Source organism: Pseudorhizobium tarimense, from assembly GCF_022968135.1.
GTDB lineage: Bacteria > Pseudomonadota > Alphaproteobacteria > Rhizobiales > Rhizobiaceae > Neorhizobium > Neorhizobium tarimense.
In genome coordinates, this window is sequence record NZ_JALJRA010000002.1 from 1 (window position 1) to 220923 (window position 220923).

At 62.3% G+C, this 220923-nt stretch carries 234 protein-coding genes, 3 tRNA genes, 1 other RNA gene, 4 pseudogenes and 1 riboswitch (1 of these 243 only partly in view); of the genes and pseudogenes, 116 read left to right on the forward strand and 126 right to left on the reverse strand.

From position 1 onward, the window contains the following. The first annotated feature begins 93 nt into the window (after positions 1–93). The 5 genes from MUU54_RS02220 to MUU54_RS02240 all read left to right on the forward strand — a co-directional run bounded on the left by MUU54_RS02220 (position 94) and on the right by MUU54_RS02240 (position 2637). Positions 94–170 (forward strand) — tRNA-Met (locus MUU54_RS02220). A gap of 150 nt (positions 171–320) precedes the next feature. Then, positions 321–1298: a UDP-glucose 4-epimerase GalE gene (gene galE, locus MUU54_RS02225; RefSeq protein WP_247242418.1), complete on the forward strand. Its 978-nt coding sequence runs from the start codon at positions 321–323 to the stop codon at positions 1296–1298. Positions 1299–1415: 117 nt separating this feature from the next. Then, a complete protein-coding gene (locus MUU54_RS02230; protein WP_247242419.1) occupies positions 1416–1781 on the forward strand; it encodes a response regulator in 366 nt (121 codons plus the stop codon). A gap of 54 nt (positions 1782–1835) precedes the next feature. After that, the gene (locus MUU54_RS02235) at positions 1836–2228 is read left to right on the forward strand and encodes a nuclear transport factor 2 family protein (RefSeq protein ID WP_247242420.1); all 393 of its coding nucleotides are present in this window, start codon (positions 1836–1838) and stop codon (positions 2226–2228) included. 118 nt (positions 2229–2346) lie between these two features. Continuing rightward, positions 2347–2637, forward strand: coding sequence for a hypothetical protein (locus tag MUU54_RS02240; RefSeq protein ID WP_247242421.1), 291 nt, complete (start codon positions 2347–2349; stop codon positions 2635–2637). Between the two features lie 31 nt (positions 2638–2668). On the opposite strand, the gene MUU54_RS02245 is transcribed toward MUU54_RS02240, so the two are convergent. Continuing rightward, positions 2669–3013, reverse strand: coding sequence for a hypothetical protein (locus MUU54_RS02245; protein ID WP_247242422.1), 345 nt, complete (start codon positions 3011–3013; stop codon positions 2669–2671). Beyond that, a complete protein-coding gene (locus MUU54_RS02250; protein WP_247242423.1) occupies positions 3006–3158 on the reverse strand; it encodes a hypothetical protein in 153 nt (50 codons plus the stop codon). The genes MUU54_RS02245 and MUU54_RS02250 overlap by 8 nt, the downstream gene beginning before the upstream one ends. Positions 3159–3196: 38 nt before the next feature. Here MUU54_RS02250 and MUU54_RS02255 point away from each other — a divergent pair, with 38 nt between their 5' ends. From MUU54_RS02255 to MUU54_RS02285, 7 genes are all read left to right on the forward strand, one after another. Then, entirely contained in the window at positions 3197–3514 is a 318-nt protein-coding gene (locus MUU54_RS02255; protein WP_247242424.1) for a hypothetical protein, read from the forward strand. A gap of 108 nt (positions 3515–3622) precedes the next feature. Continuing rightward, a complete protein-coding gene (locus MUU54_RS02260) occupies positions 3623–4129 on the forward strand; it encodes a DUF4142 domain-containing protein (RefSeq protein WP_247242425.1) in 507 nt (168 codons plus the stop codon). Positions 4130–4195: 66 nt separating this feature from the next. After that, positions 4196–6169 (forward strand): protein-L-isoaspartate(D-aspartate) O-methyltransferase, encoded by a 1974-nt coding sequence (locus MUU54_RS02265; RefSeq protein WP_247242426.1) that lies wholly within the window; start codon positions 4196–4198, stop codon positions 6167–6169. Between the two features lie 66 nt (positions 6170–6235). Further along, a riboswitch (TPP riboswitch) is annotated at positions 6236–6339 on the forward strand. 139 nt (positions 6340–6478) lie between these two features. Further along, positions 6479–7258, forward strand: coding sequence for an ABC transporter permease (locus tag MUU54_RS02270; protein WP_247242427.1), 780 nt, complete (start codon positions 6479–6481; stop codon positions 7256–7258). Next, positions 7255–8202 carry an ABC transporter substrate-binding protein gene (locus tag MUU54_RS02275; RefSeq protein WP_247242428.1) on the forward strand — a complete coding sequence of 316 codons (948 nt, stop codon included), beginning with the start codon at positions 7255–7257 and terminating at the stop codon, positions 8200–8202. The genes MUU54_RS02270 and MUU54_RS02275 overlap by 4 nt, the downstream gene beginning before the upstream one ends. A 104-nt stretch (positions 8203–8306) precedes the next feature. Then, a complete protein-coding gene (locus MUU54_RS02280; protein ID WP_247242429.1) occupies positions 8307–10067 on the forward strand; it encodes a TRAP transporter large permease in 1761 nt (586 codons plus the stop codon). Positions 10068–10076: 9 nt separating this feature from the next. After that, positions 10077–11075, forward strand: coding sequence for a TRAP transporter substrate-binding protein (locus tag MUU54_RS02285; RefSeq protein ID WP_247242430.1), 999 nt, complete (start codon positions 10077–10079; stop codon positions 11073–11075). Positions 11076–11100: 25 nt separating this feature from the next. Here MUU54_RS02285 and MUU54_RS02290 read toward each other — a convergent pair whose 3' ends face one another. Further along, positions 11101–13251 (reverse strand): DUF294 nucleotidyltransferase-like domain-containing protein, encoded by a 2151-nt coding sequence (locus tag MUU54_RS02290; RefSeq protein ID WP_247242431.1) that lies wholly within the window; start codon positions 13249–13251, stop codon positions 11101–11103. 196 nt (positions 13252–13447) lie between these two features. Here MUU54_RS02290 and MUU54_RS02295 point away from each other — a divergent pair, with 196 nt between their 5' ends. Beyond that, positions 13448–14560 (forward strand): NAD(P)/FAD-dependent oxidoreductase, encoded by a 1113-nt coding sequence (locus MUU54_RS02295; protein WP_247242432.1) that lies wholly within the window; start codon positions 13448–13450, stop codon positions 14558–14560. Here the strand turns inward: MUU54_RS02295 and scpA are convergent. From scpA to MUU54_RS02330, 7 genes are all read right to left on the reverse strand, one after another. After that, positions 14557–16692, reverse strand: coding sequence for a methylmalonyl-CoA mutase (gene scpA / locus MUU54_RS02300; RefSeq protein WP_247242433.1), 2136 nt, complete (start codon positions 16690–16692; stop codon positions 14557–14559). The two genes, MUU54_RS02295 and scpA, sit on opposite strands and share 4 nt — an antisense overlap. A gap of 609 nt (positions 16693–17301) precedes the next feature. Beyond that, complete coding sequence (locus tag MUU54_RS02305) at positions 17302–19308, reverse strand: acetyl-CoA carboxylase biotin carboxylase subunit (RefSeq protein WP_247242434.1); 2007 nt, start codon at positions 19306–19308, stop codon at positions 17302–17304. A gap of 2 nt (positions 19309–19310) precedes the next feature. Continuing rightward, positions 19311–19688 carry a hypothetical protein gene (locus MUU54_RS02310; RefSeq protein ID WP_247242435.1) on the reverse strand — a complete coding sequence of 126 codons (378 nt, stop codon included), beginning with the start codon at positions 19686–19688 and terminating at the stop codon, positions 19311–19313. A gap of 24 nt (positions 19689–19712) precedes the next feature. Beyond that, the gene (gene yghU, locus MUU54_RS02315) at positions 19713–20630 is read right to left on the reverse strand and encodes a glutathione-dependent disulfide-bond oxidoreductase (protein ID WP_247242436.1); all 918 of its coding nucleotides are present in this window, start codon (positions 20628–20630) and stop codon (positions 19713–19715) included. A 108-nt stretch (positions 20631–20738) separates the two neighbouring features. After that, positions 20739–21023, reverse strand: coding sequence for a DUF2442 domain-containing protein (locus tag MUU54_RS02320; RefSeq protein ID WP_247242437.1), 285 nt, complete (start codon positions 21021–21023; stop codon positions 20739–20741). Beyond that, complete coding sequence (locus MUU54_RS02325; RefSeq protein WP_247242438.1) at positions 21001–21240, reverse strand: DUF4160 domain-containing protein; 240 nt, start codon at positions 21238–21240, stop codon at positions 21001–21003. Before MUU54_RS02325 ends, MUU54_RS02320 begins: the two co-directional genes overlap by 23 nt. Before the next feature lie 9 nt (positions 21241–21249). After that, on the reverse strand, positions 21250–22782 hold the full coding sequence (locus MUU54_RS02330) for an acyl-CoA carboxylase subunit beta (RefSeq protein ID WP_247242439.1): 1533 nt from the start codon (positions 22780–22782) through the stop codon (positions 21250–21252). Between the two features lie 161 nt (positions 22783–22943). Here MUU54_RS02330 and MUU54_RS02335 point away from each other — a divergent pair, with 161 nt between their 5' ends. Next, on the forward strand, positions 22944–23987 hold the full coding sequence (locus MUU54_RS02335; protein WP_247242440.1) for an NAD(P)-dependent alcohol dehydrogenase: 1044 nt from the start codon (positions 22944–22946) through the stop codon (positions 23985–23987). A gap of 3 nt (positions 23988–23990) precedes the next feature. Here the strand turns inward: MUU54_RS02335 and MUU54_RS02340 are convergent, their stop codons facing one another. The 6 genes from MUU54_RS02340 to MUU54_RS02365 form a co-directional block, all read right to left on the reverse strand. Next, positions 23991–24686 carry a ParA family protein gene (locus MUU54_RS02340; RefSeq protein WP_247242715.1) on the reverse strand — a complete coding sequence of 232 codons (696 nt, stop codon included), beginning with the start codon at positions 24684–24686 and terminating at the stop codon, positions 23991–23993. 138 nt (positions 24687–24824) lie between these two features. Further along, a complete protein-coding gene (locus tag MUU54_RS02345) occupies positions 24825–26108 on the reverse strand; it encodes a TRAP transporter large permease (RefSeq protein WP_247242441.1) in 1284 nt (427 codons plus the stop codon). Positions 26109–26118: 10 nt separating this feature from the next. Continuing rightward, the gene (locus MUU54_RS02350) at positions 26119–26607 is read right to left on the reverse strand and encodes a TRAP transporter small permease (RefSeq protein ID WP_247242442.1); all 489 of its coding nucleotides are present in this window, start codon (positions 26605–26607) and stop codon (positions 26119–26121) included. A gap of 34 nt (positions 26608–26641) precedes the next feature. Beyond that, positions 26642–27634: a C4-dicarboxylate TRAP transporter substrate-binding protein gene (locus MUU54_RS02355; protein WP_247242443.1), complete on the reverse strand. Its 993-nt coding sequence runs from the start codon at positions 27632–27634 to the stop codon at positions 26642–26644. Between the two features lie 83 nt (positions 27635–27717). Next, complete coding sequence (locus tag MUU54_RS02360) at positions 27718–28806, reverse strand: Ldh family oxidoreductase (protein WP_247242444.1); 1089 nt, start codon at positions 28804–28806, stop codon at positions 27718–27720. Continuing rightward, positions 28803–29546 carry an SDR family oxidoreductase gene (locus tag MUU54_RS02365; RefSeq protein ID WP_247242445.1) on the reverse strand — a complete coding sequence of 248 codons (744 nt, stop codon included), beginning with the start codon at positions 29544–29546 and terminating at the stop codon, positions 28803–28805. The genes MUU54_RS02360 and MUU54_RS02365 overlap by 4 nt, the downstream gene beginning before the upstream one ends. Positions 29547–29775: 229 nt before the next feature. Here MUU54_RS02365 and MUU54_RS02370 point away from each other — a divergent pair, with 229 nt between their 5' ends. Beyond that, positions 29776–30798 (forward strand): GntR family transcriptional regulator, encoded by a 1023-nt coding sequence (locus tag MUU54_RS02370; protein WP_247242446.1) that lies wholly within the window; start codon positions 29776–29778, stop codon positions 30796–30798. A 76-nt stretch (positions 30799–30874) separates the two neighbouring features. On the opposite strand, the gene MUU54_RS02375 is transcribed toward MUU54_RS02370, so the two are convergent. Further along, positions 30875–31960, reverse strand: coding sequence for a DUF475 domain-containing protein (locus MUU54_RS02375; protein ID WP_247242447.1), 1086 nt, complete (start codon positions 31958–31960; stop codon positions 30875–30877). Positions 31961–32383: 423 nt separating this feature from the next. Here MUU54_RS02375 and rbfA point away from each other — a divergent pair, with 423 nt between their 5' ends. The 6 genes from rbfA (at position 32384) to MUU54_RS02405 (ending at position 38849) form a co-directional block, all read left to right on the forward strand. Next, positions 32384–32794 (forward strand): 30S ribosome-binding factor RbfA, encoded by a 411-nt coding sequence (gene rbfA, locus MUU54_RS02380; RefSeq protein WP_247242448.1) that lies wholly within the window; start codon positions 32384–32386, stop codon positions 32792–32794. 9 nt (positions 32795–32803) lie between these two features. After that, entirely contained in the window at positions 32804–33736 is a 933-nt protein-coding gene (gene truB / locus MUU54_RS02385) for a tRNA pseudouridine(55) synthase TruB (RefSeq protein WP_247242449.1), read from the forward strand. A gap of 156 nt (positions 33737–33892) precedes the next feature. Further along, positions 33893–34162 (forward strand): 30S ribosomal protein S15, encoded by a 270-nt coding sequence (gene rpsO / locus MUU54_RS02390; protein ID WP_247242450.1) that lies wholly within the window; start codon positions 33893–33895, stop codon positions 34160–34162. 303 nt (positions 34163–34465) lie between these two features. Next, the gene (gene pnp, locus MUU54_RS02395) at positions 34466–36613 is read left to right on the forward strand and encodes a polyribonucleotide nucleotidyltransferase (protein ID WP_247242451.1); all 2148 of its coding nucleotides are present in this window, start codon (positions 34466–34468) and stop codon (positions 36611–36613) included. A gap of 79 nt (positions 36614–36692) precedes the next feature. After that, on the forward strand, positions 36693–37700 hold the full coding sequence (locus tag MUU54_RS02400) for a class I SAM-dependent methyltransferase (protein WP_247242452.1): 1008 nt from the start codon (positions 36693–36695) through the stop codon (positions 37698–37700). A 90-nt stretch (positions 37701–37790) separates the two neighbouring features. Continuing rightward, complete coding sequence (locus tag MUU54_RS02405; protein ID WP_247242453.1) at positions 37791–38849, forward strand: endonuclease/exonuclease/phosphatase family protein; 1059 nt, start codon at positions 37791–37793, stop codon at positions 38847–38849. A gap of 3 nt (positions 38850–38852) precedes the next feature. Here the strand turns inward: MUU54_RS02405 and fabI are convergent, their stop codons facing one another. From fabI to fabA, 3 genes are read right to left on the reverse strand one after another with little or no spacing between them, the layout of a single operon-like run. Next, on the reverse strand, positions 38853–39659 hold the full coding sequence (gene fabI / locus MUU54_RS02410) for an enoyl-ACP reductase FabI (protein ID WP_247242454.1): 807 nt from the start codon (positions 39657–39659) through the stop codon (positions 38853–38855). Positions 39660–39665: 6 nt separating this feature from the next. Continuing rightward, positions 39666–40889, reverse strand: a complete 1224-nt coding sequence (fabB, locus tag MUU54_RS02415) for a beta-ketoacyl-ACP synthase I (protein ID WP_247242455.1) — start codon at positions 40887–40889, stop codon at positions 39666–39668. A gap of 42 nt (positions 40890–40931) precedes the next feature. Next, positions 40932–41447, reverse strand: coding sequence for a 3-hydroxyacyl-[acyl-carrier-protein] dehydratase FabA (fabA, locus tag MUU54_RS02420; protein ID WP_239998275.1), 516 nt, complete (start codon positions 41445–41447; stop codon positions 40932–40934). 288 nt (positions 41448–41735) lie between these two features. Between fabA and irrA the strand changes: the two genes are divergently transcribed. Continuing rightward, entirely contained in the window at positions 41736–42152 is a 417-nt protein-coding gene (gene irrA, locus MUU54_RS02425; RefSeq protein ID WP_247242716.1) for an iron response transcriptional regulator IrrA, read from the forward strand. A 6-nt stretch (positions 42153–42158) separates the two neighbouring features. Here irrA and MUU54_RS02430 read toward each other — a convergent pair whose 3' ends face one another. Beyond that, positions 42159–42803 carry a trimeric intracellular cation channel family protein gene (locus MUU54_RS02430; protein ID WP_247242456.1) on the reverse strand — a complete coding sequence of 215 codons (645 nt, stop codon included), beginning with the start codon at positions 42801–42803 and terminating at the stop codon, positions 42159–42161. Positions 42804–42920: 117 nt separating this feature from the next. On the opposite strand from MUU54_RS02430, the gene MUU54_RS02435 reads away from it, so the two are divergent. Continuing rightward, positions 42921–43394 carry a hypothetical protein gene (locus MUU54_RS02435; protein WP_247242457.1) on the forward strand — a complete coding sequence of 158 codons (474 nt, stop codon included), beginning with the start codon at positions 42921–42923 and terminating at the stop codon, positions 43392–43394. Positions 43395–43397: 3 nt separating this feature from the next. On the opposite strand, the gene MUU54_RS02440 is transcribed toward MUU54_RS02435, so the two are convergent. From MUU54_RS02440 to MUU54_RS02460, 5 genes are all read right to left on the reverse strand, one after another. Continuing rightward, on the reverse strand, positions 43398–44189 hold the full coding sequence (locus MUU54_RS02440) for a YdcF family protein (RefSeq protein WP_247242458.1): 792 nt from the start codon (positions 44187–44189) through the stop codon (positions 43398–43400). A gap of 33 nt (positions 44190–44222) precedes the next feature. Further along, positions 44223–44942, reverse strand: coding sequence for a YoaK family protein (locus MUU54_RS02445; RefSeq protein WP_247242459.1), 720 nt, complete (start codon positions 44940–44942; stop codon positions 44223–44225). Positions 44943–45059: 117 nt separating this feature from the next. Then, positions 45060–46271, reverse strand: a complete 1212-nt coding sequence (locus MUU54_RS02450) for a TIGR03862 family flavoprotein (protein ID WP_247242460.1) — start codon at positions 46269–46271, stop codon at positions 45060–45062. Between the two features lie 59 nt (positions 46272–46330). Beyond that, complete coding sequence (locus MUU54_RS02455) at positions 46331–46513, reverse strand: hypothetical protein (protein ID WP_247242461.1); 183 nt, start codon at positions 46511–46513, stop codon at positions 46331–46333. A 55-nt stretch (positions 46514–46568) separates the two neighbouring features. Next, the gene (locus tag MUU54_RS02460; protein ID WP_281433188.1) at positions 46569–48302 is read right to left on the reverse strand and encodes a catalase; all 1734 of its coding nucleotides are present in this window, start codon (positions 48300–48302) and stop codon (positions 46569–46571) included. A gap of 254 nt (positions 48303–48556) precedes the next feature. Between MUU54_RS02460 and MUU54_RS02465 the strand changes: the two genes are divergently transcribed. Next, positions 48557–49486 carry a glutaminase gene (locus tag MUU54_RS02465; RefSeq protein ID WP_247242718.1) on the forward strand — a complete coding sequence of 310 codons (930 nt, stop codon included), beginning with the start codon at positions 48557–48559 and terminating at the stop codon, positions 49484–49486. Between the two features lie 68 nt (positions 49487–49554). Here MUU54_RS02465 and MUU54_RS02470 read toward each other — a convergent pair whose 3' ends face one another. From MUU54_RS02470 to MUU54_RS02485, 4 genes are all read right to left on the reverse strand, one after another. Beyond that, complete coding sequence (locus tag MUU54_RS02470) at positions 49555–51072, reverse strand: tripartite tricarboxylate transporter permease (protein WP_247242462.1); 1518 nt, start codon at positions 51070–51072, stop codon at positions 49555–49557. 24 nt (positions 51073–51096) lie between these two features. Then, complete coding sequence (locus MUU54_RS02475; RefSeq protein WP_247242463.1) at positions 51097–51591, reverse strand: tripartite tricarboxylate transporter TctB family protein; 495 nt, start codon at positions 51589–51591, stop codon at positions 51097–51099. Continuing rightward, the gene (locus tag MUU54_RS02480) at positions 51588–52532 is read right to left on the reverse strand and encodes a Bug family tripartite tricarboxylate transporter substrate binding protein (protein ID WP_247242464.1); all 945 of its coding nucleotides are present in this window, start codon (positions 52530–52532) and stop codon (positions 51588–51590) included. The genes MUU54_RS02475 and MUU54_RS02480 overlap by 4 nt, the downstream gene beginning before the upstream one ends. A 204-nt stretch (positions 52533–52736) precedes the next feature. Then, on the reverse strand, positions 52737–53810 hold the full coding sequence (locus MUU54_RS02485; protein ID WP_247242465.1) for an ABC transporter substrate-binding protein: 1074 nt from the start codon (positions 53808–53810) through the stop codon (positions 52737–52739). 155 nt (positions 53811–53965) lie between these two features. On the opposite strand from MUU54_RS02485, the gene MUU54_RS02490 reads away from it, so the two are divergent. The 3 genes from MUU54_RS02490 (at position 53966) to MUU54_RS02500 (ending at position 56597) form a co-directional block, all read left to right on the forward strand. Continuing rightward, the gene (locus tag MUU54_RS02490) at positions 53966–54475 is read left to right on the forward strand and encodes a DUF1993 domain-containing protein (protein WP_247242466.1); all 510 of its coding nucleotides are present in this window, start codon (positions 53966–53968) and stop codon (positions 54473–54475) included. A gap of 62 nt (positions 54476–54537) precedes the next feature. Further along, positions 54538–55215, forward strand: coding sequence for a response regulator transcription factor (locus MUU54_RS02495; RefSeq protein WP_247242467.1), 678 nt, complete (start codon positions 54538–54540; stop codon positions 55213–55215). Then, entirely contained in the window at positions 55212–56597 is a 1386-nt protein-coding gene (locus tag MUU54_RS02500) for a sensor histidine kinase (RefSeq protein WP_247242468.1), read from the forward strand. The genes MUU54_RS02495 and MUU54_RS02500 overlap by 4 nt, the downstream gene beginning before the upstream one ends. On the opposite strand, the gene nagA is transcribed toward MUU54_RS02500, so the two are convergent. Genes nagA through MUU54_RS02520 form a run of 4 tightly spaced genes read right to left on the reverse strand, consistent with a single transcriptional unit; the run spans position 56594 to position 60420 of the window. Beyond that, complete coding sequence (gene nagA, locus MUU54_RS02505) at positions 56594–57751, reverse strand: N-acetylglucosamine-6-phosphate deacetylase (RefSeq protein ID WP_376742041.1); 1158 nt, start codon at positions 57749–57751, stop codon at positions 56594–56596. The genes MUU54_RS02500 and nagA overlap by 4 nt on opposite strands. Then, positions 57748–58770 carry an SIS domain-containing protein gene (locus MUU54_RS02510; protein ID WP_247242469.1) on the reverse strand — a complete coding sequence of 341 codons (1023 nt, stop codon included), beginning with the start codon at positions 58768–58770 and terminating at the stop codon, positions 57748–57750. The genes nagA and MUU54_RS02510 overlap by 4 nt, the downstream gene beginning before the upstream one ends. Before the next feature lie 4 nt (positions 58771–58774). Next, positions 58775–59536 (reverse strand): GntR family transcriptional regulator, encoded by a 762-nt coding sequence (locus MUU54_RS02515; protein WP_247242470.1) that lies wholly within the window; start codon positions 59534–59536, stop codon positions 58775–58777. Continuing rightward, positions 59533–60420 carry a glucosamine kinase nucleotide-binding domain-containing protein gene (locus MUU54_RS02520; RefSeq protein ID WP_247242471.1) on the reverse strand — a complete coding sequence of 296 codons (888 nt, stop codon included), beginning with the start codon at positions 60418–60420 and terminating at the stop codon, positions 59533–59535. Before MUU54_RS02520 ends, MUU54_RS02515 begins: the two co-directional genes overlap by 4 nt. 208 nt (positions 60421–60628) lie before the next feature. Here MUU54_RS02520 and MUU54_RS02525 point away from each other — a divergent pair, with 208 nt between their 5' ends. The 6 genes from MUU54_RS02525 to MUU54_RS02550 all read left to right on the forward strand — a co-directional run bounded on the left by MUU54_RS02525 (position 60629) and on the right by MUU54_RS02550 (position 66906). Beyond that, entirely contained in the window at positions 60629–61549 is a 921-nt protein-coding gene (locus MUU54_RS02525) for an N-acetylmuramic acid 6-phosphate etherase (RefSeq protein WP_247242472.1), read from the forward strand. Positions 61550–61574: 25 nt separating this feature from the next. After that, positions 61575–62831 carry an ABC transporter substrate-binding protein gene (locus MUU54_RS02530; protein ID WP_247242473.1) on the forward strand — a complete coding sequence of 419 codons (1257 nt, stop codon included), beginning with the start codon at positions 61575–61577 and terminating at the stop codon, positions 62829–62831. A 196-nt stretch (positions 62832–63027) separates the two neighbouring features. Beyond that, positions 63028–63978 carry a carbohydrate ABC transporter permease gene (locus tag MUU54_RS02535; protein ID WP_247242474.1) on the forward strand — a complete coding sequence of 317 codons (951 nt, stop codon included), beginning with the start codon at positions 63028–63030 and terminating at the stop codon, positions 63976–63978. An 11-nt stretch (positions 63979–63989) separates the two neighbouring features. Continuing rightward, a complete protein-coding gene (locus MUU54_RS02540) occupies positions 63990–64829 on the forward strand; it encodes a carbohydrate ABC transporter permease (protein WP_247242475.1) in 840 nt (279 codons plus the stop codon). Next, the gene (locus MUU54_RS02545; protein WP_312038795.1) at positions 64826–65890 is read left to right on the forward strand and encodes a Gfo/Idh/MocA family protein; all 1065 of its coding nucleotides are present in this window, start codon (positions 64826–64828) and stop codon (positions 65888–65890) included. The genes MUU54_RS02540 and MUU54_RS02545 overlap by 4 nt, the downstream gene beginning before the upstream one ends. An 11-nt stretch (positions 65891–65901) precedes the next feature. After that, positions 65902–66906: an ABC transporter ATP-binding protein gene (locus tag MUU54_RS02550; protein ID WP_247242476.1), complete on the forward strand. Its 1005-nt coding sequence runs from the start codon at positions 65902–65904 to the stop codon at positions 66904–66906. A 16-nt stretch (positions 66907–66922) separates the two neighbouring features. Here the strand turns inward: MUU54_RS02550 and MUU54_RS02555 are convergent, their stop codons facing one another. From MUU54_RS02555 to MUU54_RS02570, 4 genes are all read right to left on the reverse strand, one after another. Continuing rightward, a complete protein-coding gene (locus MUU54_RS02555; RefSeq protein ID WP_247242477.1) occupies positions 66923–68182 on the reverse strand; it encodes an alpha/beta hydrolase in 1260 nt (419 codons plus the stop codon). 107 nt (positions 68183–68289) lie between these two features. Beyond that, positions 68290–69495, reverse strand: coding sequence for a hypothetical protein (locus MUU54_RS02560; RefSeq protein ID WP_247242478.1), 1206 nt, complete (start codon positions 69493–69495; stop codon positions 68290–68292). A gap of 172 nt (positions 69496–69667) precedes the next feature. Next, positions 69668–69743, reverse strand: a tRNA-Ala gene (locus MUU54_RS02565). A gap of 151 nt (positions 69744–69894) precedes the next feature. Continuing rightward, positions 69895–70281, reverse strand: coding sequence for a TIGR02300 family protein (locus tag MUU54_RS02570; protein ID WP_247242479.1), 387 nt, complete (start codon positions 70279–70281; stop codon positions 69895–69897). Positions 70282–70508: 227 nt separating this feature from the next. Between MUU54_RS02570 and aroA the strand changes: the two genes are divergently transcribed. The 3 genes from aroA (at position 70509) to rpsA (ending at position 74367) form a co-directional block, all read left to right on the forward strand. Beyond that, entirely contained in the window at positions 70509–71876 is a 1368-nt protein-coding gene (gene aroA, locus MUU54_RS02575; RefSeq protein ID WP_247242480.1) for a 3-phosphoshikimate 1-carboxyvinyltransferase, read from the forward strand. After that, positions 71876–72511: a (d)CMP kinase gene (cmk, locus tag MUU54_RS02580; RefSeq protein ID WP_247242481.1), complete on the forward strand. Its 636-nt coding sequence runs from the start codon at positions 71876–71878 to the stop codon at positions 72509–72511. Before aroA ends, cmk begins: the two co-directional genes overlap by 1 nt. Positions 72512–72660: 149 nt before the next feature. Next, positions 72661–74367: a 30S ribosomal protein S1 gene (rpsA, locus tag MUU54_RS02585; protein ID WP_247242482.1), complete on the forward strand. Its 1707-nt coding sequence runs from the start codon at positions 72661–72663 to the stop codon at positions 74365–74367. 78 nt (positions 74368–74445) lie between these two features. Here the strand turns inward: rpsA and MUU54_RS02590 are convergent, their stop codons facing one another. The 12 genes and pseudogenes from MUU54_RS02590 to rimP form a co-directional block, all read right to left on the reverse strand. Further along, a complete protein-coding gene (locus MUU54_RS02590) occupies positions 74446–76071 on the reverse strand; it encodes a hypothetical protein (RefSeq protein ID WP_247242483.1) in 1626 nt (541 codons plus the stop codon). A gap of 200 nt (positions 76072–76271) precedes the next feature. Beyond that, positions 76272–77303: a hypothetical protein gene (locus MUU54_RS02595; RefSeq protein ID WP_247242484.1), complete on the reverse strand. Its 1032-nt coding sequence runs from the start codon at positions 77301–77303 to the stop codon at positions 76272–76274. A gap of 85 nt (positions 77304–77388) precedes the next feature. After that, the gene (locus MUU54_RS02600; protein WP_247242485.1) at positions 77389–78015 is read right to left on the reverse strand and encodes a ribonuclease D; all 627 of its coding nucleotides are present in this window, start codon (positions 78013–78015) and stop codon (positions 77389–77391) included. Positions 78016–78339: 324 nt separating this feature from the next. Beyond that, positions 78340–79330, reverse strand: a pseudogene (locus MUU54_RS02605) (Ldh family oxidoreductase). A gap of 67 nt (positions 79331–79397) precedes the next feature. Next, positions 79398–80309, reverse strand: coding sequence for a TonB family protein (locus tag MUU54_RS02610; RefSeq protein WP_247242486.1), 912 nt, complete (start codon positions 80307–80309; stop codon positions 79398–79400). Beyond that, entirely contained in the window at positions 80306–80785 is a 480-nt protein-coding gene (exbD, locus tag MUU54_RS02615) for a TonB system transport protein ExbD (RefSeq protein ID WP_247242487.1), read from the reverse strand. The genes MUU54_RS02610 and exbD overlap by 4 nt, the downstream gene beginning before the upstream one ends. Before the next feature lie 3 nt (positions 80786–80788). Next, positions 80789–81916 (reverse strand): tonB-system energizer ExbB, encoded by a 1128-nt coding sequence (exbB, locus tag MUU54_RS02620; RefSeq protein ID WP_247242488.1) that lies wholly within the window; start codon positions 81914–81916, stop codon positions 80789–80791. A 229-nt stretch (positions 81917–82145) separates the two neighbouring features. Further along, positions 82146–82907, reverse strand: coding sequence for a 2-dehydro-3-deoxy-D-gluconate 5-dehydrogenase KduD (gene kduD, locus MUU54_RS02625; protein WP_247242489.1), 762 nt, complete (start codon positions 82905–82907; stop codon positions 82146–82148). A gap of 77 nt (positions 82908–82984) precedes the next feature. Next, entirely contained in the window at positions 82985–85660 is a 2676-nt protein-coding gene (gene infB / locus MUU54_RS02630; RefSeq protein ID WP_247242490.1) for a translation initiation factor IF-2, read from the reverse strand. A gap of 100 nt (positions 85661–85760) precedes the next feature. Next, on the reverse strand, positions 85761–86444 hold the full coding sequence (locus tag MUU54_RS02635; protein ID WP_247242491.1) for an RNA-binding protein: 684 nt from the start codon (positions 86442–86444) through the stop codon (positions 85761–85763). Continuing rightward, entirely contained in the window at positions 86441–88048 is a 1608-nt protein-coding gene (gene nusA / locus MUU54_RS02640) for a transcription termination factor NusA (protein ID WP_247242492.1), read from the reverse strand. Before nusA ends, MUU54_RS02635 begins: the two co-directional genes overlap by 4 nt. 56 nt (positions 88049–88104) lie before the next feature. Next, complete coding sequence (gene rimP / locus MUU54_RS02645) at positions 88105–88695, reverse strand: ribosome maturation factor RimP (protein WP_247242493.1); 591 nt, start codon at positions 88693–88695, stop codon at positions 88105–88107. Between the two features lie 232 nt (positions 88696–88927). On the opposite strand from rimP, the gene MUU54_RS02650 reads away from it, so the two are divergent. Further along, positions 88928–90556 carry an MFS transporter gene (locus MUU54_RS02650; protein WP_312038796.1) on the forward strand — a complete coding sequence of 543 codons (1629 nt, stop codon included), beginning with the start codon at positions 88928–88930 and terminating at the stop codon, positions 90554–90556. 9 nt (positions 90557–90565) lie between these two features. Here MUU54_RS02650 and MUU54_RS02655 read toward each other — a convergent pair whose 3' ends face one another. Beyond that, complete coding sequence (locus MUU54_RS02655; protein WP_247242494.1) at positions 90566–91798, reverse strand: lytic murein transglycosylase; 1233 nt, start codon at positions 91796–91798, stop codon at positions 90566–90568. Positions 91799–91807: 9 nt separating this feature from the next. Next, the gene (gene recR / locus MUU54_RS02660) at positions 91808–92413 is read right to left on the reverse strand and encodes a recombination mediator RecR (RefSeq protein ID WP_247242495.1); all 606 of its coding nucleotides are present in this window, start codon (positions 92411–92413) and stop codon (positions 91808–91810) included. Between the two features lie 56 nt (positions 92414–92469). Here recR and MUU54_RS02665 point away from each other — a divergent pair, with 56 nt between their 5' ends. Continuing rightward, complete coding sequence (locus tag MUU54_RS02665) at positions 92470–93084, forward strand: MOSC domain-containing protein (RefSeq protein WP_247242496.1); 615 nt, start codon at positions 92470–92472, stop codon at positions 93082–93084. Positions 93085–93087: 3 nt separating this feature from the next. Here MUU54_RS02665 and MUU54_RS02670 read toward each other — a convergent pair whose 3' ends face one another. The 3 genes from MUU54_RS02670 to ffs form a co-directional block, all read right to left on the reverse strand. Further along, positions 93088–93411 carry a YbaB/EbfC family nucleoid-associated protein gene (locus tag MUU54_RS02670; protein WP_247242497.1) on the reverse strand — a complete coding sequence of 108 codons (324 nt, stop codon included), beginning with the start codon at positions 93409–93411 and terminating at the stop codon, positions 93088–93090. Positions 93412–93426: 15 nt separating this feature from the next. Continuing rightward, positions 93427–95295: a DNA polymerase III subunit gamma/tau gene (locus MUU54_RS02675; protein ID WP_247242498.1), complete on the reverse strand. Its 1869-nt coding sequence runs from the start codon at positions 95293–95295 to the stop codon at positions 93427–93429. 70 nt (positions 95296–95365) lie between these two features. After that, positions 95366–95462, reverse strand: an RNA gene (ffs, locus tag MUU54_RS02680) — signal recognition particle sRNA small type. An 87-nt stretch (positions 95463–95549) separates the two neighbouring features. Between ffs and MUU54_RS02685 the strand changes: the two genes are divergently transcribed. Both MUU54_RS02685 and nudC read left to right on the forward strand, forming a co-directional pair. Beyond that, positions 95550–95954 (forward strand): HIT family protein, encoded by a 405-nt coding sequence (locus tag MUU54_RS02685; RefSeq protein WP_247242722.1) that lies wholly within the window; start codon positions 95550–95552, stop codon positions 95952–95954. A 1-nt stretch (position 95955) separates the two neighbouring features. Continuing rightward, the gene (gene nudC / locus MUU54_RS02690) at positions 95956–96915 is read left to right on the forward strand and encodes an NAD(+) diphosphatase (protein ID WP_247242499.1); all 960 of its coding nucleotides are present in this window, start codon (positions 95956–95958) and stop codon (positions 96913–96915) included. Positions 96916–96927: 12 nt separating this feature from the next. On the opposite strand, the gene MUU54_RS02695 is transcribed toward nudC, so the two are convergent. Next, a complete protein-coding gene (locus MUU54_RS02695) occupies positions 96928–97782 on the reverse strand; it encodes a prephenate dehydratase (protein WP_247242500.1) in 855 nt (284 codons plus the stop codon). A gap of 11 nt (positions 97783–97793) precedes the next feature. Then, positions 97794–98549 (reverse strand): 3-deoxy-manno-octulosonate cytidylyltransferase, encoded by a 756-nt coding sequence (locus MUU54_RS02700; protein WP_247242501.1) that lies wholly within the window; start codon positions 98547–98549, stop codon positions 97794–97796. A gap of 149 nt (positions 98550–98698) precedes the next feature. Between MUU54_RS02700 and MUU54_RS02705 the strand changes: the two genes are divergently transcribed. Next, on the forward strand, positions 98699–99562 hold the full coding sequence (locus MUU54_RS02705) for a c-type cytochrome (RefSeq protein ID WP_247242502.1): 864 nt from the start codon (positions 98699–98701) through the stop codon (positions 99560–99562). An 81-nt stretch (positions 99563–99643) separates the two neighbouring features. Here MUU54_RS02705 and MUU54_RS02710 read toward each other — a convergent pair whose 3' ends face one another. Further along, positions 99644–100588: an AEC family transporter gene (locus MUU54_RS02710; protein ID WP_247242503.1), complete on the reverse strand. Its 945-nt coding sequence runs from the start codon at positions 100586–100588 to the stop codon at positions 99644–99646. Between the two features lie 173 nt (positions 100589–100761). Between MUU54_RS02710 and MUU54_RS02715 the strand changes: the two genes are divergently transcribed. Then, positions 100762–101754 (forward strand): adenosine kinase, encoded by a 993-nt coding sequence (locus MUU54_RS02715; RefSeq protein WP_247242504.1) that lies wholly within the window; start codon positions 100762–100764, stop codon positions 101752–101754. Between the two features lie 6 nt (positions 101755–101760). Here MUU54_RS02715 and MUU54_RS02720 read toward each other — a convergent pair whose 3' ends face one another. Beyond that, on the reverse strand, positions 101761–102303 hold the full coding sequence (locus MUU54_RS02720; RefSeq protein ID WP_247242505.1) for an SH3 domain-containing protein: 543 nt from the start codon (positions 102301–102303) through the stop codon (positions 101761–101763). Positions 102304–102479: 176 nt separating this feature from the next. Here MUU54_RS02720 and MUU54_RS02725 point away from each other — a divergent pair, with 176 nt between their 5' ends. Then, complete coding sequence (locus MUU54_RS02725; RefSeq protein ID WP_247242506.1) at positions 102480–103484, forward strand: 2-hydroxyacid dehydrogenase; 1005 nt, start codon at positions 102480–102482, stop codon at positions 103482–103484. A gap of 13 nt (positions 103485–103497) precedes the next feature. Here the strand turns inward: MUU54_RS02725 and MUU54_RS02730 are convergent, their stop codons facing one another. From MUU54_RS02730 to recF, 3 genes are read right to left on the reverse strand one after another with little or no spacing between them, the layout of a single operon-like run. Beyond that, positions 103498–103998 (reverse strand): GNAT family N-acetyltransferase, encoded by a 501-nt coding sequence (locus MUU54_RS02730; protein ID WP_247242507.1) that lies wholly within the window; start codon positions 103996–103998, stop codon positions 103498–103500. Continuing rightward, positions 103995–104762, reverse strand: coding sequence for a molybdopterin-synthase adenylyltransferase MoeB (locus MUU54_RS02735; RefSeq protein WP_247242508.1), 768 nt, complete (start codon positions 104760–104762; stop codon positions 103995–103997). The genes MUU54_RS02730 and MUU54_RS02735 overlap by 4 nt, the downstream gene beginning before the upstream one ends. Positions 104763–104799: 37 nt before the next feature. Beyond that, on the reverse strand, positions 104800–105921 hold the full coding sequence (gene recF / locus MUU54_RS02740; RefSeq protein WP_247242509.1) for a DNA replication/repair protein RecF: 1122 nt from the start codon (positions 105919–105921) through the stop codon (positions 104800–104802). A 196-nt stretch (positions 105922–106117) separates the two neighbouring features. On the opposite strand from recF, the gene MUU54_RS02745 reads away from it, so the two are divergent. Together MUU54_RS02745 and MUU54_RS02750 are read left to right on the forward strand one after the other, a co-directional pair. Then, positions 106118–106402: a DUF7536 family protein gene (locus MUU54_RS02745; RefSeq protein ID WP_247242510.1), complete on the forward strand. Its 285-nt coding sequence runs from the start codon at positions 106118–106120 to the stop codon at positions 106400–106402. Positions 106403–106435: 33 nt separating this feature from the next. Next, a complete protein-coding gene (locus tag MUU54_RS02750) occupies positions 106436–106645 on the forward strand; it encodes a SlyX family protein (RefSeq protein WP_312038797.1) in 210 nt (69 codons plus the stop codon). A gap of 73 nt (positions 106646–106718) precedes the next feature. On the opposite strand, the gene dnaJ is transcribed toward MUU54_RS02750, so the two are convergent. The 7 genes from dnaJ to MUU54_RS02785 all read right to left on the reverse strand — a co-directional run bounded on the left by dnaJ (position 106719) and on the right by MUU54_RS02785 (position 115609). Continuing rightward, the gene (gene dnaJ / locus MUU54_RS02755; RefSeq protein ID WP_247242511.1) at positions 106719–107858 is read right to left on the reverse strand and encodes a molecular chaperone DnaJ; all 1140 of its coding nucleotides are present in this window, start codon (positions 107856–107858) and stop codon (positions 106719–106721) included. Positions 107859–107950: 92 nt separating this feature from the next. Further along, the gene (dnaK, locus tag MUU54_RS02760; protein ID WP_247242512.1) at positions 107951–109861 is read right to left on the reverse strand and encodes a molecular chaperone DnaK; all 1911 of its coding nucleotides are present in this window, start codon (positions 109859–109861) and stop codon (positions 107951–107953) included. Positions 109862–110066: 205 nt separating this feature from the next. Then, positions 110067–112373, reverse strand: coding sequence for a transglycosylase domain-containing protein (locus MUU54_RS02765; protein ID WP_247242513.1), 2307 nt, complete (start codon positions 112371–112373; stop codon positions 110067–110069). 235 nt (positions 112374–112608) lie between these two features. Further along, positions 112609–112848 carry a hypothetical protein gene (locus tag MUU54_RS02770; RefSeq protein WP_247242514.1) on the reverse strand — a complete coding sequence of 80 codons (240 nt, stop codon included), beginning with the start codon at positions 112846–112848 and terminating at the stop codon, positions 112609–112611. Positions 112849–113090: 242 nt separating this feature from the next. Beyond that, positions 113091–114314, reverse strand: coding sequence for a site-specific integrase (locus MUU54_RS02775; RefSeq protein WP_247242515.1), 1224 nt, complete (start codon positions 114312–114314; stop codon positions 113091–113093). Next, positions 114287–114577 carry a hypothetical protein gene (locus MUU54_RS02780; protein WP_247242516.1) on the reverse strand — a complete coding sequence of 97 codons (291 nt, stop codon included), beginning with the start codon at positions 114575–114577 and terminating at the stop codon, positions 114287–114289. The genes MUU54_RS02775 and MUU54_RS02780 overlap by 28 nt, the downstream gene beginning before the upstream one ends. 150 nt (positions 114578–114727) lie before the next feature. Then, entirely contained in the window at positions 114728–115609 is an 882-nt protein-coding gene (locus tag MUU54_RS02785; protein WP_247242517.1) for a DNA adenine methylase, read from the reverse strand. A gap of 161 nt (positions 115610–115770) precedes the next feature. On the opposite strand from MUU54_RS02785, the gene MUU54_RS02790 reads away from it, so the two are divergent. Then, positions 115771–116454, forward strand: coding sequence for a hypothetical protein (locus MUU54_RS02790; protein ID WP_247242518.1), 684 nt, complete (start codon positions 115771–115773; stop codon positions 116452–116454). A gap of 51 nt (positions 116455–116505) precedes the next feature. Here the strand turns inward: MUU54_RS02790 and MUU54_RS02795 are convergent, their stop codons facing one another. Next, complete coding sequence (locus MUU54_RS02795) at positions 116506–117366, reverse strand: DNA cytosine methyltransferase (protein ID WP_247242519.1); 861 nt, start codon at positions 117364–117366, stop codon at positions 116506–116508. Between the two features lie 122 nt (positions 117367–117488). On the opposite strand from MUU54_RS02795, the gene MUU54_RS02800 reads away from it, so the two are divergent. Beyond that, positions 117489–117638 carry a hypothetical protein gene (locus MUU54_RS02800; RefSeq protein WP_247242520.1) on the forward strand — a complete coding sequence of 50 codons (150 nt, stop codon included), beginning with the start codon at positions 117489–117491 and terminating at the stop codon, positions 117636–117638. Between the two features lie 44 nt (positions 117639–117682). On the opposite strand, the gene MUU54_RS02805 is transcribed toward MUU54_RS02800, so the two are convergent. From MUU54_RS02805 to MUU54_RS02860, 12 genes are all read right to left on the reverse strand, one after another. Then, positions 117683–117985: a hypothetical protein gene (locus MUU54_RS02805; protein WP_247242521.1), complete on the reverse strand. Its 303-nt coding sequence runs from the start codon at positions 117983–117985 to the stop codon at positions 117683–117685. A 7-nt stretch (positions 117986–117992) separates the two neighbouring features. Beyond that, positions 117993–119102 carry a DNA polymerase III subunit beta gene (gene dnaN, locus MUU54_RS02810; protein WP_247242522.1) on the reverse strand — a complete coding sequence of 370 codons (1110 nt, stop codon included), beginning with the start codon at positions 119100–119102 and terminating at the stop codon, positions 117993–117995. A 54-nt stretch (positions 119103–119156) separates the two neighbouring features. Further along, positions 119157–120071 (reverse strand): DUF2303 family protein, encoded by a 915-nt coding sequence (locus tag MUU54_RS02815; RefSeq protein WP_247242523.1) that lies wholly within the window; start codon positions 120069–120071, stop codon positions 119157–119159. An 18-nt stretch (positions 120072–120089) separates the two neighbouring features. Continuing rightward, positions 120090–120449, reverse strand: coding sequence for a YfdP family phage-associated protein (locus MUU54_RS02820; protein WP_247242524.1), 360 nt, complete (start codon positions 120447–120449; stop codon positions 120090–120092). A 12-nt stretch (positions 120450–120461) separates the two neighbouring features. Continuing rightward, the gene (locus tag MUU54_RS02825; protein WP_247242525.1) at positions 120462–120965 is read right to left on the reverse strand and encodes a single-stranded DNA-binding protein; all 504 of its coding nucleotides are present in this window, start codon (positions 120963–120965) and stop codon (positions 120462–120464) included. Further along, complete coding sequence (locus tag MUU54_RS02830) at positions 120965–121318, reverse strand: hypothetical protein (protein WP_247242526.1); 354 nt, start codon at positions 121316–121318, stop codon at positions 120965–120967. Before MUU54_RS02830 ends, MUU54_RS02825 begins: the two co-directional genes overlap by 1 nt. Next, complete coding sequence (locus tag MUU54_RS02835) at positions 121315–121470, reverse strand: hypothetical protein (protein ID WP_247242527.1); 156 nt, start codon at positions 121468–121470, stop codon at positions 121315–121317. Before MUU54_RS02835 ends, MUU54_RS02830 begins: the two co-directional genes overlap by 4 nt. Then, the gene (locus MUU54_RS02840; protein ID WP_247242528.1) at positions 121470–121733 is read right to left on the reverse strand and encodes a hypothetical protein; all 264 of its coding nucleotides are present in this window, start codon (positions 121731–121733) and stop codon (positions 121470–121472) included. Before MUU54_RS02840 ends, MUU54_RS02835 begins: the two co-directional genes overlap by 1 nt. 3 nt (positions 121734–121736) lie before the next feature. Further along, a complete protein-coding gene (locus MUU54_RS02845; protein WP_247242529.1) occupies positions 121737–122420 on the reverse strand; it encodes a hypothetical protein in 684 nt (227 codons plus the stop codon). After that, entirely contained in the window at positions 122420–122584 is a 165-nt protein-coding gene (locus MUU54_RS02850) for a hypothetical protein (protein ID WP_247242530.1), read from the reverse strand. The genes MUU54_RS02845 and MUU54_RS02850 overlap by 1 nt, the downstream gene beginning before the upstream one ends. Then, positions 122581–122811 carry a hypothetical protein gene (locus tag MUU54_RS02855; protein WP_247242531.1) on the reverse strand — a complete coding sequence of 77 codons (231 nt, stop codon included), beginning with the start codon at positions 122809–122811 and terminating at the stop codon, positions 122581–122583. Before MUU54_RS02855 ends, MUU54_RS02850 begins: the two co-directional genes overlap by 4 nt. A 527-nt stretch (positions 122812–123338) precedes the next feature. After that, positions 123339–124094: a LexA family transcriptional regulator gene (locus MUU54_RS02860; protein WP_247242532.1), complete on the reverse strand. Its 756-nt coding sequence runs from the start codon at positions 124092–124094 to the stop codon at positions 123339–123341. 29 nt (positions 124095–124123) lie between these two features. Between MUU54_RS02860 and MUU54_RS02865 the strand changes: the two genes are divergently transcribed. Then, positions 124124–124378 carry a hypothetical protein gene (locus tag MUU54_RS02865; RefSeq protein WP_247242533.1) on the forward strand — a complete coding sequence of 85 codons (255 nt, stop codon included), beginning with the start codon at positions 124124–124126 and terminating at the stop codon, positions 124376–124378. A gap of 8 nt (positions 124379–124386) precedes the next feature. Here MUU54_RS02865 and MUU54_RS02870 read toward each other — a convergent pair whose 3' ends face one another. Beyond that, a complete protein-coding gene (locus MUU54_RS02870; RefSeq protein WP_247242534.1) occupies positions 124387–124653 on the reverse strand; it encodes a hypothetical protein in 267 nt (88 codons plus the stop codon). Between the two features lie 158 nt (positions 124654–124811). On the opposite strand from MUU54_RS02870, the gene MUU54_RS02875 reads away from it, so the two are divergent. The 32 genes from MUU54_RS02875 to MUU54_RS03030 all read left to right on the forward strand — a co-directional run bounded on the left by MUU54_RS02875 (position 124812) and on the right by MUU54_RS03030 (position 152303). Further along, complete coding sequence (locus MUU54_RS02875; protein ID WP_247242535.1) at positions 124812–125309, forward strand: phage regulatory CII family protein; 498 nt, start codon at positions 124812–124814, stop codon at positions 125307–125309. Then, a complete protein-coding gene (locus MUU54_RS02880) occupies positions 125309–125512 on the forward strand; it encodes a hypothetical protein (RefSeq protein ID WP_247242536.1) in 204 nt (67 codons plus the stop codon). Before MUU54_RS02875 ends, MUU54_RS02880 begins: the two co-directional genes overlap by 1 nt. After that, positions 125509–126075 carry a GcrA family cell cycle regulator gene (locus MUU54_RS02885; protein ID WP_247242537.1) on the forward strand — a complete coding sequence of 189 codons (567 nt, stop codon included), beginning with the start codon at positions 125509–125511 and terminating at the stop codon, positions 126073–126075. The genes MUU54_RS02880 and MUU54_RS02885 overlap by 4 nt, the downstream gene beginning before the upstream one ends. Further along, on the forward strand, positions 126075–126710 hold the full coding sequence (locus MUU54_RS02890) for a class I SAM-dependent methyltransferase (RefSeq protein ID WP_247242538.1): 636 nt from the start codon (positions 126075–126077) through the stop codon (positions 126708–126710). Before MUU54_RS02885 ends, MUU54_RS02890 begins: the two co-directional genes overlap by 1 nt. Next, the gene (locus MUU54_RS02895) at positions 126703–127161 is read left to right on the forward strand and encodes a hypothetical protein (protein ID WP_247242539.1); all 459 of its coding nucleotides are present in this window, start codon (positions 126703–126705) and stop codon (positions 127159–127161) included. The genes MUU54_RS02890 and MUU54_RS02895 overlap by 8 nt, the downstream gene beginning before the upstream one ends. A gap of 39 nt (positions 127162–127200) precedes the next feature. Beyond that, the gene (locus tag MUU54_RS02900) at positions 127201–127674 is read left to right on the forward strand and encodes a hypothetical protein (protein WP_247242540.1); all 474 of its coding nucleotides are present in this window, start codon (positions 127201–127203) and stop codon (positions 127672–127674) included. Then, positions 127671–127997 carry a hypothetical protein gene (locus MUU54_RS02905; RefSeq protein WP_247242541.1) on the forward strand — a complete coding sequence of 109 codons (327 nt, stop codon included), beginning with the start codon at positions 127671–127673 and terminating at the stop codon, positions 127995–127997. The genes MUU54_RS02900 and MUU54_RS02905 overlap by 4 nt, the downstream gene beginning before the upstream one ends. A 131-nt stretch (positions 127998–128128) precedes the next feature. Next, a complete protein-coding gene (locus tag MUU54_RS02910; protein WP_247242542.1) occupies positions 128129–129388 on the forward strand; it encodes a primase-helicase zinc-binding domain-containing protein in 1260 nt (419 codons plus the stop codon). Then, entirely contained in the window at positions 129385–131415 is a 2031-nt protein-coding gene (locus tag MUU54_RS02915) for a phage/plasmid primase, P4 family (RefSeq protein ID WP_247242543.1), read from the forward strand. Before MUU54_RS02910 ends, MUU54_RS02915 begins: the two co-directional genes overlap by 4 nt. Before the next feature lie 506 nt (positions 131416–131921). Beyond that, on the forward strand, positions 131922–132614 hold the full coding sequence (locus MUU54_RS02920; protein WP_247242544.1) for a hypothetical protein: 693 nt from the start codon (positions 131922–131924) through the stop codon (positions 132612–132614). Between the two features lie 127 nt (positions 132615–132741). Continuing rightward, complete coding sequence (locus tag MUU54_RS02925; protein ID WP_247242545.1) at positions 132742–133314, forward strand: hypothetical protein; 573 nt, start codon at positions 132742–132744, stop codon at positions 133312–133314. A 182-nt stretch (positions 133315–133496) separates the two neighbouring features. Next, positions 133497–134120 (forward strand): hypothetical protein, encoded by a 624-nt coding sequence (locus MUU54_RS02930; protein WP_247242546.1) that lies wholly within the window; start codon positions 133497–133499, stop codon positions 134118–134120. Then, positions 134117–136237: a terminase gpA endonuclease subunit gene (locus MUU54_RS02935; protein ID WP_247242547.1), complete on the forward strand. Its 2121-nt coding sequence runs from the start codon at positions 134117–134119 to the stop codon at positions 136235–136237. Before MUU54_RS02930 ends, MUU54_RS02935 begins: the two co-directional genes overlap by 4 nt. Then, positions 136234–137889: a phage portal protein gene (locus MUU54_RS02940; protein ID WP_247242548.1), complete on the forward strand. Its 1656-nt coding sequence runs from the start codon at positions 136234–136236 to the stop codon at positions 137887–137889. Before MUU54_RS02935 ends, MUU54_RS02940 begins: the two co-directional genes overlap by 4 nt. Continuing rightward, positions 137882–138136, forward strand: a complete 255-nt coding sequence (locus MUU54_RS02945; RefSeq protein WP_247242549.1) for a hypothetical protein — start codon at positions 137882–137884, stop codon at positions 138134–138136. The genes MUU54_RS02940 and MUU54_RS02945 overlap by 8 nt, the downstream gene beginning before the upstream one ends. A 14-nt stretch (positions 138137–138150) precedes the next feature. After that, positions 138151–139224, forward strand: a complete 1074-nt coding sequence (locus MUU54_RS02950) for a head maturation protease, ClpP-related (protein ID WP_247242550.1) — start codon at positions 138151–138153, stop codon at positions 139222–139224. A gap of 15 nt (positions 139225–139239) precedes the next feature. Next, the gene (locus MUU54_RS02955; protein WP_247242551.1) at positions 139240–139617 is read left to right on the forward strand and encodes a head decoration protein; all 378 of its coding nucleotides are present in this window, start codon (positions 139240–139242) and stop codon (positions 139615–139617) included. A gap of 13 nt (positions 139618–139630) precedes the next feature. Next, positions 139631–140656: a major capsid protein gene (locus MUU54_RS02960; RefSeq protein WP_247242552.1), complete on the forward strand. Its 1026-nt coding sequence runs from the start codon at positions 139631–139633 to the stop codon at positions 140654–140656. Continuing rightward, positions 140656–140883 carry a hypothetical protein gene (locus MUU54_RS02965; protein ID WP_247242553.1) on the forward strand — a complete coding sequence of 76 codons (228 nt, stop codon included), beginning with the start codon at positions 140656–140658 and terminating at the stop codon, positions 140881–140883. Before MUU54_RS02960 ends, MUU54_RS02965 begins: the two co-directional genes overlap by 1 nt. Before the next feature lie 3 nt (positions 140884–140886). Beyond that, positions 140887–141270: a hypothetical protein gene (locus MUU54_RS02970; protein ID WP_247242554.1), complete on the forward strand. Its 384-nt coding sequence runs from the start codon at positions 140887–140889 to the stop codon at positions 141268–141270. Next, on the forward strand, positions 141267–142082 hold the full coding sequence (locus MUU54_RS02975; RefSeq protein ID WP_247242555.1) for a hypothetical protein: 816 nt from the start codon (positions 141267–141269) through the stop codon (positions 142080–142082). The genes MUU54_RS02970 and MUU54_RS02975 overlap by 4 nt, the downstream gene beginning before the upstream one ends. After that, positions 142079–142612 carry a baseplate assembly protein gene (locus MUU54_RS02980; protein WP_247242556.1) on the forward strand — a complete coding sequence of 178 codons (534 nt, stop codon included), beginning with the start codon at positions 142079–142081 and terminating at the stop codon, positions 142610–142612. Before MUU54_RS02975 ends, MUU54_RS02980 begins: the two co-directional genes overlap by 4 nt. Before the next feature lie 13 nt (positions 142613–142625). Further along, positions 142626–142886, forward strand: coding sequence for a hypothetical protein (locus tag MUU54_RS02985; RefSeq protein ID WP_247242557.1), 261 nt, complete (start codon positions 142626–142628; stop codon positions 142884–142886). Beyond that, entirely contained in the window at positions 142873–143268 is a 396-nt protein-coding gene (locus tag MUU54_RS02990; RefSeq protein ID WP_247242558.1) for a GPW/gp25 family protein, read from the forward strand. The genes MUU54_RS02985 and MUU54_RS02990 overlap by 14 nt, the downstream gene beginning before the upstream one ends. A gap of 19 nt (positions 143269–143287) precedes the next feature. After that, complete coding sequence (locus tag MUU54_RS02995; protein ID WP_247242559.1) at positions 143288–144175, forward strand: baseplate J/gp47 family protein; 888 nt, start codon at positions 143288–143290, stop codon at positions 144173–144175. Next, the gene (locus MUU54_RS03000) at positions 144175–145293 is read left to right on the forward strand and encodes a phage tail protein (RefSeq protein ID WP_247242560.1); all 1119 of its coding nucleotides are present in this window, start codon (positions 144175–144177) and stop codon (positions 145291–145293) included. Before MUU54_RS02995 ends, MUU54_RS03000 begins: the two co-directional genes overlap by 1 nt. Further along, positions 145293–148505 (forward strand): DUF4815 domain-containing protein, encoded by a 3213-nt coding sequence (locus MUU54_RS03005; protein ID WP_247242561.1) that lies wholly within the window; start codon positions 145293–145295, stop codon positions 148503–148505. Before MUU54_RS03000 ends, MUU54_RS03005 begins: the two co-directional genes overlap by 1 nt. 9 nt (positions 148506–148514) lie before the next feature. Continuing rightward, on the forward strand, positions 148515–149510 hold the full coding sequence (locus MUU54_RS03010) for a hypothetical protein (protein ID WP_247242562.1): 996 nt from the start codon (positions 148515–148517) through the stop codon (positions 149508–149510). A gap of 5 nt (positions 149511–149515) precedes the next feature. Continuing rightward, on the forward strand, positions 149516–150097 hold the full coding sequence (locus tag MUU54_RS03015; protein ID WP_247242563.1) for a hypothetical protein: 582 nt from the start codon (positions 149516–149518) through the stop codon (positions 150095–150097). 117 nt (positions 150098–150214) lie between these two features. Next, positions 150215–150421 (forward strand): DUF4376 domain-containing protein, encoded by a 207-nt coding sequence (locus MUU54_RS03020; RefSeq protein ID WP_247242564.1) that lies wholly within the window; start codon positions 150215–150217, stop codon positions 150419–150421. Between the two features lie 104 nt (positions 150422–150525). Next, positions 150526–151755 (forward strand): phage tail sheath protein, encoded by a 1230-nt coding sequence (locus MUU54_RS03025; RefSeq protein ID WP_247242565.1) that lies wholly within the window; start codon positions 150526–150528, stop codon positions 151753–151755. Between the two features lie 23 nt (positions 151756–151778). Beyond that, positions 151779–152303: a phage major tail tube protein gene (locus tag MUU54_RS03030; RefSeq protein WP_247242566.1), complete on the forward strand. Its 525-nt coding sequence runs from the start codon at positions 151779–151781 to the stop codon at positions 152301–152303. A gap of 18 nt (positions 152304–152321) precedes the next feature. On the opposite strand, the gene MUU54_RS03035 is transcribed toward MUU54_RS03030, so the two are convergent. Next, a complete protein-coding gene (locus MUU54_RS03035; RefSeq protein ID WP_247242567.1) occupies positions 152322–152642 on the reverse strand; it encodes a hypothetical protein in 321 nt (106 codons plus the stop codon). A gap of 68 nt (positions 152643–152710) precedes the next feature. Here MUU54_RS03035 and MUU54_RS03040 point away from each other — a divergent pair, with 68 nt between their 5' ends. From MUU54_RS03040 to MUU54_RS03060, 5 genes are all read left to right on the forward strand, one after another. Continuing rightward, positions 152711–152962, forward strand: a complete 252-nt coding sequence (locus tag MUU54_RS03040) for a phage tail assembly protein (RefSeq protein ID WP_247242568.1) — start codon at positions 152711–152713, stop codon at positions 152960–152962. Positions 152963–153107: 145 nt separating this feature from the next. Then, on the forward strand, positions 153108–155312 hold the full coding sequence (locus MUU54_RS03045) for a phage tail tape measure protein (RefSeq protein WP_247242569.1): 2205 nt from the start codon (positions 153108–153110) through the stop codon (positions 155310–155312). Then, entirely contained in the window at positions 155312–155746 is a 435-nt protein-coding gene (locus MUU54_RS03050) for a phage tail protein (protein ID WP_247242570.1), read from the forward strand. Before MUU54_RS03045 ends, MUU54_RS03050 begins: the two co-directional genes overlap by 1 nt. Positions 155747–155749: 3 nt before the next feature. Beyond that, positions 155750–155977: a tail protein X gene (locus MUU54_RS03055; RefSeq protein WP_247242571.1), complete on the forward strand. Its 228-nt coding sequence runs from the start codon at positions 155750–155752 to the stop codon at positions 155975–155977. Positions 155978–155979: 2 nt separating this feature from the next. Beyond that, complete coding sequence (locus tag MUU54_RS03060) at positions 155980–157161, forward strand: phage late control D family protein (RefSeq protein ID WP_247242572.1); 1182 nt, start codon at positions 155980–155982, stop codon at positions 157159–157161. A gap of 39 nt (positions 157162–157200) precedes the next feature. Here the strand turns inward: MUU54_RS03060 and MUU54_RS03065 are convergent, their stop codons facing one another. Together MUU54_RS03065 and MUU54_RS03070 are read right to left on the reverse strand one after the other, a co-directional pair. Next, positions 157201–157677 (reverse strand): thermonuclease family protein, encoded by a 477-nt coding sequence (locus MUU54_RS03065; RefSeq protein WP_247242573.1) that lies wholly within the window; start codon positions 157675–157677, stop codon positions 157201–157203. Beyond that, complete coding sequence (locus MUU54_RS03070; RefSeq protein WP_312038798.1) at positions 157671–157901, reverse strand: excalibur calcium-binding domain-containing protein; 231 nt, start codon at positions 157899–157901, stop codon at positions 157671–157673. Before MUU54_RS03070 ends, MUU54_RS03065 begins: the two co-directional genes overlap by 7 nt. Positions 157902–158066: 165 nt before the next feature. On the opposite strand from MUU54_RS03070, the gene MUU54_RS03075 reads away from it, so the two are divergent. The 4 genes from MUU54_RS03075 to MUU54_RS03090 are packed head-to-tail and all read left to right on the forward strand — an operon-like array spanning position 158067 to position 160417. Beyond that, positions 158067–159080 carry a glycoside hydrolase family 19 protein gene (locus MUU54_RS03075; protein ID WP_247242574.1) on the forward strand — a complete coding sequence of 338 codons (1014 nt, stop codon included), beginning with the start codon at positions 158067–158069 and terminating at the stop codon, positions 159078–159080. A 1-nt stretch (position 159081) separates the two neighbouring features. Continuing rightward, complete coding sequence (locus MUU54_RS03080; RefSeq protein WP_247242575.1) at positions 159082–159609, forward strand: 3TM-type holin; 528 nt, start codon at positions 159082–159084, stop codon at positions 159607–159609. After that, positions 159606–160064: a hypothetical protein gene (locus tag MUU54_RS03085; protein ID WP_247242576.1), complete on the forward strand. Its 459-nt coding sequence runs from the start codon at positions 159606–159608 to the stop codon at positions 160062–160064. Before MUU54_RS03080 ends, MUU54_RS03085 begins: the two co-directional genes overlap by 4 nt. Beyond that, positions 160064–160417: a hypothetical protein gene (locus MUU54_RS03090; protein WP_247242577.1), complete on the forward strand. Its 354-nt coding sequence runs from the start codon at positions 160064–160066 to the stop codon at positions 160415–160417. The genes MUU54_RS03085 and MUU54_RS03090 overlap by 1 nt, the downstream gene beginning before the upstream one ends. Positions 160418–160574: 157 nt before the next feature. On the opposite strand, the gene MUU54_RS03095 is transcribed toward MUU54_RS03090, so the two are convergent. The 6 genes from MUU54_RS03095 to MUU54_RS03120 all read right to left on the reverse strand — a co-directional run bounded on the left by MUU54_RS03095 (position 160575) and on the right by MUU54_RS03120 (position 164953). Next, a complete protein-coding gene (locus MUU54_RS03095; RefSeq protein ID WP_247242578.1) occupies positions 160575–160787 on the reverse strand; it encodes a hypothetical protein in 213 nt (70 codons plus the stop codon). Positions 160788–160823: 36 nt separating this feature from the next. Then, the gene (locus MUU54_RS03100; protein WP_247242579.1) at positions 160824–161138 is read right to left on the reverse strand and encodes a hypothetical protein; all 315 of its coding nucleotides are present in this window, start codon (positions 161136–161138) and stop codon (positions 160824–160826) included. Positions 161139–161441: 303 nt separating this feature from the next. Then, positions 161442–162533 (reverse strand): DNA cytosine methyltransferase, encoded by a 1092-nt coding sequence (locus MUU54_RS03105; protein ID WP_247242580.1) that lies wholly within the window; start codon positions 162531–162533, stop codon positions 161442–161444. Further along, positions 162530–163234 (reverse strand): MAE_28990/MAE_18760 family HEPN-like nuclease, encoded by a 705-nt coding sequence (locus MUU54_RS03110; RefSeq protein ID WP_247242581.1) that lies wholly within the window; start codon positions 163232–163234, stop codon positions 162530–162532. Before MUU54_RS03110 ends, MUU54_RS03105 begins: the two co-directional genes overlap by 4 nt. Continuing rightward, positions 163231–164328, reverse strand: a complete 1098-nt coding sequence (locus MUU54_RS03115) for a DUF262 domain-containing protein (RefSeq protein ID WP_247242582.1) — start codon at positions 164326–164328, stop codon at positions 163231–163233. The genes MUU54_RS03110 and MUU54_RS03115 overlap by 4 nt, the downstream gene beginning before the upstream one ends. A gap of 373 nt (positions 164329–164701) precedes the next feature. Beyond that, entirely contained in the window at positions 164702–164953 is a 252-nt protein-coding gene (locus MUU54_RS03120) for a YMGG-like glycine zipper-containing protein (RefSeq protein ID WP_247242583.1), read from the reverse strand. Between the two features lie 190 nt (positions 164954–165143). On the opposite strand from MUU54_RS03120, the gene MUU54_RS03125 reads away from it, so the two are divergent. The 3 genes from MUU54_RS03125 to MUU54_RS03135 all read left to right on the forward strand — a co-directional run bounded on the left by MUU54_RS03125 (position 165144) and on the right by MUU54_RS03135 (position 166185). Beyond that, positions 165144–165341, forward strand: coding sequence for a hypothetical protein (locus MUU54_RS03125; RefSeq protein ID WP_247242584.1), 198 nt, complete (start codon positions 165144–165146; stop codon positions 165339–165341). Positions 165342–165569: 228 nt separating this feature from the next. Further along, positions 165570–165788, forward strand: a complete 219-nt coding sequence (locus tag MUU54_RS03130) for a hypothetical protein (RefSeq protein ID WP_247242585.1) — start codon at positions 165570–165572, stop codon at positions 165786–165788. Between the two features lie 85 nt (positions 165789–165873). Next, on the forward strand, positions 165874–166185 hold the full coding sequence (locus tag MUU54_RS03135) for a hypothetical protein (RefSeq protein ID WP_247242586.1): 312 nt from the start codon (positions 165874–165876) through the stop codon (positions 166183–166185). Positions 166186–166204: 19 nt separating this feature from the next. Here the strand turns inward: MUU54_RS03135 and MUU54_RS03140 are convergent, their stop codons facing one another. Next, positions 166205–166663, reverse strand: a complete 459-nt coding sequence (locus tag MUU54_RS03140) for a YbaK/EbsC family protein (RefSeq protein WP_247242587.1) — start codon at positions 166661–166663, stop codon at positions 166205–166207. 448 nt (positions 166664–167111) lie between these two features. Between MUU54_RS03140 and MUU54_RS03145 the strand changes: the two genes are divergently transcribed. Continuing rightward, complete coding sequence (locus MUU54_RS03145) at positions 167112–167321, forward strand: cold-shock protein (protein WP_077548527.1); 210 nt, start codon at positions 167112–167114, stop codon at positions 167319–167321. A gap of 372 nt (positions 167322–167693) precedes the next feature. Here MUU54_RS03145 and MUU54_RS03150 read toward each other — a convergent pair. Continuing rightward, positions 167694–169083, reverse strand: a pseudogene (locus tag MUU54_RS03150) (dipeptidase). 92 nt (positions 169084–169175) lie between these two features. Then, positions 169176–169607, reverse strand: a complete 432-nt coding sequence (locus MUU54_RS03155; RefSeq protein WP_247242588.1) for a MarR family winged helix-turn-helix transcriptional regulator — start codon at positions 169605–169607, stop codon at positions 169176–169178. 380 nt (positions 169608–169987) lie between these two features. On the opposite strand from MUU54_RS03155, the gene polA reads away from it, so the two are divergent. Beyond that, a complete protein-coding gene (polA, locus tag MUU54_RS03160) occupies positions 169988–172960 on the forward strand; it encodes a DNA polymerase I (RefSeq protein WP_247242589.1) in 2973 nt (990 codons plus the stop codon). Positions 172961–172966: 6 nt separating this feature from the next. Here the strand turns inward: polA and phnN are convergent, their stop codons facing one another. From phnN to phnG, 14 genes are all read right to left on the reverse strand, one after another. Then, a complete protein-coding gene (gene phnN, locus MUU54_RS03165) occupies positions 172967–173563 on the reverse strand; it encodes a phosphonate metabolism protein/1,5-bisphosphokinase (PRPP-forming) PhnN (protein ID WP_247242590.1) in 597 nt (198 codons plus the stop codon). Further along, positions 173563–174702, reverse strand: a complete 1140-nt coding sequence (locus MUU54_RS03170; RefSeq protein WP_247242591.1) for an alpha-D-ribose 1-methylphosphonate 5-triphosphate diphosphatase — start codon at positions 174700–174702, stop codon at positions 173563–173565. The genes phnN and MUU54_RS03170 overlap by 1 nt, the downstream gene beginning before the upstream one ends. After that, the gene (locus tag MUU54_RS03175; RefSeq protein WP_247242592.1) at positions 174699–175412 is read right to left on the reverse strand and encodes a DUF1045 domain-containing protein; all 714 of its coding nucleotides are present in this window, start codon (positions 175410–175412) and stop codon (positions 174699–174701) included. The genes MUU54_RS03170 and MUU54_RS03175 overlap by 4 nt, the downstream gene beginning before the upstream one ends. Positions 175413–175539: 127 nt before the next feature. Beyond that, a complete protein-coding gene (gene phnE / locus MUU54_RS03180; protein ID WP_247242593.1) occupies positions 175540–177048 on the reverse strand; it encodes a phosphonate ABC transporter, permease protein PhnE in 1509 nt (502 codons plus the stop codon). A gap of 13 nt (positions 177049–177061) precedes the next feature. Continuing rightward, complete coding sequence (gene phnE, locus MUU54_RS03185) at positions 177062–178021, reverse strand: phosphonate ABC transporter, permease protein PhnE (protein ID WP_247242594.1); 960 nt, start codon at positions 178019–178021, stop codon at positions 177062–177064. An 80-nt stretch (positions 178022–178101) separates the two neighbouring features. Continuing rightward, the gene (gene phnD, locus MUU54_RS03190; protein ID WP_247242595.1) at positions 178102–179010 is read right to left on the reverse strand and encodes a phosphonate ABC transporter substrate-binding protein; all 909 of its coding nucleotides are present in this window, start codon (positions 179008–179010) and stop codon (positions 178102–178104) included. An 84-nt stretch (positions 179011–179094) separates the two neighbouring features. Further along, on the reverse strand, positions 179095–179946 hold the full coding sequence (gene phnC, locus MUU54_RS03195; RefSeq protein ID WP_247242596.1) for a phosphonate ABC transporter ATP-binding protein: 852 nt from the start codon (positions 179944–179946) through the stop codon (positions 179095–179097). A gap of 112 nt (positions 179947–180058) precedes the next feature. Then, positions 180059–180676 carry a DapH/DapD/GlmU-related protein gene (locus MUU54_RS03200; RefSeq protein ID WP_247242597.1) on the reverse strand — a complete coding sequence of 206 codons (618 nt, stop codon included), beginning with the start codon at positions 180674–180676 and terminating at the stop codon, positions 180059–180061. Then, complete coding sequence (gene phnL / locus MUU54_RS03205; protein ID WP_247242598.1) at positions 180673–181380, reverse strand: phosphonate C-P lyase system protein PhnL; 708 nt, start codon at positions 181378–181380, stop codon at positions 180673–180675. The genes MUU54_RS03200 and phnL overlap by 4 nt, the downstream gene beginning before the upstream one ends. A 9-nt stretch (positions 181381–181389) precedes the next feature. After that, positions 181390–182166: a phosphonate C-P lyase system protein PhnK gene (gene phnK, locus MUU54_RS03210; RefSeq protein WP_247242599.1), complete on the reverse strand. Its 777-nt coding sequence runs from the start codon at positions 182164–182166 to the stop codon at positions 181390–181392. Continuing rightward, positions 182163–183062 (reverse strand): alpha-D-ribose 1-methylphosphonate 5-phosphate C-P-lyase PhnJ, encoded by a 900-nt coding sequence (locus MUU54_RS03215; protein WP_247242600.1) that lies wholly within the window; start codon positions 183060–183062, stop codon positions 182163–182165. The genes phnK and MUU54_RS03215 overlap by 4 nt, the downstream gene beginning before the upstream one ends. Before the next feature lie 127 nt (positions 183063–183189). After that, positions 183190–184305 carry a carbon-phosphorus lyase complex subunit gene (locus tag MUU54_RS03220; protein ID WP_247242601.1) on the reverse strand — a complete coding sequence of 372 codons (1116 nt, stop codon included), beginning with the start codon at positions 184303–184305 and terminating at the stop codon, positions 183190–183192. Between the two features lie 10 nt (positions 184306–184315). Next, positions 184316–184912: a phosphonate C-P lyase system protein PhnH gene (gene phnH, locus MUU54_RS03225; protein ID WP_247242602.1), complete on the reverse strand. Its 597-nt coding sequence runs from the start codon at positions 184910–184912 to the stop codon at positions 184316–184318. Next, the gene (phnG, locus tag MUU54_RS03230) at positions 184912–185385 is read right to left on the reverse strand and encodes a phosphonate C-P lyase system protein PhnG (protein WP_247242603.1); all 474 of its coding nucleotides are present in this window, start codon (positions 185383–185385) and stop codon (positions 184912–184914) included. Before phnG ends, phnH begins: the two co-directional genes overlap by 1 nt. An 84-nt stretch (positions 185386–185469) precedes the next feature. Here phnG and phnF point away from each other — a divergent pair, with 84 nt between their 5' ends. Beyond that, positions 185470–186207 (forward strand): phosphonate metabolism transcriptional regulator PhnF, encoded by a 738-nt coding sequence (gene phnF / locus MUU54_RS03235; RefSeq protein WP_247242604.1) that lies wholly within the window; start codon positions 185470–185472, stop codon positions 186205–186207. 26 nt (positions 186208–186233) lie between these two features. Here phnF and MUU54_RS03240 read toward each other — a convergent pair whose 3' ends face one another. The 6 genes from MUU54_RS03240 to mepA form a co-directional block, all read right to left on the reverse strand. Next, the gene (locus tag MUU54_RS03240; RefSeq protein ID WP_247242605.1) at positions 186234–186869 is read right to left on the reverse strand and encodes a 2,3-bisphosphoglycerate-dependent phosphoglycerate mutase; all 636 of its coding nucleotides are present in this window, start codon (positions 186867–186869) and stop codon (positions 186234–186236) included. Positions 186870–186890: 21 nt separating this feature from the next. Further along, a complete protein-coding gene (gene dapB, locus MUU54_RS03245; RefSeq protein WP_247242606.1) occupies positions 186891–187712 on the reverse strand; it encodes a 4-hydroxy-tetrahydrodipicolinate reductase in 822 nt (273 codons plus the stop codon). An 18-nt stretch (positions 187713–187730) separates the two neighbouring features. Beyond that, positions 187731–189539, reverse strand: coding sequence for an ABC transporter ATP-binding protein (locus MUU54_RS03250; protein WP_247242607.1), 1809 nt, complete (start codon positions 189537–189539; stop codon positions 187731–187733). A gap of 80 nt (positions 189540–189619) precedes the next feature. Then, a complete protein-coding gene (locus MUU54_RS03255) occupies positions 189620–190642 on the reverse strand; it encodes a glucokinase (RefSeq protein WP_247242608.1) in 1023 nt (340 codons plus the stop codon). 25 nt (positions 190643–190667) lie between these two features. Then, on the reverse strand, positions 190668–191039 hold the full coding sequence (locus MUU54_RS03260; protein ID WP_281433190.1) for a methylglyoxal synthase: 372 nt from the start codon (positions 191037–191039) through the stop codon (positions 190668–190670). Positions 191040–191121: 82 nt separating this feature from the next. Beyond that, complete coding sequence (gene mepA, locus MUU54_RS03265) at positions 191122–192141, reverse strand: penicillin-insensitive murein endopeptidase (protein WP_247242726.1); 1020 nt, start codon at positions 192139–192141, stop codon at positions 191122–191124. A 194-nt stretch (positions 192142–192335) separates the two neighbouring features. On the opposite strand from mepA, the gene MUU54_RS03270 reads away from it, so the two are divergent. The 7 genes from MUU54_RS03270 to pncB all read left to right on the forward strand — a co-directional run bounded on the left by MUU54_RS03270 (position 192336) and on the right by pncB (position 201054). Continuing rightward, complete coding sequence (locus MUU54_RS03270) at positions 192336–194183, forward strand: extracellular solute-binding protein (RefSeq protein ID WP_247242609.1); 1848 nt, start codon at positions 192336–192338, stop codon at positions 194181–194183. Between the two features lie 138 nt (positions 194184–194321). Then, on the forward strand, positions 194322–195416 hold the full coding sequence (locus MUU54_RS03275; RefSeq protein WP_247242610.1) for a microcin C ABC transporter permease YejB: 1095 nt from the start codon (positions 194322–194324) through the stop codon (positions 195414–195416). Further along, positions 195416–196561, forward strand: a complete 1146-nt coding sequence (locus MUU54_RS03280) for an ABC transporter permease (RefSeq protein WP_247242611.1) — start codon at positions 195416–195418, stop codon at positions 196559–196561. The genes MUU54_RS03275 and MUU54_RS03280 overlap by 1 nt, the downstream gene beginning before the upstream one ends. Before the next feature lie 4 nt (positions 196562–196565). After that, positions 196566–198194 (forward strand): ABC transporter ATP-binding protein, encoded by a 1629-nt coding sequence (locus MUU54_RS03285; RefSeq protein WP_247242612.1) that lies wholly within the window; start codon positions 196566–196568, stop codon positions 198192–198194. Positions 198195–198209: 15 nt separating this feature from the next. After that, complete coding sequence (locus MUU54_RS03290; RefSeq protein WP_247242613.1) at positions 198210–199163, forward strand: 2-hydroxyacid dehydrogenase; 954 nt, start codon at positions 198210–198212, stop codon at positions 199161–199163. An 84-nt stretch (positions 199164–199247) separates the two neighbouring features. After that, positions 199248–199583 (forward strand): hypothetical protein, encoded by a 336-nt coding sequence (locus MUU54_RS03295; protein ID WP_247242614.1) that lies wholly within the window; start codon positions 199248–199250, stop codon positions 199581–199583. 166 nt (positions 199584–199749) lie between these two features. Then, positions 199750–201054 carry a nicotinate phosphoribosyltransferase gene (pncB, locus tag MUU54_RS03300; protein WP_247242615.1) on the forward strand — a complete coding sequence of 435 codons (1305 nt, stop codon included), beginning with the start codon at positions 199750–199752 and terminating at the stop codon, positions 201052–201054. Between the two features lie 56 nt (positions 201055–201110). On the opposite strand, the gene MUU54_RS03305 is transcribed toward pncB, so the two are convergent. From MUU54_RS03305 to MUU54_RS03325, 5 genes and pseudogenes are all read right to left on the reverse strand, one after another. Next, a complete protein-coding gene (locus MUU54_RS03305) occupies positions 201111–201509 on the reverse strand; it encodes a DUF1236 domain-containing protein (protein WP_247242616.1) in 399 nt (132 codons plus the stop codon). Positions 201510–201643: 134 nt separating this feature from the next. Continuing rightward, a complete protein-coding gene (locus MUU54_RS03310; protein ID WP_247242617.1) occupies positions 201644–201811 on the reverse strand; it encodes a hypothetical protein in 168 nt (55 codons plus the stop codon). 61 nt (positions 201812–201872) lie between these two features. Then, positions 201873–202729, reverse strand: a pseudogene (locus tag MUU54_RS03315) (GDP-L-fucose synthase family protein). 98 nt (positions 202730–202827) lie between these two features. Then, positions 202828–203922, reverse strand: a pseudogene (gmd, locus tag MUU54_RS03320) (GDP-mannose 4,6-dehydratase). A 239-nt stretch (positions 203923–204161) separates the two neighbouring features. Beyond that, positions 204162–204251 (reverse strand) — tRNA-Ser (locus MUU54_RS03325). 210 nt (positions 204252–204461) lie between these two features. On the opposite strand from MUU54_RS03325, the gene MUU54_RS03330 reads away from it, so the two are divergent. The 10 genes from MUU54_RS03330 to deoA all read left to right on the forward strand — a co-directional run bounded on the left by MUU54_RS03330 (position 204462) and on the right by deoA (position 213805). After that, positions 204462–204782, forward strand: a complete 321-nt coding sequence (locus tag MUU54_RS03330) for a hypothetical protein (RefSeq protein ID WP_247242618.1) — start codon at positions 204462–204464, stop codon at positions 204780–204782. Between the two features lie 57 nt (positions 204783–204839). Continuing rightward, positions 204840–205490 carry a peptide-methionine (S)-S-oxide reductase MsrA gene (gene msrA / locus MUU54_RS03335; protein WP_247242619.1) on the forward strand — a complete coding sequence of 217 codons (651 nt, stop codon included), beginning with the start codon at positions 204840–204842 and terminating at the stop codon, positions 205488–205490. A gap of 239 nt (positions 205491–205729) precedes the next feature. Further along, positions 205730–206722, forward strand: a complete 993-nt coding sequence (locus tag MUU54_RS03340) for a BMP family lipoprotein (RefSeq protein ID WP_247242727.1) — start codon at positions 205730–205732, stop codon at positions 206720–206722. A 71-nt stretch (positions 206723–206793) separates the two neighbouring features. Beyond that, a complete protein-coding gene (locus MUU54_RS03345) occupies positions 206794–208317 on the forward strand; it encodes an ABC transporter ATP-binding protein (protein WP_247242620.1) in 1524 nt (507 codons plus the stop codon). Between the two features lie 7 nt (positions 208318–208324). Continuing rightward, positions 208325–209428 (forward strand): ABC transporter permease, encoded by a 1104-nt coding sequence (locus tag MUU54_RS03350; RefSeq protein WP_247242621.1) that lies wholly within the window; start codon positions 208325–208327, stop codon positions 209426–209428. Positions 209429–209438: 10 nt separating this feature from the next. Continuing rightward, positions 209439–210410 (forward strand): ABC transporter permease, encoded by a 972-nt coding sequence (locus MUU54_RS03355; RefSeq protein WP_247242622.1) that lies wholly within the window; start codon positions 209439–209441, stop codon positions 210408–210410. Between the two features lie 4 nt (positions 210411–210414). Further along, a complete protein-coding gene (locus tag MUU54_RS03360) occupies positions 210415–210807 on the forward strand; it encodes a cytidine deaminase (protein ID WP_247242623.1) in 393 nt (130 codons plus the stop codon). After that, on the forward strand, positions 210804–211601 hold the full coding sequence (locus MUU54_RS03365; RefSeq protein WP_247242624.1) for a purine-nucleoside phosphorylase: 798 nt from the start codon (positions 210804–210806) through the stop codon (positions 211599–211601). Before MUU54_RS03360 ends, MUU54_RS03365 begins: the two co-directional genes overlap by 4 nt. 117 nt (positions 211602–211718) lie before the next feature. Then, positions 211719–212489 carry a deoxyribose-phosphate aldolase gene (gene deoC / locus MUU54_RS03370; RefSeq protein ID WP_247242625.1) on the forward strand — a complete coding sequence of 257 codons (771 nt, stop codon included), beginning with the start codon at positions 211719–211721 and terminating at the stop codon, positions 212487–212489. Continuing rightward, the gene (gene deoA / locus MUU54_RS03375) at positions 212489–213805 is read left to right on the forward strand and encodes a thymidine phosphorylase (RefSeq protein ID WP_247242728.1); all 1317 of its coding nucleotides are present in this window, start codon (positions 212489–212491) and stop codon (positions 213803–213805) included. Before deoC ends, deoA begins: the two co-directional genes overlap by 1 nt. Positions 213806–213823: 18 nt before the next feature. Here the strand turns inward: deoA and upp are convergent, their stop codons facing one another. From upp to MUU54_RS03405, 6 genes are all read right to left on the reverse strand, one after another. Then, a complete protein-coding gene (gene upp / locus MUU54_RS03380; protein WP_247242626.1) occupies positions 213824–214453 on the reverse strand; it encodes a uracil phosphoribosyltransferase in 630 nt (209 codons plus the stop codon). A gap of 68 nt (positions 214454–214521) precedes the next feature. Continuing rightward, positions 214522–215532 carry an adenosine deaminase gene (locus MUU54_RS03385; protein ID WP_247242627.1) on the reverse strand — a complete coding sequence of 337 codons (1011 nt, stop codon included), beginning with the start codon at positions 215530–215532 and terminating at the stop codon, positions 214522–214524. Next, the gene (locus MUU54_RS03390; protein WP_247242628.1) at positions 215529–216749 is read right to left on the reverse strand and encodes a phosphopentomutase; all 1221 of its coding nucleotides are present in this window, start codon (positions 216747–216749) and stop codon (positions 215529–215531) included. Before MUU54_RS03390 ends, MUU54_RS03385 begins: the two co-directional genes overlap by 4 nt. 105 nt (positions 216750–216854) lie before the next feature. After that, entirely contained in the window at positions 216855–217433 is a 579-nt protein-coding gene (locus MUU54_RS03395; RefSeq protein WP_247242629.1) for a TadE/TadG family type IV pilus assembly protein, read from the reverse strand. Next, on the reverse strand, positions 217430–218035 hold the full coding sequence (locus MUU54_RS03400) for a TadE/TadG family type IV pilus assembly protein (RefSeq protein ID WP_247242630.1): 606 nt from the start codon (positions 218033–218035) through the stop codon (positions 217430–217432). The genes MUU54_RS03395 and MUU54_RS03400 overlap by 4 nt, the downstream gene beginning before the upstream one ends. Before the next feature lie 98 nt (positions 218036–218133). Continuing rightward, positions 218134–218544 (reverse strand): pilus assembly protein N-terminal domain-containing protein, encoded by a 411-nt coding sequence (locus tag MUU54_RS03405; protein WP_247242631.1) that lies wholly within the window; start codon positions 218542–218544, stop codon positions 218134–218136. Between the two features lie 343 nt (positions 218545–218887). On the opposite strand from MUU54_RS03405, the gene MUU54_RS03410 reads away from it, so the two are divergent. The 4 genes from MUU54_RS03410 to MUU54_RS03425 form a co-directional block, all read left to right on the forward strand. Next, the gene (locus MUU54_RS03410) at positions 218888–219085 is read left to right on the forward strand and encodes a Flp family type IVb pilin (RefSeq protein ID WP_247242632.1); all 198 of its coding nucleotides are present in this window, start codon (positions 218888–218890) and stop codon (positions 219083–219085) included. A gap of 103 nt (positions 219086–219188) precedes the next feature. Then, positions 219189–219680 carry an A24 family peptidase gene (locus MUU54_RS03415; RefSeq protein ID WP_247242729.1) on the forward strand — a complete coding sequence of 164 codons (492 nt, stop codon included), beginning with the start codon at positions 219189–219191 and terminating at the stop codon, positions 219678–219680. A 110-nt stretch (positions 219681–219790) separates the two neighbouring features. Further along, complete coding sequence (gene cpaB, locus MUU54_RS03420; RefSeq protein ID WP_247242633.1) at positions 219791–220597, forward strand: Flp pilus assembly protein CpaB; 807 nt, start codon at positions 219791–219793, stop codon at positions 220595–220597. A 22-nt stretch (positions 220598–220619) separates the two neighbouring features. After that, positions 220620–220923 carry the start of a type II and III secretion system protein family protein gene (locus MUU54_RS03425; protein ID WP_247242634.1) on the forward strand. It continues 1178 nt past the right edge of the window, so 304 of the gene's 1482 nt are visible here — the first part of the coding sequence; its start codon is at positions 220620–220622; its stop codon lies off the right edge, out of view.

The window sequence follows — 220923 nt, forward strand, 5'->3', positions numbered from 1 at the left end:
TCGCTGCCAGGTCTGCTAAAGGCAATCAAAACAATCTTCTCATAAACACGAAAACAAACTCCCTTCCGGGCAATAAGCCCGAAACAATGGTGACGCGGGGTGGAGCAGCCCGGTAGCTCGTCAGGCTCATAACCTGAAGGCCGCAGGTTCAAATCCTGCCCCCGCAACCAACGTCTCAACAGTCCCTCAAGCCCCCGCAGCGGGGCTTCTTGCGTTTCTGGGGCCGCAGTAACAGCTCGTCCGAACATCACCGAGCCTACTAGAAGTGTGGCCATGTTGTCTGCTAGCGGAGTGCAGCGGAAGCGATGAGAGAATCGGTCATGACGAAAAATGTGCTGGTTGTCGGCGGCGCGGGATATATCGGGTCGCACACCTGCCTGCTGCTTGCCGAGCGGGGCTACATGCCGGTGGTGTACGACAACCTTTCCAATGGCCACGCCGAATTCGTCCAATGGGGACCGCTCGAACAGGGCGACATCCGGGATCGCACCCGGTTGGATGAAGTCTTTGCCCGCTACCGGCCGGACGCCGTCCTGCATTTCGCCGCGCTGATCGAGGTCGGAGAATCGGTCAAGGACCCCGTCGCCTTCTATGAGAACAACGTCGTCGGCACCTTGACGTTGCTCTCTGCGGCCATGGCCGCAGGGGTGCAGGCCTTCGTCTTCTCCTCGACCTGCGCCACCTATGGTCTGCCGGATCAGGTGCCGATGGACGAGAGCCACAAGCAGGCGCCGATCAACCCTTACGGCCGCACCAAACTGATCGTCGAGCAGGCGCTGAAGGATTTCTCCGCCTATAAGGGCCTGCGTTCCGTCATGCTGCGCTATTTCAATGCCGCAGGTGCCGATTTCGAAGGCCGGATCGGCGAGTGGCATACGCCCGAAACCCACGCCATCCCGCTGGCGATCGAAGCGGCGCTCGGCCGCCGCCAGTCCTTCAAGATCTTCGGCAATGACTACGATACCCGCGACGGCACCTGCGTGCGGGATTATATCCACGTCCTCGATCTCGCCGATGCCCATGTGCGTGCCGTCGACTATCTGCTCGCCGGCGGTCAGACGCTCGAGCTCAATCTCGGCACCGGGACCGGCACGACGGTCCAGGAACTGGTCGACGCGATTGCGGCCGTGACCGGGCGCGCCTTTCCGGTCGAGCAGGCGGATCGCCGCCCAGGCGACTCGACCTCGCTGGTTGCCGATAACGAGAAGGCAAGGCAGGTGCTCGGCTGGCAGCCGGTGCATGACCTGGAATCGATTGTCCGCTCCGCCTGGCAGTGGCATTCGCGGACGAACCATTAGATCCGGAATGCCCTTAGGCCGAAACGATTGGAACTCACAAAAGCCGCTCCTGTTGGATGAATGAGACAAGGATGCGGCAGCGACGAGCTGCTGTCGCGCGACAGACAGGAGTCGACCATGCAGGAAAGGCCCCTCCACGGAAAAGCGGTTCTGATCGTCGAGGACGAATATCTCGTCGCCTCGATGATGATCGATTCGCTGGAGGACGCTGGGGCGAAGGTGGTGGGGCCCGTCTCCGACATCCATATGGCGGCAGATCTCCTCGGCAATCCAACGATCCGGATCGACCATGCCCTGCTCGACGTCAATCTCCGAGGCAAGGAGGTCTTTCCGCTCGCCGACTGCCTGGCGGAAAAGAAGATCCCGTTCGTGTTCGTCACCGGTTACGAATGCGACTTCATTCCGCAGCGGTTCCAGGGAGCCCCGTGTCTGACCAAGCCCTGCGAGCCGGAACAGGTGGTGGCCGTGCTTGCCCGTTCGTGACCGCATCCACGGCTGACGTCCCTTGTGGGCGTGGCGACAAAGAGGGGAAGATCAATGACTTTGACCGATCATCGGCATGTCCCGTCCACAGATCTGGCGGCACGTTCGACGCAGGAGGTGTTCGAGGATCACCTGAGGCTGCGCCTGCTTGGCGACCTGGAACAAGACCTTGCCCGCAACTACGCCGAGGACGTGGTCCTGCTGACCAGCAATTCCAATCTCGTCGGCCATGACGCGCTTCGCACGTCCTCGAGCCGGCTGCGCGAACAGCTCCCGGATGCGGAGTTTCAATTCCTGGCAAAACAGGTGCGCGGGCGCTTCGCACTCCTCAATTGGCGCTCCACTTCGGACCGCTATCAGGCGGTCGAAGGGGCCGACAGCTTCGTGATCGAGAACGGCAAGATTGTTCTTCAGACGATCCACTACAAGCTGTTGCCGGAAGCGTGAGTGCGCCGGTGTCGGAAAAGCGCCGGCGAATTTGGGGACGCCCGGAACACCTGCATCCTCTGACTGTTCGCGGATTCAAGAGTCGGCGGTGACGCCGCGCCAGCGAAAGGAATTCGTCATGAAGGTTACGGGTATGGATGTCATCGTGGAAGGTCGGGGCACGGGCGGCCACACGGTCGAGTATGTGCTGGAAGGTGGCATTGTCGTCTCGGTGTCCACGCCGAAAGGCACGCCGGAGATCAATCGCACCAACGCGGTCGCTCGGGCGAAGGCTCTTCTGCGGCAGATCGTCGAAGAGGACATTCTCCCGGAGGATATGCCTGACGGGGTCAATCAGGATGGCGAAGCATCCGTGATGGCGCAGTCGCCCAACTCGCCGCGGGATCGCGCCGGACTTCAGCGCGACTGAGCCCTCGGACCAGCGCGTTCTTTCTGGGGTCTTACCTCAAAGCGAGACCGATCAGCACAGCAAGGCCGATCAGCAATACTGCGATCAGCGGCAGGAGCGCCGGCAGGCTGGGCCTGCGCTTGTGAAGCTCGGGTGCGTGCCACCGCATGGCCGTATCGAAGTTGCGCGAGCGTTGCTGCGGCCCGGGCTGGCGTTGCGTTGCGCGTGCGGTTGCGACCTCTTCCGCCGAGAGGGGCGCACCGCCGGCCTCCGAATCCGTCTCCAGCGGCGAAGCGGCGGGATCGAAGCCGGGACGCTTGTCGCCGGTCAATCCACGCTGGATGTCGCCGCGGATTTGTGCTGCGTTCTGTGCCTTCTTTTTCGGCTTCTTAGTCATTGGCCCCTCCGGCTGGCGTCTCCACCGGGTCGGAGGGCGCCGACGTCACCCCGCCGAGATCATCGGAGCCGGGGACGATGAAAAACACCGCCACCAAGATGATGGCGAGAATGATCAATGCCCCAAGAGCAAGCTTCAGTCCCATCGGTTAACCTCTTCTGTTGCTAAGGAAAGTTTCAACTGGTGCCGCCGGGCGAAGTTCCAGATCGCGGCGCAGGCCTCAACGCATGCAACTTTACGGTGGCGCCGCTGTTCGACAGGGTAGCGCAACAATGGAAGGGACCCATGAGCAATCGCACGCAAGCCATCGTTCTCATCGCAGCCTTGATCATCGTCGTCGTCGTCGGTGCATTCTTTTTCTTCGTTCAGGATTACGCATCCACATCCACGGTGATTGTGGAAGAGCCCTATCTGCGCTCGGAGGACGCTCCCCCCAGTGCCGTCGATGATGCGACCAGTCATCCCGATCTGGTGGATGAATCCGAGGCGGTTAATGAGTGAGAAACCGCCGCAAATCGGGAACTTCCGCCAGGTCATCCGGTTTCACTGAAGGCGTGCCGCCGTCACTTGGCGTGCTCCGATTGTTTGTCAGCAACGAAAGGTGTTTGAATGTTGAGGTCCATCCCGACCATCACGATGCTCGCGCTGCTTCTCCTGCCGCTTGGGCTGACGCAGGCTCACGCACAGCTGGACGAGAAGAGGTTCTTTGCCGATCGACTGACCAGCCTGAGCAACTTCGTGTTGAAGTCGGCAGAGGTTGCCGCCGTGCGGGGCGAGGAGCAGTCGGTCAAGTCCTTCGCCGAGACGGTGACGAACGAGATGCGGCAGGGCTTTGGCGTGGAGTTGGTGGAAGCCATCGAGCAGGAAGGGTTGGATCCGTCTCCGGAACTTTCCCAGGAGTTCGCGAATAAGCTGCAGGCGCTGGATAACGCCCTTCAGAACCAGTTCGATAACGCCTATTTCTCCGCCCAGGTTCTGGCGCTGGAAAGCATGATCCAGCTTATGATGGACTACCGTGAAAATGGGCCGGAGGGTTCGCTGAAGACCTTCGCCACCAACCACATCGGCGGCATGCGGACCTTCTATATCCGCGCGCAGCAATTTTCCGTTCCCTGAGCAGCGATCGCGTCGCGCCTGAAACTTCCGGGCCTTGGCTCTGTTGGAGGTGGCGGAGGACGTGTCATGGCCGCAAGACCCGATTTCGAATATGCCCGTGACCGCATGATCCGCGGACAGATCATCCACCGCGGCCTCAACGACGCGGAGCTCGTGAAAGCCTTCCGCGCCGTTCCGCGAGAGGCTTTCGTCGAACCCGGCGTGGAGGAATTTGCTTACGAGGATGCGCCGCTTTCGATCGGCGAAGGCCAGACGATCTCCCAGCCCTTCATCGTTGCGCTCATGATCGACCGGGCGGAAATCGATCCCGGTGATGCCGTGCTCGATATCGGCACTGGCTCCGGTTATGCGGCCGCGGTCGTGGCGCAGATGGCCGAGCATATCTACACCGTCGAACGCCACGCCACGCTGGCGGAACAGGCCGAGCGCCGCTTCCGCCGGCTTGGCTACCGCAACATCCATGTCCGTGTCGGCGATGGCACGCAGGGGTGGCCGGAAGCGGCACCCTTCGATGCGATCCTGGTGGCGGCCGGTGGCCCGTCTGTCCCGCAGACGCTCAAGGAACAGCTTGAGATTGGTGGCCGCCTGATCATGCCGGTTGGTTCGGAAACCGACCAGCGGCTGATCCGGATCACCCGCACCGAGGCAGCGACCTTCGAAGAAGAGGATCTCGGCGGCGTGCGCTTCGTGCCGCTCATCGGGGCGGAGGGCTGGCAGGACCACCAGCCGGCCCGCACGTGCGAGCCAAGCCTGCCGCAGCAGATCGCGGCCGCGGCCGAACCGCTTCCCGACTTTGACGACCCAGCCTTCCGCGCGCTGTTCGACCGGTTTGCCGACGGGCGCGTGGTGCTGCTCGGCGAAGCAAGCCACGGGACTTCGGAGTTCTACCGCGCGCGGGCGGAGATCACCAAACGGCTGATCGCCGAGCACGGCTTCAACATCGTCGCAGTGGAAGCCGACTGGCCGGATGCCGCCGCACTCGATCGCTACGTGCGCCAAAGGCCGGGCCAGTCGCTGGAAACGCCATTCCAGAGGTTCCCGACCTGGATGTGGCGCAATCGAGAGGTCTGGGATCTCCTTGCCTGGATGCGGGAGCACAACGTCCGGACCGGTGAGCCGCAGAACGGTGCCGGCTTCTACGGCCTCGACATGTACAACATGAGCGGCTCGATCGCGGCCGTCATCGAATACCTGCAGGCCAATGATCCCGAGGCGGCGCAGGTGGCGAAGGAACGTTACGGGTGCCTCACCCCATGGCAGAACGAGCCCTCCACCTATGGCCGCGCCGCGCTCACCTCCGGCTACGGCAGATGCGAAAAGGCCGTCGTCGAGCAGTGTCGAGAGCTGCTGGAGCGTGGACTGAAGCGCGGCGAGCGGGAGGATCCGGATCTTCTGGACGCCGCCCAGAACGCGCGTCTCGTCGCCTCGGCCGAACGCTATTACCGCGTCATGTATTACGGCGGCGCGGAATCCTGGAATCTTCGTGACCGCCACATGTTCGAGACGCTGGAGCATCTGCTTGAGGCGCGGGGCTCGCAGGCCAAGGCGGTCGTCTGGGCCCATAATTCCCACATCGGCGACGCACGGCACACCGACATGGGTTCGGCGCGCGAGGAGATCAACATCGGCCAGCTCTGCCGCGAGCGCTTCGACAGTGACGCTGCCTTGATCGGCTTCGGCACCCACGAAGGCAAGGTGGCGGCAGCGACGGATTGGGACGGCGCGATGGAGATCAAGACGGTGCGCCCTTCGCTCGACGACAGCTACGAGCAGTTGATGCATCAGTCAGGAGCGGACCGCTTTCTTCTTGATTTCGCGGCCCACCCGGATCTTGCACGCCGGCTGCAGGAGCCGCGGCTGGAGCGCTTCATCGGTGTGGTCTACCGACCTGAGACCGAACGCGGGAGCCACTACATGTACGCCTCCCTGCCGAAGCAGTTTGATGCCCTCGTCTGGTTCGACCACACCAGCCCGGTTGAGGCATTGCCGTCGGACGAACGCCATCCGCAGGTCCCGGAAACGTTCCCATCGGGGCTCTGAAACGGCCAAGCTTTTCCCCAACCTGAAGAGGGCATTGACAAGACGCGCACCTTGGGCAACACATGATCGCATTCCGAGGGGAGCACCGTAACGGTGCTGAGATGGCGGTGAGCCGGACCCTTGAACCTGATCCGGGTCATGCCGGCGTAGGAACGGAAACGGCCACTTTCGGCGCCAATTCTCTTCTCCGCTTTTGCCTGGATCTCCGTGATGTAACCGTCGGGAGATCGATCAATGCCATCGAACCATAGAAGCCGCGACCGCAGGCCTTCGCTTAGAAACTGGCCGCAGACGCGGTAGGGTCGGACGATGTCCCTCCCGCACATGCTGCCGGGTCTGGCAGGCCTGGTCGCGCTCTGGCAGGCGATCGTCTGGCTGGTCGCGCCGCCCCGCTACATCCTGCCCTCGCCGCTGCAGGTGACGGAAGCGCTGCTACGCCAATGGCATTTCCTGCTGCAGAACGGGCTGATCACACTCGCGGAGGTTCTTCTCGGCCTCCTCTGCGGCGGGCTTCTGGGTTTTTCCGTCGCCTTTCTCATCGCGGCCCTGCCACGGCTTGGCCGGCTGCTTTGGCCCATGGTGCTGATCCTCCAGGCGCTGCCGGTCTTCGTGCTCGCCCCCATCCTGGTCCTCTGGTTCGGCTTTGGCATGGCCTCCAAGGCGGTAATGGCGACAATCATCATCTTCTTTCCCGTCGCCTCCGCCTTCGCCGATGGCTTGCGCCGTACCGATGCCGCAATCCTCGATGCCGTTGCCCTGACCAAGGCAAGCCATTGGCAGACGCTGCGGCTCATCCGCCTGCCGCTGGCCCTGCCGTCTCTCGTTTCCGGCCTGCGTGTTGCCGCGCCGCTGGCGCCGATCGGCGCCGTCGTCGGCGAATGGGTTGGCGCGTCTGCCGGCCTCGGCTTCGTCATGGTGCAGTCCAACGCCCGCATGCAGACCGATACTGTGTTCGCTGCCATGGCGCTGCTCGCGGCCATGACCCTCCTCCTGCGCACCGCCGTCGACCGTCTCACCACGCATCTGACGCCCTGGGCGCCGGAAATAACTTCAAAGCCTCTTCAAATCGTTAGCCGGAGAATAAAATGACGAAACGACGCCTCTTGCCGCTGCTCGGTGCGCTTGCGCTGCTGGTGGCCCCCGCCCCCTCCCATGCAGCCGACAAGCTGACCGTCATGCTCGAATGGTTCGTTAACCCGGATCACGCGCCGATGGTGATCGCCAAGGAGCGCGGCCTGTTCGAACAGCAGGGTCTAGATGTGGAGCTCGTGCCGCCGGCCGATCCCTCGGCCGTGCCGCGCCTCGTGTCGGCAAAGCAGGCCGATATCGGCGTGCATTACCAGCCCAACCTCTATCTCGATCACGCGGCTGGGCTGCCGCTGGTGCGCTTCGGCACGTTGGTCGAAACGCCGCTCAATACGGTCACGGTGCTGGCCGATGGCCCGATCAAGTCGCTTGCCGACCTCAAGAGCAAGAAGATCGGCTTCTCGGTCTCCGGGTTCGAGGATGCGATGCTGAAGCGGATCCTTTCCAATGAGGGGGTGTCGATCGATGACGTCGAGCTCGTCAACGTCAACTTCGCACTCACCTCCTCACTGCTCGGCGGCCAGGTAGACGCGACCGTCGGTGGCTTCCGCAACTTCGAACTCACCCAGATCCGCCTCGAGGGCGGCAAGGCTAAGGCCTTCTTTCCCGAGGAGCACGGCGTCCCGGTTTACGACGAGCTGATCTTCGTCGCCCACAAGGACATGGCCTCGGACGACCGGCTGCCGCGCTTCATTGCGGCGGTCGAGGATGCCACCGTCTTCCTCACCAACCATCCGGATGAGGCCTGGCAGCTCTTCATCAAGGCCTATCCAAGCCTTGACGACGAGCTGAACCGGCAGGCCTTCACCGACACGCTGCCGCGCTTTGCCAAGCGCCCCGCAGCGCTCGACCGCGGCCGCTACGAACGCTTCGGCGCTTTCATGGCGGAAAGCGGTCTCATCGGGAAGGCACCCGCCGTCGACGAGATCGCCGTGGAAGTCCGGTGACAGCGAGCGATAGCCGAAGGCGGTCCGGCCTCGCGGAAGATCGGCGCGGGGCGGAGCAGCGGAACGCTCCGTCCGATGCTTGCTGGCGCGATGTAAGCCGAAAAATGGCAGCAGCCATCGAAGCCGCTCTGTCGACCTTCGCAGCCACCGTTCTGGCAGCGCTGCTGGCGCTGGTGCTCGGCTCCGTCACTCTCCGTTACCTGTTCTCCACCGGCCTGGTCGGGGCGGAGGTGGCGGGCCTGTGGCTCTTCCTGCTGCTGGTCGCCCTTGGCATGCCGCTCGCTGCCTCCGGTCCGCTCTCGATGCGGCTCGACATCCTGGTAAAGCTCCTGCCGCAGCGGCTCCGGCTGCTCGCCGGCGTTGCCGCAGATAGCGTCACCGTGCTGGCTGCACTGACCCTTCTACTGGGTGGAATCGATGCCGCCGGATTGATGGGTTCCACCTCCGTGGTGCTGGGTCTGCCCGACTGGCTCCGCCCGGCGGCCCTCGCTGCCGGCGGCGCGTTGCTCATGGCGCTGCTTCTCCTGCGCCGTGTTGCGGAAGGCTGTGGCTTGCCCGTCCTGCTCTCCGTCCTGGTTGGGGCCGGCGTCTATGCCTTGCCCGTCGACTATGCGGCCAGTTGGCCGCCGAGCCTCGTCGCATTGATGCTTGCAGGGATCGGTCTGCTGTTTGGCGCACCGCTGGCGCACTGCCTGCTCGCGGCCGCGGCGCTGGCCGTCCCCTTCGGCAGCGCTTTGCTCTTGCCGGCGTTGGTCACGAATGCGGCGAGCGGCCTGTCGCGCTTCCTGCTGCTTGCCATCCCCTTCTTCCTGCTCGCCGGCGGCCTGCTGACGATTTCCGGCGCGGCCGAGCGCCTGGTGCGGCTGGCGGCAAGCCTTGTCGGCCACCGACGCGCGGGCCTTGCCCAGACGACGCTCTTGACGAGCCTGCTCTTTTCCGGGGCCTCCGGCTCCTCGGTCGCCAATGCCGCCTTCGGCGCCGGCACCTTCTATCCGCAGCTGGTCAGGAACGGCTATCCGCCCGCTCAGGCGGGCGCGGTGATTGCCGCAACTTCTGTTCTGGACAACGTGATACCGCCTTCGATCGCCTTCCTGTTGCTCGCTGCCGCGACCGACCTTTCGGTCGGCGCGCTCCTTCTCGGCGGTGCCTATGCCGGACTTGTCATGGCCGCCTGCCTTGCGGTGGCGATTCACCTCGTTCATCGCCGCACGGACCCCATGCCCCGTGTGACGGGCCAAGAGCGACGAAGCGCACTTCTGGCAGCGCTGCCGGCGCTGGGTCTTGTCTTGGTGGTCGTGGGTGGCATCCGCATCGGCCTCGTGACGCCGACGGAAGCCGCGGCACTCGCAGCAGGCTACGCATTGCTCCTGGCCGTCGCCCACAGATCCGGTCGAGCAAGCCTCTGGAGCACCTTCCGCCAATCGGCAATCGAGGCCGCCGCCATCGGCCTTCTCATCGGGGCTGCCGCTCCGATGACTTTCCTGCTGGCGGTGGACGACGTGGCCGGCATGGTAACCGGCTTCGTCACCAGCCTCGGCGGACAGGCGGTCGTTGTGCTGCTGCTCTGCAACCTCGTCCTGCTCACTACCGGCCTGGTGCTCGATATCGGCGCCGCCATCCTGCTTCTCGCGCCGATCCTGCTTCCCGCCGCTGTGGCTGCCGGCATCGATCCGATCGCCTTCGGCGTCATCCTCGTCGTCAACCTGATGATTGGCGGCGTGACGCCGCCGGTCGGCATTCTGATCTTTGTCGTGAGCGGCCTCACCGGTGTTGAGGCCCCGAAACTTTTCCGGGCGGTCACGCCCTATCTCGCCGCGCTCCTCGTGGCGCTCCTTCTCCTCTGCCTTGCCGCACTCGTTCTCTGAGAGGTTTCCATGGTTTCCATCAGCCGCCGCGCTCTCGTCTCGGCCGCCGCCCTTGCTCCCGCCCTAGCTGCTCCCGTATTCCTGCGCCCTGCCAGCGCCCGCGCCACCGCACTCACGGTCGCGTCCCTGCTGGGTGAGGACAAGCCGGAGACGAAGGTCTGGCGCCGGATCGGAGCTCGCCTCGAGCAGCGGCTGCCCGGCCGCTTTCGTTTCCGCATCGTCACCAATGGCGCGCTAGGTGGCGAAAAGGACGTGGCCGACGGCGCCCGCCTTGGCTCCATCCAGGCCAGCCTCTCGACCGTTTCGACGCTGTCTGCCTGGGTGCCGGAACTGCAGCTGCTCGACCTGCCCTTTCTCTTTCGCGATGCTGACCACCTGCGCCGTGTCGTCTCCGGCCCGATTGGCCATGGTCTGAAACAGCGGCTGGCGGAGAACGGCTTCGTCGTTCCCGACTTCATAGACTATGGCGCCCGCCATCTCCTGGCGAAGGAAGCTGTCACCCGTCCGGACCAATTGCAGGGCAAGACGATGCGCGTCATCCAGAGTCCGCTGCACACGAAATTGTGGAGCGCCTTTGGCGCCGTCCCGGTCGGCATTCCGATCACCGAGACCTACAACGCGCTGGCGACCGGGGTGGCCGATGCCATGGACCTCACCGCATCCGCCTATGCCGGCTTCAAGCTTTACGAGGTCCTCCCCTATCTGACGAAGACGGCCCATATCCGCTCCTCCGGGGTGATCTTCTTTGCCGAAAGCTTCTGGAACAGTCTGACGGAGGAAGAGAGAGCGATTGTCACCGAGGTCTCCGCCGAAGCGGCCCTGTATTTCAACACGCTGATGCGGCAGGACGAGGCGGCATCCCTGGAACTTGCCCAGGCAAATGGCGGAACGGTGCTCGAGCCGGAAGCGCTCGGCGCGTGGCAGGAGGGTGCGCGCACCGTCTGGATGGCTTTCCAAGAGGTCGTTGGCGGACCGCAGGTGATCGAGACGGTGCGAGATACCGCCTGATGCCTGCCGGACATTCTCCGGAGCATCACGAACCCCTCGCGAGGTTGCGGATGAGGTGGATGTGCTGCAGCGCCTCGCGCAGGTGCTCGCGGTCCTGGCGGCTGACGGTGTTGAGGTCGACTCGATTGCTGGGTTGCACACCGGCTTCGATGTCGGCGATCTGCTGGTTCAGGATCAGGCGCATCAGGAAGGCGTGGATGTCGGCGAGCAGGTCGGCCTGCTCCACCGAAACACCGCCGGCCGCTGCCGCCTCGCGGATCCGCTGCGCAGTGGGGAGTGCCGAGACGCCATGATGGAGTGCCGCCGCCCGCGCACCGGTGACGATCGGCAGCATTGCCGCCTTCAGGTCCGTGCGCCCGGAGCCATCCTTGCGGATGCGCCCGAAGAGGCCGAGTGCGGCATTGCGGGCGCCGGTCCCTTCCGCCATCGAAGCCGCCAAGCGTGGGGAGCCGTGGGCGATGGCCGTCGCCTCCGTCCGCAGCGTTTCGGCAAGCCTCGCCCCGGTCTTGGAAGAGACATGGGCGGGTGCAAAATCGAAGAAGACGTTGACGTCCGGCAGCGTCTCGGCGCGCGGCCGATCCGCCCAGTCTTGCACCGTCTCCAGCCATTCCGACAGGCGGCGGCGCCAGAGCCGGTTCTTCGCCATGATCCCGTTTGCGCAATAGGGCACGCCGGCTCGGTCGAGGATCTCGTTGATGCGGGTGGAGAAGCGCACGAACCAGTCATCTGGCGCATCGAGGTCGCCGCGGTAGTCATCGGCAATCACCAGCGCGTTGTCCTGGTCGGGGGCCAGCAGGCTTTCGCCGCGCCCGGCCGAACCCAGAACCAGAAGGGCGTAATCTGCCGGCGGTCCGCCGGCGCCGGCAACAAGGAGTTCAGCCTCAGCGATCTCGGCGGCCCGCGCTGCCATGGCCCGCCGTTCGGCGGCAACCACCGCCGCCACGGCGCGCGCATCAAGCCCGTCGCTCAAAAGTCTCGCAGCAAGCGAAGGAAGTTCGGCCATTACCCGTGCCAACTCGCGCGGCCGGCCGGCGGTGGCGATCTCGTCGCCGATGGTCAGCATTGCGAAGGCGCGCTCGCGCAGCAGCCGGCGCAGCGTGAAGATGCCGACAAGCTCGCCTGCCGGCCCCGTGACGCCGAGGTAGCGGAGGTTGCGGCGTGCCATCAGCCCGAGGGCGCGATACAGGAAGGTGCTCGCCGGTGCGGCAATGACGGGAACCGTCGTCAGCGTACCAGCGGCCACGGTGCTCGCCTCTGGACCTCTTTCGGCAAGTGCCCGCAGGATGTCCCGCTCGGTCAGGATGCCCGGTTCGTCGTCGCCTCGCTCGACAATGACGCAGCCGATGCCGCGCTCCGCCATCAGCCGTGCCGCTTCCTGCAGCGGCGTATCGACGTCCACCGTGATCGGCGGACCACTCATGACGTCTTCCAGCCGCTGGCGATACAGGAAGCTGTCGATCGCGCGCCGGCTGCCGATCTCGATCGCCGTCGGTACGAATTCCGCCTTGCCCGACGACCGCTCGAACCAGCCGACCTGTTGCTGCTGTGCGATCAATGTCGTTGCGGAGCGGCCGAGATTTTCCGCCTCGCCCAGTGTCCGGACGCCCTTTTCGAGGAGCCGAGGCTGCATGGCAGCATAGACGGCCGCCGTGGCGCGGGCGTCACCAAGGGCCGTATGACGCCCCGCAATCGCCACGCCATAGGTCAGCGCCAGGTTATCCAGCGATGGGCTGATGAGGCCCGGCGTGATCGCCACCGACATCAGCGCAATATCGAGCCAGCGCGGGTCCTTCCACGGCACGCCATGACGGCGGGCCTCGTTGCGCAGCATGGAAAGGTCGAAGTTGATCGAGTGCCCGACAACCACCGCGCCGCCGACAAAGTCGCGAAGCGATGCGGCAACTTCAGCAAAATTCGGCTGGCCGGCGACATCGGCATCGGAAAGCCCGTGCACGCGGCTGGAGGCGGGCGGAATGGAGACGCCGGGATTGACGATGACGTCCAAGACCTGGGTCTCCAGGATGTCAGCCCCGTGCATGCGCACGGCGCCGATCTGGATGATGCGATCGTTGCGGACGTCGAGCCCCGTGGTCTCGGTATCGAGGACGACGACATCCAGCGCAATCAGGGGCGCACTTGCACCTGCCGCCGCATCACCGGACGTTCGTGGCTTCACGCCAATGCCTCCATCCCCGCTTTCCGGCTTCTTCATAGGCCGAAGCGGATCGTGTCTTGTCGGCAGACAAGACCGGATCGAAGGGCGGAGCAAGTAGACTTAAGACGCAGTCGTCCGTCCTCTCACCTTCCATACCTTTGTCTCCCTCCCAGCTTCCGCTATCAGTGACCGTCAGTATAGCAGCCGGGAGATCGACGTGGAGGATGTGGATTGCGTGGTGGTCGGTGCTGGCGTGGTCGGTCTGGCGATCGCGCGGGCCCTGGCCCTTCCGGGTCGTGAGGTTCTGATCCTTGAAGCCGAAGGCGCCATCGGTACCGGCACGTCCTCGCGCAATAGCGAGGTGATTCATGCCGGAATCTATTATCCGGCAGGCAGCCTGATGGCGAAGCTTTGCGTCACCGGCAAGCAGCAGCTCTACCGCTATTGCACCGAGCGCGGCCTGCCGCACCGAAACTGCGGCAAGCTGATCGTGGCGACCTCGCCGCAAGAGCTCGAGGTTCTGCCGGCGATTGCGGCCAGGGCTGCAGCGAACGGCGTGGGTGATCTGCGGCAGATCTCTGCCGACGAGGCGCTTAACTTGGAGCCCGCGCTTTCTGCCACGGGAGCGCTGCTTTCGCCCTCGACCGGTATCATCGACAGCCATGCGCTGATGACCTCGCTCCTGGGCGACGCGGAAAGCGCCGGTGCGCTGGTCGCCTTCAGGTCTCCGATACTGGCCGGGCGGGTGACGGAGGCCGGGATCGAGATCGAGGTCGGCGGCGAGGCGCCGATGAGGCTTCGAGCGAGGACGCTGGTGAATGCCGCCGGTCATGGTGCGCCTGCGCTGGCCCGGTCGCTTGCCGGAATGCCGCAGGATCAGGTCCCGCAAGCCTATTTCGCCAAGGGCAGCTATTTCTCCATGACCGGCAGGACGCCCTTCTCGCGGCTGATCTACCCGGTGCCGGTCAAGGGCGGCCTTGGCATCCACCTGACGCTCGACCTTGCGGGGCAGGCGCGGTTCGGGCCGGATGTCGAATGGGTCGACGGGCTCGACTACGAGGTCGACCCGGCGCGGGCGGAGAGCTTCTACCGTGGCATTCGCCGCTATTACCCGGGGCTCCCGGACGGCTCGCTCATCCCCGCCTATTCCGGTATCCGGCCGAAGATCGTGCCGCCGGAGATCGCTTCTCAAGATTTTGTCATCCAGGGGCTTGAGACGCATGGGGTGCCGGGGCTGATCAACCTTTTCGGGATCGAGTCCCCCGGCCTCACCGCCTGCCTTGCGATCGGAGACCACGTGCGCGACCTCGCGACCATAAGCGGACGCTAGATGTTGCGGCGCTTGCCCTCCAAGAGGTCGAGCACCTTGTTGGCGGCGTCCAGCACATTGGTGCCGGGACCGAAGACGGCGGCGACGCCATGCTCCAGAAGATAGTCATAGTCCTGCCGCGGCACGACGCCGCCGACGACGACGATGACGTTCTCGGCACCCTTTGCCTTCAGCGCCTCGACCAGTTGCGGGGCAAGCGTCCGGTGGCCGGCGGCAAGCGACGACATGCCGACCACCTGTACCTTCTCCGCAACCGCGAGATCGGCGGCTTCCTCGGGGGTCTGGAACAGCGGCCCAGCCAATACCTGGAAGCCGATGTCGCCAAAGGCGGAGGCGATCACCTTGGCGCCGCGGTCGTGACCGTCCTGACCGAGCTTGGCGACCATGATCTTCGGCTTTCCGGCGGAATTCGCATAGCCGGCTAAACGGGAGACGATCGTCCTGTACTCGGGATCATCCTCGTAGGCTGCGCCGTAGATGTCGCCGACCACTTCCGGCACAGCCGAATGATCGCCGAACACCTGGCGCATGGCGTCCGAGATCTCTCCGACCGTGGCGCGGGCGCGTGCCGCCTCGACGGCCGCGGCCAGCAGATTGCCCTCTCCCGACCGCGCGACCTCCGACAGCGCCGCAAGCGTCTCTTCGACGCGCTTTGGATCGCGCTGGCGGCGGACGGCCTCGAGGCGCTTGATCTGCGCCGCACGGACGGCTGAGTTGTCGATCGCCAGGATGTCGATCTCTTCCTCGTTCTCCAGCCGGTACTTGTTGACGCCGACGATGACCTCCTCGCCGCGATCTACGCGGGCCTGACGCTTTGTGGCTGCCTCCTCGATCAGCCGCTTCGGCAGGCCCTCCGCCACGGCCTTGGTCATGCCGCCGAGCTTTTCCACCTCCTCGATCAGCGCCCAGGCCTTTTCCGCCAGCTCGTTGGTGAGGCTTTCGATGTAATAGGAGCCCGCCAGCGGATCGACGACCTTGGTGACGCCGGTCTCGTGGGCGAGGATCAGCTGGGTATTTCTGGCGATGCGGGCGGAGAAGTCGGTCGGCAGCGCCATCGCCTCGTCAAGTGCGTTGGTGTGCAGCGACTGCGTGCCACCGAGGACCGCGGACAGTGCCTCATAGGCGGTGCGGATGACGTTGTTGTAGGGATCCTGCTCCTGCAGCGAGACGCCGGAGGTCTGGCAATGTGTACGCAGCATCAGCGAGCCCGGCTTCTGCGGCTTGAACTCTTCCACGATCGACGACCAGAGGAGGCGCGCGGCGCGCAGTTTGGCGATCTCCATGAAGAAGTTCATGCCGATCGCGAAGAAGAACGAGAGCCGCCCGGCGAAATCGTCGACGTTGAGGCCCTTGGCGAGGGCGGCCCGGACATATTCGCGGCCGTCGGCAAGGGTGAAGGCAAGCTCCTGAACCAGCGTCGCACCGGCTTCCTGCATATGGTAGCCGGAGATCGAGATCGAGTTGAAGCGCGGCATTTCCCTTGCCGTGAATTCGATGATGTCCGCAACGATCCGCATGGAGGGCTCCGGCGGGTAGATATAGGTGTTGCGGACCATGAACTCCTTGAGGATGTCGTTCTGGATCGTGCCGGAGAGTTCGGCGCGCGAGCAGCCCTGTTCCTCGCCGGCGACGATGAAGGAGGCGAGGATTGGGATCACCGCGCCATTCATCGTCATGGAGACGGACATCTCCTTCAGCGGAATACCGTCGAAGAGGATCTTCACGTCCTCGACGGAATCGATCGCGACACCCGCCTTGCCGACATCGCCCTCCACGCGCGGATGATCGCTGTCGTAGCCGCGGTGGGTGGCAAGATCGAAGGCAACGGACAGGCCCTTCTGACCGGCGGCAAGGTTGCGGCGGTAGAAGGCGTTGGACGCTTCCGCAGTGGAGAAGCCGGCATATTGGCGGATCGTCCAAGGGCGGCCGGCATACATGGTGGCCCGCGGGCCGCGCACGAAGGGCTTGAAGCCCGGCAGGCTGCCGAGGTGGTTCACCCCTTCCAGATCCTGCGCCGTGTAGAGCGGCTTGACGTCGATGTCTTCCGGGGTTTCCCAGATCAGCGTCTTCGCCGACGCCTTCAGCTCCTTTTCCGCCAGCTCTTCCCAATCCTTCAGGGTCTTCTCGGACATCGGATCTCCCTCATACGCCGGTATTCACGCGCGGAGATCTCCGCCGTGGCTTAAAGCTAGTGTTCGGACGGGGCGCTGAAAGCTGCCTCGTAAACTAATTTTATGTGGCACCTCTCAGCGCCCCGTTCGGCGGTTTGTGCCCGCGACTCCGGTCTCTCTGCCTAGGTCTTCGAGGCGGTGCTCGTCTGGCCTTCCGGAGCACGGGCGGACCAAGTTACCGCCAACACCCCGGCGCCTTCGCCGAACGCTCGTCGTGACGACGGACACATCGTCCGGCGACACCATCCTCGTCGACCCCCATGTGTGCCGCACAGGCACGCCCGGCGCGCTGTTCGGGCATCAGAAGCAGGTGGCCGGTCCGAAACCCTCCCGCTTCCCCCGTGTCGCCGGAGGGAGACCATTTTCCGCGGACCCCGATGATGAGGACTTACGTCGTTTCCTCACCACCAGCGCCGGCCCCGCCTCGCCAGGACGCCTCCTGGTGTATCCGAGAGCGGAACATCTCAAGTCTGCACCACAGTCTGAGCCCGGGGACGATCTGCACCTTGATATTTCTCAAGCCGCTGATTTCGTTGAACCCGCACCGGGAACTCTTCCCCGTTTTCGAAGCTATTCGAACTCCATGATCAGTTCGTCGACGGCAAGGCTCTGGCCGGCACTGGCGGCGATACGCTTGACCACCGCCTTGCGCTCCGCCTTCAGGACGTTCTCCATCTTCATCGCCTCGACGCTGGCGAGCGTCTGGCCGGCCTCGACCATGTCGCCCTCCTTCACCGCCACCGAGGTGATGACCCCTGGCATGGGGCAGAGCAGCATCCGCGACGTATCCGGCGGCAGCTTCACCGGCATCAGGCGGGCAAGCTTGGCGACGCGCGGGCTGCGCACCCGGGCCGTCACGTCGATGCCGCGCCAGCGTAGCCGGATCGCGGAACCCTTCAGATCCACCTTCACGCCCATCGCCTCCCCGTCGATGGCGAAGCGGGCATGGGTCTGGCCGGGCAGCCACTCGGTCGTGACCGACAGCGGCGACGCGTCGGTGAAGCGCACGACCGAAGCCTCGCCGCCGGGCTCGATGCTGCCCGCAAGCTCGGTGCCGGAAAGCGCGACCACCCAATCGCGGCCGACGCTGCGGCGATGGTTGCCGATCGTGCCGGAGATTTGTGCCGCCCGCTCCTGCAGCGTCTGGTTGATCACCATGGCGATGGCCGCGAGCCGGTGGAGCGCGTCTTCATCTGGGGCGACGCCGGAAAAGCCGTCCGGAAACTCTTCGGCGATGAAGGCGGTGGTGATCTTGCCCGAGCGGAAGCGCGGATGCCGCATCACGGCCGACAGGAAGGGCAGGTTGTGGCCGATGCCCTCCATCTCGAAGTCGTCGAGCGCGGCCCCCATGGCATCGATCGCGCTCGTGCGGTCCGGCGCCCAGGTGCAGAGCTTGGCGATCATCGGGTCGTAGTACATGGAGATCTCGCCGCCCTCGAAGACGCCGGTATCATTGCGCACGATCGTGTCGTCGCCGCGTTTGCCTTCTTCCGGCGGCCGGTAGCGGGTGAGCCGACCGATCGAGGGCAGGAAGTTTCGATAGGGATCTTCCGCATAGAGCCGGCTTTCGATCGCCCAGCCCTCGAGCTTCACGTCCCCTTGGCCGAAGGAAAGCTTTTCACCGGCGGCGATGCGGATCATCTGTTCGACGAGGTCGATGCCAGTGATCAGCTCGGTCACCGGATGCTCCACCTGCAGGCGGGTGTTCATCTCCAGGAAGTAGAAGTTGCGCTGACCGTCGACGATGAACTCCACCGTACCGGCGGAGTGGTAGCCGACGGCTTTCGCCAGTGCGACCGCCTGCTCGCCCATGGCGCGGCGTGTCGCTTCGTCGAGGAAAGGCGAGGGCGCCTCCTCGATGACCTTCTGGTTGCGGCGCTGGATCGAGCACTCTCGCTCCCCGAGGTAAAGAACGGCGCCGTGCTTGTCGCCGAGCACCTGGATCTCGATGTGGCGCGGCTCGGTGACGAATTTCTCGATGAAGATGCGGTCGTCGCCGAAGGAGCTCTTGGCTTCGTTCTTCGATGACTGGAACCCCTCGCGCGCTTCTGAGTCGTTCCAGGCAATGCGCATGCCCTTCCCGCCGCCGCCGGCGGACGCCTTGATCATCACCGGATAGCCGATCGAGGCGGAGATGCGCACGGCCTCCTCGGCATCCGCGATCAGGCCCATGTGGCCCGGAACGGTCGAGACGCCGGCTTCTGCCGCGAGCTTCTTGGAGGTGATCTTGTCGCCCATCGCCTGGATCGCGTTGACCGGCGGACCGATGAAGGTGACGCCCTCCTTTTCCAGCGCTTCGGCGAAGGCGGGATTTTCCGACAGGAAGCCATAGCCGGGATGCACCGCATCGGCACCCGTCCTACGGATGGCATCGAGGATCTTGTCGATGACGATATAGGACTGCGAGGAGGGGGCGGGGCCGATATGCACCGCCTCGTCGGCTTCGCGAACATGCATGGCATTGGCATCGGCATCCGAATAGACGGCAACGGTGGCGATGCCCATCTTGCGCGCCGTGCGGATGACGCGGCAGGCGATTTCGCCGCGATTGGCGATGAGGATCTTCTTGATGGCCACCGTCACACCTCGAACTCGTCTTCGAAGGATTCCGGGAAGTTCTGCCGTGCGACCTTCTCGTTGATCACCAGCAGCGCTTCGTAAGAGGTCGGGTCGAAGTCTTTCTCCGCAGCCACCACTTCCCGGCCGAAGAGCAGGTTGAGGCGGGCCGCGTCGAGATTTCCGCGTTCGAAGGGCTGGTCACCGAAATGCTGCCAGAGCGCATAGAGGAATGCGGCGTCGATGCGGTGTTCCTTGGTTCCGGGGCGGCCGCGGCGGGGCAGCGCCTTGATCGGCGTCACCCCCTTCGGATTGGCGCGGCGGATGGTAAACTGGATGCCGGTGCCCGGCATGCCGCCGGGAAACCCGCGGTGCTTTGTCATGTCGGGCAGATTTGCCATCCCGTTCTCCTTGGTCTGCTGCGCTTACGTGTTGCCGCCGAACTTGTCCTGCGTCTTCGTGTCGAAGTCCGAGGCGTCGTGGCGCTCATGCAGCTGGCTCGAGGGTTCCCCGGAGGTGCGGTTGACCATGGAACCCCGCTGGACGGCGCGCCGTTCGCCCACCTGCTTCGTCCAGCGCTGGACGTGTTCGTATTCATCGACGGACAGGAAGTCGCCGGCGTCGTTATAGGCGTCCTTCAACGCCAGGCGGCCATACCACGGCCAGATCGCCATGTCGGCGATCGTGTAGTCCTTGCCGGCCATGAACTCGTTCTCGGCCAGGTGTCGGTTCAGCACGTCCATCTGGCGCTTCACCTCCATGGCATAGCGGTTGATGGCATATTCGATCTTCATCGGCGCATAGGCATAGAAATGCCCGAAGCCGCCGCCGAGGAAGGGGGCCGAGCCCATCTGCCAGAACAGCCAGTTCATGGCCTCCGTGCGTGCGCGGACATCGGTCGGCAGGAAGGCGCCGAACTTTTCGGCCAGGTAGACGAGGATCGAACCGGATTCGAAGATCCTGAGCGGCTTGCCACCGTCCTTCGGCTTGTGGTCCATCAGCGCCGGGATCTTGGAGTTCGGATTGACCTCGACGAAGCCCGAGCCGAACTGGTCGCCATCGCCGATCTTGATCAGCCATGCATCGTATTCGGCCTCCGAATGGCCGGCGGCGAGCAGCTCCTCCAGCATGATGGTGACCTTCACGCCATTCGGCGTGCCGAGCGAGTAAAGCTGCAGCGGGTGCTTGCCGACCGGCAGCTCCTTGTCGTGCGTGGGGCCTGCGATCGGTCGGTTGATGCTGGCAAACGCGCCGCCATTGCCGGGCTCCCAGGTCCAGACCTTGGGCGGAACATAGCCGGCGGGGAGGTTCTTTTCGGGCGGAAACTTTTCGGTATCGGTCATGAAAATCTGTCCTTCTGATCGGGGGCGTCAGCGGGTGACGGGGAGGATATAGGAAGGTCGGTTGCGACGCGCTGCGGTCTGAATCGCTTTTGATGAGTCGGTTCAAGATTATTCAGCAGCCTCCGCCGGCGGCTTGGCGCCGGGAGCTGCGCCGCCGATGATGAGTGCCTTGGCACTGATGTACTCGTCGATCTCCTCCCATCCGACGGCATCGCCGAACGGCAGGATCTCCCACTTCCGTCGCTGCTCTGGTGTCGCGGCGGATAGCCTTGGATACCACCAGAGCGGTGCCTCGATTGTCCGCCCATCTGCCATCTTGAACCGGAGGGAAGCCTGGCTCACCTCGACATCCGCGATCAGCAACTGCTTCTCATCGATGTCCAAAGTAGTCATTCCAAGCCTCCAGAAACTTTTGCCGGTTCTCGGCAACAACCCTCAGGATATCATTGACCTCATGCTGAGCGAAACCGGTGCTGCGTGCGACGGAAAGGTCCGCGAGCCACACCTTCAACTGCTTGGCATCCTTCAACACATGGACGTAGGGCGGTTCGCCAATCTCCATCGAGTAGAACAGGAAGCGATGGCCGCGCCATCGGAGGATAACCGGCATTGTCGCCCTCTACAGCGGGATGGTGTCATGCTTCTTCCAGTGCGTCGTGACCTGCTTGTTCCTGAGTGATGCAAAGGCGCGGGCGATGCGGCGGCGGGACGAATGCGGCATGATCACCTCGTCGATGAAGCCACGTTCTGCGGCCACGAAAGGATTGGCAAAACGCTCCTCGTATTCCGCCGTCCGCGCACCGATCTTTTCCGCGTCGCCGAGTTCCGAGCGGTAGAGGATTTCGGTGGCGCCCTTGGCACCCATCACCGCGATTTCGGCGGTCGGCCATGCATAGTTGATGTCGGCGCCGATGTGCTTCGAGGCCATCACGTCATAGGCGCCGCCATAGGCCTTGCGGGTGATCAGCGTCACCATCGGCACGGTGGCTTCGGAGTAGGCGAAGAGCAGCTTGGCACCGTGCTTGATGACGCCGCCATATTCCTGGGCGGTGCCGGGCAGGAAACCCGGCACGTCGACGAGCGTCAGGATCGGGATCGAGAAGGCGTCGCAGAAGCGCACGAAGCGGGCAGCCTTGCGGGAGGAATCGATGTCGAGGCAGCCGGCGAGCACCATCGGCTGGTTGGCGACCACGCCGACCGTCTGGCCTTCAAGCCGGATGAAGCCGGTGACGATGTTCTTGGCGAAAGCCTCCTGGATCTCGAAGAAGGCGCCCTCGTCGGCGATGGCGGTGATCAGCTCCTTCATGTCGTAGGGGGTGGCGGCACTCTCTGGGATCAGGCTGTCGAGGCGCATCTCCAACCGCGAGGGATCGTCGTGGAAGGGGCGCACCGGCGGCTTGTCGCGATTGTTGAGCGGCAGGAAGTCGAACAGCTGGCGCACGGCTTCCAGCGCCTCGATGTCGTTTTCGAAGGCGGCGTCGGCGACGGAGGATTTCTTCGTGTGGGTGGTGGCGCCGCCGAGCTCTTCGGCGGTGACGATCTCGTTGGTCACCGTCTTCACCACGTCCGGACCGGTGACGAACATGTAGGAGGAGTCGCGCACCATGAAGATGAAGTCGGTCATTGCCGGCGAATAGACCGCTCCGCCGGCGCAGGGACCCATGATGACGGAGATCTGCGGGATGACGCCGGAAGCCTCGGCATTGCGGCGGAAGACCTCCGCATAGCCAGCCAACGACGCAACACCTTCCTGAATGCGCGCGCCGCCGGAATCGTTGAGCCCGATCACCGGCGCGCCGACGCGCACCGCCATATCCATGATCTTGCAGATCTTCTGCGCGTGGGTTTCCGAGAGCGAACCGCCGAGCACGGTGAAATCCTGCGAGAAGACATAGACCTGGCGGCCGTTGATCGTGCCCCAGCCGGTCACGACGCCGTCGCCGGCGATCTTCTGCTCGGCCATGCCGAAATCGACGGCGCGGTGGGTGACAAACATGTCGAACTCCTCGAAGGAGTTCTCGTCGAGCAACACGTCGATCCGCTCGCGTGCGGTCAGCTTGCCCTTGCCGTGCTGGGCCGCGATGCGCTTTTCCCCGCCGCCGAGACGCGCCTCCGCCCGACGTCTTTCCAACTCCTGCAGCACTGCGCGCATGCGTCCTCCCAGATGTCTTTCGCCTTTGTAGCGGCTTGTGTCGCCGGCGCAAACTCTCGACCGCCGGAGTATGTTTATTTGTCGCCGCTTGGCATCCTCGACCTTGGTATCGCCCTCACGAGCCGCTAATTGAGGAAGCGCAAGAACAAGGAGTGTGACGCATGCAGGCACTGGTGCTGGAGGAAAAGGGCAGGCTTGCCCTGAGGGAGATCGACCTGCCGCTCGAGGTAGGCCCCGGGGACGTGAAGATCGCCATCCACACCGTCGGCGTCTGCGGCAGCGACGTGCACTACTACACCCACGGCAGGATCGGCCCTTTCGTGCTGCGCGAGCCCATGGTGCTCGGTCACGAAGCGGCGGGCGCGGTGGTCGAGGTCGGGGCGGATGTGAGACACCTGAAGGTAGGCGACCGTGTCTGCATGGAGCCGGGCGTGCCGAATATGTCGTCGCGCGCAACCAAGCTCGGCCTCTACAACGTCGATCCGGACGTCCGCTTCTGGGCAACCCCGCCGATCCATGGCGTGCTGGCGCCCTATGCCGTGCATCCGGCGGCCTTCACCTACAAGCTGCCGGACAATGTTTCCTTCGCGGAAGGAGCGATGGTGGAGCCGTTTGCGATCGGCATGCAGGCCGCGACACGGGCGCGGATCCAGCCGGGCGACGTGGCGGCGGTGATCGGTTGCGGGCCGATCGGGATCATGGTGGCGCTCGCGGCATTGGCCGGCGGCTCAGCGCGCGTCTTCATCTCCGACCTCAGCGCCGAAAAGCTTGCGATCGCTGGGCGCTATCCAGGCATTATCCCGGTCAACATCACCGAGCAGCCGTTGGCCGAGGTGATCGCCGAGGAAACCGGCGGCTGGGGTGTCGACGTGGTGTTTGAGGCAAGCGGCAGTCCGCGTGCCTTCGAAGGCCTCTTCGACCTCGTGCGTCCGGGCGGGGCGGCAGTCCTCGTCGGCTTGCCGGTCGAGAAGGTGGCGTTCGACGTTGCGGGCGCGATCTCCAAGGAGGTGCGGATCGAGACAGTCTTCCGCTACGCCAATATCTTCGACCGCGCGCTGGAACTGATCGCCTCGGGCAAGGTCGACCTGAAGCCGCTGATCACCGGCACCTTTGATTTCGCCCAATCGATCGAAGCCTTCGAGCGCGCCGCGAAGGGCAGCCCCTCCGACGTCAAGCTGCAGATCCGCCTGTCTGACGACGCCTAAGGTTCAGGCGGCGCGGCGGCGACGTGAGGCTGCACGCTTGACCGGCACCCGACGGACCATTTCCTCGGCGAAGAGGCGGGCGTTTTCGCGCGCCTTGTCAAGATTGCTAACCTGCGTCTCGTCCATCGTGTGCAGCGATCCTCCGCAGTCAAAGACGTCGCGGAAGGCGGCACGCTCGACGATCGGGATGTTGAGGACATCGACGTTGCGCTGCGCCAGGAGACCCTTGACCGCGAGCAGGGCCCGCGTGGTCACCATCGGGTTGACGCGGGTCAGGACGACTGAGTGGGGCACCCGGATATTGGCCCGCCGCTCCAGGTATTGCAGGAGCTCCAGCACGTTGGCACCCCCCTGCGCGTCCATGGCGCAGCCCTGGATCGGGATCAGCACGTGGTCGGAAAGCCCAATCGCGGTCGCGAGCAGGGAGGTGCGTGCACCCGGCAGGTCGACGATAAAGTAATCGGTCGTGGGTCGCGCATCGGCAATGTTGCGTTCGATGGTGGAGGCGTTGACGTAGGGGACGACGGTGAGACGGTCGCTGACCGCAGACAGCTTGTGCCAGCGGGTAATCCACTGTTGCGGATCGGCGTCCAGGACTGTGACGCGAAACCCCTGCTGCACCAGTTCGGTTGCAAGCAGCAGCACGGCGGTCGTCTTGCCGGCGCCGCCCTTGGTATTGGCAAAGGTAATGACTGGCATCTTCGTCCCCAGAAGCGCGTCCTGAAGCCTCATGCTCCTGTCCACGCACCCTCATGATGCCGTCGGAGCGAAGTCTTTCCAGAACATGGTTAACCAAACACTAACGGCTGACTGCCGAAGTTAACCCCTCTGCAACTGCTAGCGATTGAACAGCAGGTTCGGGACGAAGAGCACTACCTGCGGAACGAAGACGAGCAGGAGCGTCACCAAGGCGACCGCTATCAGGAGAGGGAGGGATTCACGCGTGTAATCGCCGATCTTGACCTTGAGGATCGAGCACACTGCATACATTGCGGCGCCGACGGGTGGTGTGAAATTTCCGATGGTGGCGGCAACGACGAAGACGACGCCGAAATGCACCGGATCGCCGCCGAGGTTGCGGATCAGAGGCAGGAAGATCGGGGTCAGCATGATGATCAGCACCGTCGCATCGATGAAGAAGCCGCAGGCGACGATGAACAGCACGATAAGCGTCAGCACGCCGTAGAAGTTGTCGGTGATCGAGAGAATGGCGCCGGAGATCAGTTCCGGCACCCGTTCGAGCACGATGCCGTAGCTGAAGATCGCCGACAGCGCGATCAGGAACATAACGGCGCCGACATCGGACAGGCTGCCTTCAAGAGCTTCGCGAAACGATGCCGCCTTGAGCTTCCGATAAGCGATGACGCCGATCAAGACTGCATAGATCACGGCGAAGGCGCCGATCTCCGAGGGTGTGAAGATGCCGAAGCGGAGCCCGGCAAGCAGGATGATGGGAAACAGGATGGCCCAGATGCCGCCGCGCAAGGCGGCCGCCACTTCGCGAGCCGACGCACGCTCGCGCCGCTGCGCCGGATAGTTACGCTTGTTGGCGACGAGGGAGACGGTGAAGGCAAGTGCTGCCCAGAGCAGGAAGGCGGGCACGAACCCTGCAGCAAACAGCCGACCGATCGAGACCTGGCCGATGGTGCCGTAGATGATGAAGCCAAGCCCCGGCGGGATGATCGGCGTCAGGATAGCGCCGAACGACAGGACGCCGGCGGTAAATCCCTTCGACATGCCGCGGTTGATCATCTCGTTGCCGAGCATGCGGCTCTGCATCGCGGCATCGGCGATGGCCGAGCCCGAGACGCCGCCCATCAGGCCGGAAAGCGCGAGCGACATCTGCGCCAGCCCGCCTTTCATGCGCCCGGCAATCACGGAGGCGAGGTCGAGCAGCCGCTCGGTGATACCCGATGCATTCATCAGGTTACCGGCCATGATGAAGAGCGGGATGGCCAGAAGGGCGAAATTCTGCGTCGTCGAGATCGTCTGCTGCAGCGGGATGGTGATTGGAAGTTCCGGATGCTGCAGGAAGAAGACGATGCCGGATATGCCGATGGCAAACGCGACCGGCATTCCGATCAGCATCAGCACGATGAAGGCGATGGTGACGAGAAGCATGACGGCCTCCTCAGCCGTTCGTGCCGGCGGCATGTCCGGCGCCGCGGCGAAGATCGAGGAATTTGACGATCGTCGTCAGCGTCAGGAGGAGAGCGCCGAAGGGCAGGCTGGCGGTTACCCAGGAATAACTGATCCAGGGGATCCCCTGGAAGCTGCGTGCCCGGCTGGTCCAGGCAAGCTGCACCCCGTAGACGACCACGAACAACAGGAAGGCGATAAGGATCACATAGTTCAGATAGGTGAGCATCCGCTGACCGGACGCCGGCAGCCGCTCGGTCAGGAGATCTATGGACATCAGCGCGTTGCGTCGCCAGGCGATGTCGGCGCAGATGAAGCAGGCCCAGGCGAAGAAGCAGGTGGCGAAGTCGATGGTCCAGTTGAGCGGGTGGGCGGCCAGACGCGCCAGGCCGCCCGAAAAGATCAACAGGACCATCAGGATGAGCAGGATCCCGGCCACCACCGCTTCGAACTTGCCGATCATGTCGTAGATGTTTCGCATCGGAATCCCTGCGGCCGGGTCTGCTTTCTACCTGCTAGTTTCCAAGTTCAGCCTGAACGGCCTTCTTCGCATCGGTTATTCCAAGCGCTTCATAGGCCTTCTCGCCGGCGGCCTTGAAGGCTTCCAGATCGACATCGGTAACGATCTCCATGCCCTTCGATTGCAGGTCCGCCTTGATGGTCTCGGCCATGTCCTGGATCGTCTGGGACGTCTCTCGTCCAGCTGTTTTGCACTCCTCCACCAGCGCCGTCTGATAATCCTCCGGCAGGCCGTTGAACCACTGCGAGCTGACCACCTGGAAATTGATCAGCATGATGTGCTTGGTCTCGTTGGCGAATTTCAGCACCTCGTAGAAACGCCCGCCTGGGATGTTGGCATAGACGAGCTCTACCCCGTCGATCGCCTGCTGCTGCAGGGCCGGGTACATGTCGCCGAAGGCCATGGCCGTCGGGGCGGCGCCGAGCGCGCGGATGGATTCCTGCCAGATTGGCGCAGGCGGCGTGCGGATGCGAAGCCCCGCAAGGTCCTCCGGCGTGCGGATCGGCTTGTTGGTAAAGAAGTTGCGGAAGCCCTGCACCCAGTCGAAGCAGACCACCTTCAGGCCGTGCTGCGTGGCGAGCTCCTCTTCCCACTTCTGGACGGTCGGCGATTCCGAAAGCTTCCAGACATCCTCAAGAGAGCTGACGAAATAGGGGCCGTTCATCACCGCGATGCTGGGTACGTAATTGCCGAGCCGGGCCGAGTCGGTGTTTTGCCCGACATTGGCGCCCTGGCGGATCTGCTCGATGATGTCTTCTTCGACGCCGAGCTGTGCGCTGTGATAGACCTCCATCTTGAGGCCGCCATTGGTGCGCTCCTCGACCCGCTTCGCCCACTTCATGAAACCTTCGTGGAACGGCTCGCTTGGTCCGAGAACATGGTTGAAACGCAGGGTGTAGGTATCTTGTGCGCTAGCGGTCTCGCCGGCGACGATGGCCAATCCTGCCGCAGCCAGCAGCGGGAGCATTCTCCTTGTGATCTTGCGCATGCTACTCCTCCTCTTGGTTGACGTTTCGACACTTCCTTCCTCGGCGGGAAAGTCCGCAGGCCGCCGATCTTAGCGCAGCGGTGTTACAGGCTAAACGGCGGCGTCAATCGGTGCTCCTTGGCAAGCACGGCGAAGGCGTCGCGGGTCGCGGGGTCGAGCGGAACGCCGCTCTGCTCGCGCTCGCGTGCCACCCGCCATTCCCTGTCGCCCGGTGCCATCACCGTCATCCCCTCGCGTGCCGGCGAACTCCGCAATACTTCAACGTAACGTTTGATGCCGGCCTGGAAAATCTCCTCGCTGACAAAGGCGCCAGGCTTCAATGCCAGCACGAAGGCGCCGAGACCCCGTGGTGTCGATATGTCGGCCCCATTCATCGGCAGAATGTCGAAGCTCAGCTTCATGCCGGAGAAAACGGCGCTGAGGATTTCGGCGAAGCCGCCCAGGCCGGCGCCCTTGAAGCCGAATTCGCCGCCAACCGGCGCCAGCATCTCGACCAGCGAAGGATCGCGCGTGTCGCGACCGTCGGCCTCCGACGCAACCCCCTCCGGCAGCTGAACGCCAAGGCTCCGGTAGAGCTGCACCCGATTATACGGGACGGCACTGGTGGCCATATCGAGCAGCCACGGATTGTCCCCCGTAACGGGTACGGCGAAGGAAATCGGGTTGGTGCCATGAAAGCGCATGGCGCCATCGTGCAGGCGCACGAAGCTGTCCGAATTGCAGACCGCCAGCGCAGCAAAGCCTCGGCGGGTTGCCTCCATCACATAGGCGCCTGCCGGGCCGAAATGGGAGCTGTTGCGGATGGAAACGGCGCCGATGCCGAATTTGTCGGCAAGTTCGATGGCATGGTCCATAGCGCGGTAGGCGCCGAGTGCGCCGTGTCCATGATCGGCGTCGAGCGAGGCGACAGCGCCGAAGGACTGGACGATCCGGACATCGGGAGTCCGGTTGACGCGGCCACCATTCATCACCTTGACGTAGTGGTCGAGCAGGCGCACGCCATGGCTGTCCACCCCGAGCCGCGATCCGTGCATCATGGCACGCGTCGCAGCGTCCGCCGTTGCCTCATCCGCACCAATGGCGGCGAAGACCTCTCGGCAGAAGCGATCGACCGCGTCTATGGAAGCGTGCAGCACGGCCTCGCCTGTAGGCGGCTTCAGGGATGAGTTCATAGGGTCTGGCCTCCATCGATCACGAGGATCTGTCCTGTCATGAATGCGGTTTCGTCGCTGGAGAGATAAACGGCTGCCGCAGCCATCTCTTCGACGCTCCCGAGCCGTCCCATCGGCTGGCGCGCCATGAACGTCCGCGCCATCTCCTGCGGGTCAGGGCTCTGGTCGATGCGGCTTTGCAGCGAGGGGGAAAGGGTGGTGCCGGGGCAGAGCGCGTTGACGCGGACGCCGGTGCTGATGAGATCGCGTGCGGCAGCCTTGGTCAGCCCGATCATCGCCGCCTTGCTGGAGCCGTAGCCGAGGCGGTCGGCGACGCCGGTGATGCTGGAGGCAACCGAGGCGACGTTGACGATCGACCCGCGCCCCCGCTCGACCATTCCCGGCAAGGCCGCCTTCATCGTGCGGAAGGCGGAGGTGGCGTTCTGCTCCAGGCTCTTCTGCCAGTCCTCTTCGCTGCAGGTGAGGATCGAGCCCGTGTGAACCCAGCCGGCGCAATTGACGAGGATATCGAGTGGCCCGGCTTCTGATATGCGGCGAGCGACCGTATTCGCATCGGTGACATCGAGCTCGACGATTCCGATTTTCGGGGAAAGCGCCGGAAGGTCCTCCATCTTTGCCAGTGTACGGCTGCTGGCCACGACATCGGCTCCTTCCGCAGCGAAGGCAAGCGCGATGGCGCGGCCCATGCCCTGGCCCGCACCTGTGACGAAGGCACGCTTGCCATTGAGCCGTCCTGCCATCCGTCCCTCCTCCAAGGTCGCCGCCGATAACGTACTAAGTGTACACTATACGAAAAATCTCTTCTTGCAAGACCTCCTACCGCCTTTTGATAGTGCTGATTAATCCGTCGGTAATCACGAGGGTCGTTTGATGGCGCGCGATCAAGCTGTTAGTTTGATCAAGAGCTTGCCCGTGGCTGTGGCGGGGGAAGAAACGCAGCCGGGGTAAGCGCCAGCGTCAGGAGGCGGGATGACATCGGCTGCAAAGATGGAAGCGGGAATGGCGGCGGCACGGACGCAGGGCGGGACGGTGCCACGTCTCTACCAGCAGGTATTCGACATCCTCGCAGCCCAGATCACGCAAGGCGCCTTGCGCGAGGGCGCAAGGCTCAGCGAATCCGCGCTCGCTGCACAGTTCGGGATCAGCCGCGCCCCGGCTCGCCAGGCGCTGGCTGAGCTGGAGCGGCAAGGGCTTCTGGCGAAGGGAAGCGGCCGGGGCTATCAGGTGAAGCGGCAGAAACAAGCGCAGCCATCCACTGGTGCTCCCCTGGAGCTGCTTGAAGGGGACCTGCGGCTGACGCAAGCCTCCACCTGGTCGCGTATCTATGGGGAGGTGGAAAGCGAGATCGCCGCCCGCACCTCGTTTGCCGGCTGGCGGGTCAACGAAACGGAGCTGGCACGCTACTACGGCGTCAGCCGCACGGTGGCCCGCGATGTCGTCGCACGCCTGCAACAGCGCGGCGTCGTGCAAAAGGACGATCGTTCACGGTGGATCGCGCCGGCCATGTCTCCCGACCACGTGACGGATCTCTACGAACTGCGCTGGCTGCTGGAGCCGGTGGCTCTCGAGAAGGCGGCGCCGAGGTTGCCGGGCGATCTTCTGCCGGGAATGCGTCAACGGCTGGAAGAGGCGGCACGAAACGCCGGAAGCCTCACCGGACCGGATCTCGATCACCTGGAGGAGGATCTCCATGTGACGCTGCTGGGCCATTGCGGAAACCCGCCGCTGATGCAGGCCATCAACCTGCCGCAGGCGCTCCTGGTCGCGCACCGCTTTCTTTATCGCTGGATGCCGAGCCTCTTTGGCGCCGAACCATTCCTGCCCGAGCACCTGGAGATCGTCGACAGGCTGCAGGCGGGACGGGTGACGGAGGCGGCGGACGCGCTGCGGCGGCACCTGCAGATCTCACGGGAGCGGGCGATCGACCGCATCCAGCGGGTGACCCGGGAGGTCCACCCTGAAGATCTTCCCTATCTCGAAAAGCTCGACTGACCGCCGCGGCGACCACGTCTCGGGCTCTTAGAAAGAAGGGCCGTCGCCGGCCCCTCTTGATCGTGTCACCACCGTGTCAGATGTGTCCGCGGGAGAGATCCGTTTCCCGCTGCTGCTCCGCCCGATTGTAACGGATGGAGGACCAGAGGGCGAGGCCGATGAGGCTTGCGCCACCCAGCCCCGTGATGACTTCCGGGATGTGGTAAAGGGTCTGCACATACATGATCACCGAAAGGATCAGGATCGCGTAGAAGGCGCCATGCTCCAGGTAGCGGTAATGGGTCAGCGTCTCCTTCTCGACCAGCATGATCGTCATCGAGCGGACATACATCGCACCGATGCCTAGCCCGATGGCGATGACGAAGAGGTTCTGCGTCAACGCAAACGCGCCGATGACGCCATCGAAGGAGAAGCTGGCGTCCAGCACCTCAAGGTAGATGAACGCGCCGAGACCGCCACGGGCCGCCTCTGTCATCGCCTGCTGCGACGCATCAAGCAGGCCGCCGATCAGCTCCACTGCCAGGAAGGTGAGAAGCCCGTAGATCGCCGACATCACGAAGGTGTCGCTTTCCTCACCCTCGAGAAGGCTGGAAAACACCAGCACCAGCAGCAGGACGAAGGCAATTTCGATGCCCTTGATCGTCGAGTAGCGGGACATGTACTTCTCGAACACCGAGATCCAGTGAACGTCCTTCTCATGGTTGAAGAAGTAGGTGAGCCCGACCATCATCAGGAACGTTCCGCCGAAGGCGGCGATCGGGAGATGCGCCTCGTTCATGATGCGGGCATATTCCTCCGGCTGGGCAGCCGCCAGGACCACGGCGTCAATAGGCCCGATGCCAGCAGCGATCACCACGATCAGCAGCGGGAACACGATGCGCATGCCGAAGACGGCGATCAGGATGCCCCAGGTGAGGAAGCGGTGCTGCCAGACCGGCGTCATGTCCTTCAGCTTGTTGGCATTGACGATCGCGTTGTCGAACGAGAGCGAGATCTCCAACACTGCCAGCACGGCGCAGATGAAGAAGACTGTCAGCATGCCGCCGATCGAGCCGGTGGTCTGCCAGCCGAGGACGGCTCCAAGCGCTAGGCCGACAACGGTCGCGATGATCGACCACTTCAGGTAGCCGAGCAGGGTCGTATGGGTCTGTGGCTGGTTCATGCCCGGCCCCCCATCAAGGAGGAATGGCAAAGGAAAAATGATGCAGCGGTACCGTTGCCGGCATTGCTGCAGACGGAAAGATCAAGTTTCATGAGTAAAAGTCCGCCGGCTCGACTGCAGGCGGTACCGACATCGCGAGAGCGCCGAAAAAACTCTCGCCAGAGGGGCCCGGCACCATATTCTGATCCACGCGATTTGCGGGCGCGGAGATGGCTCTGTACTTGTCCATTTCCCGGCAATCGTCAAGATGGGGAGAGGAGGCAGGCACCTCGCTCAGCCTTTCAGGTGTGGTCACGATGACGGTTCGATGACAGACCCTCCTTGACCTTTGGGCCTTCACGAGTCATTTGACGCCCTACTTGCAAGAGCGTTGTGCCGCCTCAAGGCGAGGCACCGCGAAAATCGCTCCAGAAGAGAATTACAATGACCAAAGCCACTTCCTCGGCGCCTTCCCAGCGCATGCTTCGTGTTGGCGAGCAGGTACGCGCCGCCATCACGCAGGTGCTCCAGCGCGGCGAAGTTCGCGATGACCTTCTCGAAACGACCGTGGTATCGGTTTCGGAAGTACGGATGTCGCCCGACCTGAAGATCGCCACCGCCTATGTTACGCCGCTCGGTCTGCCCGATCACAAAGCCGTGATCGACGCGCTGAACCGCAACGCGAAGTTCATTCGCGGCCGCCTGTCCGGGCAGTTGCGGCAGATGAAATACATGCCGGAAGTGCGCTTCCGCGACGACACCAGCTTCGACAACTACCAAAAGATCGATCAGCTGCTGCGTTCCCCCGAGGTCAGCCGCGACCTCGATACCCCGTCCTCCGAAGACGAAGAATAAGAAGGCAGAATGTCCAAACCACGCAAACCAAAGGGCCGCCCGGTTTCTGGCTGGCTGATCCTCGACAAGCCGGTGGATTTCGGTTCGACGGAGGCGGTGTCGAAGATCAAGTGGCTGTTCAATGCCCAGAAATGCGGCCATGCCGGCACGCTCGACCCGCTGGCATCCGGCATGCTGCCGATCGCGCTCGGCGACGCGACCAAGACCGTTCCCTATGTGATGGACGGCCGCAAGATCTACGAATTTACCGTCACCTGGGGCGAAGAGCGCCTGACGGACGACCTCGAAGGCGACGTGACGAAGACGTCGGAAACGCGTCCGTCCGAAGAAGAAATTCGCAGCCTCCTTCCGAATTATACCGGCACCATCGAACAGGTGCCGCCACAGTTCTCGGCCATCAAGATTGCCGGCGAGCGCGCCTACGACCTCGCGCGTGACGGCGAGACTGTGGAGATTCCTTCCCGCGAGGTGGAGATCCATCGGCTGACGCTGCTCGGCTGTCCGGATGCCAACACGGCACATTTCGAGGTGGAATGCGGCAAGGGCACCTATGTGCGGGCGCTGGCCCGCGACTTCGGTCGCGATCTCGGCTGCTACGGACATATCTCTTCGCTTCGCCGCACCTTCGTTGCGCCTTTCGCTGAAGACCGCATGGTTCCGCTGGCCGATCTCGTTGCGCTGGAAGCGATCGAAGACCGCGAGGAGCGTCTGGCGGCACTCGATGCCAAACTGATGGACACGGCCGACGCGCTGTCGAGCCTGCCGCATCTGGCTGTCACGGAAGACCAGGCGCACCGGTTGCGCATGGGCAATCCGATCATTCTCCGTGGCCGCGATGCGCCGCTGGCGGAGGCAGATGCCTATGCGACCGCCCGCGGCAAGCTGGTGGCGATCGGCGAGATCGGTGAGGGCGAATTCCGGCCAAAGCGCGTGTTCGGCTGATCATTCGCCGGCCCCTTCCATTATCGACCCTTATGGAGTATAGGCAGCGCCAGCAGGCAATGCCTTTGGCAGCGCATTTGCTCATTCACGGCCATGGCTGGACGACATCCCGGCCCTTGGCGACCCCATGTTCCTCATCAAGAAAGGATCTGTCCGATGTCGATCACTGCTGAGCGCAAGGCTGCGCTGATCAAGGAATACGCAACCGCCGAAGGCGACACCGGTTCTCCGGAAGTCCAGGTCGCGATCCTGACCGAGCGCATCAACAACCTGACCGAGCACTTCAAGGGCCACAAGAAGGACAACCACTCCCGCCGTGGCCTTCTCGCAATGGTTTCCAGCCGCCGCTCGCTTCTTGACTACCTCAAGAAGAAGGACGAAGGCCGCTACACCAAGCTGATCGCCAGCCTGGGTATCCGCCGCTAAGAATTGATTGGCGGGCGCCTCACAATGGTCGCCCGCCTTTCTTATCTTCGGGTGACCGAAGGATCGGCCGCAAGGCCGAAGACTGGCGGACCGGATGGGCCGGCTTCGCCAAATCAACCGCTGACCTGCCATGGGGCAGGATTGCCGGATGCTTTCGCCAGACGCTCCGTCTGGCTCCGCGAGAGGATGGTCAAGCCATCCCGCACACGACGAAAGCCTCCCGTTGTCTTGCCCGTGACACGTCACAGCCAGCGCCTGCGCATGCTGCCCGACCGGCCGCCGCGGCGCTACGAAGGACAAGACATGTTCAATACCCATACCGTTGAAATCGAGTGGGCCGGCCGCCCGCTGAAGCTGGAAACCGGCAAGATCGCCCGTCAGGCTGACGGCGCCGTTCTCGCTACCTATGGCGAAACCGTCGTTCTCGCCACCGTCGTTTCGGCCAAGGCGCCGAAGCCCGGTCAGGACTTCTTCCCGCTGACCGTCAACTACCAGGAAAAGACCTATGCCGCCGGTAAGATCCCGGGCGGCTACTTCAAGCGCGAAGGCCGTCCTTCGGAAAACGAAACGCTCGTTTCGCGCCTGATTGACCGTCCGATCCGCCCGCTCTTTCCTGAAGGCTACAAGAACGACACGCAGGTCGTCGTTACCGTCATCCAGCACGACTTGGAAAACAACCCGGACATCCTGTCGATGGTTGCTACTTCGGCTGCCCTGACGCTTTCCGGCGTTCCGTTCATGGGTCCGATCGGCGGCGCGCGCGTCGGCTACATCAACGGCGAATACGTGCTGAACCCGCATCTCGACGAGATGGACGAGTCGACCCTCGACCTCGTGGTTGCCGGCACCCAGGACGCGGTCCTGATGGTTGAATCGGAAGCGAAGGAGCTGCCGGAAGACGTGATGCTCGGCGCCGTCATGTTCGGCCACAAGGGCTTCCAGCCGGTGATCGACGCGATCATCAAGCTCGCTGAAGTCGCTGCCAAGGAGCCGCGCGAGTTCGAGCCGGAAGATCATTCCGCCCTGGAATCCGAAATGCTTTCGATCGCGGAGGCCGAGCTGCGCGACGCCTACAAGATCACGGAAAAGGCTACCCGTTACGCCGCCGTCGACGCCGTCAAGGCGAAGGTGAAGGCGCACTTCCTGCCCGAGGAAGGCGAGGCGAAGTACTCCGCTGAAGAAGTCGGCGCCGTCTTCAAGCACCTGCAGGCGAAGATCGTTCGCTGGAACATCCTCGACACCAAGAGCCGCATCGACGGCCGCGACCTGGAAACCGTTCGTCCGATCGTTTCGGAAGTCGGCATCCTGCCGCGCACCCACGGTTCGGCGCTGTTTACCCGCGGCGAAACCCAGGCGATCGTTGTCGCGACCCTCGGCACCGGCGAAGACGAGCAGTATGTCGACAGCCTGACCGGCATGTACAAGGAACGCTTCCTGCTGCACTACAACTTCCCGCCCTACTCGGTTGGTGAAACGGGCCGCATGGGTTCTCCGGGCCGCCGCGAAATCGGCCACGGCAAGCTCGCCTGGCGCGCAATCCGTCCGATGCTGCCGACGGCGGAACAGTTCCCCTACACGCTGCGCGTCGTCTCCGAGATCACCGAATCCAACGGCTCCTCCTCGATGGCGACCGTCTGCGGCACCTCGCTCGCTCTCATGGATGCCGGCGTTCCTCTGGCCAAGCCGGTTGCGGGTATTGCCATGGGTCTGATCCTCGAAGGTGAGCGCTTCGCCGTTCTTTCCGATATTCTTGGCGACGAAGACCACCTCGGCGACATGGACTTCAAGGTCGCGGGTACGGCCGATGGCATCACCTCGCTGCAGATGGACATCAAGATCGCCGGGATCACCGAGGAGATCATGAAGGTCGCGCTTGCCCAGGCCCAGGGCGGTCGCAAGCACATCCTCGGCGAAATGGCGAACGCCATCACCGAAGGTCGTGCACAACTTGGTGAATTCGCTCCGCGCATCGAAGTGATGAACATCCCGGTCGACAAGATCCGTGAAGTCATCGGTTCGGGCGGCAAGGTCATCCGCGAAATCGTCGAAAAGACCGGCGCCAAGATCAACATCGAGGATGACGGCACCATCAAGATTGCCTCGTCTTCTGGCAAGGAAATCGAAGCGGCCCGCAAGTGGATCCACTCGATCGTTGCGGAGCCGGAAGTGGGCGCCATCTACGAAGGGACGGTCGTCAAGACCGCTGACTTCGGCGCCTTCGTCAACTTCTTCGGCGCCCGTGACGGCCTGGTCCACATCTCGCAGCTCGCTTCCGAGCGTGTTGCCAAGACCCAGGACGTCGTCAAGGAAGGCGACAAGGTCTGGGTCAAGCTGATGGGCTTTGACGAGCGCGGCAAGGTTCGCCTGTCGATGAAGGTTGTCGATCAGGTCACCGGCCAGGAGATCGTGCAGGAGAAGAAGAAGTCGGAAGACGGCGAAGCCGCCGAGTAATCCGCTCTCTTTCCGAATTCAGAGGCGCGGGATCCTGTTCCCGCGCCTTTTCTGTATCCACCGCCGAAGGTGAGGCACCATGAGCCGCGACGCACTGAAAACCCTGTTCCATCCGTTCAACATTGGCTCCGTCCCACTGCCGGAAGCGTCTGACCGCGTTCTCTTTCTGGGTGCAGAAGGCGGGCATCCGCTGCCGGAGGGCTTTGAAGGTGAGGTCTCCGCCGTTCAGCCCTTCCGCCCGCTGTTTCGGACGCTGAAGGAGGGGGCGACACCGCTTGCCGAAGGCGAGGGTTACGACAAGGCACTGGTGCTGTGCGGCAAGCACCGCGGCGAGAACGAGGACCGCGTCGCTGAGGCGCTGCAACGGACCCGCGCAGGCGGTGTGATCGTTGTTGCCGGGGGCAAGGAAGACGGCATCCAGCCGCTGCGCACCACGCTGTTGAAGCTCGGTATTGAGCTCGACTACACACCGAAGTATCACGGCGTGGCGATCTGGTTCGGCCGCCCGGAGAATGCTGAAGCTGCCATCAAGGCGCTGAAGAAGGCGACGGTTGAGGTGGAGGGACGGTTCGAAGCCGCACCCGGCATCTTTTCCCATGACCGTGTCGATCCCGGTTCCGAGCTCCTGGCGGGCCGCCTGCCGGCGGACTTCGACGGAAATGCCGCAGATTTCGGCGCAGGCTGGGGCTATCTCAGCGTCATGCTGGCGGAGAAGGCGCCGCGCACGAACCGGATCGACCTTTTCGAGGCCGATTACCGGGCGCTGGAGTTCGCCAAGGCCAACGTTGCGCGCAACTGCCCCGAACTCAACGCCCGCTTCTTCTGGCAGGACCTGGCAGCCGAGCCGCCGAAGGAGAAATACGATCTCGTGATCATGAACCCGCCTTTCCACGAGGCGCAGGCGGCCGATCCGGAGTTGGGCAAGGCCATGATCCGCGCGGCGGCAGCGGCGTTGAGGAGTGGCGGCCGGCTGATGCTCGTGGCTAATCGCGGGCTGCCCTACGAGCCGGTGCTGGCGGCCGAGTTCAAGGAAAGCGGCGAAACCTGCCGCAATGCCCGGTTCAAGGTGTTGTGGGCGCGGAGGTAGACCGCCAAGAAACAGGCGTCATTCAACCGTAGAGGTTCTGTGTCAGTCTTCGCTCCCGCGGGAGTGGAGACGTTGGACGGAGGACCTGTCATGCGGTTGAAAGAGCTTCGCATCGCCACCTTCAATCTTTACAATCTAAACGAACCCGGTCTGCCGATCTATACCGGCAAGGGCTGGACCCAAGACCAGTACGACCTGAAGATCGACTGGACGCAGAGGGCAATCCGCCAGTTGCGCGCCGACGTATTCGGATTCCAGGAGCTCTGGCACGCGGACGCGCTTGCCAATGCGGTGGAAGCCTCCGGGCTTGCGGACGAATACGACCTGGTGGTTCCGGAAGATGCCGACGGTCAGCGCATCGTCTGCGCGGCACTTATCCGAAAAGGATTGATGTCCGGTGCGCCGGACTGGATCGTGGAGTTTCCGGAGGATTTTGTGCTGCAGAGCTCCGGCGACGATCCGCAGACGCCGGCGATTTCCGTCAGCATCGACAGCTTTTCGCGCCCGGTGCTGCATCTGACGATCCGCCCGCGCGACGAGTATGGCGACGTCCACGTCTATGTCTGCCACTTCAAGTCCAAGGCGCCGACGCAGGTTGAGCGCGAACAGTGGTTCAAGCAGAACCCGGTCTACAGCAAGCACGCGACCGCGCTGGGTTCAGCTATCTCCACCATTCGCCGTACGGCGGAAGCGGCGGCATTGCGCTTCATGCTGACGGAGCAGATGAAGGGCAACAGGACTGGCGTCATTGTTCTTGGGGACGTCAATGACGGGCAGCTGAGCAATACGGCCAACATCCTGACCGGCCAGCCGCGCTTCCTGGTCGGCGATTCGCTCGGGGGCGGTGACGTTGCGCTCTATACAGCACAGACGCTGCAGGAATATCGTAGCACGCGCGACATCTACTACACGCATATCTACCAGGACGCGATGGAATCGCTCGACCACATCTTCGTCAGCGAGGAATTCTACGACAACAGCCGGCGCCGGATCTGGATGTTCGACGGCCTGACGATCAACAACGACCACCTGCACTTCGACGACCACAAGGAAAGCGGCACAAACGACCACGGGATCGTTTGTGCAACCTTCAAGTACAAGCCGATCAAGGCCGAAGCCAGAGAGATCGTCGAAAACGCGCCGAACTGAGGCTTACTCGACGTCCGCCTTGCGCAGCCGTTCGAGGGTCGGCAGCGAGGTGATGTTGTAGCCGGCGTCCACGTAGTGGATCTCGCCGGTGACGCCGCGCGACAGGTCCGACAGGAGATAGAGCGCCGAGCCGCCGATATCCTCGATCGTCGCGGTGCGGCGCAGCGGGGCGTTCTTCTGGTTCCAAGAGTACATGGCGCGGGCATCGGAGATGCCGGCACCGGCAAGCGTGCGCACGGGGCCGGCGGAGATGGCGTTCACCCTGATGTCCTGTGGGCCGTAATCGGCCGCCAGGTAGCGGACGGAGGCCTCGAGTGCCGCCTTGGCGACGCCCATGACGTTGTAGTTCGGGATAACCCGGGTCGAGCCGCCATAGGTGAGCGTCAGCATGGAGCCGCCCTCGTTCATCAGGTCGGCGGCGCGCTTGGCGACTTCGGTGAACGAGAAGCAGGAGATCACCATGGTGCGCGAGAAGTTGTCGCGCGTGGTGTTGGCGTAGAGACCCTTCAGCTCGTTTTTGTCCGAGAATCCGATGGCGTGAACGATGAAATCGAGCTTGCCCCAGCGTTCCTTGATGGCGTCGAAGGCGGCGTCCACGGTCTCGATGTTTTCGACGTCACAGGGCAGGAGGAAGTCGGAACCCAGTTCCGCCGCCAGCGGCTTGACCCGCTTGCCCAGCGCTTCGCCCTGATAGGTGAAGGCCAGTTCCGCACCGTGGGCGGCGAGGGTCTTTGCAATTCCCCAGGCGATGGAGTGATTGTTGGCGACCCCCATGATCAGGCCGCGCTTCCCCTGCATGATCCCCGTCATAAACTCTTATCCGTTCAAGCGCTGGAAGACGAGCGTGGCGTTGGTGCCGCCGAACCCGAAGGAATTGGACAGAATGGTATCGATCTTCGCGTCGTCGATGCGCTTGCGGACGATCGGAACGCCCTCAAATTCCGGATCGAGCGTCTGAATGTGGGCGCTCTCGCCGATGAACTTCTCCTGCATCATCAGCAGGCCGTAGATGGACTCCTGCACGCCGGCCGCGCCGAGCGAGTGGCCCGTCAGCGACTTCGTCGACTGGATGTGCGGGATCTTGGTTCCGAAGACCTCACGGATAGCACCGATCTCCTTGGAATCACCGACCGGCGTCGAGGTGCCGTGGGTGTTGATGTAGTCGACATCGCCTTTGACGGTCGAAAGTGCCTGGCGCATGCAGCGGATCGCACCTTCGCCGGACGGGGCAACCATGTCGTAGCCGTCCGACGTTGCACCGTAACCGACGATCTCGGCATAGATCTTGGCGCCGCGCGCCTTGGCGTGTTCCAGCTCTTCCAGAACGAGGACGCCAGCGCCGCCGGCAATCACGAAGCCGTCGCGGTCGACGTCATAAGCGCGGGAGGCGGAGGCGGGAGCATCATTGTACTTGCTCGACATGGCGCCCATGGCGTCGAAGAGGTTCGACATCGTCCAGTCCAGGTCCTCGTGGCCGCCGGCGAACATGATGTCCTGCTTGCCCCACTGGATCATCTCCGCAGCATTGCCGATGCAGTGCGCCGAGGTGGAGCAGGCGGACGAGATGGAATAGTTCACGCCGTGGATCTTGAACCAGGTGGCAAGCGTCGCTGACGCCGTCGACGACATTGCCTTCGGAACGGCGAAGGGACCGATGCGCTTCGGGCTGCCGTTCTTGATGGTGATGTCGGCGGCTTCGATCAGCGTGCGCGTCGAAGGACCACCCGAGCCCATGATGATGCCGGTGCGCTCGTTTTCGCAGTAATCCTTCTCCTCAAGGCCGGAATCGGCGATCGCCTGCTTCATGGCGACGTGGTTCCAGGCGCCGCCCTGGCTGAGGAAGCGCATTGCGCGCCTGTCGACGAGATCCGTCGGGTCGAGGTCGGGGCGGCCCCAGACCTGGCAGCGGAAGCCGTGGTCGGCAAAATCCTGCGAGAAGGAGATGCCGGACTTTGCCTGGCGGAGAGATTCGGTGACTTGGGTAGCGTCGTTTCCGATGGAGGACACGATGCCGAGACCCGTGACAACAACCCGTCTCATCTTGATGACCTTTTCTGCTTGATGCCGCGCCGGTGCCGAAGCTCAGGCGGCCTTTTCCTTCGACAGACCGACGCGCAGGTCGGATGCCTGATAGATCGTCTCGCCGTCGGCCTTGACCCAGCCGTCGGCAGTGCCGAGCACCAGGCGGCCGCGCATCACGCGCTTGAAGTCGATCCCGTATTCCAGAAGCTTGGTGTGCGGGCGCACCATGCCCTTGAATTTCACTTCGCCGGTGGACAGCGCCATGCCGCGGCCTTCTTCACCGAGCCAGCCGAGGTAGAAACCGGTCAGCTGCCACATGCCGTCAAGACCGAGGCATCCCGGCATGATCGGGTTGCCCTGGAAGTGGACGGGGAAATACCAGTCGTCGGGATGAACGTCGTATTCGGCCCTGAGGTAACCCTTGTCGAAGGCGCCGCCGGTTTCCGAGATATCGGTGATGCGGTGAACCATCAGCATCGGCGGCAGCGGCAATTGCGCATTGCCGGGACCGAATAGCTCGCCGCGTGCGCAGGCAAGGAGTTCTTCGTAGCTGAAACTCGACTGTCTTTCCGTCATTAACCTCTGGGTCCCCTCTCGTCGGCGTGTGACCTTTTATTGCACATTCTGCCGAATTTGAAGCACATCACTGTTTAGACGACAGGCCGCCCAGCTTGCGCAAGTGGCGCTGCCCTTTTTCAGTTCGCATATAGGAAGCCATCACTGCAAACCAGAGGTTGGCCGGCAAATAACATCTTTTTGCGGCAGCACAGGCGCTTTCAGAGGGCTATTGAAAGCCGTGGCTGCAAAAGTTATATCCGACAGTCAAGATAGATGTCGCAGACGGACATGGGGCGTGCAGGCGCGATGGCAGAAGCCATGATCAGCATTGAGACAAGGTTGCGAGACTGCGGCTTGCGCCCGACGCGTCAGCGTATCGCGCTGGCCGATCTTCTTTTCGCCAAGGGCGACCGCCACCTGACCGTGGAAGAGCTGCACGAGGAAGCCATCGAAGCCGACGTGCCCGTTTCGCTCGCCACAGTCTACAACACGCTGCACCAGTTCACCGAGGCGGGGCTGATCCGCGTGCTGGCGGTGGAAGGCGCGCGCACCTATTTCGATACCAACACCTCCGATCACCACCACTTCTTCGTCGAAGGCCGCAACGAGGTTCTCGACATTCCGGTCAACAACATCGCCATCGGCAATCTGCCCGAGGCACCGGACGGCATGGAGATCGCTCACGTGGACGTGGTGATACGCCTGAGGGAAAAGAAGGGCTGAAGCCCTTCAACGCTTCTTGAGAGCATCATCTGCATTGCGTCCCGGCCGTGAACGGTAACGCGGGATCGTCCAGCCGTATTGGATCGCGCCACCCCTCAGAGCCAGGGCGACGCCAAAGCCGGCTGCAGAGCTAGCATAGGACGGCAGGCCGGCTGCCTCGGCGGCGGTGAAGGCACCGGCACCGGCCAATGCAGCGGAGATGTAGATTTCCGGGCGCAGCAACACGGAAGGCTCTTCCGCCAGAAGATCGCGTAGCACGCCGCCGCAGGTGGCGGTCAACGTTCCCGTGACCATTGCGATCGTCGGTGAGCCGGAGGCTGCAAGCCCAAGCGCAGCACCCATGACGCTGTAGGCGGCAAGCCCCACCGCATCGAGCCAGATCAAAAGCCGATAACGCCATTCGATGAGATGGGCTGTGAAGAAGACGACGATGGCCGTCACGACGCAGACGACGATGTAGGCCGGCTCGCGCACCCAGAAGACCGGTACCTGGCCGAGGATCAGGTCTCGCAGTGTTCCGCCACCGACGCCCGTGATGGCGGCAAAGAACAGGAAGCCGATCAGGTCGAGCTGCTTTCGTGAGGCGGCAAGTGCTCCGGTGGCCGCGAACACCACCACGCCTGCGTAATTGAGCACGATCAGCACATTCACCTCCAAAACGGCTCAAGGACATCAGCGTCGCGCAAGTGCGCCTTGCTAGCCTCCGCCCGAATTTCGACTTCTTACGCTGGCTGCCGCAGCGAGCGAAGAGTGAAGGAGCCGTGGCCCGTGAAAAAAAGCTTCATCATCGCTACCCAGGTTCTGGCGCTGGCCTTTCTGCCGGCGGCCGCTCATGCCCAGCAGGACCTGATCAACGATCCGGAGATCTACGAGAAGGACCATTTCCGCAAGACCTGCGATATCGCACAGTTCGGCAGCGGGTTCCTGACCCGGCTCGACATCAACAATGACGGCATCGTCGATGCCGTCACCAATCATGCCGAGCTGACCTGCGACGGCACGCGCGGACCGGACTGCAACGAGGACGGCTGCCCCTACAACTTCTATCTGCGGGCTAAGGAGGGCGGCTACTTCATGATCGCCACCGCCCGCATCTACGGCTACGACTTCGTCAAGCGCTTCGGCAACATGGTGTTCGTGATGAAGATGCATCCTCGCTTCTGTGAGCGCACGGACGACAAGCCCTGCGAGATGACCGTCCGTGTCCGCGGCGGACGTTTCGTCACGATCTCCAAGAAGTAGGGATCACTCGGCAGGAAAGAGGCTATCGATCCGACCGGTGAGGTAATAGGCAAAGAGGCCGATCCATTCCCGCACGGCCGTCGATGTCAGCTGCGCATTCGAGGTCGGCTGCGTAAAGTCGAAGCCGAGGCGAAGCACGCCGCTGGTCCGGTAGTCGACGGGCCAGGGCGTCACCGGGATCTCGGCCTTACGGAACAGGCCCACCGAGCGCGGCATGTGGAACGCCGAGGTGACAAGCAGGCAGTCGGACAGATTCTCACGCGCCAACAGATCCTTTGTCTGCAGAGCATTCTCGTAGGTCGTGCGCGAGGCGTTCTCCTTCACCAGCCGTTCTGGAGGAAGGCCGAAGGCGGAAAACAGCCGCTCGGACGCGCCGGCTTCCCCTTCATAGGCGCCGCTGATCGAACCGTCGCCACCGGAGATGAGGATCCGGGCGTTCGGGTGGCGCAGTGCCAGTCGAAGCGCCTCGAGGTAGCGGTCGCCCGCCTGGTTCAGCTCGACGCCGCCCCGGCTCGTGGTGACCTCATTCTCCAGTGCCCCGCCAAGTACCAGGATGCAGGATAGATCCTGCGGCTCGGTCTCCGGCTTCGGAAATCTCTCCTCCAGCACCTGCAGGGCGACCCCACCTGCGGTGGTGTAAAGGGTGACGAAGAGCACGAGGGCGGAGACCAAGGCCGCCGCCCCACCGGAACGCCGCCAGCCGGCGAACGCGAGCACGGCTGCGAGCGCGGCAAGCAGGAAGGCGAGGGAGAGCGGTTGTGCGACCAGCCAGAACAGCTTCGAAATGAGGAACATGGCTGATCCTGTCGCAGCATTCGGCGGCGCCTGTCAACGGCGCGGCTGCCTGCTCGTAACGATCGGCTGCTGGAAGTGCAGGTGCAGGGGCCGTGGCAGGAAGACCGTGGCGATTGCGACGCCGGCCACGCAGAGCACCACCACCCAGAGAGCGTTGCTGCCGAGCCAGTGGGTGAGGAAGGCGCCCGTCACGGCGCCGGCGGCCATGCCGGTCCAAGGGATGGTCTGGATCACCCAGCCGGTGGGGTTCCGGTCGCCGACGATCCACCGGCCGATGCCGCGGCCGAAGCGCGACAGGGCGCCGGTGATATAGGTGAGGCCGATCGGCAGCCCTTCAATATGTTCGACCGTTGCGTTGATCATGCCCATGGACAGGATCACGAGGTAGAAGCGGACACGCGGATAGCCTGTTTCCGGCACCAGCGCCGCAATGGCGATGGTGACCGCGACGCCCGTCAGCACGACGAAGGTGCGGCGGCTGGACAGGGTGTGGGCAAGGATGATGCCGAGCGCATTGCCGATGACGAAGACCCAGAGCGCAAAGAACAGGATGATCGCATGTCCGTAGTCGCCCTCTGCGAAGTAAAGGGCAGCGCGCGTCGTGTTGCCGGTCATGAAGGAGACGAAGTCGCCGGACAGGAGCAGGCCGACCGCATCCGTCATGCCGGCGATGAAGGAGATCGCCGCGACGAGGATAAGCCCGGTCACGGTGCGCCTCGTGCGAACGAGGTGTCGGCGTCTGGCAAGCGTCATGCGATGCGGCCCCCGGCGCGGCACCGCGGGATCGGTGCGCGAGGGCATTCTATGCGCCGGTCGGCCGGTTTTGGAAGCCATGCCTAGGTATGACGTCTTGCCGCGCCGCAGGCGGCCTTAGCGCGCAGCCAGCCACTCCGTCACGCCTTGGGCGGCGGCGCGGCCGGTGGCAAAGCAGGCGGTCAGCAGGTAGCCCCCGGTCGGCGCCTCCCAGTCAAGCATTTCTCCGCAGGCAAAGAGGCCCGGCATGCGCTTGAGCATGAAGCGATCGTCGATCTCCCGCCACGCGATGCCGCCCGCCGAGGAGATTACCTCCTCGATCGGCCGCGGGCGAAGCAGCGGGATCGGCAGGGCCTTGATCAGACGGGCGAGTTGCTGCGGGGGAAACCGGGAAGCATCCGGGACAAGCTCCCGCAGAAGCGCCGCCTTCACGCCCTCTATGCCGGCTCCCTTGCGCAGCCGATTGGCAAAGCTTGCCTTGCCGTCCTGCCGGGTAATATCCTTGGCGAGCCGCTTCTCGCTCCGCCCCGGTGCAAGGTCGACAACGAGGGCTGCCTCCCCCTTTTTCTCCAGCGCATCCCGAAGGGCGGCGGAATGGGCATAGACGAGGCTTCCCTCGATGCCGTGGCTCGAGACGACAAATTCGCCCTGAAAGGTTCCTGCCGGAGAGGTTGTGGCGACCGACTTCAATGGGGCGCCGGCAAAGCGCTCCCGAAACAGATCGCTCCAGGCGACGTCGAAGCCGCAATTGGCTGGCCGGAACGGCGATATCTCGATGCCCTTCGCCTGAAGCCACGGAACCCACGCGGCATCGGAGCCCAGCCGTGGCCAGCTGGCGCCACCGAGCGCAAGAGCCGCGGCGTCGGGTTGAACCGACAGGCGGCCGGCGGGCGTGTCGAAGAGGAAGCTGTCTCCCTCAAACCCGATCCATCGATGGCGTGTCATCAGACGGACGCCCAGCGACTCGAGCCGGCGCAGCCACGCCCGCAGAAGAGGCGAGGCCTTCATGGCAGTGGGGAAGACGCGTCCGGAAGAGCCGACGAAGGTTTCGGTGCCGAGATCAGCGGCCCAACGGCGGACGCCGTCGGGCGCAAAGGTGTGGAGGGCAGGCCTCAAACGCTCCGACGCAATCCCGAAGCGGGTGCAGAACCGCGAAAAATCTTCCGAATGGGTGATATTGAGGCCGGATTTGCCGGCGAGCAGGAACTTGCGGCCGAAGGTCGGCATGGCCTCATAGACCGTGACACGATTACCGGCTTCGGCCAGAACCTCGGCGGCCATCAGCCCCGCCGGCCCGCCGCCAATGATCGCAATCTCGTGTCCGCTCATGCACCTTCCTTCCATCGCGCCTCCCTATCACGGCGGATGGAGCGGGGGCAGAGACTTTCTCAGCCGGCGCCGCCGACAGGGGTCAGGACCTTGCCGGTCCCCCTGCAGTCGGGGCAATCGGCGCCGTCAATCTCGCCCGTCCCGCCGCAGCGGCGGCAAAGGTTCTCGCCGGCATTCGGCGTCCCCGGTGGCACGGCATCCGTATTCTCGCGGCGTCCGCCGAGCTCGTCCTGTTCAGCCATCACCTGCTCCTTCCTGTAAAAGAAAGGAGGCCGGCAAACGCCGGCCTCCGTCGGATCATTCAGCCGCCTGGCTCTGGCTCATTCCGGCGTCCGGCAGCTTGCCCATCAGCACCTCTTCGGCCGAGGCCTTGTGGTTCTTGACCGAGCTCGTCCACTGGCCCCAGACCGAAGGATCGATCTTGTCGCCGTTTTCGCCGAGGTTCTGCAGGCGGCGCTGGTCCTCGTCGGTCAGTACCTGTTTCGGCAGCGGCCGGAGCTTCTTCACGTCAGCCGCGCTGATGCCGAGCTTCTCGCCGACGCGGCGGCCGTAGTCGTCATGAACGAGGAAGAAGTGCCAGACCATGCGCTCCTGGACGTCGCGCTCGCACTGGCCGAGCAGGTCGCCCATGTTGAAGACGAGGTCGTCGCGTTCCCAGTCCATCATCGTGCAGTAGCGGCCGCGCGCCTGGACATAATCGTTGCGCCGCTCCAGCACGCTGCGCGTCAGCCGGCCGCGGATTTCCGGCGGATTGTTAGGCTGCTCGATCGGGCTCTCGTTCAGGCCGTCGTGGATCGACGGCTCGTAATTGACATGCGGGTTCTGCCCCGGCGCCATCTCGCGGCGGTAGGACATGGTGCCGCCCGACAGGTTGGTCGCGACCTTGGCGTTCTTTGCCTGGTTGACCGGGAGCTGCAGGTAGTTGGTGCCCACACGATAGCGCTGCGTGTCGGAATAGGAGAAGGTGCGTCCAACCAGCATCTTGTCGTCGGAGAAGTCGAGGCCATCGACGAGCACGCCGGTGCCCATGGCGATCTGCTCGTTCTCGTTGAAGAAGTCCTCGACATTGCGGTTGAGCGTCATCGTGCCGATGTGGCGGAGCGGGAAGTCCTTCTCCGGCCAGATCTTCGTGTCGTCCAGCGGATCCCAGTCGAGTTCAGGATGATCGTGATCCTCCATGATCTGCACGAACATGTCCCACTGCGGGTAGTCGCCGCGCTCGATCGAGGTGAAGAGGTCCTTGGAGGCCGAGCCGAAATCCTGGCCCTGCACCTTGGCCGCTTCCTCGGCCGTCAGGCTGGCGAGCCCGGCGCGCGGATGGAAGTGATACTTCACGAGACAGGTTTCGCCCTGGGCGTTCACCATCTTGTAGGTGTTGACGCCGAAGCCTTCCATATGGCGGTAGCTTGCCGGAATGCCGCGCGGCGAGAACAGATGCGTCAGCATGTGCATCGATTCCGGAGTCTGGCTCATGAAGTCGAAGATGCGGTTCGGCTCCTGGCGGAAGGTGACTGGATCCGGCTTCAGCGAGTGGATGACGTCGGGGAACTTGATGGCGTCGCGGATGAAGAAGACCGCGAGATTGTTGCCGACGAGGTCCCAGTTGCCGTCTTCGGTATAGAACTTGACGGCGAACCCGCGCGGGTCACGCGCCGCTTCCGAGGAGTCGCGGCCGCCGATCACGGTGGAGAAGCGGATGGCGAGCGGCGTCTTCTTGCCCGCCTGCTGAAACAGCTTGGCGCGGGTGTATTTCGATGCCGGCTCGTCGCCGATCTTGCCGGTCGCCTCGAATTCGCCATAGCAGACGAAGCCGCGCGCGTGCACGACCCGCTCGGGAATACGCTCGCGATCGAAATGAGTGATCTTCTCGAGGAACTGATAGTTCTCGAGCGTTGCCGGGCCGCGTGAGCCGACGGTTCGCTGCGATTGATTATTCGCGATCGGGTGGCCCTGCCGGTTGGTGAGCACCCGCTCTTCGCTGCCGGAGGGCATGTTCTTGCCGCCCTGAGACATGTTCTTCTCGTCCATCATCTTCCCTCCTGTTTTGGAAATCGTGAGGGTGCGGCGCCCCGCGGCGCGCAGCTTCCCGTCAGTCAACCAACAGCGCGGACATCGGTTCCAGAAAAACATGGAGGGGATTGCAGAGGCGTGGTGAGCCAGGGGTGGCGGGTACGTCAAGGAGGCTTTGACAAGCCAGAAGGGCCTTCGTACTTGTTCATCTCGTTGAGGTGAAGGAAGTATCGATGGACGTTGCAGATCTCGCAAATGGCGACCGGGGTGCGCACGTGGAAGATCTGCAGGGCATCGTCGACGAGATCTACCACGCGCTGACGCCGAGGCTCGGCGAGGGCAAGGTGGCCGACTACATCCCGCAGCTTGCCCATGTCGATCCCCACAAGCTGGGCATCGCCGTGGTCGGTGTCGACGGTGGCGTCTACAAGGCCGGCGACTGCGACGAAGCCTTCTCCATCCAGAGCATCTCCAAGGTCTTCACGCTGACGCTGGCGCTCGGCAAGCACGGCGAAAACGTCTGGAAGCGCGTCGGGCGCGAGCCATCCGGCTCGGCCTTCAACTCCATCGTTCAGCTGGAGCATGAGGAAGGCAAGCCGCGCAATCCCTTCATCAATGCGGGCGCCATCGCGGTCAGCGACCTTGTGCTGGCGGGGCACACGCCGCGCGAGGCGATCGGCGAGATTGTCCGCTTCGTCCAGTATCTTGCCGACGACGAGCAGATCGCCATCGATCCCGCGGTGGCAAAATCCGAGCTCGCGACCGGCTACCGCAATTTCGCGCTTGCCAACTTCATGCGCGGCTTCGGCAAGCTCGACCATCCGGTCGATCATGTTCTGGGGGTCTATTTTCACCATTGCGCGCTGGCGATGACCTGTGCGCAGCTCGCCCGTTCAGGCCTCTTCCTGGCGGCTGCGGGGCGCAATCCGCTGACGGGTCATACGGTGGTCTCGCGGCAGCGGGCGCGGCGGATCAACGCGCTGATGCTGACCTGCGGCCACTATGACGGCTCCGGCGACTTCGCCTACCGCGTCGGCCTGCCGGGCAAGAGCGGCGTCGGCGGCGGCATTTTGGCCGTGGCACCTGGCAAGGCGTCGATGGCCGTCTGGTCGCCCGGCCTCAACCACAACGGCAATTCTCTGCTCGGGTCGCTCGCGCTGGAAATGTTGGCGCACCGGACGGGCTGGTCCGTCTTCGGACCCTGATCCGCAGGCGCAAAAAAAGGGAGGCGCAGCCGAAGCCGCGCCCCCCTTTCGTCCTGGGAGGACTAGCTCTAGTCTTCGTTCGCCGCCATCTGCGAAAGAACCTCGCCGCGACCACGGATCCGCAGGATCAGCGGAACGATGAAGGCGAGTGCCGCGACCACGAAGAGGACGGCGGCGATGGGGGAGGTGAAGAGATAGGTGACGTCGCCCTGGCTGATCGCCAGCGCGCGACGCAGCTGCTGCTCGGCGAGCGGCCCGAGGATCAGGCCGACCACCACCGGTGCGATCGGATAGCCGAAGACGCGCATGACGTAGCCGAGCAGGCCGAAGGTCAGCAGCATGCCGAGCTCGAACACCGACGGGTTGGCACCGATCGTGCCGAGCGTCGCAAACACCAGGATGCCCGAATAGAGCCAGGGCTTCGGGATGGTGAGAAGCTTTACCCAGAGCCCGATCAGCGGCAGGTTCAGGACGAGCAGCATGCCGTTGGCTATAAGAAGCGAGGCAATCAGGCCCCAGACCAGCTGCGGGTTGGTTGCGAAAAGCAGCGGGCCGGGCTGGAGGCCGTACTGCTGGAAACCGGCCAGCATGATCGCCGCGGTCGCCGTGGTCGGCAGGCCGAGCGTCAGGAGCGGAACCAGCGTTCCGGCAGCAGAGGCGTTGTTGGCAGCCTCCGGCCCGGCGACGCCTTCAATCGCGCCATTGCCGAATTCTTCCGGGTGCTTGGTCAGCCGCTTTTCCGTGGCATAAGAGAGGAAGGTGCCGATCTCGGCCCCGCCGGCCGGCATGGCGCCGATCGGAAAGCCGATCACGGTGCCGCGCAGCCAGGGCTTCCACGAGCGGGCCCAGTCCTGGGCATTCATCCATACCGAGCCCTTGACCGCTTCGACCGTCTCCGGCCCGCGCATGCCCTGTGCGGCGATGAACAACGTTTCCCCAATCGCAAACATTGCAACCGCCATCGTCGTCACCTCAATGCCGTCGAGCAGGTCGGGTACGCCGAAGGCAAGACGGGTCTGGCCGGTCAGCTGGTCGATACCGACGACGGAGAAGGCGAGGCCGACGAAGAGTGCCGTGAGGCCGCGCAGGGCGGAGTCACCGAATGCGGACGACACGGTCACGAAGGCGAGCACCATCAGCGCAAAGTATTCGCGCGGGCCGAACTTGATGGCAATCTGCACCACGTACGGCGCAAGGAAGGCGAGCAGCAGCGTCGCGATGAGCCCCGCAACGAAGGAGCCGATTGCCGAGGTCGCTAACGCGGGACCGCCGCGCCCAGCCCGGGCCATCTTGTTGCCCTCCAGCGCGGTGACGATCGACGCGCTTTCACCGGGTGTGTTGAGGAGGATCGAGGTGGTCGACCCGCCATACATGCCGCCGTAGTAGATGCCGGCAAACATGATCAGCGAACCGGTGGGATCCAGCCGGTACGTCACCGGCAGAAGCAGCGCGACCGTCAGTGCCGGGCCGATCCCTGGTAAAACGCCAACCGCCGTACCGAGCGTGACGCCGATCAGGGCGTAGAGAAGGTTCATCGGCTCCATCGCCGCGACCAGGCCCTGCAGAAGAAATTCGAACGTGCTCATGAGCGAGATATCCTGGCGGTCGTGTCAGAGGAACAGGTGTTCCAGCGGACCCGCCGGAAGAGAAAGCTGGAGCAGGCCGGCGAAGATCAGCCATATGCACAGACAGAGGATGATGCCGATCGGGATCGTCAGCCACAGCTTGCGGCGGCCGAACCCGGCAGCGACCAAGGCAAAGAGAACGCCTGTTGCGATAGAAAAGCCCGCCCGGTTGAGGAGCAGCATCTGCGCGATCAATCCGGCCACGACCCATACGATCGGTCCCAGCTCCTGCCGGTCGCGCACAGGGAATTCGCCCCGGAACGCCTCGATCGCCGTCCACACCGCAAGTCCGATCAGGCCGAAGGCGATCCATTCGGGGACCGTCGCGGGGCCGACCTGCGAATAGCCTGCGGCGCCCTTGACGCGGGCGACGTCGAAGAAGATGACCGCCGCGATCACGGCAAGAACGACGGCGATGGCAAGCGCCGCCCAATCGGGGCGGCGCTGCTTCGTTGTCGATGTCGGGTGGTTCAAGCTCATTTAACCAGCCCGATGTCCTTCAGGATCTGCTCCGTGGACGCGATGTCCTTCGCCAGCTGCTCCTGGAACTCGTCGCCTGCAAGATAGGTGTCAGCCCAGTTCTTGGTTTCGAGCGTTTCCTGCCAAGTCTCCGACTCGACGAGCTTCTTGATGTCGGCCTGAATCGCAGCTTCCTGCTCTTCCGACAGGCCGGCAGGGGCGGCGACCATGCGCCAGTTCTGCAGAACCACGTCGTAGCCGGCTTCCTTCAGCGTCGGGGCATCGACGCCTTCGAGGCGCTCATCGCTGGAAACTGCCAGCAGGCGAAGCGTACCGGCTTCTATCTGCGACTGGAATTCGCCATAGCTGGAAACGCCGGCCGTGACCTGGCTGCCGAGGATCGCGGCAAGCGCTTCGCCGCCGCCGGAATAGGCGATGTAGTTGATCTTCGTCGGATCAACGCCTGCCGCCTTGGCCAGAAGGCCGACGGCGATGTGATCGGTGCCGCCGGCGGAGCCGCCTGCCCAGGAGACCGAGCCCGGATCCTTCTTCAGCGCCTCGACCAGCTGGTCGATGTTTTCGATTTCGGAAGAAGCCGGAACGACGATCGCTTCGTATTCGCCGGTAAGGCGTGCGATCGGCGTGACGTCCTTCAGCGTGACCGGCGCCTGGTTGGTCAGGATCGCGCCGACCATGACGTAGCCGCCGACGATGAGGGCGTTCGGGTTGCCCTTCTGCTGGCTGGCGAACTGGGCAAGACCGATCGTGCCGCCGGCGCCCGGCACGTTGACGACCTGCACGTTGCCGGAGATGCCTTCCTCCTGCAGTGCAGTCTGCAGCGAACGCGCAGTCTGGTCCCAGCCACCGCCGGGAGCGGCCGGTGCCATGATGGTGTAGTCGGCAGAATAGGCAGGCAGGGCGATTGCACCCGCAAGAATGGATGCGAGAAAGAAGGGTTTCAAGGCTGTATCCTCCGTAGGCGTCACCTGGACGCGATGTTTTTGATTGTGCGATAAGGGATCACCGCCGGTGCCGATCATGGCATGGCCCGTCCTCCCATCGCATCGGTCCACCGCCTCCACGGAGACCGAATAGCCTTAAGCGATCATAGCAAGCTGACATCTACCTGACATCAGCCTGCCGTGGCCTGCTCGCGGCCTTTGCGGTCACTGCTGCCGCAGGACATCGTTCCATCGGGCGATGAGCCGCGCGCGCTTCACCTGGTCGAGGTAGACCATCAGGCCGAGGCTGACTGGCACCGGCTTCAACTGCCCGCCAAGCATTTCCCGCATGGTCGTTGCGGTATTGTTGCCGGAGACCTCCGGGCTCACCGCGGGGATCTGCAGCTCGCGCGCCATGATCGTCTGGCCTTCCTTCGACATGAAGAACTCCAGGTAGCGCCGTCCAAGATCGGGCGAGGCGGCGGCCTGCGGCACGAGCCCGATCCTAGACATGACGACCGTGTAGTCCTTCGGCAGCACGATCCCGACATCCGGATGGCGGGATGCCCAGTCGGCGGCATAGGAGCCGAGGATGTTGTAGCCGAGCACGAAGCGCCCGTCGGCAACTCGTTCCAGGATCGCCTGACTGGTGGAGTAGAGCTTGACGCCCGCCGAGCCCATGGTGCGGATCACCGACCAGATATCGCCGAACTGTTCCTGGTCGCGCGACATGAACAGGAAACCGACGCCGGAGCGCTCGATGTCATAGGTGCCGATCCGCCCATAGACGTCGTCGCCGCGCCGGTTGAGGAAATCGACGAACTCCGCCCGCGTCGAGGGCGGCGGTTCGTCTGCGAAGCTCGGCTTGTGATAGACGAAGACGGCCGGCTCGAAGGTGAGGGCATAGGCGGTGTTGCGCCAGTTCGCCCAGGAGGGCCAGCGGTCGCTCATCGGCAGATCGCTGCGCTGCGCATAGCCGTCGTTGGCGAGCTTCACCTGCAGGTCCATCGCGGACGAGAAGGCGAAATCGGCGCTCGGCTTGCCGGCATCGGTTTCACGGACGATCCGGTCGTAGATCTCCCCCGTCAGCATCTCCTCGTAGCGGACGGCAACATCGGGATTGGCGGCCTGGAAGCCGGCGATCATCGGCTTCGCCAAGGGCTCGTCCAGCGATGAATAGACCACGAGCACGGGAGCATCAGATCGCCCGGACAAAGCAGGGAAGCTCGTTGCGGAAGCCTGGGCGGCAACCGGCATCAGAAGCTCCAGCAGGACGGCAATGAAGAGCAGCAGTGGCATGCGCCGACCATGCACCAGCGCCCGGTGGGAAACAAGAAGCGGTCCAGCGCCTATAATGGTGATCAGGAGAGAACGATGGGCGCTTGTTTTCGGTGCCGGCCTGCTTACCTGTCAGCGGTTCTCGCAGCCTCAAGCCCTTCGACAAGGACCCCATCATGTCTCTTTCGCTGTACGACATCAGCATTCCGGTCTTCCTGCGCACCTTCCAGAACCTCTCGGAGATTTTGAAGAAGGGCGAGGCCTTCGCCGACGAAAATGGAACTCCGCATTCCGAACTGCTGCAGGCGCGCCTCATCTCCGACATGGCGCCGCTGACGGCGCAGATCCAGCGCGTAAGCGATACAGCAAAGTTCGTGGCGGTGCGGCTCGGCGGGATCGACAACGTGCCGATGGAAGACAACGAGGAGACGTTCGCCGACCTCCATGCGCGCATCGAGAAAACGGTCGCTCTTCTTCGGGCGCTGCCATCGGATGCGATGGAGGGCAAGGAGGAGGCGGAAGTGGTTCTGAAGACGCGCGACAGCACGACGACCTTCACCGGCCGCGATTACCTGCTGCAATTTGCCATTCCGAATTTCTTCTTCCACGTGACGACGGCCTACGCACTGCTGCGTCACAAGGGCGTCCCGGTCGGCAAGATGGACTATCTCGGCCGCAGATCCTGATCCGTCAGATGTCGTGACAGAGCCGTCGCGCCCGGCTAAGCTGGGGCCAACCGGGAGCGATCGTGCGCATTTTGCTAGTGGAAGACAACCAGGCGCTGGCGGAGGGTCTGTCGACGATCCTGCGCGGCAGCGGCTATGCGGTGGACACCGTGTCCGACGGCGCGTCGGCCGAGGCCGTTGCCGCAGCCGAAGCCTTCGACCTGGTGATCCTCGACCTCAACCTGCCGGAGATGGACGGGCTTGAAGTGCTGCGCGCCATGCGCGCCCGTCACAACCGGGCGGCCGTGATGATCCTGACGGCTCGAGGCACGCCGGAGGAGCGGGTCCGTGGGCTTGATCTCGGCGCCGACGACTACATGATCAAGCCCTTCGACATTGCCGAGTTCGAGGCGCGCATCCGCGTCCTGCTGCGGCGCCAGGCGGGCTTGCGCACCTCCGTCATCCAGCACGGCGGAGTAACCTTCGATCTGACGTCGCGCACCTTCAGCAGCGACGGCGTGCCGCTCGACATCCCGGCTCGCGAAGTGGCCCTGCTCGAACTGCTTTTCCTGCGTGCCGGCAAGGTGGTTTCCAAGGATGCCATCGTGCAATCGCTGACAGGCTATGACGAGGACCTGTCGGCGAACGCGATCGAGCAATATGTCAGCCGGCTTCGCCGCAGGCTCAGCCTGCATGGGTTGACGGTCAAGACGGCGCGCGGCATCGGCTATTACCTCGAAAGCCTCAGTGCTACGCAATGACGCCTGCCTTGCCTCCCTATTCGCTGCGTCGGCGGCTGCTCGCGTGGTTGCTCCTTGCTACCGCGGTGATTGGCGTGATTGCGCTCACAGACACCTGGCGGGAGGCGGTGAAGACCGCAAACGAGGTGTCGGACCGTGTCCTGATGGGATCGGCACTGGCGATTGCCGAACGCGTGATCGTCTCGGAGAACGGCGAGCTGGAGGTCGACATTCCCTATGTTGCCCTGGAGATGCTGACGTCTGCGGCACAGGACCGGGTCTTCTATCGCGTCGACGGTCCGCCTGGCACCTTCATCACCGGCTACCAGACACTGCCGTCGATCCCGCGCAGCGAAGGACAGGAGACGGCGTTTGCGGATGCCACCTTCCGCGGCGAGCCGGTCCGCATCGCCGCTCTCGCGCGTTCGGCCTCCACCGGCATCAACTCTGTCCCGTTCCTGGTGACCGTGGCGGAAACGACCATCGCCCGCCAGCAGCTGATGCAGACAATCCTGTTTCGCTCGGCGCTCCGCCTGCTGTTCATGATCATCGGCGCCGCAGTGATCGTCTGGATCGCCGTTACGGTGTCCCTGCGCCCGCTTTACCGCTTCAGCGAGGCGATCGCGGAGCGCAGCCCCAACGATCTGAGCCCCATCGGCGAAAGGGTACCGACGGAAGTGCAGGGGCTGGTCGATACGGTGAACTCCTTCATGGTGCGGCTGGAATCGGCGCTGGAGGCATTGCGTCACTTCACCGGGAACGCCAGCCATCAGCTGCGAACGCCACTTGCCATCATCCGCACGCAGCTGGCGATCGCTTCGCGCAGCGACGACCCCGAGGCTGCGGCAAAGGCAGTTGCCCGGGCCGATGCCGCGGTCGCCGACGGCGAGCGCATCCTCGGCCAGCTGCTGCTGATGGCGCGCATCGATGCTGCCGCACGCTCCGCCTCCCTGCAGGAGATGGATCTGTCGGCGCTTGCACAGACGCTGACGGCCGAGCGCGTGCCGCTTGCCGGGGAAGCGGGCATTGATCTTGGCTTCGAGGGGGAGGACGCGCTCTTGATCCTCGGCGAGCCGCTGCTGATCGGCGAGCTTCTGAAGAACCTGATCAACAACAGCCTGCTCTATGCCGGCTGCGGCGCCGAGATAACGGTTCGGACACGCACGGAAGACGGGCAGGTGATCCTCGAGGTGGAGGACAACGGGCCCGGCATCCCACCTGAGATGCGGGAGGCGGCCTTGCAACGTTTCGAGCGGGGAGGCCGCAGCGACGACATGGGGTCGGGGCTGGGCTTGCCGATCGTGGAGGAGATCGCACGCCTTCACGGCGCGCGCCTCGACCTGCTCGATGGCGCTGCGGGCAAGGGACTGGTGGTGCGGCTGGTCTTCGACCGTGCAGGCTAGGTCTGGTGAACCGCCTTGCCGCCGATCCAGGTGCTCTTCATCTCCAGCGTATTGCTCAGCAGCACGAAATCGCCGTCAAAGCCGGGTTTAAGACTACCCTTCTTGCCTGCCAGTCCCGCGGCTTCGGCTGGGTAGAGCGAGACCATCCGCAGGGATTCCTTGAGCGATAGCTCCAGCCTCTCGTGCAGGAACCGGACGGAGGCGAGCATGTCGATGTCGGCACCGGCAAGCGTCCCGTCGGCCAGTGTCAGCCGGCCGTCCCGGCGTAGGATCTCGCGGCCGTTCAGGGTGAAGCTGGTGAGATCGGTGCCAATCGGCGACATGGCATCGGTGACGACGAAGATCCTTCCCGGGCCTCGCTTGGCTCTCAGTGCAATCTGCATCGCTGCCGGATGCACATGCACACCGTCGGCAATCAGGCCGGCATGGAGATTACCCGTGTGAAGCGCTGTGCCGACGACGCCCGGTTCCCGGTGGCCCAGCGGGCTCATGGCGTTGAAGAGATGGGTGACGGTGCGTGCGCCGGCCCGGGCATAGCGCTCCACCGTCTCGAACGTCGAATCCGTGTGGCCGATGCTGACGATGAAGCCGGCGGCGGCCAGCCGCGACACCTGCTCCTCGGTCACGTTCTCCGGCGCGACCGTGATCATCATGGCCGGGAAGAGGTCACGGCATTCCAGCAGAAGCTCGAGGTCGCTTCCCTCCATCGGACGGATCAGCGACGGGTCGTGCGCTCCCTTGCGGGCGAGCGAAAGGTGCGGACCTTCGAGATGCAGTCCGGCGAAACCGGGAAGGTGCTGACGGATAGCCTCTCGGCCGGCCGCGATGACGGACCGCGTGATGTCGGGCGTATTGGTGATCAGCGTCGGAAGGAGGGCGGTGGTACCGAAGCGGGCATGGGCTTGGCAGATCGTTCGCAGGCCCTCCACCGTCGGCTCGTCGTTCAGCATCACACCGCCGCCGCCGTTGACCTGCAGGTCGATGAAGCCGGGCACGAGGATGCCACCCTTAGCCTCGACCACCGTCGCGTTTGACGGTATCTCCCGTACCTGCACGATCGCCTGCACCCGGGCGCCATCGAGGAGAAGGGCAGCGCCCTCGTGCCAGGTCTCGCCGTCGAAGATGCGTGCGCCGGTGATCGCAGTCAGGGTCATCGTGTTTCTGTCACCTTCTTGAGAGCTGCCGGAGCATCCGGGTTGAAGCCGCGTGTTCGCGACCAAGCCTCCACGAAGCCGTAGAAAGGCAGGATGAGGCAAAGCGCGTCGGTCAGCGGATGGCCGGTGGCGATGAAGGGAAGCGCGGTAGTCTTCCGTGCGTTGGTGGATGTCGCAAACGCAAGTGCGCCCTTGTCGACCAGCCCGTCAACGATCTCCACGACAGAGCCTTCCGCCGCGTCGCGCGCAGCAAAGGCGACGATCGGAAAACGGTAGTCGACAAGCGCCACCGGCCCGTGAAGCACCTCCGCCGAAGAATACGCCTCGGCATGCATGTTGGAGGTTTCCTTGAACTTCAGCGCCGCTTCGCTGGCGATCGCAAGCGCGGGACCCCGTCCGAGCATGAAGAGAGAATCCGCGTCACCCAGTTGGCCTGCAAGGTCGCTCCACTCCAGAGCCACGGCCCTTTCGCAGAATAAGGGTAGCGCCCGAAGGGCTTCGCGCAGGCCTTGGTCGTCCGTCCATTCCGCCAGCACGGCAAGTCCGGCCACGATCGAGTTGACGTAGGACTTGGTGGCGGCGACGGCGAGTTCAGGCCCCGCCTGGATGTCGATGGCATGGGCGCAGGCACCCGCGATCGCCGACTGCGGCGTGTTCGTCAGCGCGATGCTGAGGGCGCCGGCATCGGTTGCGGATTTCGCCATGGCGACGATGTCGGGGCTCTTGCCGGATTGCGAAATGGCGATGGCGGCACCGCCCTGAAGCTTCATCGGCGCATGGTAGATGGACGCAAGCGAGGGGCCGAGCGACGCCACTGGCCGGCCGGTGGTGAGTTCGATTGCATACTTGATGAAGGTTGCGGCATGGTCGGAAGAGCCGCGGGCAATCGTCACGAGGAAGGCTGGATCGCGCTCGCGCAGGGCCCGGCCAGCGGCGGCCAAATCTGCGGACGAGCGCTCCAGAAGACGCGCGACCGCCTCCGGTATCTCGTTGATCTCCTGGCGCATGTGGGTCTGCAAGGCTTTAGTCTCCCAAGGTGAGTTCGGCGACGAAGTCATAGGCGTCACCGCGGTAGAGCGACCGGGTGAACTCGACCACGCGGCCTGAGGCAAGGTAGGAAATGCGCTCGATGGAAAGGCCCGCAGCCCCGACCGGAACGGCCAGCAGCCCGGCCTCCGGCTCCTTGACGTTGCAGGCGGAGATACGCTGGATCGCGCGCACCGGGCGCGCACTCTTCTTCTGCAGTGCGGCGTAAAGCGAGGTGGTGACGGCGTCTGGGTCTGGGAGGAGTTCCGCCGAAAGACTCGCCCGCTCGATCGCAAGCGGCAGGTCATTGGCGATGCGCAGGCGGCCGATGCGCGCCACCATGGTACCTGCGGCGAGGCCCAGCATCATCATCTCTTCCGGTGACGGGTGGAACAGGCCGCGCTCGAGCCACTCGGAACGGGTCGCTAGTCCCCGGCGCGTCATGTCCTCCGTGAAGGAGGTGAGCTGGGAGAGCGGCTGCTGGACGCGCGAAACCGGCTTGACGACGAAGGTGCCGGACCCCTGTCGGCGGGTCAGCAGCCCGTCGCGCACCAGGTCGTCGACCGCCTTGCGCACCGTGACCCGGCTAACATTGGCGTATTCGGCGAGATCCCGTTCCGCGGGGAGAGCGGCACCATGGCCAAGTCGACCGGATTGGATGGCATCCTCAAGCGTCTGCCGGAGCTTCAGGTAGAGCGGCCCACTGCTCGGAGACTGCAGGCCTTCCAGCGGCAGGATGGATGCAAGCCCCTCGCTCATCGCGCCGCCTCTGACGTCTGGAACGTCTGCACAGCGAGGGCGACGGCGCCGGTCAGCGCGTCGGCCAAGGGCTCGGACAAACGGACGCGATGCCGGTCCGCCAGATAAGAGGGGTAGACCTGCGCCAGACCGCCGAGAAGGCAGAGCCTGCCGCTGTTCTCGGTAATCCGGCCGACAGCGTCCAAAGCTTCGTCCACCTGTGCCGCCGCATCGCGCATCAGGCGAAGCGCGGTCGGATCTCCATCCGCGGCACCCTGGACCACACGCGGCGCGTAACGGCCGAAGTCGCCAGGATGGGCCGCGCGGGCAAAATCGACGATCCTGCGGGGGTCGTTGCCGAACTCCTCGAGAATCGAAGTCGTTAGCGCGCTCGAGGCTCGAATGCCGTCGTGCGCGAGAAGACTTTCCTGTAGCGCGGCATGACCGATGCGCGCGCCACCGCCGAGGTCCCCGATCTGGAACCCCCAGCCACCGAGATAATGCAGTTCTCCCTGATGTCGCGCGATGAAGATGGTGCCGGTGCCGACGATCGCGATGGCGCCATCTGCATCTCCCACGGCACCCTGAAGGGCAATCAGCCCATCGGAGACGATCTGGGCGCTCTGGAAGGGCAGGCGCTCCAAGACATAGGAGACCGCGTCGCCGACATTGTTGCCGGCAAGCCCGAGAAGCGCCACGCAATCTTCGGGCGCTACGTCGGCAAGAGCGGCATCCGAAAGTGCCAGACGGGCCGCTTCCTCGATGTGGCGGAGAGCCGTGTCCGGATCGGTCAGGATGTTGGAGGCACCACTGCGGCCGCGGCCGAGAATGCGCCCATGCGCATCGGCAACCGCCGACCGGCAGCTCGTGCCCCCACCATCAATTGCTAAGAAGTAAGCCGCCATCCGTGCCTCCGCGCCAGATGATACCAAAAAAATACCATTTACCAAGTGGGCTGTGCGACAGCGCTTCCCCTCGCAGCTTAACCAGCGGAAAAACATCGAGGATTTTAGCCGCTATGCGCTTTGGAAACGGGTGGAAAGGCAATCGTTAATTTTGCCGCTGGACAATTGGTATTTTTTTGGCATCATTTTGTCCGAGAGGGAGAAGCGGATGAGCAGAACTGCCACCGAAGCCAGACACGGAGATGCCGAAGGGCTCGACGCCCGGCCTTCGCATGAGATCCTGGCGCTTCTCGCCCAAGGCCAGCAGGCGGCTTCGAAAGCCGTCGACGCCGCAATCCCCGCTATCGATGACGCTGCAAGCCTCGCCTCCCAGGCCCTCCGCTCCGGCGGTAAGCTGGTTTATGTCGGCGCTGGCAGTTCCGGGCTGATGGCGATGGCAGACGCGCTCGAGCTTCCGGGCACCTATGGCATCGCCAAGACGCAGATCACGATCCTGCTTGCCGGCGGCGTCGCGAGCCTTTCCGATCTCGCCGGCTCGCCGGAAGACGACGTGGAGCAGGCGAAGCGGGATGCAGCGGCGATCACAGCCGATGACTGCGTCCTCTGCGTCTCGGCCAGCGGCTCGACGCCCTATGTCGTCGCGGTTGCCGAAGCGGCGCGACAGCGCGGGGCGAAGGTCGTGGCGCTGGCGAACAATCCAGGGGCGAAGCTCTTCGCCTCTGCGGATGTCTCCATTCTTCTCCAGACGCCGCCAGAAGTCATTGCAGGATCTACCCGCATGGGCGCGGGCACGGCCCAGAAGATCGCCTTCAACATGCTGTCGACGCTGGTCGGCGTGAAGCTTGGCCATGTGCATGACGGCCATATGGTCAACCTCCACCCGGACAATGAAAAGCTGCGGATCCGTGCCGCACGCATGGTCTCCGAAATCGCCGGCGTCGGCGTGGATGAGGCGAGCCGACATCTGGAAAAGGCAAGCGGCTCGGTAAAGATTGCCGTGCTTCTGGCACGCGGTGCGGCGGACGCCGCTTCAGCGCGGGATTTGCTCGCCCGGTCGGGCGATGCGCTGCGGCCGGCTCTGGCCGATCTGGAGCAGACAAGATCTACAGGGTTCCACAAACGCGCCTGAGCGCGCGAACAAGAGGGAGAACGACATGACCCGTATTCTGAAAGGCATGCTCTTTGCCACGACCGTGCTGGCCCCGGCCGGCATGGCGATGGCGCAGGAGACACAGCTCACCATCGAGAGCTGGCGCAACGACGACCTGCCGATCTGGCAGGAAAAGATCATCCCGGCTTTCGAAGCCAAGCATCCCGACATCAAAGTGACCTTCGCGCCGATGGCGCCGACGGAATATAACTCCGCCGTCAATGCCAAGCTGGAGGCTGGCACTGCAGGCGATTTGATCACCTGCCGTCCGTTCGACCTCTCGCTTGCCATGTTCGAGAAGGGTCAGCTGGCGCCGCTGAACGATCTTGAGGGCATGGAGAACTTCTCTGACGTCGCCAAGTCCGCCTGGACGACGGATGACGGCCAGACCACCTTCTGCGTGCCGATGGCCTCCGTCATCCACGGCTTCATCTACAACAAGGCGGCATTCGAGGAAGTCGGCGTCGAGGTGCCGAAGACCGAGGAAGAATTCTTCGCGGTTCTCGAGAAGATCAAGGAAGACGGCAACTACATCCCGATGGCCATGGGCACGAAGGACCAGTGGGAAGCCGCGACCATGGGCTACTACAACATCGGCCCGAACTACTGGAAGGGCGAGGAAGGCCGCAAGGCGCTCATCGCCGGCACGCAAAAGCTGACCGATCCGCAGTGGGTCGAGCCCTATGCGACGCTCGCCAAGTGGAAGGACTATCTCGGCGACGGCTTTGAGGCGCAGACCTATCCGGACAGCCAGAACCTCTTCACCCTCGGCCGCGCCGCAATCTATCCGGCAGGTTCATGGGAAATCGCGCCGTTCAAGAGTCAGGCCGATTTCGAGATGGGCGCCTTCCCGCCGCCGGTAAAGGCCGAGGGTGACAAGTGCTACATCTCCGACCACAACGACATCGGCATCGGCCTCAATGCCGACAGCGACAACAAGGAAGCCGCCAAGACCTTTCTGTCCTGGGTTGCTTCGCCGGAATTTGCTGAACTCTACGCGAACTCCGCACCGGGCTTCTTCAGCCTCAACTCCACGCCGGTGAAGATGGAAGACGAGCTCGCCCAGGAATTCGTTTCCTGGCGTGAAAACTGCGAAACGACGATCCGCCCAAGCGCGGCAATCGTCGGTCGCGGCGATCCAAACCTCGACCTCGAAATGTGGCGCACCTCCGCCAACGTCATCAACGGCACGATGACGCCGGAGCAGGCTGGCGAAGAGACCCAGAAGGGCCTCGACAGCTGGTACAAGCCCAAGCAGTAAGAGGCACCTTGAGCCTCTGACTGCCTCACCTGATCCTCTCCCCATTCGCGGGGAGAGGGACTTGCTTGCATCCTCCTTCGCGATCGTCCGCAACGACGCGGCATCCGCTTCCTCGACGAGACGGGAGACAATGGCGGCAGCCGGATGAGGGGCATTTCAACAAGTTCGACCGAAGTCGCCGTTCCGGGACCGCATGATGAGCCAGTCTGATATCACCGTGACGGAGACAGCGACGCCCAAGCGGCCAGTCCGTTGGCACATCGCTGTGTTCCTGGCGCCGGCCTTCGTCGTTTATACCGCAGTGATGATCCTGCCGCTGATCGAGACGCTGCGCCTGTCGCTCTTCAACGTGGTTGGCGGCGAGCTCGCATTCGTCGGCCTCGCCAATTTCGCGCAGCTCTTCGGCGATCCGCGGCTTGCGGCCGACTTCTGGAACGCGTTTTCCAACAACACGATCTTCTTCCTGATCCACATGGCGGTGCAGAACCCGATCGGCATTGCGCTTGCCGCCATGCTGTCCCTGCCGGGCCTGCGCTTCGCAGCCTTCTACCGCTCCGCAATCTTCGTCCCGACACTGCTGTCCTTCGTCATCGTCGGCTTCATCTGGAAGCTCATCCTCTCGCCGATCTGGGGGATTGCGCCCAACCTGATGGACCTCGTCGGACTGAAATCCTTCTTCGGGCCCTGGCTCGGCAAGCCCGAAAGCGCGCTGATCACGGTCTCGCTGATTTCCGTCTGGCAATATGTCGGCATCCCGATGATGCTGATCTATGCCGCACTTTTGAACATTCCGGACGAGGTGCTGGAAGCGGCGGAGATCGACGGCATCACCGGCTGGAGCCAGTTCTGGAAGATCAAGCTGCCGCTGATCCTGCCCTCGATCGGTATCATCTCGGTGCTGACCTTCGTCGGCAACTTCAACGCCTTCGACCTGATCTATACGGTCCAGGGCGCCCTGGCGGGTCCGGACGGGTCGACCGATATTCTCGGCACGCTGCTCTACCGCACCTTCTTCGGCTTTCAGAACCAGATGGGCAATCCGCCGATGGGCGCGACGATCGCGACCGTGATGTTCCTGATCATCCTGGCCGGCGTGTCGCTTTATCTCTTCGTCATCCAGCGGCGCATCCGCCGCTACCAGTTCTGAAGGGGCAGGCCATGTCGAAAGCACGCTCCTCCTTCCTTCGCACCGGCTTCGTCCATGTGGCGCTGATTGCCTACACGCTGATCGCGCTGTTTCCGGTCTTCCTGACGCTGGTGAACTCGCTGAAGAGCCGCAATGCCATCTTCCGGGAACCGATGGCCCTGCCGACGCCGAAGACCTTCAGCCTGATCGGCTACGAAACGGTGCTGAGCCAGGGTGATTTCTTCGGCTATTTCCAGAACAGCCTGATCGTGACGGTGGTCTCCATCGCGCTCGTGCTGCTGTTCGGCGCCATGGCGGCCTTCGCGCTTTCCGAATACCGCTTCCGCGGCAACATGCTGTTAGGGCTCTACCTGGCGCTCGGTATTATGATCCCGATCCGGCTCGGCACGGTAGCGATCCTGCAGGGCATGGTAGCCACGGGGCTCGTCAACACGCTGACCGCGCTGATCCTCGTCTACACGGCGCAGGGCCTGCCGCTAGCGATCTTCATCCTCTCGGAATTTATGCGCACCGTTTCCGACGACCTGAAGAGCGCCGGGCGCATCGACGGGCTGTCGGAATATGCGATCTTCTTCCGCCTCGTGCTGCCGCTGGTGCGCCCTGCCATGGCGACGGTCGCCGTCTTCACCATGATCCCCATCTGGAACGACCTGTGGTTCCCGCTGATCCTCGCCCCCGGTGAGGCGACCAAGACGATCACGCTCGGCGCCCAGATGTTCATCGGCCAGTACGTCACCAACTGGAACGCCGTTCTCTCGGCCCTGTCGCTGGCGATCCTGCCGGTGCTGGTCCTCTACGTCATCTTCTCGCGGCAGCTGATCCGCGGCATTACCTCGGGAGCCGTGAAGTGAGTTCTGAAACCAAGCCCATCCGCGTCCTCGTCGCCGGCCTCGGCAATATGGGACGCAGCCATGCGCTCGCCTACCACAACAACCCCGGCTTCGAGATCGTCGGCCTCGTCAATCGATCAGAAGCGGCGCTGCCGGAGGAGCTGCAGGGTTACACCATCCATCCGTCCTTCCCGGAGGCGCTGGCCGAGCTGAAGCCGGACCTCTGCTCCATCTGCACCTATTCCGACAGCCACGCCGACTACGCGGTCACGGCCTTCGAGGCCGGCTGCCATGTCTTCGTCGAGAAGCCGCTGGCAACCACGGTTGCCGATGCAGAGCGTGTAGTGGCGGCGGCGAAGGCGGCCGAGCGCAAGCTCGTCATAGGCTACATCCTGCGCCATCACCCGTCCTGGATGCGGCTGATCGAGGAGGCGCGCAAGCTCGGGCCGCCTTACGTCTTCCGAATGAACCTCAACCAGCAGTCCTCGGGCCCGACCTGGGAAACGCACAAGGCGCTGATGCAGACGACCTCTCCCATTGTCGACTGTGGCGTCCATTATGTCGACGTCATGTGCCAGATCACCGATGCCAAGCCGGTGCAGGTGCGCGGCGTGGGCCTGCGTCTTTCCGACGAGGTGGCGCCGGACATGTACAATTACGGCCACCTGCAGGTGATGTTCGACGACGGCTCGGTCGGCTGGTACGAGGCCGGCTGGGGGCCGATGATCTCCGAGACCGCCTTCTTCGTGAAGGACGTGATGTCGCCGAAAGGCTCGGTCTCGATCGTCATGGATCCGAACGCCAAGTCGGACGATATCGACACCCACACCAAGACCTCGGTGATCCGCGTGCACGATGCCGACACGGGGCCTGACGGCAGGTTCCTGCGGCCGGACGAGGACCTGGCGATGGCCGGCGAGCCGGGGCACCAGGATCTCTGCGACCTCGAGCAGGCCTATGTGCTGAAGGCGATCCGCGAGGACATCGATCTCGACCGCCACATGAACGACGCCGTGCAGTCGCTGCGTATCTGCCTGGCGGCCGACCAGAGCGTGCGCACCGGCGCGCCGGTCATTCTATAAGGAAGAACGCCTTGGGTTCGCTGCAACTTTCTTCGATCCGCAAGTCCTTCGGCACGCATGAGGTGCTGAAGGGCATAGACCTGGAGGTGAAGGACGGGGAGTTCGTCATCTTCGTCGGCCCCTCCGGCTGCGGAAAATCGACGCTGCTGCGCGTGATTGCCGGCCTGGAGGATGCGACCTCGGGAAGCGTGCGCATTGATGGGGCGGAAGTGGTCAACACGCCGCCGGCCAAGCGCGGCATCGCCATGGTCTTCCAGTCCTACGCGCTTTATCCGCACCTGACGGTGAAGGACAATATGGGGCTTGGCCTGAAGCAGGCGGGCGAGGGGAAGGCGGTGATCGAGGAGCGGGTGGCGAAAGCCTCGACCATGCTGTCGCTTGACCCCTATCTCGCCCGTCGCCCGGCGGAACTTTCCGGCGGCCAGCGCCAGCGCGTCGCAATCGGTCGTGCCATCGTGCGCGAACCGAAGCTTTTCCTGTTCGACGAGCCGCTCTCCAACCTCGATGCGGCGCTGCGCGTCCAGACGCGGCTTGAGATCGCGGCCCTCCACCGGCGCCTGAAGGCGACGATGATCTACGTCACCCACGACCAGGTGGAAGCGATGACGCTGGCCGACAAGATCGTCGTCCTGAGCGCCGGCGCCATCGAGCAGATCGGCTCGCCGATGGAGCTCTACAACCGCCCGGCCAACCTCTTCGTCGCAGGCTTCATCGGCTCCCCGCAGATGAACTTCATCGAGGCAGGACGACTCAACGAGACGAATGCTTCCACGATCGGCATCCGGCCCGAGCACATTACGCTGTCGCGTGAGGCCGGCACCTGGAAGGGCCGGGTGGAGCATGTCGAGCATCTGGGCGCCGACACCATCGTCTATCTGGAAACGGACGTGACGGGCCTGCTGACGGTGCGCCTCTTCGGCGAGCACCCCTATGCGGCTGACGACATCGTCTACGCCACGCCGGATGCCGCCAGCATGCACCGCTTCGACGCCGAAGGCCGAGCGATCCGGGCCTGAGGGCTCACCTCAGCGCTTACTGAGCGACCGTCGAAACGATGGTGTTCTCGATCGAGCGGCCGACGCGGTTGATCTGCTCGCCATAGGTCCGGCGGGTGTCGGGGTCGAAGACGGCGATCGGTGCGCTGACCGTGGCACTCGCCACGCCTCCTACCGTCTGCGCCGTGCCGAGCGCGATCGCGCCCAGGCGGTCGCCAAGCGCCACGCCGCCGGTGGTGATCTCCTGCCCGGCGAGCAGGCGCGAACCGATCAGCTGCACGACCTGCGGGCTTTGCGCGAACTTGCCGTGGTTCAGCGGATCGCCGCTTTCGAGCGCCGTCAGGTCGAGAACGGTGATCCCGGCCTTCTCGAACTCGGACCGGTAGGGCTCAACTGTTGGGTCGATCTGCCCCAGCCGGTCGATGCTGCCGGAAATGCGCCGAGACAGCTGCAGTGCCCGGTCGTCGCGTGAAACGAAGAGGGTGAAGTGCGGCCCGTCCTCGCCGATCGTCTCGAGCTGCTGGCCGAACACGTCGACGTCAAGATCGGGCGAAGCAAGGATGACGTTGCGGATCTTCGGCTCGACGCGGCCCTCGCGGATCGCCATCTGGCGCAGCGCCTCCACCGTCAGCCAGGATCCCATGGAGTGGGCAAGCACCACGACGTCGGCCACCTGCGGATCATCGGCGATCTGGTCGAGCACGCGCTCCAGCCCGTCGCGCGAGTAGTTCGCGCTTTCCTTGTCGTAATTGTAGTCGAAGATCGAAGCGCGCGACGGCCAGGTGAAGAGCACGGGCGCTGCCTCGGCATTGGAATCATGAACGATCTGCGCGAAGCGGTAGACGGCCTCCTCGTAGCGGTTGTTGAAGCCGTGGACGAAGACGAGCACCCGCTTGCTCGGCGGCAGGTGCTTTGAAAGCCAGCGGTTGGCGCCCTTCTCCGTCTGGACCGGCTCGACCCGCACGGTCGCAAATTCCGTGGCGGGATCGGCCGGCAGCCGCTTCGGCCATTGCACCTCGCCAATCTCGCGATTGGCATCGGGCGGAATGGACACGGTAATGGCGGTCGCTTCGAGATCCTGGCCGCGCTCGCCGGAAAACAGGATGCCCGGATCCCTGGAAGGCTGGCGCGTCGTCGCGACGAAAATGTCGACCTCTTCGCCCGGCGCTGCCGCCGAGGCCGTCGGGATCAGCACCCCTTCCGGCCGCCCCGCACAGCCGGAAAGGCTCAACGCGAGAAGAAGGGGAAGAAACGCTGCCCGCAGGCGACGGGAAGAATGAGCGGCGCCGGTGATCATGCGGCCCATTCAGCGGGAATGGGGGCGGATGTCAATGCTGTGAGTAAGACGTTGGAGCTTGGGGCGCAACGCCCACGTAAGCTTGTCACACGTTAAGATTGCGGACTCTAGCGTTCAGTTGGCTCAACGGCGACAATTCCCGTGACCGGCACGCCCGTGCCGCTGAAGCCGGTGAGCACTCCGCCACATGGTTGGATGGCCTTGACTTCGTCAATGGTCGCCATTGCGAGGTAATTATCGGGCGACGCAATCCGCTCAGCTTTCCCATCTGAGGTAGCCGCGTACACTGAGCCGATCTTGTCAGAGGTCACGTTAGCTAAGACATCAGATGCCGCTTTCCCCCAAGCTGGGGGTAGATCGGCACAAGCAACTGTGATGGCATTGTCTTTTTCCGGTGCCTGGTACTCGCATCCATCGCGCGTCATTTCCAAGACAGATTCGTCAACTTCAATAGTTTCGGCGTTGCAAGATTTGAAGGTGACTTTGCCTGCATTCCTCGCGATGACGTAACCAAACACGCCGAAAGATCCTTTGAGCTTGTACGGGCCCTCTACCAGCAACAACGTTTCTGACCATACAGGTATCGATTGGAAGCCAGGATCTTGTTGCCCCAGTTCGCTTCCCTGAGGGGTAGCTTGCTGCTGTTGTTGCGCGAAAGCGTCTACAGCCAAGCCGACAGTTATCATCGCTAACAGGCTAGTTCGCGCAATTCTCATTGACCAGTCGCCTCCTCCGTTCAGCAGATAGATAATCCTGCCCTCTTTGTTGATCGCGAACATAAGGGCATACGAACACGGGAAATACGCGTCCCGGCATAAGACATACATTTCATCAGTCAGCCCGATAATTTGCCGTAATCGACGCTCCTTGCTGCATGTCTGAAAGATGGATGCCGCGTCGTTCGTGGCAGGTTGATTGAGAACAGGAATAGAGATGGACTTCTGACCATTCCAGACGTGCTTGGCCATCTTTGCAGCAGCGCGTGCAGCAGCATCGTCAATCACGAATAGAAACAAGGCGAGGCCGACGATAGCAAAAATGAAGCTTAATCGCTTGACAGTTTTATGAACTCGCGTCGTCACTAGGTACCCGATGACGAATAGCGCGACCGCGCAATACATGATGACGCCACCGGACTTCAACGGCACGAAGGCATAAGCTAGGACCGTGCTGAGCGCGATCGATACCTGGGTCGCATCGATACCGAACTCTGCGAGGTATTTGACCAAGTATGCCCAGCCCGCGAAATAGATTATCGCAATTGGCAAGGCCGCAGCGATAGCTTCATATAGCGCCGTGCGAACGGTGTTCATTGGTTGCCCCACTGGAGATATGCAACCTTGACCCGAAGTGGCCGTCTGATCAAGCTGGATCGTCGCTTACTAGCAGTAGGACTGGCACTGTCGACCGTGCCCGAATTGTATGTCAGGTAGACAGGGTAAGCTAATTGTTTCTAACTGACGTTTATGGACACGGGAAGAAACTTGGTGGAGCTAAGCGGGATCGAACCGCTGACCTCTTGCATGCCATGCAAGCGCTCTCCCAGCTGAGCTATAGCCCCATCAGGGTGGTCCGGCGTGATGTCCGGTCCTGGGAAACTCGCGGGCGCGTCGCCCGGAGTGGCGGCTTCTTACTTCCGGTTTTTGGAGAGTGCAAGCCGTAAATGCGTGGCCCGGCGAAATTTGTCAGTTCGCCGGGCGATCGTTCGTCGATCAGACTTCGTCGTCGTCGCCGGTCACGCCGATGATGCCGCTCATGTCGTCATTATCGTCGTCTTCGTCGGCTTCCAGGAAGGTGTCGTCATCGTCGTCGCCTTCGATCTCGACGTCATCGTCGCCCATATCCGGCAGGTCATCGCCGTTGGAATCGTCGCTGTCGTCGTTGGTCGTCAGTTCGACTTCCGTGTTCTCGGTATCGACTTCCTGAATTTCCTCTTCCTCGGCCTGCTCCATCTTCATCTGGGCCGTGTTCTCCTCGAAGAAGGAGAGCGGCCAGGACTTGCCGGTATAGGGGGAAACAACCGGGTCGCGGTTGAGGTCGTAGAACTTCTTGCCGGTATCCGGGTCGGTACGTTTGGTTCCGAGTTCCGCTTTTGCCACTGTGAAAGCCTCGTGAGTCTGGCCGATCAGGTCGGCTTGGCCGCCGGAGCGGCTGTCAACGGGTGAGAAACTAAGCCGGTCCCCATAAGGCCTGTGCTCTTTTCTGTCAAAGGTAAACTTGGGCGCCATTTGCGGGCCGCCGGGACGCAATTAGCCGGATGACCGGCTTTCTGCTTTGTGCTAACCACCAGCGCAAAATCGAAGGACCACATAAAGAAGGACAGACCATGTCGCATGGTGTCGCGTTGAAGCCGGCCCGCTCGCAGAAATCCGCCGATCTGAAGGGCACCGTCCGTATTCCGGGCGACAAGTCGATCTCGCACCGCTCCTTCATGTTCGGCGGCCTTGCGTCCGGAGAAACCCGCATCACCGGCCTGCTGGAGGGCGAGGACGTCATCAACACCGGCAAGACCATGCGCGCCATGGGCGCCAAGATCGAGAAGATCGGCGACGAGTGGATCATCCAGGGTACCGGCAATGGTGCGCTGCTGGCGCCGGAGGCGCCGCTCGATTTCGGCAATGCCGGCACCGGCTGCCGGCTGACCATGGGTCTCGTCGGCGTCTACGACTTCGATTCCACCTTCATCGGCGACGCATCGCTGACCAAACGGCCGATGGGCCGGGTGCTCAATCCGCTGCGCGAGATGGGCGTCCAGGTGAAGGCGGCCGAGGGCGACCGCCTGCCGGCCACGCTGCGCGGGCCTTCCACGCCTAACCCGATCACCTACCGCGTGCCGATGGCCTCCGCCCAGGTGAAGTCGGCGGTCCTGCTGGCTGGTCTCAACACCCCCGGCATCACGACGGTGATCGAGCCGGTGATGACGCGCGACCATACGGAAAAGATGCTGCAGGGCTTTGGTGCAAATCTCACGGTGGAAACGGATGCCGAGGGCGTGCGCACCATCCGGCTGGAAGGCCGCGGCAAGCTGACCGGCCAGGTGATCGACGTGCCGGGCGATCCGTCGTCCACCGCCTTCCCGCTGGTGGCGGCGCTGCTGGTTGAAGGCTCCGACGTGACCATCGAGAACGTGCTGATGAACCCGACCCGCACCGGCCTCATCCTGACGCTGCAGGAGATGGGTGCCGATATCGAAATCATGAACCCGCGGCTGGCGGGCGGCGAAGACGTGGCGGATCTGCGCGTGCGCCATTCGCAGCTGAAGGGCGTGACCGTGCCGGCGGATCGGGCTCCGTCGATGATCGACGAATATCCCGTGCTTGCCGTCGCGGCCGCCTTTGCCGAGGGGACCACCACCATGCTCGGCCTCGAAGAGCTGCGGGTCAAGGAATCCGATCGCCTGTCCGCGGTCGCCGACGGGCTGAAGCTGAACGGCGTCGATTGCGACGAGGGCGAGGACACGCTTGTAGTCCGCGGCCGTCCGAGCGGCAAGGGCTATGGCAATGTCTCCGGTGCGCCAGTCGTCACCCACCTCGATCACCGCATCGCCATGAGTTTTCTGGTGATGGGTCTGGTCTCCGAACACGCGGTGACGGTCGACGACGCCGGCATCATCGCCACCAGCTTCCCGGAATTCATGGACCTGATGACGGGGCTCGGCGCCCGCATCGAGCCGGTCGAAAGCAGGGCGGCCTGATGGGCTTCGTCATCGCCATCGACGGTCCGGCAGCGGCGGGCAAGGGAACACTGTCGCGCCGGATCGCCGAGACCTACGGCTTCCAGCACCTCGACACCGGTCTTACCTACCGCGCCACCGCCAAGGCGCTTCTCGATGCGGGCCTGCCGCTCGATGACGAAGAGGTGGCGGCAAGGATGGCGCGCGAGGTGGATCTCGGCGGTCTTGATCGCTCGGTCCTGTCGCGCCATGAAATTGGCGAGGCAGCGTCGAAGATCGCGGTGATGCCGTCGGTGCGCCGGGCACTGGTCGAGGCGCAGCAGGCCTTTTCGCGACGCGAGCCGGGAACGGTGCTGGACGGCCGCGATATCGGCACCGTCGTCTGCCCCGATGCGCCGGTAAAGCTCTATGTCACGGCCTCGCCGGAGGTGCGCGCCAGACGTCGCTATGACGAGATTACCTCAGGGGGCGGTGCGGCGGATTTGGATGAAATCTTCGCCGACGTGAAGAAGCGTGACGAGCGCGACATGGGCCGTGCCGACAGCCCGCTGAAGCCGGCGGACGATGCACACTTGCTAGATACCTCGGAAATGAGTATAGAAGCCGCGTTTCAGGCCGCGAAGAGCCTTATCGACGCTGCCTTGAAGAAGAATTGACGCCTGCCGGGTTCCGGCACGTCAGCTTAAGCTCGCAGATCAGTCCTTGCGCCGGATTGCCTCCAAGACGAGGCGGACTGACTACGAGCGTGTTCAACACGAACCACCGGCGCATATGTGTCCTTGAAAGGGCACTCTCAGGAGATTTCATGGCAGTATCTAACCCCACGCGGGAGGACTTCGCAGCCCTCCTCGAAGAATCCTTCGCACAGACCGATCTGGCCGAAGGCTATGTGACCAAGGGTCTGGTCACGGCAATCGAAAAGGACATGGCTGTTGTCGACGTCGGCCTCAAGGTCGAAGGTCGCATCGCGCTGAAGGAATTCGGCGTCAAGGGCAAGGACGGATCGCTGAAGGTCGGCGACGAAGTCGAAGTCTATGTCGAGCGCATCGAAAACGCTCTCGGCGAAGCTGTTCTGTCGCGCGAGAAGGCTCGCCGCGAAGAAAGCTGGGTCAAGCTGGAAGCCAAGTTCGAAGCCGGCGAGCGCGTCGAAGGCATCATCTTCAACCAGGTCAAGGGTGGTTTCACCGTCGATCTGGATGGCGCCGTGGCCTTCCTGCCGCGTTCGCAGGTGGACATCCGTCCGATCCGCGACGTCACCCCGCTGATGCACAACCCGCAGCCCTTCGAAATCCTCAAGATGGACAAGCGTCGCGGCAACATCGTTGTTTCGCGCCGTACGGTTCTCGAAGAGTCCCGTGCCGAGCAGCGTTCTGAAATCGTTCAGAACCTCGAAGAAGGCCAGGTTGTTGACGGCGTCGTCAAGAACATCACCGATTACGGTGCGTTCGTTGACCTCGGCGGCATCGACGGCCTGCTGCACGTCACCGACATGGCCTGGCGCCGCGTTAACCATCCGTCGGAAATCCTGTCCATCGGCCAGTCGGTCAAGGTTCAGATCATCCGAATCAACCAAGAAACCCACCGTATCTCGCTCGGCATGAAGCAGCTCGAGTCTGACCCTTGGGATGGCATCTCGGCCAAGTACCCGATCGGCAAGAAGATCTCCGGTACGGTCACGAACATCACCGACTACGGTGCGTTCGTCGAGCTGGAGCCGGGCATTGAAGGCCTGATCCACATCTCGGAAATGTCCTGGACCAAGAAGAACGTTCACCCCGGCAAGATCCTGTCCACGACGCAGGATGTCGACGTTGTCGTTCTCGAAGTCGATCCGTCCAAGCGCCGTATCTCGCTCGGTCTCAAGCAGACGCTTGAGAACCCGTGGCAGGCATTCGCGTTCAGCCATCCGGCTGGCACGGAAGTCGAAGGCGAAGTCAAGAACAAGACCGAGTTCGGCCTGTTCATCGGCCTCGAAGGCGATGTCGACGGCATGGTTCACCTCTCCGACCTCGACTGGAACCGTCCGGGTGAGCAGGTCATCGAAGAGTACAACAAGGGCGATATGGTCAAGGCCGTTGTTCTTGATGTGGACGTCGACAAGGAGCGCATCTCGCTTGGCATCAAGCAGCTCGGCAAGGATTCGGTCGGCGATGCCGCCGCTTCCGGCGAACTGCGCAAGAATGCCGTCGTCTCGTGCGAAGTCATCGGCGTCAACGATGGTGGCATTGAAGTGAAGCTCGTCAACCACGACGACATCACCTCCTTCATCCGTCGTGCCGACCTGTCTCGCGATCGCGACGAACAGCGTCCGGAGCGCTTCTCCGTTGGTCAGGTTGTCGACGCTCGCGTCACCAACTTCTCCAAGAAGGACCGCAAGGTCATGCTGTCGATCAAGGCTCTCGAGATCGCAGAAGAGAAGGAAGCCGTCGCTCAGTTCGGTTCGTCCGACTCGGGTGCATCGCTCGGCGACATCCTGGGTGCGGCTCTCAAGAACCGCGGCAACAACGAGTAAACGCTGTTCCTCATGATCAAAGGCCGCCGGATGCAAGTCCGGCGGCCTTTTTCGTTGCCTGCAATCTGCTCAAGTGCGTCAGGTCAGATCGGCCATCCGGAAATAGAGGTCCTGGGCGTGGTCGGCGCGACCGTCATTGCTCCCGCCGACCGCGTCATCTTCGCCGTCACCGGACGGATGGTCGTCCTCTGCGCTCTGATTGTCCCCCTGCGCATCCTGATGCGAAGACCGGCCCCCGCCATCTTCATCGATGGCCGAGACACGTTCCACGTCCCGTTCCTCTTCCCGCGGCGGCTGTGGTGCCGGCGGATAGGTAACAAAGGCCTGGGCCAGACCTTCCCGAGCAATCATCGGCGCCGCGGCAACGAAGGCGGCCGGGTCGGGAAGCACTTGTGCCGGCGCTGCCGCCACCTTGACCACGGCAGGTTGCGGCAGCGGTTGAAGTTCGCTTGTCTCCGTCGTACCCGCGGCGGCCGAACTCGGCGAGCTTGGAAGCGGCTGAGGCATGTCGAACCGTGATGTCGTCACCGATGCCTCGGTGCCAGACTGTACTGAACCAGCCTGCGGTGACGGCGAAAGAGGGGTGTTACCAGCGGCAGTCTGGATGGGTGCCTGTGGCGAAGCGCTGCCGGTGTTGCCGGACTGGAACAGGACCTGCTGCAGGAAGGCGTTCTTCGCGCCCTCCAGAACCCGCTGCGCCGCGCGCGCAAGGAGAGGGGCGTCAGGGGTTAAGGCAAGGGCCGCGGCGGAAGCATGGGCGAGGGCTTCGCCCGCGGCGGCCTTCCCATTTGCCTGCGCAACCGTGGGAGCCTGCGGCTCGGCTTGTCCCGCCTTGGCAGCGCCGTGCAGAATCTCCGGCAGGTCGACTTCTGCACTCGGACTGCTGTTGAAGAGCATATTTGAGCCGGCAGCGGCCTCTCTGCCCATGGTGGGCGGCGAACCTGTAACGGTCGAGGCGGCCACTGAGCGTGTCGCTGTGCTGTTCCCCGGAGCTTCGCTCTCGAAGTCAGGGGCAAGACTTGGCACGTCGATGCTCACCCTTGCCGGGACAGTGCTTGCTCCCGCCTTCGGTGCTGTCGCTGGTGCAGATGCCGGATTGGGGCTAGTAGTGGGGGAGGTGGGAGACGGCTGGCGCGTCGGCCCCGCCGGGCTCGCAACAACGTCAGGACGGCTCGTCGGGGTTGGCGTGAGCGCGGCTTCCGAGCCATCATTCTGGCGATAGGAGGTGACCACGGCACGCGCCGCCAGATCCCTGTCCTTCACCTGCGCCATTTCGAGCTGCGCACTGAGACGTGCGGCTTCGGGACCCAACGGGTTGTTGAGAACGTCGATGAGCACGCGCAACGTGACGCCTCGCAAGAGTTGTGTGAGGTTCTGCTCCAGCAGTGCGCGTTGCGAAGGACTGAGCGACTTCAGCGCATCCGAAAGACGATGCGCGTAGTCGAGCAGGCTCTCACCTTCCCGCCGGCTGATCTTCAGCAAGCTGCCGATCGTGTCGGCGAAAGCTGACAGACCTTGAGCGAGGTTGAGCTGGGTGGACAACGAAAGGATGTCGACGCGTCCGCCGCTGAGGAGGTTGGGGGGCAGGGTAGCAGTACCGGTGCCATCGCCTGGGGCGCCACTTGCCGGTGGACGTATGAGCGACCGTGTGGCGGTCTGGTAATCAACGGAGGCGCTCAAGGCAGCGCCGAGAGGCGGCAGCATGATCTGCTCCCTGGTTGTCTTCGCGTTGGCAAGACAGATCGGCTACAGCGGTAAAAGATGTTGTTGCAGCGTTCGGCGCTGCGGCCGCGACGCCTCATGGCGTCACCCATGCCGATTGATTGGCTAGAATGGCACGAGGTTCGTTAACAACTCGCTAACGTCGTGAAGGGACGGATAGGCTCACCGCCGGATAGGCTTAGCTAAGCCGCGAGCTTCTCTTTCAGCAGCTCGTAGAGACCGATCTCGTCCACGGTGATCGGCAGCACCTCAGGCAGGACTTCCGTTGCCGCTTCTGCCGCCATCTCCTCAATTGCCTGAGCATTCACTTCGTTCAGTTCTTCCGGTTCCCCGGAGGGAACGTCGGTGGCAGGCGCTTCCGCGACGTCGTTGCTCAACGCGACATCGGTGTCGCTATCGACCGACTTCGCCTGCTCCACCGTGGCGCCCAGAAGCAGGACCATGTCAGCATCGGACGGACCTGGTTCGGCTTCCGTCTTGCCGGCCCCGTCGCCCTTGATGGCATTGTCATTATGGGCTGCAACCGCTTCCTGGATGTCCTGGACGTCTTCGAGCTTCTCAGCTGCCTCCAGTGCCTGGATATCCTCCTGCCGCTCGGCGCGCGCCTCGGCATCCTCCACCCGCGTCGGATCGTATCCCTGCGGCCCGAGCTTCAGCTCTTCGAGTGTCTTCGGATCCGCGACGTCTTCCAGACGCTGCAGGACTCGATCGACATCGAAGCTTCCCTGTCCGCCATTTGCGATTTTCGCCAGGCCGTCCATCAGGCGGGTGTTGTCGTCGCCATAGGGGTTCTTGATTGCGGCAATCACGGTCGCGAGCGTCACGCCCGCCTCGGTCAGCCCAAGATCCTTCTCAAGCTTTGCCACTTCCGTTGGATCAAGCTCCTTGACAGCGTCCTCGATCGCCTTGCCGAGGGAGTAGTTGGAGCGTTCTTCGTCGAGATCGATGCCGAGCCTGGCGGCCAGCCGCTCGGTCAGCTGCATCTTCAGCTCGTTGGGGTCGACCCTGTTGACGCTGAACAAGGCCTCGGCGATCTTCTCCTTCGCCCGCCTGGCCTCCAGGCTGGCGCTAATGCGCGCCTCGACGAGAGGGTCCTTCTTCTCGCCGGTGGCCTCTTCCTCGTTCTGCTTGCGCCATTCCTCCATGCTGTCGAGCGTCGACTGCATAAGGTTGGTTGCTGCCAGCCCGAAGGCTGCATCTGTCGGTAGAAGCATGATCCCGCACCCCAGACATTTGGCTGTAGCTTAGGGCCGCAGATTTAACGGCATGTTAAACTACGGTGCCGGGATCTGGTGCCGTTCAGCTGTGGGCGAAGATGTCGGTTTCTTCCCAGCCGAGGAGGTCGAGCTTGGCGCGCGAGGGCAGGAACTCGAAACATGCAATCGCCAGTTCCATCCGGCCATCGCGGTTGAGACGCTCCGTCAGCTTCTGTGCCAAGGCGTGCAGGTGCAGCACGTCGGAGGCGGCGTATTCGAGCTGCGCCGGCGAAAGAACCTCGGCTGCCCAGTCGGACTGCTGCTGCGCCTTGGACACGTCGATCTCGAGCAGTTCCTTGAGATTGTCTTTGAGGCCGTGACGATCGGTATAGGTTCGTGTCAGTCGTGAGGCGATCTTGGTGCAGAAGACGGGCGTGGTGGTGATGCCGAAGGTATGGAAGAGGACGGCGATATCGAAGCGGCCGTAGTGAAAGATCTTCCGGCGGGCCGGGTCTGCCAGAAGCGCCACAAGATTTGGCGCCTCCTTCTGTCCTGCCGAGATGCGAACGACATCCGCCGTGCCGTCGCCCGGCGAAAGCTGCACCACACACAGCCGGTCGCGGCGCGGCACGAGCCCCAAGGTCTCGGTGTCGATTGCGATGTCGCCCGTATAGCGCGCGGCGTCAGCTGCGGAAATGTCACCTTCGTGGTAGCGGATACTGCTCATCATTGGCCTCTATGTTGGTGGGGAGGCAATGCCACATCGGTCGGGCTGCGGCAAGCGGAGGGGGCTCATGGCTCCCGCGAGGGATGACATAGATGAAGCTTTGCATCCAGTGCATTGCTGCGTTGCAGCAGAGCTCTTGGCAAGGCATCCGGCGCGGCATATATGTCTGTCCATCGAAGCGACGCACTCCTCCTCCCAGCGTCGTTAGATACGGATCGGCAATCTCCTCCTCCTCCCAATTGCCGATCAAGTTTAAAGCCCGACGCACCTCCTCCCGCGTCGGGCTTTTTCCTTTTCTGGGCCTCTCTTGATCGGCGCGGTGCCTGCTTATGCCCGCTTGAGAGCCTCGATCTCCTTCATCAATTCATTGTCGACCGAGAGTCCATCTTCCAACGCCCGTCTCCGGCTTGTCTGGCCCCGGCGGCCGGGCAGCCGAACGCCCTCCTCGCTCGTCATCTCCCGTGCAAGCTCGGCGACACGATCAGCGGCGTTGCCGGCTCCCGGATCGATCGCGATGATCACCTGGCCCACGGCGGGTGGCGCGCCTTCAGCCTCGAAGAAGGACGAGGCTTCATAGGAGAAGTTCGCGCCCGTCAGTCCTGCCGCCATCACTTCCACCATGAGCGCAAGCGCAGCACCCTTGGCGCCCCCCGAGGGGGACAGCACGCCCTTCAGCGCGGCAGCCGGATCGGTTGTGGGATTGCCTTCCAAGTCGAACGCCCAGCCTTCCGGAATGCGTTCGCCTCGTTGCTGCGCCGCCACGATCTTGCCGGCGGCAACGGTGGAAAGGGCCAGGTCGATCACGAGGGGATCCTCACCTGCCACGGGTGCGGCAAAGGCGATCGGATTGGTTCCGAAGATGCGCCTCCGGCCGCCCCAGGGTGCCATAGAGGCAGGTGCGTTGGCGACCATGATTGCCATCAAACCCGCGTTCAGCCAGACGTTCAACGGCAAGCCCTGCAACGCCGGCATGATGCGAACGGCCGATGGTCGCTATCGCGATGCCTTGCGTGCGTGCAACTTCCGGAAGGGTGGAGACGGCAAGATCGATAGCGGGGTAGGCAAAGCCAAATGCTGCGTCGATCTCCACAACAGCCGGACGCCGATGCGAGGCGGAAGGAATGGCGCGTCCATCGACCTTGCCACTGCGAAGCTGACCCACATATGGCACCACGCGCCTCAGCCCGTGGCCATACTGGCCTGCCGCCTCAGCCTGGACGAGGGCACGGGATACAGAGGCGGCAGCGATAGAGCCTGTTCCATTCTCCTCGAAAATCTCGCGAACAAGAGTTTCGACATCAGAAAGAGGCATTGGCATGGGCAGAAATCCGGTGAGAGGCGCGGCTTTCGCTATCCCTTACAAAGTTCGGGACCGAACCCCAAGACTATTCGCACCTCAGCCCCTGAACCAGATAGCTGGGAACGCCTGATGGCGGCGCAGGTATTGGCGAGGCGCGGCGAACGGCCGAGACGATGTAATCGTCGATCGCAGAATTGCCGGAGGAGCGCGACAGGGAGACATCGGTGATATTGCCGCTGCCGTCGAAGCTGAAGCGTACCGCTGCCGTGCCGGTGTCGTTGCCGGGGCAGCGACGGGCATTGCGGGCGATCTTTGCCTGGACCCTGGACTTCCACTTCGCAGGTGACACCGAAGGGCGGGAAGAGCCGGCGGTGGTCTGGCTGGCAGCCGTTCGCTCCGACTGCTTTGCCTGGAGCTTTGCCGCCTGAGACGCCTTGGATGCCTGCGGCTGCTTGCGAACCTGTTTCGGCGGCGGCTTCTTGGGCTCCGGTGGCGGTGGCGGTCGGCTGACTGGCAGAGGCACTTCGACGTTTTCGAGGGCTGCGATCATCTGCTGTTCGAGCGGATTGACCTCTTCCACCGGTTCAGGTTCCGGCGGGGGCTCGGGAATGGTCTCGGTGATCTCTGGTTCCGGCTGCTCGATGGGCTCGGGCTCGGGTTCGACCACGTCTTCCGGCGGTGGTGGCTCCACGGGCTCAGGCAGAATCTCCGGTGGCGGCTCCTCGACCGATTCCAGTTGGCGGCTTGCGATCTCCGGCGCATCGACCTCTTCGGTCGAGACTTGATCCTCTTCCGTGTTGACCGCCTCCGGCTCCGCTGCAAGCTCGATCATGATCGCGGCCGGCGGCCCGTCATCGGCGGCGGGTGCCGGTTCCTGCCGCAAGAGAACGGCGGCCGCGGCGATATGCGCCGTCAGAACCACGACGCCTGCTGTCGACCAGAGCGCAAGCTCCGCAAGCCGCCCGGTTCGGCCGGGCCGGGCGAGGGCTCCGCTCATGGTGCCGCTCCGCTTGCTGGAGCCGATGGTGTGGCTTGCTGCTCTTGGCTCGCTGCCGGGAGCGTCTCGAGCCCGACCAGGGCGATCTTGAGATAGCCGGCATCGCGCAGAAGGTTCATCACCTCCATGAACTGCCCGTATTCGATCGCCTTGTCGGCGCGCAGGAAGATGCGGGTGTCCTTGTCGCCCTGGGTCACGCGTTCCAGGGCTGCCGCCAGTTGCTCGCGCTGCACCGGATCATTGCCGAGATTGAGGCCGAGATCCTCCTTGACGGTCAGGTAGAGCGGCTCGTCGGGTCGTTGTGCAGGCTGCGCGGAAGAGGCGGGAAGGTCGACATTCACGTCGACCGTCGCAAGAGGCGCCGCCACCATGAAGATGATCAGCAGCACCAGCATCACGTCGATGAAGGGCGTGACATTGATCTCGTGGTTTTCGGAAAGCTCGTCACCGTGGTTTTCGCGAATACCGCCGGCCATGGCTCATTCTCCTGCGACGAGCGAGACGGGCGCCTTGCGGCTGCCGGGCGGGACCTTGCGGAAATCTAGATCGCGGCTGACCAGCCGCTCGACACCCGCGGCCGCATCGGCGAGCAGCTGCCGGTAGCCGGTGATTGAGCGGGCAAAGACGTTGTAGATGACCACCGCCGGAATGGCGGCGACGAGGCCGATCGCCGTCGCGAGCAGCGCCTCGGCAATGCCGGGTGCGACGACGGCAAGATTCGTCGTCTGCGATTCCGAGATGCCGATAAAGGCGTTCATGATGCCCCAGACGGTGCCGAACAGTCCGACGAAGGGCGCGGTGGAGCCGATCGTCGCCAATACCCCGGTACCGCGCGACATGCGCCGCCCGGCAGCGGATTCGATGCGGGACAGGGACGAGGAGACGCGCTCCTTGACCCCGGCATTTTCCGCATGGTCGAGAGCTGCCTCCGAAAGACGGACTTCCTCGGCGGCCGAGCGCAACATGACGGCTGCCGGCCCGCCGCGCTGGCCTGCTGCTCCGACGGCATCCGCCAGCGTTGCGGAATTCCGAATGATCTTCAGCGTCCGGCCTGCGCGCGCGCGCGCGCCCGCAAGCTCCAGCGTCTTTGCAAGCCATACCGTCCAGGTGACGAGCGAGGCAAAGGCGAGGCCGATCATCACGCCCTTGACCACCCAGTCGGCGGCCATGAACATCCCCCAGGGTGAAAGATCGTGCGGAATGTCGGATCGCTCTCCGGCAGGCAGCAGATCCTGCAGCATGGTCGGGACTTCGCTGTTGGTTTCGTCAGCGGCGGGCTGATCCATCGTGTTCGGTGCGACTGAAGGGGATGGTTCCGTGGCGCTCTCTGCCGGCAGGACCGGATCAGGTGCAGACGAGTTCACGGAAGGAGCGGCGGCAGAGGGCACTCCGGCCGGCGCGGGCGCCGCTGCCTGCGGCGGCGTAGCTTCCGGTGCCGGCGCCACGGGTGTGCCCGGAGCGGCAGTCTCTGCGGTCGGGGCTTCCTGTTGTGCCGGTACCGGCTCCTGTGCCGCAAGGGATGTCGCCGTTAGAAGGCTTATCGCAATGGCCGCAGAACGAAGAATGGTGCGGTTACGAGAACTACGGATGTTGGCGGCAAACGGCATGATTGAGGCTCTCCGGATGCTGGAGCTCGGCGCCGCACTGGCGGCCCCAAGTTCCACGACTGCGGCAGCCGGCAGAAAGCCGGTCTCTCACGAGCCCCTCGATAATAAACATGACCTGCGATGGCAACAATTAAATCTTGATCAGCATGATCAGATTTTGCGACGCGTGGTGAGAGCTGCCGATCCGTTTCGGAAACGGATCGGAATTGCCGGAGGAGAGAGTTTTCGCCTAGCGGGCGAGCCAGCCTCCGTCCACGGGCAGCACGACGCCGTGGATATAATCGGATGCGGCCGAGGCGAGGAACACCGCGGCACCGCCAAGCTCTTCCGGTCGACCCCAATGGCCGGCCGGGATGCGCCCGAGGATCGCCGAATTGCGATCCGGGTCGTTGCGCAACGCCTCGGTGTTGTTGGTCTCGAAATAGCCGGGAGCGATGGCGTTGACGTTGATGCCCTTGCCGGCCCATTCGCAGGCGAGCAGGCGGGTGAGGCCCGCAAGACCGCTCTTCGATGCCGTATAGGACGGAATACGGATGCCGCCCTGGAAGGAGAGGAGCGAGGCGATGTTGATGATCTTGCCCGGCTGGCTTTTCGCGATCAGGTGACGCGCGAAGGCCTGGGACAGGAAGAAGACCGTTTTCAGGTTGACGTCCATGACCGCATCCCAATCGGCTTCGGTGAAGTCGACCGCATCGGCGCGGCGAATGATGCCGGCATTGTTGACGAGGATGTCAGCCCGACCAGACCAGGCAAGTGTCTGATCGATCACGTCCTGCACCGGTTCAATGGTGGAAAGGTCGGCCTGGATCGTGAGGCACTTGCCGCGGCCTTCGGCCGAGATGGCAGCTTCGGTCTCCGCCATCGATGAGCGGCCGACCAGCGCAACATCGGCATCGGCCCCGGCAAGAGCCACGGCGATCGCCTGGCCAAGGCCCGTATTGGCACCGGTCACGATGGCGGTCTTGCCGCTGAGGTCAAAGGAAATGGTCACGTATCGCTCCTCCACGTGTGACAAGAAAAAGCCGCCGGAAATCTCTTCCCAGCGGCTTGTATTGTTTCAACCCTCGCTCAGAGCGTCCGGGTCACGTGCTCCACGCGGAAGCACTCGATGACGTCGCCCGCGCGGATGTCTTCGTAGTTCTCGAAGGCCATGCCGCATTCCTGGCCGACCGGCACTTCGGCAACTTCATCCTTGAAGCGCTTGAGCGTCTTGAGCTTGCCTTCGTGAATGACGACGTTGTCGCGCAGCAGGCGCACGCCCGCACCACGCTCGACCTTGCCTTCGGTGACGCGGCAACCGGCGACCTTGCCGGTCTTGGTGATGTTGAACACCTCCAGGATCTCGGCATTGCCGAGGAAGGTCTCGCGGCGCTCCGGCGAAAGCAGGCCGGACATCGCTGCCTTCACGTCATCCACCAGATCGTAGATGATGTTGTAGTAGCGGATCTCGGTGCCGGAACGCTCGGCGGCAGCGCGTGCCTGCGTGTTGGCGCGCACGTTGAAGCCGATGATCGCGGCGTCGGATGCCTCGGCAAGCGAAATATCCGATTCCGTGATCGCGCCGGCGCCCGAATGCACGATGCGAGCGCGGACCTCTTCCGTCCCAAGCTTCTCGAGAGCGCCGGCAATGGCCTCAATCGAGCCCTGCACGTCGCCCTTGATGACGAGCGGGAACTCCTTCAGGCCGGAGCTCTGCAGCTGCGTCATCATCTGCTCGAGCGAGCCGCGCGAACCCGACTGGCGAGCGGCTGCCTTGTCGCGGGCAAGACGCTGGCGGTATTCGGAGATCTCGCGTGCGCGGCCCTCGTTTTCCACTACTGCGAAGCGATCGCCTGCAGCCGGTGTCGCGGAGAGGCCGAGAACCTCGACCGGCATGGCCGGTCCAGCTTCCTTCACCTGCTCGCCCTTGTCGTTGACAAGCGCGCGCACACGGCCCCACTGGTCGCCGGCAACGATGATCTGGCCGGGCTTCAGCGTGCCCTTCTGGACGAGCACGGTCGCAACCGCACCACGACCGCGATCGAGCTGGGCTTCGATGACCGTACCTTCGGCTGTCCGGTTCGGATTGGCCTTGAGGTCGAGAATTTCGGCCTGCAGCAGGATCGCCTCGAGAAGCTTGTCGAGGTTCGTCTGGTTCTTGGCCGAAACCTCGACGTCCAGCACTTCACCGCCCATGCTTTCCACGAAAACTTCGTGCTGCAGCAGTTCAGTACGAACCTTCTGCGGGTTGGCCGTCGGCTTGTCGACCTTGTTGATCGCCACGATGATCGGCACACCAGCCGCCTTGGCGTGGTTGATCGACTCGATCGTCTGCGGCATCACGCTGTCGTCGGCCGCGACCACAAGGATCGCGATATCCGTCGCCTGAGCACCACGGGCACGCATGGCCGTGAAGGCGGCGTGGCCGGGGGTGTCGATGAAGGTGATCTTCTGGCCGTTCTGCTCGACCTGATAGGCACCGATATGCTGGGTGATGCCACCGGCTTCGCCAGCAACCACGTTGGCATGACGGATGGCATCGAGCAGCGAGGTCTTGCCGTGGTCGACGTGACCCATGATCGTCACGACCGGCGGACGCGAGATCATTTCGCCTTCGTCGTCGGCCACGTCGAAGATGCCTTCTTCGACATCGGACTCGGAGACGCGCTTGACCGTGTGGCCGAATTCGACTGCGATGAGTTCTGCGAGGTCGGCGTCGATGACGTCGCCCGGCTTCATCATCTGGCCTTCCTTCATCAGGAACTTGATCACGTCGACTGCACGTTCGGACATGCGCTGCGACAGTTCCTGGATGGTGATGGTCTCCGGAAGCACGACTTCGCGCATGACCTTCTCGCGCGGCTCCTGCATTTGGCTGCGGCGGAACTTTTCCTGCCGGCGGCGCATGGCGGCCATAGAACGGCCGCGTGCATTGCCACCTTCGTCGTCCGTGCTGACTGTCGTGACCGTCAGCTTGCCGCGACGGCGCTCGTCGTCGCTCTTCGGGCGGGCGGGAACCTTTGCAGGTGCCGGCGCGGCGACGCGACCACGGACAGGGGCTCCACGTGCCGGACCCCGGTCATCATCGTCATCATCCCCGGCCTTGCGGCCACGGCCGATCACGGGCTGTGCCGGTGCAGCAGGTTGCGGCCGGGCTACAGCAGGCCGTGCCGCGGCCGGCCGTTCGGCAGCGGGTGCGGGCGCAGGGGCCTCGGCCGGAGCCGGCTCTTCGACTGGTGCGGGTTCAGCGGCACGACGGGCAGCCTCTGCGGCCTCTTCGGCCTTGCGACGCTCTTCCTCGACCTTGCGGCGTGCTTCTTCCTCGGCGCGCTGCTTTGCTTCAACGACTTCGCGAGCCTGCGCTTCCATCAGCGCGCGGCGGCGGGCGTCCATTTCGCTGGCAGAAAGATCGTGCAGCACGGCGCCACGGGGACGCTCCGGCTGACGTTGCTGCGGGGCGGGTGCGGCAGGGCGCTGGCTCTGCGGGGCCGGCTGGTGGGCGCGCGGGGCCTGCGCCTGAGGCTGCGGCGCACGTGGGGCCGGAGCGGCAGGTTCAGCAGCGCGCGGTGCCGGTGCCGGCGAAGCGCTGTAGGTCGGCTTCTCGTCTTCCGGGCGGATAGGACGGCGCTTGCGGGTTTCGACCACGACCGCCTTGGTGCGGCCACGGCCCATATCCTGGCGCACGGTGCCCTGGCTCACTCCCGATGGCTTCAGGGTGAGGGTCTTCTTAACCCCAAGCGTCTTGTCGTCTTTGTTGTCGGTCATTCCGTTCCTGTTCCTTCGAACGAGGACGGATGGCGACATCAGACCTCGTCTATCAATGCATGTCTCTCGGTACGGCGGCCGGCGGGTGCCGGTAGCCGCGTCATCGGTTTGGCCGGCGAGCGCCGCTCGCTGCTCCAGACTGACCGACACCGCGGTACTTTTCGAGCATGGTTGCGCGCTTCACTACACCCTCACCCGCCTGTCCGGCAAGCGCCGCGGCATGAATAAAGGCATTCTGGCCTAACAGTTCGTCCATTTCCGCGCCCGTAAAGAACGAAAAGGACGGTATGTCGTTCTCGGCATCCGTGCCGAGCTTCCAGGCTTTTCTCGCCTGGTCAATTTTCCTCACTCCGTCATGCGCCGCATCCGCCGCGTGGAACACGGCAAGCGCTGCACCGGAGCGTACGGCGGCATCCACTTTCATGGCGCCGGTTACGAACTGGCCAGCCTTGCGGGCCATGTTCATCATCCCGACGAGGTCGGATGCAAGCAGCCGGTCCACAAGCGCGCTAAGATCCGGCTCAGCCGTCACCTCGCGCTTCAGGGCACGGGAAAACAGCTTACGCTGGACCGCGCGGTCCACGAGAGACCGCTCCATCTTCACCCAGCAGCCCCGCCCGGGGAGCTGGCGCTTCAGGTCGGGAACAACCCGCCCGTCCGGTCCGGCGACGAAGCGGATCAGCCCTTCAGGCGCTTCCGCTTCGCGTGTGACGATGCAGGTGCGGTCGTTCACGGGGAAGTCCCCATCATCGTCCGGCTCCTGCGTCTGCGCATCCGCCATCATTCTTCGGCGACGGCTTCCGCCTCCTCGCCCTCTTCAGCCTGTTCGGCAGCCAGGTCTTCCTCGGTGATCCAGCCGGCCAGCAGGCGGGCTTGGACAACCATGTTCTCGGCCTCGGCACGCGAAACGTCGAACTTGGAGAAGAGGCCCTCGAACTTCTTGGTCTCGCCGTCCTTGCGCTCGCTCCAGCCGACGAGATCGTCTGCAGCGCAACCGGCGAAGTCTTCGACGGTCTTGATGCCGTCCTCGCCGAGCGCCACCAGCATCTGGCCGTTCAGGCCGTCGATCTGGCGCAGCTCGTCCTGAACGCCGAGCTCCTTGCGCTTGGCATCCATTTCCACTTCGATCTTCTCCAGGTATTCCCTGGCGCGGGTCTGGATCTCCTGGGCGGTGTCCTCGTCGAACCCTTCGATGGAGGAGATTTCGTCGAGCTCGACATAGGCGAGTTCCTCGACGGCTGCGAAACCTTCCGAGGCCAGCACCTGGCCGACCATCTCGTCGACGTCGAGCGCTTCCATGAAGAGGTCAGTCCGCTCGTTGAATTCCTTCTGGCGGCGCTCGGACTCTTCCTGCTCCGTCAGGATGTCGATATCCCAGCCGGTCAGCTGCGAAGCGAGGCGAACGTTCTGGCCGCGGCGGCCGATGGCCAGTGACAGCTGCTCGTCAGGAACGACAACTTCGATGCGCTCGGCATCCTCGTCGAGAACGACCTTCGCCACTTCCGCCGGCTGCAATGCGTTGACGATGAAGGACGCGGGGTCGTTGGACCACGGAATGATGTCGATCTTCTCGCCCTGCAGTTCGCCGACGACGGCCTGAACGCGGCTACCACGCATACCGACGCAGGCGCCGACCGGGTCGATTGACGAGTCGTTGGAGATGACGGCGATCTTGGCGCGCGAGCCCGGGTCACGGGCAACGGAACGGATCTCGATGATCCCGTCGTAGATTTCCGGCACTTCCATGGTGAAGAGCTTCACCATGAACTGCGGATGGGTGCGCGACAGGAAGATCTGCGGACCACGCTGTTCGCGGCGGACGTCGTAAACGTAGGCGCGGACGCGATCGCCGTAGCGCATGGCTTCGCGCGGGATCATCTCGTCGCGGCGGATGATGCCTTCGCCACGGCCCAGATCGACGATGACGTTGCCATACTCGACGCGCTTGACCGTGCCGTTGACGATCTCGCCAACGCGATCCTTGAACTCGTCATACTGGCGGTCACGCTCGGCTTCGCGAACCTTCTGGACGATGACCTGCTTGGCCGACTGTGCGGCGATACGCCCGAAATCCATCGGCGGCAGCGGGTCGGCGATGAAGTCGCCGATCTTGGCATCCGGGTTGCGGTCGCGCGCCAGTTCCAGCGGGATCTGCGTGCCGTAATCCTCGGCCTGCTCGACAACTTCGAGAAGACGCTGAAGCCGGATCTCGCCCGTCTTGGAGTTGATGTCGGCGCGGATGTTGGTTTCAGAGCCGTAGCGGGAGCGCGCTGCCTTCTGGATGGCGTCGGCCATCGCGGCCAGCACGATCTCACGGTCGATGACCTTTTCACGTGCCACTGCGTCTGCGATCTGCAGAAGCTCAAGCCGGTTCGCACTCACTGCCATTGTCGTTCGTCTCCGTCAGTCGAAAGGTTTGCGGCCGTCCGGCCGATCTTGTCTGGTTATTCGTTGTCGTCTTCGCCGTTCTGGTTGGCCGCCTGGGCCTTGGCCAGCTTGTCGGCGCGCAGCGCGTCGCGGATCAGGTCGTCCGTCAGGATCAGCTTGGCTTCCGAAAGCGCGGTGAACGGAATGGTGACGCTCGGCGCCTCGCCATAGGCTACCTGATCGCGCTCGATCGTAAAGCCTTCCTCATTCGTCTCGACGATCTTGCCGCGGAACCGCTTGCGGTTGTCGATCATGATCGACGTCTCGCATTTCACGATATGGCCCTGCCAGCGCGAAAAATCAGACTTGCGGACCATCGGCCGGTCGATCCCGGGCGAAGATACTTCGAGATGGTATGCCTTATCTATAGGATCTTCCACGTCGAGAACAGGCGAAATTGCGGTGGAGACCGTTTCACAGTCCTCGACGGTCATGGTCCCGTCGTTGCGCTCGGCCATGACCTGCAGGGTCAGCCCGTTCTGACTCATCATCCGGACGCGCACCAGGCGGTAATCCATCGATGCGATCACGGGCTCGATGATCTCGGCAACGCGAAGATCAAGCCCTGTCTCGATGATGATGCGCGGTTCGTGTTCGGTCTGCGACATAGGTAATTCCAATCGTCAGGCCCTAACGAAGCCTGTGCCTGTGTCGATCGCCTAACAAAAAAGAGCGGGTCCCGGCCAGGCCCCACTCTTCATCAGACGATCAAGAATATGAGGTGCATATACGCTGTGCGGTCACCTTTTGCAAGGGTAGCCAGCCGCATGTACCGGACTGGCTTCTGCCGGAGCCTGCCCTATACTCCAGCCGATCTTACGCAGCTGAGTTGGAATTCGCGTGACAGACAGCCGTTCGCCGTTCGCGCCCCTTCGCCACCAGAACTACCGGAACATGTGGATGGCAAGCCTTGCCTCCAACCTCGGAGGCCTCATCCAGGCGGTCGGTGCGGCATGGATGATGACATCGCTGACGACCTCGGAGAACCTGATCGCTTTGGTCCAGGCTTCGACAGCTCTGCCAATCATGATGTTTTCGGTAATCTCCGGCGCATTGGCCGATAGCTTCGACCGGCGCAAGGTCATGCTGATCGCGCAATTCCTGATGCTGACAGCGTCGCTTCTTCTCACCTTCTTTGCGTGGTCCGGCTGGCTGAGCCCCTGGCTGCTGCTGGCCTTCACCTTCGTGATCGGCTCCGGGACTGCACTCCACAATCCCTCCTGGCAAGCATCGGTCGGTGATATCATCCCGAGAAGCGATCTTCCCGCCGCCGTTTCGCTGAACAGCGCAGGCTTCAACATCACGCGCAGCCTTGGTCCGGCGCTCGGCGGTGTCATCGTTGCGGCAGCGGGGGCCGCAGCAGCCTTTGCCATCAATGCGATCAGCTATTTCGCACTGATCTTCGTGCTGCTGCGCTGGAAGCCGAACCTGCCGAAGAACCCGCTTCCGCGTGAGAGGCTGGCGGGGGCGATCTCATCCGGCCTGCGCTATGTTGCGATGTCGCCAAACCTGGAAAAGGTGATCCTGCGCGCCTTCGTCTTCGGTGTCTCGGCCGGTTCCGTCCTCGCGCTCCTGCCGATCGTCGCGCGAGACATCCTCCAGGGTGGACCGCTCACCTACGGCATCATGTTTGGCGCCTTCGGCGTCGGCGGCATCCTGGGCGCCTTTCTCAATGCGCGCATTCGCGAATGGCTGAAGAGCGAGCAGATCGTTAGGGCAAGCTTTACCGGCTTCGCCGTGGCTGCGGCGGTCATCGGCGTCAGCACCAACAACGTCGCGACCTTCCTGGCGCTGATTCTGGCTGGCATCTGCTGGGTGGTCACCCTGTCGCTTCTCAACACGGTGGTTCAGCTGTCGACACCGCGCTGGGTGGTTGGAAGGGCCCTGTCGCTCTATCAGACGGCGGCTTTTGGCGGCATTGCCGCCGGCAGCTGGCTCTGGGGTTCCTGGGCGGAGGCCGCAAGTCCGTCCAACGCCCTCATTGCCTCAAGTGTCTTGATGCTCGGTGGTGCCGCGATTGGCTTGCGCCTGCCAATGCCGGACTTCCAGTCGCTGAACCTCGACCCGCTGAACCGCTTCGTGGAGCCGGCGCTGGGGCTGGAGATCCAGCCGCGCAGTGGTCCGATCGTCATCCAGATCGATTACGAGATCGGCGACGAGGACCTGGAGGAATTCCTGTCATTGATGTCGGAGCGGCGTCGGATCCGTATCCGCGACGGAGCCCGCAACTGGGGCCTGATGCGCGACCTGCAGAACCCGGAGATCTGGACGGAGACCTATCATGTCCCGACCTGGGTGGAATATGTCCGCCACAACCAGCGCCGCACGCAGGCGGATGCGGAAACGACGGACAGGATCCTGGCGCTGCACCGGGGCGACAAGGTGCGCGTCCACCGCATGATCGAGCGACAGACTATCCCCGTGATGCGCGACGATGTCTTCCATCAGCCGCACATCGATCCCCATTGAGGGATCACTTCAGTCTCGATTTGAGCCCTGATCAGGAAAGCAGGTCGGCTGCAGCCCGTTCTTGGCCTGCCAGTCGCCGAGGGAGCGGCGGGTCTTGTAGCCGGCGAGCCCGTCCACCTTGCCGACATCATAGCCCTTGGCGACCAGCGTCTTCTGCATCACAAGCACATCGGAGCGCAGCATCTTGCCGACATTGCCCCAATCCGCCTGAAACGCGCCGCTGCCATAGGCAATGCGGTCTGCGAGATTGCCGATGAAGAGGGCATAAAGGTCGGAGTTGTTGTACTGCTTGATCACGTAGAAGTTCGGCGTGACGATAAATTCGGGCCCATGTCGCCCGGCCGGAACCAGCATCATGCCTGACGCCTGCAGTTCCTCAGCGGGAAACGGGCGACCGGAGACGCGCTCAATGCCGAGATTGGCCCAGGATGAGATGGGCCTGGCAAGATCCGGACCTTCCTGTGCGCAGGTGACAGAGGTGGGGATGCTCACCTCGTAGCCCCAGTCGCGGCCGCGTTGCCAGCCTTCCTGGGCAAGATAATTGGCAATGGAAGCCAGCGAGTCCGGAACGGAATTCCAGATGTCGCGGCGCCCGTCGCCGTCGAAGTCGACGGCATATTTGAGGTAGCTGGAGGGCATGAACTGCGGCTGGCCGAGCGCACCGGCCCAGGAGCCCATCATCCGCGAGGCGGAGATATCGCCGCCCTCGATCATGTGGAGTGCTGCAATCAGCTCGGAGCGGAACATGTCCTTCCGCGTCGACATGAAGGCCTTTGTGGCAAGCACCTCGATAGCGGAGTGCGGCAGCTTGGCGCGACCGAAGCCGGATTCACGGCCCCAGATCGCGACGATGATCCGGCCCGGCACGCCGTAGGTCGCCTCGACCCTCCTCAACGTGTCGGCGTACTGTCCGGCTAGACTGCGACCGGTGGCGGCGAGCCCCTGCAGGCGCTTCTCCGAAAAATAGGCGCCGGGGGAGGAGAACTCCGCCTGGCTTTGATCCTGCTGCTTCGGCGGCGCGCTGCCCGGCGGCACGAGGTCCGGAAGATCCCAATTCAGCGACAGGCCCTGAAAAGCGTTTCGCAGAGTCTGCTCCGAGATCCCGTTTCGTTTCGCCTCGGGCGTAAGATCGCCAGTAATCCACTGCTGGAACTGCCTTTCGACTTCTGCCTTCGACGCTGCCATTGCCGGAAGCGGAAGCAACATCAGGAAGAGCGCGAGGGTTCGGGTGACAATCCGCATGATGCCTCCTCAGATCGCTGTTCGGGCACGAAGCGCAGCCGTCAGCGTCCCCTCGTCGAGATAATCGAGTTCGCCGCCGACCGGCACGCCGTGCGCCAGCCGCGTAATCTTGACGTCCAGTCCGGTGAGCTGGTCGGTGATGTAATGCGCGGTCGTCTGGCCCTCGACGGTGGCGTTCACGGCGATAATGATCTCGCGGATGCCGCCCTCGTTCACACGATCGATCAGGGCGCGGATATTGAGGTCGTCCGGCCCCACGCCGTCCAGCGGCGAGAGCGTGCCGCCGAGAACATGGTAGGCGGTATTCATTGCACCCGCCCGCTCCAGCGCCCAAAGGTCGGAGACGTCTTCCACCACGATGATGACCGACTGGTCGCGACGATCATCTGTGCAGACGGTGCAGGGGTCGACGGTATCGACGTTGCCGCAGCGGGAGCAGACCTTGACCTTGTCATAGGCCTCGCCCATTGCAGAGCCCAGCGGCCCGAGCAGCTGCTCCTTCTTCTTGATCAGGTGCAGGGCTGCACGGCGTGCGGAGCGGGGCCCAAGGCCCGGCACCTTTGCCAGCAGCTGGATGAGTTTCTCGATTTCTGGACCGGTAACGCGTTTTGCCATCGGGCGCTTTTAGCTGATATCTCGCAGGAACGGAATCGTCAGAAGGGTCGCATCGCATGAAACTCGCCGCCATCTGCCTCGGTCGGCCCGAAGTTCTGGCTGGCAAAAGCTACAAGACAGGGATCAACAAGACCCCGCTCCACGCACCGGTAATGGTGGATGCTGCCGGACTGGTCGGCGACGCCGTCTGCAACCGCAAGCATCATGGCGGGCCGGATCAGGCGATCCTGCTGGAGGGTTCGGTGACGCTGGACTGGTGGATGCAGGAGCTTGGGCGGCCTCTGCCGGCGGGAAGCTTCGGCGAGAACCTAGTCGTCGACGGGCTGGACAATCGCGAGGTCTGCGTCGGCGATCGGTTTGCCTTCAACGAGGTAGTGCTGGAGGCGACGGCGCCCCGCATACCCTGCGCCACGTTCGCGGCACGCATGGGTGATTCCCGCTTCGTCAAACGCTACACGGCCGCCAGCCGTCCCGGCATCTATTGCCGCGTCGTCGCCGGCGGCATGATCGCGGCGGGCGAGTTGGTTCGGGTCACCCCGCATGAGGATGCGCGAGTAGCCATCTCGCAACTCTTCCAGCTCTATGGCAAACGGCTCACGGATGAGCAGAAGCAAGCGTTCCTGGCGGCGCCGCTCGCCGAGCGGCTGCGTGCCAAGATCCTGGCGTCCTGACCCTTAGAACGGAAGCTTCATGCCGGGCGGGATCGGCAAGCCAGCCGTCAGGTCCTTGGTCATTTCAGCGGCCGTGCTTTCCGCCTTGCCCTTGGCGTCCTGATGGGCAGCAACGATCAGATCTTCGAGAATTTCGACGTCATCTTCCTTGAAGAGAGACGGATCGATCTTGAGGCCAAGCATTTCGCCTTTGCCGCTGAGACGCACGGTGACGAGGCCGCCACCGGACTTGCCTTCGACTTCGAGCGCGGCAATATCCGCCTGCACCTTCTCCATCTTGACCTGCATTTCCTTGACCTTGCCCATCATGCCCATGATGTCGCGCATCGTCTTGTCCTTCTCTTATAGTTCGATGTCGTCGCCGGGCAGGATGTCGCCCTCGGCGGATTCGGCGGCGGCCGGGGCTGGAACCTCAGCCTCGTCCGCTTCGTCTTCGGCGGCGCGAATGCGCACGTCGGTGATGCGCGCGCCCGGAAACTGCGCGAGGATCGCCGCAACATCCGGATCGGAGCGCGCATCGGTCAGCCGTGCCTCACGAGCGGTGTTGTCGGCTTCCACCAGTGTCGGCGCGCCGTCTTCCTTGCTGAGACTGACGATCCAGTGGATGCCGGTCCATTCCTTGAGCTTGACCCCGAGTTCGCCCGGCAAGGTTGCCGGGCCGCCGTCCGTCAGCCGCATGTCGAGCCGGCCCGGCTCGATCTTCACCAGCCGGACGAAGTTGCGGACCAGCGCCTTGAGCTTGGCGTCGCGGTTCTTCGTGCAAAGGTCAACGATGTCCTGGACGGAGTTGACGGGCACCAGTGGCGCCGGCTTGTCAGCCGGCTGAACTTCGGTCCGGCCGACGGGCATGTCTCGCGGTTCGGGCGCCGGAACCGCCTTCAGCATTGCCGTTGCGCCGCCGGCAGGACCGCGGGAGACCGGGGCCATTGACGACGCCTGTGCATTGAGGGGTGATGCCGAGACACCGTGCCCGCCTCCGCTGCCATTGGTCAAAGCGGAACCGCGGCCGTCGCCGTTGCTGAAGTCGCTCAACCGCCGCGCCGCGTCCTCGGGCGCGGGAAGGTGTGCTGCATGCGTAAGCCGGATCAGCACCATCTCTGTGGCCCCGGCGGGACGCGAGGAGTTTTCCGCCTCCGGGATGCCCTTCAAGAGCATCTGCCAGATCCGCGAAAGCGCACTTACAGCCACAGTGTTGGCGAACTCTTGGCCGCGCAGTCGCTCGACCTCGCTCAGCGACGGATCCTGCGCCGCCTCGGGAATGTACTTGAAGCGGGTGACGAGATGGGTGAAGTCTGCCAGATCAGTCAGAACGACCACGGGGTTTGCGCCTGCCTGATACTGCGCCTCGAATTCGCCAAGGGCAGCCGTGACGTCGCCGCGCACGACATGTTCGAAGAGGTCGACGATGCGCGCACGGTCTGCAAGACCGAGCATGCCCCGGACCGTTTCCGCCTCGACGCAGCCGCCTCCATGGGCGATTGCCTGGTCGAGCAGCGACAGGCCATCGCGGGCCGAACCCTCGGCGGCGCGGGCGATCATCGACAGCGCTTCCGGCTCGGCTGTGATGCCCTCCTTTTCCGCGATCGTCGAGAAAAGGTGGACGAGATCGGCAGCGCTGATCCGGCGCAGGTCGAAGCGCTGGCAACGCGACAGAACCGTGATCGGGACCTTGCGGATTTCGGTGGTCGCGAAGATGAACTTCACATGCTCCGGCGGCTCTTCCAGCGTCTTCAACAGGCCGTTGAACGCCTGCGTCGAGAGCATGTGCACTTCGTCGATGATGTAGACCTTGTAGCGCGCCGAAACCGGACGGTAACGCACCTGCTCGATGATCTCGCGAATGTCGTCGATACCGGTATGGGAGGCAGCGTCCATCTCGATAACGTCGACATGGCGGCCTTCCATGATCGCCTGGCAATGCTCGCCTGCGATACGCAGGTCAATCGTCGGCCTGTCGATGTCGTCGGTCTTGTAATTCAGCGCACGGGCAAGGATGCGGGCGGTCGTCGTCTTGCCTACCCCGCGAACGCCGGTCAGCATATACGCCTGCGCGATCCGGCCCGTCTCGAACGCGTTGGTGAGGGTGCGCACCATCGGCTCCTGGCCGACCATCAGGTCGGAGAAGTCCTTCGGCCGGTACTTGCGCGCAAGCACGCGATAGCCGCTGCCGGGCGGCGGAAATGTCGTGGACGTGGCCCCGGTGTCGTTCATCGTTCCTGCCAGCCTGCGCGGGCCGTTCCAGCCTCTTGACCGGACCGGAAGCTGACCAAGATGGTAGAGGGTGGGAGGCTGGCACGGCGACCCGTGCCGGGCTCGTTAGGGCTGCTTCCTTCCGGACCTGACCCGGTTGGCGAGTGGCTCGTCCACCACCAACCTCCCGCCGCACATATCGGCAATTACGCTCGCAAATGCAAGCGAAGCCTGTAAAAAACTGCTAGGCTTCGATGATGAGAGAGGAACCGCACCTGATGCAATTCGCGCTGGACGAGAGGCTTGAACGGGATTCCGAACTGGTGACGGTTCTAGGGCTCTGCCAGCTTCGTCTGATGAAGGACAGCCGCTGGCCCTGGTTGATGCTCGTGCCGCAGCGCGCGGGCGTGAGCGAGATCTTCGAATTGACGCCGCTCGACCAGACGCTGCTGACCTTCGAGACCAACGCCGTCGCAGCCGCGTTGAAGACGGCGACCGGAGCGCGGAAGATCAACGTCGGAGCGCTGGGAAACATCGTGCCGCAGTTGCACGTGCACATCGTCGCCCGCATGGAAGCCGATCCCAACTGGCCCGGCCCCATCTGGGGGCACGGGAGCGCCGAGCCTTATCGGGATGGCGCAGAACAGGATTTCCTCAAGAAGCTGATCGAAGCCCTCTGAAATGACAAAATCCCTCTTTGATTCCGATGCTCCCCATCCAGAACCGAGCAGCCTGACCGCCTTCTCCGGCAATACACTGGATCGCCAGTCCGAATATCGGGACGAGGATTGCCTCGAGCAGGCGCTCAAGGTCGAAGGTACCCATATCCTCGCGTTTACCGGCAGTCGCCTGATCCTGAAGCATGACGGGCAGGTTCTCGATCCGCTGTTCGCAGCCTACGAACTGCCGGAGCTTCAGCCGGATTTCGACAATTCGGTCTTGCTGGGCTACCGCGAAAACGGTGAGCCGCGCATCGCAGTTCCGGTAGCCGTCGCTGCCGAGGATCTCGCGGCGAACTTCAAGCCGACCGAGGCGCGCGCGCTTTATCGCGACGGGCTGCTGGACGAGGAGCTTTTGGGCGAGGCGGCGCAAGGTGCAGCGCTGATTCACTGGAACGCGACCAACCGCTTCTGCGGCAAGTGCGGTGGCCAGACAGAAAGCCGGATCGGCGGATACCGCCGCGTCTGCACGGCCTGCGACCACATGATCTTTCCTCGCACCGATCCGGTGGTGATCATGCTCACGATCGACGAAGAGCAGGATCGATGCCTGCTAGGCCGCAGCCACCATTTCCAGGAAGGAATGTACTCCTGCCTTGCCGGCTTCGTGGAGCCGGGGGAGACGATCGAGCATGCGGTGCGGCGCGAGACCTTCGAGGAGGCCGGCATTCGCACCGGACGCATCCGCTACCACGCCTCGCAGCCCTGGCCGATGCCCCATTCGCTGATGATCGGCTGCTTTGCCGAGGCACAGTCCACCGAGATCAACATCGATGAGCAGGAGATCGCCGACTGTCGCTGGTTCTCCCGTGATGAGGTGGCGCAGATCCTCGACGGTCAGTCAGGGGCAGGCTTCTTTGCACCCCCTGTCGGTGCCATCGCCCACCGGCTGATGCGCGACTGGATCGACTGGCCGCGGTGATCGTGTGAAACGTTAGAGCATCCCGCGCATCGGATGGCCCTTGTAGACGCCGAGGATGCGCACCTTCTCCGAAAAGAAGCGCAGCTCTTCCAGGGCTCGGCGGACGGCCGCGTCGTCCGGGTGGCCCTCGATATCCGCATAGAACTGCGTGGCGATGAACTTGCCGCCCAGCTGGTAGCTTTCCAGCTTCGTCATGTTGATGCCGTTGGTGGCAAAGCCCCCCATCGCCTTGTAGAGCGCTGCGGGAATGTTGCGGACATTGAAGACGAAGGTGGTGACGATGATCTCCGCCTCGTCCTCCCGCTTTGCCCAAGCTTCGTCACGCGACAGCACAACGAAGCGGGTGACGTTGTTTTCGGTGTCCTCGACGTTTTCCGCCAGAATCTGCAGGCCGTAAAGCTCGGCCGCGAGACGAGGCGCGAGAGCGGCCATGGACCGGTCGCCCTTTTCGGCCACGAGCTTGGCAGCGCCGGCCGTATCGCCGGCGACGACGGCCTTCCAGCCGTTGGAACGAATGATCTTCCGGCACTGGCCGAGCGCATGAATGTGGCTGTGGACGGTGCGGATCTCCTCGCGTGTCACGCCGGGCAGCGCCATCAGCTGGAAGCGGATCGGCATGAAATATTCACCGACGATGTGCAGGCGCGATTCCGGCAGCAGGTAGTGAATGTCGGCCACGCGCCCGGCGATCGTGTTTTCGATCGGGATCATGGCGAGATCGGCCTCTCCGCTCTCCAGCGCCACGAAGGCATCTTCGAACGTCGGGCAGGGGAGCGGCTCCATGCTCGGGAACATGTCGCGGCAGGCCATGTCGGAATTGGCGCCGAAATCGCCCTGGAAGGCGATCCTGTTGGTGGTCTGGGTCATGGAGAAGCGCCTCAGGAGGGACGGCCGGCGAGGATCGCGCGGGCTTTTTCGAGATCGGCGGCAGTATCGACACCGAGCGGAACCGAGTCAACGATCTCCACGTCGATCCGCATGCCAGCTTCCAGCGCCCGCAACTGCTCCAGCGACTCGCGTTTTTCCAGAACCGACGGGCCGAGCGTCACGAAGTGCTCGAGTGCTGAGCGACGATAGGCGTAGAGCCCGATGTGGTGGTAGAGCGGGCCTTGGCCGTGTGGCGCCGTGGCACGGGTGAAGTAGAGCGCCCGCAGCCGCGTATCGGAAAGGGGTGAGCCGACGACCTTTACCACGTTCGGGTTGGTCTTCTCGTGCTCGTCGGTGATCGCGACGGTGAGGGTCGCGATGTCTACCGTCTGATTGTCAAGCGGACGAAGGGCAGCACGGACAGCCTCCGGCTCGATGGTCGGCAAATCGCCCTGCACATTGACGACCACCTCGATCTTGCCGCGCGGATCGACCTTCTGGATCGCCTCGTAGATTCGGTCCGAACCCGACTGGTGATCCTGTCGGGTCATCACGACCTCGAAGCCGGCAGATGACACGACGTCGTAGGTGTCCTGGTGATCAACGGCGACGACGATGCGTCCGACATTCGCCTCTTGAGCGCGCTTGGCGACCTGCACGATCATCGGCAGGCCGGCGATATCTGCGAGCGGCTTGCCTGGGAGGCGCGTTGAGGCCATTCGCGCCGGAATGAGTACCAGCGTCCGCTCGGAGTTGAATTGGGTCATGAAACACCTTCAAAAGCGCGTTGATCAGTGTCAAAAAGTCTCACGCGCCGCCGTATAATCGTGTTGCAACGGCAATGCAAAAGACATAGGTTCCGCGCGATTTCAAGATGGCCCGCCTGTACCCGGCGGTTGCAAAGGAGCGTTTGCAAATGAACTCGTACGTGAACATGGCGGTAGGAGCCTTTCTTGCCACCGTTTTCGTGATGATGACGGTTTCGATTGCTTCTGAAGGTATCTGGCACTCGGAAGCACCCGAACAGGCAGGCTTTGCCATTGTCGCGGCGGAAACAGGCGGCGAGGGCGAAGGCGCAGCCGAAGAAGCTGCCGTCCCGATCGCCACGCTCCTGGCCAGCGCCGATGCGGGCGCCGGCGAGTCGTCCTTCAAGAAGTGTGCGAGCTGTCACACCGCCGAGCAGGGCGGCGCCAACAAGGTTGGGCCGAACCTGTGGGGCGTCGTCAACCGTCCGATCGCCTCGCACGAGGGCTTCAGCTACTCGGCTGCGATGCAGGACTTCTCGGAGGGGCAGTCGGTGGTTTGGGACTATGACCACCTGAGCTACTTCCTGGAGGCGCCCAAGCAGCACATCCCGGGCACCGCCATGGGCTTCGCAGGCCTCAAGAAGGATGACGAGCGCGCCAACGTCATCGCCTATCTGCGTTCGCTCTCCGATAGCCCGGCTCCGCTGCCGGAACCGGAAGCTGCCGCCGCTCCCGCTGACGAAGCTGCTCCTGCAGCTGAAGGCGCCGCTCCGGCTGCCGAGGGCGCTGCCCCTGCCGCTGAAGGTACGGCTCCCGCTGCTGAAGGTGCTGCTCCTGCTGCTGAGGGCCAGGCTCCTGCTGCTGAAACGGCTCCTGCAGCCGAAGGCACCGGCACGCAGCCGGCGGCTCAGAACCCGGCCGCAACCGGCAATCAGGCGGCTCCTGCCGTTCAAAACGCAGAGCCGACAGCCGACCAGGTCGCGCCTCCGGAACAGCCCGGCACGACCGGCGAGCAGCCCGCACCCAACAACTGATCGGGTTTCAGACAGAATGAAATGAAGAAAAGCCCGACCTTGCGGTCGGGCTTTTCGTGTTTGTGCCTCGAGGCTCTTCGATCAGCCGAGCAGCCAAGCCCAGAAGCTGACCGAAATGATGCCGAAGGCGGTCGTAACGCTGATCGTCGAAGCAGCGATATTCTGGCCCGACCGGAAGCGGTGCGCGATCAGCCACGCATTGATGCCGGTCGGAACCGACGACGTCAGTACCATGGCGGACGTCCAGGCGGGGCTGAGCCCAAGAATCCGGCTCATGACAAAGACGGCCGCAGGCAGCAGGAAGAGCTTCAGCGCAGCGACCGCGCCGGTCAGCCCGATATTGCCGCGGACGGGATATTTCGTCAGCGCCATCCCGATCGAGATCAGCGCCGCTGGCCCCGCCGCGCTGGAGAGTTGGATCACCACGGTGTTTACGACGGGCGTCAGCGTCATGCCGGACAGGTTGAACGCCAATCCGGCGCCGAGCGCGATCACCAGCGGGTTGCGGATGAGATTGGAGCCGACTTGGCGGATGATGGCCTTCAGGCCGCGCGCCTGCCCGCCGTCGACGACCACGGCAGCGCGCTCCATCAGGATGGTGCCGACGATCATCATCAGGGGCAGGTGGATGGCTAGCAGGATCGACAGCGCCACCAGCCCATCTGGGCCGACAGAGCGTCCCACCAGAGGAAGACCGATGAAGACATTGTTGGCGAAAGCAGCCGACATGCCGGCAATGACGCCGATCTTGTCGTCGCGCCCGAAGACATGCTTTGCGACGAGGTGGCCCGCCGTCCAGGTGACGGCGACGCCGGCAAAATAGGCGCACCACAGGCGGAAGGGTGAAACGCCTTCGAAATGCGCGTCGGCGAGCGTGTGGAAGATCAGCATCGGGACGGCGATCTTGAACACGAATTCGCCGAGGGCATCACCGGTGGCCTCGCTGAGGATACCGGTGCGGGCAACAACCCAGCCGATCAGGATGAGCAGGAAAACGGGAGCGACATTGATGAGTGTGGCAGACAAGGGAGGAGCTTTCGAGGGAGGTATACCACCCGGTTTAAACGAAGCGGGTGGCGTCGACAAACGCCAAGCGAACAATGAGAGGCGTCGGCGTCCCGTTTGCCTCTAGGGTTTTTGCCTCGCATGTGCGAGAAGACGCCGAACCGTCACTTCGGCAACCACAGGGGCTTGGCTGCATGTCAAAATTCGACGTCCTCACGGTCGGAAATGCGATCGTCGATATCATTGCGCGCTGCGAAGACAGCTTTCTCAGCGACAACGAGATCATCAAGGGGGCGATGAATCTGATCGATGCCGACCGCGCTGAACTGCTTTACGGCAAGATGGGGCCGGCGGTTGAAGCGTCCGGCGGTTCCGCCGGCAATACGGCGGCGGGAATCGCAGGGCTCGGCGGCAAGGCAGCTTATTTCGGCAAGGTCGCCGAAGACCAGCTCGGGACGATCTTTCAGCACGACATCCGCGCACAGGGCGTCCACTATGCAACGAAGCCGCAGGGCTCGAACCCGCCGACGGCGCGCTCGATGATCTTCGTCACTCCGGATGGCGAGCGGTCGATGAACACCTATCTCGGCGCCTGCGTCGAACTGGGTCCGGAGGACGTCGAGCCTCAGGTTGTCGCCGATTCGGCTGTGACCTACTTCGAAGGCTATCTCTGGGATCCGCCGCGCGCCAAGGAAGCCATCCTCGACTGTGCCCGCATTGCGCATGAAAATGGGCGAGAGGTCTCCATGACGCTCTCCGATCCTTTCTGTGTCGGCCGATATCGCGCCGAGTTTCTCGATCTGATGCGCTCAGGCACGGTAGACATCGTGTTCGCCAACAAGCAGGAGGCGCTGTCGCTCTGTGAGACGGATGACTTCGAGCTGGCGCTGACGAGCATTGCGAAGGACTGCAAGCTGGCGGCAGTGACCCTGAGTGAAGAGGGCGCCATCATCTTGCGTAGCGACGAGCGCGTGAAGATCGATGCCTATCCGGTCCCCGACGTCGTCGACACCACGGGTGCCGGCGACCTCTTTGCGGCCGGCTTCCTCTACGGCTACACGCAAGGCCGTTCGCTTGCCGATTGCGGCAAGCTCGGCTGCTTGTCGGCAGCCATCGTCATCCAGCAGATCGGGCCGCGGCCGATGGAATCGCTGAAGGATGCGGCGGTGCGAGAGGGACTGCTCTAAGCGTCCCTACTTGAAGGCTTCGCCGGGATAGGCGCCCCATATCTCGGCTTGGTTCACCCAGCCTTCGGCGCCTTCAACGACAGCATGGCACCAGTCGCCGTTGCACTCGTTCATCACGATGACGACGCCGGGCTGAAGCTTGGCGATGACGGCCGAGGAGTTCTGGGGGTCGCGCCGCATGTTGACGAATACCTCGCCGTCCTTCCCGCGCATCCAAGGTGCGGCAACCGCCGTGCGCTCGCCGGACAGCAGCGCCTGGTTCACCCAGCCTTCCGTGCCGTCCGCATCGCGGACCCGGCGCCAGTTGTCGTATTCCTGGATCACCTCCATCGGCGTACCGGATTTCAGGTACATCCAGGCGACGGGGTAATCGGTGCTCGGGCCGATGCGGATGTTCACCCGCTTCGACTTGAGGCTGACAAAGCGGGGAAGCGGAAGGCCGCTTGCCCCTTTACCCGCACCCTGAGCAGAGGCAGCCGAAGGGGCAGCGATCGAGGTGGCGAGACCGACCGTCAGAGCAAGAAGGGTGGTGAGGATGACGCTACGCATGCGTGCCATTCCAAGTTATGCCGTACCGGTCTCACCGGTCATGGGATCACGGACGGGCGCAGCCGAGACAACGCCTCGGAAGAGGTTTTGTTTGTCTTCGCTGACGGGTCTGGTAGAAACGCCCTGAATACGTCGAATATCGCGCGACTTGGTTAAGGACCTCTGAACACGACGCCATGACAGTCAGGAAGAAGCCCAAGGTCTACATCACGCGAAAGCTGCCCGATGCCGTGGAAACCCGCATGCGCGAGCTGTTCGACGCCGAGCTCAACATCGACGACCGTCCGCGGACGAGAGACGAGCTGACGGCCGCGATGAAGACGGCGGACGTGCTGGTGCCGACGGTCACCGACCGAATCGACGAAGCGCTGATCGCCGAAGCCGGTGAAGACCTCAAGCTCATTGCGAGCTTCTCCAACGGCACCGACCACATCGACATCGACGCTGCCGCCAAGAAGGGCATCACCGTCACGAATACGCCAAATGTGCTGACCGAAGATACCGCCGACATGACCATGGCGCTGATCCTCGCGGTGTCGCGTCGGCTGACGGAGGGGGCTCGCATCCTCACGGACAGTCCCGGTGATTGGGCCGGATGGTCCCCGACATGGATGCTGGGTCGACGGATCTGGGGAAAGCGTATCGGCATTGTCGGCATGGGTCGGATCGGCACCGCTGTCGCACGGCGAGCCAAGGCCTTCGGCCTGTCGATCCACTACCACAACCGCAAGCGCGCCCATCCCGCAACCGAGGAGGAGCTGGAGGCCACGTATTGGGATAGCCTCGACCAGATGCTGGCACGCGTCGACGTGGTCTCGGTCAACTGCCCCTCCACGCCGGCAACCTTCCATTTGCTCTCGGCGCGCCGCCTGGCGCTGATGCAGCCGACCTCCATCATCGTCAATACTGCCCGCGGCGACATCATCGACGAGGCGGCGATGATCCAGTTGCTGCGCGAGGGGAAGATCGCAGGCGCTGGCCTGGACGTCTACCAGAACGAGCCGGCGATAAATCCGAAGCTGATCAAGCTCGCCAATGAAGGCCGCGTTGTCCTCCTGCCGCACATGGGATCGGCCACCATTGAGGGGCGCATCGACATGGGTGACAAGGTGATCATCAACATCCGTACCTTCTTTGACGGCCATCGGCCGCCGAACCGCGTTCTGCCGGGCCGCGCTTAAGTCGCAAAACAGTTTAGCTGGCTACTGCCAACGGGCCTGCCAGCGGCTTGACCATCTCGATGAATGTCACGCGGTCATAGCCGGGATGAGAGCGTTCTGCCGACTTGACGAACCCCCAGCGAGCAAAGGTCGCGTGATTGTCTGCAAGCTCGATACGCGCTTCCAGGCGGAGGCTGTTGGCACCGCTCGTCACTGCGACATCTTCGGCCGTCGCAAGCAGCTGCCGGCCAAGCCCTCTGCCCTGCATCTCCGGCAGTACTGCTAGCTTGCCGATGTAGAGGACATCCGGTGGCTCGGGGCGGCAGAAGATACAGGCCGAAAGTTCACCCTCCGTCGTCGCGACGAAGCCGATCTCGCTAGCGGCCTTTTCCTTCAGGGACTGCAGCGTGAGACGTCGTGCCGAAGAGGGCGGATCGATCATCCCGTCCATGTAGCGGAACGATCGCAGGATAAGCTGAAGCAGCGCCTCCCATTGATCGAAATCCTCCGGGGTAATGCGGCGGATCTCGCTCACTCGGCAGCGCTTTCGGCTGGGCGCCGCTTGTAGCGGATTGTGTCGAAGCGGGCGGCGAGGGCGTCGTAAAGCAGAAGCCGTCCCACCAGGGGTTCGCCGATTCCCGTGAGGATCTTGATGGCTTCCATCGCCATGAGCGTGCCGATGACGCCGGTCAGCGCGCCGATGATTCCCGTCTCCGCGCAGGAGGGAATGAGGCCCTCAGGCGGCTTCTCCGGGAAGAGATCGCGGTATGTGGGATTGGCTGTTCCTGTGGAGGAAGCCGCGTAAGGCATCAGCACGGTCAGCGACCCGTCGAAGCGACCGACGGCGCCCGTAACGAGCGGAATACGTGCTTCCTCAGCGGCATCTGCTGCGGCATACCGGGTGTCGAAGTTGTCGGATCCGTCGATGAGGAGGTCGAACAAGGGAAGGTGCGAGGTCCCCCAGCGGAGCGAGAAGCGCTCCTCGTAGTCGAGCACGCGGACACCGGGGTTGAGGCGTGCAATGGAGGCCCTTGCGCTTTCCGTCTTGGCGGCCCCGACCGTTCCCGTATCATGGATGACCTGCCGCTGCAGGTTGGACAGAGAGACGATGTCGTCGTCGATGATCCCGAGCGTCCCGACCCCCGCCGCCGCCAGGTATTGCAGCACCGGCGCACCGAGGCCGCCCGCGCCGATCACCAGCACCCGCGCATTCTTCAGGCGCTGCTGTCCCGCCCCGCCGATCTCCGGCAGGAGGATGTGGCGACGGTAACGTTCGATCTCTTCAGCGGACAGTTCCATGGAGTTGATCCTATCAGCCCTTCTCGACAGCCGAAAGCTATGGGCGGATGCTGCCGCCTTCCACGGTGAAGAACTGCGCACGCTCCGCCAGCGCCGAAAACATCGAGCGGTCCGTACCGGTCATGAAGGCCTGGCCGCCCAGCTCGTGGATGAGGTCGAAAAGGGCGGCGCGCCGGCCTTCGTCCAGATGTGCGGCAATCTCGTCGAGCAGAAGGATGGGAGCATACCCAGTCATGTTCGCGGTCAGCCGCGCATGAGCAAGCACGAGCCCGATCAGCAGCGCCTTCTGCTCTCCGGTGGAGCACCGGCCGGCATCCATGTCCTTCTCCCGGTGACGGACAAGAAGGTCGCTGCGATGCGGGCCATCTAGCGTCCGGCCTGCCGCCGCGTCCCGCCCGCGGCTTTCGCGCAGCATGTCGAGGTAGAGATCCTCCAGATCGGCTGCGGGGCGATCGGCTGTTTCATCAAGGAAGCCACTCAGGGTGAGAGTCGGCGAAGGAAACGGTGTCTGCTCCGTCGCGGCCGACAGGTTACGCAACAGGCCGAGCATCTCCTGTCTGGCGGCCGCCATGGCAATGCCAAGCCCCGCCATCTGTGTCTCGATCGCCGAAAGCCAGGAAGGGTCGAAGCGCCCTTCCGAAAGCAGGCGGTTGCGACTGCGCATGGCACGTTCGAAATCACTGGCGCGCCGGCCGTGGGCAGGATCGATCGACAGCACCAACCGGTCGAGAAAACGCCGGCGATCGGCGGAAGGCCCGGTGAAAAGCCCATCCATCGCCGGTGTCAGCCAGAGCACGGCCAGGTGATCGGTGAGTTCTTCGGTGGATTTTGCGGGCGTACCGTTGATCCGCAGACGACGAACCTGAGCTTCTCCTTCACCATCGATGCCGGTGCCGAGAGCAACCTCCCCCTCCATGCCCTCGATCTTTGCGAACACGGAGAAGCCCGCCTCTGCCCCTACGCGCGTGACGTCTGCGAGAACGGCCCTGCGCAGGCCGCGTCCAGGCGAAAGGAAGGAGACGGCCTCCATCAGGTTGGTCTTGCCCGCGCCGTTCTCGCCCGTCAGCACCACATGACGCTCGTCCAGCGGCAGCGTCGCTTCCGCGTAGTTGCGGAAGTCGCTGAGCTTGAGCTGAGAGAGAAAGATCTTTTGCGCCATGAACGTCTGCTTGACTTGGTAGATCGGAGCTAAGGGTTCTCGATGCTTATGACAAGCCGGCGCCAGGCGATTGCGGAGGCACCGAAAGATCTTGTGGCGTCTGTAGCGCAGCGGGAACCATGACCGTATCCTATAGTTTGAGGCGACAGCGTCACCGCAGATGATACCTCGCGACGTCTGCCAGGAGTTGACCCTCATGCTCTCGAATGATGACATGACGCCGGAAGAAGCCCGCCGGGACCACCGCGAGATGCTGTGGTTCCTGACAATCAATGCGGCGTTCGGCATGGCGCTTGGAGCCTCCGTTGCCTTCGCCCTGTTCTGGTTCAATCTCTACGGTATCGGGTCGACGATCGCTCGGTCGCGAATGCCGCTGTTCTCCTTCGCGATGATCGCCATCCCGCTTGCGCTCACCTTCGGTGGTGCGGTAACAGCCTCGGCCATCATGCTGATGCCCTACAAGCGCAAGAAGCAGCTATAAGCCGCTTCCGCGGGGGAAACTTGAGGTTCCACAGTGACGGACCATGAAGACCGGATGATACGGCTCGAGGAGCTTGCGGCCCATCAGGCAAAGGTGATCGAAGAACTGTCGGATCAGCTTGCCGAGCAGTGGAAGGCCGTCGAGCAGACAAGGGCGAAGCTGGATCGGCTGACTGAGCGGTTTCTGACGCTCGAGGAAGCCTCGCTCGATGCACCGGCGATCACCAAGCCACCACACTATTAGGCGCGAGTTCTTCAGCGAAAAGGGCAGCCGCGCGGCTGCCCTTTTCGCTGATCGTAGTCTCCTCGAACGCATGTCAGCCTTCGAAGAACTCCTTCATCCGGGCAAAGAAGCCGGTTGATTCCGGATTGTTCTCCTTCGAGGAGATCTCCTCGAACTCCTGCAACAGCTCGCGCTGGCGCTTCGTCAGCTTCTGCGGCGTCTCGATCTGGATCTGGATATAGAGGTCGCCCGTCTGCGAGGAGCGCAGCACCGGCATGCCCTTGGACTTCAGCCGGAACTGCTTGCCGGGCTGCGTGCCCTCTGGCACCGTCACGCGCGACTTCGTGCCGTCAAGCGTCGCCACATCGAAGGTCCCGCCGAGCGCGGCCGTCGTCATGGAGATCGGAACGGTGCAGAAGAGATCCGCGCCGTCACGCTGGAAGAACTGGTGCGGCTTCACCGAGAGGAAGATGTAGAGGTCTCCCGCCGGGCCACCCCGCATGCCGGCTTCACCCTCGCCCTGCAAGCGGATGCGCGTTCCGTCCTCGATACCGGCCGGGATGTTGACCGACAGCGAGCGCTCTTCAGAAATGCGCCCCTGGCCGTGACACTTGGTGCAGGGATCGGTGATCGTCTGGCCGCGGCCGTGGCAGGTCGGACAGGTCCGCTCGACAGAGAAGAAGCCCTGGCTCGCCCGCACGCGGCCGGAGCCGTGGCAGGTGCCGCAGGTCTTCGGCTGTGTACCGGGCTTGGCACCCGAACCGGAGCAGACATCGCAGGTGATCGAGGTCGGCACGCGGATCTGCGCCGTCTTGCCGGTAAAGGCTTCCTCGAGCGAAATTTCCATATTGTAGCGAAGGTCGGCACCGCGTTCGCGCCCACCGGAGGAGCGGCGTGCGCGGCCGCCTCCCATCATCTCGCCGAAGATGTCTTCGAAGATGTCGGAGAAGCCGCCGGCACCGGCTGCGCCGAAACCGCCGCCCATGCCGCCGCCGCCCATGCCGCCGGCTTCGAAGGCTGCGTGCCCGAAGCGGTCGTAGGCTGCGCGCTTCTGAGGATCCTTCAAGGTCTCGTAGGCCTCGTTGATCTCCTTGAATTTCTTCTCGGCTTCCGTGTCGCCCGGGTTCTTGTCCGGATGATACTTCATCGCGAGTTTGCGGAAGGCGCTCTTCAGCTCCTTCTCGTCAGCGGACCGGCCGACACCCAAGGTTTCGTAAAAATCAGCTTTTGCCATGGAGGTAACGGCTCCCGAAAGTATTCCGGCTGCACGATGGCAGCCGGATTTTCTAGTCGACTATCTCGAAAGGCTCGCCAAGGAGGCGGACCTTAAGCCGACTTCTTGTCGTCCTTGATTTCCTCGTAGTCGGCATCCACGACGCCGTCGTCGTCGCTCTTGCCGCCCTCGGAACCGTCGGAGCCTTCAGCCTGCTGCGCTTCGTAGATCGCCTGGCCCAGCTTCATGGACACTTCCATGAGCGTCTGGGTCTTGGCCTGGATGTCGTCTGCATCCGGTTCGGACGCTTCGACAGCCGCCTTCAACGAAGCGATCGCATCTTCGATCGACTTGCGGTCGGACTCGGAGACCTTGTCGCCGTATTCCTGCAGCGACTTTTCGGTCGAATGGACCAGGCTCTCTGCCTGATTCTTCGCCTCGACGCCGGCACGACGCTTCTTGTCTTCCTCGGCGTGCGCCTCGGCATCCTTGACCATCTTCTCGATGTCGGCGTCCGACAGACCGCCGGAAGCCTGGATGCGGATCTGCTGTTCCTTGCCCGTACCCTTGTCCTTGGCCGAAACCTGGACGATGCCGTTCGCGTCGATGTCAAAGGTGACTTCGATCTGCGGAACGCCACGCGGTGCCGGCGGCAGGCCGACGAGGTCGAACTGGCCGAGCAGCTTGTTGTCCGCAGCCATCTCGCGCTCGCCCTGCGAAACGCGGATCGTCACGGCCGACTGGTTGTCTTCGGCGGTCGAGAAGGTCTGGCTCTTCTTCGTCGGGATCGTCGTGTTGCGATCGATCAGACGGGTGAAGACGCCACCGAGCGTTTCAATGCCGAGCGACAGCGGGGTCACGTCGAGCAGAAGGACGTCCTTGACGTCGCCCTGCAGAACGCCGGCCTGGATGGCTGCACCCATGGCGACCACTTCATCTGGGTTGACGCCCTTGTGCGGTTCCTTGCCGAACAGCTGCTTGACGACTTCCTGAACCTTCGGCATGCGGCTCATGCCGCCCACCAGAACGACTTCGTCGATTTCGCCAGCTGTGACGCCTGCATCCTTGAGTGCTGCCTTGCATGGAGCAACGGTGCGCTGGACCAGATCGTCGACCAGGCTTTCGAACTTCGCGCGGGTCAGCTTCATCGTCAGGTGCTTCGGACCGGAAGCGTCTGCCGTGATAAACGGCAGGTTGATTTCGGTCTGCTGCGAGGACGAGAGCTCGATCTTGGCCTTTTCCGCAGCTTCCTTGAGGCGCTGCAGGGCAAGCTTGTCGTTCTTCAGGTCGATGCCCTGGTCCTTCTTGAACTCGTTGGCGAGATACTCGACGAGACGCATGTCGAAGTCTTCACCGCCGAGGAAGGTGTCGCCGTTGGTGGACTTCACCTCGAAGACGCCGTCGCCGATTTCCAGAACCGAAATATCGAAGGTACCACCACCCAAGTCGTAGACGGCGATTGTCTTGCCGTCCTTCTTGTCGAGGCCGTAAGCGAGTGCGGCAGCGGTCGGCTCGTTGATGATGCGCAGAACCTCAAGGCCAGCGATCTTGCCGGCATCCTTGGTTGCCTGGCGCTGTGCGTCGTTGAAGTAGGCCGGAACGGTGATGACCGCCTTCTCGACCTTCTCGCCGAGGTAGGATTCTGCGGTTTCCTTCATCTTCTGAAGGATCATCGCGGAGATCTGCGCAGGCGAGTAGCCCTTGCCCTGAGCCTTGACCCAGGCATCGCCATTGTCGCCCTTGGAGATCTCGAACGGAACGAGGCCCTTGTCCTTCTCGACGGTCGGATCCTCGTAGCGGCGGCCAATCAGGCGCTTGACGGCAAAAAGAGTATTCGTGGGATTGGTCACGGCCTGGCGCTTTGCCGGCTGGCCGACGAGGCGCTCACCGTCTTCGGTGAAGGCGACCATGGAAGGGGTCGTACGAGCGCCTTCGGCGTTCTCGATCACCTTCGCGTCCTTGCCGTCCATGATGGCGACGCAGGAGTTCGTCGTACCGAGGTCGATGCCAATTACTTTTGCCATGTTTCTCTCTCCTTTAAGCGAACCGTCGGAACCCCGCTCAGGCATTCCGCTGACAGTTCCTCGAATGGGATGGTCTTTTACGTTTCGGGCAGCATGCGCTGCGTCATGCGGCGTATATAAGGACGGGATTTTTCGACTGCAAGGCAGGACAACCTGCTGAAGCCAGCAAAAAAACACGGGAATGTGAACGGCGCGGCAGCGACGGTCAGTGGCCCATGATCAGGTCGTAGAGCGTCGTCTGACGCGGCTGTTGGTGTCGGCCGCCGGGACCAACGTCGGCTGGCGGCATCGGCCTACCCCCAATGTCGCCGGGGGGCACGGGGGCACCGCCATAGCCGTCATAGGGGCCACGATATTCTCGGTAGTCACGCACGGGCAGATCATCCTGGGGAAGTTCGCCGTAATAGTCGTCGCTCGGCGGCGGGTCTGGATACTCTTCCTGTCGCGACCGGCCGGGGAAGACGCCGGAGATGATGTCGCCAATCGTCGTCGATTCCCTTTGCGGTTCGGTGGCCGGCGGCAATTCGAAGCCGCCATGGCTGCCGAACAGAGGCGTCGGCGAATAGCCGGCCAGCGCTGCCGTCATGTATTCCTTCCACGCCTTTGCCGGAAGCCCGCCGCCGGTGACCTTCTTCATCGAGCTGCCGTCGTCATTGCCGAACCAGATGCCGGTCGTCATGACGCTGGTATAGCCAACGAAGAGCGCGTCGCGGAACGACTGGGTGGTGCCGGTCTTGCCGGCGGCCTGCCAGTCCTTCAGGCGCGCGGCCTTTCCGGTCCCTTCCTGGATGACGCGGGTCAGCATACTGTTCATCGTGGCCGCAATGGTCTCGCTCAAGACCCGCGGCGGGTTTTCGTAGCTCGCCTCGTGCAACACGTTGCCGTCCGTATCCAGGATGCGGCGCACGATGTGAGGGGTCGCCTTGTAGCCGCCGTTCATGAAGGGGGCGTAGGCGGCCGTCAGCTCCACCAGCGGCACTTCCGAGGTCCCGAGCGCGATCGAGGCATTGGGCTGCAGCTCCTGCTCGATCCCCATCCTGTGCGCCAGGCTGACGACCTCCTGTGGGCCTACCTCCATGACGAGTTGCGCTGCGATCGTGTTGAGCGAGTGGGAGAGAGCAGAGGAGACCGTCACTTCGCCGCGGTATTTCTGATCGTAGTTCTCGGGCGTCCACTTGCCGATCTTGACGGGCGCATCGTTGCGGATTGAATCCGGGCGAATGCCCGCTTCCAGCGCGGCGGCATAGACGAAGGGCTTGAAGGCCGAGCCGGGCTGGCGTTTTGCCGTGACGGCACGATTGAACTGGCTCTGGGCGTAATCCTTTCCGCCCACGAGCGCGCGGATGGCTCCTGTCGCATCCATCGAAACCAGTGCGGCCTGGCTGGCATTGAGCTTGGCACCTTCTTCGTCCAAAATCGTCGTCAGGGCTTTTTCCGCCTTTTCCTCCAGCGAAAGGTCGATCGTGGTCTCGACCACAACGTCCTGTTTGACGTCTCCCAGCAGCCGCTTCACTTCGTCCATCACCATGTCCGCGGCATAATGTTCTGCACCGGACCAGTAGCTGCGCGCCTTCGTCGGCGGCTGCGACATGGCGGACTTGATTTCCTCTTCGGTGACATAGCCCTCTTCCTGCATAGCACCGAGGACAACCTGGGCGCGCTCTTCCGCAGCCTCCGGGTCTCGGGCAGGGGAAAGCCGCGACGGCGCCTTCAGGAGGCCGGCAAGCAGGGCCGCCTCACCGAGGTTCACGTCACGCGCCGACTTGTTGAAGTAGCGCCGGGATGCGGCCTCAACCCCATAGGCGTTCGAGCCGAAGAAGACCCGGTTGAGATACATCGCCAGGATCTGGTCCTTGTCGAACTTGTGCTCCAGCCAGAAGGCAAGCAGAACTTCCTGGATCTTGCGCTCGAAGGTGCGTTCCGGGGAAAGGAAGAGGTTCTTGGCAAGCTGCTGGGTGATCGTCGATCCGCCCTGGATGGGCTGCCCCGTCAGGTTGTTGACGAAGGCGCGTGCAAGACCGAGGGGATCCACGCCGAAATGGGAATAGAAGCGCCGGTCTTCGATCGCCATGACCGCCTGTGGAATGTAGGGCGACATCTCCTCGAGCGACAGCGCTTCGCCGCCGGTTGCACCGCGGTTGGCGATAACGGAACCGTCGGTGGAAACGATCTTGATGTTCGGAGGACGGTCCGGGATAGACCAACTGCCGGCCGCGGGCATCTGCGCGCCATAGTAAAGCACCAGCCCGCCAACGCCGATCCCGGCCCAGATGCCGAGGACGATGCACCAGTATACAAGGGAACGCAGCGGCCCGAAGAGACCGCGAGACTGCCGGGTTGTCTTCTTCTTGCGCCGGGCGGGGGACGGAGGCGTCTTCTTGGCCGTTCGGGTGCGCTTCCGATTCCCACCGGCTATGCGGTCGTCGGAATCCAGGCGCAGGTCATCATCAACATAGTCGTCATCGTCAAAGGACGGCTCGATCCGGTGTCGTGACTTTCCCTTGGCAGCCATGCCGCGTCGATACCCCCATGCCTTGGCCGGCAGAGCCGGCGATCCACATTCGCCCGCGCATCCGCTGGACTTTAAATGCGGCGATTTAAGGGGATGTTAAAGAACAGAGAGTGAATTCCCTCGATTTCACAGCATCTTGAGGCCAAAGCGTTACCGCGCGTTACCGCTGCTGTTACCGGAACGTTCTCCGGCTGGAGAGAGAGGCGGCCCGCCCTTGCAGCCGGGCCGCCTTCTTTCAGTTGACCTTGCGGATCAACGCCTCTGCAACGCGGCGCGACCCGCTATGCTTTTCGCCACGAAACACCTCACCGAGCCGGTGAGTGTTTGTGCCGAGATGCTGCGCGATGATGTTGTACTTTACGCCTTGCATTCGCATGACGTGGGCAGTCACCGCTTCATCGAACGACAATGCCTTGCGCTCAATTACAACGGGATTAATTTCCACCCCGGTCAGGGGATGCGTCGTTATCGCCATGATGGCTCTCCTATAAAGGCGCCTTCCAGGGCTTGACTGCTCCCACCGGATGAATCATTGTCCGGTGGTGATCACACAGGCAGCCCCTTCCGGCTGTTAACACTTCGAGGTCCACACGTGGTTCAGACGTGTGGACCTTTCCAATTTCGCGATTCGTTCGGGAATTGTCGAATCTTTTAGCTGCAAGACGATGCAAAACCCCACAAAGTTGTGGTTAAGCGCCTATAGCGGCTGTTGATCGGCTATTTTTCGGTGCGTTTGCCGCCGTCAGCGCGGCCCTTGATCCTTGCATCAGCGAATCGCTCTGCGGCCTCGATCGCCGCACGGTCGTAGACGGCTGATGTCGTTCTCTTGGTGGAGTGGCCGGCCACTTTGGCTGCATCGTCGGTCTCAACGCCAGCAGCTCGACCTTCCGTAATGCCGGAAGCGCGAAGATCTCGCGCCCATGCCTTGGAGCTGATGCCGGCGGCCTTGCGGTCTGCTTCCCACCGTTCCGTCACAACCCGGTTGAGGTAGGGGAGGCCAGTTTCCTCAGAGACGATTATTGGCCCTGTCCGCTTTTCGACGGGCCAATAATCAAGCTCCTCCATCACCATCGGCGCCTTCGTCAGCGGGTAGATGATCGACTTGCCCGTCGTGCCATCCGTCTTGGATGGCCGATAGCGAAGCAGCATTGTCTCGTCGATGTTTTCCCACCTCAGACCGAACCACTTCATTCCCATTTCAGGGCTGATGACGTCCGACATGCCGCCTTTGTCCAGCGGCCACCACTGGCCGATAATGTCCCAGAGGCGCAGCGTCGTTTCGAAGGCGAGCGCGTAAGCTAGCGCGGACGACGGACGGCCAGCGGCATGCGCTGCCAGGCGGGCAGCAACGACTTCGTCGGCCGTGATAACGACCTCGCGCGGCCGAGGCTTCGGAAGCTGCGCCCTGGCCGTCACAAGGATCTGGCGCAGCTCGATGCATCCTTCGTACCGGCGCAGGATCCCGTGCTTGACGGCAGCTTCAAGGACTGCGCGGCAGGTGGACGCAGCGGCCAGATGCTTGCCGTTCTCCGACCAAACCTTATGCCAGCGCAGCACATCGATGCCGTCGATCTGGTCGACGCGGCGCGTGCCGATGTGCTCCTCGATCTTCTGGAGATAGTGATTGTACGGCACCAGCGAGCCGGGCTTGAGGTTCTGGTAAGAGCTCTCGGGATCTCGCTGATAGATGTTCAGCAGCGAGCGGATCGAGCCGTCGAACTTCATCTCCTCGCGGCGGAAGCCGGCGCGCCAGAGCATCATCTCCGCCTGAAGGAGATTGCAGCGGGCAACGAGAATGTCCGGCTGGTCGCGGAACTTGTCGAGGTTGACCGTCTTTGGCACGTAGCCATTCTTGACGTCGGTCTCGTCAGCAACCCAGTAGGGAACCCGGCGATTGGCGCGCTTGATCCACTTCAAGCCTTCTGCCTGGACCTCTTCCATGCGCCCTCATTCTCCTCGCCGTCCGGCATTCCCCTGCCAGCCTTCGGCACGTGCAGGTATGTATCATAAAAAAGCTTAACGAGGGGAACTGGTCTGCCGCCGTGCAGAGGATCTACCTTGGGGAAGCCTGGCGCCTTCTCGATCGCCGGGAAACGTGTCTTCAGCCAATCGCCGGCCGCCTTCTTGCCGACGATCGCAACAGCAATGTCCTGATCGCTGGCGAACATCGGGAGGCCGTCAAAGGGGGATGATCCGCTGATCATGCAACCTCCATTTAGGAAAATGCAGATAAGACTGCAGCCATGATCCCGCCCCACGTCAGGATCGAGACGGCAAAGCCGAGCAGGAAGACACGTCCACGGAAGGTCATGGCCCGCACTCCCTCGGTTGGGGTGATGGGTTCTTGTCGTTGGTCATAAGACACCTTCGAACATCATCTGGGACCGCTGGGATTGCTCCTGCTCGAGGCGGTCCGCGCAGAGCGGATTGATCCATAAGACCTCGATCCGAGGGCGGGCGCCGTCGGCGAGAGCCTGGCGCTCGACGCGCATCCAGTCGTGGAGAGCGTCGTCATAGAGCGCTGCGGGATAGCCGGACAGGATCACCATCCCTGTCAGTTCGCGAAGCGCCTCGAGCAGCTCCTCGTGATCGGCAACAGTCAGTTCGTGCCTATACTGATGCTTGGCATCATAGGCGTTCTTCTGCCCACGGGTTTCCGGCAGGTAGGGCGGATCGACGTAGTGCAGGGTGTCGGTGCCATCGTGGGTACGCATAACCTTCAGCGCCGGCCGGCGCTCGATCACGACGCCGCGCATCCGCTCAATGATGCCGGCGAGTCGGAACGGGTAACGCGCCCAGTCATGTGCCGGTGTAGACCCGGAGCGATTGGAATTCGCCCGAAAGCCGGTGGTCTTGTGTCCTGCGCCCATGTCAGCGTGTGCGTGCGATCCGAAGCCCATAAAGCTGCGGATGATCAGCCTGCGCGCCAGCTCAACGGGCTCCTCTGTTGGTTCCCATCCGATTTCATACTCCGCGCGAGCGAAAGGTGTCAGTTCAAGCGCGGCTACCGGTCGCTCGGAAGCATCGGTGTCTTGCAGCACGCGAAATAGGTTGACCGCCTGATCGTCCAGATCGTTGTAGACCTCCGCGTAGGATCGCTGCTTGCGGAGCAATACCGATGCGCCACCGCCGAACGGTTCCACATACACGCGGTGCTGGGGGAAATGGCTGATAATCCATGGCGCGAGCAGCCACTTGCCGCCGTGCCAGCGAAGCGGTGGAAGTGTCGCGGTCATGACGACAGCCTCAACGCATCTGACTGTGTTGACGGGAGCAGAGGCTCATGCTTCTTCCGACAGCGGGGCGATAGATATGTCGGTTGGACAATGGGGGCACTGTGAGAATGCGACGTAATGTTATTTTTTGGTTTTTCCCCACGGTCATAGCAGTTGGTGCCATGCTGTTGATTGTGTTCTTGGCCGTCGCAGAGCCTCCGAACTTGTTCGGTCTCGGCGGAAATCCCATCCGCCAGTTCATTTATGACTTTCAAACTCTGTTTGGCGGTATCTTGGCGATAGCGGCCGCTTACTTCACCGTCTGGCAAATGCGAGAGACCGATACGCAAGCGGAGGGGCGACACGCGCAGCAGGTTTCTTTGACCATCAGGAAGGATGCCCTGAGGGTGGATCGTGCTGCAAACCCTGATGTCGATGAACTCAATGAAGCGCTGGAAAATATGAGAGACGCGGTTCGTGCGCTTCGCAATCCGGAGAAAGGAAAAATCCTGCTTCGGGAGGAATTGGATTTCTTGTTTAGTGGTGTGGAGTATGCGCGTGAGCGGATCAACCGCGGCGATGTAAGGGAGACCGAAGAGCTTTTCGACGGTGAGATGATTGAGCGCCTTCGCAAGGCAAGAGGTCGCATCGACGACGCGTTGGATCACAAACGCGAGATACTGCGGTACAACAGTATCACGAAGGGCCAGCAGTTCCCCTACGGTACTGGTTTCTACGACAGCTATGTTAAGGAGGTGCGAGAAAGCCTTGAGCGGATTGTGGACGACGTCGAGAATTTCCGCAGCAGGCTGGAAAGGCTGGCTCAAGAATACCGCACTCTCATGATCGTTCCTACAAGCAACTAAGGAGCCCTTAGATCGGCCCCACATGAACCGGCATTCGCTAAATCGATACATTCAATCCCCCTTCACATTCGATTGGGGCGGTGGGGTCTTGCAAAGATCAGCAGCCCCTGCCATTTCTTGCGGATCGACGGGGGTGGCCGAGTGGTTGAAGGCAGCAGACCGATACTCTGTCCTACCGAAAGGTAGCGCGGGTTCGAATCCCGCTCCCCCCGCCATCGCATCCGAAATCATGTACCCGATGACCTCTGCCATCGCTGGAGGGTTGCTATCACCAAGAGCCTCTATGGCTTCCCGGCGCTCCAGCACGTCATCGGCGCGCCAAGTATCCATATCGAAAGTCGGTATGGCATCCGGGTCCCAATCACCTCTGGCATCTGCTGCCCCCTTGGCGCGTTCAATCGCGGATGGTCCCGCCTGCCAGGCGATCTCCAGTCTCGGCAAGCTGGTGCAGGCAATAAGGTACACTCGCCGGCGTGGATACGGCGCACCAACGTCTTCAGCGCCGAAGACAAATCGGGCGACGTGGTAGCCAGCGCGTGAAAGGTGTCGATAGACCTGGGCTTCCCACGCCGCGTTGCCGGGCGGCTGCTCCACGACAATCCATTCTGCCCCGGCGTCGATCCCGGCGCATAGCATGTAGGGCCAGAGAGAATGCCCGTCGCGCTTTCCATGGATGGCAGCGGCAACACTGGTGCGTTGGCAGGGAGGGCCGCCGAAAACGACGTCAGCTTCGATGACAGGCAGGGTGCGGACATCGTCATAGATAGGAACTCCGGGGTGCAGCCGTTCCAGCTCCTGCCGGCGGCGTTCGTTGGCTTCGCACAAGGCGACAATTTTGAAATCAGGCGATGCCCGCTCCAAGCCGAGGGAGTGGAAGCCGATGCAGGAGAAGAGATCGAGGACGCGGATCATTCGTCGTCACCCCGCAAATGTGATGAGGGTGTGGGGGGGGCGACCTGATCAGAACCCCACACTTCTGTCAGTAGATCGGCGCGAGCATCAGTGATCTTCTCCTTGGCGAAAGGAGAACCCTCATGCTCAAGGCTACCCACTTCGCGGTGCAAATCAGCAGCAAGGTTTGGCTGGTCACCTTCGTCAGTGAGCTCGGCGAGACCGAGACGCGCAGGATGACCAGCGACGAGTTCATCGAGATGATCCGCGCCGAGGCTCGGCTCGCTGACTGATGCGAAATTCTCATGCACTCCTGGTGTCGCCTGACGCTCTGACATCACTTGATCTCCAATACGGATTTGATCTCTCGCGCTTTCGCCAGCCGGCCCAGTTCGAATGCCTGGGCGAGGAGGGCGAGAAGCGTATCGCGCTGATAGGTCTGGTCGGGTGCAAAGGTCTGTTCGCCGTAGGATGAGTAGGAACTGACCGGGCTCACGCGACACTCGGTCCAGTCATCGTCCTCGCCGCAGTGGATGATATGGCCTTCCTGGTTCTTGCGCAGGAAGCTGATGCGGCAGAACTGAGCCTGCTTGTCGCGGAGGGCCTGGTGCGCCTTGTCGATGATACGTCGGGTCATCATCGCCTCCTCACACGCGCATCGGCATCAGCACGATGAGGTTTTCCGCATGGTCACCATCGGCACGAAGCACGGCTGGCGAGCCGGGGTCGCCCAGGTGAAACTGCAGCCCGTCGTCGCTGAGGCGGGCGAGCGCATCGTTGACGTACTTTGCGTTGAAGCCGGTCTCCAGTTCGGCCTCGCCCTCATAGGCAACCTCGTCCTCGGCATTGCCGGCGTCCGGGTTGCTGACCAGGAGTTTCAGGGTACCGCCAGAGAAGGTCATCTTGACGGCCCGGCTGCCGCCGGTGGAGACGGTCGAGACGCGGTCAATCGCGGCGGCAAGATGCTTGCCTTCCAATTCGATGAAGCTCTCGTGCGTCGGGATCACGCGCTGGTAGTCCGGGAAGGTACCGTCGATCAGTTTCGACAGCAGCACCATGTCGCCGATCAGCATGCGGATCTTCGCGTCCGACACCTGCAGCGTGACCGTACCGTCCTTTGGCAGGTGCTTGACGATCGTCTCGACGGTCTTCTTCGGAATGATGATGCCCGGCATTTCTTGCGGCACGTCGTCGAGAGGGATGAACCGCTTCGACAGGCGGTGACCATCGGTTGCCACCAGCTTCACGCCGGTGGGAGCCGCGTGCAGATAGATTCCGTTGAGGTAGTAGCGGGTCTCTTCCGTTGAAATCGCAAACTGCACGGCCAAGATCGCCCGCTCGAGCATCGCACTTGGAATGTCGATCGTGAACGGCAGCTCCGATCCTTCCAGTGAGGGGAAGTCGCTTGGCGGCAGAACCGGTAGCCTGAAACGGGAGCGGCCGGACTTGATGTTTACGCCGCCGAGATCGGGATCGGCGGCCTCGACGCGCACGTCGGCGCCATCGGGCAGCTTCTTGACGATATCCATCAGCAGATGGGCCGGGACAGTAAACCCCCGAAAATCCGTGTCGACGGTTGCGGAGAAAGGGATGGTCGCTTCCACGTCGAGATCGCTCACCCGGGCCGTCAGCTTGCCGCTGTTGCCCCAGAGGTCGATGAGGACGTTCTGCAGAATCGGGATCGTGTTGCGGCGCTCCACGATCTGGCCGACCAGCTTCAGGGCGTCCAGGAGCGATGACTTGCTTGCGGTGAACATGGAGGCTCCCTCGGGGTGAGAAAAGGAGCGGCGCCGGAAGCGCCGCCCTGGTGATCAGGCCGACATTTCCGGAGTGCCCTGGAAGGCGGGCAGTTCGGTCGCCGCGGCTGCACGCTGGAGCGAGAGCTCGACCTCTTCCGTGATGTACACGTCCGGCCGGTAAAGCTGGTAGAACCAGATCAACGAACCTGCCTGGACGCGGTACCGGAGACGAACCGGCACGCGCACCGCCTCGCCGCGGAAGAAGGGTGGCAGCTTGATGATGAAGAGGCTGGGAACGACGAGCTTCTGGCCGTTCTGGTCGCGATGCTCTTCCTCGAAGGTGATCTGTGCCTCGCCGGAAGACAGCGTCACATGATTGACGACCTTGGTTTCGGCATTCACCTTCAATCCACGCGAGAGCATGACGATTTCGTTCGGATAGGCGACCTTTCCACCGAGCTTGTCCTGCCAGTCGGCGACCTCTTCCTCGTGCGGCGTTGCGAGCTCGGCAATCCGGTCCTCGATGAACTCCGCGAACTCTCCCTGCTTCATCGGCTGGCCGTTGAAGCGGACCCACTCCTTCCACTCCTCGGAGAGAGGGAAGGGGTAATAGATGCGATGCTTGCCATTGTCGGCTTCGCCGCCGTTACCTTTTTCGTGATAGTCGATGATCGCCGTCAGCGATGGCTTCTGCCAATCGATATCGGCGAAGATGACGCTGTCCTCGGTCTTGTGGCGGTCGACCAGGTGGATGAAGCTTTCTAAAGTATGAACCTTGGCCGTGCCGCGCTTCCGGTCCGGCGTCTCACGCCATTCCTCGACCAGCGACTTGACGCTCTTCGCGCTACCGGATTTCGGGTCGATGATCACCGGGACCGAAGACGGCAGGCCGGGGATGTTCGGCGGCGTGATGTTCTGCACCGTCACGCCCGCGTCGCGGGTTAGCTCAGCGATGGCATTGACGGCAGTTTCAGATAGCTGATCCATGATCCTGTTCCTTCAAGGTTAGGCGTCGGTGAGCTGGGAGCGGCTGCGATCTATCTCGCGCGGGCCGCCGAACATGTCGTTCTGCTGGGGATGCTCGGTGGAGAGCCTGCCGCCGTCGACGAGGAAGTAGACGGTGGCACGCCGCGGGATCTTCGGCAGCTTCGCCGGCGGGATCTCGGCATTGATCTCGACCATGCCGTTCTTCACCTCGAGCTTGAGCTTGAGGGATACCTCGCCCTTGAAGGTGATCTTCGGCTGATCATTGGAGAGCTCATCGAGCTTCTCCAGAACCTGCGTGAATTGCTCGGTAAACTCGCGATTGAGTTCGCCGCTTTCCAGCATGCCCATCAGGGCCTGCGCATCGCGTATGATCTTCATCTTCTCTCTCCGTCAAAAGGGAATGTCGTCGTCGAGACCACGAGAGAAGCTGCCGCTGCTCGTGCCTTGAGAACCTGAGGATGTGCTGGAGGAGCCTGTGGCCCGATCTTCGTCCAAGCCGTAGTCGCCCGGGCCAGTGCCGCCGGCTTGGTAGCCGGAGCCCTGACGCTTATCGAGCATCTCAAGCTTGGCGCCGAAGCCCTGTAGGACGATCTCGGTCGAGTAGCGGTCGGTGCCCTGGCTATCTTGCCACTTGCGGGTCTGCAGTTGGCCCTCGACGTAGAGCTTGGAGCCCTTCTTCACGTACTGCTCGACGAGCTTGCAGAGCCCCTCGACGAAAACGACAACCGAATGCCACTCCGTCTTTTCGCGCCGCTCGCCGCTGGTGCGATCGCGCCAAGTCTCAGAGGTCGCGATGCGCAGCGAGGCGATCGGCCGACCGTCCTGGGTGCGCCTGATCTCGGGGTCAGCGCCGACATTGCCGATGAGGATGACCTTGTTGACGGAGCCGGACATCAGACAGCCTCCCGCGTCATCGCCGGCGCAGTGCCGGGCAGTGGCCAGGTCCGCGCGATGCCGACAAGCGCCGTGGCGAGAAGAAGCGAGGCCACCGGCGCGGTCAGTGCCCGCTGATCGCCCTCAATGATGCGTTCGGCAAAGCCGATCACGTCCCAGAAGTCGACCGGACCAGCGATGCAGCTGCCATCCTTTTCCTGCAGCGCAACCGCGCCGACGGTGAAGCTCTGCGACAGCGGCGACCCGTCTTTGTGAACGCCGCCAGTCAGCGCGCCGCTCTCGTCGGTCAAGCAGAGGCTGCGACCGGAGACCGGAAAGGTCTTGACGACTGTGACGGTTATCTTCTCGGTCATGCCGCCTCGCTTTCGCGGACGACCTTCACCTTGCGGATGATGCCGTCATGGCGGGCGAGCGCCTTCTTCGATGCATCCTGTGCCGTCTCGGCGTCGACATCGACCTTGTGGCCGTCCTCGAAGTGGACACGGAAAGGGACGTGCTTTGCCATCAGGCGGTCCTTTCGGTTTTGAAGGTACGCGAGGCCCGGTGAAGGCCGGCGCTGGTGTTGATGATGGTGAGGATGAGCTGCGCCAGCGCTTCGACATCGGCGTCAGGGCGGTCGTTGTTGACGTCGAGCGTCAGGACGTCGCGCCCGTCCGCGTCAACCAATGTGGCGAGGCAGTCCGGGCTGCGCGCGAGCGGCAGCTTGACGTCATGCGCATCGAAAGGGAGGCGGATCTCTTCAGGATCGAACAGGATGGCGAACTGCATGGCTCACGCCCTCCGCCTGGTTCGAGCGGCAAGTGCTGCCTGACGTGCAATGATGTCCGGACCGATGAAGGCGTGGCAGTATTCGGCGAACTTCTCTTCCGCACGTGCCGTGCCCCAGATGCAGATGGCGCCGCTGGTCTTTGGCGGGTCCGACGGCGGAAACCGGTTCGCGGCCTCCGGCCCGAAGTGCGCTATCGCCTCGGCTCGGCACATCCGCTGGTCCATGGTCTTGACCAGCTTCCTTTGGCGCGTCGTCCAGAATTCGGGCAGGGGAAGGTTGGCTGCCGCATAAATCGCTGCGTCCCATCCGCCTTTCATCTGCGCGATCGCCGATTTTACGGCGAGCGATGGCAGCAGCGATCCGAGCAGGGTCTGTGCAGGCTCCGTCCAGTCGCCGAGCAGCCATTCATGCGCGTCATGCAGCAGGAATAGTGCTGCCTCCAAAGGGGTGCCGCCTTCGTTGAGGATGGCCTGGGCGCCCATGACGCAATGCTGGGCAATCGGTATGCCGCGGCCGTCGAACCGGCGAGCGCCGGCAAGCGCACGCGCCATGTCGACGAAGCAGATCTCGTTGACCGTGGGTGCAGCGAGATCCATGACGGTTCCGTCGGCGCGGAAATTCCACACCGGCTTGACTGCCAGGCGCGGGAAGGTGAGGGGCTGGGGCTGGCGGGCGAGCATCGTCATCACACACCCGCTGCAGCGGCGAAGCCGAGAGCGACGGCAACAACCGCCGAAAGGAGATAGGCCAGCGGCCGGTTCCACATCGTGATGCGCTCAGTGAGGATCTCGATAAGCTGCGGATCACAGCGGCGCTCGGCGCTATCGGTGAAGAGGTCGGCGCTGTTCATGGCGCCACCTGCCGGGTCGAGTTGCGGCGGGCGAGCTGGATCGCGGCCGGGCCGAGACGCTCGATCGAAGCCTGGCTCCATCCGCGGTCGCGGAGAGACTGAACGTCACCGCGTCCGGAGAATGCCTCCTCGCGAAGATGCTCCGCCATGCGCTCCGTCAGGGAGCGGGCGCAACGAACGGGCTGTGAAGGTGCGGATGTGACAGGGGCTGGGGCGTAGCGGATCATCTGGTTCCTCATCGGCTTTTAGCGTTCGCGGTATCGAGCGGCAGGGGCCTGCAGCACGCTGGCGGCGATGAGGACTTATAGTAGGAGATTTCCAACTTCGCAAGATTGAAAGTTGGAAAGCTGAGGTATTGATGGATAGCTCCAACTTAAGGCGAGGAATCCTAAAGCATCTACAAGGCGTTAGCGGAGCCGGTTGGCAGCGAATCACTTTTGACTCGACAAGGCCCGTGAGTCTTGCTTTTTGTGCGTGAACGAAATGAGAACAAACTTGAGGTCGAGAAGTTGTCGGTTATCGATCACCCGGATGCACACAGGTTGGTAGTGGAATTGGCGAGCGTTTACGTCGCCTGTGACGACTGCGGACATTCGAGGCTGCTGAGGCCGACGAATCTGCGGCAGGCTTCGTCCCTTGGTGTGCATACATTCAAGCAGCTTTGCCGGAAGATCCGATGCAGTGAGTGCCCTAAGAGGCGGCCTGAGGATCGAAATCTGACCGTCCGCCCCACATGGGTAGCAGAAGATAGACTTCAAACGGTGGCGTGAAAGACGACTTTATGCACCGAGAAGACGCTCTCTGTGTCAAAGGTTAGCTCGTTCTCCTCGCCTTCATCGGGATTGTGCTGCCACAGGCGAGTGACCTTCGAAGATCGGGACCGAAACTCCTTGATATAGCTCTCTCGGCCATTCTCCTCATCGGTCAGGATCTGGACGATAACGTCGTCGCCGGCGCGGACGGGTTCATGCGGATTTATCCACACCGTCTCTCCAGCCTTGAAGCGAGGCTCCATCGAGGTCCCGTAGACGCGAACGGCATATGCTCCCTCTACGCCTTCAAGCATCGGAGGGACGAATAGGCGTCCCATCTCTGCCCCATTCAAGATGAAGCGGCCATTCGGCCCTGAAACCGATTGCCCCAGAAGGGGAATGTAGCCTTCACCCGAGAACGTCTGGTATCGTGGTGGGAAGCTCGCGTTCGGCCTGGTGCGCCTATTGTCGGTCGGGCTATCTCCGTCGACCGGAACAGCAACATTGCGCGAGAGTGCGGCTGGATCCAGACGTAGCGCAGCGGCCAGGCCAACAATTTTGTCTGCTCTTACAGATGACTTCCTCCCCTCGACGATGTCGCGGATGTAGGAGCGCTCGATGCCTGCCTGCACGGCAGCCTCAACGGGCCCCAAGCCGAGTTCTTCCAATCTTTTGACAACGATATCGCGCAATGTGTTCATGCCCCCATAATAGGAAATTTCCACCATCGGACGCGAATTGGAAATTTCGATTTGCATAGGTGGAAGTTTCCAACTATAACGGCTGCATGGAAACGCAGCTCGTTCACCATCTGATGACCCTCGCTGAGCGCTACGGCGCGGCACGTTGCCTTGAGGAGGCGACAGTCGGTCGCCATTGTGCGGCAGACGGACGCTTCTTCCTGCGCTTGCGTGAGGGAAAGACTTTTACCGCGAAGAAGTATGACGAGGTGGTCGGCTGGTTCTCCCGCAATTGGCCTGACGATGTCGAATGGCCCCCTGAAGTTCTAAGACCGACGCATCTGGTGGAGGCTGCCGAATGACCATCCGCCTAATTCAGCTGGCCCGCATCAGCGTCCCCCAAGATCCTCGGCTCGATCCGGTCAAGCGCTTCCAGCGCCACGCAGGCGAGCTGCTGACTTTCCCGAGCAGGCTTCCTTTGCATCGCTTCCAGCCGGAAGCGAATGTCGTCAATGATTGCGGTGCGAACCGCCCGGCTGTCGTCGTATTCGCGGCTGACCAGGTGGGTCAGGTTGATAACGAGCTGCTCGAGCACAGCGTGGCTCACGAGGAGCGCGGTCAAGGTCTGGTCGGTCATTGCTTCAATCCCTCTCTCTTGAGGCCTCCCGATCCCGCTGCCTTTGCTTTGGCCTGCGGTCCACCGTGATGGCCTGACGAACCGACATTTCGCAATTCGATCTGCTTCCCGCCACGGGAAAACCTGCAGCGATTTCCCGTTGCGGGAAAGGAGCATCCATGTCTTCGACCGATCCTTTTCTTCTTCGTCTCAAGGCAGCGCAGCGTGACCTGATCGAGGCCTGTGGCGGCATCGTCCGTTCCGGCGACAAGACCGGCCACAGCAAGAGTACGGTGGGGCGCTGGATGGACCCGGCGGACCCGGCAACCATGCCGCTTGCAGCGGTCCGTTCGCTCGAAATGGACTGCCGTCAGCCATTCGTCACATCCGTGCTTGCCGAGGCCTGCGGGCGCCGCCTGACCGATCCTGATCTGGAGCGCGCAGCCGAAGTCTGCGTGATGCAGAGCCATGCCGAAGTCATGCGGCAGATGGCGGAGCTTGCGCAGGGCATGGCCATGGCGATCGCCGATGGTCGCGTCACGCCGGCGGAGGCAACCCGCGTGGACCGGGTTGCTTCGGACATCCAAGGCGCGCTCAGCGACCTGCGGTCCGCCTTTGCGTCGGTCAAGGCACAGGGCGGCACGGCTGCCAGCCTGCGCGTGGTGGGAGACGAGTGATGGAGCGCGGACCTATCACCGAACCATCTCTCGGACTGCGCGGCATTGAAGCCATCCGCCTGCTGGACACGGACATTCCGCAGTCCTGCGCGGTCGGATTTCGCGAAGACATGGATGCAATGTTCGCCGTGGAGACGAGCCGCAATGTCCGGTGCCTCACCTCGACAGGGTCCATTGCAGAACGGGCGAGGGTGCGGTCATGAACAGCGGGATTCCCTGGGCGCAGGCCGATGTCGAGCTGGTGGCCGATATGTGGAAGGCCGGCAATTCGGCTTCCGTGATTGCTGGGAGGGTCAAGCGATCGCGCAACGCCGTGCTCGGGCTGATGAACCGGGACCGCGACCGTTTTCCGAAGCGCGGCAAGGGTTCTGCGACGACTCCCTCTACATCCCCGTCCACTCCTGCAAAGCGCACCAGTCGCCTCAACTCCTTCAATGTGCCCGTGCTGCGGAAGGCGCGCGCCGCGGCTCTTGCCTCGCCGAAACCGCAGCCGGCGCCTGCTCCAGAACCTATCGCAGCGCCGGAGCCGGTCGCTCCGGTCTGGGCTGAAGGTCATGAGCGCGGGGCAAGATCGGACCTCTCTCGCTTCCGCCTGGTCGACGTCGAGCCAAAGGACTTCGCCTCTCTCGGGCGCTTCGAATGCCGGTTTCCGCTCGTCTGCTTCGAGGCGGCTTCCGGGCCAGACATGCCCTGCTGCGGCGCGGGAACCGACCCGCTCAAGAGCTATTGCGACGCCCATCTTGCCGTCATGGCGGGGAGGGTTTGATGGGACAGAACATCTCCCATGCTGTGATGGCCCAGCGGATTGAGCCTCACGACAGCCTGGACGATTTTCCAACACAGCCATGGGCAACGCGGGCGCTTCTGGAATCGGTCATCATTCCTGCCTGTGGACCGGTCTCACACATGACCGCTTGGGAACCTGCTTCCAATCGCCTGCACATGGCTGGCCCGCTCACTGAATATTACAGCGATGTATGGGCATCTGATATCCATGATTATGGCGTCGGATCAGTCCAGCATGACTTCCTGTTGCCGTTCATCCCAGAACTCTTCGAGGGCGCGCAGCCTGATTGGATAATCACTAACCCGCCTTTTCGACTTGCTGAGCAGTTCATCGAACGTGCTAGCCAAGTGGCTAGGGTCGGCTTTGCCACGATTGTCCGGACCTCCTTCCTCGAAGGCGTTGGGCGTTACACGAACCTATTCAGCAAGAACCCCCCATCAATCATCGCCCAATTCGTCGAGCGGGTGCCGATGGTGAAAGGACGCCTCACCGCCACCGGATCTACCGCAACTGCCTACTGCTGGCTGGTCTGGGTTGAGGGTGAGGTCAACACTCGGTTTGCCTGGATACCTCCGTGCCGCAAGCGACTGGAACGGAGGGAAGACTATGCATGACATCCGCCTCGTCATCGTCACCGACCAGCCGCAGCGCGCTTCCCGCATTCTGCTCGGCTGTGCTGTCGACCGCTTGCCATCATGGATCCGCGTGATGTCCGGGGCCGAGATCTCGGAACTGCCAGCCGGGGCGCCGGTGCTGGCGATCTGGTTTTCCGATCGCTCTTTTGCCGAAGCTCTCTACCGCGAACGCCGCGAGCAGGTGTCGCTCGATAACGACTACGGCAAGCACTACCAGCGAATTCAGGACGCGCTCGCGAGACGCGATGCGGCGGAGAAGGCGCTTTGCGACGATTACTGTGCCGAGATGTCCTCCCGGCCTCAGGCGCAGGAGGAGGCGGGGACAGTAGCGGCCGATCAGCAGGAAGTCGCGACATCCCCGTCCTCCGCTTCTCCCCCGACCGATCTTCCTTCCGAACCTCTACACCAACGTCAATCGAGGTGGACTTGAGCAATGGGATTTCACGCTTTCGGCCCTGATGAATTCAGAATGACAGCCCTTCAGTTTGAGGCGCTATTGCCTCACGAGCAGACGGAAATGGCGCTCCTGGTGAGAGAACGCCTGGAGGAGGCGGGTCGCGGCAGGGAACTGCCGCGTGAACTCGCAGCTCATGTTATTCGCTCTCACGCCTATGCAATCCCGACGCCGGCCACGCCGCCGATCGTAACAGAGGGGATCACGGAGCGGTTGACCGGCGAGGTATCCTCGCATGGCAGCTATCCCAAGCTCGCCGCCGCCATCATCCAGGCCATCCATGAGGCGGAGGGTGGCATTCTGGAGGCGACGAAGGAAGATATTGCCGCCCGCTTCAAGGCGACGCGCAATGGCGTCGAGCGGGCCATGAACAATCTGCTGGACGACCAACTGATCCGGCGCACCTCGACCCGTAGCCAGCGCTGGACCCTGACGGTCAAGGCTCAGCGTCTCATCGATCAGATCCTGTCGGCAGGGGGTGCAGCATGATGGACCGGCCCCGCCTGCTTCTCGTCGTGGCCCCCAGCAAGCTGGAATGCCACCGGACCGCAAAAGAGTTCCGGCTCGACTTCCTGAAGGTCGAGCGGATGCGCTTCATCAGCGACCCTTATCATCTACGCGGCTGGTCGTATGGCACACCCTTCATCGCCCTTCATCGTGACCGTTGGCCGGAGGCGCTCGACCAAGTTCTGCATGCGCTGACCGTTAAGGGGCAGCTGCGGATCGCGAATGATCGCGATCTCGACGAGCTGCGCGAGGGCTTCACCCCGCCACGGCTGAGCGTCTCCTTGGCGGGGAGGGTGGCGCTGTGATCCTCACCTGCCATAGCTGCCCAAAGCAGCTCTGCTTCTGCGGATCGAACCGCAATCTGTTTGCCCGCCTGTTCGGCTGGGTCATTAGGGGGGGGGCGCTATTACTGCGCTTCCTGCGGAGGTGAGGGATCGTGAGCGACGAGATCTCCGACTTCATCAAGAGAGCGAATCTTGTTCCGGTCTCGGTCGGCGTGTCCCGATTGAACCTGACGCTTCCGAAGATCAACGACCAAGGCATGCCTTGCCCTGCCTGCGGTGGGAAAGATCGGTTTGCCGTCAACTTGTCGAAGGGCCTGTGGGTTTGCCGTGGCTCCGCGGGTGGCGGCAATGCCGTTGGCCTGATCGGCCATGTCTGCGGCTATGATCTGCATCGGCGCGACCATCTGCTTGAGGCCGCTTCGCTTGCCCTAGGCGAGGCCATCCCGGAGGGTGGAGAACGTGAGAGCGCCGATGATTGCGCCAAGAGACAGGCGCGGATGGCCGCACTTCTTGACCAGGCTCAGCAGGACGCCGAAGCGGACAGGCAGAAGCAGGACGCATTTCGCGACCGCGAGGTGAAGAAGGCGCGCGGCATCTACCTCAATGCCACCATTGCCCCGCATCCGGAGGACGGCGAGCTGCGGCACTATCTTCGCCTGCGCACCGGCTACGTGATGCCTGACAGCGTCTTCGAGAACATCCGCTTCAACCCGCGCCTCACATTCTGGAGCGACAAGCGGGACGAGCGCGGTCACCAGATCGAGCTCTACGTCGGCTACGGCATGATCGCGCCCTTCGTCGACCTGTCCGGGCATGTGACCGGCTGTCATCAGACATGGATCGACCTCGGTAATGCTTTGAAGTTTCGCCCGCAGATCCTCGACGACAAGGGCGACGCCCTGCCGACGAAGAAGATGCGCGGCACGAAGAAGGGCTCGATCATCCCCATCTGCGGCGATCTTTCGGCCCGGCGGTGGCTGGGCGGAGAAGGAATCGAAACCACGGCCGCGGTGGCCGGCTTCGAGGGATTTCGGGCCGACACCTTCTATTTCGCGACGGGCGATCTCGGCAACATGGCGGGGCCGGCCGATCCCAAATCGGCGTTCAATCACCCGACGCTCGTGAAGACCGATAGCCGTGGGCGGTCACGACCGGTGCGCGTGGCAGGGCCGGTACCAAAGCCCGATCAATCTCCCGCCGATGCCTATCAGCTACCGGACCATGTCGACGAGGTGGTGCATCTCGCCGATGGCGACAGCGAGTTCGTGTTCACGGCAGCGGCACTTGAGCGCGCAAGCCGACGCCTAGCGCGGCCAGGCCGCGTGATCAGGCCATGGTGGCCACCGGAGGGGATGGACTTTGCAGAGGCGCTGGCGGGCGCGAAGGCTGGGAAGGGCGGGGACAGGACGTGACGGACAAGAAGAATGCTTCCGGAATGCCGGAAGAACTGGTGCGTGCGCTGGCGGAAGCAGAGCAGCAGCGCGCCCTTTATCGCCCGAACCCGGACCCTTTGCCAACGGAAGAGCCAAGGGAAGAGCCTGCGACCCTGCGGCTTTCCCCGGAAGAGATCCTCGAGGAATGCTCCCGCGAACCGGAAACAGACATCGGTAATGGCCGCCGTCTCCTGAACTGGCACGGTGACAAGATCCTCCATATCACCAATGTCGGCTGGCATGGCTATGACAAGCTGCGGTGGGTTGAGGATGCCTCCGGCGCCATCGTTCGGTCTTTGGCGCACCAGACCGCTGAAGCCATCGATGATGAGGCGATTTGCCTTGATTGCTCACCGGACGAACAGGCGAAGATTGCCGCCGGCAAGCTAGCACTCGCAAGGCTCAAGGACATGGGCAAGCCGCCCGCGGTTTCCAGCGATGTCGACGAGGATCGACTGGCGGAGCTCGACGCGCATATCGAGGCGATGAAAGAGGCCGAGATTGCCAAGGTGCGGATGGGCAGCCCCGGCAAGACCTGGGACGACGAGAAGCACGCCGAATTCCAGAAGCTGAAGGACGTCATCAAGGTCGGCAAGCAGGCTGAGCGCGAGCGGCGCAAGATGATCGACGCCACGTCATCATGGACGCAGGCGCAGTACGACGAATATGCGCGCCTGGAGGATGACGTTGCCGCCATGGATGCGGTGCAGACGGACCGCGCAGGGCGCATGTCATCCCGACACAACCACGCGAAGAGCTCGGCCGGGACGAGCCGGATCAACAACATGCTCACGGAAGCCATCCCTTATGTGAGCCGGGAGGTCGAAGACCTCAACAAGGATCTCTTCGCCGTCAACTGCCGAACGGCGACACTGCGCTTCTTCTGCTCGGAAATGGATGGAGCGCGAAAATGGAAGCTGCGCCGCGACCGGCACACCCCGCTCGACTACATTTCGAAGCTTGTTGAGGCGGAGTTCAAGCCGGATGCCACCGCGCCGCTGTTTGATCAGTTCATGCAGCGCGTGATGCCGAACCCGGATTATCGGAAATTCCTGCAGCGATACATGGGGTATTGCCTCCTGGGCTCAACTGCCGAGCAGTGCCTGCTGTTCTTCTATGGCGCAGGCCGGAACGGTAAGTCCACCTTTGTTGACCTGATGGTCGACATCCTCGGAGACTATGCCGTCTCCATGTCGATCGACAGCTTTGCTGGCGATAGTAAGCGGGCTGGCGCGGAGGCGACACCGGACCTTGCCAGACTGCCCGGCGCCCGTCTGGTGGCGGCGTCCGAGCCGGAGATGGGCGTCCACCTGAAGGATGCGTTGATCAAGACGCTGACGGGCGGTGAGCCGATTGCGGTGCGGCGGCTGCATCAGGATTTCTTCGAGCTGATCCCGCAATTCAAGATCATCCTCTCCGGCAACCACAAGCCGATCATTAGGGACGATTCCGACGGGATCTGGCGGCGCGTGCACCTGGTGCCATGGGAGATACAGATCCCTGAGGATGAGGTGGACCGCGATCTGCCGCGCAAGCTGCGAGGAGAACGCTCCGGCGTCTTTCTCTGGATGCTGCGTGGCGCGCTCGACTATCTCCAGCGTGGCCTACAAGTGCCTTCTGGTGTCACGGCCGCGACTGCGGAGTATCGCGAGGAGAGCGATCCCATTGGTGCCTTCATCCGCAATGCCTGCCATGTGTCCGGCAACGATGTGGACCGGGAGACCCCGGAGGAGCTGTTCAATGCCTACATGCGCTATGCCAAGCGGGAGGGCCTCGCGGAGTTCAAGCAGGCAACGTTCTCCAAGCGTCTGCCTGACCGAACCCGGCAGAGCTGGAAGGGGCAGGACGGGCTCATGCATCAGTTCCGCAAGGGCAAGAGCGGCACCACCTTCTATTACGGCATAGCCATTCGCGACGAGTTCAAGGGCGGGCAGGGGAGCGGGATGGGCGAACCGCCGTCCGGTCGGTTTGCTTCCGACGAGCCGTTCCCGGAGGATTTCCCATGATCCACTGCCAAAACCCGGACCCTTTGCTGCTGTTGATCGGCCAGCCTGGCGCTCTGCATCCCGAAATCAGGGGCGAAAACTGGGGCGCTAGGGACGATGGCGATGAGGTGTTTCAGTTTCCGTCCCAGTCAAAAGGTCAGGAGTTTCAACGGCTTTGGACGCTAGGGACGCTAGGGACGCAAATTTCAATCTTCATATGATGCGCGAGGAAAAGCAGCGGTGAAAAAAACGACCTTCTTAAAAAACAATGCGGAGCATCATGCGCGTCACGTAAGGCGTTATTTTGCGTCCCTAGCGGCCCTACCGTCCAAAGCTATTGATTTTATTAGGGTTGGACAATTTCAGATCGTCCCAAACAGGGTCGATCCTTGCAAATTTGGGACGGAGAGGGTCGGACAATGAGAAAAATCGGGATTGAGGAGCTTCTGACCTGGGCCTTTACGCAAGAGTTGCCGAAGTTTGGCACATCAGAGGCTCTTGGGCCGAGCTTCAGCCAAGCGTGGTCGATGATGATCGAGGTTGCAGCGCTCGGCACGATGGTAGATCGGTCGCCTAATGCGTTCGGCGTTCTTTCGACATGCCTGTTCGAAGGCGATCCTCATCCGGACGCCATCATTGTTGGTGAAGCCGTCCGAGCCTTGGCCGGACGTAACTTCGAGATCGCGTCCGACTGGAACCCAGTGCCGGAGTGGAGCGATGAGCATGGCCTAATCCGTGAAGCCGTGGCCGCAGTGGTCGACGAGCTGGTTGACGGTCGATCGGCCCGGATCAACGGGAGGCACATCGTGACGTTGGTGACGTGCTCCGCTTCTTTGAAGCGCGGTCCGGACTGGAAGGTCGGCTCGTCACCCTCTGTTGTGGTCCTCAAGCGGAATGGAAAAGACCCTGCATGGTTCATCATGCAGAAGGGAAAGGACAGCTTCGGCCGCAGCATCGAACGTGAGGTCGACGGGTTTGACTACAAGAAGCGCCGTCCGCGGCGCGGGGCTTACAACAAGCATCGGCTGGACCGGTCGGTGCGCGGGGCAGTCCTGTCCCGCCTAGACTGGCAGATCTGGCAATCTGCCCTGGAAGATCTTTGTTCCAGCCTTCATGGTCGTCTCCATAACCATGATTTGCTGCCCTTCACGCCGGATCGGCAGCCATGGTGCAGAAGTCGACACGATGAAAATATTCAGCAAGTTATTGAGAATACGTGATTTAAATTTCGAAATGCCGTCTTGCGGCGCGACTGAAAGTTGACATAGATTAGGCACACTGAAAAAGATCAGATAACCCGCTAGCGGAAACGCTTGGCGGGTTTTGCATATCCGACGGAGGGCGCACATGGCGAAGATCGTTCATGTGGCCTGGGCTGACAGGGTCATGCAGCAGTACGGGAAGCGGGTGCTTCATCTGCACCAGAAGTTCCCGAAGGTTCTGCCTCGCATCGTCAACCAGGTAGGCGACCGCGCTAAGACGCAAGTGGTTCGCAACCTGACGAAGCAGACGGGCCTTCCGCGCAAGACGATCGTTGCAGCAGTCGGAGATCCGAGCAGGGCTCGGCCGGGCCGGCTGTCATACGAAATGGTGACGCGAGGCGGCAACATTCGCCTGAAGTATCTGGACGCGAAAGAGACCGAAGCCGGTGTCGTCGCGAAGCCCTTCGGAAAGCGGACGCTCTATCCCGGCGCCTTCATGCGCGGTGGTCGCTTCCCTGACCGCAAGGACGTCAAGAAGTTCGACGGCCATGCCTTTTACAGGCTCAACCGCTCCGGAACCCGGATTACCTTCGCGCGCTCTGGCGTGATCATTCCGACCGAGATGACGCGTGGAGCTACGAAGTCGGCCTTCGATCGGATTGCGGGACCGCTCCTGCAGCAGAGGATAGAGGCGGCCATCGCCAAGCTGGTGCCCTGACCCTCTCTCCGAGGGGTGTTGCAGCAGGGGCACACCTCTACCCCCACCCCCCCATTTAGGGACCGTTTCGGGGAAAGCTGGGCATACGGAGGCGCGCGACTGCGGGATTTTCCTAGTGCGACCCTTCGCAGGCGGTACACGAATACACGTGCAAGCACGTGTGATGCACGGGACCTTGCACGATGGACGAAGACTGGATCTCGATCACGGACGCGGCATCGAGGCTGACTGCTGATGGTGACCGCGTCGACCGTTCGACGCTCTCCCGGTACCTGAAGCAGCATGCAGAGGCTCTGCCGCTCAAGCCTGACGGCAAGTCCAACCTAGTCGATTACACCGCGCTCGTCGCGCACCGGTCTGAGAACATCAGGATCCGGGTTTCCGCACCCGCGCCGGCCGCCAGTCATCCGCGGGCGACAGGCGGCCAGACAAATGGCCGCTTCACGGGATCCCAGTCCGATGGTGCGGCGCGTAAGGCTCAGGCTGACGCCGAGCTGCGCGAGATGGACCTGGCGGAGCGGCGCAAGGAACTGACGCCGGTGGCGGAGGTGGATCAGGCGGGGCGTGATGCCGTCGCCATGATGCAATCGGCCTTCGAGCGAGCGATTGAGAGCGAGGCCCAGACCCTGTCCCTCAAGTACGGGTGGGATGAACGCATTGTCCGCCTCGCGCTGAAGAACTTCACGAAGGCAGGCGTCGCCGTCTTCAATCGTCAGGTGCTGGAGAAGCTGGACGCGATGCGGCGCCGCGAGGATGCCGGCGACGATCACTTCGCCATAGAGGCCGAACCGCAGTCACTGCAATGACCATTCAGGACATTAGGATACGCTTCCCGGATCTGCCGAACGGAGCGATTGCCATCTTCCGCGGCATGGCTGCTGCTAGCCAGCCAACGGAGGATCTTACGCTCAGCGAGCATGCCGACCGGTACCGCAAGGTCTCGCCGGAATCGGGTTCGCCATGGCCAGGCGATTTCAGGACCGACAGGGTGCCTTACCTGCGCGAGCCGCAGGATTGCCTCCACCCTGATCATCCGGCCCGCCGCGTCACCTGCCGGTGGGCGGCGCAGCTCGGCAAGTCGACGGCGATCGAGAACTGGTTCTGCTTCATTGTCGATCAGGCTCCCGGCTCGATGATGATCGTCCTGCCGACGCTCGAGGAGGCGACAAAGTTCAACCGGGTCAAGCTGCAGCCGACGATCGACGCGTCTAAGCGCATCTCGCACAAGGTCATGCCTGTCAGCAGCCGGGACGAGCAGGGCAGCACAACTTCGTTCAAACGATTTGCTGGCGGCTTCTGCCAGATCGTCAACGCGGGCTCGTCGAAGGGCCTGCAGATGGTGTCGATCAAGTATCTCGCCATGGACGAGGTGACCGGCTATCCGAAGGACGTCGACGGGCGCGGCAGCCCTCGTGGCCAGGCGCGTGCGCGGCAGAAGATGTACGGTGACCTCGCCAAGGAATGGCAGGGTTCTACACCTGGCGTCGCTGGCGAGTGTGCCATCACGGACGATTTCGAGGCAGGCGATCAGCGGTACCGCTATGTGCCGTGCCCGCATTGCAGCAGTTATCAGGCACTGAGCTTCGACATGATGCGCCCGGCCGAACCGGAAAGCGATTTGCCAGTGCATATGCGTTGCCTGTCCTGCGATGGCGTCATCCTTGATGGCCACAAGCGGGACATGAACGAGCGCGGCCACTGGATAGCACGGCGGGTGCCTGAAGGTGCCGACCCGGTTCCAGCGGTCATTGCCGGATCTGAGATCGAGCAATGGATCTGCCCGCCTTGCGAAGGCAGGTGCCGCGACTGGCAGCCGAGCTATCATCTCTGGGCGGCCTATGCGCCGCGGGAGAAATGGGCAGAGATTTGGGCCCGGTGGGAGGATGCGCAGGGTGACGTCACCAAGATGCGCACCTTCTGCCAGCAGGATCTTGCCGAGCCGTATGATCCCGGCGGCGTGACCGTCGAGTGGGAGAAGATCGTCGAGGCGGCGAAAAATGAGCTTCTCCCCTCCCGCATCATTCCTTCCTGGGCGGCGCTGGTCGTATCAGCGGCCGACGTTCAGGGGTACGGCATCAAGTGGGTGGTCTATGCCATCGGTGCACGTGACCAGATCCAGCTGATCGACCGGGAGATCTTCGAAGGTGCGCCCGACCAGTCGGACGAGCCGTGGATCAAGCTCTCGGATGCGCAGGCCCGGACATATCCGATCGAGAGCGGTGCCCGCGAGAAGGGTATTGATCTCAACGGCGTCGACTCCGGCTGGGCAACTGATCGCGTCTATCGTTTCTGCGCCGGCCGACCAAACGTCTATGCGCTCGACGGTCGCGAGCCCATCGGACTGCCCTGGCTGGGGACGCCGGTCAAAAAGGATATCAAGGATCACAAGAAGCGCGTCGTCGCCAAGGTGCTCCTCTATCCGGTCGGCCTCTACGACGTGAAAACGACTGTTACCGCTGCCATGGCCAACCTGGTGCAGGGGCGGGCGGAAAACGGGGAGTGGCCCCGCAACACCGTGCACTTCGCGTCCGACCTATGCGATGCGGATTTCGCGAAGGAGCTGACGGCCGAGCGCCTCGTCGACGCTGATGAGGAGGCTCGCTCCAGCGTCAGCCGGCGCGCCCGCCGCCTCATAAAGCCGAAGGCCGGACGGCAATGGAAGAAGGTCGTGGGGCGGATGAACGATTGGTTCGACGCGACCGTCTACGCCTTCGCGCTCGCCTGGCATCTGCAGAACAAGCGCAGGCTCACTCTCGACCGTTGGGCAGATCTCGTCCGCGATCTGCACGGCGATCATGACGAGCCGAAGGACCTGTTTGAGGTTGCCGATCAGAACCCGTTCGTAAAGCCAAGATCTGAGCCAGTCGTTAGCGCGGCATCGAAGCCTCGGCCACCTCGCAAGAAATGGAGATCGTACTCGTGACCGATGGCAAGCCTCGCATTCGCGTCAAGGCGGGAGCAGTAGCGTTCCCGGCGGCGCCGGCTCGTCAGAAGCCGACGATGCGATACCTCCGCGGCGATCGATCCGGCGTCCTCAACATGCGTCGGGCGATCACGCGCGACGCCAAGATCGACGTGCGAGAGGCAGCCGAGAGAGCCTCTGCTCTCGCGCTCGACTTCATGCACAACTCCGGCTGGATCTCCGGTGCTGCGGACCAAATTGTAGCTGACACGGTCGGGACGGAGCTGAAGTTGAACGCTCGTCCGGAGCTTTCGGCGCTCGGCTACTCGGACAAGGAGCGGGCCGACTGGTGCCGGTTCGTCGAAAGCGAGTGGCGACGCTACGCGTGGAACCCGGCCGAATGCGATCTGGCCGGGAAGATGACCGTGCCGGAAATGGTTGATGCTGTTGTCCGGACCTATCTCGCCTATGGCGAGGCCTTCGGCGTCCTCGATTTTATCACAGTGCGCGCCCGGCGTTCGCTGGGGCTGACGACCGGGACGAAAGTTAGCCTGGTGGCTCCACACAGGTTGCCGCGCACGTCGCGCGAGTTCGAAGGCCTCGATCAGGGGATCTTCCATGACGCGCTGGGGCGTGCGCTGGTCTACCGGTTTCGTAGCCGCGACGGAGGCATTGAGGTTGATCGCGACATTAAAGCTGGCGACGTCATCCACGTGATGGATCGCGGCCTTAATCCGGGCAGCCCTCGCGGGATTTCCGTCATGGCGCCGGCGCTCAAGGTCATCGCTCAGTCGGACCAGCTCGCGGATGCGACGCTTGCCACCGCTCTGATGCAGACGATCTTTGCAGCAACGATCAAGAGCCCGGAGCCGAGCGAGCAGGCCTTTCAAGCTATCCAGACGCTTGCGGACTCAGATCCTCCTCCGGGCTTCGAAGGCGACTGGAGCAGCCATGTCGGAGGAATCGCGGAGGACTTGATCGACATCTGGGGCATGAGGATTGAGGCGCTTAAGGAAAAGGGTGTCTCCATGTCGGATCCTGCCAGGATCAACCATCTCGGTCCCGGCGAAGAATTCGAGATGCACACCGCCGCCACGCCGGGAAGCCAGTACATCCCGTTCTCGCAGAACCTGCAGCGAGAGATGGCACGGTGCCTCGGCGTCACGTTCGAAAGCTTGTCGATGGACCATTCCAGTTCGACATACTCCTCCGTCCGGATGGCCGTCTCGACAATGTGGCCGATCACAACCCGACGGCGCGAGCGCATCGCGGCACCTTTTGCTCAGGCTCTCTACGAAGCATGGCTTGAGGAGAGCATCGCCGAAGGTCGCATCCCGCTGAAGGGCGGTTACCAGGCGTTTCTGGCAAACAAACAGAAGGTCGTCTGGGCGGAATGGCGAGGCCCTGAGAAACCATCAGCAGATCCCTATAAAGATTCGCTGGCGAACAAGGTGGACCTCGAAACCGGTGCGGCAACGCTGCAGCGAATCTACGCAGCGAAGGGCCTCGATTGGGAAGAGGAACTGGAGCAGGCCGGCAAGGAGAAAGCCAAGCTCGACGCTATGGGCATCCCTGCGCCTCATGGGCGTAGTCAGGGTGGAAGCGGCGCTGGCCCGCTTGGCGGTGCAGCCGATGGTCGACGTGATCCAATAAGGGAGGGCGAGGATGCCTGATCCTGATCCACTACATGTCGACTGGTGCGCCAGAGCGGTGCTTTTGCGCAAAGTTGAAGAAGCTCTCCTGACCGGCGAGATGATCACCGAGGCTCGTTTCGGTGAAGACATGGCGCGGTACGCCAACGCGAAGCTCGAGGACGTCAAGCGCGCCCTCGAGGAAGCAATCCGCAACTGTCAGATCGCGCGAGGCGAAAAGCCTCGGCGCACCCGCTACGCGATATCAGGCCGGATGCGGCCTTACTAAGGATCTCCCAAGACATGGCTGCGATACTTGAGGGCAACCGGCTCACCCTGACCGGTGATGTCGGCGACTTCGGCTGGGGTGACTACTTTACCCACGGTGATGTCGTTCTGGCGCTGGCACAGATAGACGACGAAGACGACTTGGTAGTCTTCATCAACTCAGGCGGCGGCATTGCGACCGAAGGAGCAGCGATCTTCGCCCTGCTGGGGCGGCGTTCCGGCACCACAGACGTGACGGTAGACGGTATCGCTGCATCCGCCGCAAGCCTCATCGCCATGGCTGGCGACACCATCACGATGTCGGTCGGCTCGACGATGATGGTCCATGACCCAAGCGGGATCACGAACGGCAACTCTGCTGAGCACAGCAAGACGATCGAAGGTCTGGAGGCATTGGCTACGGCTTTTGCACGAGCCTATGCGTCGAAGACCGGCAAGACCGTCGAAGAGTGCCGAGAGATCATGAAGGAAGAGCGGTGGTTCACCGCAGAGGAAGCCGTTGCGGAAGGCTTTGCTGATGCTGTCGGTCAGCAGAAGGCAAAGCCGGTAGCGGCTTTCGCTTACCACCAGGTCTACGCCCACGCTCCCAAGAAGCTCGTCGCCATGGCGAAGGCAAAAGATTGGCGCCGACCAAGCGCCAGTGCCCCGGCGGCCTCCGCCGCTCAACCCAGTCAACCAAAGGAAACCACGATGACTGACAAGGAACGGGCGGACCAGCTGGCCGCCGAACTGGCAGAACTGAAGGCTCTGATGAAGAGCAACCAGGATGCCGACGCTGCTGCGGACATGCAGCAGGAACTCGAAACGCTGCGCGCCGAGAAGCAGGCACGTGAAACCGCCGATGCCATCATGGCGCTGGAAGAGGCTCAAGGCAGGGAAGAACAGGCGAAGGCACTAGCCGACGCCGGGATCTCGGTCGAGAAGGCAAAGGCCATCATGGCTGCCACGCCCAAGGCTGATGCCGGCGTTCTCGAGCAGCGGCGCCTCAACGGTGAGGGCTTGAACGGCAAGGGCGGAAGCCAGCCATCCGCAAAGGGCGACAAGTCCGTGCTCGCCGCCGCAGTCGCACGCACTAACAAGCGTCGCTAACCAGGAGACACGCAAATGCCAGTTCTGACCGAAGACCGCTTTTCTGGAGCGGCCCACTACATCGTGTCCGAAGCCAACGGCTATCGGTCACGCGAACAGGTTGTCATCGCCAGCGGATCCGGTGTCCTCAAGGCCGGAACCGTCCTCGGCAAGGTGGCAGCCTCCGGCAAGTACGCGCCGTACAACCCGACGCTTGCCACCGGCGTCGAGACTGCAGCCGCCATTCTCTATGAGGGCTGTGATGCCGCAGACGGGGATGTCCGCCGCACCGCGACCGTGCGGGATGCCGAGATTCATGCCGAAGCCCTGCAATGGGATGCCGGCGTGACCACCGATCAACACAAGACCGATGCCCTGACCGACCTGGCGGGCTCCGGTATCATCGCCCGTTAAGGAGGCTACTCACATGGCACTCGTCACAGACGTATTCACCGGCAATGGCTGGGGCGTCGTCGACTTCCAGGAGGAAGTTGTCGAACGTACCGAGTTCCGACCGCAATTGCTCGGCTCTCTCGGCATCTTCGAGCCGATCTATTCCCGCTCGCGCACTATAGCGATTGCGGACCGCGATCGTACGCTGACGCTCATTCCAACCTCGGAGATGGGCGCTCCGCCGGAGGAATTGATCCCTGAAGGCGCGAAGGTCCGGCCGTTCAACACGACCCGCCTTGCCAAGGGCTCGACTATTTATGCTGCGGAGCTCGCGGGCGTGACAGCCCTTCCATTCGATGTTCAGACGCGGGAGGTCTCTCAGGAGCTTGCCGACCGCGCCGGCCAGATCATGGACGACCTGGAATTGACCTGGGAGCACATGCGGTTCGGAGCCATCCAGGGGAAAGTCCTCGATTCCGATGGCAGCACCATTATCGATTGGTACGCTGAGTGGGGTATCGATGCGCCGGTGGAGATCAACTTCGCTCTGACCACCGATGCCACCGATGTTCGAAAGAAGTGCCGCGACGTGAAGCGGGCGATGCAAAAGGCTGCCAAAGGTATCTGGACGCCGGCAACGCGCGTTGCTGCTCTCGTAGGCGATACTTTCTTTGACCTGCTCGTCAACCACACGCAGATCAAGGAAACCAAGATCGGCACGGAGCGGGTCGTTAGCCTCGAAAACATCGAAGGCTTCTCAGCGATCGAGATCGAAGGGATCACCTTCATCAACTATCGCGGTACCGACGATGAATCGACGATCGCGATCGACACCAACAAGGCGAAGTTCTTCCCGATCAACGCCCGCGGCGCTTTCAAGGTCGGCTTCTCGCCGGCCAACGAGTTCAAGCCGTATCTCAACCAGCGCGCCCGCGAATACTACGGGCTCATGCTGGCCGATACGTCCGGCCGGGAAGCATGGGACCGGGTCGAGATCTACAGCTACCCGCTGTTCATCTGCACCCGCCCGGAAATGCTGCAGACGGGGAGGGCTTCGTGATGGCTGACATGATCGCGAAGTCCGGCTTCTACGATGGCAAGTTCCGCAAGGCCGGTCATCGGCACAGCGGACCTGCATCGGACGATGTCTCCACTGCTGGTGACGAGCAGGTGGTGGATCTCGATGCCATGACGAAGGACGAACTGGTTGCCGAGGCCGAGAAGCGCGGCCTAGAGGTGAAGTCCTCCGACACGAAGGCCGAAATCCTTGCGGCCCTGAAGGCATAGCCCATGCCTGTCGCCGCCAACTTTCATCAAATCCGCGACCGTATTGTCGCGGCGGTCGACAAGGCATTCGCAGAGCCGGTGAAAATCGCCTTCATGAAGAAGGGCCGACTGGATCCGGATCGGCCGGCTGCCCAGATCGAAGCAGTGCTGCGGGTTGGCGGCGGCAAGGAAACCAACATATCCGGCGGCAGGACTTCGTCCTGGCGGACCAAGCTTGCCGCCGGTAAGGCCGAACTTCACATCGATCGCGCGACATACCCGGATCTCACCGTGTCCACCGAGGATGCCGTGCAGGCTCTCTCTCGACCCGGTGAGCCGTGGTTCGCAGTCTCACGGGTCGATGACCGCGGTGACAACCGCCTTGTCCTGGAGCTGAGCGAGAAATGAGCCTCACCCGTATCGCGCTCCGCATTGCGGCTGTCGAAGCACTCAAAGGCCGCACGCTTGTCGGCGCCAATGTGCTCGACAGCCCGAACGGCGCTCTTGATGTCCAGGCTGACGGCACCTTGCGGACGGAGGAGGAGAAGCCCTTTGTCGCCATCTATACCGATCAGGGCAGGGCCGAGAACTTCTCGGGTCGATCCCTGACGGAGAACGGTGCCTGCGACATCATCTTCGAAATGGGCGTCTCCTCCGCCATGCTCCATCTCGACAAGGACACCGGCGAAACGAGCATGGTGGGGATCAACATCCCCGCCTCAGACAAAGCGAGCGAGTTTTTCCTTGATGTTGTTCAACGCGAGATCCGCGACGCCTTGACCGACCCGGGAAATGCCTGGGCAGAGATCTATCGCGGGCTGCACTACCGGGTTCTGAAGATCGAATTCGCAGGCGCTCGCAACGCCGATGATGGCCAGAAGCTTGCGGGCCATCAAATGCGGCTGACGGTCGAACTGGCTGACGATCCGGTGAGAGGGGAGGGGCTCGATCCGCGCAGCCCGTTCCTGAAGTTTCTAGAAGCGCTCGAGGCGAGCGGAGACGAGGACTACGTCAAACAGGCCGCCATGATGAGGTCGCTCCTGTCGGGCGGGGACGAGTATCGAGACCTCCTGCAGCGTCGCCACGGAATGACCTCGGCCGAACTGGACGCGCTCGGCCATGAGGCGCCCGTGCTGGCAGAAGACGGCACGGTTGCGGAGATGACGTCTGTCGACATCGAGATCGATGGTCTTTCGCCTGTCCCGGTGACGGAATCATGATCGCTGATTTCATCGCCATGCGTCTCGATATCGAGATGCTGAAGACGGCCTTCGGCAATTCGCTGAAGGTCGGACCTGTCGAAGTCATCGACGCGCAAAAGGGTTACCGGCTGCGCCTCGGCGGAACGGATGCAGATCCGTTCCTGTCGCCCTGGTACCCACATCCGGAGACGGGCAAGACATCGATCCCCCTGAAGAAGGGGCAGATCGTCGGCGTGGTCAATCCGAGCGGAGATCCGCGGCAGGGGCTGATGTTCCGGGGCGGCTATTCCGACGGAAATCCGAGCCCGAACGACAATATGGCCGCCAACGTCTTCGAGGACGCCGGCGTCCGGATCGAGATCAAGGATGGCGTCGTCTTTGTGAAGGCGGCTTCCAAGGCGGTTGTCGAAGCTCCTGTGGTGGAGCTTGGCGGCGAAGGCGGCAGACCCGTCGCCCGCATCGGCGACAAGGTGAACGTCGGAACCGGCTCTTCGCAGGGGCTGTGGCCGATCGTCGAAGGATCGTCGGCCGTGTCGGCCGTCGACTAATCAGGAGAGCAAAATGAAGAAGGCAATCCCCTTGCCGGCAAAGGCCGGCGAGACGACGGCTGGTGTCGCGGATGGCAAGACCGAGTTTCGGATCAGGCCGGGCATCAAGTGGATCAACGGCCGGCCGGTGCGGGATCAGAAGACCGTCCGGCTGACCGATCAAGAGGCCGCCTATGATCTGGGCCTCTCGCGGATCTCGCCGGCAGATCAGCCCGCGCCGGCTGACTGGCCGTCCGAAGCGCCTGCCGGTGGCAACGGCGATGGCGGGAATTGATCGCCGCACGGGCGCCGTCATCAACAACCTCTCCTCTGCCTTTCAGGGGGTCGAGGTGACGCTCACGACGCCGCTTGCCAGCCGTGTCATGCGCCGCGAATTCGGTGCTGGCGTGGTCGACATCCTCGGCCGCGCCATCACGCCCACGCTTTTTGCAACGTGGATGCAGCTGGTCGCCACGGCGATAGACATCTGGGAGGCGCGCTTTGCGGTTCGCCGCATCGTCCCAACCGGATCGACAGACGAGATCAGGACCGGCCGCGCCGGCTTGCTGATCGAGGCCGATTACCGACCGCGCGGCCATCTCGGCGATTTCACCGTCGAGCGGGTTGTCGGCTTCACCGTCAGTTTCGGACGCGGAATCACCGTCCGGACTGCCTGACCCTATGGAGGCTCCGGACATGACAACCGATCCCTTCGACCTCAGTCTTTTGCCGGCGCCCGGCGTCATCGAAGACCTGAAATATGACAGCATCCTTTCGCGCCAGCGGTCAAAGTTCATGGAGGTCTGGGAGGCGGTTCGCGCCGCTAACCCCGGCGCCCTCCTGCCGGCCTATGATGTCGAGCTGCTGGAGACTGACCCGGCGATGATCGGCAACGAGGCCGAGACCTACCGCGAGACCGTCCTTCGGGCCCGCATCAACGACGCAGTCCGGGCGAACCTTCTGGCTTTCGCCACGGGCAGCGACCTCGATCATCTCGGCGCATTCTATGACCAATTCCGGATGGCCGGTGAAGGCGACGATCGCTTTGCAAGTCGTGTCATTCTTGCCATTCAGGGCCGATCCACCGGGGGCACCGAGCCCCGCTATCGTCTGGTTGCGCTCTCGGCAGACACCAGCGTCGCGGACGTCATCGTTTATACCAAGGGTCGCAGCCCGCTGATCCATGTGGCCGTCTATTCGACCGCGCCGGATGGCGTCGCGTCTCCGGCGCTCCTGGCGAAGGTGAATGCGGCGCTGCAGGCGCCGGGTGTCCGGATGGTCAATGACACGATTGTCGTCGCGTCGGCCGTCCGCAAGGTGGTCGACATCGAGGCCGATTACTGGCTGCTGCCGGAGGCCTCGGCAGACACGGCGACGGTCGCCGAAGATAATCTCAGGACGTCCTGGCTGGCTGTTCGAAGCCTTGGCCGGGATCTCACCGCAGCCTGGTGGACATCGAAGCTGATGGTGTCCGGCATGCACAAAGTCGCGCCGATCTCACCGCTTTCCGATGTGGTCGCCAACCCATCCGAGGCGATCTCGATCGGGACCGTCACCCTTCATAACCGTGGGCGCGCTTACTGATGCAGTCTCTTCTTCCAGACGGCTCCGGTCTGTTCGAAAAAGCATTCGAACAGTCATGGGCAGAACGTTGGCCGGCACTTGAGCGGGGCGCCGACGCCATTCGTGGCGCGAAGTTCAACCCGCCGCCATCGTTCCTGCCGTTTCTGGTCTATGAATACGGCCTGGGAGAGCTGACGCCTTACGTGCCCAACCATTATACTCTGGTTGTCGATCGCGAGGGTGTCGATTGGCAGAGAATCAGAGGAACGCCGGCGTCGGTCTACAAGGGCCTCGGCTGGCTCGGCTATACCGCCACGCTCGAAGATGCTTGGCATGGCCGCGTCTACTGGAACAGCACGCAGCTGCGCTTTCCTGACCTGCCCTCTCAGGACTTCCCTGACCTGGAGCGGATCGAAGGCATCACGCGGCTTTCTCTCCCGAAGCGGTCGGACCTGCGGCGAGGCGTCCACCAGTATGACGGCACGGCGCTGGTTGCGGATGGCGGCCGGCTCGATAACGCAATGCTGGAGCGAGAGAGCGGCGTGGCTTTCACGCCCGCCGGCACGCTCTGGTCATTCGGCCGCACCACGGAAGTCGAGCATGTCCTGAGCGAGGCTGAAGGCATGGCGATTGGCAACTGGATCGCAGTGCCGGAAGAGGCCGGCCTGAAGTGGATCGAGATGACCTACCCATGGGTGACCGCCACCTTCAAATGGGCCGACAATCCGATCAACCAGCGGCGCGCGCTGATGGCGGCATGGTTCGCGGGGCGGCGATTGTTCGTCACGCTGCGGGATGCAGCTGGCGAGGTCATTGGCCACCGGCGTTGCCGGGCCATTCATCCGGTCAACGCGCAATTTGGCGGGCGCTACAGCTTTGCCGGAGCCGGCTATTCGCCTGCAGCGGGCGGACGGCAGGTCTACATCGAAGCGATGACCGGTTTCGGGGATGCGGCCGGTGTTGAGGCCGCCTCGATCGAAATCACGGTAGGGGCGGAACTAGCGGCGGACATCAAGCCCGGCCGCCTCTGGCTTCAGCCTGACGAGCTGGTCGGCGGATCGCCGATCGCGGTCACTCCTGTTTCCATTCCGCTGCGCGCCACGGTGCGAGAGCAGCTCAAATTCCTGGTGAGGTTCTGATGTACGAACACGAGAGCGGCCTTCCCTTCGCCTATGACCGCGTCGGCAACAAACAAGAGCTTCAGAGCGTCGTATTCCATGGCGAGCGGCCGTTCATTCAAGGCGCCGAGCTGAACGATCTCCAGAAGATCGAGCGCAACCGGACGCGCCGTCTTGCTCGCCTGGTTGCCAAGGATGGCAACAGGATCGTCAGGGCCGATGCTGTCGTCGACAAAGAGACCAGGACCATCACGCTCACCTCAGGCGAGATCTATGTGGCCGGCGATATTTTTCCGGTTGCTGAAGGCGTGTTGACGGACGTGCCGATGGTTGGCCGCGTCGAGATCGGCGTGCGGCTGGTCAAGCAGTTCATCACGCACGAGGAAGATCCATCACTTGTCGGCCTAGTACCGGGATCTCTGGCTGAAGGTGAGCCTGGTGCGGCCCGCGAGGTCGCGTCGATCGCGTGGACCATGGAGGGCGACGGCGCAGAGGGCGAGTTCTATTCCGTCTACACGTTGCAGGACGGAACCATCCTCGACCAGACCGGCCCTTCCGCTCTTGATCCCGTCATCCAGCAGCTGGCGATCTACGACCGCCCGAACGGCAATTACATCGTCAGCGGCTGCAGGGTCACGGCTCTTGGCGCTGATAACGGAATGCAGCTCTTTTCCATCCAGGAGGGCGAGGCCAATATCAACGGCTTCAAGCGCACGCGATTAGCCGCCCTGAGGCATGCGGAGCCGCAGCTTTGGGAAGAGGCGGCAATTCCAGGGGAGACGCACATCTATCCCGGCGGGGCGTCCCACACTTTCAAGGTCGACTTCGCGCCGATCGGCGTCATCAATTCGATCCTGCTGACAAAGGAAAAGACGGCCACCGTCACTCGCGGCGCAGTTGCTCATGGCGCCGATGGCCTGTCGGACACCAGCGTGATCTCTGTTTCCGAAGTAAAGCAGGGTGCCACGGTCTACGCGGCAGGCACCAGCTGGAATCGGGTGAACAACGCGATCGACTGGGCACCGGCGGGACCGGAACCCGCAGCAGGTTCCAGCTACCAGGTGACCTACCGCTACCGCGAAGCCGTCGTTCCCGACAGCTTCAACGACCTTCAGATCACTGTTTCCGGTGGAGCTACGGGCGGCGAGATCATCGTCGCCTATACGCAGAAACTCCCGCGCATCGATCGCCTCGGCCTGAAGCAGGACGGTTCGCCGATCTACATCAAAGGCCAGCCGTCGAGGTTCAACCCGATGCCACCGCAAGTGCCGGCCGATGTGCTGGCTCTTTGCGAGGTTCGCAATGATTGGATGAATGCGCCCGCTGTGGTCAACGACGGGACGCGCTCGCTGCCCTATGAGGAGATGTGGCGGTACTTCAACCGCGTCCTGGATCTGGACCGCCTGGTGCAGCTGGAAAGGCTGAAGAGCGGGATCGACTCGCGTGAGCCGGTCGCCAAGAAAGGCATGTTCGTCGATCCACTGATTGACGACACCTACCGTGATCAAGGGGCGGCACAGTCCGGCGCCGTCGCCGATGGGATGCTGCAGCTTTCCATCACGCCTACCTTCTACCAAGCGCCGCTTTCCGAGCCGGTCATGCTGGATTGGACGGAAGAGGTGATCGTCCGGCAGGAGCTGAAGACAGCGTGCGAGAAGATCAATCCCTACGCCAACTTCAACCCGCTTCCCGGCACGATGAAGCTGACGCCTGCGGCGGACTTTTGGACCGTGAACCGCACCGACTGGACGTCTCCCGTCACGCAAGAGTTCAATCGCGGTGCCCGGACGGATCCCGGCCCGCTGCAAACCGTCTCGGCCGAGAACCAGCTGGTCGACCAACGGACGGAACTTCTGCAGTTCCTGCGGCAGATCAGCGTCGGCTTCACTATCAGCGGTCTTGGTGCCGGCGAGATCCTCCAGACGCTCACCTTTGACGGCATCAACGTGAAACCAGCCGGGGTGCAGACGGCGGACGGCAGCGGGAGAGTTTCCGGTTCCTTCACCATCCCCGAAGGCGTCACGGCCGGCAGCAAGGTCGTCAAGGCGGTCGGCGCGTCCGGTACCGAGGCGACGGCCATGTTCACCGGTCAAGGCACGATCGCGATCGACGTCATGCGGCGGGTCACCACCGTCAACAACTGGACGCAGCAGCAACTAATCCAGTGGGGCGGCGGCGGTGGCGTCGATCGCGGTATAAATGGCGAGGGCGGTTCATCCGATCCGCAGGCGCAGATGTTCGCGGTACCGGAGCTGAGGCAACTGGTTGGCGTCGACTTCCATGTCTGCGTGGTGGGTGATCAAGGCAATCATCTGCTTCTGGAGCAAGTGACGATCGACAACGGCTACCCGACCAGCGACGTGCAGGCCCAGGCCATTGTGCCGATGGCTGGCACGGTCGCGGGCGTCTGGAAGCAGGGGCGATATAGCCTTCCTGTGACAACGCCCGCAGATCGCAAGCACGCCTTCGTTATCAAGACGGATGACAACGAGCACTCTATCTCGCTTGCCGGTCTTGGAGACTTCGATGCGGCGGCGCAGAAGTGGGTGACCTCGCATCCCTATGTAACCGGCCCGCGCTTTTCCTCGGTCAACGCGGAGACGTGGACGGCGCACCAGGACGAGGCGCTAACCTTCCGCCTGATCGCGGCTCACTATGCGGTCACAACGAAGGTGGTCGATCTCGGTACCTACGATCTCGTCGATTGCTCTGACCTTCAGGTTCGGGCGGCTGTCGAGCTTCCTGGTGCCGGCTGCTCCGTCGTCTTCGAGATCGAGCGGACCAACGGCACGATCTACCGCCTGCTTCCGTTCCAGGTGCTTCAGTTGACGGAGTACCTGACGGAGACCGTGACGATGAGGGCGATCCTCACCGGCACGAACAAGCTCTCGCCGGTGCTGTTTGCACCTGTGCAGCTGGTGGCCGGCAAGATTGCCCAGCAGCTGACCTACATCACCCGCGCTTTCGACCTGGGCTCCGCAGTCCGCGTCGCCGCCTATTACAAGTCGTTCCTGCCGGGAGGTGCGACGGCTCAGATGCATTACTCCATCGACGGCGGCGCCTGGGTCAGCCTTCCGCTTGCAGAAACAGAGGCTCTCGCTTTCCCACTGTGGGTGGAGCGCAAGCACGAAAAGACGAACCTGACCGGCACGACAGCAAGGTTGAGGATCACAGCGACTGGCGGCCCTGCTGCCCGGCTGGCGATCGGCGATCTTGGCGCCGGCATTTTCTAAGGGAAGACGATGGCCGTCACAGACCACTTCCAGCTTCCTCTTCCGGACGAGGCTGACAATGTCGATCAGGAGTTCTATCGCCTGCAGCTTGTGTGGGCGATGGTCGACCTCATACTCTTTGAGCTGTCGCAAGCCGTCGCCAACAGAGCGGCGAAAGTCCATGAACACCCAATGACCGATATCTCAGGCCTGGTGGAAGCGCTGGCTGAGAAGATGTCGGCAGACGTCAGCTTCAGCCTCGATGATCTGGACGATGTCGAGGGAGCCACAGACGCTGCGACGAATTATCTCCTGGTGAAGGGGCCCGATGGCAAATATCGACCATCTTCGGCAGCGGCAGCGCTCGGCTCGCACCAGCACGCAGCGGGCGACATTCTTGGCTTGACGGAACAGATCAATGCCGTCGTCGCCAATCTCCGCGATGATGCTCCGGCTGCGCTAGACACATTGAAAGAGCTGGCAGCTGCTCTCAACAACGATCCCAACTTCGCCACCAGCATGGCGACGCTGATCGGACAGAAGTTCGATAAGCTGGGCGGTACGATCAGCGGAAACCTGACCGTATTGGGTGCCAGTGTCTTGGCAGGACGCCCAACCGTGCAAGGTGACCGCATCTACGTCGGACCGGATGGAGCATTCATGTACACGAACGGTAGTCCTTATGGACCCGTCTGGGAGGCGTGGGGGTCCTCATCAGCCTATAGCGCGATCAATGCTCGTATCGAGGCGCGTGCCGCTGCATACGCCGCGGATAAGGTTACCTCAGATACACTGGAGAACCGCGCGGTGGCGTGGGCCAATGACCGGGTCTCAAAGATCGCGATCCGTAGGGTCAGCAAAGGCGTCATCACCTATTCGTCCGGACAGCCGCAGGAGAAACCCGCACCGGCGGGGGCAGTCCTTACAGGGATCACCTACTCCAACAATGCGACCGACTTGGCATTTCACTACCATTTTCTTCAGTTGTACGATCCGGTTCGAGGCTGGATTGGAATGCAGGGGTAACGCTCATGGAGATTGTAAACTTCGGGTATTTTACGACGCGCGTCTCTGGCGGCGTCCTCTACCACACGAATGAAGACGGGTATGACTGGTACGATCTGCGTCTTGGTCTAACGACCTGGAATGAGCGTGGCGAATTCATCAGCTCTGTCTATGGTGCCTGGGCGATGGTCAATGTCGACGGTTTGATCACCAATGTGGAATATGACCCGTCCCGCCTCGTGCCCGACAATAAGACGGTGCTCGGGATCGACGCGGATTGGCAAAGCATTCAACCAAGCATGGTCTATGATGGGACTGTGATCTCAGAACCGCCGCCCGTCTCGGCTGAAGAACTTCGGGCAAAGATGCCGGCCATTAGCCGACGGCAACTGCGGCTGACCTTGGTCCGCAACGGCATCACACTTGATTCCGTAGTGGCAGCAGTCGACGCATTTCCGGAGGGTCCGAAAAGGGAAGAGGCCAGGATCGAGTGGGAGGACGGGCAGAGCTTTGAGCGACTGCATCCAACGCTGCTGATGATCGCGGAAGCTCTGGACCTAACGCCGGCGCAGGTCGATGCCATGTGGGCGGAAGCCATCGCCGCATAGCAGGAAGCAATCCGCCCTCCTGACCGACCCTCCACCAACGCGAGCTACTGGTCGCCGGCCTGACCTTCTGCTACCTTCACGCCGCCCGCTATAACGGACAAGGACACCGCCCGCGACATGCAGGCGGCCGGTATCACAGCCCCGGTACTGTTCTTCACCGACCGAGACAATCGCGACCATAACCTGACACCGGCACAGGTGGTCGACTTAGTTGATCAGGGCAAGGCCTACATGCAAGCTCTGCACGAGGCTAAGCGACTGATCAAGGCCATGGACCCAATCCCGGCCGACTATGCCGACGACGTCCACTGGCCGCCGGCGTAATCGTTCCAACCCTCGCCACCTTCTGAACTGACCCGCTTCCGGCGGGCTTTTCTTTGCCCTTCCAGCCCTTGGGCAAGGCTTTGCAAACATCCTAGGAGCCTATGATGTCCGATCCCGTGTTCGGCATGACTTTCTCGCGCCCAGATGATGAGCCCGTCCCGGTGCTGGGCGCGGACTTCTCGAAGGGCCTGCTCGTCGAAACCTCGGCTGATGCCGACAATACCGCCTTCCCGATCGGCGAGCCGATCCGGATTTCGACTGCCGACGCCGGCATGGTCGCCAAGCTCGGTACGGGGCTGCTGCGCGACGCCGTCAACGGCATCAATTCCCAGCTGAACGGTCTCAACGCCGGCGCCGATGTCACGATCTACCGCGTGGCAGAAGGTGCGACGGCCGCCGAGACGGCCGCGAACATCGCGACGGCACTGGCGCCGACGAATGTTGCCGCCATTCCCTCGGCCGTAAATGCGACGCCTCGCCTGGTCTGGGCGGGTCGTGGTGCCTATCGCGCCGACATGGAAACGGCCGGTCCGGTTCCGGCTGCTCTGCATGCCGCTTGCGAGCGGCTGCTTGGGGTCTCGGTCGTTGACGTCGACGACACGTCGGCTGCCAGTGCGATCGACGCCCGCGAAACTCTGAATTCCGAGCGCATCATGCCGGTTGGCGTGGCGGCTCGTGTCTATGAGGGCGCCAGCCTGGTCACGCGGCCGATGGGCCCGCGCGTCATTGGTCTCTTCCAGCGCGTCGACTCCGAGAACGATGGCAAGCCGTTTGACCCGATCGCCAACCGTCCGATCTACGGGATTGCCGGCCTGTCGCGTCAGATCCCGTTCTCGCTGCTCGATGGCTCGACCGAAGGGCAGCAGATGCTGGAAAGCGAGGTCTCGATCGTCGCGGCCGGCGAAAGCGGCGTTGACGGTGCGATCGCCGACGGCGGCTTCGTCTTCATCGGCACGGACAACACGACGACCGGCGAGCTGTGGAAGCAGATCCACCAGGTGCGCGGCACGGATTACATCACCGTCAAGATGATGCAGATCACGCGTCAGTTTCTCGGCCGCAAGGTTTCCGCAACGCGCACCGAAGCATGGCTCAACAGCCTGAAATTCATGCTGCGCGATCACACGGCCGACGAGGATATCCTCGGCGCGGACCTGAGGTTCCGGGCCGACAAGAACAGCCCGGAGGAGATCCGCCTCGGTCGCCTGACCGTCAATCTGGGGATCGAGCCGGCGCCTGCCTTCAAGGTCGCGCGGCATGAGGTCCGCCGGTACCGCGACGCCGTCGACGGGCTGGTGAACGACATCATCGCGCGTCTCTCCACCGTCAACTAAGCCGCTCGGAAGGATCTTCTCCCATGGCACAACTTGCTCTCTACCTGCTCACGGCTGTCGACCTTCGCCGGGTGTCGCAGCCGGACACGATGCGCGGCATCACCATTGCCTCGCTCACCCTTCCCGGCATCACGTTCGCCACTGGCGAGCACAATCCCGGCGGTGGCGTCATGGCCGTCAATTTCGCTCTTCCGCGCATCGAAGCCGTCGAGCCGGCCTTCTCCGCCAAGGGCATCGACACCGACGTCTTCAAGGGTATGAACGAAGTCGATCGCTGGGTGTTTGCCGGCAGCTACCTGAAGCGCGGCCCTGGTGGCGGCGGCGCGGTGCCCGGCCGGGCGATCATCGAAGGGGCGATCAACACCTGGGAGCCCGACGAAAGTGATCCGGCGGAGTTTCAGGGCTGCACCCATAGCTTCGCCGAGGTGACGCACTACGAATTCCACCTCGACGGGAAAGAGCTGTTCTATGTGGACTTCTGGGAGCGCATTCTTCGCGTTGACGGGGTCGATCACTTCGCCAGCCATCGCCGCGCGCTGGGTGGTTAATGAGAGTTCCGCAGGGCGTTAGCTGACGCCCTGCCCAGTCCAGAAATAGAAGGCGCCGGTCAAGACGAGGCCGAGATATGCTCCGAGGATGGTGCTGGCTATTTGCAGCCCTTTCATTCGCAAGGCACTGCAGACGACCAGCATCGCAAACAGCAAGCCAATGGCACTCAAGATCTGACTATTAGATCCAATTCCCACGAATAGCGCACCGGTTAGCAGGATAGAGCCGGCCGTTGCCACCGCTCCGCGCCAGTAGTCGGCTTTGCCGATACGGGCTCCGATTGCACCACCAATGATGGTGAACAGGAACAGCGCGGCGATCAGGTTAGCATCTTCCATTCCATAAACCTCGCTAGGGCTGCGCCGACAGGCTGCGCCAGTCTCTACGCAACCACAAGGAAAAGTAAATGTTGAACGTCACTGTCAAGCTGGCGGCTCCTATCCAAGACGGAGAGCGGACGATCAGCGAACTCACCTTTCGCGAAGCGGAGGTCGGCGATCTGATCGATGCGGCGAACTGCAGCAACGAAATGGAGCGAATCGCGACCGTAATGGCGGCCGTATCCGGCACTCCCCTTCCCGTCTTCCGAAAGATCAAGGCCCGCGACCTGAAGAACATCATGAAGCAGGTCGGCAACCTGGTGGGAAACGAAATCTGACGGCCGACTGGCTGGGTATGTCGATCTACGTCGGCCATTGGACGAACACGCCGCTGGACATGGTCTGGCGGTGGAAGCCGGCGCGCCTGCTTCAGGTTTTCACGCGCACACAGAAAATGTTTGAGAAGACCAAAGGATCGTGGTCATGACGACACATGAAAGCCGCCTGAAGATCACGCTGCTCGACCAGGTCACCGGGCGGGCGCGGGGGATCTCAGCCGCGCTCGGCGGCATAGAGCGTCAGGCGTCGTCCTTCACCGCGCCCTTTCGCACCCTCGGCGGGCAGCTTCTGGCCTTCGGTGGCGCCTATCTCGGCATCTCGGAAGGCATCAAGAGCACGGCCGGCGCGGCGATCGACTTCGAAAGCGCGTTCGCCGACGTCCGCAAGGTCGTCGATGCCAATGACGAACAGCTGGAAAACTTCAGGCGCACGATCCGGCAGATGTCGACCGAGCTGCCGATCGCGGCCAACGACATCGCGGCGCTCTTCGCCGCAGCGGGCGAATCCGGCGTCGCAACGCAGGACCTGAAGGCATTCTCGGAAATGGCCGCCCGCGTGGGGATCGCCTTCGATATGTCGGCCGGTGAAGCGGGCGAGAGCCTGGCGAAACTGAAAACGCAGCTCGGCCTGTCGGTGGCAGAGACAAGTGACATGGCGGACGCCATCAATCACCTGTCTAACAACATGGCATCGAAGGCGAAGGACATCACCCGCTATATGCTGCGGGTCGGTGCCCTTGCCGAGATGGGTGGCTTCACCAAAGAGCAGATCGCCGGGATCGGCAGTGCCATGATCGCGGCGGGTGCCGAGGCGGAAGTCGCCGGCACGGCGATGCAGAACGTCGTCAAGGCCCTGACGAAGGGCGAGTCGGCGAAGAAGTCGCAGAAGGAAGTGGCTGCAGCTCTCGGCCTCGATCTGCCGCAGATCGCAAAGGAGATGCAGAAGGACGCGCCGAAGGCGATGAAGAAGGTCCTGCAGGCGATCGCAAAGGCGCCGAAGGATCGACACATTGCCCTGCTCTCCGACTTCTTCGGCGACGAAGCAAAGGCCTTTGCCCCGCTGATCGGCAACATGGGGCTGCTGGAGCAGGCGCTCGACAGCGTCAGCGACCGCACGCGCTATGCCGGCTCGGCCTTCAACGAATTCGTCGAGCGGTCGAATACCGCGCAAAACACGCTCGATCTCCTCGGCAACAAGATCGCCAACCGCTTCTGGGAGATCGGCGATCGGATGCTCCCGACCATCAAGGAAGGGGCGCAGGCGATCGGCTATGTCATCGACACGCTCGACTCGCGTGTCTCCGTCTTCGACGAGATCGAGGCCGCGATGATGGGCTTTGCGAACGGGCTCGGCTATTCCGGCGTTCGCGAGATCGTCGATGACATGGGCGACCTGTTCTTCGGCAAGATCGATCCGACAGCCGGCGACCAGCTCGGCCGGATCTTCATGCAAGCGAAAGAGTGGGGTGCTTCGATCCGCGAACTGAACGCGGCACTGAAGGAAAATCCGATCGCGCAATTCTTCGCTGATATTGCTCCCTACGGCTTGCAGATCATGCTGTGGGGCGCCGGAATCGCATTCCTTGCGGGTACGATCCGGACCCTTGCCGGTGCACTGATGTTGCTCAGCGGTGCCTCTGCCATCATCGGTGCCCTAAAAACGGTAGGCTCAATTGCGGACGTTCTTTCAGGCGGGACATTCCCCAAGGGAGGGGGCGGAAAACCCTCAAAGGGTGGCCGATCCTCTCCCGTAGCGGGTGGCGGCGATGGTGTCTGGGGAAATCTTGCTGCAATCGGCACATGGTTCAAAGGGCTCGGTGTCGCGGCCGCACCGGGATTGATGGCGGGCGCTCTATCGGCGACGCCTGGCGACACGTTGGAAGATCAAGTTCGTCTGCAGAAGCAGTACCGAGAGGATCTTCAGCGCGTTCTTGGGCTAACCAAAGACGAGAACGGCCAGAACTTCTGGGATCGTTCGTTCGGTCAATCGACGCCTTCCTCTGTCGCTGCTCAAATGGCTTTAGATGCGGCACGAGGTGCAAGGCAGTTTGGTATCGGCGGCAACACCACGGAAACCCTACCCGGAAAGACGGCGGACGATCTGGGCATCGGCCAGCCGATCAAGCTCGACGCGGCCAGCATCGACGCGATGACGCAGCCGCGCGGGACGCAGGACGTCAACGTCCTCAATCCTCGACCGGCGCCCAACGTCAATCTGAGCGTCACCGTGCCGGTCTACGGCGTCACCGATCCGGAAGAACTGGCAAGTCGGGTCTCTGGCATCGTCGGCCAGAGGCTGCGCGACGAGGTCGCCGGCATCTATGCCGACACGGAATATGGAGTTGCCTGATGCTGTATCTGATCGGGGCGCTGAACCTCGACACGCGGCCCTTCAGCGTCGAAGAGGTCCAGCGGACGATGTCGGCCGACTTCGCCGACAAGCCGATCGTGGGCGGCAGGATCGCCCGCGAATTCATGGGCGAAGGGGAAGACAAGCTGATGCTGTCCGGCCAGCTCCTGCCCTTCAAGACGGGCGGCCTGACCGAGCTGGAGCTTGCCAAGAGCATGATGCTGGCCGGCCGGCCGCAGCCTGTCCTGCGCGGCGATGGGGCTCGTCTCGGATGGTTCACGATCGACAAGATCTCGGAAGGCCACAAGGAACTGATGCGCGACGGCGTGGGCTTCTTCATCCGGCATTCGATCGAGATGACGAAGGTCAGTGCGGAGGGCGGTTCGCCCTCCGTCATCGGCAATATCCTCTCCCTCTTCGGACTGCTGGAGTAGACCATGCCGCAAACATTCCAGATCCGCCGCGAGGGCATGACCGTGGAGCTTCTGCTCCACCAGGCCTACGGCGTCGAGGGGCGCTCGCTCCTTGAAGAAACCCTGCGGAAAAATCCCGGCCTTTCGAGCCTCGGCACGATCCTGCCGCTCGGCACGGTCCTGACCATCCCAGACAAGCCGGCCGCCAATGCGGCCGTCTTCAAGCCCGTTGTCTCCCTCTTCGGAAACTGATCATGCCCTGGACAGTGGATTGGAAAGTCTTCGTCGACGGCGAGGACGTGACGTCGGCCATGCAGCCCTTCCTGATGAAGATCTCGATCTCAGACAAGGATGGCTCGGCCAGCGACACCTGCAGCCTCGAACTCGACGACAGCGGCGGCCAGCTGAAGCTGCCGGCAGAAGGGGCGAGCGTCGAAGTATTTCTGCAGGGCATTTCAGCCTTCAGCGGGAAGGTCGACAGCGTTCGCTCCAAGGGTGCGCGCGGAAGCGGCCGGTCGCTCTCGGTCGGCGCCAAGAGCTTCGATGTGAAGGGCAAGGCGAAAGAGCCGCAGTCACACCATATGGACGATGCGAGCCTTCAGCAGTTCCTCGACAAGGCGGCCAAGGGTGCCGGGCTGAAGGGGATCACCATCGATCCCGCCTTTGCCGGTATCGTGCGTGACTACTGGTCGGCTAGCTCCGAGAGCTTTCTTCATCTCGGCCAGAAACTGGCGCGCGAGCTAGGCGGTACCTTCAAGATCCGAGGCGACCAGGCGGTGCTCGCAAAGCGCGGACAGGGACTGAGCGCAATGGGGCAACCTCTTCCGACAATCGTCGGCATTGCTCCGCCTCCCAACTCGACGGACGGCAATGTCATCAACTGGGATATCGCGCCTCTGGAAGGTCGGGCGAAGTTCGCCCGCACCAAAGCCCGATACTTCGACCGCGCCTCCGCGAGCTTCAAGGAGATCGAGGTCGAGACGGGTGTCGAGGCGGAGGCCGCCAGCGAGGTACGCACGACGGTTGCCGACAAGGATCAGGCCAAGGCTGTCGCCGAGGGGCGCAAGACCAACAGCGAACGCGAAGGCGGTCAGGGATCGGTCGAGATGGATCTCGACGCGACGGCGCAGGCGGAGGGCACCTTCATCATGAAGGGCGCCCGGCCGGGCATCGATGGTGTCTACCGGATCAGCGGCGTCGACAAGAAAGCCGATCGCTCCGGCGGGGCAACGATGCGGCTGGAGATCAAGCAGCCGACCGAGGGGGCCGGCAAGGATGATCGTCAGCCGTCGACCGACAAGACCGGCACCTTCGCCGGTGGCGAGGGTGGAACATCCGGCGGGGCAGCTGGTGGCGTGAATACTTCACCCGCTCAGGGCCGATCGGACAGTTTCGCAGAATACAACCGCCGATATGGGCGAACCGATGAGAATTAACCTAGCCCAAGGCGAGGGCGCAGGGCCGCGCAGAATAGCTCACTGCTTGCGTGCATCCCACGGAGCATCGAACTTACCTTGCCAGATGCCTGCCTTTTCGGCCTCAGCCTCCTTTTCGGCCTGGGCATAGGCGCCCTTGCTGTATCGCTTGTAGTCTAAAGCATGGCCTGATCGGACCATCCACTCGGCGACACTGGCCCCATCGGCACGGAAGCAATCTGCCACCATACGGTGGTAACGGTCCCATTCGATGAATTCGCACCTTGTCGGACGTGAGGCAGCAAGGAAACCGTCTAGCGCGTTAGCGGCAACTTGGCCGCATCTGTACATCTTTCCGCTGGCCTCCCAGCAGCCTTGCCAGCTTTCTGGCGCGTCTATCCCCTGAATGCGGATGCGCTGGCCGGCGATCTCTACCGTGTCACCGTCAACGACAGAAGCTCTCCCAACAAGCGGCCCCTGAGCTAACGCAGGTACGGCTGTCAGAGCAAGAAGCGCGATTGCAATGGCCCTCAGCATAGTTTCTCGCAGGGAATGCCGTCGGAATCGCCATCGAGGCGACCGCCCCAAGAGCAGTTTGCAAGATACCACTCCGCCTCTTCGCAAGACTGGATGCGACCACAAGTCTTTCTGGGTTGGCAGGACCAGCTTTGCGCAGTCTCCGAACCCCGCCAAGGCGTCATCGGCCCATCAATTGCGACCGATGGAGCTGCTGCCAAGAGCGCTACGAGTAAAGTTGGCATGTTCCCCCTCCCTAGGTTGTGGGGGAACAAAGCATTTCGTGAAGTGACAGTCCAGATAGGTACTCACGTTTTCCAGCTGTGGCTGCGGTTTAGCATCCTGCAAACACGATAGCCGAGCGGACCGCTCCAAGCCCTTCAACAACACCATCAACATGGAGAGAACAGATGAACCTGCCCATCACGGCGGAGCAAATTCGCTTGGCTGCAAAGAACAAGGGGAGCGAGGCAAACCTCAACTCGGTCCTTACCTCGCTCGACCGCTATGCCGTCGACGTCGGCCTCGACCGGCTGCATCGCCTGGTACATTACCTGGCGCAGCTGATGCACGAGAGCGGTTCCTTCAAGTGGGATCAGGAGATCTGGGGCCCGACGCCGGCGCAGCAGCGATACGACACCCGCACAGATCTCGGCAACACACCGGAGAAGGATGGCGACGGCCACAAGTATCGTGGTCGCGGCCCGATCCAGCTGACGGGGAAGGCAAATTATGCCTCCTTCCGCGAATGGTGCCGTGAGCGCGGCTATAACTGCCCAGACTTCGTCAAGAGCCCGGATGCGGTCAACACCGATCCATGGGAAGGGCTTGTGCCGATCTGTTACTGGACGACTCGCAATCTCAACCAGTGGGCCGACCAGAATGACATCGAGACGATCACGCGCAAGATCAACGGCGGCAAGAATGGCCTCGCCGATCGGATGGACTATTACGGTCGGCTTGCCCTCGTCGTCTGCGGTTATGGCGTCAGCTCCGGCGAGGTCGAGCGGTTTCAGCGCGATCACGGGCTTGCGGCCGACGGCGATGTCGGGCCGAAGACGCGGGCTGCGCTTCACACGCGCCTGGTCGCGCTGGGCGGTGGCGCCGGCGCCGGCGTCCGATCGGCGCCTGTCGTGGAAGAGACCATCGTCGAGAAAGAGGTGACCGTTTCGGTACCTGTCGACCGGCCAGTCGTGCCAGCGCAGGTCGAAAAGGAAGTGCGCCAGAAAACCAACTGGGTCACTGGGATCTTCGGCACGGGTGGCATTGCTGCGACGGCGTTGACCTGGCTTGCCGGGATGGATCGGGACTCTCTCATTCTGATGGGCGTTCTCTTCGTCTTCGCCATGGCTGTGATCCTGCTCGGCGGAGAATGGATCATCCGCCGCGTCAAGGCGCTGCGCCGCGAAATCGAGGGGGTGTGACATGGGGCCGATCGTTTCTATCCTGATCGGCGCTGCGGCGAAGGCCGGGGCGCCGATCGTCAAGGGCATCCTGGAGAAGCAGCTCGGCGGCAGGGCTGGCGAGATCGGCGGGACCGTCATCGATGCGATCGCCGAGAAAGCCGGCGTGACGCCGGAGAAGATCCCTTCTCTGCCGGAGCCCCAGATTGAGGCGGCCGTGCTGGCGGTCGAGCAGCAGTCGCCTGAGCTGATCCTCGCTCATGTCGAGGCGCAGAAGGAGGCAAACCGCCTGCAGCTCGCCGAGATGAGCAAGGAAGGGCGGTTCGGCTGGATGTGGCGGCCGGCCGGCATGTGGCTGATGCTGGTCTGCGTCGCTTGGCTGATGTTCCTGCGGCCGCTGTTCAACGCCCTTCTCTGGGGGTTGGGCTCGACGGTACAGGTCGAGGTCGGGCTCGACATCACCAACTTCCTCGCGATCTTCACGATCTATACCGGACTTTACATGGGCGGAAACACCCTTATCCGCACGGTGAAGAAGGCGCCGTCATGATCGTGCTCCGCCGCGTCTATGATGGGGTGGCAGACCACTTCAAGATCCGCGCTTCGGAGTGGGTGATGCTTTGGCCCGCATTCGGGCTCTGGTTCGTGCTGCAGCTCGATCCGGACATGTTTACGACCTCTCCCTCCTTTGCGGTTCTCGCGGACTGGGGGGAGGAATCTACCTGGGCGTGGTTCCTGTCCGGGTGCGGTCTTGCTCGCCTATTTGCTCTCACCATCAACGGCACGTTCCGGGGGTTCGTCTTCTCGCCGCATATCCGGGCGACCGCATCTCTGATCGGCGCGGCTGTCTGGTCTCAAGTCACTCTCGGCTTCCTGATGGCCTGGTTGACGACCGGCGGCGCGCCCTCCGGGGTGATCGGCTGGTCGACGATGGTCTTGCTCGAAATCTTCAATACGCATCGGTCCTGGGCTGATGTTGGAAAGCAGGGATTGGATGCGGGCTGATGGACTGGGCAGCGTTGGACTATGAGAAGATCGCAAACGCTATCGTCATCCTCGTCGTCGGACTGGCGGCAGGTCTCGGGCTCAAGTCCGGTCGCAGCGGTCGGCGGTCGACAACGAACACTGGAGGGGACGCCGTTGAGATCGCCGGCGCTCTGATCGACAGCAGCACGGCCAAAGCTCTCGAGGCCGGCGTGAAGTCGCTTTCTTCCGCGGTGGAGGCGGCCTCAGTCGAAAACCTGAACTACCGGAAGTCGATGGAGCGGGCGGTCGAGGATCTGACCGACGCGCTGAAGGAAGTCACCCACGCGCTTGCTTCGCTGAAGGAGGAGATCATCCGCAGCAAGCGCGGGTAGGAAGTGCTGATTAGCAAACAGGGCCGCTCCGGAGACGGGGCGGCCCTTTTTGCTTGATGGTACTAGAACCAGCCGAAGAGCTGCGCCGGGTGGCCGACGAGGCTGCCGATCCCGGCGAGGATAGAGATTCCGAAGAGGGCATAGATCAGCCAGTCCTTCATCCATTCGCGACGCGAAACGTAATCGACCAGTTGCGCCCCTTGTAATAGCCTTCGCCCATCCGGTCCATCTCTAGGAAGGATAGTGCTTCATCCAGATCCTTAGCGGGGACGTGCTTCGCCATCAAGGCGATCGCATCCTCGACCGTCATCTTCCGCTCGACTGAAGCTGATGGTGATGTGAAGCGGATGTGGATGAAGCGTGCAGGCATGCGCAGCGACATAGTCTGCGGCAGGGAATAGGCAAGCTACCTCTTCGCCGGCTTCAGCGGCGGCTCCAAGCCGTACATCCGCTGCATCCACTTGCGGCGCTCCTCGCCGGTCCCGCTTTCCGTCGACATGATCCTGGCGCCCTGCCGGATCCTGACCAGTTCATCCTCGTTGTGATGCGGGAGGAGGGTGCGGAACATCGCCTGGGCACCCATGACGTTGTTGCAGCCGCCAAGCGGCTCGCCGATCACGGAGCCAACTTGGTCGACGCGCTCGATCATGAAGGTGAAGGGATTGTGAGGATCTCGTCGATCCCAGTGCTTCGGTATGCCCACGGCGGCTGTCTCTCGCATTGAGACCGCCGCACCGGTCGAAGGATTTCCCGCCGCCACTCGGGTGGAGGAGAAATGGCGCCGGAGATCGAAACCGTCAACCGGTCCATTAGCGCTTCCACAAGAAGAACAGGGAGATAACATGCTGCACGGATTTTGCACGCACGTGCACGTCATTTCGCGCTTTGTTCTACTTGCTCATGCAGGTTCGCGCCAAGCCTCTAATTAAGCTGTGACAGCGGAATGTCTGAGAAATAAGGGAAGTGATGGTGCTGCTAGAGAGATTTGAACTCTCGGCCTCTCCCTTACCAAGGGAGTGCTCTATCAGGCTGATTTCTTAATGATTGGCTTTGCTGTCCGAGCCACATGCTCCGTGAGGACGGAGCCGATCGTCTCACCTAGCGGAACAGGGACGGCATTCCCTATGAGGCGCCCCAGCGTGGCGAAGCTTACCCTATCCCCGTTCCGGATAAACTTGTAGTTGCGGGGGAAGCCTTGCAGCATTGCGGCTTCTCGAAGAGTAATCGCTCGGTCTTGTGCTGGATGGCCGAACCTTCCATTCCCGTAGCCAAAGGCCTGAGTGGTAATAGTCGGTGCCGGCGCATCCCATTCCATTCGGCCGTAGACTGAAGGATATGTTGAGCCCGTTGACCTTTCATGGCAGGCCGCGAGAAGTCTCTCAGGCCAATCTCGCCAGGTGCCGCCTGGTTTGGATGCCCTGATGCGTTCTAGATTTAACGAACTAAGGCGACAGGCTCGATGAAGGGGATCTTCAGGATGGACTTCACCTGCAGCAAGCTCTGGAAGGCCTCCGATTGTTTGGCGAACCGTCACGCGAGGCAGGTCAGATGAAGGGAGCGATACCGGGCCGAACCGGGATGCCAACAGCACGAGCCTCTTGCGCGTCTGAGGTAGCCCCAAAGTCTGACACTCCACCACGGCATAATGTACCCAGTACCGTTTTTCTAGCTCGTCAACGAAGTTGGTGAAGACCTCTTGCGTTGCCAATGGCGGCACATTTTCCATCGTCACCAAGTCAGGTGATAGCTCCTTTACAAGCTCGGAAAATCGTTCCACCAGTCTCCAGTCGTCAGGGTGACTTTTCCTTTTCGCAGATCTGTCGCCAGCGCGCTTTGCCTTACGAGAATAAGTGGAAAACGGCTGGCATGGTGCGCAGCCTGCCAGCAGCGTGACGGGTGCGTCGTCGAGTGCTTTCCGGATCACGCTCGCCGGCATCTGACCAACATCCGCATGAAGGAACTTAGCCCCATTGTTAGCTTCGAACGGATATTGGCAGTCAGGGTCCTTGTCGACGCCCAACCGGACATCAATGCCGGCTCGTTCCAATCCGTGCGTTAGTCCGCCAACCCCGCAAAAGAGATCGACGGCTACGATTTTGTCTTCAGAGGTGGTCATGCTGCAGGTACGCGAAGGAATTGTTTGGCGTCCAGGTAGCTGTTGAATGATGTCACGACGTCTTTCATGTACTCGATCACCGCGCCATGGAGGAATTCCAGCTGGCCTGTGGAAAGCGCCGAGGCTGCATCCACAAAGGACAGGTTACCATGCGCTAGCTGATTCCTCATGTGGCGTACATACAGCATGGGCGGCTTCTGGTCCATGAAATGCACCACGCACGCCTGGGTCTCAACATCTTCCCTGATAGCTAGCCGGCACGTTAGCGTTTCCGCAATGGCCCTGATCTCCTTGTGAGACCAATTGGACTCCTTTTTGGCAATATAAGTTGAGCCAATCTGTCTCCTTCCAGATGCTTCCGCAATGACACGGACCATCCGCTCCACGCGATCACTGCTGTCTAGTTCCTGCTCAGTGGCTGCGCGATGTCGAAGCCACGCGATAAATACCCCGTCGTGCCAGTCGTGGGGATTGTGCGCCCGCGTATTTGCAGCAACGTCGTCGATTACCTTCGCCATCACCGACTCGATTACGTTGTAGAGGTGGACGAGGAAGCCGCTTTTCAAGATGTTGACGTGCTCAGTATCCACAGGACGTCCACCAGAGCGATTCAGTGCTGACTCATGCAGATCCTCGATAAAGGCGAGGTGCTTTTCCACCTCCCTGCAACGAAGAGTGAAAAGTTCTTCGAATTCTCTCATTGTTCGGTAAGCCGCGCGAGGACGAATCCGATTCTGTTCTGTAGTTTTGATCTCACATTCGCGGCGTCAGAAGTGGTGATCTCTTGGAATTCCTCGCCGTCAATCCAGCCACTGACGTCCACCGATTGGTTCTCGATTTCCGGCCTCTGCCTAAGGGCGAGGGCGCTTCCAACTGCAATGGCCTCAAACCTGACGCGTGGTACTTGAGTGCCTTTAGAGGTTTTTCTGAAGCCATTCGGGAAGTTCCGGTGGACGAAACTGAGGGTCCGCAGAAAGTCCTCCTTCAGAGCTGCTGGATAGCCAGGATCATCCTCTGCCCTTGCGTTAGCTTCCTTGACGAAATCGAAGATGTACTCACGCGGCCGATCTTTCCACCCAGGAAAGAGCACCGCGCCATCCTCGACTACCGCGCGATCGAGGAAAGTGAAGAATCGAGCCGTAAGCTCTTCACGCTCTCTTTCGGCGACTAGTTTTTCCGCTATCGGGGTGAGGCTTGCGAAGAGCCCATCGTCAGCGCAATCTTCAATCAGCGACGAGATTGGGCCGGGTAGGGCACCGCGTCGCACTTCGGCTTCATTTGCCTTTGTCCCGCCAGTGTTGATGCGGTTAAACATCTCTGTGCGGGTAGCCTCACCCACCGAATTATCGAGCACGATTCCTCTTATGACTCGGCCGAGAAACTTCCGCTTCCTCGCTGTAGTCAGTTCATTGAACGTGAACCCTTCGAGGGATTGAAGTAGTTGAAGCCCTTTGAGCTTTGACGTCCCATCAATGAAACGCTGCAGTGTCCGTAGACGCTGAGAACCGTCAACAATCTCCAGTCTTCCATCGTCGGCCTGCCATAGAAAGAGGAATGGGATAGGTAGTCCAATGAGCACCGATTCGACGAATCGCGACTGAGCGTATTCCTTCCATACAAAGTTCCTCTGGTAACCTGGGACGAAGTACTCCTCATCCCGTACCTTGCTCACAAGAAACTCGACGGTGAAGTCGGTCACGAGGAACTTGACCGAAAGCTCGAGTTCCTCAATTTCTCGCTCAGCTTCCTGAATTTGTTGGTCGGTGAACCGGGTCGGCCGGCTTTTCCTAGGCATGGAAGGCTCCTCGTTTTTCTCGCCATGCTGCGCGTAATTGGTTGTAAACCGGTATACAAAACACGGCAGAGACGCGAGCCAAAACGCCTACGCGATCACGTTCTTCACCAGAATTCGCGGAACGTTGGCCTTGCGATATAGAACGGGACGGATACAGATCTTGCTAACTCTTAGATTATTCCGCTGAATTCTAGAGACTTTGTCAGTCTCCCCAGGCCCTTCGATGCCTTCTTAGGGTCGTGGAGGAGGCTTGGATCGTGGCTGCTGAACCGGCAACTTCGGTAACCGAGTGCAACGAATTCAGCGAGATAGCGCTAAGGGGATGTTAAGGAGAACGGGCCGAGCCAGCGCCTGCTGACCCGGCCAGTTCCGATCAGCACTCGTCGATATAGCGGTTGCCGTAGCGGTCGCGGTAGTAGCAGCGGCCGGGCTGATCCTGCACGCTTCCGATCAGTGCGCCGCCAACGCCGCCTACCGCTGCTCCAACGGCCGCGCCGCGAACGTCGCCGCTAACCGCACCGCCTACAACGGCGCCCGTGGCGGCGCCAATACCCGCGCCGCGCTCCGTTGCCGTGCAGGCGGCCAGCGAGGCGGTCATGCAAGTGATAGCGAGGATCTTTTTCATCGTTTTCTCCCTTGGTTGACGAGGAGGTGAACCATACGGGCGAGCTGTTGTTTCATCCGGTGGAGAAAAAATAGAGGCCGGGCGACTCGTTAAGGATGAAGTTTGATGTTCTGCGCCAACCGGAAGCATCGCCGCGGAACCATGCAAGGGATGGGTCGTTCCGACTCCGATAGCTAAGGAGGACTAAAAGATGCCAAATAAAGAACCGATCCCCAATCCGACTCCGGAGACCCCTCGCGGTCCCACGCCTACGCCCGGCATTCCCGACAGAACTCAAGGCGAGCCGCCTTTGACGCCGGTCCAGAACCCGGGGGACAACAAGAACCCTCAGGACCCGAACCTCAACCCGGCGCTCCTGCCCATCGGAGATCCAGCAGGCGCGGCATGACGTTCGTCGGCGTGACAGACGCTTTGCCTGTCGCGTCGATGCCTCGCCATTCTGCTGAGAAGGGAACTTGCTGAAGACTGAAATGTTGAGGGCGATCCGGCCCAGTTGGTCGTATCCGCAAGTTCTACACAAGTTGGCCTTCATAAAGCCAAGTTTGAAGCGGCGAAATCCCTTCTCGGGACGGGACTCGAAGAATCGATTAGGCCGCAACAGCATGGGGAGGTTGGTGTGCCTACACAGGTGGTTCGCAATCCGGTTGGTCCGGACCAGCTCAACATGCTGCAGCAGGTCTTCGACCAGGCCTGCATTGAGCACAATATCAACAAGGCGAGCCCTGACGGCGAGGCGCTGGCGCTGATCCTTGTCCATTCCATGCAGAAGGGGCTGAGCGAGAAGGAAAAGCTGGAGTCTCTGGCGCACATTCTTGCAGAAAGCCGCGAGCCTTAAGCCGGCACCCTTGCTCGCCTCGGCCAGCGGAACCTATTGCATCGTTATCAGTTGATCGGGCTGTTGAAGAACGATGGAGGCCGGCATGGCGGAAACGACGGGAAGCGTAAAGCCTCTGGGCAGCACGGAGCAGGATCAGAGCGAACAGGTCGGCCGCGAGATCGCAAGCTTGCGGACGGAAATCGCCGCACTGCGTGAGCGTCTGTCCGAGCGCGCCGGTAGCGCCGCGACCTATCTCCAGGAAGAAGCCAACTCGGTCGCCGGAGCCATTCGCGAGCATCCGGCAACGGCGACGACGTTATTCACCCTCGTCGGCGCCGTAGGCTTCGCTATCGGATATCTGGTGGGCGCACAGTCAGTCGAGAACCGCAGCGCCTGGTATCGCCGCTACTACTAACCTCCGACACACATCCAGACTAGCTGGAAACGTCGACCCACTGGGCGCCAACAAGTTCTAACATGCGCTGCGGTTGGATCCGCAGCGCAGCATTCGGTGCGCCCGCTGCCGGAATAACCTCTGCGAAGCGTTCGAGCGAAATGTCACAATAGACGGCGACTTCGGATGGCAGCCCGAAAGGGCAGACGCCGCCGACAGGGTGACTGGTTACGGCCACCACCTCGTCGCCCGACAGCATTCGCGGCTTTGCCCCGAACTGGTCGCGGAATTTCCGGTTGTCCAGGCGCGCCGTACCGGCCATGACGATCACCAGAATGCTCTCGCCCGCCTTCACGCAAATCGTTTTGGCAATCTGTTCCGGGAGGACCTGATGTGCTGCAGCAGCGAGCGCAACCGTAGCCGAGCTTTCCTGCGTCTCCAGGACTTCGATGTCGGGTGCATGTGTGGCGAGGAATGCGCGGACGGTGTCGAGGCTCATGGGGATGCAGGAATAGAAGCAACATCGCCGGGTGGCAAGCGGGCGCGCGTTTTCCGTAGTTATGCGAAAGTCGCAATGCTGCAGTGCAAAAGTGTGGCTGTTTGTCGAGCATGGATCCTGTATGGTCAAAACATCGACAGACGCACTTCTCCTCCCAGCGTCTTTCGATGGGACTGGCAACACCTCCTCCTCCCGGTTGCTGGTCAGTTTTGGAAACCCGGCGCTCCTCCTCCCGCGCCGGGTTTTCTGTTTTGGCAGAGGCTAGATTTAGCGGGTGCCAGCGTTCTTGACAGACCGTCCACCCGCTTCTATCTCCTCCGCATCGCTATTTGTTGATAAGACTGATCTAAGCACCGCCGGTGCTCTCGACTACTTTCCTTCAAATACGAAACCACCCGTTCCAGCCATGCTGGAGCATCGCCGATATTTGCAAGAGAAAGGCATCGATATGGCTACCGGTACTGTTAAGTGGTTCAACGCAACCAAGGGCTACGGCTTCATCCAGCCGGACGACGGCTCGGCCGACGTTTTCGTTCACATCTCCGCTGTTGAGCGCGCTGGCATGAGCTCGCTGAACGACGGTCAGAAGCTCTCCTACGAGCTCGTAACGGATCGTCGCTCGGGCAAGGTCGCCGCAGATCAGCTGCAGGCTGCTTAATCTCGCTCGCTAGAGCACGACACTTGAAAAGGCCGGCTTCGTCCGGCCTTTTTGTATTTTAGGACTTGCAAATTAACGAGCACTTCCCCATCTCATGCTCAGCGGCATTTCCGGCGCAGTGAGCAAATGCGGGAGACCGCGCCATTGCAGCGACGGTTTGCATATTCGTCTTTTACGAAGTGTTAACCAGTTGCGGCGATGATGATCGCCTGAGCCGCTGTTGGCCTCGTGCCTGAAGCGGACGCGCCGGAAATGCCTGTCTCTATTTCTGTGTGACCACGGATGTACTGGCACCTGAAGAAAATCGAGACGAGAAAAGGTCGGGTCTAGCCCGACCTTTTTGTTTTTCTGTACCTGCTGGCGCCCTTCAGCTCACTCCGCCAAGGCCGCGATGATGCGCGCCCAGGAGCGGATGCCCTTCTGGAAGGACTTCAGGTCGTACTTCTCGTTGGGAGAGTGGATCCGGTCGTCTACGAGGCCGAAGCCGACGAGCAGCGAATCCATGCCAAGCATTTTCTGGAAATCACCGACGATCGGGATCGAGCCGCCCATGCCGACCACGACGGCCGGGTTCGCCCACTCGTCTGAAAGCGCATCCTTCGCCTTGATCAGCACGGGCGAATCGTAAGAAAGCTGAATGGCCGGCGAACCGCCATGCTCGTGGAACTCGACTGGGCAATCCGTTGGAAGCTTGGAGCGGACATAGGCGCGGAAGCTCTCGCGGATCTTCGCCGGATCCTGTTGTCCGACGAGCCGGAACGAGACCTTGGCGGAGGCCTTGGCAGCAATGACGGTCTTGAAGCCTTCGCCGGTATAGCCACCCCAGATGCCGTTGACCTCGCAGGTCGGCCGCGCCCAAGTCAGTTCCAGAACGGAGCGCCCCTTTTCGCCGGAAGGAACCGACAGGCCTACTTCACCCAGGAAGCTTTCAGCCGTGCGTCCCAGCGTTTCCCAGCTCGCCTTGATGTTGGAGGGCGTCTCCTCCACGCCATCATAGAATCCTGGCAGCGTGACCCGCCCGGTCTCGTCTCGAAGGCCCGCCAGGATTTCCGTTAGGATATGGATCGGGTTCGCAGCAGCACCTCCGAAGAGACCTGAATGAAGGTCGCGATCTGCTGCAGAAATGGTCAGTTCCTCGCCGACCAGGCCGCGCAACGCTGCGGCGATGGCTGGCGTGTCACCGTCCCACATGCTGGTATCGCAGACGAGCGCGCAGCCGGCGGTCAGCTCTTTGGCGTTTGCTTCCAGGAACGGCTTCAGCGACGGCGAGCCTGACTCTTCTTCGCCTTCGAACAGGATGGTCACGCGAACCGGCAGCCTTCCATGCACCTCCTTATAGGCGCGGCAGGCTTCGACGAAGGTCATCAGCTGCCCCTTGTCGTCGGCTGTTCCGCGCCCGGTGATCACCTTGCGGCCGTTTCCGATGTCCTTGATGGTCGGCGCGAACGGATCATTCTCCCAAAGCTCGATAGGGTCGACGGGCTGGACGTCGTAGTGACCGTAGAACAGAACGTGGGGTGAGTCTGCCGTAGCGCCATCGTGATGCGCAACCACCATGGGATGGCCGGCCGTATCCCGGCATCGAGGCGTCGAAGCCGATCTCCGTGAGCGTTGCCACCAGCCATTCGGCTGCCTGGCGGCAGTCGGCCTTGTAGGCGGGGTCGGTAGAGATGGATTTGATGCGCACGAGATCGAATAGGCGCTCCAGGCTCTGCTCGATGTTCTTGTCGGCACGGTCGAGGACGGGAGAAAGATCGGTCATGGAGAATTCCTGTCTGCAAAAACAGGCGCGACCTTAGTGGGTTTCGAAGCCGAATTGAACGCTTGCGGATGGTGGCAAGACCGAAGTTCGCTTCAGAGCTTGCGCGCGTTCTCGATCGCCATGCGCATGTATTCGATCATCAGCTCCCGCTCAAACTTCCGGAAGCCGTCGAACAGGGCGGCATCGGCTTCCGCCGCCGCTTCTATCGCCTGCCGCTCGAGATCTCTGCCGGCCTCGGTGAGTTGGATGATCTGGGCCCGCCGGTCCTTCGGATGCGGCTCCCGGCGGATAAGACCGCCGCGCTCCATGCGCATCAGCGTATTGGCGAGTGTTGCCTGCTCCACCTCCAGCCGGTCCAGCAGCTGCTTCTGGGTCAGCCCGTCTTCCTGCCAAAGCTCGAGCAGAACGGGAAACTGTCCCGGAGAGAAGCCCAAAGCCGTAGCTCTGCTTTGCAGCGAGCGGGCAAAGCCCTTGGCCAGTTGGCCGGCGAGATAGGTAGCGCAATGCGAGCGGTCGAACGCCATGGATCGGAGGCCTGTCGCTGTGAAATGGCAGCGATATATAGCGCCCCATGCTTTCGCCAAGCCTGCGTCTCAAGGCGCTCATAAACGAAAACCGCCACGGCCGGGAGGGGACTCGGCCATGGCGGTCGATAAAGGGGACAAAGGCCCGGAGAGGGGGATAAGGCCTTTGTCCGGTCTGGAGTGGCGGGGGACGAGCCAGCTTCAGACTGCGGCGTGATCAATGCCGGTAAGCCTGAGATGCGCAGCGATCCGAGCCTTTTCAAGGGAAGGATCGATTACAAATTGGTAACGTTCGGTTGATGCCGCAGCCCCTGCATTGCAGCGTCTTCAGCCGGCAAGTTTTCGTGGACGTCGGAGGTGCCGCAAGCTATTCCATAGCCATGAAAAAAGGCGACCATCTCTTCCTTGTCGACGGCTCCGGCTTCATCTTCCGTGCCTTCCACGCCCTTCCACCGCTGACCCGTAAGTCGGACGGCTTGCCGGTCGGTGCCGTGTCCGGCTTCTGCAACATGCTCTGGAAGCTTCTGACCGACGCCCGCGACACCTCCGTCGGTGTGACGCCGAGCCACTTCGCCGTGATCTTCGATTACTCGGCCAAGACCTTTCGCAAGGATCTCTATACCGCCTACAAGGCAAACCGCTCCGAGCCGCCTGAGGATCTGGTGCCGCAGTTCGGCCTGATCCGTGAGGCGACGCGCGCCTTCAACCTGCCGTGCATCGAGACAGAAGGCTTCGAAGCGGATGACATCATCGCCACCTATGCACGTCAGGCCGAGGCGATCGGAGCCGATGTCACGATCATCTCTTCCGACAAGGATCTGATGCAGCTCGTGACGCCGAATGTCCACATGTATGACAGCATGAAGGACAAGCAGATCGGCATCCCCGAAGTTGTCGAGAAGTGGGGCGTCGGGCCGGAGAAGATGATCGACCTCCAAGCCATGGTCGGCGACTCGGTGGATAACGTACCGGGCATCCCTGGCATCGGACCGAAGACGGCAGCGCAACTGCTGGAAGAGTTCGGCGATCTCGATACGCTGCTCGCCCGCGCCGGCGAAATCAAGCAGGTGAAGCGGCGGGAAAACATCATCGCCAATGCCGAGCTTGCCCGGCTGTCGCGCCGGCTGGTTCAGCTACGGACGGATGCGCCGCTCGACATGCCGCTCGACGCACTCGTGCTCGAGCCGCAGAACGGACCAAAGCTGATCGCCTTCCTCAAGGCCATGGAGTTCGGCACCCTCACACGGCGCGTGGCGGAAGCATGCGACTGCGATGCCAGCGCGATCGACCCGGCGCAGGTGAAGGTGGAATGGGGCTCGGCTGCACGTGGACCGGATCTCGATGCCGGCACAAGCGCAGGCAAGGCGACGGCTTCCGCAAGAGCAGGTTCCGGCAAGGCCGGCGCGGCCGACGCCTATGGTGCGACGACCCCGGCAGAGCTCGCAAAGGCGCGTGCAGAGGCCTTCGCCACGGCCAAGATCGACAAGAGCCGCTACTTCACTATTGATGACGTGGAGGACCTTGACGACTGGATGCGCGCCGCCCAGGAAACGGGAGTGGTTGCCTTCGAGGCGGAAGGGACATCGATCGACCCTATGCTCTCGGACATCGTCGGCATCTCGCTCGCACTTGCCGACAATACCCATAACCCCTCCGGCACCGACATCCGCGCCGCCTATATTCCCTTCGGCCACAAGACCGGCAGCGATGATCTCCTCGGCAACGGGCGTGCCGACAATCAGCTGACGCAGGCCGAGGTCATCGACCGGCTGAAGCCGCTGCTCGAGGATCCTTCGGTGCTGAAGGTCGGGCACAATCTGAAATATGCCTACCTGCTCCTGAGGCGTCACGGCATCGAGATCGCCGCCTATGACGACGTGATGCTGATGTCCTATGTGCTGGAAGCCGGCAAAGGCGGCCACATCCTGGAATCCCTTTCCGATCGGTGGCTGGGCCACATGCCGGCGTCGTTTAAGGACGTGGCAGGCAGCGGCAAGTCCGGCGTGAGTTTCGATCAGGTAGAGATCGACCGCGCCACCGTCTACGCCGCAGAAAAGGCAGATCTGATGCTCCGGCTCGCTCTGGTGCTGAAGCCCCGGCTGGCGGCTGACCGGCTGACGCGCGTCTATGAGCGCCTGGAACGGCCTATGGTGGCGACGCTGGCGCGCATGGAAGAACGCGGCATCACCGTTGACCGGCAGATCCTGTCACGGCTGTCCGGCGAGCTGGCGCAGAAGGCTGCTGCGATCGAGGACGAGATCTACCAGATCGCCGGCGAGCGCTTCACCATCGGCTCGCCCAAGCAGCTCGGCGACATCCTTTTCGGCAAGATGGGGCTTCCGGGCGGCGCCAAGACGAAGACCGGACAATGGTCGACCTCTGCGCAGGTGCTTGAGGATCTGGCCGCCGCCGGACACGAGTTCCCGCGCAAGATCGTCGATTGGCGGCAACTGACCAAGCTCAAGTCGACTTATACGGATGCGCTCCCGGGCTACATCCATCCGCAGACCAAGCGCGTCCACACCTCTTATTCGCTCGCCTCGACCACCACGGGGCGTCTCTCCTCCGTAGAGCCCAACCTGCAGAACATCCCGATCCGCACGCTTGAAGGCCGCAAGATCCGCACCGCCTTCATCTCGACACCGGGGCACAAGCTGGTTTCTGCCGACTACAGCCAGATCGAACTGCGGGTGCTGGCGCATGTCGCGGACATTCCGCAACTTCGGCAGGCGTTCGCCGATGGGGTGGATATCCACGCCATGACGGCGTCCGAAATGTTCGGCGTGCCGGTCGAGGGCATGCCGAGCGAGATCCGCCGACGTGCCAAAGCGATCAACTTCGGCATCATCTACGGCATTTCCGCCTTCGGTCTCGCCAACCAGCTCTCGATCGAACGGTCGGAAGCCGGCGAGTACATCAAGAAGTATTTCGAGCGCTTCCCCGGCATCCGCGATTACATGGACAGCACCAAGGAGTTCGCCCGCGAGAACGGATATGTGGAAACGATCTTCGGCCGCCGCGCGCACTACCCAGAGATCCGCTCGTCGAACCCGCAGGTACGTTCCTTTAACGAGCGTGCGGCCATCAATGCGCCGATCCAAGGGTCGGCTGCCGACATCATCCGTCGGGCGATGGTGAAGATGGAGCCGGCGCTCCAGGCGGCCAAGCTTTCAGCACGCATGCTGCTGCAGGTGCATGACGAACTCATCTTCGAGGTCGAAGAGGGCGAGATCGATCAGACCTTGCCTGTCATCACGGCGACGATGGAAGAGGCAGCCATGCCGGCGATTTCGATGAAGGTGCCGCTGAAGGTGGACGCACGCGCCGCGTCCAATTGGGACGAAGCCCACTAGTCTGCGTCAGGATGACTGTGGCACCGCAAGGTATTGCATCAGCGCTGCCACCATCGCCTGGCCGGCGTCTTCAATCGATCCGCTGTTGTCGATGGTCACGACGTCGAATTCCCCCGACAGTTCGGGAGAGCTTCGCTGAAGCCGGCGCAGGATTTCGTCCCGGCTTTCCCGGCCACGTGCCTCCAGCCGTTCGGCCAGCACTTCGAGCCTGGCGGTGATGTTGATCACCGTCATGGACGGGCAGGCGGTGGCGAAGCGTGGGAGCGCGGAGCGCGATCCATTCGCGATAACGAGATGCCCTTGGGTCACCTGCTTCAGCGCATCGGCAGGAATGCCGTAGTGAAGCCCATGTGCCTCCCAGGATACGGCGAATTCACCAGCCTCAGCCATCTGCTGAAAATCCGCCTCGCAAACCGCCTCATGCTCCTCGCCGCCGGCCTCGCCATCGCGGGTGATGACACGCCGAACGAAGACCACGTCGTCCCGGCCTTGAAGCTGCCTGGCGGCGTAGGCCATCAGCGTGTCCTTGCCGGCCCCGCTCGGGCCGACAACGACGATCAGACGCCCGGGGACCTCTGGCTGGGCTTGTGCTGGCTGATCCATCAGGCGACCCTGCGGCCCTCGCGCCATGTCGCCCGTGCGACTGGCACGCCGCGCTCGCGGTGTACGCGCACGAGATCGGCGCGTAGACCTGGCGCGATGCTGCCGCGATCTTCCAGCCCCACTGTCCGTGCGGGTGTCGACGTCACCATGGCGATCGCCTGCGGCAACGAGATGCCATCGACATCATCGGCAAGCACGAAGGGCGCGTGCAGGAGGCTGAGTGGTACATAATCGGAGGACAGAACGTCCAGAACACCGCGTTCGGCAAGTTCGCGGGCAGCGATATTGCCGGAATGCGACTTGCCGCGGACGATGTTCGGCGCGCCCATCAACACGCTCATTCCAGCCTTATGGGAGGCTTCCGCGGCGTCGAAGCTGGTCGGAAATTCCGCAAGCCGTACTCCGTGCCCGACGGCTTCGTCGACATGTTGGAGCGTGGCATCGTCGTGGCTGGCCACCGTAATGCCGCGCTCCGCGCAGACGCGTGCCAGTTCATCGCGATGGAGTGCAGAGTATTTCGCCGATGCCGCCTGGCGGCGCGTGACGAAGTGGGCGAAGGCCTCGTCGCTGAGTCCACGCTTCTCCTTGTAATACAGGACGTATTGATCCATCGACTGGAACTGGCGCTGACCCGGGGCGTGGTCCATCAGCGAGACCAGACGCACGTAAGAATCCGTCGCGAAGTCGGCGAAATGCTCCAGCACGTTATCCGATGAGACTTCGCAACGCAGGTGGAAAAGGTGTTCCGAACGTAGGCGCCCCTCACTCTGCGCCGCCTGGATGGCATTGGCGAGATCGCGCATTTCGCCCTTCTCGAACCCGCCGTCCTCGTCTGAACCCATGCGAAGGCAGTCGAAGACGGTGGTAATGCCGGAGGAGGCGACCTGCGCGTCATGCGCCTGGATTGCCGCGGTCGTGTTCCAGCGCACGCCCGGACGCGGCGAGTAATGCTGCTCCAGATGGTCCGTGTGGAGCTCGATCAGGCCTGGGAGGAGGTAGTCGCCCTCCATGTCCTCGCCGATCTTGCTGCTGGCCTCGGAGATTTCCGCAATCTTCCCGTCGCGGATGACAAGCGAACCGGAAACAATCTCGTCATCGACGATGATGCGGGCATTCGACAGAACGGTCTCGGCACTCATGGGAGCATCTTTCTCTGGTGTTGCGGCACGCCAAGCGGCTGCCAGCGATGAATGGTGAAGGGCTCTCCGCGGTTGCGCTCGATGAAGAGCGCCAGGCCATCTATGGGAAGCGGCGCACCGTCATGGGCGGAAAAGCGTGGGCTTAGTTCGTCATGCACCCTCGGCGCAAATTCGGCCTCGACCGGGCCGGTGAGCGTCATGTGAAAGCGAAACTCGTCCATCACATAAGGATAGCCCCAAGTGTGCAGGTTTGTCCGCTGAGCCTCCGACAGGCGCTCAGGCTTTCGCCGCGCAATATCGGCGTCCGATAACGGTGCGCGGAAGGGTTCGAAGGCTTCAACCACTTTGGCGGCAAACTCCTGCAGTGGCGGGTGAGGCGAATGTGGCACTAGGGCAAAGAAGGGTCCGAGCTGGCCGATGATCGCCTGCGGAATCTCGAAGGGTTCGGTGGAGGCCGCAAAGGCCTCGAAAGCGTCGATCAACTCCACTTCCGTTCGCCCCTCGCGCAAGTTGAACGGCGCCTTCAGCGTGGCGTGAAACCCATAGCGCTGCGGTTCGGCTACCAGCTCCCGCCACTGCTCCTGCGGCAGACTGAGCTGAGACGGGGCGTCGAGGATTTCGCCGGTAAAGGCGTCACGTCCCAGCCAATGATTGGCGGCGCGCGTCAAACCGGTATCGGGAGCCGGGGCGAAATAGATGGCGTATCGCAAGGTCGTATCCAGGGAATCGGGAAGCTGACCGAACCTATCGGTAGAGGCCGCCGGGAAACAGGACCCTGCGCTAAAAGATTTGCATGACAGAATGATGATGCCTGCAGGAAAACTCGTGGACCCGAAACTAGTGGTTCCTGGGACCAATCAGCTTGGAGCGCAGGTAGTTCGAAATGCCGTCGAACAGGAAGACGACGATCAGGATCAGCAGCACCATGTAGGCTACATTCTCCCAATCAGAATTGGTGCGCATCGCTTCCCACAGCTTCAGGCCGATGCCGCCGGCACCGACGGCGCCGATAATGGTGGCTGAACGGGTGTTGGATTCCCAGAAATAGAGCGCCTGCGAGGCAAAGACCGGCATGACCTGGGGCACGACGCCATAGCGTTGTACGGTGGCTGGAGGGGCTCCGACAGAACGTACCCCTTCGCGTTGCTTGTCGTCGATGTTTTCCAGCGCCTCTGCATAAAGCTTCCCGAGTGTCCCGGTGTCGGTAAAGAAGATCGCGGAGATGCCTGCAAGCGGCCCAGGGCCGAAGGCGCGAGTGAAGAACAGCGCCCAGATCAGCATGTCGACCGAGCGCAGGAAATCGAAGAAGCGCTTGGTGAGCTGGTTGGCCGGCCGGTTCTGGAAGATGTTGCGCGCGGCGATGAAGGACAGCGGAAATGCCACGATCATCGCAAACAGCGTGCCGATGAACGCCATCACGATCGTCTGCAAGAGCTTCGTCCAGACGTCGAGATGCTGCCACGATGGGTTGTAGAGGATGTCGTTCCAGGCAAGCGATAGATTGCTCTGTCCGGGGACGATCCGGTTGCCGCTGACGATCAGGGAAAGAACCTCGCCGGCGGACTTGTCGAAGAAGACCGAATTGGTGTCGAAGAAAAAGTTCTCCCAGCCGAGGAAGCGCTTGCGCAGCCGCACTCGGTCGGCACTGATGTCGGCCCAGCCGGAAAAGCCGAAATAGGCGGTGACACGCCCGCCGACAGAGCGCTGCTCGGCCCATTCAGGTAGTGGGCCTTGCGCCAGCACCTGGTCAGCCGCACGGTCGAGCGTCAGGATCACGACCTCGTCGCCGCGGGTAAGCACCACGCGATCGGGCTGCACGTCGATCAATCGCTCCGGTCCCATCTGAACAACGGCTTCCGTGACAACTTCTTCGATGCGAGTCTCAACGGTGGGAGCGGCAGGAGCGGTCTCGGACTGCTGCGAGGGAGCGGGGGCCATGAAGCTGAAGCTCGACGAAGGAGTTGTGGGCGTCGCAGGGGCGGACGGTGCAGGCGTCTCGATCGTTCGCGTTACCGTTTCCCGCCGGGCCTCAAGCCAGTCCGGATTGGGGTTGGGGCCGATCGGGTCGAAGCGCGGATAGTTGATCTGCATCGAACCGTCTGTGGCGATCTCGATGTCGGGGCGGATCTCATAGGAGACCCAGTCGGCGAGGTAGTTGCCCGCGAGGCCCCAGTTCGCGCTTCCCACGACCTTGCCCACGGCGAAGAACCACCAGGCGAAGATGAAATAGAGAATGACGGCGACCGCGATGATCGGGACGCGAAAGCGCTGCCAGATCGAGCGGTGCAGAAGGTCCGGATGGCTCAAAGCCAGAGCATCCATTTCGGCGGCGTTGAGAAGGATCATGACGGGCCTCCGATCAGATGGCTTGGAATGCCTGGTCGCCAACGAGCTTGCGCCGGAGCCATGCGGAAAACTGGTCAACGGCGATGATCGTCAGCAACAGGAGCAGGATGATTGCGAGCGTCTTCGCTTCGTGGCCGCGGCTGATCGACAGGCGCAGCTGCTCGCCGATACCGCCACCGCCGACAGCGCCGATAATGGTGGAGGCACGGACGTTGATCTCGAGGCGGAGCAGGAAATAGCTCATGAAGTTCGGCATGACCTGCGGCACCATGCCGAACCAGGACCGCTCGACCCAGCTGGCACCCACCGCCTTTAGCCCCTCATCAGGCTTCATGTCGGCGTTCTCGATCACCTCGAAGAAGAGTTTCCCGAGAGCTCCGACCGTATGGATGGAGACGGCGATGACTGCGGGGAGCGGACCGAGCGACAGAATGGCAAGGAAGAAGCCCGCGAGCACGACCTCAGGAAAGGCGCGCATGATTTCCATAACTCGTCGCGCTGTCCCGCGCACCCAGACGTTGCGGGTCATGTTCTTGGCTGCCAGGAAGGACAGCATGAAGCCGAAGATCAGGCCGATGATGGTGGAAAGGATCGCAATGTTGAGCGTCTCCACCATCTTGTAGAAGTATTCCGGGATATAGAGGTTGTCGGTGATGTAGTAGCGACCCTCGACATAATTGTACTTGAGGCTTCCGTCTTCGTAAGGAGAGGGAAGGTCGAACAGCGCCCGCCAGATTTCCCAGCCGTCACGTGGAATGAGGTCACCGACAAAATCGAAGAGATGCGGCAGGCGGTCAAAGAACTTGCCGGCATTGGTTTCGTTGGCAAACCACAGCGAGCCGGAAACCACCATCAGCAGGAGCACGCCCGAAATCAGCGTATAGACGCGGCGTTGGCCGGCGAGCTGCTGCCAGTGGCGCTCGATCAGAAGGCCGTTACCGCTGAGCGTAGTGGCGGGGACGGAAGTCGGCATGGGCGCTTTCCTGGATGGTGCGATCAAGAAAAGGCCGCCGAGCGGGGTTCCGTTCGGCGGCCTCGTGATGCGGGGGCTTATCAGCCGCCGATGGTCGCCTTGCGGGCGTCAATGATCGGCTTATAGAAGTCAACGTTGACTTCGGCAAAGCCCTTGAAGTCACCGCCCTGGATGGCGGAGAAGCAGGCCGGATCGCTTTCCGGCAGGGCCATCATGAACTCCTTGAACTTCGTCTTCATGTCGTCGTTCATGGACGTGCGGACGACGACCGGGCCGTTCGGGATCAGCGGGGACTGCCAGAGCTCGACGAGGTCGTCCATGTTGAGGATGCCCTTGTCGACCATCTTGCGCAGATTGCCGGAGGAGTAGCCGTCCTTGAACTCGCCAACGCCAGAGCCCCAGGTGGTGCCAGCGTCGAACGTGCCCTTGACCACTTCGAGAACGAGGTTCTCATGACCGCCACCGAAGCCGGTTTCAGCGACGAATTCCTTGACCGGGGTGCCGCCGAGGGCCTCGGGAAGGGTGACGACCGGAATGAGGTAACCAGACGTGGAGTCCGGATCAGCATAGCCCAGCTTCTTGCCCTTGATGTCGGTGACCTTGGTCATGCCGGAATCCTTGCGGGCAACCATGATCGAGTGGTAGCCCATGGAGCCGTCGGTCTGCACGGTCGTCAGGATCGGCTCAACGGCTTCGGGGTTTTCCAGGTAGACCTTGGCGTAGCCGGAGGCGCCGAGTTCGGCGTAATCGAGCGTGCCGCCGAGAAGACCCTGGATCACGCCGTCATAGTCGGCGGCTGGGAACAGCGAGACCTTTTCGACGCCGAGAACGGACGGCAGCTTTTCGGTCATGCACTGGAAGTTGCGCAGGCGGTCGGCTTCGTTTTCGCCGCCGAGGATGCCGATGCGGAATTCCTTCAAGTCTTCGGCCATGACGTTACCAGCGAGAGCGACCAGAGCCGCGGTGGCGAGCAGAGTTTTCTTCAGCATGAGATCTCTCCTGTTTTTCCGGTCAGTCCGGATTGCTGTTGCATGAGGTGCCCTTGACGCGGGCGTGACGATCGGTGCGGCTGATCAGACGCTGGCGGCAGCCAGGGCGTTGACGCCGGCAGATGGTCTGGCAGCCTTTTCGGCTGCGGGAACGTTGATGCTGGTCGAAGTCATCGTTTCGTCGATCCCGGCGCCATCGCGGTCGGAGCCGTAAATCTCCTGAACGGCACCGGACGTCAGCTCGGCCGGCGTGCCGTCAAACACAACGCGCCCGGCAGCCATCCCGATGATGCGTTCGCAATAGGAACGGGCAGTGTCGAGCGTGTGGAGGTTGGTGACGACGGTGATACCCTCGCGATCGTTGATGTCGCGCAGCGCGTCCATGACGATCTTGGCGTTGAGCGGGTCGAGGGAGGCGATAGGCTCGTCTGCAAGCACCATCTTCGGCGCCTGCATCAAGGCACGCGCAATGGCAACACGCTGCTGCTGCCCGCCGGACAGCGTTCCGGCCCGCTGCAGCGCCGTCTGCTCGATGCCGAGCCGCTCCAGCGCCGCAATCGCCATAAGGCGCTCCTCGCGGGTATAGACGCCGAGAAGGCTCATGGTGGTCGAACGGTGGTTGAGGCGGCCGAGCAGGACATTGGTCAGCACGTCGAGGCGCGGAACCAGATTGAACTGCTGGAAGATCATCGCGCAGTCACGCTGCCAGTTGCGTAGCGCACCTCCCCGGAGGCGGGAGACTTCCAGATCTCCGAAGTGGATGGAACCGGAGGAGAGATCCGTCAGGCGGTTGATCATCCGCAGGAGGGTCGACTTGCCGGCACCGGAGCGGCCGATGATGCCGACCATTTGTCCCTGGGGGATGTCGAGAGTGACATCGCTCACTGCCGTCTTCTCACCAAAGCGGCGGGTGACGTTCCTGAGTTCGAACTTCATGCTCTCTTGCCCTTGCAAACCCATTCTGGGCTTGGGATTAGCTGCCGTAGATGAAGGCTGAATGTCGGTTTTGTGTCGTCAGTGTTACAATTGACCCGCCGCGGCCAGGGCCTCAACCGCCGTGGCGAGACAGGAATTCTTCGGCGCTCAGAGCGCGGAAATCCTTGAGTGCAGAACGCAGTTTCAGGTGGTCCCAATCCCACCATGCGAGCTTGTCCATTCGAGCCGCCGTCTCGGGTGAAAAGCGGTCGCGAATGAGCTTTGCCGGCACGCCGCCCACGATGGTGTAGGGAGCGACATCCTTCGAGACGACCGCCCCGGCGCCGATCACCGCACCATTGCCGACGCTGACGCCGGGCAAGATTGTTGCTCCATGTCCGATCCAGACGTCGTTGCCGATTGTGACACGGTTTTCCCGCCGCCACGCGAAGAATTCTTCTTCGTTCTCGGCATCGTCCCAATAGTTCGCGGCTCGATAGGTAAAGTGGTGGAGCGTCGCCCGCCAGGTCGGATGATTGGTGGCGTTGATGCGAACGGATGCAGCGATGTTGACGAACTTGCCGATCGTCGCGCACCAGACCGAGCCATCCTGCATGATGTAGGAGTAGTCGCCGATCTCCGCCTCGTCGATGCGGCAACGATCGGCGATCTCTGTATAGCGACCGAGCATCGAGTTCTTGACGCTGGCGCTCGGGTGGATAGCAGGCTCAAGCCCGACCTTGACGCTCATGCGGCAGCCTTTCGTGGAGAGAACTGCATCACGTCGAGGATACGGCCGGCAACGGCCTCGCGCACTTCCTCGTCATGGAAGATCCCGAGCAAGGCAACGCCCTTCTGTTTCTTCTCGGCGATCATCTCCACTACGACACGCCTGTTGCGGGCGTCGAGCGAGGCGGTCGGCTCGTCGAGCAGAAGAATGCTGTGATCGGTAATGAAGCCACGGGCAATGTTGACACGTTGCTGCTCTCCGCCGGAAAAAGTCGCCGGCGGCAGACCCCAGAGCTCCTTCGGCAGGTTCAGCTGCGACAGCAGAGCGGAGGCCGACTGCCTTGCCTCCTCCGCAACGACGCCGCGGGCAACAAGAGGCTCTGCGACCACGTCCAGCGCTGAAACGCGCGGAACGGTGCGAAGGAACTGGCTGACATATCCCAGCGTGTGCCGGCGCACGTCAAGCACGGTCCGAGGATCGGCGGTCGCGATATCGACGATCCTGCCATGATGCGAGACGAGGATCTGCCCCGCATCCACGGCGTAGTTGCCGTAGAGCATTTTCAGGATCGAGCTCTTGCCGATGCCTGAGGGGCCGCCGAGCACGATGCATTCGCCGCTCGCCACGGAAAAATTCACGTCCTTGACGACCGGCAGCTTGATGCCGTCGCGCAGATGCATGGTGAAGCTCTTGAACACTTCGGAGACGACGAGGGACGTGGCCATGATGCTCTCCTAGACCTGCAGAATGGAAGAAACGAGCAGCTGCGTGTAAGGCTCACGCGGATCGTCGAGGACGCGGTCGGTTAGCCCGTGTTCGATGACGTGCCCGTCCTTCATCACCATCATCCGATGCGACAGAAGCCGGGCGACCGCAAGGTCATGGGTGACGATGATGGCTGAGAGCCCGAGATCGTTGACAAGGCCGCGGACGAGATCGAGGAGACGCGCCTGGACGGAGACGTCGAGACCACCGGTTGGCTCGTCCATGAAGACGAGGCGGGGGCCGGTGACCAGATTGCGGGCAATCTGCAGCCGCTGGCGCATGCCGCCGGAGAAGGCACGGGGTGCGTCGTCGATGCGGTCCTTACTGATCTCGACGCGGGTAAGCCAGTCGCTCGCGGTCGCGCGGATATTGCCGTAGTGTCGGTTACCGACCGCCATCAGTCGCTCGCCGACGTTGGCACCGGCCGAAACCGTCATCCGCAAGCCGTCGGCCGGGTTCTGGTGCACGAAGCCCCAGTCGGTGCGCATCAGGAAGCGGCGCTCCGCTTCGCTCATGTGGTAGAGGTCGCGGACGCTGCCGTCGCGCATGGTGTATTCCACGCTGCCGGTCGTCGGCAGAAGCCGCGTCGAGATGCAGTTCAGAAGTGTCGTCTTGCCGGAGCCGGATTCGCCAACGATGGCGAGAACCTCCCCAGGCCAAAGGTCGAAGGAAACCTCCTTGCAACCGATGCGCTGGCCGTAGAATTTGGAGACGGCGTTGACCTTGAGAAGAGGTGCGTCAGTCATTCTGCGGCCTCCTGGCGTGCAAGCATCTCGCCGGCATGGCCGTGTTCGCGGCGGTCTTCGCAGTGGTCGGTGTCGGAGCAGACGAACATGCGCCCGCCCTTGTCGTCGAGGATCACCTCGTCGAGATACACATTCTCCGCCCCGCACAGCGCACAGGGCTTGTCGAAGCGCTGGATCTCGAAAGGATGGTCCTCGAAGTCGAGGCTCACGACCTCCGTATAGGGTGGAATGGCATAGATGCGCTTCTCGCGCCCGGCGCCGAACAGCTGGAGAGCGTCCGACATGTGCATCTTCGGATTGTCGAACTTCGGCGTCGGCGAGGGGTCCATGACGTAGCGTCCGGCGACCTTGACCGGATAGGCATAGGTCTTGGAGATGCGGCCGTTATGGGCAATGTCTTCATACAGCTTCACATGCATGAGGCCGTATTCCTCAAGCGCATGCATCTTGCGCGTTTCGGTCTCGCGCGGCTCCAGAAAGCGAAGCGGCTCCGGGATCGGCACCTGGTAGACCAGCACCTGGCCTTCAGAGAGTGCCTGCTCCGGAATCCGGTGGCGGGTCTGGATGATCGTCGCCTCCTTCGTGTGCGTAGTGACCGCTACATTGGCGACCTTCTGGAAGAAGGCGCGGATGGAGACGGCATTGGTGGTGTCGTCGGCACCCTGGTCGATTACTTTGAGCACATCGTCCGGTCCGATGATGGAGGCGGTCACCTGAACGCCTCCCGTGCCCCAGCCGTAGGGCATCGGCATTTCGCGCGAGGCGAAGGGAACCTGATATCCCGGAATGGCGATAGCCTTCAGGATCGCCCGCCGGATCATCCGCTTCGTTTGCTCGTCCAGATAGGCAAAGTTGTAGGCCGCCAGACCTTGGTCGGAGGGAACCTCAGGAGACATTGCGAGTTCCCCCATGGCAAAAGGAGACGATAGTCATGGATACTGGCCTTCTGATCACGATGTTCTTTTCGGTCTTTACTGCCACCGGCCTCTGCTGTGCCTATTGGTACGGCGAAACTGGTCGGGACTAACGCCGGTTTTCGGTGGCGCCTTCCACACTGCTATTTTCTTCTTGCGTGGCCTCAATGTCTGCGCGCATTCTCCTCACAAGAGCGAGTTCTGCCTGGAAATCCACGTAATGCGGTAGCTTGAGGTGCTCGACGAAGCCCGTCGCCTGTACGTTGTCGGCATGGGAGATCACGAACTCCTCGTCCTGTGCCGGTGCCGTGATGTCCTCCCCCAGTTCCTCGGCTCGGAGCGCACGGTCGACAAGCGACATGCTCATCGCTTTCCTCTCGCTTTGACCGAAAACGAGGCCGTATCCGCGGGTGAATTGCGGGGGTGCCTTGGATGATCCCTTGAACTGGTTGACCATCTGGCATTCGGTGACCTGGATGCGGCCCAGCGAAACAGCAAAGCCGATTTCCGGAACCTCCATCTCGACCTCCACCTCGCCGATGCGGATCTCGCCGACGAAGGGGTGGTTACGTCCGTATCCACGTTGCGTCGAATAGCCGAGCGCCAGCAGGAAGCCTTCGTCGCCGCGCGCCAGCGCCTGAAGTCTAAGGTCGCGGCCCATCGGAAATTCCATCGGCTCGCGGGTGAGATCGCCCGGCGGCTCGTCTTGCGGCAGGACACTGTCTGCCTCGATCAGCCCTTCGGTGGCGAGAATGTCCGAAACGCGCGTCGTCGCTCCGGGAAGAGGCTCCTTCCGCGACGGTTCCTCGACCGCTTCGTCATGCAGAAGCGCCGGGTCAAGAAGCCGGTGCGTATAATCGAACGTCGGTCCGAGAACCTGCCCTCCCGGCAGATCCTTGTACGTCGCCGAAATCCGCCGCTCGATCTGCATATTTGCCGTGTCGATGGGCACAGACGTGCCGAAGCGCGGTAGCGTTGTGCGATAGGCTCGAAGGAGGAAGATTGCTTCGATCAGGTCGCCGCGCGACTGCCTGACGGCGAGCGCCGCAAGCGCACGATCATAAAGCGATGCTTCCGCCATCACCCGGTCGACGGCGAGCGAAAGCTGCTCGACGATTTGCTCCATGGTCAACGACGGCAGAGAGCGGTCTCCGCGTCGGCGGTCGGCGAGGAGGCTATGGGCGGCATTGATGGCGGCCTCGCCACCCTTGACGGCGACATACATGACGTTCTCCTCAGGCCAGCTTGGTTGTTCGGGGCAGGCAGAGCAGCCTGCTTCCGGCGGTCAGGACAACATCGACCCCTCGTGGGAAGAGCGCTCCATTGCTCTTCCAACTGCCGTCGAAGATGCCAGGCAAGCCTTGGATGTTGACCATCACCTGCTCCTTGATACCCGGCCCCGAAAGCGCGAGCGGACGACCTTCGCCAATGGCTTCGACTTCGATGATGATTGTCGTCGACCGATCGGGATATTCCTGGGTGCCGGATGCGAAAAGGTCGAAGGAACAGACGCCGACGGCGGCCTGCATCAAGGCGAAACGCGCCTCGGCTTTCTCAGATGTCGTGGTGGCGCCAGTGTGGAATGCAATCCACCGAGCGACCGCAGAAGATGCATACGACGAATGGAGCCAGACAGGGGTATCTGCATCGCAAAGAGCGAGCGCCACCGCGCCCGCGGCTCGTCCAAGCGGCGAAGGCTGTCCAACGTCTGCATTGACGGTCTGGATAGTGCCTGGCCGTGACATTCCCTCCATCATCAGACGGAACACAGCCTGAGCGTCGAAGACGGGTTGGCTGAAGCCGCCGGAGAGGGCCCGCGCACTCATGCTCATCAGTCGTCTCCCCGTACCATGGTGAAGAAGTCGACGCGCGTTGCTGCCGTTTTCTCTGCCTGCTGTCGATCTTCCTCTTGAATTCGGGCTTCGACCGGCGCAAGGATCTCGCTCTCGACGAAGGCAGCCGTCTGTTCTTCCTGCCAAAGCGCGTCGAAGATCGCCGCCAGTCGGACCTTCGCTTTGTCGGTGCCGAGCGACTGAGCGTGCCCTGCAGTGCCGGATGAGAGGAGGACGGTCGCGCGAGTCACCGTCGCTTCACCCAGGTTGAAGGGAGCGCCGCCGCCGCCGATCCGTCCGCGAACCATGACCAGCCCCGTCTCCGGCCCCCGAACCGGGTTGGACTCCGGTTTTATAGGCAGTTTTTCCCATGCAGTGCTCAGTTCGTCGGCTCTAGCGCGTGCAAGCAATGCGGCGGCACGCCGTCGCGCTTCTTGTTCTGGGGCCAACGGGTTGGAGGAGGAATTTGTCATCAACAGTCTCACCAAATGTCTATTGTTATAGACAACTATACAATTTAATGTAGAGTTAAAGTGCGGACATAACAAGAGTGTGACATGGCGATAGATTCGGCGGTTCATCGGCAAAGCGGGGTAGCCTTGTGGCGGCAGATCGCAGATCGTATTCGGGCCTCGATAGCCAACGGTGAGTATGACGAAACGGGGCGCGTGCCGCCGGAAACTGCGCTCGCGGCGCAGTTCGGCGTCAACCGGCACACGGTGCGAAGCGCGCTCGCGGCGCTTGCTCAGGAAGGCATCGTCCGCGCCGTGCAAGGCATAGGCACCATGATCGAACGCAAGCAGCGCCTGAATTTTCCCATTTCCCGTCGAACACGGTTCAACGAGGGCATCGGGGCGCAGGTGCGGGAAACGGAGGGGCTTCTGCTGTATGCGGCAGAGGAGGCCGCATCAGAACATCTGTCGCAACAGCTTCGGCTTGGCCCAGCCGCGCGCGTCATCCGCCTGGAAACGCTACGCAAGGCCGATGGGCAGCCGGTATCGAGGGCAACCGCCTGGTTTCCGGCGAAGCGGTTTTCAGGCATCGACAACGTCTATCGCTCCACCGGCTCGATCACGGCTGCCTTCCGGCAACTTGGACTGTCGGACTACGTGCGGGTAACGACGGAGGTGACGGCCACGCATGCAGAAGCTGCGGACATGCAGGATCTCCAACTCTCAGCCGGAGCGATCGTGCTGGTGACGCGGTCCTTGAATGCGGATGTCGACGGCGTAGCCGTTCAGTTCGCGGTCAGCCGGTTTCCGGCAGACCGCGTTCAGTTCACAGTCGAGACCTGAGCCGGAGAAGTGCCCGACGTTTCAACTCAATGGGCGCCGGACATGTCGCCGAGAACTTCCTTGGAAGCCACCGTCGAATCCGGGTTCAGCTTATAGACCATCGGCACGCCGGTCGCGAGATTGAGCTTCAGGATCTCGTCCTTCGTCATCCGGTCGAGCACCATGACCAGCGAGCGCAACGAATTGCCGTGCGCGGCAACCAGAACCGTCTGCCCACGCAGCACGCGCGGAAGGATTTCGGTCATGTAATAGGGCCAGACGCGGGCACCGGTGTCGCGCAGGCTTTCCCCGCCCGGCGGCGGCACGTCGTAGGATCGGCGCCAGATATGCACCTGCTCCTCACCCCATTTTTCGCGCGCATCGTCCTTGTTCAGGCCGGAGAGATCGCCGTAATCACGCTCGTTGAGTGCTTGGTCGCGGATGGTCTCGAGATCCGGCTGACCGACCGTGTCAAGCACGATGCGCAGCGTCTCCTCGGCGCGCTTCAGAACCGACGTGAAGGCGATATCGAACGTGAGGCCTGCATCGGCGAGCGCCTGCCCGCCGATTTCTGCTTCCTTGATGCCAAGTTCCGTCAGATCAGGGTCGCGCCAGCCCGTGAACAGGTTCTTCAAGTTCCACTCGCTCTGGCCGTGGCGAACAAGGACAAGGGTGCCGCTCATGAAGTCAAATCCTCCGGATGATCAATGGGTAAGCCCGAGCACGTCGAGCATGTCGTAAAGCCCCGGCTTGCGCGTACGCCCCCAAAGAGCGGACGCAACGGCGCCACGGGCAAAGATGGAGCGGTCGCGGGCGCTGTGGGAAAGCGTCACGATCTCACCTTCGCCGGCCAGCAGCACGGAGTGATCGCCGACGACGGAGCCGCCGCGCAGCGTCGCAAACCCGATCGTACCATCGGAGCGGGCGCCGGTATGGCCATCGCGAACTTTCACCGCATTGGGCTGAAGGGAGATCCCGCGCCCCTTGGCTGCGGCCTCCCCGAGCAGAAGGGCCGTGCCCGAAGGGGCGTCTACCTTGTGCTTGTGGTGCATTTCCACCACCTCGATATCCCATTGCGCGGCAGGAAGCGCGCGTGCCGCCTGTTCCACAAGCACCCCAAGCAGATTGACACCGAGGCTCATATTGCCGGACCTGATGATGCGCGCATGACGCGCCGCCGCTTCGAACTTCTGTTCGTCGTTTGCCGAGCAGCCGGTTGTGCCGATGACGTGAACGATGCGGGCCTGCGCGGCAAGGCCGGCGAATTCGACACTTCCTGCAGGACTGGTGAAATCCAGGACGCCATCTGCATCGAGGAACGCTTCGAGCGGATCCGTTGTCACGGAAACACCAAGAGGACCGACTCCGGCAATCTCGCCCGCGTCCTTGCCCACAAAGGGTGAACCGTCTCGCTCGATCGCCGCATGCAGAACCGCTCCATCGGTCTCATGAATCACCCGGATCAGGGTCTGGCCCATGCGACCGGCAGCCCCTACCACCACGAGTTTCATCGGGTTGTCGCTCATGCTGTCAGTGCTTTCATCTCAGGAAGTAGGCTCGGGCAGTTGCAGGTTGTTGAGGCGAGCGTAAAGACCGTCCTTGCGCTGTGCAAGCGTCTCGTGACTTCCCTCCTCGACCAGGCGGCCCTCATGCATAACGACGATCTTGTCGGCATTGACGACGGTCGATAGGCGGTGCGCAATGACGACGACTGTCCGGCCGCTCATCGCCGTTTCCAGCGCCTTCTGCACGGCAGCTTCCGACTCGTTGTCGAGTGCCGACGTCGCCTCGTCGAGCAGCAGGATGGGCGCGTTGCGCACAAGAGCGCGCGCGATCGACAGGCGCTGACGCTGCCCGCCCGACAGCGTAACGCCGTTTTCGCCGACAGGCGTCTCGTAGCCGGACGGCTGCGCCAGGATGAAATCATGGGCATAGGCGAGCTTCGCCGCCTCCTCGACCTCGGCATCCGTCGCGTCGGGTCGGCCATAGCGGATGTTGTCGCGGATCGTCCCTTCAAACAGATAGGGCTGCTGCGAAACGTACGCGATGTGGTGTCGCAACGACGCCTTCGTCACGTCGCTGATATCCTGCCCGTCGATCAGGATCCGGCCGCCCGAGGGGTCGTAGAACCGGGGTATGAGGTTGATGATGGTTGACTTCCCGGCGCCCGAAGGACCGACGAGCGCCGTCGTCTTGCCGCCCTCGGCGACGAAGCTGATGCCCCTGACGACGGGCTGTCCGTTTCCATAAGAGAAGGTAACATCATCAAAGGCGATCTCGGCATCAGTGACGGAAAGATCCCTCGCGCCGGGCTTGTCGCGCTGCATTGGCTGCGTGTCGAGAAGCGCATAGATCATTCGGGCGTTGACCACCGCACGCTCCATCTGCACCTGCAGCTTGGCCAGCCGGCGCGCTGGATCGTAAGCGAGCAGCAGAGCCGTGACGAAGGCGAAGAAGGCACCGGGCGGAACGCCGTCATAGATCGAGCGGAATGCGGCATAGGCCAGCACGCTGGAGATCGCGAGGCCGGCGAAGGTCTCCGTCAGTGGCGCTGTGCGCTCGGAAAGACGGGCAATCTTGTTAGCACGATTTTCGGCCTGGCCGATGATGCCGTCGACCTTGCGGGTCAGTTCCTGCTCCATCGTGAACGCCTTGACGATGGCGATCCCTTGGATCGTCTCCTGCATCGCACCCAGCACATGGCTGTTGAGGATGATGGACTCGCGCGTGGCGCTGCGAAGGCGGCGCGAGACGTAGCGAAGGGCATAAAGAAGCGGCGGCGCCACGACAAAGACGATCAGAGACAGGACCGGATCCTTCATCACCATCACCCCGATCAGCGAGATCAACGTGAGAAGATCTCGTGCGGTGGAGGTGACGGTGAGGTTGAGCACATCCCGGATGCCGTTGACGTTCTGGCTCACCTGCGCCGCGATCTGGGCCGAGCGGGCCTCGCTGAAGAAGCCGACCGAAAGGCTCATCAGATGCGTGTAAAGGCGGCGCTGATAGCCGGCGACGATGTTATTGCCGATCTTGGAGAGCGTCACCGAATGCCCGTAGGTGGCAAACCCGCGCAGCACGAAGGCGATGAAGATCGCGCCGCAGATCAGCCATACCACGTCTGCCCGCTGGTTCGCGAAGGCCTCGTTGACGACGGACTCCATGATCCAGGCGGTGAAGGCAGTCGAAAGCGCCACGATCACCAGGCAGAAGATGGCGAACGCATAGCCGCGAATGTGGTCGCGGCCGTTCTCGGCAATCACGCGCTTGAGGACACTGGTAATGGTACCGGAGTCGAGATGTGATTTCTTGTCTTTCGCTGCGCCCAAAAAGGAAGATCCCTCAGCATTCATGGCGCTGGAGCCCGGATGGCCCGGCGTCGCGGGTCTATACCGGCTGCGGACGGGCTTGGCTAGTGCTGCAGGCCATGGTCTCAGCCCTGCCAGCGCCGCCCTTGCGTCGGGATGCCGTAGCTCGTCGGTGTGCGGGCATAGCTGGCAAGCCCGGCGATCGCAGCAAGCGGATGCGTGACGACGAAGGTCGGGATCTGCCGCATCAAGGCGCTGTGCGGCGCCTTGTCCTCGAACGCCCGGCGGAACTCCGGCTGGTTCAGCGCCGGGATAATCCTCTGCGAGATGCCACCGGCCAGATAGACCCCGCCCTTCGCCATGAAGATCAGTGCCATGTCGCCGGCGAGCCGTCCGAGATAGGTGGAAAAGAGCGAGACCGTCTCCGCTGCCTGGCGATTGCTTCCCGATTGCCAACCCGCAGTCACATCGGATGGCAGGGTGAGGGTAGCATCCATCCCATCCGCTGCGCAGACGGCTCGGTAGATGTTGACGAGGCCGCGGCCGCAGAGAAGCTGCTCGGCCGAAATCCGTCCCTCGATAGGCTCCAGATACGGGAAAATCTGATAGTCCCGCTGCGAACGAGGACCGATGTCCACGTGGCCGCCTTCGCCCGGAACGGGAAACCAGGTTCCACGCGCATGCACCAGTCCGGCAACACCAAGACCCGTGCCGGGGCCAAGCACAACACGAGAAGCAACCGTAGGCCTCGCGGAGGGACCAATCACCTCGCGGTAGTCCTCCGTCAGGCAGGCAGCCGCAAGCGCCTGTGCTTCGAAGTCGTTCAAAACCAGAACGTCTTCGAAACCGAGATCGGAAATCAAGGCGTTTGGCCGGACGATCCAGTCGCAGTTCGTCAGGTCGATCTCGTCGCCTTCGATCGGGCCGGCGACCGCCAGAATTGCGGAGCGCGGCCTGACGCTCGTCTTCTCCAGGACGTCCATCCGGATCGCATCATCGATGGTCGGGAAGTCCGCCGTCCGCAAGTTCGGGAACTGGATTGGTTCGGAACTTTCGTCGGCAAGGATGCAGAACCGGGCGTTGGTGCCGCCGATATCGCCGAGCAGGATCGGAAAGGGCAGGCGATGGTTTTCGGCGGCGTGATGCATCGGTTCCAGCAGTCGTTGGTGTCGGTTATTGGAAATCGATCAGGCGTTCCGCGGTGGCGCGGTTGAGCGCCATCGGAATGTCGTAGACGGTTGCAAGCCGCGTGAGCGCCTTCACGTCGACGTCGTGCGGCATGGAGGTCAATGGATCGATGAAGAAGATCAGCATCGCCACCTCGCCCGTGGCGATCATCGCGCCGATCTGCTGGTCTCCGCCGAGCGGTCCGCTTTTGAGGCGGGTGACGGCAAGCCCGGGGCAGGCATCCTGGATTCGCCCACCCGTGGTACCCGTTGCAACCAGCCGGAACCTCGAAAGCGCCTGCTGATGCTGTTGCGCGAAGGCCGCCATGTCGTCCTTCTTCTCGTCGTGAGCGATGAGCGCGATGCAGGGAGAGGTCAAAGGCAAGGTCTCGCGACGGATGAGATCGATGTGCAGCTTCTACAGCGGAGCAGCGCAGTTGAAAAGTGGAGCGCCTGCCGCGTTAGTCAAACGGCCGCGGAAGCGGCGTCGGTCCCAGCTCCGGCAGCGGCTTCGGCGCCTGCTGGATGATCGCCTCGATGTTCTGAACCGGTGCCGCTACGGCCGCCGGTTCCGAATAGGCCATCGTCGCCTCGCTGCCTGCGGCAGCAGGCGCGGCCAGCACGGCAGCACAGGCCTTTGGAAGATCGGAGAGCATCACCTGGCGCGGCTTGACCGGCTTGGCGTTCGGATCCTTCTTCGGCTTTGCCCACGGCTCTTCGGTGAACCACCAGGCGAGCGACTTGTCGCAGCCGTCCCCTTCGCCCACCCGCGCCTGCGGCTTGCAGTTGCTCGCTCCTGCAGGGCAGCCGATGCGGATGTGGAAGTGTTCGTCGTGACCGTAGATGGGCCGGACCTTGCCCAGGTTGGTGCGGTCGCCGCGCCAGGTCTCGCAGAGCTTCTTCTTGATCGCCGGGTTAACGAAGACCCGCTCAACCTGCGGGTAGCTCGCCGCCTGCATGACCACCCGTGCGTGGGTATCGGTCCAGCGCCTGGAATCGACGGTGAGGAATTTACTCTTGTCGAGCATGGAGGTGAACGGCATGTCCTCGCGCTGTTGCGGCGAGAGTGGCGTTGCCGGCTTCGGCGTGAACCAAACGTCGGCATCAAGCCCGATCTGGTGCGATGCGTGCCCGAAGAGCATCGGGCCGCCCCGCGGCTGGGAAATGTCTCCCACCAGAATGCCGGAACCCCAGCCGAGAGCTGCCGCATCCAGGGAAAACCGCTCCAGCAGCGCGATCAGCTCGGGATTGCCCCAGCGGCGGTTGCGCGAAAGCCGCATGGCCTGCCATGTCGGTCCGTCAGTCGGGAGCGCGATGGCGCCTGCCATGCACCCCTTGGCATAGGAGCCGATCGGGGCAGCGGCGCTCTGGCTCGGCAGTTTCGCCGCACCGAAAAGCTCCTTGGCCGGCTTCGTCTCCGCTGCGGCTCCTCCGGCGAAGAGCGCAAGCCCCAGTCCCGCGGCCAACATCACGGTGCTCATCCTTGTTGTGCTGCGCATGCCTGCTGTCGTCCCCGCAAATCACCTCGATCGAATCTAACGTGAAACGGGATTTTGGTGAAACGGAGATTGTTCACACGAGACGTCGCGATAAAACGCTTGTGAGCGTCCTGGCCTGTATTTCGCCCGACTTTGCCCTATGCTTCGGAGCAACAAGAACAGAAAAGGGTTTTTGCATGTTGGCCCACCGCCGCTTCACCGCATTCGTCCTGTCATTGGCTCTCGCCGTGCCCGTGTTGTCGGGACCCAGCAGAGCTCAGGAGGCGGAAGACCAGTGGCAGCACGGTGTCGCGACCGTTGGCGACCTCAAGTATTCGGAAGGCTTCCCGCACTTTGACTACGTCAATCCGCAGGCTCCCAAAGGCGGACCGCTGCGGCTGGCGGTGGAAGGTAACTACGACACGCTGAACCCGCTCCTCGCGCGTGGCGAACCCGCTTCGGGTCTCTCCCATGTGTTCGAACCCTTGCTTGTTCCGGCCGATGACGAACTGAACTCAGTGTACGGCCTCCTCGCGGAATCCCTCAGCTATCCGGACGACTATTCCTCCGTCACGTTCCGGCTGCGGCCGGAGGCGAAATGGGCGGACGGGAAGCCGGTGACGCCGGAAGACGTCATCTTCAGTTTCGAGAATGCCAAGGAAAACGTTCCCCAGATGGAGTTCTACTACCGCCACGTGGTGAAGGCGGAGAAGACGGGTGAACGTGAAGTCACTTTCACCTTCGACGAACCGAACAACCGGGAACTCCCGCAGATCGTCGGACAGTTGACGATCGTGCCGAAGCACTGGTGGGAAGGAAAGGGGCCCAACGGAGAACAGCGCGACATCAGCCGCACGACCCTGGAGCCACCGCTGGGATCCGGGCCATACAAGGTCGCGTCGCTCAATCCCGGCTCGGCGATCACCTACGAACTGCGCGACGACTACTGGGGCAAGGACGTGAACGTCAACGTGGGCCAGAACAACTTCGGTACGATCACTTACCGCTACTATGCCGATCGTGACGTGATGTTTGAGTCCTTCCGCTCCGGCAACGAGGATTACTGGTGGGAAAATACCGCCCGGCGCTGGGCGACCGCCTACGATTTTCCGGCCGTCAAGGAGGGGCGCGTCAAGCTGGAGGAATATGAAAACGAGCTGCGCAAGGTCGGCGTCATGGTCGGCTTCGTCTTCAATACCCGACGCGAGAAGTTCGCCGACCCGCGTGTGCGGGAAGCCCTCAACTACGCCTTCGACTTTGAGGAGTTGCGGCGAACAATCTTCTACGACTCCTATGATCGGGTCGACAGCTTCTTCTTCCGGACAGAGCTTGCGTCGTCTGGCCTTCCGGAAGGACGCGAACTGGAAATCCTCAATGAGGTGAAAGACCTCGTTCCACCCAAAGTCTTCACCCAGCCCTACGAGAACCCGGTGAACGGCGACCCTCAGAAGCTCCGGGAGAACTTGCGCAAGGCAGTCAACCTCCTGAAGGACGCCGGCTACGAGTTGCGCGGAAACCAGATGGTGAACATCAAGACCGGCGAGCCGCTCAGCTTCGAGATCATGCTTGGTGGTCCGACAATCGAGCCGGTCGCGCTCGCCTTCGCCCGCAATCTAAAGATGATTGGTGTGGAGGCGACCGTGCGCAGCGTCGAGCAGTCTCAGTTCACTAACCGCTGGCGCTCGCGTGATTTCGACGTAATGTACAATGCCTGGGCCCAGTCGGCCAATCCGGGCAATGAGCAGGCGGAATACTGGGGCTCTCAAGCGTCTGACCGCGAGGGTTCGCAGAACTACAGCGGCATCAGCGATCCGGGTGTCGACGCGCTGATCCGAAAGGTCATCTTCGCCAAAGACCGCGACGAGCAGATCGCCGCCGTGAAGGCGCTGGACCGTGTGCTGCTCGCCCACCACATCGTCGTGCCGACTTACAGCTCCAAGACGTCGCGGATCGCCTACTGGGATACGATTGCGCATCCGGATCCGTTGCCGGAATATTCGCTGGGCTTTCCGTCGATCTGGTGGTCCACCAAGGCTGCAAACTAGCCTAGCCGCAGGCGGTGTGGCATCACTAGGAAAACGAATCACCGAAGACGCGGCCGGGGCCGCGAAGGAAGGACGACACCGGTTGACGCTGACCATGCCGAGTGCCTTTGCTCCCCCATCGATGGGATCTAGCTGCTGATGGGCGCCTATATCCTTCGACGACTGCTTCTGATGATCCCGACCATGATCGGCATCATGGGCATTTCCTTCCTGGTCGTGCAGTTTGCCCCTGGCGGGCCGGTGGAGCAGGTGATTGCACAGCTGACGGGCCAGGGCGACAGTGCCTCCGACCGCTTGTCGGGCGGTGGCGATTTGCTCGGCTCCCAGGGGGGCGGCTTTGAAGACAACTCCCGTTATCGCGGAGCACAGGGCCTCGATCCCGAATTCATCGCCAAGCTCGAGCAGCAGTTCGGCTTCGACAAGCCGCCGCTCACCCGCTTCCTCGACATGATGTGGGACTATCTTCGCTTCGATTTCGGCGAGAGCTTCTTCCGCAATGCCTCGGTGATCGATCTGATCATCGACAAGCTGCCGGTTTCGGTCTCGCTCGGGTTCTGGATCCTGATCATTTCCTATGTGATCTCTATTCCGCTCGGCATCCGCAAGGCGGTCAAGGACGGCTCCGCCTTCGACGTCTGGACCTCAGGCATCGTCATCGTCGGCTATGCGGTGCCGAGCTTCCTGTTCGGCATCCTGCTGATCGTACTCTTCGCCGGCGGCTCCTTCTTTGACTGGTTCCCGCTGCGTGGCCTCGTCTCGGAGAACTTTGCGCAGCTCTCCTGGTGGGAGAAGATCATCGATTACTTCTGGCACCTGACGCTGCCGCTGATCGCGCTTTCCCTCTCTGCCTTCGCCACGACGACGCTGCTGACGAAGAACTCCTTCCTCGACGAGATCCGCAAGCAGTACGTCATCACCGCCCGCGCCAAGGGCCTGCCGGAGCGGCGGGTGCTCTATGGCCATGTCTTCCGCAACGCAATGCTGATCGTGATCGCCGGCTTCCCGGGCGCGTTCATCTCCGCCTTCTTCACCGGCTCGTTGCTGATCGAAAACATCTTCTCCCTCGATGGTCTCGGTCGCCTGGGTTATCTCGCCATCGTCAATCGCGACTATCCGATCGTCTTCGGAACCCTCTATATTTTCTCCCTTATGGGGCTTGTCGTCAGCCTGATCTCCGACCTGATCTATACCTGGATCGACCCACGCATCGATTTCGAGCGGAGGGACGTCTGATGGAGGCGCAGGCTACCGTCACCACCCCCGCGGGGGCACCTCCGCGACGCGGATGGCTGTCTCCGACCAACCGCCGTCGGCTGCAGAAATTCAAGGCCAATCGGCGCGGCTACTGGTCCTTCTGGATCTTCATGGTCCTGTTCGTGCTCAGCCTGTTTGCCGAATTGATCGCCAACGACCGGCCGATCATCGCCTCCTACAAAGGTGAGATCCTCTTCCCGGTCCTGGTGGACTATCCGGAAGAGAAATTCGGCGGCTTCCTCGCCACCACCGATTATCGGTCTTCCTTCATCACCGACGAAATCGAGGCAAACGGCTGGATGGTCTGGCCGCCGATCCGCTACTCGTATCTGACGGTGAACTCGAACATCCCGCATTCGGCACCGACCGCTCCTTTCTGGCTGATGGATACCGAGCAACGCTGTGCAGGCTATCCGCTGGGGCAGGAAGATCCCGGCTGCATTCTCGGTAATCTCAACTGGCTCGGGACGGACGACCAGGCGCGAGACGTTGCCGCCCGCATCATCTACGGCTTCCGCGTCTCCGTCTTGTTCGGCCTGGCTCTGACCATTGCCTCTGCTGTCATCGGCGTCACCGCCGGTGCCATCCAGGGCTATTTCGGCGGCTGGACCGACCTCCTCTTCCAGCGCTTCATCGAGATCTGGTCATCGATGCCGGTGCTCTACATCCTGCTCATCATCGCGGCGATCCTGCCACCCGGCTTTTTCGTCCTTCTCGGCATCATGCTGCTCTTCTCCTGGGTCGGCTTTGTCGGCGTGGTGCGCGCAGAGTTCTTGAGGGCGCGCAACTTCGAATACGTCAATGCAGCGCGCGCGCTCGGCGTCGGCAACTGGACGATCATGTTCCGTCACCTGCTGCCGAATGCCATGGTAGCGACGCTGACCTTCCTACCGTTCATCCTGTCCGGATCGATCGCCACGCTGACCTCGCTGGACTTCCTCGGCTTCGGCATGCCCCCGGGCTCGCCGTCGCTCGGCGAGATGATCGCGCAAGGCAAGAACAACCTGCAGGCGCCGTGGCTGGGGCTGACAGCCTTCTTCACCATGTCGATCATGCTGTCGCTGCTGATCTTCATCGGGGAAGCCGTTCGCGATGCCTTCGACCCTCGCAAGACCTTCGGGTGACGCCATGACAGAGCCGCTTCTTTCCGTTCGTGATTTGTCCGTCGCCTTCCACCAAGGTGGGACAACGTCTCTTGCCGTCGACCGCGTGTCATTTGATATCAAGCCTGGCGAGGTCGTGGCGCTGGTGGGGGAGTCCGGCTCCGGCAAATCCGTCACCGCAAACTCGATGCTGAGGCTTCTGCCTTATCCGTCCGCTAGCCATCCGTCGGGCGAAATCCTGTTCGGCGGCCACGACCTCCTGAAGGCCCCGGAGCAGGCGCTGCGGCAGGTACGCGGCAACCAGATCACGATGATCTTCCAGGAGCCGATGACGTCGCTCAATCCGCTTCACACCATCGAAAAGCAGATCGGCGAAATCCTCGATCTGCACCAGGGGATCACGGGTCAGGCAGCGCGTAGCCGCATCCTCGGACTCTTGAACCAGGTCGGCATCCGTGAGCCGGAAAAGCGTCTCCAGGCTTACCCGCACCAGCTGTCAGGCGGCCAGCGGCAGCGCGTGATGATTGCCATGGCACTCGCTAACCGGCCAAAGCTTTTGATCGCCGACGAACCGACGACCGCGCTCGACGTCACGGTCCAGGCGCAGATCCTCGAGCTGCTGCGCAGGCTCAAGGGCGAGCACGGCATGTCCATGCTCTTCATAACCCACGACCTCGGCATCGTGCGCAAGTTCGCTGATCGCGTCTGCGTCATGACGAAGGGCAAGATCGTTGAAAGCGGCGACGTGGAAAGCGTCTTCGTCAACCCGCAGCACCCCTATACCCGCCATCTGCTGGCATCCGAGCCTAGGGGCGAGCCGCCGCTTGCCGATCCTGCCAAGCCGGTTGTGATGGAAGGCGAAGACATCCGGGTCTGGTTCCCGATCAAGGCGGGGTTCCTCCGCAAGGTCGTCGATCATGTGAAGGCGGTCGACGGCGTTAGCCTGTCGCTGAGGGCAGGGGAGACGTTGGGCGTCGTGGGCGAGTCCGGTTCGGGCAAGACGACACTCGGTCTCGCGCTCGCCCGATTGATCTCCTCCGAAGGCCGGATCGCCTTTATCGGCAACAACATCGCCAACTTCTCCTTCACCCAGATGCGCCCGCTGCGCGACCGCCTGCAGGTCGTCTTCCAGGATCCCTATGGGTCACTCAGCCCGCGCATGTCGGTGGGAGAGATCATCGCCGAAGGGCTGAAGGTCCATGAGCCGGCACTTTCCGCCGACGAGCGGGATGAGCGCGTCCGCTGGGCTCTGACAGAGGTGGGTCTCGATCCGGAAACGCGCTGGCGTTATCCGCACGAGTTTTCCGGCGGCCAGCGCCAGCGCATCGCCATCGCCCGCGCCATGGTGCTGAAGCCGCGCTTCGTCATGCTCGACGAGCCAACCTCGGCGCTCGACATGACAGTGCAAGCGCAGGTCGTCGACCTGCTGCGCGACCTGCAGAAGAAGCACGATCTCGCCTACCTCTTCATCAGTCACGACCTGAAGGTGGTGAAGGCGCTCGCCAACCACGTGATCGTCATGCGCGCCGGAAAGGTGGTCGAGGAGGGTCCGGCTGAGCGCATCTTCCAGGCACCGGAGAAGGATTATACGAAGGCGCTGATGGCGGCTGCCTTCAATCTTGAAGCCGTCGATACCGCCGCCGTCAGCCAGTAAGCGAAGGAAATTGTGATGCCGTCTTCTCCAGGTGCCGTCGTCGTTGACCTGAAGTTCGAGCGCCGGGAGATCGAGGCGGCACTGGAGAAGGCTTTCCCTGGCCGCGCTGTCCTGCAGGCGGCGGACAAGGACCAGGATCTTTCCCACGCTGCTTACCTCGTCGCGTGGAAGCCGGATCCGAACCTCTTCCGGCGAGCGCCGAACCTGAAGGTCCTTTTCTCCGGAGGCGCCGGTGTCGACCACTTCCTGGCGATGCCCGATCTCCCGGATCTGCCGATCGTCCGCTTCGTCGACGAAAGCCTCACCACGCGCATGAGTGAATGGGTGGTGCTGCAATGTCTGAGCCATCTGCGCCAGATGCCTGTCTATCTGAAGCAACAGCGAAATCATCATTGGCGTGAACTGGCGCAGCCGGAAGCAAAGGACGTCACCGTCGGCATCATGGGACTCGGCGTACTGGGGCGGGATGCGGCGGTTAAGCTCAAGATGATGGGCTTCAACGTGCTTGGCTGGTCGCGTACGAGGAAAGATCTCGATGGAATCCGCACCTTCGACGCAAGCGGCTTGCCCGATTTTCTGGGTGAGTGCGACATACTTGTCGGCCTATTGCCGCTCACGGACGACACGCGCGGGATCTTCGATCGTCACGTGTTTGCCAGCCTTCGACAAGAAGGCGCACTGGGAGGTCCCGTCTTCGTCAATGCCGGCCGCGGCGGCAGTCAGGTGGAGGCTGACCTTCTGGCGGCCTTGCAGGACGGCACTCTACGCGGCGCATCACTCGACGTCTTTTCAGTCGAGCCTCTGCCGGAAGGAAGTTCATTCTGGGGTATGGAGAATGTGGTGATCACGCCGCACGCGGCATCTGCCTCAGATGTCCGGGCACTCTTCCGCCATGTCGAGCGGCAGATTGGCCACTTCGAGGATGGCAAGCGCCTGGAGCATCTCGTGGATCGAAAGGCCGGCTATTGAAGGCTGCTGGAACCTGACGACCCGCCAATCGTTTCTCTTGCAAGTTTTCCGGCCGATGACGGCCGTGCAGAGGAGCGATATCAGATGAACACTCGTTTCGATCCGAACGAACCCCGCGGCGGCACCAAAAGCACCGACAGGACGGGCCCAGGCCCCGGCCAGCCGATGAGCGGAACAGAAGCGCGTCAGGGCCGGGCCGGTTTCCCGGTCCTCAAGGTGCTCATCGCCGCCCTCGTTCTCCTGGGGATCGCCTGGGGGGTCGCAGAGATCTGGGGTGAGGCGACCGAGCCCCCGGTAGAGCAGACCGCCACACCGCCGGCTGGCGATACGACGCCCGCAAATCAAGAAGCCCAGCCGACCGCCGACCCCGCCGACGCCCCGACGCGCGCGCCGCTCGTCGGTGGCGCCACGGCCGACTAAGCTTCGACAGCCTTCTCGATCCTCCAGCCGCGCCGATGGCGCGGCTGATTGTATGTGGACTTGAGGAGAGAATTTTCCTAAGTCTCTCGGTCGGAGGCTGCTGGCGGTTGCCTTCGCACGGAGCTGAACAGGCGGAGTGGTCCCGGGGAGGACCGGGGCGGGCAGCATGACCAAGACCGATATCGCGAGCCGGGTCTATAACCACACCTGGAAACTCGATCCGATTATCCGCAGCCTTATCGACACAGACTTCTACAAGTTGTTGATGCTGCAGATGATCTGGAAGCTCTACCCGACCGTGGACGCGACCTTCTCGCTGATCAATCGCACCACGACCGTGCGTCTGGCGGATGAAATCGACGAGCACGAGTTGCGCGAGCAGCTCAACCACGCGCGCAGCCTCCATCTGACGAAGAAGGAGATGATCTGGCTTGCCGGTAACACCTTCTATGGCCGCAAACAGATCTTCGAGCCCGAATTCTTGAACTGGCTGGCGACATACCAACTGCCGGAATACGAGCTGTCGCGTCGCGATGGGCAGTATGAGCTGCACTTCCACGGCCGGTGGATGGAAACGACGATGTGGGAAATCCCAGCGCTCGCCATCATCAACGAACTGCGCTCCCGCGCCGCCATGCGCCACATGGGCCAGTTCACGCTTGACGTCCTCTACGCGCGGGCAAAGGCCAAGATGTGGGAGAAGGTCGAGCGGCTGCGAACCCTCCAGGGGCTGCGAGTCTCCGATTTCGGCACGCGTCGACGTCACAGCTTTCTCTGGCAGCGCTGGTGCGTTGAGGCGCTGAAGGAAGGCATCGGCCCGGCCTTCACCGGGACGAGCAACGTGCTTCTTGCGATGGACTCTGACCTTGAAGCGGTCGGCACCAATGCGCACGAGCTGCCGATGGTGGTTGCCGCACTGGCAAACAATGATGACGAGCTCCGGGCTGCGCCCTACAAGGTTCTCAAAGACTGGAACACACTCTATGGCGGTAACCTGCTGATCGTCTTGCCGGACGCGTTCGGGACAAGTGCCTTCCTGCACGATGCGCCGGAATGGGTGGCGGATTGGACAGGCTTCCGTCCCGACAGCGCCCCGCCCATCGAAGGCGGCGAAAAAATCATCGACTGGTGGCGGAAGATGGGTCGCGACCCGAGAGGCAAGCTCCTCATCTTTTCAGATGGATTGGATGTCGACGCCATCATCGACACCTACCGCCACTTCGAAGGCCGGGTTCGCATGAGCTTCGGCTGGGGCACCAACCTCACCAACGATTTTGCAGGCTGTGCGCCCCAGCATGTGGAAAGCCTGAAGCCGATCTCGCTTGTCTGCAAGGTAAGCGAAGCGAATGGCCGCCCTGCAGTGAAGCTCTCCGATAACCCGCGCAAGGCAACTGGCGAACCGGAGGAGGTGGAGCGTTATCTCCGCTTTTTCGGGACGCAAGACAGGGTTGAGCAGGCCGTGGTCGTTTGAACGAAAAAGAGGCTCCGCACCAGCGGAGCCTCTACGTTCGGTTACTCTAGTTCAAGTTACTGAATGACCTGAACAACCGTCCGGGTCTGCGGATCGACAATCACCCGATGCTCGTTCACCACGGCATAGGAATAGTTGTTGTGTTCTGGAACCGGTGTCAGGACGACCGTTTCGGGAAGCGGCTTGCCGACTTCGATCTGGTGCTCGACAACTACGGGAGTAGCCGGGACCGGCTGTTCCTGAACATAGGTGACGACTTCCTGCGGCGGCGGGTCGATTGCCGTACCGAGAGCCGCGCCGGCGATGCCGCCGACAGCTGCGCCAACCGGGCCACCGACAATTGCGCCGGTGACTGCACCGCCGGCCGCACCGCTTGCGGTGCCTTCCTGAGCGGATGCGCCCGTCGCAAAAGATGCTGCAAGAATAGCGCAGGAAGCGAGGATAACGTTCTTCATCAGGTTTCTCCTTTTTTTGTGCCCTTCCGCGCAGAAGAACACCCAAACAGGAAACCTGTTCCCTTTCGTCGGTAACCCTTGATTAAATCCAGTTACCTTCGGAGAGCATAAGGAAGGGCTGAAGAGTTCTTGATTCAGTGAACTGTATCGAAGACGTATTCGTCGCGCAGGATGCTGAGAGTTTCCTCCAGCGATTGGACGAGGATATCCGTCAGCGCCTCGATGCCGTTGTCTTCGAGGAACAGGGCAAGCGTCTGCTCAGAGATGAAATCAGAGTGTTCGCGTTCGTGAGACAAGGTCATCTTCTCCTTCGGGGCCTAACATTTGGCCCTAACAGGAGTTGCAGATCAGCCTTGCGCGGGCCTAGCGGCCTGCACGTATGGAGTCTTTGTGGTACCGCTGCCGGAAATTCGCATAAGCCTTGACGATGCCCTCGCGCAGGCCGGTGCTGGCGGACCAGCCGAGCGCCTTCATTCTGTCGACGCTGAGAAGCTTGCGCGGGGTGCCGTCGGGCTTGTCGCTGTCGTAGACGATCTCGCCCTGAAAGCCCACAACGTCCATCACCGTCTCGGCGAGCTCGCGGATCGTCACGTCCTCGCCGGTGCCGATGTTGAAGAGACCTTCCGCGACGCCGTTTTCCACCAGGAAGACGCAGGCATCCGCCATGTCGTCAACATAGAGGAACTCGCCCATTGGCTTGCCCGACCCAATATGACGAGTTCCCGGTCACCGCGAAGCTTTGCCTCGTGCGTCTTGCGGATCAGCGCCGGCAGCACATGGCTGTTGGCAAGGTCGTAATTGTCGTTCGGGCCATAGAGATTGGTCGGCATGGCAGACACATATTGCGTGCCGTATTTGCCGGTTGTAGCTCTCGCAGAGTTTGACGCGGCGATCTTGGCGATCGCATAGGGCTCGTTGGTCTGCTCCAGCGGTCCGGTCAGCAGATAGTCCTCGCGGTTCGGCTGCGGGCAGTCGCGCGGATAGATGCAGCTGGAGCCGAGAAACAGCATGCGGTTGACGCCTGCCTGCCACGCGGCATGCACCACATTCGCCTCGATCATCAGGTTCTGATAGAGGAATTCCGCGCGGTAGACATTGTTGGCGTGGGTGCCGCCCACTTTTGCGGCCGCCATGAAGACGTAATCCGGCCGCTCCTTCGCCAGGAACTCCGCCGCCGCCTGCTGGTTGGCGAGATCCAGCGCGGCATGGGTGCGGGTCACGACGTTGGCATAGCCCCTTCGCCAAGCCTGCGCACGATCGCCGAACCCACCATCCCACGGTGGCCGGCAACATAGATCTTGGCGTTCTTGTCCATGGACTACTCGAGATAATCGTAAGCGGAGAAGCCGTGGCGCTTGACGAGTTCGTCGCGTTCGGCCGACTTCAGGTCCTCACGCATCATTTCGGCCACCAGTTCCTTGAAGGTGATCTTCGGTTCCCAGCCGAGCTTCTGCTTGGCCTTGGCCGGGTCGCCAAGCAGCGTCTCCACCTCCGTCGGGCGGAACTAGCGCGGGTCGACGGCGACGATGCAGCGGCCCTTGTCGTTATAGCCCTTCTCGTCGACGCCTTCTCCCTTCCAGGTGATCGGTTGGCCGATCTCCTGGGCTGCGGCATCGACGAGCTCGCGCGCGCTGTGACGAACTCGCGCACGCTGTATTGAACGCCGGTGGCGATCACGAATTCTTCCGCACCTCCTGCTGCAGCATCAGCCACTGCATCTCGACGTAGTCTTTGGCATGGCCCCAGTCGCGCCTGGCGTCCATGTTGCCGAGATAAAGGCAGTCCTGCAGGCCGAGCTTAATGCGGGCAAGCGCCTGGGTGATCTTGCGCGTCACGAAGGTCTCGCCGCGCACCGGGCTCTCGTGGTTGAAGAGAATGCCGTTGCAGGCATACATGCCAAAGCTTCGCGGTAATTCACGGTGATCCAGTAGGCATAGAGCTTAGCAACCGCATAGGGCGAGCGCGGATAGAAAGGTGTCGTCTCCCGCTGCGGGATCTCTTGCACCAGGCCATAAAGCTCCGAAGTTGAAGCCTGATAGAACTTCGACTTCTTCTCCAGCCCAAGGATGCGGATGGCTTCCAGGATGCGCAGGGCGCCAAGGGCATCGGAATTGGCCGTGTATTCAGGCTCCTCGAACGAGACGGCCACATGCGACTGGGCGGCAAGATTGTAGATCTCGTCCGGCCGCCCCTGCTGAATGACGCGCACTAGGCTGGACGAGTCGGTCATGTCACCGTAGTGCAGCACCAGCTTACGGTTCTTCTCATGCGGGTCTCGATAAAGATGATCGATCCGGTCCGAATTGAAAAGCGAGGTCCGGCGCTTGATGCCGTGAACTTCGTAGCCCTTCTTCAGAAGAAATTCGGCGAGATACGAGCCGTCCTGGCCGGTAATGCCGATAATGAGCGCGATTTTTCTCTATACTGCCCCGCGCATCTATGTTTCACCCGGAAGCAAGGCTTATATGAAATCGGATGTACTTCAAGTGCAATGCAGCAAGATGGGAAGTACTGCCGATGCCCGCCGATTGAATGGCCGGCAGTTTCGCCACCTTCTGCCGAATCACCACCTGCACGGACTATGCATCGCATAGACTGGCTTGCAACTGGAGACCCAATGCTGGCGCAGCAGGTCGATGAAAAGAGGGGAAGTGGCGGACAGAGAGGGATTCGAACCCTCGATACGCTTTCACGTATACACGCGTTCCAGGCGTGCGCCTTCAACCACTCGGCCACCTGTCCTTGAAGAGTAAGGGCTGCCTGCACAAGCGCAAAGCAGCGGTCGGGCGCGATATATAACGAGGTTCGCCTCCGGATCAACCGGAATTTCTCGCAAAATTGCTTCGTCCTGTGAGATGCTGCATTCGTTGCGCGCGTTTGCGCCACGCGATATCGCTGAAGAACGGCGGGCGCTCCTTGTTTTCGTCCGCCAAGACCCCGGAGCCTGCGCCCTTGATCCGCACTTTCCTTCACTTCCTCAGTCTACTTTGCCTGCTGCTGGCGATCATGGCAGGTACCCTCGATTCTATCGAATCGGTCTCATCCTCTTCCGTCGTTATGACGTCGCTCGGAAATCACTGGCAGAACCTGGACGTCGTCAGCCTCACCCTGGCGGAGGAGGCTGTGCGTAACTATATCCACCCCGATGTTTGGCGATGGGCCGTAGCGCCGCTCTTGGCGCAGCCAGCCTTCGCTGTGTTTCTCGTGCTGTCCTTGCTGTTCTGGATGATGGGCTATCGCCGACCCCGTTTCGCCGGGCGATTCTCGGCCTGATCCGCAGGCATGGTGCCATCCGCCGAGGCCAGTCACCACCGCGCTAGGAGGTTTGCGATGTTTGTCATTGACATGTTCAACAAGAAGACGGCCATGCCGACGTCGGAGACGGCACTGCCGGGCAGACCGGATCCCATCCCGACGTCGGAAATGCACTTCGTCAACGGCCGGGCATTGAAGGGACCTTATCCCGAGGGGCTTCAGGTCGCCTATCTTGGGATGGGGTGCTTCTGGGGCGCCGAGCGGCTGTTTTGGAAGATCCCGGGGGTCTATGTGACCGCAGTCGGGTATGCCGGGGGCATCACCCCCAACCCGACCTATCAGGAAACCACGACGGGACTCACCGGCCACGCGGAAATCGTGAAGGTGGTTTTCGATCCGGCGGTGGTTTCCTACCGCGAACTGCTGAGGACCTTCTTCGAAGAGCATGACCCGACACAGGGTATGCGCCAAGGCAATGACATCGGCACCACCTACCGCTCCGCAATCTACACCACCAGCGAGGAGCAGGCGGTGGAGGCGCGCGAGGCGCTTGAGGCCTTCCAGGATGCGATGGCCTCTGCCGGTCGCAAGAGCAAGATTACAACCGATATCGCTCCGATCGACGTCTTCTACTATGCCGAGGACTACCACCAGCAGTATCTGGCGAAGAACCCCGGCGGCTATTGCGGCTTGAAAGGCACCGGCGTCAGTTGCCCCGTCGGGTGATTTTGAGGCAAGCGCACATCTTCATGCCGCGGATTTCATCGATCTGCGGCATTTTTTGTGCAGGCTCGACCGCAAGCTTCGGATATTTACCAAGAGCAAAAAATCGGGTGAATTTTTCGCCTGCACATGCAAAAGTGCCGAAGCCGGTCTCTTACGGGGAGGATCGGTCGCCGCAGGCACGCGCTGTTGCGAAGATGCGGGAAGACCCAGCTATCAACACAAAAAAACAGGGCTGAATGATGAAGAAAACCCTTTTGACCCTCATGACAATGGCCGCAATGTCGGCGACCGCGCTCGCAGCTGAAATCAAGCCGGCGCTGGTCTATGGGACCGGCGGCAAGTTCGACAAGTCCTTCAACGAGGCAGCCTATGGCGGCGCCGAAAAGTTCAAGGAAGAAACGGGGGTCGAGTACCGGGATTTCGAGCCGACCAGCGACACGCAGGGCGAGCAGGCAATCCGCAACTTCGCAAGCCGGGGCTTTAACCCGGTCGTTGCCGTCTCCTTCGCCTGGACCTCGGCCATGGAGAAGGTTGCGGCCGAGTTCCCTGACACCAAGTTCGTTATCGTGGATGCCGTGGTCGATCTGCCGAACGTCCGTTCTGTCGTCTACAAGGAAGAAGAAGGCTCCTATCTCGTTGGCCTGCTCGCGGGCATGGCATCCGAGACCGGCAAGGTCGGCTTCGTCGGTGGCATGGACATTCCGCTGATCCGCAAGTTCGGCTGCGGCTACGTCCAGGGCGTCAAGGCCGCAAATCCGGATGCGGAGGTCTTCCAGAACATGGTCGGCACCACGGGTGCGGCCTGGAATGATCCGGTTCGTGCCGGCGAATTGACAAAGAACCAGATCGACCAGGGCGCCGACGTCATCTACGCGGCAGCGGGGGCAAGCGGCCTCGGCGTTCTCCAGACGGCGGCTGACAACGACAAGCTCGGAATCGGTGTGGATTCAAACCAGAACCACCTCCATCCGGGCAAGGTGCTGACCTCGATGGTCAAGCGCGTCGATCTTGCCGTCTACAACGCCTTCAAGGACACCCAAGGCGATGCCTTCACCTCCGGAGTCCAGTCGCTCGGTGTCGAGCAGGATGGCGTGACCTACGCTGTCGACGAGAACAACAAGGAACTGATCACGCCGGAGATGCAGGCCGCTGCCGACAAGGCAAAGGCTGACATCATCGCCGGCACCGTCAAGGTCCACGACTACATGTCGGACAATTCCTGCCCGAACTAAGAACACGGAGGGCGCATGCGGTTTGAGATCCGCATGCGCCCTCTTCATGCCCGAATCTGAAAGGCGGACGATTGAGCCTCGACCCTTCACCAGCGCCGGCGATCGAGCTTGTCGGGATAGACAAGAAGTTCGGGCCGGTACACGCCAACAAGAACATCAACCTGACGGTCGCCAGAGGCTCCATTCACGGGATCATCGGCGAGAACGGGGCTGGTAAGTCGACGCTGATGTCGATCATCTACGGCTTTTACCAAGCAGACCAGGGGCAGATCCGGATCAACGGCAAGCCCATCGTCATCCGTGACAGTCAGACCGCCATCTCTTCAGGCATCGGAATGGTCCACCAGCACTTCATGTTGGTGGAAAACTTCACTGTGCTGGAGAACGTCGTGCTCGGCGTCGAAGGCGGCGCCTTGCTCGGTCGCGATGCCGCGCGCGCGCGCGAAGAGCTCAAGCGCCTGCAGAAGGATTACGGGCTGGAGGTCGACCTCGATGCGATCGTCGAGGAGCTGCCGGTCGGTGCGCAACAGCGTGTCGAAATCCTGAAGGCGCTTTATCGCGGCGCGGATATCCTCATCCTCGACGAGCCGACGGGCGTGCTGACGCCGGCGGAAGCCGATCATCTCTTCAACGTCCTGCGCGTGCTTCGCGAGCAGGGCAAGACGATCCTCCTGATCACCCACAAGCTGCGCGAGATCATGGCGATCACCGACACGGTTTCCGTGATGCGGCGGGGCGAAATGGTCGCCACGCGAGCGACGGCGGAGACGACGGTCGAGGAGCTGGCCGAGCTGATGGTCGGCCGGCGCGTGCTTCTGCATGTGGAGAAGGGTGAGGCGAAGCCCGGTCCGGTGCTGCTGTCGGTGAAGAACCTCACCGTCAAGGACAGCCGCGGCCTCAAGATGGTCGACAATGTCTCCTTTGACGTTCGTGCGGGGGAGATCGTCGGCATCGCGGGGGTCGCCGGAAACGGGCAGTCGGAACTGCTGGAAGCGATCGCCGGCATCCGCAAGCCTTCGTCCGGTGAAATCCTTATCGACGGTCAGCCGGTGGCGGAACTCGATGCCGCACGACGTCGCGAACTGGGGCTTGCTCACATCCCGGAAGATCGGCACCACATGGGCCTCGTGCTCAAGTTCGAGGAATACGAGAACTCGATCCTCGGTTATCACCGCGACCAGCGGTACGGACGGGGCGCCTTCCTGGACCTTGAGGCCATTCGTAAGGACGCCGAGGACAAGATCGCCAAATATGATATTCGCCCGCCGAACCCGAGGTTAAAGACGGCGAACTTTTCAGGCGGCAACCAGCAGAAGATCGTCGTTGCTCGCGAAATCGAACGTGACCCGAAGCTTCTGATCGTTGGCCAGCCCACCCGTGGCGTCGATGTCGGTGCTATTGAATTCATCCACCGCCGGATCATCGAGAGGCGTGACGCGGGCAAGGCGGTGCTCCTAGTTTCCGTGGAACTGGACGAGATCCGCTCCCTTTCCGATCGTATCCTGGTGATGTTTGCCGGCAAGATCGTCGGCGAGAAGACCAGCGAAGCTGGCGAGCAGACCCTCGGCCTGATGATGGCCGGCATCGCGGCGTGAGGCTTTCATGACAACTGCATCCGTGCCTCTGCCCAACTGGATCAGCTATGGCCTGATCCCGCTGCTGAACCTGCTTCTCGCCTTCTTTTTCTCCGGCCTCGTCGTCTGGTGGATCGGCGAAAGCCCGCTCGAGGCGCTGAAGTTCCTGATCCAGGGATCGCTTGGCCGCGGCGACGCAATCGGCTTCACCCTTTTCTACACCACGAGCTTCATCTTCACGGGCCTGTCCGTGGCCGTCGCCTTCCACGCCGGCTTGTTCAACATCGGCTCGGAAGGCCAAGCTTATGTGGGCGGGCTTGGTGCAGCGCTCGCCGCCCTGGCGCTGGATCACTACGTGCCTTGGTACGTGACCATGCCGTTCGCGATCACCGCTGCCGCCATTTTCGGTGCCGCCTGGGCTTTCATTCCCGCCTGGCTGCAGGCCAAGCGTGGCAGCCACATCGTCATCACCACCATCATGTTCAACTTCATCGGCGCCGCGCTGATGGTCTACCTCTTGGTCAACGTCTTCATCGTGCCGGGCAAGATGGCGCCGGAAACGCGCACCTTCCTCGAGGGTGGCCAGTTGCCGAAGCTCGACTGGCTGATGGCACTCTTCGGACTGAAGCTCGGTCCGGCGCCCTTCAACGTCTCGTTCCTGATCGCGCTGGTGATGTGCTATCTCGTGTGGCTGCTGATCTGGCGCACCAAGTTTGGCTACGAAATGCGCACGCTTGGCATCAGCCCGTCGGCGGCCATCTATGCCGGCGTGCCCTATGCCCGCATTGTCATAATCGCGATGCTAATTTCGGGTGGATTGGCGGGAATGATGGCGCTCAACGCGGTCAATGGTGCGGCAGCCCGCCTGCAGGTGGAGTTCGTTGCCGGGGCAGGCTTCGTCGGTATTGCCGTCTCGCTGATGGGCCGCAGTCACCCCGTCGGCATCATTCTGGCGGCCCTTCTCTTCGGGATCCTGTATCAAGGCGGCGCGGATCTTTCGTTCGAGATGCCGACGATCACCCGCGACATGATCGTCGTCATCCAGGGGCTCGTGATCCTGTTCGCAGGCGCACTGGAATATATGCTGCGTCCCGCGGTTGTGCGGATCTATCAGCAGTTCGCGAAAGGCTGAGGAGAGACAGATGGAAAACTTCGACATCCTCGTCAGCATCCTCGGCTCGACCGTCCGTCTGTCGATCCCGCTGCTGTTCACCGCCCTTGCCGGCTTGTTTTCGGAGCGTGCCGGCATTTTCGACATCGGTCTGGAAGGCAAGATGCTGGCCGCCGCCTTCGCATCTGCCGTCGCGGCCTATGCCACAGGGTCGGCCTGGCTCGGCCTCCTCGCGGGTATTGCCGTGTCGATCCTCTTCTCGCTGGTCCACGGCTTTGCGTCGATCACCAACCGGGGCAACCAGATCGTCTCCGGCGTGGCGTTGAACTTCGTTGCAATAGGGCTAACGGTCGTCCTTGGCCAGGCTTGGTTCGGGCAGGGCGGACGGACCCCGCAAGTGTCGGGGGAGGGGCGGTTCTCCCCCATCATCCTACCTGGCGCCGATGCCATGCGCGACGTGCCGATCATCGGCCCGCTCTATGCCAATGTCATCTCCGGCAACAATATCCTCACCTACATGGCGTTCATGGCGGTGCCGCTTGCCTGGTGGGTGCTCTTCCGGACCCGCTTCGGCTTGAGGCTGAGAGCGGTCGGCGAAAACCCGGGTGCCGTCGATACCGCAGGCATCTCCGTCGCGTGGATGCGCTATCGTGCCGTCATCGTGGCCGGGTTCCTTTGCGGCTTTTCCGGAACCTATCTTGCGATCGCGCAGTCGGCGGCCTTCATCAACAACATGTCGGCCGGCAAGGGATATATCGCGCTTGCGGCCCTCATCTTTGCAAAGTGGCGGCCGGTGCCGGTGATGTTCGCCTGCCTTCTCTTCGGCTTCCTCGATGCGGTCGCCAACTTCATGCAGGGCAAGTCGGTGCCTCTGATCGGCGAAGTGCCGGTGCAAATCTTCCAGGCGCTGCCCTATATACTGACCTGCGTTCTCTTGGCCGGTTTCATCGGCGTCGCACGCGCTCCCAAGGCCGGCGGCGTGCCCTATGTGAAGGAGCGCTGATCCCATGTCCCACGACCTCTTCGAAGCAGCGCGCGCGGCGATGGAGAAATCCTATTCGCCCTATTCCAAGTTCCCGGTCGGCGCCGCCATTCGTGCCGATGACGGGCAGGTCTATGTCGGTGCTAACATTGAGAACATCTCCTTTCCGCAAGGATGGTGCGCGGAACCGAGCGCCATCAGTGCCATGATCATGGGTGGCGGACGCCAGATCGCGGAGCTTGCGGTGATTGCCGATAAGCTGCCGCTTTGCACCCCATGCGGTGGATGCCGGCAGAAGATTGCCGAGTTCGCCTCCGCCGCAACGCGCATCTATCTGTGCGACGATCAGGGCGTTCAGAGGACGCTCACCATGGGTGACCTTCTTCCCTATGCCTTCGAGACGGATGTCATCGGATGAAGGATGTTGCCGATCTCCTCGTCGAGAGCCTGAATGGCCTCATGCCGCGCTGCGCGGTGATCCTCGGCTCCGGCCTGGGAACATTAGTCGAGAACGTGAGCGATCCCATCCGGATCTCCTACCGCGACCTCTCGGGCTTCCCCGCAAGCGGCGTCACCGGGCACGCGGGTGAATTGGTGGCAGGATACCTCGGCCGGGAACCCATGATCATGCTTTCCGGCCGCGCGCATTACTACGAGAAGGGCGACGCGCGGGCGATGCGCTTCCCGATCGAGGTGCTGAAGGGGCTGGGCGTCCAGTCGCTGATCCTCACCAATGCGGCCGGCTCCGTCCGGGAAGACATGCCGCCCGGATCGGTGATGCAGATCACCGACCATATCAACTACTCCGGCATGAACCCGCTAATCGGCGAGGAAGGCGATGGCCGCTTCGTCGGCATGACAAACGCTTATGATGCAGGCCTTTCGCTGGACATGCGCAATGCTGCAATCCGGAGTGCCATTCCGCTCTTCTCCGGTGTCTACATGTGGTTTTCCGGCCCAAGCTTCGAAACGCCGGCCGAGATCCGCATGGCACGGACGCTGGGGGCAGACGCCGTCGGCATGTCCACCGTCCCCGAAGTGATCCTCGCGAGATACTTTGGACTGCGGGTCGCGGCAGCCTCCGTCATCACCAATTATGCAGCCGGAATAACGGGCGGCGAACTCAGCCACGAGGAAACCAAGGACGTGGCGCCTGTCGGCGGAAAGCGACTGGCGGTCATCCTTCAGGAAATGCTGTCAGAGAAAGCCTAGCAGAATCAGCTATGCTGACGGGCAAAGGCTGCGGCAGCAGGGTTCTTGTCAGGCTTGAGCTTGCGTCAGGTCCTTTCAGCACCGATGATGAGACATCAAAACGAGGAGGTATCCACCATGGAGATCAATACTCCGCGGGAGGCGGCAAGCCTTGCGCTATCGCTGCTCGACCTCACGAACCTGCGAGATGACTGCGACAATGAAGCGATCGAGCTTCTCTGCCGACGGGCAACCACCCCCTATGGCGCGGCAGCTGCCATCTGCATCTGGCCGCGCTTCGTCGCCCACGCCCGCAAGATCCTTGGGTCCGGCAGCTCGCTCCGGATCGCGACCGTCGTCAATTTTCCTTCCGGCAATATGGAGGTGGCGGAGGTGGTTGAGGAAACGCGCGGTGCGATCGCCGACGGTGCGGACGAAATAGATCTCGTGATCCCCTACAGGACATTCCTCCAGGGCGACGAAGCGGCGGTGACGCAGATGGTCGAGACGGTGCGGCAAGCCTGCCCGCAGGCCGGCCTGAAGGTCATCATTGAGACCGGCGAGTTGAGGGACAGCGCGCATATTCGTCGGGCATCCGAACTCGCGATCGATGCCGGTGCCGACTTCATCAAAACCTCGACGGGCAAGGTCGCCGTCAACGCCACGCTGGAGGCCGCCGACATTATGCTGCGCGTCATCCGTGATTCCAGAAAGTCCGTCGGCTTCAAGCCGGCTGGCGGCATCGGCACGGTTGCCGATGCAGACCTTTATCTGCGTCTGGCGGAAACCATCATGGGTCCCAACTGGATCATGCCGTCGACATTCCGCTTCGGCGCATCGAGCCTTCTCGACGATATCCTTGCTGTACTGAGCGGCCAGCCGTCGCAGCGGGCGGCGACAGGATACTGATCGTCATGATCCCGCAGGAGATCATCAGGCGAAAGCGGGACGGCCTCGAACTCTCGCGCGAGGAGATCACCGGGTTCATCCAGGGCTTGACAGACAACGGGATCACCGAAGGCCAGGCTGCATCACTCGTCATGGCGATCTTCTTCCGCGGCATGACGCGCGAGGAAACGGTTGCCCTGACGCTTGCCATGCGCGACAGCGGCGAGGTGATGCGGTGGCCGGACCTTGGACGGCCGGTCGCCGACAAGCACTCCACCGGTGGCGTCGGCGACAACGTCTCCCTGATGCTGGCCCCGATCGTCGCTGCCTGCGGGCTCGCCGTTCCGATGATCTCTGGACGCGGCCTGGGACACACCGGCGGGACGCTCGATAAACTGCAGTCCATCCCCGGCTACAACGTCATGCCGGATGTGGACCTGCTGCACCGTGTGGTGGCGGAGGCCGGCTGCGCCATCATCGGCCAGACGGCCGATCTGGCGCCGGCGGACCGGCGGCTCTATGCCATTCGTGACGTCACGGCGACGGTGGAATCGGTGCCTCTGATCACGGCATCCATCCTGTCCAAGAAACTCGCCGCCGGGCTTGAGACCCTGGTCCTGGACGTCAAGGTCGGCAACGGTGCCTTTATGGAGAGTGTGGAGGAGGCGGAGGCTCTGGCGCGTTCGCTGGTGGAGGTGGCCAATAGTGCCGGAACGCGCACCACCGCCCTTCTGACGGACATGAACCAGCCTCTGGCGGATGCTGCCGGTAATGCGCTGGAGATCCGCAACTGCCTCGAATTTCTCTCCGGCCGAAAGAAGGACACGCGCCTGCATGATGTGGTCATGGCCCTGGCTGCAGAAATGCTGCTTCAGGCAGACGTGGCAGCAGATCAGCAGGACGCTTCAGCGCGTGCTCATGCTGCCTTGGACAGCGGCAAGGCAATGGAGCGTTTTTCTCGCATGGTCTCGTTGCTTGGTGGCCCGCCCGATCTCGCAGAAAACCCTGATCGTCATCTGCGTAAAGCACCGGTTGTTTTGCCGGTTCTAGCCGCGGCTGATGGTTGGCTGTCAGGCTGCGACACGCGGGACCTAGGTCTGGCCGTGGTGAAAATTGGCGGCGGTCGCAAGCGGCCGAGCGATGACATAGACCGCGCGGTTGGCATCAACCAAATCCTGCCGCTTGGTAGCAGAGTATCGAGAGGCGAGCCGATCGCCTTCGTCCATGCCAACGACCGGGCAGAGGGCGAGGCAATGGCCGAGAACGTCAGCCGCTGCTTCACGATCAGAGATGAGCCGCCGGCGCCTCAGCCGCTCGTCCTCAAGCGGATCGGCTGAGGCCGGCGCTCCAACTGGTTACTTTGTACCGTACATGCGGTCTCCTGCATCGCCGAGGCCTGGCACGATATAGCCGTTCTCGTTCAGGTGGCTGTCGATGGAGGCGGTGTAGACGGGCACGTCCGGATGGTGGTCGCGGAAGCTCTTGATGCCTTCGGGTGCGGCCAGCAGGCAGAGGAAGCGGATGTTGTGCGCGCCCCGCTCCTTCAGCTTGTCGATTGCGGCAATCGCCGAATTTCCCGTGGCAAGCATCGGGTCGACGACGATGATCAGGCGCTCGGCGATATCATCGGGGGCCTTGAAGAAGTATTCCACCGCCTGCAGCGTGTCGTGGTCGCGATAAACGCCAATATGCGAGACACGTGCCGAAGGCACGAGTTCGAGCATACCTTCAAGCAGTCCATTGCCCGCCCGCAGGATCGAGGCGAACACGAGCTTCTTGCCCTCCAGCACCGGCGACTGCATTTCCTGCAGCGGCGTCTCGATGGTCTCCATCGTCATCTCGAGGTCGCGGGTCACCTCGTAGCAGAGCAGGGTCGAGATCTCGCGTAGGAGACGCCTGAAGCCTGCCGTCGAGGTTTCCTTCTTGCGCATGATTGTTAGCTTGTGCTGCACGAGCGGATGATCGATGACTGTTACGCCGTCCATCGAGCCTGCCTTCCCCTGTTTGTTGATGTTTTCTCTTCTTGATCGGTTGGCGGAAAACCGCAACCCCCTCAGCCGTGCTTTACCGGGTCCTGTGGCCGTGCCGTCTCTGCATCGAATCGTTGCAGCAGGCGCGTTCGGGTATCATCATCCACGAAGGCCGCTTCCAGCGCCGTTCGCGTCATCGCGTTGATCTCGGCGTCGTGGAAGCCCATCTGATGTGAGGCTATCTCGTATTCCCGTTCTAGCGACGTGTGAAAGAAGGGCGGATCGTCCGAGTTGAGACAGACGCGAACGCCTGACTCCTTCAACCGCCGCAGCGGATGTTGCTCGAAATCAGGATAGACCTTCAGTGCGATGTTGGAGCCCGGGCAGACTTCCAGGACGGTGCCGAGGTCCACAAGGCGCGCAACAAGATCCGCATCCTCGATCGCCCGCACGCCATGCCCGATCCGCGACGGGCGCACGAGATCGAGCGCATCGGCAACGCTGAAGGCGCCGCACACTTCGCCTGCGTGGATCGTCAGGCCAAGACCGGCCTCGCGGGCAATGTCGAAGGCGCGCGCGTAATCGGCGACACGCCCCATTCGCTCTTCGCCGGCCATGTTGAATCCGGTAACCAGCGGGTTGTCGCTTCGAGCGGCATATTCGGCTGCGGCAATGACGCGCTCAGGGCCAAAATGGCGCTCGCCTGTTACGATGATGCGGGCCTCGATGCCGGTCTTCTCCCTGGCGCGGCCGATCCCTTCCGATATACCCGCGAGATAGAAGTCCGCGCCAAGGCCGATACGGTCGCCGTGGTCCGGCGAAACGATGATCTCGCTGTAGATCGTGTTGGCACTTGCAAGCTCGGCCAGATAGGTCTCGGTCAGAAGCGCATAATCTTCGTCGGTCCTGAACAGCGCCGCCACGCGATCATAACTGACCAGAAACTCCGAAAAATCCGACCACAGATAGCTGCCGTCTTTCAGAAAGGTGGAAGGGTCGATCCCATATTTCTCCGCCTGACGGGCGGCGAGCGCCGGCGGTGCCGCCCCTTCGATATGGCAGTGGATCTCGGCCTTCAGGAAATGGCCAGTCAAAGGAAACTCCATCCATGGGATCCAGCCGGCAGGCCCAGATGAGCCGCCACCGATTCACCGATGTCTGCATAAGTGGGTCGAAGCCCGATGTCGCGCGAGCGGATACCTGGCCCGAAAGCCATGATCGGCACTCTTTCGCGCGTGTGGTCTGTACCCCGCCAGGTAGGATCGCAGCCATGATCGGCCGTCAGGACGACGAGATCGCCCGGCCGCAGCCGCCGATGCACTTCCGGGAGCTGACGGTCGAATGCTTCCAGCGCGGCGGCATAGCCTGCAACCTCCCGACGATGGCCGTACAACTGGTCGAAGTCGACGAAGTTCGTGAACACCAGGTCGCCATCGGCCGCCGTATCCACCGCCTCCAGCGTCGCTGCCATCAGGGCCGCGTTTCCGTTGGCCTTGACCACACGGGAGACGCCTTGATGGGCAAAGATATCGCCGATCTTGCCGATTGCATGAACAGTGCGTCCCGCTTCCACGGCCCGGTCAAGCAGGGTGGGCTCCGGAGGCGGCACCGAGAAGTCGCGGCGGTTGCCGGTGCGCTCGAAAGTGTCGGCGCTTTCCCCGACGAAGGGCCGGGCGATGACGCGTCCGATGTTAAGCGGATCCACCAGGCGCCGCGTCGTCTGGCTGAGCTCGATCAGGCGTTCCAAGCCGAAATGCACTTCATGCGCTGCAACCTGTAACACGGAATCACTGGACGTATAGCAGATCGGCCTGCCCGTGCGGATGTGCTCTTCGCCCAGTCGTGCGATGATCTCGGTTCCGGAGGCATGACAGTTTCCAAGAATACCGGGGAGATTGCCCTGCGTGCAGATCGCCTCCACCAGATCGGGCGGGAAGGCGTCACCTTCAGACGGGAAATAGCCCCAGTCGAAGGTGACCGGTGTACCGGCGATCTCCCAGTGGCCGGAGGGCGTATCCTTGCCGCGCGACACCTCATTGGCTGCCCCGTGCAGGCCGAAGATCCGTTCCGGACGTGGCATGCCTGCCGGATCATCGCCGCTGGCCAGCTTGGCGATCTCCAGCAACCCGAGTGACGACATGTTCGGCAGCTTCAGCGGTCCTTCGCGCAGGCCGGCGCGATCGGCCGCACCCGCAGCGCAGAACTCGGCGATATGACCAAGCGTGTTCGACCCGAGGTCGCCATAGGCGTCCGCATCGCGGGCACCGCCGACGCCAAAGGAATCGAGTACGAACAGGAAGGCTCGCGACATGGATCACCCGGATGATTGATAAGGGAAGCAGCAGCCTCGGCCGCTCCGGCACCCGGTTACATATAGATCGAGGAAATTTTTAGCAAAGGTTGACGGATGAAGCGGTTAGCAGTCGCATTTGATCGCTTCTCCCGAACGGGCGAGATAATAGTAGTCGCGGCTGATGGTGATGTCGCGCATTTCGCTGGGGATCAGCCCTGGCATGAACATCAGCAGCTGGTGCGGCACGGAGACTTCCGCATGGACGATGAAAGCGCCTGATGACTTCATGTTCGCCGGGACATCGATGGAACTGCCAGCGGCATATGGCTTGCCGCCGGTCTCGTTCCACGACCACATGACCTTGGGCGTTGCGCCATCGACCTCAATCCCGGTGACCTTGATGTGTGTGGTTGGAACGCCGTAGGGGACGAAAATGCTCTGCGCCACCGGAATCATGGTGCCGAGGAAGGCTTTGTTCACCGATCCTTCCTGCGTGACCAGATCCGCAATCGTGCCCGCGGCGCGCGTGACGCGCTTGGAGATGCTGAGCCCGATTGTCAGCTCGAACACCGTGATGTAGATCATCAGCAACAGAGGCGCGATCAGCGCGAACTCAACCCCACCCACACCGCTCCGATCGCTCCAGAGCCGCCGGATAGCCATCATGACGCCGCGAAAGAGTTCTTTCCGCTCCCCCTTCATTTCGCGTAGTTCTCGTTTTTGAAGGCGGCGGTGGCGACGATCAGGAAGTCCCCACGCGATCCATCAGACGGGCGGATGGTGGAAATGTAGGGCCGTACCAGATCCGTGATGATCTCCCATCGGTAATAGGCACGCAGCATGTTGATCGAAGCCGCGCCCCCAGGCTCGTACACGTCAACCGCCGCAAGATCCCCAAATCGTTCATTGCCTTTGCGCGGGATTGTCTTCGGGATGTCGGCGAAAGTTGAAAAGCTCCGAACGTCCAAAATCAGCTTGTTGTCCTTGGCGCCGCTGCACTGGATCAGGATGGCGATTTCGTCGCAGAATTGGGTGCGGAAAGCCGCTTCGTCCGTGTTCTCCGCCGTGATCTGCCCGGTGCGGAGCTTTCGCGACATCGTGTCGACCGCGTTCCCGATCAATTGTTCGCCGGTAAAGGCGATGAACGTCTCGATGATGGCAAAGACGATCAGGAAATAGGGGATTGCCAGAAGAGCGAACTCGATCGCTGCCGCGCCGTCACGCGAGTGCAGCAACGGCTTCAGGGGCAGGCACCGCCTCCCTGGTGTGCAGGCTTCGCCGGATGTGTCGTGAGGGTGAGGCATCAACCGATCCCGGACGCATAAGGATGGCTCGACGCTAGAGCACCTTTATTGACATTCCGTTGCCGCTAATGGCGCTGTTTAACAGAAAACGTCGTCGGTCAGGGTGTGGCGTTGGCCTTGAAATCGGCGTGCTGTTCGCAATTGGGCGTGCAGGAAAGGATCACGCGGTCGGTCTGGCGGAAGACGCGCACCGTGTTTCCTTCGTCGATCGAGACCAGAATCCGCTCGTCGGCAATCGCATTGCCGTCGCTATCCAAGAGAACGAGGTTGGTTGTCCCGAAGCTGCGGCCGGTAAGCACGATGGTGGTCGGATCGGCAACCGTGGCATCCGCCACATTGGAGTTGCCGACGATGACCTTGCTGACTGGGCGGTCGAGCCGCAGCACGCGCGCGTGGTTCATGAAGACCCGCAGGAGATCGGTTTCCTGCTCTTGCGCCACAGCGGAACCAGCGCCGGGGAGGGCGAGGCTAGCGGCTAGCATCAGGGACATGATCTTGGGGACGGACATGCAAAGGTGCTTTCGAATGCAAGTGGTTGAGAAAGAGAATGGCGACGGAGTGGTGAACGAAGATTTAAGGAGGTGCCCGGAAATCAGGCTATTGTCTTCGCCGTCAGGGCGTAGCAGGATCTCAAAAATTAGCTGCCGCGCTATCCCCGCCTTCAAGATCAGATTTTTCAATAACTTACGCAGCGCGCATGGATCTGGACCAGCGGCCGCATTTTTACCCTTGGCTAACGATCTTCCTTAAGCGGATCGCAATCGTCCTCCGATAGGGTCCTCGGCATCCGAACAACCAAAACGTGTTGTCGGGAATGATGAACATTCCACCCGTGCCGCAGGAGAAAATTGCATGTCGAAGTTTTTTGCTCGCTTTATCAAGGATGAGTCCGGTGCGACTGCGATCGAGTATGGCCTGATCGCCGCCCTCATCTCCGTTGCTCTGATTGCTGGTGCATCAACGCTCGGGAACACCCTGAACGATACGTTTGGCGCCATTAGCACTAAGATGAACGAAGCCAAGGAACAGTCGGACGCCTACGGGCAGTAATCCCTAATGGCTATGGGGGCTGGCAGTCGCCGCACTGGCGCTAACCGTCGCCGCTAGCAAAGAAGAGGAGCCTCACGTGCCCGCTTTAGGCGCAGCAATACTGATGATTGCTCCGATGTGCCTTTTCATCGCGGCGGTCAGCGACCTCTTCACCATGACGATACCGAACCGCATCTCGGTGTTCCTTCTGGCGTCTTTTGCGGTTCTGGCTCCGGTTTCCGGCCTTGCCTTGGCGGAGATCAGCATGAGTGCGGCTGCGGGGGCAATCGTCCTCGCGGTCTGCTTCGGCTTCTTTTCCTTGAACATGATGGGCGGCGGAGATGTGAAGCTCCTCGCCGCCTCGGCTGTCTGGTTCGGCTTTAGTTCCGCACTCGGCGCCTTTATCGTTACAACCGCCCTCTGGGGCGGGATCATCACCTTGCTAGTCATGCTGCTTCGCAATCAGGCCAATCGTTTCGCTGCGATCGAGGCTGTCGTGCCGGCGCAGATCCTGACGGCCAAGAAAGTCCCCTATGGCGTGGCGATCGGCATCGCAGGCATCATGACCTTCTGGGAATCCCCTATCGCGGTCGCTGGTCTAGAACTGCTCAAGTAGCATCCGCAGTTAGGAAACCTTCCGTTTACCAAGCGTATAACCAATCCATTAACCTTAATTACACCATTGGTGACCATTCTCCGGGACAGTGAATCCCATTAGGAATGGTCATGAAACCCGCTCGTATCGTTATTCTAGCCGTGGCCGTTGTCGCTGCGGGCCTTGCCGGCCTGCTTGCGATGCGCCTCTCCGGCACGAGTGCGCCCCAGATCGCCGAGACGGTGATAGAAAGACAGCCGTCGATCAACGTCCTCGTCTCTGCCGGCAATCTTCCCGTTGGAACGAGACTCGATGAAGAGTCCCTGCGCTGGCTCGCTTGGCCGCAGGACGGTGTGGTGGACGGCTTCATCACCGAGCAGTCGCAGCCACAGGCGATTTCTGAACTCAACGGCATGGTCGTTCGCCTTCCCATCTTCGAAGGCGAGCCGATCCGTGGTGAGAAGATTGCCGACTCCTCGAACCGCATCATGTCGTCGCTCCTGCCCGCAGGCAAGCGTGCGGTTGCAACCGAAATTTCCGTTGCCACGGGGGCAGGGGGCTTTGTCCTGCCGAATGACCGCGTCGACGTCATCATGGTCCGCCGCAACGACGAGGGACGCTTCCTGACCGAAGACGTCCTGTCTAATGTCCGCGTGCTGGCGATCGACCAGCAGATCCAGGAAAGCAAGGACGGCGCCAAGACGGTGGTCGGAACGACCGCAACCCTGGAACTGACGCCGGAGCAGTCAAAGGTAATCGCCGTCGCTCAGCAGATGGCCGACCGGCTGACGCTTGCCCTTCGCTCCGTCGCCGATGCCCAGGAGGCCGACACGGTCGCCGCAGATTACCTCTTGAGCGGCGGCAGCAAGGGGGAGATCCAGGTCATCAAGTCGGGCTCGATCGTGAGCACTTCGCAGGCCCAGTCGAATACGCAGTGAACGGAGCCAGGATGTGAGTCAGATGAAACAATTGCTGAAGAGCTCCGTCAGGGCGGGCCTGGCTTTCTGCCTCGCCCTCGCCGGAGAACCCTTCGCCCTCATGCAGGGACATGCACCCTTTGCGGAGGCAACGGCGCAGGAGAATTCCATTGTTAGCATCAACGAGGCGGGCAGGGGCGTGCGAAAGCGCCTGAAGCTCGGCCTGAACAAGGCTCTCGTCGTCGATTTGCCCGCCGACGCCCACGATATCCTCGTGGCCGATCCCACGATGGCGGACGCAGTGACCCGCACCTCCCGTCGCATCTATCTTTTCGGCAAGACCGTCG

What these genes read in the sequence shown, in the direction of transcription:
- galE (WP_247242418.1), top strand. Translation starts at nt 321, where the DNA reads ATGACGAAAAATGTGCTGGTTGTCGGCGGCGCGGGATATATCGGGTCG.
- MUU54_RS02230 (WP_247242419.1), top strand. Translation starts at nt 1,416, where the DNA reads ATGCAGGAAAGGCCCCTCCACGGAAAAGCGGTTCTGATCGTCGAGGAC.
- MUU54_RS02235 (WP_247242420.1), top strand. Translation starts at nt 1,836, where the DNA reads ATGACTTTGACCGATCATCGGCATGTCCCGTCCACAGATCTGGCGGCA.
- MUU54_RS02240 (WP_247242421.1), top strand. Translation starts at nt 2,347, where the DNA reads ATGAAGGTTACGGGTATGGATGTCATCGTGGAAGGTCGGGGCACGGGC.
- MUU54_RS02245 (WP_247242422.1), bottom strand. Translation starts at nt 3,013, where the DNA reads ATGACTAAGAAGCCGAAAAAGAAGGCACAGAACGCAGCACAAATCCGC.
- MUU54_RS02250 (WP_247242423.1), bottom strand. Translation starts at nt 3,158, where the DNA reads ATGGGACTGAAGCTTGCTCTTGGGGCATTGATCATTCTCGCCATCATC.
- MUU54_RS02260 (WP_247242425.1), top strand. Translation starts at nt 3,623, where the DNA reads ATGTTGAGGTCCATCCCGACCATCACGATGCTCGCGCTGCTTCTCCTG.
- MUU54_RS02265 (WP_247242426.1), top strand. Translation starts at nt 4,196, where the DNA reads ATGGCCGCAAGACCCGATTTCGAATATGCCCGTGACCGCATGATCCGC.
- MUU54_RS02270 (WP_247242427.1), top strand. Translation starts at nt 6,479, where the DNA reads ATGTCCCTCCCGCACATGCTGCCGGGTCTGGCAGGCCTGGTCGCGCTC.
- MUU54_RS02275 (WP_247242428.1), top strand. Translation starts at nt 7,255, where the DNA reads ATGACGAAACGACGCCTCTTGCCGCTGCTCGGTGCGCTTGCGCTGCTG.
- MUU54_RS02280 (WP_247242429.1), top strand. Translation starts at nt 8,307, where the DNA reads ATGGCAGCAGCCATCGAAGCCGCTCTGTCGACCTTCGCAGCCACCGTT.
- MUU54_RS02285 (WP_247242430.1), top strand. Translation starts at nt 10,077, where the DNA reads ATGGTTTCCATCAGCCGCCGCGCTCTCGTCTCGGCCGCCGCCCTTGCT.
- scpA (WP_247242433.1), bottom strand. Translation starts at nt 16,692, where the DNA reads ATGTCCGAGAAGACCCTGAAGGATTGGGAAGAGCTGGCGGAAAAGGAG.
- MUU54_RS02310 (WP_247242435.1), bottom strand. Translation starts at nt 19,688, where the DNA reads ATGGCAAATCTGCCCGACATGACAAAGCACCGCGGGTTTCCCGGCGGC.
- yghU (WP_247242436.1), bottom strand. Translation starts at nt 20,630, where the DNA reads ATGACCGATACCGAAAAGTTTCCGCCCGAAAAGAACCTCCCCGCCGGC.
- MUU54_RS02320 (WP_247242437.1), bottom strand. Translation starts at nt 21,023, where the DNA reads ATGACTACTTTGGACATCGATGAGAAGCAGTTGCTGATCGCGGATGTC.
- MUU54_RS02325 (WP_247242438.1), bottom strand. Translation starts at nt 21,240, where the DNA reads ATGCCGGTTATCCTCCGATGGCGCGGCCATCGCTTCCTGTTCTACTCG.
- MUU54_RS02330 (WP_247242439.1), bottom strand. Translation starts at nt 22,782, where the DNA reads ATGCGCGCAGTGCTGCAGGAGTTGGAAAGACGTCGGGCGGAGGCGCGT.
- MUU54_RS02335 (WP_247242440.1), top strand. Translation starts at nt 22,944, where the DNA reads ATGCAGGCACTGGTGCTGGAGGAAAAGGGCAGGCTTGCCCTGAGGGAG.
- MUU54_RS02340 (WP_247242715.1), bottom strand. Translation starts at nt 24,686, where the DNA reads ATGCCAGTCATTACCTTTGCCAATACCAAGGGCGGCGCCGGCAAGACG.
- MUU54_RS02345 (WP_247242441.1), bottom strand. Translation starts at nt 26,108, where the DNA reads ATGCTTCTCGTCACCATCGCCTTCATCGTGCTGATGCTGATCGGAATG.
- MUU54_RS02350 (WP_247242442.1), bottom strand. Translation starts at nt 26,607, where the DNA reads ATGCGAAACATCTACGACATGATCGGCAAGTTCGAAGCGGTGGTGGCC.
- MUU54_RS02355 (WP_247242443.1), bottom strand. Translation starts at nt 27,634, where the DNA reads ATGCGCAAGATCACAAGGAGAATGCTCCCGCTGCTGGCTGCGGCAGGA.
- MUU54_RS02360 (WP_247242444.1), bottom strand. Translation starts at nt 28,806, where the DNA reads ATGAACTCATCCCTGAAGCCGCCTACAGGCGAGGCCGTGCTGCACGCT.
- MUU54_RS02365 (WP_247242445.1), bottom strand. Translation starts at nt 29,546, where the DNA reads ATGGCAGGACGGCTCAATGGCAAGCGTGCCTTCGTCACAGGTGCGGGC.
- MUU54_RS02370 (WP_247242446.1), top strand. Translation starts at nt 29,776, where the DNA reads ATGACATCGGCTGCAAAGATGGAAGCGGGAATGGCGGCGGCACGGACG.
- MUU54_RS02375 (WP_247242447.1), bottom strand. Translation starts at nt 31,960, where the DNA reads ATGAACCAGCCACAGACCCATACGACCCTGCTCGGCTACCTGAAGTGG.
- rbfA (WP_247242448.1), top strand. Translation starts at nt 32,384, where the DNA reads ATGACCAAAGCCACTTCCTCGGCGCCTTCCCAGCGCATGCTTCGTGTT.
- truB (WP_247242449.1), top strand. Translation starts at nt 32,804, where the DNA reads ATGTCCAAACCACGCAAACCAAAGGGCCGCCCGGTTTCTGGCTGGCTG.
- rpsO (WP_247242450.1), top strand. Translation starts at nt 33,893, where the DNA reads ATGTCGATCACTGCTGAGCGCAAGGCTGCGCTGATCAAGGAATACGCA.
- pnp (WP_247242451.1), top strand. Translation starts at nt 34,466, where the DNA reads ATGTTCAATACCCATACCGTTGAAATCGAGTGGGCCGGCCGCCCGCTG.
- MUU54_RS02400 (WP_247242452.1), top strand. Translation starts at nt 36,693, where the DNA reads ATGAGCCGCGACGCACTGAAAACCCTGTTCCATCCGTTCAACATTGGC.
- MUU54_RS02405 (WP_247242453.1), top strand. Translation starts at nt 37,791, where the DNA reads ATGCGGTTGAAAGAGCTTCGCATCGCCACCTTCAATCTTTACAATCTA.
- fabI (WP_247242454.1), bottom strand. Translation starts at nt 39,659, where the DNA reads ATGACGGGGATCATGCAGGGGAAGCGCGGCCTGATCATGGGGGTCGCC.
- fabB (WP_247242455.1), bottom strand. Translation starts at nt 40,889, where the DNA reads ATGAGACGGGTTGTTGTCACGGGTCTCGGCATCGTGTCCTCCATCGGA.
- fabA (WP_239998275.1), bottom strand. Translation starts at nt 41,447, where the DNA reads ATGACGGAAAGACAGTCGAGTTTCAGCTACGAAGAACTCCTTGCCTGC.
- irrA (WP_247242716.1), top strand. Translation starts at nt 41,736, where the DNA reads ATGGCAGAAGCCATGATCAGCATTGAGACAAGGTTGCGAGACTGCGGC.
- MUU54_RS02440 (WP_247242458.1), bottom strand. Translation starts at nt 44,189, where the DNA reads ATGTTCCTCATTTCGAAGCTGTTCTGGCTGGTCGCACAACCGCTCTCC.
- MUU54_RS02445 (WP_247242459.1), bottom strand. Translation starts at nt 44,942, where the DNA reads ATGACGCTTGCCAGACGCCGACACCTCGTTCGCACGAGGCGCACCGTG.
- MUU54_RS02450 (WP_247242460.1), bottom strand. Translation starts at nt 46,271, where the DNA reads ATGAGCGGACACGAGATTGCGATCATTGGCGGCGGGCCGGCGGGGCTG.
- MUU54_RS02455 (WP_247242461.1), bottom strand. Translation starts at nt 46,513, where the DNA reads ATGGCTGAACAGGACGAGCTCGGCGGACGCCGCGAGAATACGGATGCC.
- MUU54_RS02460 (WP_281433188.1), bottom strand. Translation starts at nt 48,302, where the DNA reads ATGATGGACGAGAAGAACATGTCTCAGGGCGGCAAGAACATGCCCTCC.
- MUU54_RS02470 (WP_247242462.1), bottom strand. Translation starts at nt 51,072, where the DNA reads ATGAGCACGTTCGAATTTCTTCTGCAGGGCCTGGTCGCGGCGATGGAG.
- MUU54_RS02475 (WP_247242463.1), bottom strand. Translation starts at nt 51,591, where the DNA reads ATGAGCTTGAACCACCCGACATCGACAACGAAGCAGCGCCGCCCCGAT.
- MUU54_RS02485 (WP_247242465.1), bottom strand. Translation starts at nt 53,810, where the DNA reads ATGCCACTGCTGCTCTTCATTGCCGTCCTGCTGGAGCTTCTGATGCCG.
- MUU54_RS02490 (WP_247242466.1), top strand. Translation starts at nt 53,966, where the DNA reads ATGTCTCTTTCGCTGTACGACATCAGCATTCCGGTCTTCCTGCGCACC.
- MUU54_RS02500 (WP_247242468.1), top strand. Translation starts at nt 55,212, where the DNA reads ATGACGCCTGCCTTGCCTCCCTATTCGCTGCGTCGGCGGCTGCTCGCG.
- nagA (WP_376742041.1), bottom strand. Translation starts at nt 57,751, where the DNA reads ATGACCCTGACTGCGATCACCGGCGCACGCATCTTCGACGGCGAGACC.
- MUU54_RS02515 (WP_247242470.1), bottom strand. Translation starts at nt 59,536, where the DNA reads ATGAGCGAGGGGCTTGCATCCATCCTGCCGCTGGAAGGCCTGCAGTCT.
- MUU54_RS02520 (WP_247242471.1), bottom strand. Translation starts at nt 60,420, where the DNA reads ATGGCGGCTTACTTCTTAGCAATTGATGGTGGGGGCACGAGCTGCCGG.
- MUU54_RS02525 (WP_247242472.1), top strand. Translation starts at nt 60,629, where the DNA reads ATGAGCAGAACTGCCACCGAAGCCAGACACGGAGATGCCGAAGGGCTC.
- MUU54_RS02530 (WP_247242473.1), top strand. Translation starts at nt 61,575, where the DNA reads ATGACCCGTATTCTGAAAGGCATGCTCTTTGCCACGACCGTGCTGGCC.
- MUU54_RS02535 (WP_247242474.1), top strand. Translation starts at nt 63,028, where the DNA reads ATGAGCCAGTCTGATATCACCGTGACGGAGACAGCGACGCCCAAGCGG.
- MUU54_RS02540 (WP_247242475.1), top strand. Translation starts at nt 63,990, where the DNA reads ATGTCGAAAGCACGCTCCTCCTTCCTTCGCACCGGCTTCGTCCATGTG.
- MUU54_RS02555 (WP_247242477.1), bottom strand. Translation starts at nt 68,182, where the DNA reads ATGATCACCGGCGCCGCTCATTCTTCCCGTCGCCTGCGGGCAGCGTTT.
- MUU54_RS02560 (WP_247242478.1), bottom strand. Translation starts at nt 69,495, where the DNA reads ATGAACACCGTTCGCACGGCGCTATATGAAGCTATCGCTGCGGCCTTG.
- aroA (WP_247242480.1), top strand. Translation starts at nt 70,509, where the DNA reads ATGTCGCATGGTGTCGCGTTGAAGCCGGCCCGCTCGCAGAAATCCGCC.
- cmk (WP_247242481.1), top strand. Translation starts at nt 71,876, where the DNA reads ATGGGCTTCGTCATCGCCATCGACGGTCCGGCAGCGGCGGGCAAGGGA.
- rpsA (WP_247242482.1), top strand. Translation starts at nt 72,661, where the DNA reads ATGGCAGTATCTAACCCCACGCGGGAGGACTTCGCAGCCCTCCTCGAA.
- MUU54_RS02590 (WP_247242483.1), bottom strand. Translation starts at nt 76,071, where the DNA reads ATGCTGCCGCCTCTCGGCGCTGCCTTGAGCGCCTCCGTTGATTACCAG.
- MUU54_RS02595 (WP_247242484.1), bottom strand. Translation starts at nt 77,303, where the DNA reads ATGCTTCTACCGACAGATGCAGCCTTCGGGCTGGCAGCAACCAACCTT.
- MUU54_RS02600 (WP_247242485.1), bottom strand. Translation starts at nt 78,015, where the DNA reads ATGATGAGCAGTATCCGCTACCACGAAGGTGACATTTCCGCAGCTGAC.
- MUU54_RS02610 (WP_247242486.1), bottom strand. Translation starts at nt 80,309, where the DNA reads ATGAGCGGAGCCCTCGCCCGGCCCGGCCGAACCGGGCGGCTTGCGGAG.
- exbD (WP_247242487.1), bottom strand. Translation starts at nt 80,785, where the DNA reads ATGGCCGGCGGTATTCGCGAAAACCACGGTGACGAGCTTTCCGAAAAC.
- exbB (WP_247242488.1), bottom strand. Translation starts at nt 81,916, where the DNA reads ATGCCGTTTGCCGCCAACATCCGTAGTTCTCGTAACCGCACCATTCTT.
- infB (WP_247242490.1), bottom strand. Translation starts at nt 85,660, where the DNA reads ATGACCGACAACAAAGACGACAAGACGCTTGGGGTTAAGAAGACCCTC.
- MUU54_RS02635 (WP_247242491.1), bottom strand. Translation starts at nt 86,444, where the DNA reads ATGATGGCGGATGCGCAGACGCAGGAGCCGGACGATGATGGGGACTTC.
- nusA (WP_247242492.1), bottom strand. Translation starts at nt 88,048, where the DNA reads ATGGCAGTGAGTGCGAACCGGCTTGAGCTTCTGCAGATCGCAGACGCA.
- rimP (WP_247242493.1), bottom strand. Translation starts at nt 88,695, where the DNA reads ATGTCGCAGACCGAACACGAACCGCGCATCATCATCGAGACAGGGCTT.
- MUU54_RS02655 (WP_247242494.1), bottom strand. Translation starts at nt 91,798, where the DNA reads ATGCGGATTGTCACCCGAACCCTCGCGCTCTTCCTGATGTTGCTTCCG.
- recR (WP_247242495.1), bottom strand. Translation starts at nt 92,413, where the DNA reads ATGGCAAAACGCGTTACCGGTCCAGAAATCGAGAAACTCATCCAGCTG.
- MUU54_RS02665 (WP_247242496.1), top strand. Translation starts at nt 92,470, where the DNA reads ATGAAACTCGCCGCCATCTGCCTCGGTCGGCCCGAAGTTCTGGCTGGC.
- MUU54_RS02670 (WP_247242497.1), bottom strand. Translation starts at nt 93,411, where the DNA reads ATGCGCGACATCATGGGCATGATGGGCAAGGTCAAGGAAATGCAGGTC.
- MUU54_RS02675 (WP_247242498.1), bottom strand. Translation starts at nt 95,295, where the DNA reads ATGAACGACACCGGGGCCACGTCCACGACATTTCCGCCGCCCGGCAGC.
- nudC (WP_247242499.1), top strand. Translation starts at nt 95,956, where the DNA reads ATGACAAAATCCCTCTTTGATTCCGATGCTCCCCATCCAGAACCGAGC.
- MUU54_RS02695 (WP_247242500.1), bottom strand. Translation starts at nt 97,782, where the DNA reads ATGACCCAGACCACCAACAGGATCGCCTTCCAGGGCGATTTCGGCGCC.
- MUU54_RS02700 (WP_247242501.1), bottom strand. Translation starts at nt 98,549, where the DNA reads ATGACCCAATTCAACTCCGAGCGGACGCTGGTACTCATTCCGGCGCGA.
- MUU54_RS02705 (WP_247242502.1), top strand. Translation starts at nt 98,699, where the DNA reads ATGAACTCGTACGTGAACATGGCGGTAGGAGCCTTTCTTGCCACCGTT.
- MUU54_RS02715 (WP_247242504.1), top strand. Translation starts at nt 100,762, where the DNA reads ATGTCAAAATTCGACGTCCTCACGGTCGGAAATGCGATCGTCGATATC.
- MUU54_RS02720 (WP_247242505.1), bottom strand. Translation starts at nt 102,303, where the DNA reads ATGCGTAGCGTCATCCTCACCACCCTTCTTGCTCTGACGGTCGGTCTC.
- MUU54_RS02725 (WP_247242506.1), top strand. Translation starts at nt 102,480, where the DNA reads ATGACAGTCAGGAAGAAGCCCAAGGTCTACATCACGCGAAAGCTGCCC.
- MUU54_RS02735 (WP_247242508.1), bottom strand. Translation starts at nt 104,762, where the DNA reads ATGGAACTGTCCGCTGAAGAGATCGAACGTTACCGTCGCCACATCCTC.
- recF (WP_247242509.1), bottom strand. Translation starts at nt 105,921, where the DNA reads ATGGCGCAAAAGATCTTTCTCTCTCAGCTCAAGCTCAGCGACTTCCGC.
- MUU54_RS02745 (WP_247242510.1), top strand. Translation starts at nt 106,118, where the DNA reads ATGCTCTCGAATGATGACATGACGCCGGAAGAAGCCCGCCGGGACCAC.
- dnaJ (WP_247242511.1), bottom strand. Translation starts at nt 107,858, where the DNA reads ATGGCAAAAGCTGATTTTTACGAAACCTTGGGTGTCGGCCGGTCCGCT.
- dnaK (WP_247242512.1), bottom strand. Translation starts at nt 109,861, where the DNA reads ATGGCAAAAGTAATTGGCATCGACCTCGGTACGACGAACTCCTGCGTC.
- MUU54_RS02765 (WP_247242513.1), bottom strand. Translation starts at nt 112,373, where the DNA reads ATGGCTGCCAAGGGAAAGTCACGACACCGGATCGAGCCGTCCTTTGAC.
- MUU54_RS02770 (WP_247242514.1), bottom strand. Translation starts at nt 112,848, where the DNA reads ATGGCGATAACGACGCATCCCCTGACCGGGGTGGAAATTAATCCCGTT.
- MUU54_RS02775 (WP_247242515.1), bottom strand. Translation starts at nt 114,314, where the DNA reads ATGGAAGAGGTCCAGGCAGAAGGCTTGAAGTGGATCAAGCGCGCCAAT.
- MUU54_RS02780 (WP_247242516.1), bottom strand. Translation starts at nt 114,577, where the DNA reads ATGATCAGCGGATCATCCCCCTTTGACGGCCTCCCGATGTTCGCCAGC.
- MUU54_RS02785 (WP_247242517.1), bottom strand. Translation starts at nt 115,609, where the DNA reads ATGACCGCGACACTTCCACCGCTTCGCTGGCACGGCGGCAAGTGGCTG.
- MUU54_RS02790 (WP_247242518.1), top strand. Translation starts at nt 115,771, where the DNA reads ATGCTGTTGATTGTGTTCTTGGCCGTCGCAGAGCCTCCGAACTTGTTC.
- MUU54_RS02795 (WP_247242519.1), bottom strand. Translation starts at nt 117,366, where the DNA reads ATGATCCGCGTCCTCGATCTCTTCTCCTGCATCGGCTTCCACTCCCTC.
- MUU54_RS02800 (WP_247242520.1), top strand. Translation starts at nt 117,489, where the DNA reads ATGCTCAAGGCTACCCACTTCGCGGTGCAAATCAGCAGCAAGGTTTGG.
- MUU54_RS02805 (WP_247242521.1), bottom strand. Translation starts at nt 117,985, where the DNA reads ATGATGACCCGACGTATCATCGACAAGGCGCACCAGGCCCTCCGCGAC.
- dnaN (WP_247242522.1), bottom strand. Translation starts at nt 119,102, where the DNA reads ATGTTCACCGCAAGCAAGTCATCGCTCCTGGACGCCCTGAAGCTGGTC.
- MUU54_RS02815 (WP_247242523.1), bottom strand. Translation starts at nt 120,071, where the DNA reads ATGGATCAGCTATCTGAAACTGCCGTCAATGCCATCGCTGAGCTAACC.
- MUU54_RS02820 (WP_247242524.1), bottom strand. Translation starts at nt 120,449, where the DNA reads ATGAAGATCATACGCGATGCGCAGGCCCTGATGGGCATGCTGGAAAGC.
- MUU54_RS02825 (WP_247242525.1), bottom strand. Translation starts at nt 120,965, where the DNA reads ATGTCCGGCTCCGTCAACAAGGTCATCCTCATCGGCAATGTCGGCGCT.
- MUU54_RS02830 (WP_247242526.1), bottom strand. Translation starts at nt 121,318, where the DNA reads ATGACCGAGAAGATAACCGTCACAGTCGTCAAGACCTTTCCGGTCTCC.
- MUU54_RS02835 (WP_247242527.1), bottom strand. Translation starts at nt 121,470, where the DNA reads ATGGCAAAGCACGTCCCTTTCCGTGTCCACTTCGAGGACGGCCACAAG.
- MUU54_RS02840 (WP_247242528.1), bottom strand. Translation starts at nt 121,733, where the DNA reads ATGCAGTTCGCCATCCTGTTCGATCCTGAAGAGATCCGCCTCCCTTTC.
- MUU54_RS02845 (WP_247242529.1), bottom strand. Translation starts at nt 122,420, where the DNA reads ATGACGATGCTCGCCCGCCAGCCCCAGCCCCTCACCTTCCCGCGCCTG.
- MUU54_RS02850 (WP_247242530.1), bottom strand. Translation starts at nt 122,584, where the DNA reads ATGAACAGCGCCGACCTCTTCACCGATAGCGCCGAGCGCCGCTGTGAT.
- MUU54_RS02855 (WP_247242531.1), bottom strand. Translation starts at nt 122,811, where the DNA reads ATGATCCGCTACGCCCCAGCCCCTGTCACATCCGCACCTTCACAGCCC.
- MUU54_RS02860 (WP_247242532.1), bottom strand. Translation starts at nt 124,094, where the DNA reads ATGCAAATCGAAATTTCCAATTCGCGTCCGATGGTGGAAATTTCCTAT.
- MUU54_RS02865 (WP_247242533.1), top strand. Translation starts at nt 124,124, where the DNA reads ATGGAAACGCAGCTCGTTCACCATCTGATGACCCTCGCTGAGCGCTAC.
- MUU54_RS02870 (WP_247242534.1), bottom strand. Translation starts at nt 124,653, where the DNA reads ATGACCGACCAGACCTTGACCGCGCTCCTCGTGAGCCACGCTGTGCTC.
- MUU54_RS02875 (WP_247242535.1), top strand. Translation starts at nt 124,812, where the DNA reads ATGTCTTCGACCGATCCTTTTCTTCTTCGTCTCAAGGCAGCGCAGCGT.
- MUU54_RS02880 (WP_247242536.1), top strand. Translation starts at nt 125,309, where the DNA reads ATGGAGCGCGGACCTATCACCGAACCATCTCTCGGACTGCGCGGCATT.
- MUU54_RS02885 (WP_247242537.1), top strand. Translation starts at nt 125,509, where the DNA reads ATGAACAGCGGGATTCCCTGGGCGCAGGCCGATGTCGAGCTGGTGGCC.
- MUU54_RS02890 (WP_247242538.1), top strand. Translation starts at nt 126,075, where the DNA reads ATGGGACAGAACATCTCCCATGCTGTGATGGCCCAGCGGATTGAGCCT.
- MUU54_RS02895 (WP_247242539.1), top strand. Translation starts at nt 126,703, where the DNA reads ATGCATGACATCCGCCTCGTCATCGTCACCGACCAGCCGCAGCGCGCT.
- MUU54_RS02900 (WP_247242540.1), top strand. Translation starts at nt 127,201, where the DNA reads ATGACAGCCCTTCAGTTTGAGGCGCTATTGCCTCACGAGCAGACGGAA.
- MUU54_RS02905 (WP_247242541.1), top strand. Translation starts at nt 127,671, where the DNA reads ATGATGGACCGGCCCCGCCTGCTTCTCGTCGTGGCCCCCAGCAAGCTG.
- MUU54_RS02920 (WP_247242544.1), top strand. Translation starts at nt 131,922, where the DNA reads ATGATGATCGAGGTTGCAGCGCTCGGCACGATGGTAGATCGGTCGCCT.
- MUU54_RS02925 (WP_247242545.1), top strand. Translation starts at nt 132,742, where the DNA reads ATGGCGAAGATCGTTCATGTGGCCTGGGCTGACAGGGTCATGCAGCAG.
- MUU54_RS02930 (WP_247242546.1), top strand. Translation starts at nt 133,497, where the DNA reads ATGGACGAAGACTGGATCTCGATCACGGACGCGGCATCGAGGCTGACT.
- MUU54_RS02935 (WP_247242547.1), top strand. Translation starts at nt 134,117, where the DNA reads ATGACCATTCAGGACATTAGGATACGCTTCCCGGATCTGCCGAACGGA.
- MUU54_RS02945 (WP_247242549.1), top strand. Translation starts at nt 137,882, where the DNA reads ATGCCTGATCCTGATCCACTACATGTCGACTGGTGCGCCAGAGCGGTG.
- MUU54_RS02950 (WP_247242550.1), top strand. Translation starts at nt 138,151, where the DNA reads ATGGCTGCGATACTTGAGGGCAACCGGCTCACCCTGACCGGTGATGTC.
- MUU54_RS02955 (WP_247242551.1), top strand. Translation starts at nt 139,240, where the DNA reads ATGCCAGTTCTGACCGAAGACCGCTTTTCTGGAGCGGCCCACTACATC.
- MUU54_RS02960 (WP_247242552.1), top strand. Translation starts at nt 139,631, where the DNA reads ATGGCACTCGTCACAGACGTATTCACCGGCAATGGCTGGGGCGTCGTC.
- MUU54_RS02965 (WP_247242553.1), top strand. Translation starts at nt 140,656, where the DNA reads ATGGCTGACATGATCGCGAAGTCCGGCTTCTACGATGGCAAGTTCCGC.
- MUU54_RS02970 (WP_247242554.1), top strand. Translation starts at nt 140,887, where the DNA reads ATGCCTGTCGCCGCCAACTTTCATCAAATCCGCGACCGTATTGTCGCG.
- MUU54_RS02975 (WP_247242555.1), top strand. Translation starts at nt 141,267, where the DNA reads ATGAGCCTCACCCGTATCGCGCTCCGCATTGCGGCTGTCGAAGCACTC.
- MUU54_RS02980 (WP_247242556.1), top strand. Translation starts at nt 142,079, where the DNA reads ATGATCGCTGATTTCATCGCCATGCGTCTCGATATCGAGATGCTGAAG.
- MUU54_RS02985 (WP_247242557.1), top strand. Translation starts at nt 142,626, where the DNA reads ATGAAGAAGGCAATCCCCTTGCCGGCAAAGGCCGGCGAGACGACGGCT.
- MUU54_RS02990 (WP_247242558.1), top strand. Translation starts at nt 142,873, where the DNA reads ATGGCGGGAATTGATCGCCGCACGGGCGCCGTCATCAACAACCTCTCC.
- MUU54_RS02995 (WP_247242559.1), top strand. Translation starts at nt 143,288, where the DNA reads ATGACAACCGATCCCTTCGACCTCAGTCTTTTGCCGGCGCCCGGCGTC.
- MUU54_RS03000 (WP_247242560.1), top strand. Translation starts at nt 144,175, where the DNA reads ATGCAGTCTCTTCTTCCAGACGGCTCCGGTCTGTTCGAAAAAGCATTC.
- MUU54_RS03005 (WP_247242561.1), top strand. Translation starts at nt 145,293, where the DNA reads ATGTACGAACACGAGAGCGGCCTTCCCTTCGCCTATGACCGCGTCGGC.
- MUU54_RS03010 (WP_247242562.1), top strand. Translation starts at nt 148,515, where the DNA reads ATGGCCGTCACAGACCACTTCCAGCTTCCTCTTCCGGACGAGGCTGAC.
- MUU54_RS03015 (WP_247242563.1), top strand. Translation starts at nt 149,516, where the DNA reads ATGGAGATTGTAAACTTCGGGTATTTTACGACGCGCGTCTCTGGCGGC.
- MUU54_RS03020 (WP_247242564.1), top strand. Translation starts at nt 150,215, where the DNA reads ATGCAGGCGGCCGGTATCACAGCCCCGGTACTGTTCTTCACCGACCGA.
- MUU54_RS03025 (WP_247242565.1), top strand. Translation starts at nt 150,526, where the DNA reads ATGTCCGATCCCGTGTTCGGCATGACTTTCTCGCGCCCAGATGATGAG.
- MUU54_RS03030 (WP_247242566.1), top strand. Translation starts at nt 151,779, where the DNA reads ATGGCACAACTTGCTCTCTACCTGCTCACGGCTGTCGACCTTCGCCGG.
- MUU54_RS03035 (WP_247242567.1), bottom strand. Translation starts at nt 152,642, where the DNA reads ATGGAAGATGCTAACCTGATCGCCGCGCTGTTCCTGTTCACCATCATT.
- MUU54_RS03040 (WP_247242568.1), top strand. Translation starts at nt 152,711, where the DNA reads ATGTTGAACGTCACTGTCAAGCTGGCGGCTCCTATCCAAGACGGAGAG.
- MUU54_RS03045 (WP_247242569.1), top strand. Translation starts at nt 153,108, where the DNA reads ATGACGACACATGAAAGCCGCCTGAAGATCACGCTGCTCGACCAGGTC.
- MUU54_RS03050 (WP_247242570.1), top strand. Translation starts at nt 155,312, where the DNA reads ATGCTGTATCTGATCGGGGCGCTGAACCTCGACACGCGGCCCTTCAGC.
- MUU54_RS03055 (WP_247242571.1), top strand. Translation starts at nt 155,750, where the DNA reads ATGCCGCAAACATTCCAGATCCGCCGCGAGGGCATGACCGTGGAGCTT.
- MUU54_RS03060 (WP_247242572.1), top strand. Translation starts at nt 155,980, where the DNA reads ATGCCCTGGACAGTGGATTGGAAAGTCTTCGTCGACGGCGAGGACGTG.
- MUU54_RS03065 (WP_247242573.1), bottom strand. Translation starts at nt 157,677, where the DNA reads ATGCTGAGGGCCATTGCAATCGCGCTTCTTGCTCTGACAGCCGTACCT.
- MUU54_RS03070 (WP_312038798.1), bottom strand. Translation starts at nt 157,901, where the DNA reads ATGCCAACTTTACTCGTAGCGCTCTTGGCAGCAGCTCCATCGGTCGCA.
- MUU54_RS03075 (WP_247242574.1), top strand. Translation starts at nt 158,067, where the DNA reads ATGAACCTGCCCATCACGGCGGAGCAAATTCGCTTGGCTGCAAAGAAC.
- MUU54_RS03080 (WP_247242575.1), top strand. Translation starts at nt 159,082, where the DNA reads ATGGGGCCGATCGTTTCTATCCTGATCGGCGCTGCGGCGAAGGCCGGG.
- MUU54_RS03085 (WP_247242576.1), top strand. Translation starts at nt 159,606, where the DNA reads ATGATCGTGCTCCGCCGCGTCTATGATGGGGTGGCAGACCACTTCAAG.
- MUU54_RS03090 (WP_247242577.1), top strand. Translation starts at nt 160,064, where the DNA reads ATGGACTGGGCAGCGTTGGACTATGAGAAGATCGCAAACGCTATCGTC.
- MUU54_RS03095 (WP_247242578.1), bottom strand. Translation starts at nt 160,787, where the DNA reads ATGCCTGCACGCTTCATCCACATCCGCTTCACATCACCATCAGCTTCA.
- MUU54_RS03100 (WP_247242579.1), bottom strand. Translation starts at nt 161,138, where the DNA reads ATGCGAGAGACAGCCGCCGTGGGCATACCGAAGCACTGGGATCGACGA.
- MUU54_RS03105 (WP_247242580.1), bottom strand. Translation starts at nt 162,533, where the DNA reads ATGACCACCTCTGAAGACAAAATCGTAGCCGTCGATCTCTTTTGCGGG.
- MUU54_RS03110 (WP_247242581.1), bottom strand. Translation starts at nt 163,234, where the DNA reads ATGAGAGAATTCGAAGAACTTTTCACTCTTCGTTGCAGGGAGGTGGAA.
- MUU54_RS03115 (WP_247242582.1), bottom strand. Translation starts at nt 164,328, where the DNA reads ATGCCTAGGAAAAGCCGGCCGACCCGGTTCACCGACCAACAAATTCAG.
- MUU54_RS03120 (WP_247242583.1), bottom strand. Translation starts at nt 164,953, where the DNA reads ATGAAAAAGATCCTCGCTATCACTTGCATGACCGCCTCGCTGGCCGCC.
- MUU54_RS03125 (WP_247242584.1), top strand. Translation starts at nt 165,144, where the DNA reads ATGCCAAATAAAGAACCGATCCCCAATCCGACTCCGGAGACCCCTCGC.
- MUU54_RS03135 (WP_247242586.1), top strand. Translation starts at nt 165,874, where the DNA reads ATGGCGGAAACGACGGGAAGCGTAAAGCCTCTGGGCAGCACGGAGCAG.
- MUU54_RS03140 (WP_247242587.1), bottom strand. Translation starts at nt 166,663, where the DNA reads ATGAGCCTCGACACCGTCCGCGCATTCCTCGCCACACATGCACCCGAC.
- MUU54_RS03145 (WP_077548527.1), top strand. Translation starts at nt 167,112, where the DNA reads ATGGCTACCGGTACTGTTAAGTGGTTCAACGCAACCAAGGGCTACGGC.
- MUU54_RS03155 (WP_247242588.1), bottom strand. Translation starts at nt 169,607, where the DNA reads ATGGCGTTCGACCGCTCGCATTGCGCTACCTATCTCGCCGGCCAACTG.
- polA (WP_247242589.1), top strand. Translation starts at nt 169,988, where the DNA reads ATGAAAAAAGGCGACCATCTCTTCCTTGTCGACGGCTCCGGCTTCATC.
- phnN (WP_247242590.1), bottom strand. Translation starts at nt 173,563, where the DNA reads ATGGATCAGCCAGCACAAGCCCAGCCAGAGGTCCCCGGGCGTCTGATC.
- MUU54_RS03170 (WP_247242591.1), bottom strand. Translation starts at nt 174,702, where the DNA reads ATGAGTGCCGAGACCGTTCTGTCGAATGCCCGCATCATCGTCGATGAC.
- phnE (WP_247242593.1), bottom strand. Translation starts at nt 177,048, where the DNA reads ATGATCCTTCTCAACGCCGCCGAAATGGATGCTCTGGCTTTGAGCCAT.
- phnE (WP_247242594.1), bottom strand. Translation starts at nt 178,021, where the DNA reads ATGCCGACTTCCGTCCCCGCCACTACGCTCAGCGGTAACGGCCTTCTG.
- phnD (WP_247242595.1), bottom strand. Translation starts at nt 179,010, where the DNA reads ATGCTGAAGAAAACTCTGCTCGCCACCGCGGCTCTGGTCGCTCTCGCT.
- phnC (WP_247242596.1), bottom strand. Translation starts at nt 179,946, where the DNA reads ATGAAGTTCGAACTCAGGAACGTCACCCGCCGCTTTGGTGAGAAGACG.
- MUU54_RS03200 (WP_247242597.1), bottom strand. Translation starts at nt 180,676, where the DNA reads ATGAGCGTCAAGGTCGGGCTTGAGCCTGCTATCCACCCGAGCGCCAGC.
- phnL (WP_247242598.1), bottom strand. Translation starts at nt 181,380, where the DNA reads ATGGCCACGTCCCTCGTCGTCTCCGAAGTGTTCAAGAGCTTCACCATG.
- phnK (WP_247242599.1), bottom strand. Translation starts at nt 182,166, where the DNA reads ATGACTGACGCACCTCTTCTCAAGGTCAACGCCGTCTCCAAATTCTAC.
- MUU54_RS03215 (WP_247242600.1), bottom strand. Translation starts at nt 183,062, where the DNA reads ATGTCTCCTGAGGTTCCCTCCGACCAAGGTCTGGCGGCCTACAACTTT.
- MUU54_RS03220 (WP_247242601.1), bottom strand. Translation starts at nt 184,305, where the DNA reads ATGTATGTCGCCGTCAAGGGTGGCGAGGCCGCCATCAATGCCGCCCAT.
- phnH (WP_247242602.1), bottom strand. Translation starts at nt 184,912, where the DNA reads ATGAGCATGAGTGCGCGGGCCCTCTCCGGCGGCTTCAGCCAACCCGTC.
- phnG (WP_247242603.1), bottom strand. Translation starts at nt 185,385, where the DNA reads ATGACAAATTCCTCCTCCAACCCGTTGGCCCCAGAACAAGAAGCGCGA.
- phnF (WP_247242604.1), top strand. Translation starts at nt 185,470, where the DNA reads ATGGCGATAGATTCGGCGGTTCATCGGCAAAGCGGGGTAGCCTTGTGG.
- MUU54_RS03240 (WP_247242605.1), bottom strand. Translation starts at nt 186,869, where the DNA reads ATGAGCGGCACCCTTGTCCTTGTTCGCCACGGCCAGAGCGAGTGGAAC.
- dapB (WP_247242606.1), bottom strand. Translation starts at nt 187,712, where the DNA reads ATGAGCGACAACCCGATGAAACTCGTGGTGGTAGGGGCTGCCGGTCGC.
- MUU54_RS03250 (WP_247242607.1), bottom strand. Translation starts at nt 189,539, where the DNA reads ATGAATGCTGAGGGATCTTCCTTTTTGGGCGCAGCGAAAGACAAGAAA.
- MUU54_RS03255 (WP_247242608.1), bottom strand. Translation starts at nt 190,642, where the DNA reads ATGCATCACGCCGCCGAAAACCATCGCCTGCCCTTTCCGATCCTGCTC.
- mepA (WP_247242726.1), bottom strand. Translation starts at nt 192,141, where the DNA reads ATGAGCACCGTGATGTTGGCCGCGGGACTGGGGCTTGCGCTCTTCGCC.
- MUU54_RS03270 (WP_247242609.1), top strand. Translation starts at nt 192,336, where the DNA reads ATGTTGGCCCACCGCCGCTTCACCGCATTCGTCCTGTCATTGGCTCTC.
- MUU54_RS03275 (WP_247242610.1), top strand. Translation starts at nt 194,322, where the DNA reads ATGGGCGCCTATATCCTTCGACGACTGCTTCTGATGATCCCGACCATG.
- MUU54_RS03280 (WP_247242611.1), top strand. Translation starts at nt 195,416, where the DNA reads ATGGAGGCGCAGGCTACCGTCACCACCCCCGCGGGGGCACCTCCGCGA.
- MUU54_RS03285 (WP_247242612.1), top strand. Translation starts at nt 196,566, where the DNA reads ATGACAGAGCCGCTTCTTTCCGTTCGTGATTTGTCCGTCGCCTTCCAC.
- MUU54_RS03290 (WP_247242613.1), top strand. Translation starts at nt 198,210, where the DNA reads ATGCCGTCTTCTCCAGGTGCCGTCGTCGTTGACCTGAAGTTCGAGCGC.
- MUU54_RS03295 (WP_247242614.1), top strand. Translation starts at nt 199,248, where the DNA reads ATGAACACTCGTTTCGATCCGAACGAACCCCGCGGCGGCACCAAAAGC.
- pncB (WP_247242615.1), top strand. Translation starts at nt 199,750, where the DNA reads ATGACCAAGACCGATATCGCGAGCCGGGTCTATAACCACACCTGGAAA.
- MUU54_RS03305 (WP_247242616.1), bottom strand. Translation starts at nt 201,509, where the DNA reads ATGAAGAACGTTATCCTCGCTTCCTGCGCTATTCTTGCAGCATCTTTT.
- MUU54_RS03310 (WP_247242617.1), bottom strand. Translation starts at nt 201,811, where the DNA reads ATGACCTTGTCTCACGAACGCGAACACTCTGATTTCATCTCTGAGCAG.
- msrA (WP_247242619.1), top strand. Translation starts at nt 204,840, where the DNA reads ATGTTTGTCATTGACATGTTCAACAAGAAGACGGCCATGCCGACGTCG.
- MUU54_RS03340 (WP_247242727.1), top strand. Translation starts at nt 205,730, where the DNA reads ATGAAGAAAACCCTTTTGACCCTCATGACAATGGCCGCAATGTCGGCG.
- MUU54_RS03350 (WP_247242621.1), top strand. Translation starts at nt 208,325, where the DNA reads ATGACAACTGCATCCGTGCCTCTGCCCAACTGGATCAGCTATGGCCTG.
- MUU54_RS03355 (WP_247242622.1), top strand. Translation starts at nt 209,439, where the DNA reads ATGGAAAACTTCGACATCCTCGTCAGCATCCTCGGCTCGACCGTCCGT.
- MUU54_RS03360 (WP_247242623.1), top strand. Translation starts at nt 210,415, where the DNA reads ATGTCCCACGACCTCTTCGAAGCAGCGCGCGCGGCGATGGAGAAATCC.
- MUU54_RS03365 (WP_247242624.1), top strand. Translation starts at nt 210,804, where the DNA reads ATGAAGGATGTTGCCGATCTCCTCGTCGAGAGCCTGAATGGCCTCATG.
- deoC (WP_247242625.1), top strand. Translation starts at nt 211,719, where the DNA reads ATGGAGATCAATACTCCGCGGGAGGCGGCAAGCCTTGCGCTATCGCTG.
- upp (WP_247242626.1), bottom strand. Translation starts at nt 214,453, where the DNA reads ATGGACGGCGTAACAGTCATCGATCATCCGCTCGTGCAGCACAAGCTA.
- MUU54_RS03390 (WP_247242628.1), bottom strand. Translation starts at nt 216,749, where the DNA reads ATGTCGCGAGCCTTCCTGTTCGTACTCGATTCCTTTGGCGTCGGCGGT.
- MUU54_RS03395 (WP_247242629.1), bottom strand. Translation starts at nt 217,433, where the DNA reads ATGAAGGGGGAGCGGAAAGAACTCTTTCGCGGCGTCATGATGGCTATC.
- MUU54_RS03400 (WP_247242630.1), bottom strand. Translation starts at nt 218,035, where the DNA reads ATGCCTCACCCTCACGACACATCCGGCGAAGCCTGCACACCAGGGAGG.
- MUU54_RS03405 (WP_247242631.1), bottom strand. Translation starts at nt 218,544, where the DNA reads ATGTCCGTCCCCAAGATCATGTCCCTGATGCTAGCCGCTAGCCTCGCC.
- MUU54_RS03410 (WP_247242632.1), top strand. Translation starts at nt 218,888, where the DNA reads ATGTCGAAGTTTTTTGCTCGCTTTATCAAGGATGAGTCCGGTGCGACT.
- MUU54_RS03415 (WP_247242729.1), top strand. Translation starts at nt 219,189, where the DNA reads ATGATTGCTCCGATGTGCCTTTTCATCGCGGCGGTCAGCGACCTCTTC.
- cpaB (WP_247242633.1), top strand. Translation starts at nt 219,791, where the DNA reads ATGAAACCCGCTCGTATCGTTATTCTAGCCGTGGCCGTTGTCGCTGCG.